Source organism: Embleya sp. NPDC055664, from assembly GCF_053618075.1.
Genome location: NZ_JBSHGZ010000007.1, coordinates 110,888 through 339,013, shown reverse-complemented (window position 1 = coordinate 339,013; position 228,126 = coordinate 110,888). Strand labels below are relative to the sequence as shown.

Genomic DNA, 228,126 nt, shown 5'->3' with positions numbered 1-228,126 from the left:
GGCTGCGCATCCTGCGGGGCGGCCGGGAGGAACCGGTTGCCCGCCCGAGCCTGACCCAGCTCTACCACGCCCAACGGCTGGGCATGGTCCGACTCTCCATCCTGCTCGTGGACGACCTGGGCACCGCCGAGGACGTGGTCCAGGACGCCTTCACCGCGTTGTACCGCCGCTTCGGCGAGGATCTGGACGACGTCGACAACGCGATGGCCTACCTGCGCACGTCGGTGGTCAACCTCTCCCGCTCCGTGCTGCGCCGGCGCCGCACGGCCCGTGCCTACGTTCCCCCACACGAGCCGGCCGCCGCCTCGCCCGAGGACGCCGTGGTGCTGTCCGAGGAACATCTGCGGGTGCTCGGCGCGGTGCAGCGCCTGGCCCCGCGACAGCGCGAGGTGCTCGTGCTGCGCTACTGGTCGGACATGACGGAGGCGCAGATCGCCGAAACGCTCGGACTCTCCCGTGGAGCGGTGAAGTCCACGGCGAGTCGTGCCATCGACGCCCTCGAAAAACTCATGAAGGACGAACAGTCGTGACCGAACACAATGCGCGCGACGAATCGGTGGAGGACCTGCTGCGCGCGGCGATGGCGGCCCGGGCGGACACCGTCACCGTGTGCCGGCTGCGACCGCCGTCACCGCCGCACCCCGACGGGGCCGCACCCTCCCGGTGGAAGACCATCGGGCTGCCGCTGGCCGCGGTGCTCCTGACCGCGGCGGCCGTCGGCGCGGTGTCCCTGGTGGAGGCGCCCACCACGAACCGGAGCACGCCGCTCCAGTCCCGGGTGTCCACGCCACTGCCCACCGTGTTCGTGACCCCCTCCCCCGGCATGACGTCGGCGCCGCCGACGGACATCGCCGCGACAGACGTCCCGGAGGCGAACCGGACGCCGGCGTCGAGCACGGCGGGGTCGGAGGACACCCGATCCGACAACCGCCCGACGACCCGGCCGCCGTCGTCGAAGCCGGCGAGCACCGCTCCCGGTTCGTCCGCCAAGCCCAGGTCCGACGACGTCTCGGCGGTGAAGTTCCGGACCCAGCCGTCGTGGCGGGTGGTGCGGGAGGACGCCCGGCACGAGTGTGTGCTCGCCGACCCCGCGTACACCGGCGACTGCCTGGGTCACGGCGCCTGGGTCAACGTCGAGCCCGTCCCGGACACCTCGGGGAGCTGGCCCTCGACGGGGACCGTCGACAAGGACGACGGCGGACCGCCGCGGCCGTCGTGCATGCGCGACGGCGTCCCCGTCACGCCTCCGGCGCACCGGGAATCGACCGTGCGGCTGACCGCCAAGTCGACCGTGACGGTCGCCGGGTACCCCGCGAAGTACCGCTCCTGGACCGTGACATGCGCCGACGTGGGGCCGTACGACATCCGGCTGTGGTGGCTGGTCGACCAGGGCGTGTACATCCACACCATCGGGCTCCCGGCCGGCTCCGACATCGCCGACCGGGTGGTCGCGTCCCTCGATCTCTCCGGCTACAAACCGCCGACGAGCTGACCCCCCGGCCGGCGGGGGCCGGGGGCGGGTCAGCGATCCTCGGCGACCTTCTGCGCCGCCTTGCGGGCGGCAACCAGGATCGGGTCCCAGACGGGGGAGAACGGGGGCGCGTAGCCCAGGTCGAGGGAGGTGATCTCCTCGACCGTCATCCGGTGGGTGAGCGCGACGGCCGCGGTGTCGATGCGCTTGGCGGCGCCGTCGCGGCCGACGATCTGTACGCCCAGGAGCCGGCCGGTGATGCGCTCGGCGATCATCTTGACCCGCATCGACCGCGCGCCCGGGTAGTAGCCGGCCCGGCCGGTGGACTCGATGGTCGCGGTGACGAACTCGAAGCCGGCCGCCGCCGCGTCCTTCTCGCGCAGGCCGGTGCGGCCGATCTCCAGGTCGCACACCTTGCTGACGGCGGTGCCGACCACGCCGGGGAAGGTGGCGTAGTCGCCGCCGATGTTGGTGCCGATCACCCGGCCGTGTTTGTTCGCGTGGGTGCCGAGCGCGATGTGCCGGCGGCGGCCGGAGACGAGGTCGAGCACTTCGACGCAGTCGCCGCCGGCCCAGATGCCCTCGGCCCCGCCGTCGACGCCGACCCGCATCCGCAGGTCGGTGGTCAGCCCGCCGCTCGCGCCGAGCGGCAGGCCGGCCGCGCGGGCGAGTTCGGTGGCGGGGCGCACGCCCAGGCCCAGGACCACGATGTCGGCGGGAAAACGGCCGTCGGCGGTCAGTACGGCGCTCGCCCGACCGTCGGTCACCTCGATCCCCACCACCTCGGTCTCGGTCACCACGTCGATGTCCATGCCCTCCATGGCCTCGTGCACCAGGGCGCCCATGTCGGGGTCCAGGGTGGACATCGGCTGCGCGGAGCGGTCCACGACGGTGACCGCCAGGCCCTTGCGGACCATCGCCTCGGCCATCTCGATGCCGATGTAGCCGCCGCCGATCACCACCGCCCGCCGGTGCTCGGGGGCCAACCACTCGATCAGCTCGCGGGCGTCCTCCAGGGTCTGCACCCCGTGCACGCCGGGTGCGTCGATCCCGGGCAGCGGCGGCCGGATCGGCACCGCGCCGGTGGCCAGGACCAGCTGGTCGAAGCCGATCCGATCGGGCCTGCCGGTGGTCAGGTCGCGGATCTCCACCGTGCGGCGATCCAGGTCCAGACCCTCCGCCTCGACACCCAGGCGCAGGTCGATCCCGCGCTTGCGGTGCTCGTCGGGCGTACGGGCGATCAATGCGTCGGGGCCGTCCACGTCCCCGGAGACCAGATACGGGATGCCGCACGCGGAGTACGAGGTGAACCGGCCCCGCTCGATCACCACGATCTCCAGGTCGTCCTCGCCGCGCCGCCGCCGGGCCTGCGAGGCCGCACTCATCCCGGCGGCGTCACCGCCGATCACCACCAGCCGCTCGTTGCCCACGTGCTACCCCTGACTCTGTGTACGTACGTGTGTCCGCGCAGATGCGGACGCCGCCGAAAACGGCCCTCGATCGCCGCCGGACGTCCCGACCCGGTAATGATGCGTGCCCCGGAGCGGGGACGGGTGACCACCCGGGCCGCACGCGCACTACCCTCACAAGGTGGAATTCCAAGCTGTCAACGTCCTCGACGCGACGTCCCTCATCTCGACGTTCGGACTCATCGGCATCCTCGCGATCATCTTCGCCGAGACGGGTCTGCTGGTCGGGTTCTTCTTCCCCGGCGACTCGATGCTGTTCCTGGCCGGCGTCGCCGCGTCCTCGTCGGCGGAGGAGATCGTCGGCACATCCATCTCGCTGCCCTGGCTGCTCCTCGGGGCACCGGTGTGCGCGATCGCCGGTGCCCAGTTCGGCCACTTCCTGGGCGCCCGCTACGGCACGAAGATGTTCAGCAAACCGGACTCGAAGCTGTTCAAGGCCGAGTACGTGACCAAGGCCGAGCAGTACTTCGAGAAGTTCGGCCCGGCCAAGGCGGTGCTGCTCGCCCGGTTCATCCCGATCGTCCGCACCTTCCTGAACCCGGTTGCCGGAGTGCTGGAGATGCCGGCCCGGACGTTCTTCCTCTGGAACGTCATCGGCGGCCTGGTGTGGACCGACGGCATCATCCTGCTCGGCTACAAGCTCGGTGACACGATCGGCAGCAGCATCGACAAATATCTTTTGCCGGGCGTTTTCGTCATCGTGCTCATCTCGGTGCTGCCGATCATCATCGAGGTCGTGCGCAGCAAGCGGGAGGCGAAGCGCGAAGCGGCTTCCTCGGGTAACTGAACACATACGCTCCGAAGCGGCGGCGCGCATTGGCGCGCCGCCGCTTTTTGTCGTCCCGGAGGGTGTTCCGGGTACGACACCGGCAATTGACCGGAATGAAATACGCGGGCGTACAACCTTTCCGCTTCGCCGTGCGTCGGGCCGCCGGGCGGTCGGTGCAATGCAAAACACCCCGCCCCCGGACGGGGACCGGGAGCGGGGTGGACTCGGAGGCTGCCGAAGGCGAAGGTGGCCGCCGGGTCGGACGGGGAACCGACCCGGCGGCCCGAGGGGAAAGGGCAGAGGTGTTCAACGCCCCGATCGGCGCAGGACGACTCGGCCGCGACAGCGCGGCGAGCGCGTGCAGGGCGGCATACACGACGAATTCATACTTCCCCCCCGGGAAGTCCGGTCGGCGGATGCGCCGACGTCGGAACTGGTTCGACAATATCCGAGACGGCGAAAAAAGCAATGGCCGTCCCATGAATGCGCAAGGCATCACACGGGACGGCCGACGGCGGAATGCGCGGGCGGGGGGCCGCTAATTCAGTTCGAGGTCTTCCAGGTGGTAGGCGACCCGATACTCGAGGCCGGCCTTTTCCACGGTGGGCGCGGCACCGCGCTCGACGATCACCGCGACCGCGACGACCTCGGCGCCGGCCTCGCGCAGCGCCTCGACGGCGGTCAGCACCGAGCCGCCCGTGGTGGAGGTGTCCTCGACCGCGAGCACCCGGCGGCCCCGTACGTCCGGGCCCTCGATCCGGCGCTGCAGGCCGTGCGCCTTGCCGGCCTTGCGCACCACGAACGCGTCCAGCCTGCGGCCCTGCGCGGCGGCGGCGTGCAGCATCGCCCCGGCCACCGGGTCGGCGCCCAGGGTCAGCCCGCCGACCGCGTCGAAGTCCAGGTCGGCGGTGAGGTCGAGCATGACCTTGCCGACCAGCGGCGCGGCCTCACCGTCCAGGGTGATCCGGCGCAGGTCGACGTAGTAGTCCGCCTCCCGACCGGAGGACAGGACGACCCGGCCGTGCACGACGGCCTTGGTCTTGATCTGTTCGAGCAGCGCATCACGGTCGGAGGTCATGGCACGGGAGCCTATCGCCGCGACCCACCCGGCCCGTTCAGGCTCGGCCGACGCGCTCGCGGCGGGCCCGGACCCGGACCAGGCGCCAGAGCACGACCGCACCCAGTGCCGGGACCAGCACCCGGATCGCCCGGCGCGCGGCGCGTCCGCTGCCGTGTCCGACCTCGGACCACAGGTCCGCCTCGGAGCCGGCCTCGGCCGGACGCGGCGGCACGGGCCGGGTGCGCGGCGGCGTCGAGAACGGCTCGGCGAGCGGGCGGACCGGCTCGAACGGCGTGTCGGCCGCCGTCTCGGGCGCGAGTTCGTCGGCCAGCGCGGCGGCGAACAGGTCGGCCGCGCGGGCGAACGCGGTCTGCCGCGCGGCCTCGACCGGGCCGAACTCGCCCGGCTCGGCGGCGAAGACGATCCGGGTCTCGCCGGTGTGCTCCGCGTCGTCGTCCTCGGCCGCGGCGAGGTCGTACAGCCGCACCGTGAACTCGGCGTCCAGGCGGGCGGCCGGCGGCCCCTCGCCCCCGGCCGCGCCCGGCTCCTCGACCCCGACCACGGTCGCGATCAGCGCCAGCGGCTCGGCCGCGGCGGCAAGCCGGAGCAGGCCGCGGAAGGCGACGGTGTCGGCGTCGACCCGCACCCGCCAGCGGCCGGTCAGCACGACACCCTCGGTACCGCCGCGGACCGGCTCCTCGGGCGTCAGGCCCGGGATGCACCGCCCCAGGCGTTCGGCGTCGTGGAAGGTCTCCCAGACAGATCGGACCGGGATCGGCACGACGACTTCGTACTGCATCCGTTCTCCCCCGTTCGTGGCGGCGGGCCGCCGTCCGGCGACGCGCCCGCGCACCGACCCGGACGGTCGGTGTGTACCGCCCACCCCATCACACCCGCCGGTGCCGCCCGGTCGGCGCGTCGGGGTCGATCACCCTCGGCATCGCGTCCGGGTCCGGGGCCGGCCGCGCCGGCTCCTCGGGCAACCACAACCGGCGGGCCCTCGGGTAGGCCACGGGCGCCACGATCACCGCGAACAACACGACCGCGCCGGCCAGCGCGACCGCGGCCCCCAGCGGCCCCGAGCCGAGCGTGTGCGCACACCAGCGGGCCAGGAGCCAGGAGCCGCCCGCCGCGCCCGCGGAGACCAGCGCCAGGCCCAGGTGGGTGCGCGCCACCCGGACCGTGTCCAGGCCGCGCAGCCGCCGGCGCAACACCCGGGCCAGCCACACCAGGCCGATCACCTGCGCGACGCTGTATCCGGCGGCCATCCCGGTGACCGCCCACTCGGCGGGCAGCGTCCAGTAGGCGACCAGCGAGAACAGCGCGCCGGCCGCGGTCATCGCCGCGTTGGCCCAGAACGGCGTGCGGGCGTCCTGTACCGCGTACAGGCCGCGCTGGATCAGGTATTGCCCCGAGTAGGCGATCAGCCCGGGCGCGAACGCGGTCAACATCAGGCCCATCGCGCGGGTGTCCGCCTCGGTGGTGATGCCGTGCTGGAAGACCACCGCGGTCACCTGCGGGCCGAGGGCGAGGAACAGGAACGACACCGGCACGATCACCAGGGCGTTCAGGCGCAGGCCCCGGGAGACCAACGCGCGGACCGTGGCGGGGTGTCCGTCGGCCGCCGCACGGCTGATTCGGGGCATCAGCATGGTCGCGATCGACACGGTGACCACGCCGTGCGGCACGATCCAGAGCAACTGCGCGTTGGCGTAGGCGGTGTAGCCCACGCCGTGGCCGAGCCCGGACTTCACCGCCTTGTCGGACACCTCGACCGCGAGCCGGGTCACCAGCCAGTAGCCCAGTTGCGAGACGCCGACCATGGCGACCGCCCAGCCGGCCATCCGCAGCGGCGCGCCCAGGCCGTGGCCGCGCCAGTCGAAGCGGGGCCGAAAGCGCACCCCCGCCGCGCGCAGGTACGGCACCAGGGTCAGCGCCTGTACGACGATGCCGAGCGTGGTGCCCAGGCCGAGGAGGCGGACCTGCGCCGGGGTGATGCCCTGCGCATCCCGCACATCGTGCGCGACCAGCAGGAAGGACCCGAAGACCGCGATCACCACGACGTTGTTCAGGATCGGCGTCCAGGCCATCGGCCCGAACCGCCCGCGCGCGTTGAGCACTTCGCCGACCAGCGCGAACATGCCGTAGAAGAGGATCTGCGGCAGGCACATCCGGGCCAGTGCGACGGTCAGCGTGCGCTGGGCACCGTCGTAGTCCGCGTAGGCGGACACGATCGCGGGCGCCGCGAGCACACCGGCGAGGGTGAGCACGAGCAGCAGGCAGCCCACCGCGGTCAGCAGCCGGTCGGTGTAGCCGGCCCCGCCGTCGGCGTCGCGCCGGGCCGCGCGCACCAGTTGCGGTACCAGGACCGAGTTGAGCGCGCCGCCGACGAGCAGGATGTAGAGGATGTTGGGCACCGTGTTCGCCACGTTGTAGCCGTCGGCGAACAGGCCGGTACCCAGCGCCGCGACCACGGTGGCGCTGCGGGCGAACCCGGTCAGCCGGGAGACCGCGGAGCCGAGCGCCAGGTTCGCGCCGCCGCGCAGCATCGATCGGCCGCCGGCTCTTTCGGGTTTGCCCCCTTCGCCCCGACCCGGCGCCCGCTCGACCGGGCGCGCGGGCCCGTGCGCCGGTGTCTCGGACCCGGGTCGGCGATCCTCCGCACGAGCGTGCCGGCCCCCCGGTCGACCCGAGACGACATGGCTCACAAACGTCTCCAATTCGGCCGCGTTCGGGGTTTCGGACATGCTCCCCCGTTGTCTGAGTGCCTGGGAGGCCACTTCCGTTGCATCCGAATTTCTCGGTGACGAAACCGTTCGCCCACGGGCTCTAAGGGTTTGCGGGGCTACCCCACCCGCATCACTCCGTCCCCTAGGAGACGTCCCGTGGTCACGCTGCTTCCGGCGCCGCCCGCCCGACCGTCCGTTCCCGCCGCGCCCGCCGGCTCCGTCGCGCCCGCCGGGCCGGCCGACCGGGCGTTGCGGGTCGCCCCGCTGACCGCGGACGCGCACCTCGCGCATCTCGACGGACGCGGCGACGCGGGGTTCCTGCAGTACCCGTCGTGGGCCGTGGTCAAGGAGGCGTGGCGCAGCGAGGGCATCGGCTGGTTCGACGCGAACGGCGCCGTGGTCGGCACGGCCCTGGTGCTGTACCGCAAGATGCCCAAGGTGCCGTACTGGTTCGCGTACCTCCCCGAGGGCCCGGTGATCGACTGGGCCGACCCGAACCCGCAGCGCTGGCTGGCGCCGCTGATCGAACACATGCGCGCCAGGCACGTGTTCACCGTGCGGATGGGGCCGCCGCTGGCCTATCGGCGCTGGCAGGCGCAGACCGTCAAGGACGCGGTCCGGCACGGGCTCAAGCACCTGGATCGGGTCACCCCGGACGAGATCGACCCGCTGGGCGCGACGGTCGCGCTGCGGCTGGGCGACCTGGGGTGGCGGGCCTCGGGCGACGGCGCGGACGCGCAGCCCCGGTACACCTTCGAGCTGCCGTTCGAGGGACGGGCCCTGGACCAGGTCAAGGCGGGCTTCAACCAGGAGTGGAAGCGCGCGATCACCAAGGCGGGCAAGGCGGGCGTGGACATCGCCGTGGGCGGCTACGAGGACCTGCCCGCGTTCTTCGACCTGCTCCAGGTGACCGAGCGCCGCAACGGGTTCCGGCTGGGCCGCGAACTCCCGTACTACCAGCGGCAGTACCGGGCGCTGAACACGGAGGCGGCGGGCCGGATGAAGCTGTACCTGGCCCGGTTCGAGGACCGGCTCCTGGCCGCGCACACGCTGATCACCGCGGGCGAGCGGGTCTGGTACCAGACCGGCGCCTCCACCGACCACGGCCGAGGGGTGCGGCCCAGCCACGCGCTCCAGTGGCGGATGATCCAGGACGTGCACGAGCGCGGCATACCGGTCTACGACATGCGCGGGGTCAGTCCGGTGATCGACCCGGACGACCGACTGTTCGGGGTGCTGCGCTGGAAGCTGGGCACGAACGGGCGCGTGGTGGAGAACCTGGGCGAGTGGGAGTACCCGGTGCAGCCCGCGCTGCACAAGGCGTTCCGCGCCTACATGTCGATCCGCTGAGCGGGTGGGCCACGCGCGGGCCGGGCTACTCGCGGGCGTAGTCGGCGATGCGCGGGTCGTTCAGGGTGGACGGCGGCACCTCCACCCGTGCCTCGTGCGGCGGGAACGAACTCGCGAGGGCGGGACGGTCGGCGGCCAGGAACGGTACGACCGCCGGGTCCGGCGCGTCGTCGGCCGGCCGCAACGCGGCCCCGGGCACGAGCGCGGGCGCGGGCGCGGCGAGCAGGAAGCCGCGATCGGCCGGGCCCGGCACGGTGATCCGATAGGGCAGCGTGCGCAGCCCCGCGGCGCGCAGGCCCGCGTCGACGCACCAGAACGCTCGGCGGTGCGCATCGGGCGCGGGCGCGCGCACCACGATCCGGCCCGCCGGGCGCAGCACGGTGCGGGTCAGGCCGTAGAACTCCTGGGTGTACAGGCGCGCGGCGGCGCCGATGGTGGGCCCGGGCAGGTCGGCGACCACCACGTCGAAGCGCTCGGCGCTCGCCCGTACCCACGCGAAGGCGTCCGCGCCGACCACGCGCACCCGGGGGTCGGCGAACGCGTCGCCGGCGAGGGCGCGCAGGGCGGGATCGGTGCGGGCGGGCGCGGTCTCGCCGAGGTGTGCGACCACGACCACCACGTCGCGCACCGCCGCGTAGCGCAGCACCTCGCGCAGGGCCAGCCCGTCTCCCCCGCCGAGCACGAGCACCCGTTCGTGCCGGCCGGCCATCGCCGGGTGCACCAGCGCCTGGGCGGTCTCGCTCGCCCCCGTGGCCGCCACCCGGCGCTCGCCGGCCACGTACATCTCGGGGCCGGCGGCGGTGTGGGTGACCACCACGTCCTCGTGGGCGGACACCACGTCACCGTCGTAGAGGGCGTCGCGCGCGGCCCGTTCGAAGGCGGGCGTGTACAGCCAGGTGCCGGCGAGCAGTGCGAGTACGGCGCCCACCGCGGCGTACATGCCCATCCGTAGGCGCGCCGGCAGGTCGGCCCGGAACAGCCACAACACCACGAGCGCGCCGGCGATCGCGTTGACCATGCCCGCGAGCACCACGGTGCGCAGTTGGCCCAGGCGCGGCAGCAGCAGGAACGGGAAGAGCAGGCCGCCGACCAGCGCGCCCACGTAGTCGGCCGCGAACAGGTCGGCCACCGCGCTGCCCGCCTCCTGCGGCCGGATCCGCTGGACGAGCGTCATCAACAGCGGGATCTCGGCGCCGATCAGCAGCCCGAGCACGGCCGCGACGGCGATCATCGGCCAGCGGTAGACGTCGTACCAGGCGAACCCGGCGAACAGCACGGTCGCGCACATCCCGCCGCACGCGGCGAGCAGGATCTCGGCGGCCAGGAACGCCGGTGCCGCGCGGCGCACGAACGGCTTGGCGACGAGCGCGCCGACACCCATTGCGAAGACCATCACCGACAACACGATCGAGGTCTCCACCACCGGATCGCCGCCCAGCGTGCCGCCGAGCGCGGCCAGCGCGAGTTCGTAGACCAGGCCGCAGGCCGCGCAGACGAGGACGGCGAGCAGGACCACGAATCGCGCGGGCCCGGGGGCGATCGTGGTGGAGGGGGGCCGGGCGGCCGACGCGCGCACGATCGTGGCGGCACGCGGCGCTGGGGAGTTCACCCCGAGCACGCTAGGCGCGCAGCGCGCGGGGGTCGCCGAACGCGCCGACGGTTCACCCGATCCGACTACGCGGTGCGGGTGCGCGCGCCGGGCCCGCGCGTGCGGCCTCACATGGCGCGGCTCCGGGTGCTCACGATCCGGCATTCCTGCGGGTACGTGTGCCACGTGGACCAGACCGCGCCCGCCCCGCAGCGCTCCACCACCATGGCGGTGACCGCGTACGGCAGGCCCGGATACTCGCCGATCAGGCCGTAGCGGTGCCCGGTGGCCAGCGCGACGATCTCGCGCACCCGGGCCGCGAACGCGCTGTCGCCGAGTTGCTGGGTCAGTGCGGTGAACTCGTACTCCCACCGACCGAGCCGGGTCGCGGCCCGGGCGGGCAGCGGGGTGGCCGCGCCCGGCACGCACGCGACCGTCTCGGACACCGGCTCGCCCCCGCCCGGCTCGGGGCCGATCAGCACCTGGTGCGAGGCGCCGAGCAGGCGCAGGTCCAGCTTCAGTCCTCCGAGGTCGACGTCGCGCGTGGCCAACGCGGGAAGCGGCGGCAGACCCAGGCACCAGCCGAGGGCGTCCGCACGGGTGTCGGTGTACGTGGTGGTGAGTGTGGCGTGCATGTCTCGCGCTCATCTGTCCGGGCAACGGGAACACCCTCGGGAGGCTCCCGGGGCGACAATCGGCTGCAAACCAGGGGACATGACTCACCGTAGGCGCCCGAAGGCACACCGTCGTCACCCACGAAGGTGAAAGGCAATCACACGAACGGGTGAAGGGCACCCTGTGAGCACCGGGGTGTCGCAGGCGAGGATGGGCCCGAAGAGCCGACCCTCGCGAAGGAGCCGTACGGATGAACCGACCCCTGTTGGCCAGACACCTGGACGGCCTCGGCACGACGATCTTCGCCGAGATGTCCGCCCTCGCGCGCACCACCGGCGCGATCAACCTCGGCCAGGGTTTCCCCGACACCGACGGCCCGGCGGAGGTGATCGAGGCGGCCGTCGCGGCGATGCGTGACGGGGCGAACCAATACCCGCCGGGCGACGGCATCGCGGATCTACGGCTGGCCGTGGCGGAGCACCGGCAGCGCTTCTACGACCAGACGTTCGACCCGGACGGCGAGGTGCTGATCACCACCGGCGCCACCGAGGCGATCGCCGCCGCGCTGCTCGCGCTGCTCGAACCGGGCGACGAGGTGATCGCGCTCGAACCGTTCTACGACTCGTACGCGGCCTGCATCGCGATGGCCGGCGCCCGCCGGGTGGGCGTCACCCTGCGCCCCCCGCACTTTCGTCCGGACCTCGACGAGCTGCGCGCGGCGGTCACCGACCGCACCCGGGTGATCATGCTCAACACCCCGCACAACCCGACCGGCACGGTGCTCACCCGGGCCGAGCTGGAGGCGATCGCCGCCGTCGCGATCGAGCACGACCTGATCGTGGTCACCGACGAGGTGTACGAACACCTGGTCTACACCGGCGAGCACATCCCGATCTCGACCCTGCCGGGCATGCGCGAGCGCACCGTCACCATCTCGTCGGCGGGCAAGACGTTCTCGTTCACCGGCTGGAAGGTCGGCTGGGTGTGCGCGCCGAGGGAGCTGATCGCGGCGGTGCGTACGACCAAGCAGTTCCTGACCTACACCTCGGGCGCCCCGTTCCAACCCGCGATCGCACACGCGCTGCGCCTGCCGGACACGTACTTCGACGGGCTGCGCGAGGACCTGCGGCACAAGCGCGACCTGCTCGGCGGCGGACTGCGGGCGGCCGGACTGACCGTCTACGAGCCGCAGGGCACCTACTTCACCACCACCGACATCACCCCGCTCGGCTACGCCGACGGCCTCGACTTCTGCCGCAAGCTGCCCGAACTGCGCGGCGTGGTCGCGATCCCCGAGGTGGTCTTCTTCGACAACACGGAGGTGGGCCGCCCCCTGGTCCGCTTCGCCTTCTGCAAGCGCGTCGAGGTCCTGGAGGAAGCCGCCAAGCGGCTCGCCGGCTGAGTCCCGGCCGGCGGATCGCGGGGGGCGGTTGCGTGTGGGGGTCGGTCTGCGGCCCCCACACGCGCGGGTTCCGCCTATGCCTCGCCGTCGGTCGCCGGCTTGTCCTCGGGGCCGTACTGCTCGGTGATCCAGTTCGCGAACGAGATGCACGTGCTGATCCACGCGCGCGTGGTGAACACGAACAGCTCGCGGTTGATCCCCGGCTCGCAGTCGAGCTGGGCCTCGCCGATCAGCCGCAGCTGTCCCTCGTGCTCGTGCGTGTAGACCTTGGGCCAGAAGAACTGGCGGTGCCACTCGTCCAGCAGTTCCAGCATCCGCGGCCGGTCGGCCGGGTCGAACGCACGGTCCAGGAACATCCGGACCGTGAAGATCTCCTGCTTGTCTCCGCGCAGCATGAAGTAGACGCGGAAGCCATCCCAGGGCGCACAGATGTCGCCCTCGTCGTCGGTGAAATGGTTCACCTGGAGTTCGTCGAGGACCTGGTTGATCAGGTCCGCCGACGGCTTGACGACCGGCGCGGCCGGAACGAAGGTCGACCTCGGAAGCGAGGACGGGTCGATGCTCATGAAGGATCCTCTCCAGACGTATCGACGCCATCCTCTCTCATTCGGCCCAGGGCGGTGGGTCTCCAGGGGGCCCGAGGGTGCGCTCATTCGTACTCCGTGCCGCCCTTGCGCATCAGGTACGACGCGGAGACGATCTTGCCGATCGCGCGCCCCCCGACCACGGCGCTGTACCGCTCGCGTGCCGGGCGCACCACCAGGCCCTCGCGCAGGTGCGCGGCGGTGCCCGAGACGGTCTCCCGGCCCTCGGCCAGGGCCAGCAGTTCGGCCTCGTCGTAGGGCCCGGCGTAGAGGGTCGGCACCATCGGCGGCGCGGTCGTGAGGTCGGCGAGCAGGTCGGCCAACTCTTCGGCGTCGACGTGCCGTACCGCGCCGCTCTCGTCCGCGAGCGCGATGTCGAACACCGCGTAGCCGGGCAGCTCGGACCGCCCCTGCGCGCCGTAGCCCAGGTCCTGCACGCCCTGCCCGAACACCTCGCCGAACACGCCCACCCGGGCCGCGCCGAACCGCGCGGCCACCTCCGCGGCGACCTCGGGCAGCCGGTGCGCGAGCACGCTGCGCCAGTAGAGGTTGTGCTCGTCCCGGACCAGCGCCTGCGACCGGGCACCGAAGCCCTTGGAGGAGACGAAGCTCTCGCCGGTGTGAGTGAGGTAGGTGTAGAGGCAGGCCGTGCCGTGGATCTTCTCGGTGGCCACCACCGGCTCGCCGGCCGTGAACAGGTCCGGGTAGCGCCGGATGTTCTCCATGTCGACCCACGGCAGCAGATCGGGCGCGGCCACGATGTCGCCGCTCATGTGCACGGGGATGGGCGGCACCCATTTGACGATGCCGAGCAGCTCGGCGAAGTCCTTGCCGTCGGCGAGCGCGGCATCGAGGTCGAGGTCGGCCAGCGCGGCCGGCCGACAGACGATGCCCTGCGACAACTCGCCACGCAGCCGGATGGCCCGCACCCGGTTCTCGGCCGAGCCGGCGAGCTTCCCGGTGAGCCCGAGTTCCTCGACGAGGCCGCCGGGCAACACCGCCTGCTCCGGGATGTAGAGCGCCACATCGCCGGTGACGTAGGCCCCCTTGGCGACGACGGCCCGGTACAACCCGACTTGGGCCAGCTCCAACGCATCGGCATTCGGGTGCGGATGCACCACCAACCGCTCGACCGTGACCTTGAGCCCGGACATGGCTGCCCCCTTCCCCGTGACCGCCGAGACGGCGGCCGCTTCCCCGTCGCCTCTACGGTCCCAAGGGGCTGGGGAGGTGGCCAACGATTTACGGGTGGAGTGGGTGGGGTGGGATGGGGTGGGGTGGGGTGGAGTTGGGTTGGGTTGGGTTGGGGAGGGAGCGGAGCGTGAGGTAGGTACTCGGGGCCGGGTCTGCTGGGGGCTTCCCGAGTGGGTCGGGTGCTCCCGGCGAGCGTTGCGCCTTTGGCTGCGGGTGGCCGGTCCGGGGCCGGTCAGAGTCGGTGGTGGGCCGCCGCCAGCGTGCGGGGCTCTGAGGCGGAGGGCTCCCGACGAGACGGGCGCATTGCTCAGTGGGAAAAGCGGCCGGCAGCAGCGGGCAGGGAGGGACTCGGATCGGATCTGCTGAGGGGCCTTTCCGAGTGGGTCGGTTGCTCCCGGCGGGCGTGCGCCTTTGGTTGCGGGTGGCCTGGTGCGGGGCCGGTCAGAGTCGGTGGTGGGCCGCCGCCAGCGTGCGGGGCTCCAAGACCGAAGCTCCCGACGAGACGGGTGTGTTGCTCAGCGGAAAACCGGCCGGCAGCAGCGGGGAGGGTGGGTGGTCGGGTCAGGTCCTCCGGGGAGGCTTCGCGGGTGGGTCGGGCGCTTTCGGCGAGAGTCGCGTCTTGGTCGGCTGCGCGGGGCCGGTCAGAGTCGAGGGTGGGCCGCCGCCGGCGTGCGGGGCTCCGAGGCGCGGGGTTCCCGACGAGATGACGGCGTTGCTCGGCGGGAAAGGCGGCTGGCAGCGGCGGGCAGGGTGACGGGTCGGATTGCGCGCGCTGAGGGGCCTTCCCGGTGGGTTGGGGTGTTTCGGGGGCATTTGGAGAGAGTTGGGGTGCGAAACCGGATCTCGGTGGGTGGTGGGGGGCTTCGGGTCTCGGTGACCTGCGGTTTTGTGGGGTTGGGTTGGAAAGTCGGGTGTCGAGTGCCGGATTCGTGTGCTCCGGCCCCCTCGACTCCCGCATGGAGACCGAAACCGCTCAGTCGGAGCCGATCCCGGGCGTTGCAGCGCCTCTCGGCGGCCGAAAGTGCCCTGTGGGCGTCGAAACCGGATCCCGAGGCGCGCGAGACGGCGGTCGCTTGCGCTGACCTGCGGTTTTCTCTCGCACGGAGGTTGCGGCACCCCACGGGATCCGATTTCGTGAACCTCCGTCACCCACATGCCCACCGCACCCCGAAAACACCCGGCCGCCCGACCCACTCGGGAAGTCTCCCCGGCAGACCCACCCGAGCGCCTCCCCGCCCGCCACTGCCGGCCGGTTTTCCGCCGACCAACGCACCCGCCTCGCCAGGAGCCCCGGTCTCAAAGCCCCGCACGCTGGCGGCGGCCCACCTCGACGACTCTGACCGACCCCGCACCAGCCCTCCGCAACCGAAAGCGCAACGCCCGCCGGGAACACCCAACCCACCCGCGAAGCCTCTCCGGCGAACGCGACCCGAGCCCCCACCCTCCCCGCCGCTGCCGGCCGCCTTTCCCGCCGAGCAACGCCGTCATCTCGTCGGGAACCCCGAGCCTCGGAGCCCCGCACGCCGGCGGCGACCCCGCTCGACGACTCTGACCGGCCCCGCGCAGCCGACCAAGACGCGAGTCTCACCGGAAGGCACCCGACCCACCCGCAAAGCCTCTCCGGAGGACTCGACCCGAGCACCCACCCTGCCCGCCGCTGCGGCCGCTTTTCCTGCCGAGCAACGCGCCGGTCTCGTTGGGAGCCCTGCGTCCCGGAGCCCCGCACGCCGGCGGCGGCCCATCACCGACTCTGACCGGCCCCGCACCAGCCACCCGCAACCAAAGGCGCAACCCCGGCAGAGGCAGCAGGAAGCCCCGCCGACCGACAACGGCCGACGGGGCGTCAGGTCGCGCTAACCGCGCAGCGCCTCTGTAAGTGCCGTCCACGAAGCCGTAGGGACGATGAGGTGACCCAGGCTTCGATCTTTGCTGTCACGAACCGGAACGGCGTCTTGGGATGTAGCGACTTCCACGCACTCCGCGCCTTGCTGGTTGCTGTAGCTGGAAGTTCGCCAACCGGTGGGGTGCACGATACATACCTTTCGCTACGGATCTGATCATCGCTTCGGACTCCCGAGCAGACAGGGCCGATGCCCGAAGTTGCTCGTAGGTTAGGCCAAACGCGTTCACCTCTGACCGCCCCTCCCAGAGTCGCCCATCGAATGCACTTTCGGTATACGCGTATCGGCTGCCGTCCACCGTCTGAACAAGTGTCAGAGAGCCACCCATGGCCGCGTGTTCACCCACGCAGAACGGCAAGACCTGGATCTTGGTACCTGCGTTCGCTTCCTCCAGCAGCCGGGCCATTTGGCCACGCATCACGGACTGACTGCCCGCACTCCGGGCCAGAACTGCTTCGTCGAGGATGACCCGGATACGAGGAGGGCTGTCGCCGCGCAGAATGCGCGCCTGACGGTCCAAACGTCGCGAGACACGATCCCGAAGCTCGTCGTCACTGGTCAGCGCTTGCCCAAGCCGGAGCGTGGCACGAGCGTATGCCTTTGTCTGAAGCAAGCCCGGCACGATCTGCGCGGCGTAGAAACGTAGGCCGATAGCCGCCTGCTCTCGATCCATGTACTCACGCACATAGTCGGGGACCAGCTCCCGCTGGCTCGCCTTCCACAGGTCCGTGAGCAGGTCATCGGCACCCAGCGCGGCATCCAGGCGCCACGCCTGTTCCCACGTCGGCGGACTGCCCGTGCGCCGTTCGATTTGGGTGATGCGCGTGGGGTGCACGTGGATCAAGGCCGCCAGTTGGGCTTGCGTAAGCCCGCGCAACTTACGCAGCTTCGCCACGCGCGCGGCGAACATATTTGCGGACGATTGTGTTGGGTCGATCGCTTCGGCCAAGTCGTTTAATCCCTCAAGATCATTTATTCCTGATTGCTGTGCAAATCAGGTTCTCGCCTGGCCGCATCGTAAGGCGGCGGGTTGATCGTGGGATAGACATTCCGTGTCCACAGAATGTGGCCGGATATCCACCCGCCGCAGCGCGAGAGGGACAGGCATGCCCATGACCGTGACGAGACAACGACCGCCCACAGAAGCCGACTTGCGGCGTCTCTTGGCGACGTCCGACGAGGTGCGCGTTCGGGACACGCGGAGCGGATACGTGGGCACGCTCTACCGCGTGGCCACCGGCTATGTCGTGGCGCTCACGGCCAACGGCAGCGCCTACACCATTTCCATGGCGCGCCTCGAAGTGGTCGACGAGACCGACATCGGACAACCCAACGCGGTCACGCGCGGCGTGCGCGGGCCCGGCGAGATCGTGGCGGCGCAACCGCTGCCGAACGAAGTGCGATTCCCCATGGCCCGGTTCGGACCGGATATCCAGTGGCGCATGCCCTCCGACAGCGTGCGGCCGACCGGCCAACCGGAAGCCACCCCCTGAACTGCCGTGCCGCCGAATCCATTTGGTCGTGGCTACCGGCGGTGCGGCTCCGAACCCTCTCCGCCCTCCCATGGCCGGTCGGCGGAGAGGGCCACAAGCGGTATCCAGTCAGCAGTCAACCGCCAGGGGCCGGCGCTCGCTCGCCAGTGATCCGCCGGCCCCCGGCCTCCCCCACCGAAGCGAGGTCGACATGAAACTACCGATCCCACCGCCGGACGAAACAACCCCGAGCGGCAGCGGCAGCGGCATCGGGGACAAGGTGAAGCACGCCGTGGACGCGCGCCGGCCCGAACAGCCGCCCGGCGTGGTCGTGCGGGTGGACGACGCCGGCCGGGTGACGGTCCAGCCGTTCGATGCGGCGCGAGCCGAGTGGACCGCCGACCCGGCGGATGTCGTGGCCGATGACGGGGTTTGGTTCCCGACAGACGGCGCCAGGCCCGATGATCTGATGCCGTTCCCCATGCCCCCTGGCGTGGTCACTCCCAGGACCCTTGGCGGGTTCCGGGTGCCGCGCCCGCCTGGCCGCTAGTCCAACTACATGAGGCCCCAACTCCCGTGCGCTGTCCGGGAGTTGTGGCCTCCTTCTGTCCTATCCGATGAGCTGAACAACCGTAACGACCAGTTCGCTGTTGGTGATTTGGTAGATCACGAACACGCTGCCGCACGTCACTTCGCGCCGGTCCTTGTCCCATGTCGGGGATGAGCCGCACCCGTACGGGTCCCCGGCAACGCGGGCCATTCCGTTGATCACGTCATGCTGTTGGCTACTCGTGAGCTTTCGGAGGTCCCTCTCGCAAGCGGGACTCCACCTGATCGAGTACTGCGGCACGGGGTACCCCCATGATCGTGTCGGCTTCCGCTTCCTCGTAGATCTCCTGCACCCAATCGTGAGTGCGTTCCCTGGCTTCCGGGATGGGCGTGTGCTTTTCGGCCCAGTGGTACAGCGCCAACGGCAGCTCCCGCGCCGGGGTGTCCTCAATGGCCTTGGTGAACGCGTCGTGCTCGTCTGCCGGCAGTGATGCCCGGATGCTCGCAATGGTCGCCGGAAGGGTGTATACGACGTCGTCCATCGAGGTGACGAACAATCGCCCTCCCTCGTTGTCGGGCCAACCGGCGTCGGTGTCGGTGCGTTCGGTGTGCTCGTCCATAGGCATCCTTCGCTGCGTCATGAATCAGCTACTCACAGTGTGCATTCCCGGGACATCCGGCGGAAGCCGCGGGTCGACGCGGTCGAGGCCGATTCCCCCGTCACCAGGCCGGGTCGTCGACGATTCGACGGCCTCCTGGGACAGGATGGGGCCATGCCGAAATTCATCGAGAAGCCGACCGTCGTCGAGGCGGCCGGGAACATTCCCAAGACCATTCGCGAGTTCGTGGGCCGGGTCAATACCGGCGACGAGGCGCTCAGCATCGCGCACATGACCAGCCCCGGCGGCTGGGAGGAACCGGGTCAGCGCCCCGAGTTCGACGAGTACACGGTGGTCCTGCGCGGCGTGCTCACCGTGGAGCACGAGGGCGGCACCCACGAGGTCGCGGCCGGCCAGGGCATCCACACCGCCGCCGGCGAATGGGTCCGCTACAGCACGCGGGGCGAAGAGGGCGCCGACTACATCGCCGTCTGCCTCCCCGGCTTCACCCCGAACACGGTGCACCGCGACGAGTAGACGCCGCCCGGCGGGTGGCGATGTCCGCGACCCGCCGGGCGCACGGGGTCAGATCTTGGCGGTGATCATGGGCAGCAGCTTCGGCAGGAGTTCACCCTGCCAGCCGCTCCACGGCTGGTCGGTGCCCTCCTTGCTGAGGGAACCCGAGGCATCGAGCTGGAGGTAGTACTGGCCCTTGCGCAGATACAGGCTGTTCACCGCGAAGTAGGCGTCCTCGGCGCCACCCGTGGTACCCAGAGCCTTGAAGTCGGTCTGGACCCGCTGGGCGCCGGTCTTGCTCAGATTCCAGTTGTAGTCGAGCTCCTTGGGAGCATCGATGTTGCGAATCTGGATGGTCAGCTTGATGACGTTGCTGTAGCCCCAGCCACGCTTGGTGTTCACCGTGTACTGACACGTCGTGCTGCGCAGCGCCGGTCCGCGGGAGGCGTAGGAACCGGACGCCTTGGCGGTGCCCTGTTGCTCCTGGGAGGTGACCTCGGGAATGACCTTGGCCAGCTCCTCCGGGGTGATCAGGTCGCACACGTCCGGCCACGTGGACATGTCGTTCGGCACCGGCGCGAACTTCCCCCCGGACTTCGGCGCCGGCGGGGCCGACGGACGCGAGGCCTCCTTCGACGGGGCCGTCGTCGGCGTGTTGTTCACCGCGTTCGGGTCGAAGCTCTCCAGCTTGCGCACGCTCTCCGTGGGCGGGAGCTTTACCGCCTCGTTCTTCTTGCCGTCCGTGCCGTTGATCAGCAGGGCCGCGACCACCGTTGCCGCGGTGCCGCCGGCGACGACGGCCACCCAGCTGAAGATCTGCTTGCGGCGGTTGGGGCGCGGCGGCTGGGGCGGGGGGTATCCGGGCGGGCCGTAGCCGGGCGGCGGGCCGTACTGCCCCGGAGGGGGGCCGTACTGGCCCGGCTGTCCGCCACCGTACCGGCCGGGCGGCGGGTAGCCGGGACCCTGCGGGCCGGGGCCGGGGTACTGGCCGGAGTTCGGGCTGTTGTACTGGCCGGTCATCTCAGTCGTCCGTCATCTTGATGTTGAGGACGCGCACGAGGGCAGGTCCGGCCTTCTTGGTCCAGGCGTCCCTCGTTTCGGGGCCGCCCGCCGAGTCCTTGGTGTCCGCCTTGACGTCGATCACCACGTAGTAGGCCGGCGAGTCCGGCTTCGTGCCCTGCTTGAACAGGTTCAGCTTCGTGGTGTCGTTGCGGAAGGCGCTCTGCACGAACAGCTTGTTGGCCAAATCCTCGAAGCCGGTGAACGGGGCCGCCTCGCTCTTCGCCTTCTCGTACATGTCCTTGACCGGGCCGGCGTCGCCGATCGCCTTGATGGTCATGGTGAGCTTGGCCGGCGTCGCGGGATCCGCGAGATTGGGCAGCTTGATGTTGACCGTGCACTCGTAGTTCTTGGGAATCTTGCCGGTCTTGCGGCCCTGACGCCCGCCCACGATGCTCGAGTCGGGGATCGCGTTCTGGATCTCCTTGTCGGAGAGCATGTCGCACGCGTCCGGCCAGGTGCCGGTGTCCCCGCTGGCCCGGAACTTGGCGCCGTCGCTGAAGGCGACGCCCGGCGGCGGGGTGTAGCCGTCGGGGAACGCGACCCCGTTCTCCGCCACCGGCTTGTCGCCCTTGTCGTTCTTCTTGTTGATCTCGTCGACGATGTACGACCCCGCCACCGTCGCCAGCACACCGCCCACGACCACGCCGATCCAGCCGAGCACGGGCTTGAGCTTGCTGCGGCGCGGCGGCTGGTGGGGCGGCATCGGGCCACCGGGGTACTGCTGCTGGTACATGCCGGGCTGACCGTACGGCTGCTGCTGATGCGGCCCGCCGCCGTACTGGTTCCCCCCGGGGTTCCCGATTCGTACCATCCCCGTGCTCCTCCTGATTACCTGATCCGACGCGCTGTTCCGATGCGCTGTCGCCGCTGCTGCCGTGCCGCGCGGACCGCGGTTACATCCGTTGCATCCGTGTCTACATCCGGGCCACGAGGTAGCCGATGAGCGTCGGCCCGTACTGCTTCACCCCGTCGTCGTCCGCGAGCTTCGCGCCGCCGGGACCGGTCAGCCCGGAGTGGACGTACAACTCCACGTAGTACGGCCCCTTGTAGAAGTAGATGTAGCTGTCGTCACGGAACGCGTCGTCGGTGCCCAGCTTGGTGCCCAGCTCCTCGAACTCGCCGAACGGCTTGCGTGCCCGGTTCTTCTTGGTGTCTCCGTAGTGGCCCTTCGCGATCGCCGGGGTGCTCACCTCGTGCAGTGTGAGCTCGATCTTGGCGTACGACGGATACTTCGGATTGTTCGGGTCCGGCACGGCCAGGTCGAAGTTGCACTGGTTGTCGGCCGCACCCGGGAAGTCGTACTTGACCGACACGGTCGTGTCCGGCTTCCTGGTCTTGACCGTGGCGCCCTTGATCACCTTCCCGATCTGCGCGTCGGACAGCATCTCGCACGCCTTCGGCCAGCTCTTGCCGTCGTTGGTCGCATTGAATCCTGGCCCGGCGTCGGCCGGCGGCGCTGCGGGGAAAACCATCGGGCGTTGTAGGGGCGCCGCGCTCTGGCCTCCGGGGCCGCCGCTCTTGCCGCCGCCGGAGCCTCCCGGCGCGACGGGACCGCCGGACGACTGCGGGCCGGTCTTCGCGGTGTCCTTCGAGTCGTCGTCCTTGTTCAGGAACAGGAAGCCGCCGACCCCGGCCGCGATCAGCACCAGCACGACCGCGATCCACAACACCGGCCGATTGCCCCCGCGTTGCGGCCCCTGCGGTCCGTACGGCTGTCCGGGCGGGCCGTAGCCGCCCTGCGGCTGGGGCGCGTACCCCTGCTGCTGCGGGAAGCCCTGCTGCCCGGGCGGGTATCCCGGGTGTTGCGGATACTGCCCGGGTTGGCCGTAACCGCCGCCGTGTTGCCCGTGTTGTTGCGGCTGCTGCTGCCATCCCCCGCTCACAGCTTCTGCCCGACGATCGCCGCCACGGTCGGCCCGTACTGGCGCGCCAACGTGTTGTTCTTGAGCGGGTTGCCCTGCGAGTCCTCGAGTTGGGCGGAGAGGATGATCCAGACCCGGAAGCCGTTCTTGGAGATCTGCACCGTGCGGTTGTCCCGGAACGCCCCGTCCACACCGATCTTGTCGGCCGGGATGTCGTCGTACTGATCGGGGAACTGCTTGGACGTGCGCTCCTGGCTGGTCTTCTCCTTCGCGAAGGACGCCTTCTCGTCGGCCAACGTCTTGTATCCGTACGAGGTGATGCTGATCGAGGCCGGGTAGTCCGAGGACTGGAGGTTCGGCAGGTCGAACGTGATCTCGCACTCGTTGTCGTTGACGTTGTTGCCGAACATGTTCGAGATGCGACCCATGCGGCTTTTGCGCTCACGGATAGTGGCGTCGGGGATGGCCGTCTTGATCTCTTCGTCCGTCAGCAGGTCGCAGGCCTTGGGCCAGGTCTTCGGATCGACCGTGATGCCGGTGATCTTCGGCCCGGAGATCGGCGGCAGCGCCGTCGGGATCTTCAGCTCGTTGGACATGTCGGCCTTCTTCGGCGCGACCGCCGCGCTGTTGCTCGGCGCGGCCGTCTTGCCGACCACGATCGGCGCCGGCTTGCTCGCCTCGGCCGCCGGGTCCTTCTTCTCGGTCGGGTCGTCGAAGCCGACCATGGCGACGATCACGGACGCGACGACGGCTCCGGTGATGCCGGCGATCCAGGTCCCGATCACCTTGCGGCTGCGCGCCCCCCGCGGCGGACGGCCGTTTGCGTCGAGCTGGATCGGGTTCTGCGCGTACTGCTGGTAGTGGCCGTACTCGCTGTACTGCGGGTACGGGTAACCGCCGGTCTCCTGGAAGCCGCCCGGCTGCCCCTGCTGCTGCGGATAACCTCCCGGCTGCTGCGGATAACCGTCCGGCGGCGGTGGGTAACCCCCCTGCGGCGGTCCGGACTGGCCCGGTTGGCCCGGCGGGCCGGGCGGCATCGGAGGTACGGGCGGATAGCCCTGACCATCGCTCATGGGGGTCCCCCTGGGATCTCGGATTTCGCCCGCCGTCGGCGCGGCAGGCAGCAGGCGCGCGAACATGCTGCCATGTGCACCCGGAGGCCGCAGAGGTCAAGGGTGTCGTTTGTGGCGACATTCACCTGAATAAGTCTCCCGAGGCGCACAACGTTTCGATGACGCCAAGCGTCCGAGCCGTTCGGCCGCGTGACATCGCGTGGACACGATCGATGCGCGGAACCCGCCCCTCACAGCCTCCGAGGCACTAAAGTTGAGCGAGGAATACTCAAGCGATTTGACCCGTTGAACCGGGCAGTTCATGCTTGAGTGACAAGCGCTCAACTCTTCCCGTGGAGGAACCGAATCATGGCACGTGCGGTCGGTATCGACCTCGGTACGACGAACTCCGTCGTCAGCGTTCTGGAAGGCGGCGAGTCGACCGTCATCACCAACGCGGAGGGGTCGCGGACCACACCGTCCGTGGTTGCCTTCGCGAAGAACGGTGAAGTCCTGGTCGGCGAGGTGGCCAAGCGCCAGGCCGTCACCAACGTCGACCGGACCATCCGGTCCGTCAAGCGCCACATGGGGACCACCTGGTCCGTGGCGATCGACGACAAGAAGTACACCGCGCAGGAGATCAGCTCCCGCATCCTGATGAAGCTCAAGCGCGACGCCGAGGCCTACCTGGGCGAGAAGGTCACCGACGCGGTCATCACCGTGCCGGCGTACTTCAACGACGCCGAGCGCCAGGCCACGAAGGAGGCCGGCGAGATCGCCGGTCTGAACGTGCTGCGCATCGTCAACGAGCCCACCGCGGCCGCGTTGGCGTACGGCCTGGACAAGGCCGACGAGCAGACCATCCTCGTCTTCGACCTCGGCGGCGGCACGTTCGACGTGTCGCTCCTGGAGATCGGCGACGGCGTGGTCGAGGTCAAGGCCACCAACGGCGACAACCACCTCGGTGGCGACGACTGGGACCAGCGGGTCATGGACCACCTGGTCAAGCAGTTCCAGAACGCCCACGGCGTGGACCTGTCCAAGGACAAGATGGCCCTCCAGCGCCTGCGCGAGGCGGCGGAGAAGGCCAAGATCGAGCTGTCCTCCTCGATGGAGACCTCGATCAACCTGCCCTACATCACCGCGTCGGCCGAGGGCCCGCTGCACCTGGACGAGAAGCTCACCCGGGCCCAGTTCCAGCAGCTGACCCAGGACCTGCTCGACCGCACCAAGGTGCCGTTCCAGAAGGTCATCGAGGACGCGGGCATCCCGCTCTCGGCGATCGACCACATCGTCCTGGTCGGCGGCTCGACCCGGATGCCGGCCGTCGCCGACGTCGTGCGCGAGCTGACCGGCGGCAAGGAGCCCAACAAGGGCGTCAACCCGGACGAGGTCGTGGCCGTCGGCGCCGCGCTCCAGGCCGGTGTGCTCAAGGGCGAGGTCAAGGACGTCCTGCTGCTCGACGTCACCCCGCTGTCCCTCGGTATCGAGACCAAGGGCGGCATCATGACCAAGCTGATCGAGCGCAACACCACGATCCCGACCAAGCGTTCGGAGATCTTCACCACGGCCGAGGACAACCAGCCGTCGGTGCAGATCCAGGTGTTCCAGGGTGAGCGCGAGATCGCCGCGTACAACAAGAAGCTCGGCATGTTCGAGCTGACCGGCCTGCCGCCGGCCCCGCGCGGGCTGCCGCAGATCGAGGTCACCTTCGACATCGACGCCAACGGCATCGTGCACGTGTCCGCGAAGGACCTGGGCACGGGCAAGGAGCAGTCGATGACCATCACCGGCGGCTCGGGCCTGCCGAAGGACGACATCGACCGCATGATGCGCGAGGCCGAGGCGCACGCGGAGGAGGACCACCAGCGTCGCGAGGCCGCGGAGACCCGCAACCAGGCCGAGCAACTGGTGTACACCACCGAGAAGTTCATCAAGGACAACAGCGACAAGGTCCCGGCCGACGTGAAGACCGAGGTCGAGACGTCGCTGACCGAGCTGAAGGACGCGCTCAAGGGCGAGGACCTGGCCGCCATCCGCGACGCCGCGGAGAAGGTCAGCACCACGAGCCAGAAGCTGGGCACCGCGATGTACGCGAACGCCCAGCCGGGCACCGAGGGCGCGGCCGGCGCGGGTGACGCCTCCGCCAACACCGCCGACGACGACGTCGTGGACGCCGAGATCGTCGACGAGGACCGCAAGGGCGGTGCTGCGTGACCGAAGGGAACGGCTCGAACCACGGCGCCGTCCCGGGCGACGCCCAAGAAACCGAGTCGAAGCCGGAAACCGGGACCGCCGCCACTGCGGCGGCCCCGGCCCCCGGGGCGGCCGAACTCGCCGAGCTGCGCAACCAACTCGGCGAGCGCACGGCCGACCTGCAGCGGCTTCAGGCGGAGTACGCGAACTACCGCAAGCGGGTCGAGCGGGACCGCAACGTGGCGGGCGAGTCGGCCGCCATCAAGGTGCTGAGCGAACTGCTGCCGGTGCTCGACGACATCGGTCGGGCCCGGGACCACGGCGAACTGGCGGGCGGCTTCAAGTCGGTCGCCGAGTCGCTGGAGTCGATCGTGGCCAAGATGGGGCTGCAGAGCTTCGGTTCGAAGGGCGACCCGTTCGACCCGACGGTGCACGAGGCGCTGCTGCACTCGTACGCGACCGATGTCACCGAACCCACGTGTGTGGAGATCCTGCAGCCCGGTTATCAAGTGGGCGAGCGGATCATCCGTCCGGCACGGGTGGCGGTCGCGGAACCCACGGCGGAGGCCGAGGGCGGTCCGGAGGAGTCGGGCGAAGCGGCCGGCAGCTGAACCGTCACCGGGAACGAGACGACGAGAAGCGGAGAGGAGGGACGCCGATGCGCGGGTGGTGTGAATCCGGAAACGGGCGCTCGGAGCACGAGGGCACCCCGACCCGATCGGCGAGGGGCGCATGAGTACGAAGGACTACCTGGAGAAGGACTACTACAAGGTGCTCGGCGTCCCCAAGGACGCCGGCACCGCCGAGATCAAGAAGGCGTATCGCAAGCTCGCCGTCGAGTTCCACCCGGACAAGAACAAGGGTGACACGAAGGCCGAGGAGCGCTTCAAGGAGATCTCGGAGGCCTACGACGTACTGGCCGACGACAAGCGGCGCAAGGAATACGACGAGGCCCGGACCCTGTTCGGCAGCGGCGGCGGCTTTCGCGGCACCGGCGGCGGACAGTCCGGCACCGGCGGCTTCCCGTTCGACCTCGGCGACATCTTCGGCGGCCAGCAGGGCGGCGCGGGCAACACCGGCGGTCTGGGCGACATCTTCGGCGGCCTGTTCGGCGGCGGTCGCCAGACCGGGCGCCAGCAGCCCCGGCGCGGTACCGACGTGGAATCCGAGGTCACCCTCGGCTTCGCCGACGCGGTCGACGGCGCGACCGTGCCGATCCGGCTGACCAGTTCGGAACCGTGTCGGCACTGCAACGGCACGGGCGCGGCCGCGGGCACCACCCCGCGGATGTGCCCGACCTGCGCGGGCTCCGGCAACGTCAGCCGGCCGCAGGGCGGTTTCGGCTTCTCCGAGCCGTGCCGCGACTGCAAGGGCCGCGGGCTGCTCGTGGACGACCCGTGCATCGTGTGCAACGGCAGTGGCCGGGCCAAGAGTTCGCGCACGATGCAGGTCCGAATCCCGGCCGGGGTCCAGGACGGGCAGCGCATCCGGCTCAAGGGCAAGGGCGCGCCCGGCGAGCGCGGCGGCCCGGCCGGCGACCTGTACGTCGTGGTGCACGTCAAGGCCCACGCCGTCTTCGGACGCAAGGGCGACAACCTCACGGTCACCGTGCCGGTCACCTTCCCGGAGGCCGCGCTCGGGGCGGACGTCACCGTACCCACGCTCGGCGGCATCCCGGTCACGCTCAAGCTCCCCGCGGGCACGGGCAACGGCCGCACGCTGCGGGTGCGCGGACGCGGGGCGGCACGCAAGGACGGCACTCGGGGCGACCTCCTGGTCACCATCGAGGTGACGGTCCCTCAGCAGCTGAACGACAAGGCGCGCGAAGCGCTGGAGGCGTTCCGCGAGGCGACCGTCGCGCACGATCCCCGAGCCGATCTGTTGGACGCGGCGAAGGGGGCATGACATGCGACCGGGCGGCTTGGGCGGTGGAGGTATCGGCGGTGGGCACGGCTTCGAGATCGACGAGACCTCTCCGGTCTACGTGATCTCGGTCGCCGCCCAGCTGTCCGGCCTGCACCCGCAGACGTTGCGACAGTACGACCGCCTCGGCCTGGTCTCGCCGGACCGTACGGCGGGCCGGGGGCGGCGCTATTCCGCCCGCGACATCGTGCAGTTGCGCGAGGTGCAGCGGCTCTCCCAGGAGGCCGGCATCAACCTCGCCGGGATCAAGCGGATCCTGGAGCTGGAGAACCAGGTGCTCGCGCTGCGCATGCGCGTGGCCGAGATGGAGCACGCGCTGCACGAGGCGACGGACGCGAGCGCCCGGCGCGAGGCGGCCGTACACGCGTCCTACCGGCGCGATCTGGTCCCGGTCCGGCCGCAGGCCGGCACCGCGCTCGTGGTGTGGAAGCCGCGGCGCGGGCGTTCGGACTGACGGCCGCGACGACGTCGAGGAGGCGGTACGGCCCCGGCCGTGCCCCCTCCTCGCCGTTTTTTGTGCGGTCTCGGCGCTTCTTCGACGCAGCCTCGACGCTTCCTTGATGCGGCTCGCTACGCGTCAGTAGGGTCGCCGCATGAAGCCGAATCGTCGGGACGTCCTGAAGTACTCGGCCGCGAGCGCGGCACTGCTCGGAGTGGCCGCGTGCTCCGACGACGACAAGGACAAGCCCGACGGGAAGTCGAGCGACGCACCCAAGTCGGGCGCGCCCAAGCCGGCCGGCGCGGCCGGCACCACGCTGGAGCGCACCCTCGTGCTCGGCCCGCCCGGACCGGGCGGCTACCGCAAGATCGTTGCCGGACCCGGTGAACCACACCTGCTGCGCAGCGAGTTGATGCCCGGCGGCAGCTCGGGCGATAAGGCGAAGCGACGCTCCCTGGTCGCGTTCACCCAGTTGACCGACATCCACATCCAGGATTCGCAGTCGACCGCGCGCGTGGACTTCCTCGACCGGCACAGCGACAAGGACCAGCCGTTCGCCAAGCTGCTGCCCTTCCAGTCGGCGTACCGCCCGCAGGAGGTGCTGACCGCGCAGATCGCCGAGGCGATGGTGCAGTCGCTCAACCGGATCGGCAAGGGTCCGGCCCTGGGCGCGCCGCTGGCCTTCACGATCTGCACCGGCGACAACACCGACAACATCCAGTTCAACGAGCTGCGCTGGTACATCGACGTGCTCGACGGCGGCAAGAAGGTCACGCCCGACTCGGGCGATCGCAACAGGTACGAGGGCCCGATGGACGCGGTGGCGTACCACGAGCGCTACTGGCACCCCGACGGCACGCCGCCCGGGCAGAAGGACGACGTGCCGCGCGCCCAGTACGGCTATCCCACCGTGCCGGGCCTGCTGGACGCGTGCCGGCGGCCGTTCGAGGCGACCGGCCTGAAGACCCCCTGGTACAGCGCCTACGGCAACCACGACGGCCTGGTCCAGGGCAACCTGCCGGTCAGCGAACTGCTGGGCAAGGTCGCGGTCGGCGACGAGAAGGTGCTCGACATATCCCCCGGGCAGACCGTGGCCGCGCTGGCCCTCGGACTGCAGAGCGGCAAGCCCGACGCGCTGGCCGCGCTGCTGGCCGGCTCCAAGCGCAAGGTCACCGCCGACCCGGATCGTCGCCTCGTCGACCGCGCGGAGACGATCAAGGAGCACTTCAACACCACCGGCCTGCCCAAGGGCCACGGCTTCACCCAGCAGAACCTGGACACCAGGACCGCGTACTACACCTTCGACCAGGGCCCGGTGCGCTGCCTGGTCCTGGACACGGTGAACTCGTACGGCTCGGACTCGGGATGCCTGGACCCGACCCAGTTCGCCTGGCTGGAGGACCAGCTGGTCAAGGGCAGTTCGAGCCATCTCGACGAGCAGGGCAAGGTCGTCCAGGGCACCGGTCAGGACAAGCTGTTCGTGCTGTTCAGCCACCACACCATCGAGACGATGACCAACAAGACCGTGCCGGCCGGGGAGCCCGCGCGGATCCTGGGGCCGCAGGTGCAGGCGCTGCTGCTGCGGTTCCCGAACGTGGTGTTGTGGGTCAACGGGCACACCCACGACAACTACGTGAAGCCCTACCCGCGACCGGCGGGCAGCGCGGTCCCCGGCGGGTTCTGGGAGGTCAACACCGCGTCGCACATCGACTGGCCCTCCCAGTCGCGGATCGTGGAGATCGCCGACAACACGAACGGGACCCTGTCCATCTTCGGCACGATCATCGACTCGGCCGGCCCGGAATCACACGGCAACAAACTCGACTCCCCCCTGGCCCTGGCCGCCCTGGCCCGCGAACTCGCCGGCAACGACTGGCAGGAGCGAGACCGCCCCGACCCGAAGGTCGACGGCCGCCGAGGCCGCCTGGAGGACCGCAACGTGGAACTCCTGGTCCCGGCCCCGGCGTGGCTCAAGTAGCCGGAAGCACAACCCGCCGGACAGGCCGATCCCACCCCGGGGCCATCTCCGGCCCGAGCCGATTCCGGCCCTCTCCAACCCGAGCCGATTCCAGCCCGTCCGGCGTTTGAGGACAAGCAGGCCGCAGGCCGGCCGGCCCGGGCCCGGGCCGATCACAGCCCGTCCGGCGCATGAGGACCGGCAGGCCGGCCGCGTCGACCCACGCCGACGAGCGCCGTGGGCTCACCACACCACCGTCACCACTCGTGCGCAGCGCGACTTCGAGCGTTTGACGAGTTCGCCGTTGGGGCGGTCGCTGCCCGCGACCCAGGCCATCGCCTCGCCGGGGCTGCGCCCGCCCCGGCGTTGGCGCCTGGTCAGCCGCTCGTCGCGAACCCGGTCCGAGGCGTGTACGTACCAGACCTCGGTCATCAGGCAGTAGGCGTCGGCCCAGCCGGGCGCGTCCAGCGCCAGGTAGTTGCCCTCGGTCACCACGATCCGCGTCCCGGGCCGCACCACGTGCCGCGCGGCCACCGGCTCGTGCAACGTCCGGTCGTAATCGGGCACGTACACGTCCCGATCCACCTCCCGCACCACCCGCGCCAGCGTGGTCGCGTAGCCCCACACGTCGAACGTGTCCACCGCGCCCTTACGATGCAGCCGCCCGATCCGCTTGAGCTGCACGTTCGAGAGGTGGAAGCCGTCGAGCGGCACGTAGGCGGCGGTACCGGACCCGACCCGCTGCTCGATCGCGCGCACCAGCCGACCGGCGAGCGTGGACTTCCCGGCTCCCGGCGGACCGGCGAGACCGAGCACGACCCGATCGGCCCCGGGCGCCGCCGGAATGAGCCGTACCGCCTCATCCGCGAGCGCGTCGAGTGTTTCGAGAGCACCGGACACATCTGGCATGTCCGCAGTGTAAGCATCCCGGGCAAGGCATGGTTGAGTGGAATAGACTCAACTTAGTTGTGGTTGCGATAGTCAACGAACCGTTCGGGTGCGGTACACGCGCGGCACGGACGGGATGATGGCCGTGACAGCGCGTGCCCGAAGCGAAGGAGACGCACACCTCACATGGATGCACAGAAGCTCACCACCAAGGCCCAAGAGGCCCTTTCGGTCGCCATCCGCAAGGCTGCCGCGGCGGGACACCCCCAGGTGGAGCCCGCGCATCTGCTGCTCGCCCTGCTCGAACAGCCCGAGGGGATCGCCGTCCCGCTGCTCGGCGCCGCCGGTGTGGATGTGCCGCTGCTGAAGGTCGCGGTCGCCCAGATCGCGGATCGTATGCCGAGTGCGTCCGGCTCGACCGTGGCCGCTCCGCAGCTCGCCCGGGAGACGATGCTCGCGCTGGACGAGGCGGAGAAGCAGGCCGACAAGCTCGGCGACGCGTTCGTTTCCACCGAGCATGTCCTGGTCGGCCTCGCCTCCGGCCGCTCCGGCGCGGTCGCCGAGGCGCTGCGCGAGGCCGGGGCCACCCCGCAGGCACTGCTCGACTCCTTCAAGGCGGTGCGCGGCAGCACGCGGGTCACCTCGCAGGACCCGGAGAGCACCTACCAGGCCCTGGAGAAGTACGGCCGCGACCTGACCGAGGAGGCCCGAAACGGCAAGCTCGACCCGGTCATCGGCCGCGACTCGGAGATCCGCCGGGTGGTCCAGGTGTTGTCACGGCGGACCAAGAACAACCCGGTACTGATCGGTGAACCCGGCGTCGGCAAGACCGCCGTCGTGGAGGGCCTGGCCCGGCGGATCGTGGCCGGCGACGTACCCGAGTCGCTGCGCGACAAGCGGCTGATCGCGCTCGACCTGGGCGCGATGGTCGCGGGCGCGAAGTATCGCGGCGAGTTCGAGGAGCGGCTGAAGGCCGTCCTGAACGAGATCAAGTCCAGCGACGGCCAGGTCGTCACCTTCATCGACGAACTGCACACCGTGGTCGGCGCGGGCGCCACCGGCGACGGCTCGATGGACGCGGGCAACATGCTCAAGCCGATGCTCGCGCGCGGCGAGTTGCGCCTGGTCGGCGCGACCACGCTGGACGAGTACCGCAAGCACATCGAGAAGGACCCGGCCCTCGAGCGCCGGTTCCAGCAGGTGTTCGTGGGCGAGCCCAGCGTCGAGGACACGATCGCGATCCTGCGCGGGCTCAAGAGCCGCTACGAGGCGCACCACAAGGTGCAGATCGCCGACTCCGCGCTGGTGGCCGCGGCCACCCTGTCCGACCGCTACATCACCGCGCGCTTTTTGCCCGACAAGGCGATCGACCTGGTCGACGAGGCAGCGTCGCGGCTGCGGATGGAGATCGACTCCTCCCCCGTCGAGATCGACGAATTGCAGCGCTCGGTGGACCGGCTGCGGATGGAGGAGATGGCGCTCGCCAAGGAGACCGACGCGGCCAGCCGGGACCGGCTGGAGCGGCTGCGCAAGGACCTGGCCGACAAGCAGGAGCAGCTCAGCGGGCTGACCGCGCGCTGGCAGCAGGAGAAGGCCGGGCTGAACCGGGTCGGCGAGCTGAAGGAGCGCCTCGACGCGGCGCGCGGTGAGGCGGAGCGGGCCCAGCGCGACGGGGACTTCGAGACGGCGTCGAAGCTGATGTACGGGCAGATCCCGACCCTGGAGCGCGAGCTGGCCGAGGCCGCGGCGACCGAGGGCGATCGGGGCACCGACGGCACGGCGATGGTCAAGGAGGAGGTCGGCCCGGACGACGTGGCCGACGTGGTCTCGTCCTGGACCGGCATCCCGGCGGGGCGGCTGCTCGAGGGCGAGCGCGGCAAGCTGCTGCGGATGGAGGACGAGCTGGGCCGGCGGCTGATCGGGCAGCAGGCGGCGGTGACGACGGTGTCCGACGCGGTCCGCCGGGCCCGGTCCGGCATCGCCGACCCGGACCGCCCGACCGGCTCGTTCCTGTTCCTGGGCCCGACCGGCGTGGGCAAGACCGAGCTGGCCAAGTCGCTGGCCGACTTCCTCTTCGACGACGAGCGCGCGATGGTGCGCATCGACATGTCGGAGTACGCGGAGAAGCACTCGGTCGCGCGCCTGGTCGGCGCGCCGCCCGGCTACGTGGGCTACGAGGAGGGCGGCCAGCTGACCGAGGCGGTGCGCCGGCGGCCGTACTCGGTGGTGCTGCTCGACGAGGTGGAGAAGGCGCACCCCGAGGTCTTCGACGTACTGCTCCAGGTGCTCGACGACGGGCGGTTGACCGACGGCCAGGGCCGCACGGTGGACTTCCGCAACGTGGTGCTGATCCTGACCTCGAACCTGGGATCGCAGTATCTGGTGGATCCCATGCTCTCGCCGGAGCGGCAGCGCGAGATGGTGATGGAGGTGGTCCGCAATTCGTTCAAGCCGGAGTTCCTGAACCGGCTCGACGACATCGTGCTCTTCGACGCGCTCGGCACGAACGAGTTGGCGCACATCGTCGGCCTCCAGGTGGATCGGCTCGGCGCCCGGCTCAAGGACCGGCGGATCACCCTGACGGTGACCGACGCGGCGCGCGATTGGCTCGCGCTGACCGGCTACGACCCGGCGTACGGCGCCCGGCCGCTGCGCCGACTGATCCAGACCGCGATCGGCGACAAGCTCGCGCGCGCCCTGTTGGCGGGCGAGGTGGGCGACGGCGACACGGTTTTGGTCGATCTCGACGAAGCCGGCGACACGCTGGTCGTGCAACCTCGGAAGCAGGCCGTCAAGACACTGTGATCGGCCGCCTCGGCGGTCGGTGGACGCGGGCGAAACACACGGCGCCGGGACCTCTTGCGGGTCCCGGCGCCGTGGCATGGCAGCATGCATGTGTACAGATCTGACGGTGCGTCACACAACTGGCGAGCCGGATGGATCGGTGCGCCGCGTTCGGATCGGCTCGGGAGCCGGTCCGGAGTGGAGTGTGGGGTCCGACAAGATCGTCCGGCGTGGGATAAAGCGGGCAAAACCTGCGAAGCCGATAGCGTCCGGCGTGACAGATATCATCGACGCAGTGGTTAAGTTACCAGTGGGTAAGATGCCCGCACGGCCGTACGCTGTCGGCCGATACACGCCCCGGAAGGGACGTCCCACCGGAGGAGCCGAACGCCCATGCAGCTCGCAGCGATCGTGATCTCGCTGTTCATCAGCGTGATCGGGTTCGCCCTACTCGGGCGCACCGCCGCATACATCTACTCGTTCGTCAAACTCGGACAGCCCGTCCGCGGCCGGACCAATGCGGCCGGCAAGCGTCTGGGCACGATGCTGACCGAGACCGTCGGGCACACCCGGATGCTCCGTTGGGGCATCGTCGGCGCCGCGCACTGGTTCGTCATGGTCGGCTTCGGCGCGCTCATCCTGACCCTGGTCAACGCGTACGGGCAGCTCTTTACGCCCGAGTTCGCGCTGTGGGGGCTCGGCCACTGGGACCCGTTCGAGGTCTTCACCGAGTTCATGGGCCTGATGACCGTGCTCGGCATCCTGGTGCTGATCGTGATCCGCCAGCTCAGCCACCCGCGACGTGCGGGCCGCAAGAGCCGGTTCGGCGGGTCCAACTTCGGCCAGGCGTACTTCGTCGAGTTCGTGGTCGGTTCGGTCGGCGTGTGCATCATGCTGCTGCGCGGGCTGGAGGGCGCGCTCGCGGGGGTGGACTCGTACGAGCCCGGCTACTGGGTCAGCTACCCGCTGGTCTCCGCGTTCGGCGGCCTCTCCGAGAACTCGCTGGAGAACCTGGTCTACCTGGTCGCCACGATCAAGATCGTCATCTCGATGACGTGGGCGATCACCATCGGCCTCACCCCCACCATGGGTGTCGCCTGGCACCGGTTCCTGGCGTTCTTCAACATCTACTTCAAGCGCAACGCCGACGGCACGGTCGCGCTGGGCGCGCTGCAGCCGATGACCTCCGGCGGCGAGCCGATCGACTTCGAGGACCCCGCCGACGACGCGGTGTTCGGCGTCAGTCAGGTCGAGCACTTCTCCTGGAAGGGCCTGCTCGACTTCTCCACCTGCACCGAATGCGGTCGGTGCCAGTCGCAGTGCCCCGCGTGGAACACCGGCAAGCCGCTGTCCCCGAAGCTGCTGATCATGTCGCTGCGCGAACACGCCTACGCCAAGGCGCCGTACCTGCTCGCGGGCGGCGGCAAGGACGAAGAGGGCAACGAGAAGGCCACGCCCGAGCAGCTGGCCAAGGTCCCGGCGGCGGCGCTGGCCGAGGCCGAGCGGCCGCTGATCGGCACCGCGGAGGAGAACGGGGTCATCGACCCCGACGTGTTGTGGTCGTGCACCACGTGCGGCGCGTGCGTCGAGCAGTGCCCGGTCGACATCGAGCACGTGGACCACATCGTCGACATGCGCCGCTACCAGGTGCTGATCGAGAGCGCGTTCCCGTCGGAGGCGGCGACGATGCTCAAGGGCCTGGAGAACAAGGGCAACCCGTGGGGCGTGGCCACCAAGGCCCGGCTCGACTGGGTCAAGGAGCTGAAGAAGACCACCGGCATCGAGGTCCCGATCGTCGGGCAGGACATCGAGCCCGCCGAGCTGGAGTACCTGTACTGGGTCGGCTGCGCGGGCGCGCTGGCGGACGGTCCGAAGAAGACCACCAAGGCGTTCGCCGAGCTGCTCGACATCGCGGGCGTCAAGTACGGGATCCTCGGCAAGGAGGAATCCTGCACGGGCGACTCGGCGCGCCGGCTCGGCTCCGAGGTGGTCTTCCAGATGCTCGCGGCGCAGAACGTCGAGACGCTGAACGCGGCCCTCGAGGACGCGCCGAAGAAGCGCATCGTCACCACCTGCCCGCACTGCTTCAACACGCTGGCGAACGAATACCCGCAGCTGGACGGGCACTTCGAGGTCATTCACCACACCCAGCTGCTCCAGCACCTGATCGACGAGGGCCGGCTGCTGCCGGTCGGGCCGGTCGACGGCCTGGTGACGTACCACGACCCGTGCTACCTCGGTCGGCACAACAAGGTCTACACGCCCCCGCGCGAGATCATCGCGAGGGTGCCGGGCCTGCGGAACGAGGAGATGCACCGGCACAAGGAGCGCGGCTTCTGCTGCGGCGCCGGCGGTGCGCGCATGTGGATGGAGGAGCGCATCGGCAAGCGCATCAACAACGAACGCATGGACGAGGCGCTCTCGCTCAAGCCGGACATCGTCTCCACCGCGTGCCCGTTCTGCCTGGTGATGTTCACCGACTCGATCAACGCCAAGAAGCAGGCGGGCGAGGCGAAGGAGGAGCTGCAGGTGGTCGACGTGGCGCAGCTGCTGCTCCAGTCGGTCAAGCTGCCGGAGCCGCCGGCCGAGGAGGGGGTCCTGGAGGACGCGGGGGCCAAGTAGCTATTTCGGGGCGCGCTTCGGCGCGCTCGGTGTGCGGCGAGCGCCGTCGGTTCCCTCGGGGCCGGCGGCGTTCGGTTTTGTGCCCGAATTACCACCGTCCCGCGACGACGGAGGGGGGTGTGGTGCCGGTACCGTCAGGGGTGTGACTGGCAATGGACCCTACGACCCGTACCGGCAACAGCCCCCGCCTGCCGGCCAGGGTTACCCACCACCTCAGTACGGCGGGGCTTACGGCGATGGGTACGGGGGGCAGCAGGGGCAGCCTGGGTACGGGCAGCCTGGGCAGCAGGGGCAGCCCGGGTACGGGCAGCCGGGGCAGCAGGGGTATGGGCAGCCGGTTCCGCCGCCTCCGCCGCCGTCGCCGCAGGGTGGGCAGGGCGGGTCGGGGGACTCGGGTTATGGGCCGCTGTCGTTGCCCGACGAGACGAGTCTGTACATCTACGGCGCGCCGCCGGAGGAGTACACGACGGTGACGCCGTCGGTGCCGCCTCCGCAGCCGCAGCAGTACCAGCCGCCGCCGTACGGTGGGCCGCCGAGGTACCTGCACTGGAAAGAGGTGCTGAGCGGCCTCGTGTTGCGGCCGCTGCGGACCATGAACGAGGCGCGCGACCAGGCCGTGTGGTGGCCGGCGCTGATCATGTCCGCGCTCGGCGGTGTGCTCGCGGTGCTGGCCAACGACGCGTCGCGCAAGGAGATCGTGCACTCGACGCTGAGCACGAGCGTGCCGGCGCTGGGCATCGTCGTGGTCATGGTGCCGGCGTTCTGCGCGCTGCTCGGCCTGGTCTCACACGCCCTGGCCACCCAGTTCGGCGGCAACGGCTCGCCGACGCCGTTCATCACGCTGTCGATGATCGTGGTCTGGATCGCGGACGCGCCGCGCCTGGTGGTCGCGATGTTCGCGCCGGACAAGAACTCGATCGTGACCGGCGTCGGGCTGCTCTCGTTCGTGCTGACGGCGTGGATGTTGACGACGTTGATGATGCGTGTGCACGAGCTGGCGTGGCCGCGTGCGCTCGGGTGTGTGGCGGTCGAGTTGATTGCGCTGTTGTTGGTGTTGAAGCTGCCGTTGACGTCGTGACGTCGTGACGTCGGGGGGGGTCGGGGGCGTCGGGGGCGTCGTCGCTTCGTTGCTTCGCGACCTCGTGAACCGGGTTCGGGGCGGGTGCGGGGGCTGACGCCTGGTCAGGCCGGCGGCGAAGCGTGCCGGCAGTGGACCAAGCGGACCGCAAGCGGCACGGTCGAGCCGCGTTGCGGATCTGTTCGGGGGCCGTTTCGGGCGGTGTACTCGTAGGAGTACCGGGAGTACACCTGCCGGACCACGACACTTCGTCGTGGTCCGGTCGCGAGGAACGGAACGGACATGCTTGTGCGGCAACGCACCCGGGCTGCGCTCCAGGCCGCCGCCCTCTTCTACGTCGTGGATCGGGGTTGGCCCGTGCTGCCCGGTGCCTACGTCGAGGACGGCCGATGTTCATGCGGCGACACCGAATGCCCCGACCCGGGGGCGCACCCCGCCGCCGAACCGGGGTTGACCCGGGCCACCCGGTCGACGGACGACGTGTGGGAGTGGTGGAGCGGCAAGCCGTACACCGTCCTGCTGGCGAGCGGGCTGGAGTTCGACGTGCTGGACGCGCCGGCGCAGGTCGGCTACGCGGCGATCCGCCAGTTGGAGGTGGTCGGATTGCCGCTGGGGCCGGTGTTGCAGCTGCCGGGCGAGCGGTTGTTGTTCCTGGTCGATCCGGGCGCGCGCAACCTGTACTGGTACACGGTGGACCACAACGACACGGCCCGGTTCGACGTCCGGCACCACGCGGTCGGCCACTTCGTACCGGCACCGCCCTCGTCCACGGCGTGCGGGGGGCGGACCCGGTGGGCGGTGCCGCCGGACCCGATCGAGCGGGGGCTGCCGGGGGCGGTGGACGTGCTCGGGGCGTTGATGCGGTTCAGCACGCAGGCGCGGTGACGCGGGCGGAAGTCGTCCCGCACCGCTCGTCGCTCAGGCGTCGAGGATCTGGCCCTGGCGGGTGACCACGGGCGGCTCGACGGACCACGGGAAGTTGATCCAGTCGTCGGTGTGCTTCCACACGTATTCGCACTTCACCAGCGACTGCGGCTTCTCGTACACCACGGCGCAGCGCACCTCGGCCACGTTGCCCTCGCAGAAGTCGCGGACCAGGAGCAGCGTCTTGCCGGTGTCGGCGACGTCGTCCGCGATGAGCACCTTCTTGTTCGAGAAGTCCACCACGTCGGGCACCGGCGCGAGCATGACCGGCATGTCCAGCGTGGTGCCGATCCCCGTGTAGAACTCGACGTTGACCAGGTGCAGGTTCTTGACGTCCAGCGCGTACGCGAGCGCGCCGGCCGCGAACACGCCGCCGCGGGCGATCGACAGGATGATGTCGGGCTCGTACCCGTCCGCCGCGACCTGCATGGCCAGCTCGCGCGTGGCCTGGCCGAAGAGCGGCCAGGTGAGGTTTTCGCGCACGTCACTCATGTCCGGGGATGCCTATCTTCTGTTCGGGGGCGTCGGTCGCGGGGGTGCGGGCCGGAGTCGGGACCGGAGTCGAGGTCGGGATCGGGGTCGGATCGTCCTTGACGGTCGTCCCGGGCCACCCTCGCTCCCTTCCCCTCCTAATCGCGGACGTTCGTGCGGTGGAAGTCCTTGAACGACCGTGAGGGGGTCGGCCCGCGCTGTCCCTGATAGCGCGACCCGTACACGGAGGACCCATACGGGAACTCGGCCGGCGACGACAGCCGGAACATGCACAGTTGGCCGATCTTCATCCCCGGCCACAACTTGATCGGCAGGGTCGCGACGTTGGACAACTCCAGCGTCACATGCCCGGAGAAGCCCGGGTCGATGAACCCGGCGGTCGAGTGCGTCAGCAACCCGAGCCGCCCCAACGAACTCTTCCCCTCCAGCCGCGACGCGACATCGTCCGGCAGGGACACGACCTCGTAGGTCGAACCGAGCGCGAACTCGCCCGGGTGCAGAATGAACGGTTCGCCCTCCGGCGGCTCGATCATCCGCGTGAGGTCGGGCTGCTCGACGGCGGGGTCGATGTGCGGGTACTTGTGGTTCTCGAAGACCCGAAAGAACCGGTCGAGTCGAACGTCCACACTCGACGGCTGAACCATGGCCGGCTCGTAGGGATCGATCCGAACCCGACCGCAGTCGATCTCCGCGCGAATGTCCTTGTCCGATAGAAGCACGGGCAAAGCGTAATCGCAGCCACCCGGATCCACCCAAACGCTCCCGCACCCACCGCCGGAACGATGCTGCGACCACACGCGGCCATCCGGTAGAGTGACGGTGCAGCGCTCCAAGGAGCCCTGTGTTGCGGGCGTAGTTTAATGGTAGAACATGAGCTTCCCAAGCTTAGAACGCGAGTTCGATTCTCGTCGCCCGCTCATTTAATGAAGGCCCAGGTCACGGACATGATCCGAGACCTGGGCCTTCGTCGTTTCCGGGGCTCCTACGCCTCGCGTGCCAGATCCGTGCCAGATTGGCGATGATCTTGGGGCCGAGACTTCTTGATCCGCTTCGCGATCGAGTCCGCGATGGCTTGGTCCCGGCCGGCGCGGGCGTGCTGGTAGATCAGGGCCGCGCGGGAGGTCGACTGGCCCATGCGATCCATCAGCTCCCGGAGCGTGGCGCCGGTCTCGGCGGCGAGGACGTTCCCGGTGTGGCGCAGGTCGTGGAAGTGGAGATCGGTCACGCCGAGGTGCCGGGTCCCGCATCGCCACACCCGGGTGAAGTTGCACCGGCGGAGAGCGGCGCCCTTCGGGCCGACGAAGAGCAAGCCGTCGTCCTCCTTCTCGGCGAACCACTCCACGTGCCGACGGAGATCAAGCAGGATCGGCGCGGGGATGGTGACGGTTCGCTTGCCGGCGGCCGACTTCGGCGGACCGGTGACGCGCTTGCCGTTGCTCATCTCGATGGCGGAGACGTCGATGCGGATGGTGCCGGCGTCGAGGTCTACGTGATCGCGCCGGAGGGCAGCGAGTTCGCCCCAGCGCAGCGAGCCGAAGGCGGCGAGGAGGACGAGGGCCCGGTAGCGAGGGCCGACACCGTCCGCGAGCGTGAAGACCTGTTCGAGGGTGAGGATCGGGCGTTCCGGAGCTTTCTCGTCGCCGCCGCCCTTGATGCGGCAGGGGTTGCGGCGGATCAGGCCGTCGTCCACGGCGGTGTTCATGATCGCGCGCATGAGTCGGTACGACTTGGCGGTGGTCGACAGGCCAAGGCCGCCTTCCAGGCGCATGGCACGCCAGCGGCGCACGTCGGCCTCCTTGATCGCCGGGATGGCTGCGTCGCCGAACGTGGGCTTGAGGTGGAGACGAAGCAGAATGCTGTACAGCTCGCGCGTGCGCGGGCGGAGGTTCGGCCGCTCCTTGATCCAGGCCGTGGCGTAGGTGCCGAAGACCATGTCACCGCGTGGGTCGATCCAGTCGCCGCGGCGCATCTCCGACTCGGTGTCGGTCAGCCACTCTTCGGCGGCCGTCTTGGTGGCGAAGGTCTTGTCAGCCGTCCGCAGTTGGCCGTCCGGCCCGGGGTATCGCGCCTGCCACTTCTTGGACGGAAGTTGGCGGACCGCCCCGAAACGACGGCGCCGTCCCTTGCTGTTGGCCATCAGGCTGCCTTTCCGCATGTCCGGCTGGGCTCGACAAGTCCAGCGCGAATGAAGGCGTCGACCGCGTCCTGTGGAATTCGAACGTGGCGGCCGATCCGAATGAAGGTGATGCGTCGCTCTGCGATGAGGCGACGGACGAAGCGCTCGCCGACGTTGAGCCGGTCGGCGGCTTGGGGGACGGTCAGGAGCCGTCCGGGAGTGCTCTTCTCGCTCACGGGAGCAAGTCCCCTCGCAGGTCTGGACTGGTCAGGTCGCGTCCTGTTGGGCCCGTCTGCGTGGGGACCTCGGCTGGTTGTCTCGACACCGTTGGGCGTTTGGTCGGTGCGAGCCGGCCTGTGGCGGCCGTTGCCGAATATCGGTCGGGTGGTGCGGTGGTCCGGCCGGGTGCGCGGGGAGCGCGCTACGCACCCGACCGGGGTATGTGAGGTCAGGCCGCTTCGTCGTGCGCGGCGAGGTGATCCAGTTCGGCACAGAGGCCGTTGGCGAGGAGCGTGGCCAGGCGGTGGACTGCGTCGGCAGGGACGGGGCCGAGGTTGACCAGGCCGTCACCGTGGACGTTCACTTCCGCCTTGAGTGCTCCGAAACCGATGTTCAGGTCAGCTGTTGTGAGGCGTGTGGCGAGTTCGGTCGTGGCGTTGTTCGCCTTGCTCCAGCCACGAACGTAGGGGATGCCGGCGTGCAGAACCTCGGCATGTGGCGCGCAGGTTCGCGCGTTGTCGGCGGCAGGACGCATGGCGATACCTCCTTGTCAGGTGGGGTTCTTCTCGGCTGCGGCGAGAAGTTCGGCGAGCCGGGTGGCGGCTTCCGGTGTGGTGCGGCCGAGTTCGACGAACCCGTGGCCGAAGGCGTTGACGTCGGCCCGGAGATAGGGGAAGTGCTCGGCGAGGCTGGCGGCGATCAGAACATCCCGCAGAGCGGCGACGGCGGTTCGCGCTTCGTACCAAGCCGTGGTGTCGATGGGCGACCAGGAAGCCGCGTCCGGATCACTCATCGCCCGTGCCCTCGGCTGCGGCAGTCAGGTTGCGCAGCGCGATGAGGAGATGGACGGTGAGCACCGCGACCGCGTCGCGATCGAGGGTGGATTCCTCCGTGGGCTTGCTGAGCCACTGGTAGCGATCTCCGGCTTCGGCATCTCGGCCGGGGACCACCAGATACCCGCCTGTCGAGAGGTAGCGGTACGGCACATCCCCTCGCAGAACCGTCAACGCGCCCGCGAAGAAGGGCTCCCCGACCGGCGCGATGAGGAAGGCGACCTTCCGCGCCTGGTGGTCGATGACGGACGGCGGGGCCAGGGAACCGAGACGCCGATACCAGTCGACCGCTTCGATGCCCAGCCGGTCCGCCACGATGACCGCGTCCACGACGTGGCCGGTCGCCCACAGCCGAGGCGCCCGGGGGTGTCCGGTCCCGGCAGAGGTGCCAAGGGCTGCGAGCAGCCAGCCACCGGCGGATTCACTCGCCTGATGAAGCGTCATGTTCATCTCCCGAAGCCCGCCGGTCGTTCCGCCGGGCATCACCACGATGCGACGGCGGCACCGGTCCGAGGCAGACGGCAAGGGATGACAAGGGGTGACACGGCGTGTCACCTAAGCGCGCGTCAGCAAGATCAACTCACTGCGATTCTTTGACGACGCTTCGTGTGCGCGAGCATGATGGCTTGATCTGGCTCCGCTTCCGGGGAGGCAATTCGTGGTGTCGACCACCACGCCGTATCAAGCCGATCTCCTACGCGCGGCCCGAACTCACCTCGGCTGGAAGAAGCCCCGTCTCGTCTACGCCCTCCGCCAGGCCGCCGCGCAGGAGGGTCGCTCTCTCCCGACCGACACATCACTCCTGCGAAGCATCGCCCGCTGGGAGAACGGCCAGACCTACCCCGCCGACTACGTCGAGCTGCTGGTGAAGGTCTACGGCCAGCCGGCACACCGACTCGGGTTGGGCAACGCCCCGGCCGCTCCGGAGACCCCGGGCACGGTCTACCCCAGCACTCCCACGGACGGCATCGAAGCACTTGCAGCGCTGTGGCGTGCCGATCTCGCGCCTGGTAACGACATGCAAGCGCTGACCCCGGACCCGACCGCCTGGAACGCGGCGCCGCTCGCGTGGCTCGTTTCCGGGCAGCAAGAGCAGTTGCCGAATTCACGAACCCGCACCCAGATCGGGATGTCAGACGTCGAAGCCGTCCGTGCAACGGTCGACGTTTACGCCGACTTGGACAACCGCTTCGGGGGAGGGCACGGCCGCCGAGCATTGATCCAATACCTGGACAGCGATGTCGCCGAATTGCTGACCGCGCGCAGCACAGAGCCCGTGGGCCGCGCCCTGTTCGGCACGGTCGCCGAAGCCACGCTCCTCGCCGGGTGGATGAGCTACGACAGCGGGCACCACGGCTTGGCCCAGCGCTACTTCATCCAGGCCCTCCGCCTGGCCCAGGCCGCCGCAGATCGCCGTCTCGCAGGAAGCGTCCTCTCCGCGATGAGCCATCAGGCCACCTACCTCGGCCGCTTCACCGAGGCAGCCAACTTGGCCCGCGCCGCCCAGCTCGGTACAACAGGCCACGCAACGCCGACCCTGACCGCGCAGTTCCTCGCGATGGAGGCCCGAGCACTCTCCCGCGTCGGCGACCACGCCGGATGCAACACGGCCTTGACCCGGGCAACGACGATCTTCGAACGCACCAACCCGGGTGAAGACCCGGAGTGGATCGGCTACTTCGACCAGGCGGAGCTGTCCGCCGAGCTGGGCCACTGCTTCCGCGACATGCACCAGGCCCAGCAAGCCACCACATACGCGGAACTGTGTCTCGGCGGCACGGACGGCCGCTACGTCCGCAGCGACTTCTTCGCGACCATGGTCCTGGCGGAAGCCCACCTGACGGCCGGAGAACCCGAACTCGCCTGCCGCAGCGCCCTCACAGCACTGAAACTCGGGCGGCAGCTCAAGTCCGCCCGATGTATGACGTATCTGTCGGAATTCCGCACGAAGTTGGCGGGGTTCGCAACCTCAGCTCCCGTTGCCGAATTCCTGGAGGAGGCCGAGGGCCACCGCCTGTGGCAGCAGACCACGAGTTGATCCGGCCTCAGAACGGCTTCCACCCGTGCCGGTCGGCACCGGACCGCAGGTCCGACATGCGCCGCTCGACCTCCGCCGTCACCGCAGCGTCGCCAGCCATGTTCTGCGTCAGCCACACAGTCATCATCAACTCACGCATGTCGGCCAGCACCGGATAGCCGTACCAGTTCATGACGTCGAACCCGTACGCGTGCACGAACGCCTCGTACTCGGCCCGGGTGTGCCACCCGTACCGCTCGTAGTACATCGCAGTCAGCACCATGTCCCACTCACGCGGCCCGAGCGCGAAGCCGTCCAGGTCGATCAGCACCGCCCGCCCGGCATCGTCGAGAAGCGCGTTCCCAACGTTCGCGTCCCCGTGTACGAGCCCAAACGGAAGCACGAACTCCAGAGCGTCATACCGCTTCCGAAGCTCCTCCGCCCGCTGCCGAAGAAACCCACGGTCCTCATCGCCCAACGCCACCGCGGCGTCGATCCGCCCCCAGGTCGCCGCCAACGGCTCCAGATGCGGCAGCCCCAGCGACTCCGGCTCCTCCAACCAGTGCAACCGCCGCAGCAGCTCCGCCAACGCGACCACACCCGCGAACCGCTCCTTCTCGGCAACAAGCTCCCAGAAGGTCACCACCCGCCCATCAACCACGAGCGGCTGCCGTATCCGCGACATGACCCGCACCGCCGGGAACCCCACCTCGGCAAGCCACCGAGCAGCAGCCACGATCCGCTCATGCTCATCGATTCGGTCCGCCGACCGAGCCACCCGCACGACAACCGGATCGCCCAACCGAAAAACAGCGTTCTCCCCAAGCCGCAGCAGAGACGCCCCCTCGGCACTCAGCCCGGCCACAGCACATGCCGAGCCCAACACCTCCCGAGCATGCTCCGCAGTGAACGCCCCACCGGCCCCAGACACCCCGCCATCCGCCATACCGCGAAGCTACCCGCATCCCGTGCCCTGTCGACCCGCCAACAGCACCCAATCGACCATTGCCGAATTTGGCTCTACTGGATCAAGAGCGCCGCGCTTTGCGCACCGCTCGCGTGGGTTGGTGGGGCCGCACCGGGCGTGCGGCGTGGACGCCGGTCCCGGCGCGGCCCCACCAACCCACGCCTCAAGGGCGTGACACCAGCCAACTAGCTCAACTGATGCAAATCAGCTGTCGACATCTGAACTCATTGCATTAGAAGCATTTTGAGACATGGGCCATTCCCGGATTCCCCAACGCAAGTCTTCGACGAGCGCGTCAAATTCCTTATCCGTACTCAGAGAGAACACGCTCTCGGCCTCCAGAAGGCGCCATGTCGCCCACGTAATTGAATCCTGCATACTTCTCAAGAATCCACTTTCATCGATTTCTTTCGCCTCGCCCCCATGGGCAATTTTGCTTCGGGCGTTGTAATTTTCCTGATAATCCTTAGCACGTCCGGCGCGTTTAGTAGGATCAGATTCCAAGAGCGCGTATCTTTCTTTCATGGCGCGCCCAGGAAGCCCGCCCGTTGATCCGATCAGGGAATCTAGAGCAACCCCAGCAGCAAGTGTGGCGTCATCCGTCGCCGCAGCCCAGTAGCTATCAGCAAACCATCTGGCAGCCACTTGGACCCTGCGCCTGATTGCCGTGTCGCCAGATAGGGATCTCTCAATTGCCTCCCGCAGTACTGGATCTTGCAGAATTTCCTTTAGCGGGATCGGGTCTTCACCCAGCCATTCCACGACCGAAAATGGTCCAATAGCACTCAGAACCAGAGGTTTGGAGTAAAGTTCATGGGCATCACCCGAAGTTCTTAGGCTTTCCGCAAGGGCGGCACGATCCAACGAGATTCCCCGAACTCCCGGCCTATTAGTACTACCACGCAACGACCACAATTGCCGCTCCTGTTTGTCAGTAACCAGCAAGATCGAAAGATCGATCAAAAGCTCCAAGGTACGGCTTGCTTGCGCTCTCGCCAATGACGACTGCCCCGGCACCAAGACGGCAAAGCCAACTGCCGGGCTTCTGTAATCTAGCGCACGGATGTAATCTGCTACATTCACATTTCCGCTGGCTGCCCTACCTCCCAATTGCGAAACAGCTACACCAAACTCGTCCCCCAGAAGGCCGATCACCGCTCTCTTACCTACTCGAAGAGGTTCCCCTTCCCAATTAAGATTCGATACTGGAAATACCACCAGCGACGGCTTGGAGTCCATAATCAAACGAACTTTGGCAGCAATATTGGCTTCCGTAGCGTCGATGGTGGAAATGAAAGCAATGAGGGAACCCACTATGCTCCAGAGTTCCTCACGGTCCCAGCGGTCTCGAACTCGTTGCTGCTTGATAAGCAGTTCGTACACTTCCTCAAGTTTTTCGACCCCCTCCCTAGATAGACATACGGGACCGCCGGGGGATGATAGCGCTGCTCCCGCAGACCTGCGGTAGGCCTCTGCCGACCATCCGTAGTCCCAAGGCTGTGCATCGGGCGCCGGTTCTGCCTCGGCCGCAGCCGCTGCAACCAATTGAGTAACTTGCTCAAGAAGTCGATCCATACGATCCATCTTGACAGCAGGCACCTTCCGAGTCTTCCTGTTTGATACGTGGAAACGAAATCACGAGGAGGAGTCCGCTGACTGCTGTACATCGTCTCGTATCACGAGTTCGCAGCTGCGCTGCGAGCCGGCTGGGGGCCGGCGACGCGACCTTTGGCCGCGACCGGGGCGCGCTCGTTGCGTAGGACACCCGTTGGTGCTGGGCTTTCGGGGGTCGGGCCGCGGTTGCCGAGCAGCTGGGTTGTTGGTCGGGTTGCGTGACCCGCGCGCATAAACCACGGCATGCCACCCGGTCCCCGGCATGCCGTGGACCGGGTGCGTGGGTTGGGTTTTGGGGGCAGCCGACTGGTTGTGCAGCATGCGTGTAATGATCTTGGAATTGGGTGGGCCTCGGCGCGGTTCACGTGCTGGTCAGGGCGCGGTTTTGGGAATGGGCTCACACCCGCTCCGGAGCCGGTTGTGCTTCGTCGGTCCCGGCGCTGAGTGGGCGGAGCCCCAGGCACTTGAGCACTTGCCGCTTGGCGAGCGTCGGGACTTGCAATAGAAGCGTAGGCATCGTCGTTCTCTTCGCGTAGCGTGCGACGATGCCGGTCTCTCAGCCCCAGGAAGCATCCGTTCACGCCGCTGCTCTCGTCAGTCCGGATCACCTTTGGTCAGCATCCGAGATCCTGGTGCGCCCCAGCCCGGTTCCGTCCACCTCGGGTGTCTACGGGTGGCATTTCGAGACGTCTCCAGATCCGGCTCTGTCCTCGGGACGGATGCTCTACGTGGGCATCGCCCCGCGGCACATGGCCAATCGGACGAGCGCTCAGAACTTGCGCAAGAGAGTGCGCTACCACTTCCGCGGCAACGCGGCGGGCTCCACGCTGCGGCTCACCTTGGGCTGCCTTCTTGGCTTGGAACTGCGACGAGTTGGCAGCGGGAAACGCTTCACCTTCGGCAAGACCGGAGAGAGCACGCTCAGCACGTGGATGGCTGAGCACGCCCGTGTGTGCTGGCTGGAACACCCGGAGCCGTGGGCTCTGGAATCCAGCCTCATCGACCAGCTCGATCTGCCCCTCAATCTCGACCAGAACCGACACAATAGCTTCCACGCACGACTCTCGGAGCTACGTGCCCAGGCACGTCAGCGAGCGCGCGACCTGCCCATCTGCGAGTAGCGGCGCAAGCCCTGAAGGAGCACGGGACTACCAGCGCTCACGGAGCAATCCGCCAAGCACGCCGACGCGCTCCCACGGGGTTACGGCGTGCGACAGCTTGAACAGACTTGCGTTCAGAGCGGATTGTCGTGCCAGATGCGTGCCAGAACAGGCGGAGACTCCCGGTCGTCACGGGGTATTGGCAGTCAATCGAGCCGTGGGTGCCAGCCGGGACACTGGCTGGTCACAGGGCATTCCCGTATGCCGAGGGAACGGCGCTTCCCAAGCTTAGAACGCGAGTTCGATTCTCGTCGCCCGCTCGTGTAGCGAAGGCCCAGGTCACGGACAGGATCCGTGACCTGGGCCTTCGTCGTTTGCGGATCCGCTACATCGGGCCGCGTCCTTCGGCGGTGGATGTTGTGTGGTTCGCCGGCATCAGGCGTGGGGTGGGGCTTTGGGCCGGGACGGGGTGCAGGCCCGGGGTGCGGGTGGCGTGTCGTCCCGGCGGTGTTGTGTGTTGTGGCGCTGCCGGATGGGTGTGTCGGTTGGGAGGGCGGGTCAGGGCTGCTTGATGGCGGAGATGTCGAACTCCAGGACGACCTTGTCGCCTACGAGGACGCCGCCGCCTTCCAGGGCCGCGTTCCATTTCACGCCGAATTCCTTGCGGGAGATGGTCACGGATCCCTCCAGGCCGACGCGGAGGTTGCCGTAGGGGTCGACCGCGTTGCCCGTGTACTCGAAGTCGATGGTCAGGGGGCGGGTGACGTCCTTGACGGTGAGGTCGCCGGTGACGCGGTACTCGGCGTCGGAGTTCGCCTCGATGGAAGTGGTCCGGAAGGTGATGTCGGGGAAGTTGGGGATGTCGAGAAAGTCGTTGGTGCGCAGGTGCTGGTCGCGCTGTTCGACGCCGGTGTGGATGCTTTCGGCCTTGATGACCAACTGTGCGCTGGACTTGGTCGGGTCGCTGCCGTCCAGGTGGGCGGTGCCCTCGAAATCGCTGAACGAACCGCGGACCTTGGTCACCATGGCATGGCGGGCGACGAAGCCGATCCGGGTGTGGGCGGGGTCGAGGACGTAGTCCCCGGTGAGCTCGGGGAGGGTGGCGGTCATGGTGAGCGGATCTCCCTGGGTCGGTCGGGATCCCGGCGGCGATTCGCCGGGATTGTCTCCTGACCCACGCTAGGCGTGATGGGCGCCTGGGCCGCCCGGACGCGCGGGGAGTGCACCTCGAATGATGACCACGGGCCGCCGCCACCACTGCGGCTCGTGGTCGGCACCGACGCGAACAGCTCGCAGGGGTGGGTCGTTTCCGTTGAAGGTGGGTTGGCGAGTGGGAACGGTTGGAGATTTCTGGATGTCTCTTGGTATTTGCTGTCTACGCGGTGCGGTCGAAGTGCGGTGACCGGCGGACGGAGGTCGATGCCGAAGGGCACGCGGGTGTGGTCCGTGGTCGAGGTCTTTGGGGTTCTGTGGGTGGCAGCCCTGGAGGGGCCTACGACCCGATGCCGCTCGGGTGGCGGGGTGGGTGGAGCTTGGGCTAGTGAAACTCGTGGACCAGTTCTATTCGGCCGACTATGTGTTTGTTGAATTCCTGGAGGTCTTCGGCTGGGACCCAGAGTTCGAGGATGGATTTGCCGCCGGCCTGGCGGACCGGGTAGCGGATTACGTACTCGGTTTCGATCTGGAAGCGGGTTACGTAGCCGGAGCCGGAGGCGGGGACGTTCCAGTCTCGGGCGATTTTGATCGCGTAGTCCTCGTTGAGGACCGGGTAGAAGATCGGCTGGTCGGGCAGCCGGGCCGGCCACGCGGTCCAGCCGGACTCGCGTACGAGCTCCAGCTCGGCCGGTCCGGTCGGCCGCCAGAGGGTCGTCGTGGGGATGGCGTTCATGGGGTTATGGTGCGGCCGCGGGTGGGTGGGGTGGAAACGGATTTCGCAGGTGGGATGGGGCCGGGCGGGGTGGGACTCGGGTGGGGTGGCGGGCGAGTGACTTGCGCCTCGATCGGGTGGGATCTGACGGGGCGTCATAGAAGTTGGCGGCGGGCGCTGCTAGCTTCCGCGGCATGGATCACCGCATAGACCCCGAATTGCTCGCGGTCCTCCCGTATCTGCCGACCGTGGACATCGCCGAGCCGGCGGCGTTTCGGGCGGCGCAGCGGGCTCGGGCCCAGCCTTTGCAGCGTCCGGACGGGCTCCTGGTCGAGGATCGGGTGGTGGCCGGGGGTGTGCCGGTGCGGATCTATACGCCGACGGCTGCGGTGGAGGCGGCCGGGGCGGGTGGGGCGCTCGGGGTGCTGGTGTGGTTCCACGGTGGTGGGTTCGTGTTCGGGGACATGGACAGTACGGATGGCAGCTGTGTGGCGACCGCCCTTGAGGTGGGCTGCGTGGTGGTGAATGTGGAGTATCGGCTTGCGCCCGAGGATCCCTTTCCGGCGGGCTTCGATGATGCGTGGGCGGTGCTTCGGTGGGTGGCGGAGCATGCGGCGTCGATCGGGGCGGATGCGGGGCGGATCGCGGTCGGCGGGGTGAGCGCGGGTGGCGGGTTGGCCGCGGCGTTGGCGCTGCGGGCGCGGGACGAGGGTGGGCCGGCGCTGGTGTACCAGGTGTTGGACACGGCGGTTTTGGATGATCGGTTGGACACTCCCTCGATGCGGGAGTTCGATGCGACGCCGTTGTGGAGTCGTCCGCAGGCGGAGTTGAGTTGGCGGTACTACCTGGCGGGTGCGGAGGCGAGCGCCTACGCGGCGCCGGCGCGGGCCGAGGATGTGGCGGGTTTGGCGCCCGCGTACATCACGGCCAACGAGTTCGATCCGCTGCGCGATGAGGCGATCGAGTATGCGGTGAGGTTGATTCGGGCGGGTGTTCCGGTCGAGTTGCATCACCGGCCGGGTACGTTTCATGGCTCCAACGCGATCCCGTCGGCGGACGTCTCGCGGCGGGCGCTGGAGGACATCCGCCGCGCCCTGCGGGCGGCTTTTCGGGTCGAGTAGGCGCACGGTGGGGCCGGGGCGTGGAGTGCCGGGTCTCCGGCGACGGCGTCGGCACTGGGCCGGGGCCGGCTCGGGGCTGCGGCATCGATCTCGGCCGTGGGATCGCGGGGGCGGGGCAGCCTCGGGAGCCGAGATTCGGGCTGCCTGTCACCCGAGGCCAAGGCACGGGCGCCGGTTCTGCGGCGGGAGGCCGCGTCACCGGCACGGTCGCGCACGAACCGGCCGGGGCTCCCGCCTGGGCCCGTGACGAGTTCCCGGGTCCGGTCTCCGATCCGGTGTCGGACGGTGTCCTCCGGGCTCATCGGGACCCGGAGGCCGGGGCGTAGCTGCCGGCGTCGTCGGAGGTCAGGGCTTGGCTCCGTTTGCCGGAAGCCGAGCCGGGGCCGCCGGCGGCCGCGCGAGCCAGGGCACGGAGGCCGGTCATCCGGGGGCTGGGGCTCCGCGGCCGGACATCGAAGGCTGCGGCATGGTCGCCGATTGCGAAAGCGAGGGGCCACCAGCCGTCGAACGCCAAGCACAGCCGCCGACCGCAGAAGACGAAGGCATGACCGCCAGGTGCCGAAGGCGGAGGCTCGGTCGCCGAAACCAAAGGCATGACCGCCGATCGCCGCAGGTCGGGGCTCGGCCGCCGGTCGCCGGAGCCCAGGGCTCAGCCGCCAACGGTCGACGGTGAAGGCACGGCCACCGGCCGTGGAAGGTCACGGCGCAGACGCCGATCGCCGCGACCAAGGCTCGGCGGCCAACCGGCGAACTTCGATACACGGCCGCTGATCGCCGAAGGCCGGTGTGCCGCCGCCGGTTGTCGGAGGCGGAGGTGTGGCCGCCGGGCCTCGTTGTGGCCGGCTCTCGGGGTGGGCTGGGTTGGTCCCGGGCGCGGGTTGGGGATTGGGGCGGGTGGTTTGGGGGTGGTTGGGGGTTGGGGTGGGTGGTTTGGGGGTGGCTGGGGTTTGGGGAGCGGCGTGTGGGGCGTCCTACGCTGGGGGTGTTCGGGGTTGGGATGTGGAGGGTGTTGTTGTGATCGTTGCGTTTTCGGTTTCGCCGTTGGGTGTTGGTGAGGATGTGGGGGAGGCGGTGGCGGCTGCGGTGCGGGTGGTGCGGGCCAGTGGGTTGCCGAATCGCACCGATGCCATGTTCACCTCGATCGAGGGCGAGTGGGACGAGGTGATGGCCGTGGTCAAGGAGGCCGTCGAGGCGGTCAAGGCGCACTCGAATCGGGTGAGTCTGGTGCTCAAGGCGGACATCCGCGAAGGGGTCGTCGATGGGCTGACGGCCAAGGTCGAGACGATCGAGCGCTACCTGGCCTAGCCGGCCCGATCGACGCGCCGCCGATGAGACATGGCTTTCGGTCCGTCGGGGCGCTGTGGGCTGTCCGGATCCGGGCATCCGGCCGGCTTCCCGGACTCCACGGGGCCGCGCGGGGCGCGATGTAACGTTTTTGCCGGCCGGTCCATTTCCCCTGGTGACGTCGACGAACGGGGGACATCGATGGCCGGCGGAAGCGATGCGGACTTCCGAGAGTTCGCCGCCACGCACAGCCGCAGGTTGTTCCGTACCGCGTGTCTGCTTACCTCTGGTGACTGGCACGGTGCCGAGGACCTGCTTCAGGAGACACTCGGCAAGCTCTATCCGAAGTGGCGCAGGATCGGCCGGATGGAGTGGCCGTTCGCCTACGCGCACACCACGTTGGTTCGCACCTACCTCGAACAACAGCGCCGCAAGAGTTCCACCGAGCGCGCCACCGACAACGTGCCGGAGCGTGCGGCCCGCCCGACGGGCGATCCCGAGTTGCGGCTCACCCTGCTCGACGGCCTGGCCGAGTTGGCTCCGGGGGATCGGGCGGTGCTGGTGCTGCGCTATTGGGAGGACCGCTCGGTGGAGCAGGTCGCCGAGATGTTGCATCTGTCGGCGGGAGCGGTACGGGTTCGCTCCCATCGGGCGCTCGATCGGCTGCGGACGGTGCTGGGCGATCAGTTGCCGGATCTCGCCCTCGATCGCAGTTGAGTCTCGATTGATATCGGTGAGCGCCGATGGCACCGGTGACACCCGCGACGCCGAGGGCGCACTTGAGCGCGCATCGGCGCGGCTCTGCGGCGCCGGCGCCCCGTTCTACCCCCGCATGCTTCCGCATTCCTAGTGAAAGGACCGGTGATCTCACCGTGCCCTCTGCCGGTTTTGAGTACCACGACCCCGACTTCGAGCAGGCGCTGCCGGGGGCGCTGAATGCCGTGGTCGATACCTTCCCGGCGTACGACCCCGAGGTGATCGCGCGCGGCGTCGCACGCGGCAAGCGGATTCGGCGGGTGCGGCGTATCCGGATCGGGGCCGCCGCGTGTGCGATGGCCGTCACCGTGGTGGGCGTCGGGGTCGTCCTCGATCGGGCGCTGGAGACCGATGCGTCCGCGGCCTCACGGCGCACGCTGCCGGACGGCGAGATGCCCTCGGCCGGGCCGGTGACGGGCGATCAGATGATCGCCGTCTTGGAGAGCCTGCTGCCCGCCAAGGGGAAGATCAGCGAGGTCTCCGGCGGCGGGTCGCAACTGAGGCCCCAGGACCCGCCGTTGATCAGTCGGAATCCGTTCGCACAGCTCGTCTACACCGACTCGGGCGGCTCGACCGGGGTCCGGGTGATGCTGGCCCGCCCCGCGCCCGACAGCCCGGAGAGCCGCATCGCGGACTGCGGTGCCGTCGACGGGCGCAGGCCCTACGACGAGTGCACGAGCAGGCGGCAACCCGACGGATCGAAACTGAGCGTGGCCAAGACCGTCAACGGCATCACGGGCGCGCCCGGGCAACGGCACTGGCGGGTGATCCTGGACCGACCCGACGGCGGTCGGGTCTCGCTCGACGCTTTCAGCGGCGGGGCGCGGGACCAGTGGACCGGTGACAACCCGGACGGCGTCGGCGTCGGCCGGGATCCGCGATTGACGCTCGACCAGCTGACCAGGATCGCGACGGACGCACGCTGGGTACGTGGGATCGACGCCCTGCCGACACCGGATCGACGGATGCTCAGCGTCCTGCAAAGCGTTCTTCCCGCCGGTACCGACGTCACCGCCAAGGGTGAATCGGGGCAAGACGCGACGGTCGTACTCCGGGACGGGAAGGGGCTGACGAACCTTTCCGCGAGCGTCCGGATGACCGCCGGGCCCCTGGAGTCCTGTGCGGGAATTGCCGATTGTCGGACCAAGACCCTGCCCGACGGCTCCACGACCTTCGCCGCCCGGCAGCCGGTGGGCAATGCTCCTCCGGAGTTCGTCCAGTGGCGGGCGGCGATACGCCACCCGGACGGGCGCACGGTCCGGCTCAACGCCGGCAACAACGCCCATCCGGGGTTGGTCGTCATCGACCACGACGACTATCCGGGGATCGTGATGGAAGGGGACATCAGGCAACCGAAGGCATCGCGCACCGAACCGGGACTGAGTCTCGATCAGTTGGAGGCGATCGCCGCCGATCCGCGCTGGACGCGCTGAGGTCCGACGGCGCGGCGCGGAGCACCCACGGAGTGGGTGGACGGACGGGCAGGTCGCGAGCCGGACTCCCAGCCGGTCACGTACCTGCTCGCCCATCCCACCAAGCATCGGCCCGACCTCACACGTACCGAACCACCGTCCGTCGCGTGGTCTGTCCGAAGTGCGTGAAACCGGTTGTACGGGAGGCGATTTCGGCGAGTTGGGCGTTTGTGCCGGTGGGACCGTCGATGCGGTTTTTCGTTGTGCGGACACCGCGCCCTCTAGGACCCACTAGGCCGGCCGCCCCGAAGGGGCGGCGGCCGGCCCTAGGTGAAAAACCACCCGGGAGAACGTCACTCGGGTGGGTGATTGACGGCAACTGCCGCAGCACTGTGTGCTGTTCCGTGTCCAAAGCGTGAGTCATCCAAAACGTATTTCGGCCCTCGCTGGTGCAACGAACACCGGTGCGAGGGCCTGACCACTCAACGAGAGGCAGGACCCTCATCGTCATGGCTAATTCCCAGCGTACTGATGTCCCCGCTCCTGTCGAGAACCCCGCCGCCGCCGTGTTGGCCCGATTCGGCGGTCTCTCCGGATGGGCGTTCGAAGCCGCCATCCGCTACGAGGCCGCGCCTCCCGGCACGCCGATCTCCATCGAGAGCATCCGCGAACTCCTCGGCGTGGGCACCCACATCGCCCGCCGCGTGCTCCAGGAACTCACCGACGCCGGTATCGCGGTGGCCAAGCGCTTAAGGGATTCGGCGACCGGGCGCCTGCTCGGTCGTCTCACGGAGTGGTCCGGGCCGCGCGCGGTCCGGGGCGCTCCCGAGGCAGGTTCACCCTCCGCCCCGAAGGCCGCCCCGAAGGCCGGGCCCGACACCGCGCCGAACACCGCGCCGACGGCCGGTCCCGAGCCGGATCCCGCCGTACGCGCCCTCGAACTGCTCCGCTCGCTGGCCGACGTGGACGAACGATTGGCCTTCAAGGACCGGGAGTTGCGTACCCTCGTGCCGTTCGTCCAGGCCCGCTTCACGGCCGGTGCCACCGACGACGAGGTCTTCCGGGAGTTGACCGACGACCTACCGCCACCGAGCCGCGAGCTCAAGACCGGCCTGCTGCACTTCCGCCTCACCCGTACCCCGCCACCATCGACGGCTCCGGTGATCCCGGCCCAGTCGCGCCGCCCGCGCCTGGTCGAGTGCGCCGACTGCGGGCGCCCCGGACCCGACCTCGTCCCCGGCGATCTGTGCCGCCACTGCCGCACCGGCACCACGCCCGTTCCGCTCGACGGCTTCGCCCGCGCGAAACGGCTGATGCAACTCGCCGGCCTGCCGCTGTGACCGTCGCGGGTGGAGCCATCCGAGGGAACGGGGGTTGTCCCGGGTATTCTGGATGGGTAGCGTCCAGCATATGCAGATGAGCGAAGGCGTGGAGTGGGCGCTGCACAGCTGCCTGAACCTGGCGTGGGCCGAATCGGGCACGGCGGTGACGGCGACCAAGCTGGCCGCGTTCTACGGCCTGCCCGCCGCCTACCTCAACAAGCAGCTCCAAGCTCTCGCCCGCGCCGGCATCGTCACCTCGACCTCCGGCCCACGCGGCGGATTCCGGCTGGCCAAGGCCCTGAAGGACATCACCCTGATGGACGTGGTCGTCGCCATCGAGGGCCCCGACGCGGCCTTCCGCTGCCAACAGATCCTGCGCAACGGCCCCGACGCCGACCCGACGGCCGACTACCGCACCGCGTGCGTCATCGCGCAGGCGATGTCCCGCGCCGACCTGGCCTGGCGCCGCGAACTCGCCGCGCAGACGCTCGCCGACATCAGGGCGACGGTGGAGTCCCGCTCCCCCGACACCCCGGAGCTGACCCGGAACCGGCTGGCCGCGAAGTAGCCCCGCGCCGCCGGACGAGATCGCGCACGACGGCGAGGAAGTTGTCCCGCACCCGCGTGCCCCGCGCCGGATCCCAGACCGCGCCGATCCGCCAGGAGACAGCGGCCGAAACGACATCCGAGACCGCGCCCGAAGCAGCACCGCCCTCGATCGCCGTCACCTCGACCGTCGACGACGCGATATCGGCCGCCCCCGCCGGCACCAGCGCCACCCCCACCCCCGCCGCGACCAGCGCCAACACCGTCTGGAGGTCGGACGCCTCCTGAACCGGCTCCGACCGAGCATCGAACTCTCGCTCGAACAACTCGATCTGCCGCACCAGCCCCGGCCCCTTCGCCCGGGTGAGCCGCACCACCGGGCGCCCCCGCAACCACGCGGCGACCCCCACCGGATCCGTCGGCGGCGAATCCGCGTCCCGGGGCGCCGCCACCGCGAGCGTGTCGGTCAGCACCACCAACCGGGCCAGGTCGTCCGGCGCCGGCAGCCGTACGAAGCCCACGTCGAGGTCGCCCCCGCGGACCGCCTCGATCTGACTCGCGGAGGACATGTCCTCCAACGAGATCTCCACCCCCGGAAAGCGCCGGCGGAAGGCCGCCACGGCCTGCGGCGCGAGATCGATCCCGGACAGCCCGAACCCGACCGCCAGGCTGCCCGCCTCCCCACGCCGGAACTGCCCGGCCCGCCGGGTCAACTGGTCGGCCCGGCGCACCAGTTCGCGCGCCTCCGGTAGCAGCGTGGCGCCCAGCCGGGTCGGCTCGGCACCGTGCCGCCCCCGGGTGAACAGGGTGCCGCCGACCTCCGCCTCCAGCGCGCGGATCTGCTTGCTCAGCGCGGGTTGGGTGATCGACAACCCCCGCGCCGCGACCCCGAAGGCACCACAGTCGGCCACCGCGACCAACGCGCGCAGCAGCCGAATGTCCATGTCGGGAGTCTAGGCGGCGATCCATTCCGTTTGGTTATCGAAGTACCCCGAAGTTTCATTGGACCGGAATGCCGAGGTACGGCTGTGATGGAGGTCGGAACGACCATCAGCCACCCCACGGACAGGAGTCGTCGATGTCGACGGAGCAACTGCGCTGCGCGTCGGTACAGTTCGAGCCGCGCCCGGACGACAAGGCGTACAACCTGGCCCGCGTCGAACACTTCACCCGCCGCGCCGCCGCCGACGGGGTACAGCTCGTCGTAGTCCCCGAGATGTCCCTCCTGGGCTACTGGCACCTGCGTCGGCACCCCGCCGAGCGGCTGCGCGAACTCGCCGAGCCGGTCACCGGACCCTCCGTCACCCGCGTGCGCGAGCTGGCCGTCGAGCTGGGCGTGGCCGGCGGCCTGGGCTTCCTGGAGCGGGACGAGGTCGACGGGCGGCTGTTCAACTCGTACGCGGTGTGCCTGCCCGACGGTCGGGTGCACCGCCACCGCAAACTGCACGCGTTCGAGCACGAGGCCGTCTCCAGCGGCGACCGGTACACCGTCTTCGACACCCCGTGGGGCGTGCGGGTCGGCATCCTCGTCTGCTGGGACAACAACCTCGTCGAGAACGTGCGGGCCACCGCCCTGCTCGGCGCCTCGATCCTGGTGGCACCGCACCAGACCGGCGGTACCGACTCGCGCAGTCCGCACGGCATGCGGCCGATCCCGCCGGCCGTGTGGGAGAACCGGCACCGGGACCCGGCCGCCGTCGAGGCCGCGTTTCGCGGCGACAGCGGCCGGGGGTGGTTGCTGCGCTGGCTGCCCTCGCGGGCCCACGACAACGGCCTGGCCCTGATCTTCAGCAACGGGGTGGGGCGCGACGACGACGAGGTCCGCACCGGCAACGCGATGATCCTCGACCCGTACGGCCGCATCCTCGCCGAGACCTGGGCCGCGGCGGACACGATGGTCACCGCGGACGTCGACCTGTCCCTGATCCCGCTGTCCACCGGCCGCCGCTGGCTCAAGGGCCGCCGCCCCGACCTGTACGGCGTCCTCACCCACCACTTCGGCGACGAACGCGACGCCAGGACCGCCCGCTTCTCGCCGGACCCGGCGGCGGTGACCCCGACGGTGCTCCCGGACTGACCCCGGGGCCGGCTCGGCGCTCGGCCTGCCCTCGATCAGCCCTCGGTCAACCCGACGAGTTTGCCCACCGTACGGCCGAGTTCCATGTCGGTGTGCGCGCGGCGGATGTCGCCGAGAGCGTACGTGTGGATCGGCCCGAGGCTGATCCACCCGGCGGCGATCTCGTCGAGGTGGCGCTGCAATACGTCGGCCGGCAGATCGCCGCTCTCGCCGCCGTAGGCGGTCAGCCGAACCCCCTTCGGGAGGTAGCCGATCGGATAGAAGTCGGGCACGATCCACTCGTTGGACAACATCCCGGTGAAGCACACCGTCCCGTGCACCCGAGTGGCGGCGAGGGTGTCCGGCAGGGTCGGTGTCCCGACCAACTCCAATGCCGCGTCGACCCCTTCGGGATACAGCGCGCGTACGGCGGGATGGCACCGTCGTCGACCAGGACGTGGTCCACCCCCTGGGCCCGCAGCACCTCGACGTTCGCGGCGCGGCGCGTGGTCGCGAGCACCGTGGCGCCGATCCCCTTGGCCGGCGCCGCCGCGGCCAGGCCCACGGAGGAGGTCCCGCCGCGAATCAGCAGGCTCTGCCCGGCGCGCAGGTCCAGCCCGGTGGTCGACGAGCCGTATGCCGTCTGCAACGTCTCCGGAACCGCGCCGATCACGTGCCAGGGCAGGTCCGACACGAACCCGATCACCTGGTCCACGGGTACGAGCGTGTACTGCGCATAGCCCCCGTCTTAGGTCCGCCCCATGTTGCCCATCATGGTGGCCACCTGCCGTCCGACCACGAGGCCGCCGTCGGCGTCGGCCGGATCCAGCGCGTCCACGACCCCGACCGCCTCGATCCCCGGCACCCGGGGAAACGTCACGCCTTCGGCCAGTCCGGGCCGGGTGTGCAACTCCGAACGGTTCAGCCCGAACGCCTTCACCGCGATCCGCACCCACCCCGGCCGCACCTCGGGCATGGCCGGGTCCCGCAGCACCAGGTTCTCCACCGACCCGGGTCCGGTCAGCACCACGGCCCGCATCGTCGCGGCCGCTTCCACCTCCATGGCGAAGGATCAGGGCACCCGTCGCAGGCGTAACGGGGCGGGGGGATCCCGGCATTCCGCGAGCGACGGCGCGTCGACCGTTCGCCACTCGGCCGCGGTCCATCGGTAGGCGCCCGTCCGTCGGCAGACACCCACCGCACGCCCTCACGTCGTGGGCGGCGCCACCTGTTCCGCCGCCCACTCCGCCCAGTCGCGCTGCATCTGCGACAGGCGCAGGCCGTACTCCAAGGCGACGCGGCCGTACACCGACAGCGGGCTGTCGTCCCACGGCACGTTCGCCTCCACCTCGCGCAGCCCCGCGTTCCGCTCGGCCGCGACCTCGGCCTGGGCGGCCAGGTATGCCCGGGCCTCCGCCGGGGCGAGGGTGTCGAGGAAGAAGACACGCAGGAGCATGCTGCTGCGCCTGACCCGCTCGGGCTCGACCTCGACCAGCCAGTGGCGCAGTTCGGCCCGGCCGCTCTCGGTGATCGAGTATTCCTTGCGGCCGCGCGGCCCCTCCGCGGTCACGTCGAGCAGGCCCTCGGCGGAGAGTTTGCCCAGCTCGCCGTAGACCTGGCTCTGGGTCGCGGGCCACGCGTTGGCCAGCGACGTTTCGAAGGACTTCAGCAGGTCGTAGCCGCTGGCCGAGCGATTCGCGAGGAGTCCGAGGAGTGCGTGGCGGAGGCTCATGACGCGAACTTTACCACTCAGGATTGACATGTCGAAGTTGGAACGTCAAAGTTTGACCTGTCAGCAGCGGAGTGTCGAACAGAGGAACCCCGAGGAATCCCATGAACTACGTCCGCAACTTCGCTCCGTGGATCGTCTTCGCCGTCATCCCCTCGACGCACTGGCAGTGGGGCGCGCTCGCCGCGCTGGCCGCCACCGTGCTGATCGCCGCCCAGGACCACCGGGCGGGGCGCGGGGTCGACCTGCTCGCCTACAGCACGGCGGTCTTCTTCCTGGTGCTGACCCCGGTCGCGTTCGCCGTGCCGGACTCCGGCTTCCACCGCTATGTCGGGGCGGCCTCGTTCGCCTGGCTGGCCCTCACCGCCTGGGGCTCGATCGCCGTCGGCAACCCCTTCACCCTCGTGATCGCCCGGCGCTCCACCCCGCGTGAGATCTGGGGCCTGCCGATGTTCCACCGGGTCAACGTGGTGATCGCAGGCGTGTGGGCCGCGAGCTTCACCGTCACGGCGGTCGCGCTCTACCTGATCAAGGCGAACGACCTGGCCGGCGGGGTGGCCGTCGCCGCCCAGGCGGCCGGATTCGTGCTCCCGGCGATGTTCACCGCCCGCTACCCCGCGCTCGTCCAGGCCCGGTACGCCGGATGACATCGGCCGCCCCGCGAACGGCGCGGGACAAGCCGCCGACCGCAGGCACGGTGCGGGGGGAGTAACGCGACGGGCCGGGCGACCCGATTCCGGTGCGGGTCGCCCGGATCCGACTCAGCTGAACGTGTCGCTGACCGCGTTGACGCCGGCCGTCACGAAGTGGTCGACCAGCTCGGAGAGCGAGGACGCGACCTGCGTACCCGACAACATCACACCGGCCACGAACGCCAGGATCAGGCCCAGGAGTTTGTAGCCCTTGTGCGTGACCATGTAGAAGAGGATGAAGATGATCAGGATCGGGACCCCGACGGTCACCCCACGACCGACACTGCTCGTCTCGGTCGTCACCGCCTGGAAGTTGGCGATGTGTTCGGGCGCGGCAGCGGCCACGGCGCTCAGCGACATGTGCATGATTCCCCTCCGGTCCTGCGGTCGTCCGCCGGTCCCTGTTTGCCTTGGCGTACCCGTGATATGACGGTTCGTAAGCTACTCACGTCGCACGCACCGTCACCCGCCACCGATGGGGATGGTCGCCCCGGCCATCAGGCCGGCCAACACCCAGGCCCAGCGCATGAGTCGCACCAGGGGCCATTTGGCGCTGATGATCACGATCCAGAAGCCGGCCATCAGCCACAGGCAGAAGGCCGCCATGAAACCCGCCTCATGGGAGCAGTTCACCAGGAGACCGGCGCCGTAGTAGGCGGCCAGGCCGGTGGGAACCAGCATGACCAGGTCGGTACCGCTGAACGGCCGGGAGGGTCCGATCATGCCGCCGGGGCCGCCGTTGAACGGCGGCGGCACTCCGGGCTTGTCCGAAGTCCCGCCCTGTGTGCCGGAATCGGCCGATCCGCCGGCTTCGTCCCCGGCCGCCGAGCCGCGGCGGACGAAGCGGGCCAGGCCGGACGCCGGACCACTCGCGGCGGCGGGTGCCGCGTCGCCGGCGCCGAGCGCCCCGGCCGCGCCCGCCGCGCCCGTTGCGGTCGCTTTGGCGGTGCGGCGCCACGGCGGCTTGCGTGTGGGTGGAGCCGAAGTCGCGGGTGCCGCAGGAGCGTTGTTCCGCCCCGGGTCGCGGGGTTTCATCACATGCCGCACCGTGGGGCGCGGGGAAGGGCCGGCGGGGTCGGTGCCACGCTCGGCCGGATACGCCCGCGTGCTCTCCGAGTACCGGGCCGAGTCGGGGCGTTCGCCGGAACCGTCCCGCCCGGGGCGCGCGCCGGGAGCGCTCTTGCGCTCCGTCGTACGCCGGGACTCGGGCGCGGCCGCCGCGTCCCGCTCGCGCTTCCGACGCTCCCGCAAGTCGCGCCGCCAGGAGGGCTCTTCGTCCTCGTGTCGAGCGCTGCGCGACGCGCGAGCGGATCCGCGCGCGGGTTCGTCCCGGGGCGCGGGGAAAGCCGGTTCCTCGTCCTCGGGATCCGAAAGGTGGCGCCATCGCCGCAGGTCGCCGAGCCGAAGTCCGCGTGCTTCGGGGGGCGGTGGCGGTTCGTAGCCGCTCATCGCCTATCCACCTCCCGACTGACGTGGGCACGGCTTGCAGGACCGGCTGTGCCGGTATGCCGCCAGTATCCACGGCACCGCGATCGCGATGGCGAAGAACTCGCCGTCTCGTGCCCGGCCGCGGATATGCAGAACGACCGCGAACACCGCGGCGGTGCCCAGGATGAGCATGGTCAGCGCGTTGGAGTGCACGATGCGCAGTGCCAGCCAGTTCGCGGACGAGGCCCGGGTCTTGACCGTGCGTTCCTTGAACTTCTTGCGCCAGTCGTCGGCCATCAGGGCCTCCGGGACCCGGCGCCGGCGGTCCACGAAAGAGTCGCGAAAGCGCCGGTGGGCGAGCCGAGCGGGAACGGACCGGTTCCGATCGGTCGATCGGCGAAATACGAGGCGTGGGGCGGCCGTCGGTCACCGTCGCCGATGCCGTGTGCCACCCGGGAGGGCCGGGACATACGCGGACTCCTCTCGTCCGGTGTCACATCGCGCCCGTCGACCGGAGCCTCGGCGACCCGGCGGCGGAGCTCACGGTGGTGAGGTGACGGCTCCACTCCTGTTTCCACAGGCCGCGCCCACGGCGCGGCAAACCGTTACGTTCCATTTGACCTTGTTCAGTGTGGCCAGTGGGCGGGACAGCGTCAAGGGGCGACCGGTCGGCTGCATTGCGTAGCCCACGCGCCCGCCCCTTTGAGGCATTCCCTTGCACTCTAAGGGCTCTGACGATGTGTCAGATCCCTCGCCGATGATCTTCGGCCACTGTTGAGACGTCGTCAGATCCGGTCCGCCGGGATCCGGCCCATGCGACCGGCCTTGAAGTCGTCGAACGCCTGCGCCAGTTCCGCGTGTGTGTTCATCACGAACGGGCCATACCAGGCCACTTCCTCCCCGATCGGCTGCCCGCCGAGAACGATCACCTCGAGGTTGGGCTTGTTCGAATCCTGGCGGGTGTCCGCCTGGAGGTCGATCGTGTCGCCGGCGCCCAGGACCGCGAGCCGGCCGGTTTCGATCGGTCGCCGATCGGTTCCGACGGTCCCGGAACCGGAAAGGACGTACACCAGCGCGTTGTAGTCCTTGCGCCACGGCAGCGAAAGTCGCGCGCCCGGGTTGACCGAGGCGTGCAGCAGGGTGATCGGGGTGTGCGTGATACCCGGACCGTCGAAGCCGCCGACGGAGCCGGCGATCAGCCGGACCAGGGCGCCGCCGTCGTCCGAGGCGAGCAGCTTGACGTCGCCCGCGCGGATGTCCTGGTAGCGCGGGTCGCTCATCTTCTGCACGGACGGCAGGTTGACCCACAGCTGGATGCCGTGGAAGAGCCCGCCACTGGTCACCAGCGCCTCCGGCGGCGCCTCGATGTGCAGCAGACCGGAGCCCGCGGTCATCCACTGGGTGTCGCCGTCGGTGATCACGCCACCGCCACCGGCCGAGTCCTGGTGGACGAACTCGCCGTCGAGGAGATAGGTGACCGTCTCGAAGCCCCGGTGCGGGTGCCACGGGGTGCCCTTGGGCTCGCCCGGCGCGTACTCCACCTCGCCCATCTGATCCATCATGATGAACGGGTCGAGGTAGGTCTGGTTGACGCCCGCGAAGGCGCGCCGCACGGGGAAGCCCTCACCCTCGACGCCGCTCGGGGCGGTGGTGACGGCGAGTACGGGGCGCGGACGGGCGTCGAGTGCGGGCTCCGGCAGACGCGGCAGAGCCAGCGGGTTGGCAACGGTGACGGCGGGCATGGCCTGCTCCTCGGGACGAGTACGGTCCGGCTTTCCCGGTCCTTGCACGCCTCAACAGTAGTTGCTCGCTCAACATTCCCCGCGCGGAGGGTTCGGTTTGGGGGGTGGTTCCGGGCGGGGCGAGGGGGTCGCGCTGTCGTGGCGACGAGCGGGGGCGCATTGGGGTACACGTCCGCTCCGCGGCGGGGATCGGTCGCCGCGCTGCGCCGTGGTGTGCGTCCGCTCCGCGGTCGAGGAGCGCGTCGAGGTCGCCGCGAGCGGGGCGGTGCGCGTCCCCGCTACGCGGCCGAGGAGCGGGTCTGGGTCGCCGCGAGCGGGGCGGTACGCCGGAGTGTGGCGGCCCGCAGGACGTGGCACAGCCACCGCGCCGAGCTACGGTTCACCACCGCTGCGCGGCCGGGCGGGACTAGGCGGTCCGGCTCGGGTTCAGGCCGGGAGGGCTCGGTTCACGCTGGGGAGGGCTCGGCCGCCGGCGAGGCGGGCGAGGGTGGTGTCCACCGAGTCCGGGGACAGGATCTGGTCCAGGGCCATGAACGCGCAGCCCGTCAGGCCCGCGGCCTCGCCCAGCACGCTCGGCACGATGCGCAGTTCGCGCGTGGCCACCGCCGTGGACCGCCGATAGACCACCTCGCGTACGCCGGCCAGCAGCGGATCACCCGCGTCGGCGAGGTCTCCGCCCAGCACGACCACCGCCGGATTCAGCACGTTGACCACGCTCGCCAGCACCTCGCCGAGCATCCGCCCCGACTCGCGCACCAACCGCACCGCCTCGGGCTGACCGGCCGCCGCGAGCGCCACCACGTCGCGCACGCTGGAGACCTCGCGGCCGTCCGGGAAGCGTGCCCCGTGGGCGGCCAGCGTCTCGATCAAGTGCCGCCCGCTGGCCAGGACTTCGAGGCAGTCCACGTTGCCGCACCAGCAGCGCACCCCGGTACCGCCGGCGACCGGGATGTGGCCGATCTCGCCCGCCGCGCCGAGCGCGCCCCGGTAGACCTTGCCGTCGGCGACTATCCCGGCGCCGATGCCCGTGGACGCCTTGACGAAGACCAGGTCGCCCGCGTCGGCCCGGGCCCGATACTCGCCCAGCGCCATCACGTTCACGTCGTTGTCCACGTACACCGGTACCGGCAACCGGCGTTGCAGGGTCGGCGCTATCGCCACCCCGTCCCACCCCGGCAGCGTCGGCGCACCCGCGGCGCGCCCGGTGTCCAGCTCGACCGGCCCGGGCACGGCGACCCCGACCCCGCGTACGCGCGCCGGGTCGAAGCCCTCCTCGGCGAGCATCGTGTCGATCCAGTCCGGCAGTCCGGTGAGCACCGCGTCGGGGCCGCCCTGCGCGGCCATCCGGGTCTCCCGGCTGGCCAACACCCGGCCGGTCAGATCGCAGACCGCGAGTTGGCCTCGGCTGCTGCCGAGCGAGGCGGCCAGTACCAGGCCGCCCTCGGGGTTGAGTTCGAGGCGGATCGGGGGCCGGCCGCCGGTGGACACCCCGTCGGCGCGTTCGGCGAGCAGTCCGGCGTCCACCAGTTCGTCGATCCGGGCCGCCACGGCGGATCGGGACAGCCCGGTGAGCCGGGCGACGTCCGCCCGGGTCTCGGCATCACCTTCACGCACCAGGCGAAGTACCTCGCCTGCACTGCTGTGCGGGATGGGATTCGCGCGTCGGGCCATGTCGTCCAGTGAACCAGGGCGGCTTTCCCTCGGTCAAAGCCCTAAGTTCACTACTTCGACACCCGAGCGTCACTCTTTTGCTTGCCAAGAAGCAAAAGTACCCCTAGTTTGGTACCCGAACCGGCAGAGCCAGCCGAAGACAGCAGGGGCACGAAGATCGTGAGCGAGCAGAGGATCCACCCGACGGTGGCCGCAGTGACGGAGCGCATCGCGCGCCGCAGTGCCGCCACGCGTTCCGCGTACCTGGAGCGGATCCGAGCGGCGGCCTCCGAGAAGCCCGCGCGCGGTCAGCTCGGCTGCGCCAACTTCGCCCACGGCTTCGCCGCGTGCTCGCCGAGCGAGAAGCTGGGCCTGCGCGGCACCGGCCCGCAGGGCCCGGTCAAGCCGAACGTCGCGATCGTCTCCTCCTACAACGACATGCTCTCCGCGCACCAGCCGCTGCGGACCTACCCCGAGCAGCTCAAGGCCGCGGTCGCCGCGGCCGGCGGCGTGGCCCAGTTCGCCGGCGGCGTACCCGCCATGTGCGACGGGATCACCCAGGGCCGCGCGGGCATGGAGCTGTCCCTGTTCAGCCGCGACGTGGTCGCGATGGCCGCCGCGGTGGCGCTCGCGCACGACATGTTCGACGGTGCGCTGATGCTCGGCGTGTGCGACAAGATCGTCCCCGGGCTGGTGATCGGGGCGCTGTCGTTCGGACATCTGCCGACCATCTTCGTGCCCGCCGGTCCGATGTCCTCGGGCCTGCCGAACAAGGAGAAGGCCCGGGTCCGGCAGCGCTTCGCCGAGGGCAAGGTCTCCCGCGAGGAACTGCTCGACGCCGAGGCCGGCGCCTACCACGGCATCGGCACCTGCACCTTCTACGGCACCGCGAACACGAACCAGCTGGTGATGGAGGTGCTCGGGCTGCACCTGCCGGGCGCCAGCTTCGTGCACCCCGACCAGCCGCTGCGCAAGGCGCTGACCGACGAGGCGGGCCGCCGGGTCGCGGCCACCACCTCGCTCGGCGACCCGACCTCGCTGGTCCGCGACTACACGCCGATCGGCGAGGTGCTGGACGAGAAGGCCTGGGTCAACGCGGTCGTCGCGCTGCTCGCCACCGGCGGCTCCACCAACCACACGCTGCACCTGGTCGCGATGGCCGCCGCCGCCGGGATCTCGCTCACCTGGGACGACTTCGCCGAGTTGTCCACGGCGGTGCCGCTGCTGACCCGGATGTACCCGAACGGTCCGGCGGACATCAACCACTTCCACGCCGCGGGCGGCACCGCGTTCCTGATCGGCACGCTGCTCGACGGCGGGCTGCTCAACGAGGACGTGCGCACCGTGGCCGGCGACGGGCTCGCCCGCTACCGCCGCGAGCCGCAGCTCACCGAGGACGGCTCGATCGTGTGGGTGGACGGCCCGACGGAGAGCCTGGACCTGGACGTACTGCGGCCCTACGACAAGCCGTTCGCGCCCGATGGCGGACTGCGGATGTTGCACGGCGACCTCGGTCGCGCGGTGATCAAGGTGTCCGCGGTCGACCCGTCGCACCACGTGGTGAGCGCGCCCGCGCGGGTGTTCGACGGACAGGCCGACTTCCTGGCCGCGTTCGAGCGCGACGAGTTGAACCACGACCTGATCGCGGTGCTGCGCTACCAGGGTCCGCGCGCCAACGGCATGCCGGAGCTGCACAAGCTGATCCCCGCGCTCGGCGTGCTCCAGGACCGGGGCCACCATGTGGCGCTGGTCACCGACGGCCGGCTCTCCGGCGCTTCCGGCAAGATTCCGGCGGCGATCCACTGCACGCCCGAGGCGGCGGTCGGCGGCCCGATAGCGCTGATCCGCAACGGCGACATCGTGACCGTGGACGCGGTCGCGGGGACGCTGACCACCGAGGCCGACCTGAGCGGGCGGCAGCCCGAGGGCGCGGCCCCGAGCGACGCGGAATGGGTCGGCACCGGGCGCGAGTTGTTCACCGCGCTGCGCGCCGGGGTGGGCCCCGCCGACCTGGGCGCGGGTGTGTTCGGCGCGGTCGCGACCGCGGCTTTCGACGGAGCGAGCGCGTGAACCCGACCGTGGCCCCACCGACCCCCGACCGCCCGTGGCTGGTCGCCGACATCGGCGGCACCAACGCCCGCTTCGCCGTGCTCACCGAGCCCGGCGGCCGACCCGAGCACGTGCTCGGGCTGCGCAGCGAGGACCACGTGGACCTGGCCGCGGCGATCGAGGACTACCTGGACCGCTCCGGCGCGGCCCGGCCGAGCGCGATCTGCGCGGCGGTCGCGGGCCCGGTGCACGGCGACCGGTTCCGGCTGACCAACGGCGCGTGGGTGTTGTCCATCGCGGAGACCCGGGTCAAGCTCGGCGTGCCGGACCTGTACCTGATCAACGATTTCGAGGCGCTGGCCCTGTCGCTGCCGCACCTGGCGGGCGAGGACCTGATCGTGGTCGGCGACCGACTCCCCGACCCGACGCTGCCGATGGCCGTACTCGGCCCCGGCACCGGACTCGGCGTGGCCGGCCTGGTGCCGATCCCGGGCGGCGGCTGGGTGCCGCTGCCGGGCGAGGGCGGGCACGTGCTGCTGCGCCCGGCACACGGCCCCGACGCCGCGGCCCTGGAGGTGCTGCGCGACGAGCGCGGCGGCCTGGGCACGGTGACCGCCGAACACGTGCTGTCCGGCCCGGGACTGTGCCGACTGCACCGCTGCACGGCGGCGGTACACGGAGTCGTGGCCGAGGCGCTGAGCCCGGCCGACATCTCGGCCCGCGCGCTCGACGGCTCCGACAAGGTGTGCGTCGCGACGGTCGAGACCTTCTGCCGACTGCTCGGCACGTTCGCCGGTGGGGTGGCCCTGACGATGGGCGCTCGCGGCGGTGTCTTCCTGGCCGGGGGCATCCTGCCCCGGATCACCGAGATGCTGCTGGAGAGCGAGTTCCGGATGGGCTTCGAGACCAACCCGACGATGGCGCCGTACCTGCACCGCATCTCCACCGCGCTCGTGGTGGCCCCGCATCCGGCTCTGCGCGGTGCGTCCGCGTGGCTGGAAGCGCGCAGCACTCGACCCGTGGAGGTGGCGGCGTGAGCACGTCCGCTCTTGACCTGGCACCGGTGATCCCGGTGGTGATCGTGGACGACGTGGAGTCGGCCGTACCCCTGGCGCGCGCGCTGGTGGCGGGCGGGCTGCCGGCCGTCGAGGTCACCCTGCGCACGCCGGCGGCACTCGGCGCGATCGAGCGGATCGCGGCGGAGGTCGAGGGCGCGTTCGTGGGCGCCGGTACGGTCCTGACGCCGGACCAGGCGAAGGCGGCGGCCGACGCCGGCGCACGCTTCCTGGTGACGCCGGGCTGCACCGAGACCCTGTACGGGGCCCTGGTCGACACCGGCCTTGCCTTCCTGCCCGGCACGTCGACCGTGTCCGAGGTGCTGGCGCTGCGTGAACGCGGGGTCCGGGAGATGAAGTTCTTCCCGGCCGAGGCCGCGGGCGGCGCGCCGTTCCTGAAGTCGCTGGCCTCGCCGGTGCCGGACGTGCGCTTTTGCCCGACGGGCGGAATCACCCCGGCCTCGGCCCCGACCTACCTGGCGCTGCCCAACGTGGCCTGCGTCGGCGGGTCCTGGATGCTTCCCGCGGACGCGGTCGCCTCGCGCGACTGGTCCCGGGTGGAACAGCTCGCCCGCGAAGCCTCGGGGCTGCGCGGGTAGCAAAAACGTCCCCTGGCGCGCTCTGCCCTGAGGTGCGCCAGGGGCACGGACCGCGGATGGTGGGTCGTATGAGGGTTCGACCCACGAACGAGCAGGTCGTATGAGGGTTCGACCTGCGGAGACCGCGAATAGGGACCCGCTCTTCGGCGAGGAGAGCGGGTCTCTTCTTTTTTGGGCGCTCTGCACCGGATCACGCGGGTTACGCCGACTGGTGGGTCGGCTCCAGGGCGCGGGCCGGCTTGACCACCTTCAGCAGCGGGCCGGTCAGGGTCACCGCCAGCATCGCCGCGTCGTCCTCCAGCTTGCCGCCCACGTGGGCGATCAGGGCCTGCTCGACCGCGTCCAGCATCCCGGCGGCGTCGTTGTGCGCGTAGGTCGCCAGATGTCGGCCCAGCGGGTAGAACACACCGGACGTGTCCCGGGCCTCCGTCACCCCGTCCGTATGCATCAGCAGCACGTCGCCCGGCCGGAACGGGACCGCCTCCACCACACGCGCCGTGGCCGCCGGCAACAGGCCCATGCCCAGCGGCAGACCCGCCTCGCCGATCACCTCGCCCACCGTGCCGCCGCGCACCAGCAGCGGCGACGGATGGCCGCACGCCAGCACCTGCATCGTGCCCTCGCCGGGACACAGCTCGACCATCACGGCGGTCACGAAGTCCTCGGTACCCAGTTGCCGGTTCAGGCTGCGATCCACCCGGGCACCGACCTCCGCCAGGGTCGGCGCGTCGTAGGCCGCCTCGCGGAACGCGCCGAGCGTACGGGCCGCCATGTCGACCGCCTCGAGCCCCTTGCCGCGCACGTCGCCGAGCAGCACCCGCACCCCGTACGGGGTTTCCAGCACCTCGTACAGATCGCCGCCGATCGATGCCTCCTCGGCCGCCGCCCGATAGCGCACCGCGAAGCCGAACCGGCCGATCGTCCGGGGCACCGGCCGCAGCAGCGCCCGCTGGGCCACCTCCGCCACCGACTGCACACGATGCAGCCGGGCGTCCTGGCGCCGCCGCTCCCAGCCGACCCAGCACCCGAACAGCGTCACGATCAGGATGGCGGCCGAGACGCCGGTGGTGGACTTGTCCCCGCCGCCGCCGTACGCGTGCGGGTTCAGCAGGAGCCGGGTCGCCAGCGCCACCGCCCCGGCCGTCGCGGTCAACCACGGGCGGTAGGCCATCGCCACCACCGCCGGGACCGCGATCAGCACCGCGTGCATGTCCAGGTAGTCCGGGGCGAACGCCCGACTCACCAGGACCGCCACGTAGAGGCCCACTGCCACCGGAACTGCTCGACGAGCGGGAAGCGCCAGGGCAGGCATGTATCGGGACCTTTCGTTGTCGCACAGGAGGGGACGGGCCGACGACCAACGCGATCCATGGTCACCCGTACCGAGGTACGCGGACAGGGGCGAAGGTCCCATTAGGTTCAAAACGTATCGAAACCTCGCCAAACAGGCACTTGACAGTGCCGCCATTCGGGTCGGAGGCCAGGCCCCGACCAGGCCCTATGCTGCGCCCATGCCCCGTGACTCCGGCCCCACCAGGCGCCGCATCGTCGAGGCCGCCGAGATCCTGTTCGCGCGGCACGGTCTCGACGTGCCGTTGCAGGACATCACCCGCGCGGCGGGGCAGCGCAACGCCGGCGCGATCCACTACCACTTCGGCGGACGCGAGGGTTTGTTGCGGGCGATCGTCGAGCAGCACGTGCCGGTCGTGTACGCCCGCCGCCAGGCGCTGCTTGCCGCGGCCCGCGAGCGGCCGGAGCGACTGTCCGGGTTCGCCCGCGCGATCGTGCTGCCGATCACCGAGCTGCTGAACGGCTCACCGGCCGACCGGGCCTACCTCCAGATCTCGGTGGAACTGCTGCGCGACGCGACCTCGCCGGTGACCCCGCTGCTCGGCGGCGAGGACGTGCAGGACGTGGTGGACGCGGTGGCCGCGGCCCGCCCCGATCTGCCCGCGACCGCGCTCCAGGCCCGCGCCTTCCTGGTCACCCAGATGGTCGGCATGTTGTGCGCGGCGCGCGCCGCCCGACACAACAGCCCGCCGCGCCCGGACGGCATCGCGCCGACCGGCCTGCTCGGCCCGGAGGCGTTCGACGACCACCTCACGGCGATCGTCGCCGGCGCCCTCGCCGGCAACTGAGCCGGCCCCGGCCCGGAATGCCTTGACTCCTTGCCCCTCTCGTATTAAACACTGCCTTTAATTAACGAGAGAGGGACGCCATGGCGAACCACGACCTGGTCATCAAGGGCGGCATCGTCGTCGACGGTTCCGGCAACCCGCGCGTTCGCGCGGACGTCGCGATCACCGACGGCGTGATCACCGCGATCGGGCGCGTCCCCGCCGAGGACGCGGATCGGGTGATCGACGCGACCGGACTGATCGTCGCGCCCGGCTTCATCGACCTGCACACGCACTACGACGGCCAGGTCTTCTGGGACCCGTACCTGACCACGTCCGGCCCGCACGGGGTGACCTCCGTGGTCACCGGCAACTGCGGCTTCGGCTTCGCCCCGGTACGTGAGGACATGCGCGATCGCGCGATGTTGTCGATGACCGCCGTCGAGGACATCCCCACCGAGACCCTGCGCGAGGGCATGCCCTGGGACTGGGTCACCTTCCCCGAATACCTGGACAGCGTCGAGCGCACCCCCAAGGCGGTCAACGTGCTGCCCTACGTTCCGGTGAACCCGCTGCTGATCTGGGTGCTCGGCCTGGAGCGGGCGAAGGCGGGCGCGCTGCCCACCGACGCCGAACACGCGGAACTGGCCCGCCTGTTGACCGAGGCGATGGACGCCGGCGCGGGCGGCTGGTCGGCGCAGTGCCTGGGCGAGCCGGGCAACCCGAACGGCCGGCTGATGCAGGGCGACTTCGACGGTACGCCGATGCCCACCGACATCATGTGGCCGCAGACCCGGCTGGCCCTGGCCGAGGCCCTGGCCGGACAGGGCCGCGGCTTCATGCAGGTGTCCGGCACGCAGATCACCGAGGAGGAGTACGAACACCTCGTCGAGGTCGGCGGCCGGCCGCTGATCTGGAACGCGGTGATCGCCAACTCGCGCGGCGGCGGCCTGTACCGGCGCAAGATCGAGTGGCTGCGCAGCTGCCAGGAGCGCGGCATCCCGATCTACGGCCAGGCGATGACCACCGACGTCCCGGTGCCGTTCAGCTTCCTGTACGGCGGCGTGTCCACCCGCCCGCCGGTGGCCACGATCTTCGAGGCCGAGACCGTGGAGGCCAAGATCGCGCTGCTGAACGACCCGACGATCCGCGCCGAACTGCGGGAATTCGACCCGCTGTTCTATCACCTGTACCCGGACATGAAGCTGCACCGCACCTTCACCGAGGAGTACAAGCAGTACGAGGGCCTGTCGTTCAAGGAGATCGGCGCGCGGCTCGACCGGCACCCGGTGGACGTGCTGTGCGACGTCACCATCGCCGACGGGCTGACCACCGAGGTGCACACCGGCCAGTTCAACGCCACGCTGGAGGGCCTGAAGGAACTCGTGGACTACGAATACCTGTTGCCCGGCCTGTCCGACGGCGGCGCGCACCTCAAGACGCTCAGCGCGGGCATGTACGGCACCGAGTACATCGTCGAGTACGTCCGCAAGCACGCCTGGACCTCACTGGAGCAGGCCCACTGGCGGTTGTCCGGCCTGCCCGCCCGGTGTGCGGGCTTCACCGACCGCGGCGTGCTGAGCGTCGGCGCCGCGGCCGACATCATCGTCTACGACTACGACGAACTGGCCTACGGCGAACCGAAGTTCGTCCACGACCTGCCCGGCGGCCAACTGCGCACGGTGATCGACGCGAAGGGCTACCGGCACATCCTGGTCAACGGGCAGGTGACGGTCGAGAACGACGAGCCCACCGGCGTGCACAGCGGCGAACTGCTGCGCCACGGAAGGGCGAACCCCCGCTGACCCGAACGCCCCCGCCGACTCGTACGCATGGATCCGGTCCGCACCCGGGTAGGCATGCGACACCGCGAACACGGACGAGCAAGGGGGCGCGATGTCGAAGAAGACCCGCAAGCGCAAGTCCCGTCGCAAGCACCGGGCCAACCACGGACACCGCCCGGCCTGATCGCACCACCGACCCGGATGCGCCGGCCGTCATCGTCGATGACCGCCGGCGCGTCCGGCCGTTGCGGGGCCGCCGTCAGCCGTACATCCGCCGCATCGCGAAGGCGATCATCTGCTCTATGGCCTTGGCGTCGAACATCACCCGGTGCTCGCCGTCGAGGTCGAGCACGAAGCCGTAGCCGTTGGGGAGCAGGTCGAGCACCTCGGCGCCGGTGACGGTGAAGTGTCTGGACTCCTCGCCGGCGTACTTCTTGAGTTCGGCGAGGGAGCTGAACATCGGGATCACCGGCTCGGGGGTGTTGTGCAGGGCCAAAAAGCCCGGGCGATCCCCCCTCGGGCAGAAGACCTTCGACGCGATGAAGATGGACTGGAAGTCCTCGCCGTTCATGACGCCCGTGGCGAACGCGCGCACGGCGTCGGTGAGCGCCGGCGCCTCCGCCCGGGCCTGGGGTTCCTCGGTTGCGTAGCCGTACACACCACGAGGCTAGCGGGTCCGCGGCCGGGGTTTGAGCCCTCGGCCGAGACGGTCATGAGTACCTGGTGGTAACCCGATGGGAACCTCTCGGGGATTGAAAAAGTTACCCATGGGTACGATCATTATGTTACCGACCAGTACACTGGGTTTCGGATCGCTTCGGTCGCTCGCTCGATTCTTCGGGTCGAGCCGTCGAGTCGTCGAGCAGTTTCAGTCAGCGCAGTACACCGGACGCAACCACGGGCGGAGCCTGTCATGGGTCACTACAAGTCGAATCTCCGCGACCTGGAGTTCAACCTGTTCGAGGTCTTCGGGCGCGAGCAGGTCTATGGCACGGGTCCGTTCGCGGACATGGACGTCGAGACGGCCAGGTCGATCCTGTCCGAGGTCGAGCGCCTCGCCGTGAACGACCTCGCCGATTCCTTCGCGGAGGGCGACCGCAACCCACCCGTGTTCGATCCGGCGACGCACTCGGCCACGCTGCCCGAGGCGTTCAAGAAGTCGTACAAGGCCTACATGGACTCCGAGTGGTGGCGCCTCGCGCTCCCGGAGAGCATGGGCGGCACCAACTGCCCGCGCTCGCTGCGCTGGTCGGTGGCCGAACTGGTGCTCGGCGCCAACCCGGCGCTGTGGATGTACGCGGCGGGCCCCGACTTCGCCCAGGTGCTGCACACGCTCGGCACCGAGGAGCAGCGCAAGGTCGCCGGCTTCATGGTCGACCGCCAGTGGGGCTCCACGATGGTGCTGACCGAGCCCGACGCCGGTTCCGACGTCGGCGCGGGTCGGACCAAGGCGGTGCGGCAGGAGGACGGCACCTGGCACATCCAGGGCGTCAAGCGCTTCATCACCTCCGGTGACCAGGACATGACCGAGAACATCATCCACCTGGTGCTCGCGCGCCCGGAGGGTGCGGGCCCCGGTACCAAGGGCCTGTCGCTGTTCGTGGTGCCGAAGTTCCACTTCGACCCGGAGACCGGCGAGCTCGGCGAGCGCAACGGTGCCTTCGTCACCAACGTCGAGCACAAGATGGGCCTCAAGGTCTCCACGACCTGCGAGCTCACCTTCGGCGAGCACGGCGTCCCGGCCGTCGGCACCCTGGTCGGCGAGGTGCACAGCGGCATCGCGCAGATGTTCAAGATCATCGAGTACGCCCGGATGATGGTCGGCACGAAGGCCATCGCCACGCTGTCCACCGGCTACCTCAACGCGCTCGAGTACGCCAAGGAGCGCTTCCAGGGCGCCGACCTCGCGCAGATGACGAACAAGGCTGCGCCGCGCGTGTCCATCACGCACCACCCGGACGTGCGCCGCTCGCTGCTCACCCAGAAGGCGTACGTCGAGGGCATGCGCGCGCTGGTGATGTACACGTCCTCGTGGCAGGACCGGATCGAGGGCGCCGCGCTGGCCGGCGGCACGGACGAGACCGCGGATCGGGTCAACGACCTGCTGCTGCCGATCGTCAAGGGCTATGGCTCGGAGAAGTCCTACGAGCAGCTCGCCCAGTCGCTGCAGACCTTCGGCGGGTCGGGCTTCCTGCAGGAATACCCGATCGAGCAGTACATCCGCGACGCCAAGATCGACACCCTCTACGAGGGCACCACCGCGATCCAGGGTCAGGACTTCTTCTTCCGGAAGATCGTCCGCGACCAGGGCAAGGCGCTGACCGTGGTGGCCGGCGAGATCCAGGAGTTCATCGCCGCGCACGCCGAGGGCGAGCTGGCCGCCGAGGTCAAGCTGCTCGCGACCGCCGCCGAGGACGTCCAGGGCATGGTCGCCGCGATGATCAACCAGCTGATGGCGTCCGAGCAGGAGATCGACTCGATCTACAAGGTCGGCCAGAACACCACCCGCCTGCTGCTCGCCGCCGGCGACCTGGTGGTCTCGTGGCTGCTGCTGCGCCAGGCCTCGGTGGCGCTGGCCAAGCTGGCCGGCACGCCCGGTCGCGACGAGGCGTTCTACCAGGGCAAGGTCGCCGCCGCGAAGCACTTCGCGCGGGAGATCCTGCCGCTGCTCACCCCGCAGCGGCTGATGGTCGAGCAGATCGACAACGCCCTGATGGACCTCCCGGAGGCGGCCTTCTAGTTCGGGCCGCTCGCACTCCACGAGGCGCCGTCTCCCGCTCCCGGGCGAGAGGCGGCGCCTCGCCGTGTCGGGGCCTCGTCAGCTCCCCCGAGGGGGTTGCCACCGGTCCCGACGATTGCCTCGGGCCTCTACCGTGAGGCCATGACTTCGCTGAGCCACGACCGCCACTGCGCCGAGATCGTCGCGCAGACCGATCTGCTTCGGGCCACGATCGAGGGGGCCGACCCGACCGTGCCCGTGCCGTCCTGTCCCGGGTGGAACGTCGGACAGTTGGTGCGGCATCTGGGCGGCGGGCAGCGCTGGGCGGCGAAGACGGTGCGGAGCCGGGCCGCCGAGCCGGTCGCCGATCAGGATTTCCGCGACCTGGCCGCGTACACCCACGAGGATCCCGCCGTGCTCGGGCCGTGGCTGGCCGAGGGGGCCGCGGCGTTGGCGGAGGCGTTGCGCGAGGCCGGGCCCGACGCGGCGCTGTGGACGCCGGTCACCGGCGGCACCGCCGCGTTCTACGCCCGGCGCTTCACCCACGAGACCGCGCTGCACCGGGCCGACGCGACGCTCGCGCTCGGCGCGGACTACGTCCTGGACCACGAGGTCGCGGCGGACGCGCTCGACGAATGGATGGAACTCGGCGCGCTGCCCATGCACTTCGAGGTCCACCCCCGGATGCGCGAACTGCTCGGCCCGGGCCGCACCGTGCACCTGCACGCCACCGACGTCGCGGACGCGGAGTGGGTGCTCGACCTCACCGGCGACGCGATCACCTGGCGGCGGGCGCACGAGAAGTCCGCGGTGGCGCTGCGCGGGCCGCTGGTCGAGTTGTTGCTGGTCGCCTACAAGCGGCGCACCCCCGCCGAGGCGGACGTCGAGATCCTCGGCGACGCCGACCTGCTCGCGTTCTGGCTCGACCGGGTGAGCTTCGGCTGAACCACGCCCACCGGGTCGCCGCTCCGGGCCGCGCCGGGGGCGGGGCGTAGGCTCGTCGGCGGACAACCGCCACGATCCTCGCGGCCGAGCGGGCCGCGCACCTTGGAGTATGCATGCCCTCGCCGCGCTTCGACCGGAGTCACACCGATGATCTGATCGCGTTCATCGGCGCCAGCCCGTCCCCGTACCACGCGGCCGCGAACGTGGCCGCGCGGCTGGAGGAGGCGGGCTTTCGGCGGCTCGAGGAGACGGCCGCGTGGGACGGCGAGGCGGGCGGGCGCTATGTGCTGCGCGGCGGCGCGATCGTGGCCTGGTACGTGCCCGAGGGCGCGGAGAGCACCCGCGGCTTCCGGATCGTCGGCGCGCACACCGACTCGCCGACGCTGCGGGTCAAGCCGCTGCCCGACACCGGCGCGGCCGGCTGGCAGCAGATCGCCGTCGAGGTGTACGGCGGCCCGCTGCTGAACTCCTGGCTGGACCGCGACCTCGGCCTGTCCGGTCGGATCGTGCTGCGCGACGGCCGCGAGCGCCTGGTCTTCGTCGACCGGCCGCTGCTGCGGGTGCCGCAGTTGGCGATCCACCTGGACCGCGCGGTCAACGAGGCCGGGCTGCAACTGGACAAGCAGCAGCACATGACCCCGATCTGGGGGCTCGGCCCGGTCGACGAGGGCGCGCTGATTCGATTCGTGGCCCAGGAGGCAGGGGTGCCCGCCGGCGACGTCACCGGGTGGGACCTGATGGTCCACGACGTCCAGAAGCCGAGCTACCTCGGCCGCGATCGCGAACTGCTCGCCGCGCCGCGCCTGGACAACCTGCTGTCGGTGCACGCGGGGCTGGCCGCGCTGCTCGCCGCCGCGCACGACGGGGCGGCGCACATCCCGGTGCTCGGCGCGTTCGACCACGAGGAGACCGGCAGCGACTCCACCACCGGCGCGGGCGGCCCGCTCCTGGAGACGGTGCTGACCCGGATCGTCAGCGGGCGCGGCGGCTCGCTCGACGACCGCGCGCGGGCGTTCGCCGACTCGTTCCACCTCTCCAGCGACGTCGGGCACGCGGTACACCCGAACTACGTCGGTCGGCACGAGCCGGGCCATCACCCCGTACCCAACGGCGGCCCGATCCTCAAGGTCAACGCCAATCAGCGCTACGCCACCGACGCGCGCGGTCGGGCCGTGTGGACCGCCGCGTGCGAGCGTGCGGGGGTGCCCGCGCAGGTCTTCGTGGGGATCAACTCCCTTCCCTGCGGCACCACGATCGGCCCGATCACCGCGACCCGCCTCGGCATCGAGACCGTGGACGTCGGCGCGGCGTGCCTGTCGATGCACTCCTCGCGCGAACTCTGCGGTGCCGACGACCCGTTCCTGCTCGCCTCGGCCGCCGCGGCTTTCCTGGAGGGCTGAGCACGAGCGTCCGGGGGAGCGACCGCAATGCGCGGCCGCTCCCCCGGGCCCGGGGCTACGTGTGCGGGAGGCGGAATTTGCGGACCCGGTGGGCCGAGGACTCGACCACGGTCAGGTACAGGTCCTCGTCCAGGTCGGCCACCACCGCCACCGCGGCCGGCTCCTCCAGACCGGTGAGCAGGGTCGACACGAACCCGTCCGAGGGGTCGTAGCGCCGCACCGCGCCGTTGTAGGTGTCCGCGACCACCACCGAGCCGTCCGGCAACGTGTCCACACCCAGCGGGTGTTGGAACAGCGCGTGCTCGGCCGGGCCGTCGCGCAGGCCGAAGTCGAACAGGCCGCGCCCGACCACCGTCTCGATGCCGCCGTCCACGAGCCGGCGCAGCGCCGAGCTCTCCGCATCCACCAGCCACAACGTGTGGCCGTCGGGGGAGACCGCCAGGCCCGAGGGCTGGGCGAGGCAGGCGGTGTCCACCGGGCCGTCCTCCATGCCCTCGTCGGTGGTGCCGGCCAGCACCCCGACCCCCTCGCCCACCGGGTCGAACTCCCAGAGCTGGTGGACCCCGGCCATCGCCACGATGATCCGGCCGCCGAACCACGCCACGTCCCACGGGCTGGAGAGATCGATCGTGCGGGCCGCGCCGTGGTCCTCCGCGCCGCGGCGGCGCTGCCGGCCGGTGCCCGCGACGGTCCGGATCGACCCGGTGGCCAGCGAGACGCCGCGCAGCGCGTGGTTGGCGGTGTCGGCGACCACCACGTCGTAGCGCACGTGTGCGGCCACCTCGGGCGGCAGCAGCGCCATGCCGTGCGGCTCGGCCAGCATCGCGTGCCGGGGCCCGCCGTCGAGCAGTCCGCGCCGCCCGGTCCCGATCCGGCGCAGCACCGTGCGCCCGTCGTCGGAGAGTTCGGCGAGCGAGTGGTGGCCGGTGTCGGCGACCAGGAGCGCCCCCGACGGCAACCGGAGCACCTGGCCCGGGAAGCGCAGGTCGGTGCGCGGGGTCTCGGGCCGGTCGACCTCCTCGGCGGACCGGCGCAGCGTGCCCTTGCCGTCGTGCTCGGCGACCAAGTCGGCAATCAGCGACTCGATCTCGCCCACGTGGCCCTCGCCGGACAGTTGCGCGACCACGTAGCCCTCGGGATCGACGACCACCAGGGTCGGCCACGCGTGCACCGCGTACTGCTTCCAGGTGCTCAGCTCCGGGTCGTCCAGGACCGGGTGGCACACCTCGTGCCGCTGTACCGCGCACACCACCGTGCCGTGTTCCGCCTCGTGTTCGAACTTGGGCGAGTGCACGCCGATCACGGTCAGCACGTCGCGGTGACGCTCCTCCAGGCCGCGCAACTCGGCCAGCACGTGGTGGCAGTTCACGCAGGCGGAGGTCCAAAAGTCCAGCAGCACGATCCGCCCGCGCAACCCGGCCAGCGTCGGGCCCGGTCCGGCGGTGTTGATCCAGCCTCCGGAACCGGACCACTCGGGGGCCCGGACCCTGGTTCGACGCGCGGTGCTGCTCATGATGCGAAGTGAACCATCCGCCTCGGCCGCGAGCCGTCGGCCCGCGCGGGTACGGGCCGCACCCCACCCAACCGGGTGTATCCGTACCGCCGCACGCCGGCGTGCCGAAGACGACTGAACGCCGCCATATCGGGCAGTCTGCCGACAAGGCGAGGCGACCGTGGAGGCACCAGTGTTCGGGGACGAGTACGACGGCGGCACCCAGCTCTACCCGGGGATTCCGCCCGGCCGCTATCTCGTGCGGGAGAAGATGTTCGCGATCGGCGACGACTTCTGGGTCACCACCGAGGACGGCGAGAAGGTCTATCTGGTCGACGGCAAGGCGCTGACCCTGCACGACCGGCTGGAGCTCAAGGATTCCGCCGGCACGGTGTTGGCGACCGTGAAGAAGAAGATCGTCAGCATCCATCATGCGATGAAGGTGCAGGACGCGACCGGCGAAACGGTCGCCACGGTGCGCAAGAAGATGTTCACCCCGCTGCACGAGGCGTTCACGGTGGAACTCGCGGTCGGGACCGAACTCACGGTGCGCGGCGACATGTTCCACCACGAGTACGGGATCTCCGGACCGAACGGGCCGGTCGCCCAGATCACCCGCAAGTGGCTGCGGGTGCGGGACACCTACGGCATCGACATCGCGCCCGGCTGGGATCATGCGCTGATCATCGCGATCGCGGTGTGCGTGGACCGGTTGAGCGACGACGAGGACTGAGCCCGCGCGGAGCCCGCCGATCCGTCGACGGTTCGGCGGGTTCGGCATAGAACCGTCCGCCCCCACACGTCTGTTCGGGTGAAAGGGGGCACGGTTGAGATCCCAACGGGAAGAGGACGAGTTCCGCGTCTTCGTCGAGGCCCGGCGGACGGCTCTGGTGCGCACCGCGTACCTGCTGTGCGGCGATCGCGACGAGGCCGAGGACCTGGCTCAGGCCACGCTGACCAAGGCGTATACCTCCTGGGCCCGCGTGTTCGCGGCGCAGAGCCCCGACGCCTACGTGCGGCGGATCATGGTGAACACCCATCTGTCCCGGGTCCGGGTCCGCCGGGTGACGCACTTCCTCACCGACCGGCTGCCGGATCGGGCCGGGCCCGACTCGACCGGCGCGGTGGCCGAACGCAGCGTGCTGATGGCCGCGTTGGGCCGGTTGCCGGCCGGTCGACGGGCGGCGGTGGTGCTGCGCTACTGGGAGGACCGTCCGGAGTCCGAGGTCGCGCAGATCCTCGGGTGTGCGGTCGGTACGGTGCGAAGCCAGACGTTCAAGGGACTCGCCCAACTTCGCAAGGATCCTCAACTCGCCGATCTGATCCCATATCAGACGGAAACCCCCTCGACTTCGGATACGGAGGTGCGGCCATGGCCGACGACGGCACCGCACTGAGGGAGGCGTTCATGGCAGAGATCGAGGCGGCGCGGTTGACCCCGCCGACGGCCGACGCGGCGATCCGCGGCTCGCGCAGGCGCCGGTGGCGCGGGTTCACGTTCGGTGCGGTGACGGTGACCGCGCTGGTGCTGGGCGGTGGCGGCGCGGTGATCGCGGGGGGTGTGCTGGACGCGGAGGGCAGGTCCAACGACATCGTCTCGGTCGACCAGGGCACCCGGCCGCCCGGCGCCACTCCCGACATCGTGGGCACGGGTGTGGTGGCCGGGAAGACGTGGACGTACCGCGCCTGGGCGGAGGGTCCCGAGCGCACCTGCTTCGAGGAGGTCCGGAAGCAGTTCGACAGCGGGTTCGGGAAGGCGTGCGACGTGCGCCCGGGACGAACCGCGCGGGACAAGGCCAACGACCGCAACCGGTTCGGCGGCGGCGGCTCCTTCGGCCGACTCGACGGCGAGAAGAATCTGTACGTGGCGGCGATCCAGGCCGAGGTCTCCCCCGACGTGGCCTACCTGGAGGTCACCTGGCAGGGACACAAGGACCCCGTGGTGATCCACCCCGTGCGGGTCGACCCCGAGACGCGGGTCTACGTCCTGGTGGTGACCGCGCGCAAGGCGGCCCCCGCGTACAAGCTCAAGGCGTACGACGCGGCGGGCAAAGAGGTGAAGAACATCCACCTGTGAGCCGGTCCCGCGGCACGGCGCCGCGGGGCCGGCCCCGACGAGACACGCGGCTCAGAACACCCGGTTCTGCAGGACCGGGAAGTCCTCGCGGGTCTTGGCGACCAGCGCGGGGTCGATCTCGGCGGTCAGCACGGTCTGTTCGGTCCCCGCCTCGGCGACGATCTCGCCCCACGGGTCGATCACCATGCTGTGCCCGCCCATCGCCTGGCCACCCTGCTCGCCGGTGACGTTGCAGGCGAGCACGAACATCTGGTTTTCGATCGCGCGGGCGCGGGACAACACGCGCCAGTGCTCGACCCGCCGCGCCGGCCACGCGGCGGGCAGCACCAGCACCTCCGCGCCCGCGTCCAGGATGCGCCGGAACAGCTCCGGGAAGCGCAGGTCGTAGCACGTCGCCAGGCCCACCTCGGCCCACGGCATGCGAACCTGCGCGGTCTCGGTGCCGCGCGAGATCAGCGCGGCCTCGCCGCCGGTGAAGCCGAAGCGGTGGATCTTGCGGTAGGTGCCGCGCAGCGCGCCGTCGGGGTCGAAGACCAGCGACGTGTTGTAGAGGTTGTCGTCCGGGCCGCGTTCGATGATGCTGCCGGCATGCAGCCAGACGCCGGCGTCGCGAGCCGCGCGGCCCATGGCCTGGGCCGCCGGACCGCGTACCCCCTCGGCGTCCGTCTCCCAGTCGTCGTAGACCCAACCCGTGTGCAGCCACAGCTCGGGCAGCACCACGAGGTGGTCGCCGCGTCGGGCGCGGACCAGGGCGGTCACCTCGGCCAGGCGCTCGCGGGCGGGCACCGCCGGGTCGACGTCGAGTTGTACGAGCGAAACGCGCACTTTCCCCTCACCTACACCGCTTGCTTCCCGCGAACGGGCTGACCGCAGGATCTTTGGCAGCGTAACGTGCCTGCCAGGATCCCGGACCACGTCAAAGCAACGGTCGCTCCCCTCCATTCGACCGGTGACGCAGCGACGAGAGGTAGTACGTGACCATCGACCTGAAAACGCACGTCGACGCCTGGGAGCACTCGGTGCGCTCCCTCAAAGATCTGGTCTCCACCCTGACCGAGGGCCGGTGGAGCAGCCCGACCGAGTGCCCGGGCTGGTCGGTCCGGGACGTGGTGTCCCACGTGATCGGCATCGAGCTGGAACTGCTCGGCGATCCGCGGCCGATCCACACGCTGCCGCGCGATCTACGGCATGTGCACGACGAGTTCAGCCGCTACACCGAGATACCGGTGGACGTGCGGCGCTGCCACACCTCGCCGGAGATGACCGGCGAATTGGAATACGTGATCCTGCGCCGGCGCCGGATGCTCGACGAGTGCGAGCGGGCGCCGGACGACGAGGTGCGCGGCATCATGGGCCGCAGCGTCCCGTACCGCTTCCTGCTCACCCAGCGGGTGTTCGACGTGTGGGTGCACGAGCAGGACGTGCGGCGCGCGATCGGGGAGCCCGGCAACCTGGACTCGCCCGCCGCGCTGATCACCCGCGACTTCCTGCTCGCCGGGCTGGCCCGGGTGGTGGCCAAGGACGCCAAGGCGCCGGCGGGCGCGTCCGTGGTGTTCGACGTGACCGGGCCGGTGGAGTTCATGCGCACGGTCACGGTGGACGAGAACGGCCGGGGCCGGCTCGACGGCCGGGTCCCACTGGGGCCGCTGGTGTCGATCGGCACCGACTGGGAGACGTTCGTGCGGTTGATGTGCGGTCGGGTCGCGCCGAACCGGGCCGAGGTGCGGATCGAAGGCGACCCCGACCTCGCGCAGCGCATCCTGGGCAGCATGGCCGTCACACCCTGAACCGTCGCCCGCGCGCCGAGGGTGCCCGGAGTGCGGTGGGGCGATCGGGCGCGGCCTCAGCCCGCGTCGGACACACTCTCGCGCTCGGGTATACGCCGGGCCACCACGCACACCGGTTCGGGCCGCCGTTCGCGGCCCGCGGCCTTGCGGGCGTAGCGCAACACCTGTACGACGCCCAGGAGCAGCGGCACGGCCTGCACCGCCATCGCCACGCGGTACGCGTTCAGGCCGTGCTCGCCACCGCCGGGCTCGACCAGGTCCAGGACCAGGCCGATGGCGAACAGGCACAGGGTGGCGGCGGCGAATCCGCCGACGTTGACGATGCCGGACACGGTGCCCAGGCGCTGCGGCGGATTGCCCGCCCGGGCGAACTCCATGCCGACCAGGGACAACGCGCCGCCGGGCCCGATCACCAGGGCCAGCAGGACCAGGAGCCACAGCGGCGAGGGCTCGCTCGGGATCAGTACCGCCGCCCAGGCCGCGACGGCGAGCACGGGCTGTCCCACGCACAACACGAGCCGGCTGCCCGGCCGGCGGGTCACCAGCGGGCCGACCACCAGGCACGCGAGCATGTTGATCACGATCGCGACGGTGAGCAGTGCGCTCGCGGCGCCCTTGGACAGGCCCTGGCCCTCGACCAGGAACGGGAAGCCCCACAGCATCAGGAACACCTGCGGCAGGCAGCCGCACGCCCAGTGCACCCACAGGCCGAGCCGGGTGCCGGGCTCCGCCCACGCGGCGCGGACCTGGGACCACATGCCGGGACCGCCCGCCGGCCGGGTGCGCGCCGGGGCACCGGGGTTGTCGCGCAGTACGAGCAGGAGCACCACCAGGACCAGGACGCCGACCCCGGCCGAGACGGCGAAGGTGCGACTCCAGCCGAACGCGTGCAGCGCCCCGGCGAGCGGGGTGGCGCCGGCCAGGTTGCCGGCCATCCCGAGCAGTGCGGTCAACTGGGTCAGCACCGCCACCCGGTTCGGCGGGAACCACACCGCCACCACGCGCAACACGCTCACGAAGGTCATCGCGTCGCCCATGCCGACCAGGACCCGGGCGAGCACCGCGCCCGGGAAACCGTGCGCGAAGGCGAAGGTGAACTGTCCCGCCGTCATCAGCACCAGACCGCACCCGAGCACCCGCTTGGCGCCGAACCGGTCGGTGAGCGCGCCGACGGGTATCTGCAGGCCCGCGTAGACGAGCAGCTGCAACATCGGGAAGAGGGAGAGCTGCGACGCGGAGACGTGGAAGCGCTCCTGGGCCTCGATCCCGGCGACCCCGAGGCTGCTGCGATGGAACACCGCGACGACGTACACCGAGGCCGCCACCGCCCACATGATCCAGGCGATTCGGCCGCCGAGCCGGGTGGGCACTGGGTCCGCAGTTGGCTTCACAGTACACATACATTATCGGACGCCGTCGGACATACGTCCGGCCGGGCCCCGAACAGGGCCCGGCCGGACGAAGTCCGCAACCCGGGGATCAGCCGCGCACGAACAGCAACTTCGGCCGCTCCAGCATCTGCGCCACGTCGGCCAGCACGCGCGAGCCCAACTCGCCGTCCACCATGCGGTGGTCGAACGACAACGACAGCGTGGTCACCTGCCGGGGCTTGACCTTGCCCTTGTGCACCCACGGCTGCTCCCGGATCGCGCCCACCGCCAGGATCGCGGCCTCGCCCGGGTTGAGGATCGGTGTGCCGCCGTCCACCCCGAACACGCCCACGTTGGTGATGGTGACCGTGCCGCGGGCCAGGTCGGCGGGCGAGGTGCGGCCCTCCCGCGCGGTGGCCACCAGCTCGGTGAGCGCGCCGGCGAGCGCGGTCAGGCTCTTGCCGCCCGCGTCCTTGATGTTCGGCACGATCAGGCCGCGCGGGGTGGCCGCGGCAATTCCCAGGTTGATCCGGTCCCGGACGACGATCTCCTGGTTCGCCTCGTCCCAGGAGGCGTTGATCTCCGGATGCCGGGCGATCGCCACCAGCAGCGCCCGGGCGACCAGGAGCAGCGGGCTCACCTTGGTGCCCGCGAAGTCGGGCAGCTCGCGCAGCTTGCGCACGAGTTTGACGGTGCGGGTCACGTCCACCGTCACCCACTCGGTGACGTGCGGCGCGGAGAACGCGCTGGCCACCATCGCCTGCGCGGTCGCCTTGCGCACTCCCTTGACCGGGATGCGCCGCTCGCCGGCGATCGTCTCGCCCGGTCCGGTCGCCTGGAACGGCTGCGCCGCGGGCGCCGGCGCCGGGCGGGCGGCGGCGTGCACGTCCTCGCGGGTGACGGTGCCGCCGGGGCCGGAGGGCTGTACCGACGCGAGGTCCACGCCCAGGTCCCGGGCCAGCTTGCGAACCGGCGGCTTGGCGAGGGCGAGGGAGCCGCCGGCCGGGGCGGGGCGGGCCGCTCCGTTCGTCGGCGCCGTGGCGTCGGCCCTGCGGGGTCGCCGTTTGCCGCTGCTGGTGCGTACGCCGTAGCCGACGAGCACCGCCGTGCGGGTCTCCTTGCCCTTCTCCTTGCCCGCCTCCTCGGTCGGGGCCGGCGCGGCGCTCGGGGCCGGCGCCTCGGCGACCGGCTCGGCGACCGGCTCCGGGACGAGGTCGGCCGCGAGGGCCTGCTCCCGCTCCGGCTCGGCCGCGGCCACGGCGGTGCCCGCGGGCGCGACCGCGATGATCGGCGCGCCGACCGCGACCGTGTCGCCCTCGGCGGCCAGCAGTTCGGTCACCACCCCGTCGTACGGACACGGCAGTTCGACCAGCGCCTTGGCCGTCTCCACCTCGACCATGATCTGGCCGTCGTGCACCTCGTCGCCGGCCTTGACGTGCCAGACGACGATGTCGGCCTCCTCCAGGCCCTCGCCGACGTCGGGCATCAGGAACTTCTTCACCTCGGACACGGGGTTCCTCACCAGGCCAGGGAGCGGTCGACGGCATCGAGCACACGGTCGAGGTCGGGGAGGTACTCCTCCTCGACCCGGGACGGCGGGTACGGCGTGTGATAGCCGCCGACCCGCAACACCGGTGCCTGAAGGTGGTAGAAGCAGCGCTCGGTGATGGTCGCGGCCACCTCCGCGCCGATGCCCAGGAACGACGGGGCCTCGTGGACGACCACCAGGTGTCCGGTGCGCTTGACCGACTCCTCGATCGCGTCGAAGTCCAGCGGGGACACCGAGCGCAGGTCGATCACCTCCAGCTCGCGCCCCTCCTCGGCGGCCACGGCGGCGGCCTCCAGGCAGGTGGCCACCATCGGGCCGTAGGCGAGCACGGTGCACGCGTCGCCGGAGCGCACCACGCGGGAGTCGTACAGCGGTCCCGGGGTGGCGGCGGTGTCCACCTCGGCCTTGGTCCAGTAGCGCCGCTTGGGCTCCAGGAAGATCACCGGGTCGTCGGAGGCGATCGCCTGCTGGATCATCCAGTAGGCGTCCACCGGGTTCGAGCACGCCACCACGCGCAGGCCCGCGGTGTGCGCGAAGTACGCCTCCGGCGACTCGCTGTGGTGCTCGACCGCGCCGATGCCGCCGCCGAAGGGGATGCGGATCACGATCGGCAGCCGCACGTAGCCCAGCGAGCGGGCGTGCATCTTGGCGAGCTGGGTGACGATCTGGTCGAAGGCGGGGAAGACGAAACCGTCGAACTGGATCTCCACGACCGGCCGGTAGCCCGCGAGGGCGAGGCCGATCGCGGTGCCCACGATGCCGGACTCGGCCAGCGGGGTGTCCACCACCCGGTCCTCGCCGAAGTCCTTCTGCAGGCCGTCGGTGACCCGGAAGACACCGCCGAGCTTGCCGATGTCCTCGCCCATGATCAAAACCTTGGGGTCGCTCTCCAGGGACCTGCGCAGTCCCGTGTTGAGCGCCTGCACCATCGACATCTGACGGGTCGTGCCCGTCGACTGTGCGGGAGCCATCAGTGCCCGTCCTCCCCGGCGTCGACGAAGGACGCGTGATAAGCCTCGAACTCGGCCCGTTCCCGTTCCACGAGCGGGTGCGGCTCGGCGTAGACATTCGCGAACATGGAGGCCGGATCCGGGTCCGGCATGGTGCGCACGCCATTGCGTACGCGCTTGCCCAATTCCTCGCTCTCCGCCTCCAGATCGGCGAAGAACCCGGGGTCGCCGATGCCCTGCTTGTGCAGGAAGGCCTTGAGGCGTTCGATCGGGTCCTTGAGCTTCCACTCCTCGAGTTCCGCGCTCAACCGATAGCGGGTCGGGTCGTCGGAGGTGGTGTGCGCGCCCATGCGATAGGTGAACGCCTCGATCAGCATCGGGCCCTCGCCGCGCCGGGCCCGGTCCAGGGCCGCCCTGGTCACCGCAAGGCACGCGAGCACGTCGTTACCGTCGACCCGAACTCCGGGAAATCCGAATCCGGCGGCACGCCGATACAGCGGCACCTTCATCTGGCGTTCGGTGGGTTCGGAGATCGCCCACTGATTGTTCTGGCAGAAGAACACCACGGGGGCGTTGAACACGGCCGCGAAGGTGAATGCCTCGTTGACGTCGCCCTGGCTGGAGGCGCCGTCGCCGAAATAGGTGACGACCGCGCCATCGGTTCCGTCACGCTGCACACCCATCGCGTATCCGACGCCGTGCAGACTCTGTGCGCCGATGACGATCGTGTAGAGATGGAAATTGTTCTCGCGTGGATCCCAACCGCCGTTGTTGACGCCGCGGAACATCCCGAGCAGATTCAGCGGATCGACACCGCGACACCATGCGACGCCGTGTTCACGGTACGTGGGAAACACATAGTCGGTCGAACGCAGCGCGCGCCCCGAACCGATCTGCGCGGCCTCCTGGCCGAGCAGGGAGGCCCACAGGCCCAACTCGCCCTGCCGCTGGAGGGCGGTGGCCTCGGCGTCGAAGCGGCGCACCAGCACCAGGTCGCGGTACAGCGCCAGGTATTCGTCGTCCGAGAGGTCGACCGCGTAATCCGGATGCTCCACCCGCTCGCCCTCCGGGGTGAGCAACTGGATCAGCTCGGGACCGGCTCCGGAATCGGGCGGAAACAAAGTCCCGTCCGTACTGTCCACTGCCACGTTCTCTCCTCCGTCTGTCCGGTCCGCGGGGTCGCCGTGGACCGGGTCCGGATCGCCGGGCCCGGTTCCGCGCGGGGTGTGCGCGGCTACCTTGATGTGCAGACACGGCGATTGGTGGCTGTACTTCCTAGGATTTCCTAGGAATTCCCGAGTGAATCCGGGAGGCGCCTGCGCACAGGCATGCGGTTCGGAAACCGCACACCGCAACGTTACCCACCAGTCCGGCCGGGACGTAGTGGCGACCGGCCCGAACGTGGCGGCCCCCTTTGTGGTTCTCCGACAAATGGCCGGCGTGTCGGACCCGAACCGCCCATGCGGCGGCATCACAGAGCGACCACCGAGAGCGCGTGGGAACCTGTACAAGTGACTGATCAGGGAAGCATTCGGGTATTTCTCCTCGATGATCACGAAGTGGTACGCCGGGGCGTCCACGAGTTGTTGTCGATCGAGGCGGACATCGACGTGGTCGGCGAGGCGGGCACCGCCGCCGAGGCGCTGGTACGCATCCCGGCGACCCGGCCGCAGGTCGCGGTGCTCGACGTCCGGCTGCCGGACGGCAGCGGGGTCGAGGTGTGCCGCGAGATCCGCTCGCAACTGCCCGACGTGCGTTGTCTGATGCTCACCTCGTTCTCCGACGACGAGGCGCTGTTCGACGCGATCATGGCGGGCGCGTCCGGCTACGTGCTCAAGGACATCCGCGGCTCGGACCTGGTCGGCGCGGTCCGCGACGTGGCCGCGGGCAGGTCCCTGCTCGACCCGGCGGCCACCACCCGCGTGCTGGAACGGCTGCGCGGCGGCGATCGCGGCGACGAACGCCTGGCCGCGCTCAGCGACCAGGAGCGCCGGATCCTGGACCTGATCGGCGAGGGCATGACCAACCGCCAGATCGGCGCCGAGATGCACCTGGCCGAGAAGACGGTCAAGAACTACGTCTCCGGCCTCCTGGCCAAACTCGGCATGGAACGCCGCACCCAGGCCGCCGCGTACGTGGCCCGCCAAAAGGCCGAGAAGCGCAGGTAGTCGGCGGCGCCCCGGGTCGGGCCCGGAACACGGGTGGGGCCGACGGCCGGGCCCCGATCGCGGGGTCCGGCCGTGTGGGCGTACGGGTCAGGTTTCCGAGGACTTGGTGAGCGGTTCGGGGGTGGGGGGCTCGTCGATTTCGACCTCGATGCGGACCGAGTCGGTCGGGAGCGGGTCGGGCTTGGGGGCGGTGCCGTTGGTGCCGTTCGTGTTGGACAGGAGTTGGCGGGCTATGCCGAGGCCGGTGCCGCCCATGGTGAGGGCCTTGGCGAAGAGGTCGCCGAGCCCGTCGCCGCCGTTGAGCAGGACCATGTGGTCGACGTTGCCGAATGCCTCGGCGCCGGCGCGAACGATCTCCGGCCAGTTCTCGGCGAGTTGTTGGGCGACCACGGCCTCCTGGTTCTCCGCCAGCGCCGCCGCGCGGGCCGCGATGGCCGCCGCCTCGGCGAGGCCCTTGGCCTTGGCCGCCTCGGCCTGCGCCTTGCCGGTGGCCAGCGTGGCCTCGGCGGCGGCCAGACCGCGTACCTTGGTCGCCTCCGCGTCGGCGATCGCGGCCAGTTCGGTCTCACGGGCGTTCGCCTCGGCCGCCGAGATCCGCGCGTCGCGCTCGGCCTGGGCCCGGGTGCGGATCTCGTACGCCTTCGCGTCGGCCGGCTTGCGTACGTCCGCCTGGAGCTGTTGCTCGCGCCGCATGGCCTCCAGCTCGGCGACCCGGGTCTCCTGGACCACCACCTCCTGCTTGGCGGCGGCGTCGGCCAGCGGGCCCGCCTGCGCCGCGCGCGCGCCGGCCTCGTCCCGCTCGGCCTGGTAGCCGGCCTGCTGGATCTCGCTGTCCCGGGTGGCCTGGGCCATCCGCGCCTTGGCCTCCTGCTCGGCTTCGGTGGCCTTGCGGGTGGCCAGCGCCTCGGCAATCCGCGCGTCGCGGACCACCGCCGCGGTGTGCGGCGCGGCCATGTTCTTGATGTAGCCCGTCGGGTCCTCGATCTCCTGGATCTGCAGGCTGTCCACGATCAGCCCGAGCTTTTCCATGTCCGACCCCGACGCCGCGCGCACATGCGCGGTGAGCTTCTCCCGGTCCCGGATCATGTCCTCGACGGTCAGCCCGCCGACGATCGAGCGCAGATGGCCGGCCAGCACCTTGCGGACCCGGGACTCCATCTGCTTCTGCTGGTCCAAAAAGCGCCTGGCCGCGTTGGCGATCGAGACGTAGTCGTCGCCGATCTTGAAGATGACCACGCTCTGCACCCGCAGCGGGATGCCCTGCGTGGTCACACATTCGACGCTGAGCTCGGCCTCGTTCAGGTCGAGCGAGAGCTTGCGTACGGCCTGCACGAACGGCAGGACGAGCGTGCCGCGCCCGGTGACGATGCGAAACCCCATGCCCTCGCCGAGTCCCTCGGTGTGATGCCGGGAACCGGAGATGACCAGCGCCTCGTTGGGCTCGGCGACGCGCCACATGAGCTTGAAGACAACGACCAGGACGATGAGCAGACCGAGCACGATGAGCACGGTGTAGAGCACGGAGCATTCCCCCTTCGGCCTGACTCGGAGTGTCCTCGCCGGGCACAAGGCCGCCAAGAGGGAGCTCCCCAGGGGCAGTTGCCACCCGTCGCGAAGCCGGGCCGGGCCGATCCGCGGCTCAGCCGAAGGCCGACGCCACGTACACCGTGCGCGGCGGCAGATACTCCACGATCACCACCAGCTCCCCCACGGCGTGCTCCTCCCCGGGCAGCGCGGAGTACGCGAGGAACGCCTCCACCCCACCGCGTACCTCGATCATGACCTCGCCCACCAGACCGGGGCCGATTCCCCCGGTGACCTTGCCGCGTTTGCCGACCATGTCGCCCATTGTGTGGCCCGGTCGCCCGACTCGGTGCCGCCGGCGCGATCCGACCCGCCCACCCGGGGCGGGTGGGCGGGCGGACCGGTGCCGGCGGGGTCAGCCCAGGAGCGTGGTGCCCTCGTCCGAGGCCTCGCGCAGGCGCGAGCGCATGAACGGCAGAATGCCGCGGTGCAGGATCGCCCGGCGCCATTCCTCGCGCGCCAGGTACACCTCGACCTCCCCGGTCGGCCGCGCCCGGTTGCGCGCGGCCACCGCGAGCATGGCGAGTCCCCCGATCGCCGCCGCCCCGAGCGAGATGCCGATCGCCGCGATCGAGGCGAGTTGCATCGTGTGCTGCATGCCCGGGTCGTCCATCGTGAGCGGCAACAGCACGTAGCCCACGATCAGGAAGACGACCGCCGAGATGCCGGCCACGATCACCGCCATCGCCGTGGCGAGGGCGAACCAGCCGAAGCTCTCGCCCGCCTCGATCATCGAGGCGCCGAAGTCCGGTCGGATGCCCGACTCGAAACGCTGCTCCGTACGTTCGTACCGGTCGTATTCGTCGCGCGCCGTCTCGGCGATCGACAGGGTCGCGTCCAACGTGGCCGTCCGCAGTTGCTCGACGTTCAGGTTGGGTACCGCCGCGAGACCGGAGAGGGTTTCCTCCAGGTGCAGTGCGTCGTCGACGAACTGCTCGTACTGGCGGCGGTGCTCGTCACTTCCAAACCAGTGTTGCATCGGATCCCCCGAATGAGGCCGCGCGGGCGTTTCCCGCGTCCGCCGGGCCCGTCAGGGGACCCGTGCAAGCTGTCGGTGGATCAACGACCCGCAAAAGCACCTGACGGTGTCGAGGCGGATACCTATTGATGATAGGGTGTACCTCCGCCTTTTGGGCAGGGAGTTCCCTACGACGGTCACTCGTCCCCGGGGTCGGCGGCCAGATCGCCCAGGTCGTACACCCGACCCTGCGTCTCCTCCAACGCGCTGGGAAGCACGCCCGGTTCGGGGGCGGTCAGCGGCAACCGCGCGACCAGGCACGGGCCGCCGAGGTAGATGCCGCCGTCCAGGTTGACCACCTGACCGTCCGCGTACACGCGCGGTCCGGCGATCGTCGAGGGGTCCTCGCCCGTCTGGTACGGGATCGGGGTGTGGCCGTGCACGATCCGCCGCCCGCCCAGTTCGCTGAGCAGATCGGCCGCCGCGTACGGGCCGACCTCGCCCATGAACGCGCCGCGCCGGGTCAGGTTGCGGAACAGGTCCCACCACGAGAGCGGGTCCGGCTCGCGCAGTATGTCCGCGACGGCGCCGTCCACCTCCTCGATGGTGTCGCCGTATTCGAGGTAGGCGTTGCTGTCGGAGTGGATCAGCAGGTGCCCGTCGACCACCGCGGCCACCGGCTGCCCGGCCAGCCAATCGGCCTGTTCGTCGGTGAAGCGCTCCAGGTCGGACTGCATGCCGCCGTTGCGCAGCCAGATCTCGCGGAAGGTGGTCGAGCCGCCCGCGACCGGCACCGGGTGATCGCCGAAGCGGAACACGCCCAGGAGCAGGATCTCGTGGTTGCCGAGCAACATCCGGGTGCTGCCGCCGGCCTCGGCCGACTCGCGGGCCAGCGACATGGCCAGTTCGACCACGCCGATGCCGTCGGGGCCGCGATCGGTGAAGTCGCCGAGGAACCACAGGCGCGAGCGTCCGCCGCTCCAGTGCGCGTCCTCGTCGATCAGGTCCCGGGCGCGCAGGGCGGCCTTGAGCTCCTCCAGATGACCGTGGACGTCGCCGACCACGTACAGCGGGGCGTCCTGCTCCGCCGCGGCGCCCGTGGGGGCCGGTGTAGCCGAGACGTTGCTCACCAGAAGGGTCCTTTCTTCAGATCGGCACCACCGTACGGCGGCGGTTCCGACACCCGTTGTGAACCAAGACGCACAACAGCCGGGTTCGGCTGCGGCTCACCCGGTCCGATTCGGATGATTCCTGGACCGTATCTCTCGTGCGGGCACGGTGGAACGGACCACGCTCAATTGTGCGTGGACCCGCGACCGTGTACCCCGGCGCCCCCACCCCCGGGTGTGGCCGGGCACCGGGCGGCGGATCGGGGCGAACACACCGGTCAGCGGCGCGTGGAGGAATCCCGGACGGAGAGCCGGGTGGGCACGGTGCGCTGGGCGGGCAGCAGCGGCCCGGCTCCGGCGTCCTCGATCACCCCGACGAGCAGTTCCACCGCCCAGGCGCCGGCCAGGGCCGGTTGCAGGCTCAGCGAGGTCACCGACGGGTCGGCCCCCTCGCCGCAGCAGGCCAGGAGCAGGTCGTCGGGCACCCGCAGGGCACGCTCGCGGGCCGCGTCCAACAGCTCGGCCGCGCAGCCCTCGTGCAGACCGAACACCGCGTCGGGCCCCCGGTCGAGCAGGCGGGCGGCGGCGGCCCGGCCCGCGCCGGGGGTGCGGGCCTCGTACTCCTCGGTGATCGCCGGCACACCCCGGTCCGCGCACCACGCCCGATAGCCCGCGACCCCCTTGTCGGCGCCGGGTCCGTCGGCGGCGGCGAGCAGGCCGATCCGCTCGGCGCCTGCGTCGGCGAGGTGGTCGAGCACCGAACGCACGGCCGCCACGTGGTCGTTGTCCACCCAGCCGTAGACCGGGGTGGAGCCGGGGTGGCCGCCGCTGACCACGGGCACGCCCCGACGCAGCAGCTCGTGCACGAGCGGATCGTCGTCGGCGGGGTCGACGACGATGGTGCCGTCGAGCGCGACGTTGCCCCAGACGTCGTGCGGGGAGGACGCGGGCAGCACGACGAGCGCGTAGCCCAGGTCGAGCGCGGTCGCGGTGGCCGAGCGCACCAGCTCGGCGAACCAGGCGAACTCGGTGAGTGCGAACGGCTCCGTCGAGCGCATGGTCGTGGTCAGCCCGAGCAACCCCGACCTGCCGGTGCGCAGGGTGCGCGCGGCGGCCGACGGGCGGTAGCCCAGCCGGTCGGCGACCTCGCGCACGTGCACACGGGTCGTGTCGGGCAGTCGGCCCTTGCCGTTGAGCGCGTCGGAGACGGTCGTGATCGACACCCCGGCAGCCGCTGCGACGTCCCGGATGCCCACCCGGATCCGCCGCCCCACACGCGGTACATCTGGCGCTGTCATCGTCACGACACTAGGGCGAATGGGCCGCCCTGGCCGGGTTCATGTCATTGCTTTACGAAGAAACGTATCGCCCCATACCTGCCCCTGAACGTTCGGCGAAGGGCGCCCTCCGTCCGGGAACCCCCTCCGGGGCCGGCGGATCATAGAGTGAGACGACCGGGACGTGCGCCCAGGCACCCCGACCAGTATGCGAGGAGGACGGGCGTGACCGAGCACAACGCCCCAGGCAGCGACGACGGCACCACCCCGCGGTTCCGGGCCGCCCTGGCGGCGGTGCCCGCCTACAAGGCGGGTCGACCGCCCGCACCGGCCGAGGGTCTACCGGCGTACAAGCTCTCGTCCAACGAGAACCCGTACCCGCCGCTGCCCAGCGTGCACAAGGTGGTGGCGGACGCCGTCGGCGAGATAAATCGCTACCCGGACCCGGCGAACGCGGAGCTGGCCGAGACGCTGGCCGAGCGGTTCGGGGTGCCCGCGTCGCACATCGTGGTGGGCAACGGTTCGGTGACCGTGGCCCAGCAGTTGGTCAACGCGACGGCCGGCGAGGGCGACGAGGTCGTCTTCGCGTGGCGCTCGTTCGAGGCGTACCCGATGCTCGTGCTGCTCGCCGGGGCGACGCCGGTGATGGTCCCGCTGCTCGCCGACGAGAGCCACGACCTGGACGCGATGGCCGCCGCGATCACCGACCGGACCCGGCTGGTCTTCGTGTGCAACCCGAACAACCCGACCGGCACGGTGATCCACCGCGCCGAGCTGGAGCGGTTCCTGGACCGGGTACCGCGCCACGTGGTGGTCGTGCTGGACGAGGCGTACCGCGAGTTCATCCGGGACGAGCGGGTGCCGGACGGGGTCGAGCTGTACCGCGAGCGGCCGAACGTGGTGGTGCTGCGCACGTTCTCCAAGGCGTACGGGCTGGCCGGCCTGCGGGTGGGCTTCGCCATCGCGCACGAGGCGGCGGCCGACGAGCTGCGCAAGACCGGGATGCCGTTCGCGGTGAACCGGCTCGCCCAGGTGGCGGCGATCGCCTCGGTCGGCGCCGAGGCCGAACTCCTGGAGCGGGTCGAGGCGTTGGTCCAGGAGCGGACCCGGGTGCTGGAGACGCTGATCGGCCAGGGCTGGACGGTGTTCGACTCGCAGGCCAACTTCGTCTGGCTGCGGCTCGGCGAGCGCACCGGCGAATTCGCCGCGATGTGCGAGGCGGCCGGGGTGTCGGTGCGCCCGTTCGAGGGCGAGGGCTGCCGGATCACGATCGGTGAGAGCGAGGCCAACACGATCTTCCTGGAGCAGGCGGCACGATTCATGGAGAAGTAGCGCCAGAGCGCCGAAATGAGCCCCTTCGGGCACCCCCCTCCAGGGTGCCCGGAGGGGCTCGCTAGTGTTTGTGAACGGATGCACAAGCTCGACTTTGTGAACCCATTCACAAAGTCGTGCCCGTTGAACCCGCGCATCCATCCCGGTTCATCCGGGTTCGTCCGGCGGAGTGTCGGGCGAGGAGCGCGGGGCGGCGTGTGCATCGTGAACCAAACGTGCCTCGCGCGCTCGCGGGCGGGACACGACCGGCGATCAGGAGGAATGAGGGGCCCATGGACCTCGCCGTCGAAACACTCGACGTAGCCCGGTGGCAGTTCGGCATCACGACCGTCTACCACTTCCTCTTCGTGCCACTGACGATGGGTTTGTCCATCCTCGTCGCCTGCCTGCAGACCGCGTGGGTGCGTACCGGCAAGGAGCACTACCTCCGGGCCACCAAGTTCTGGGGCAAGCTCTTCCTGATCAACTTCGCGCTCGGCCTGGTGACCGGCATCGTGCAGGAGTTCCAGTTCGGGATGAACTGGTCCGACTACTCGCGCTTCGTCGGCGACATCTTCGGCGCCCCGCTGGCAATCGAGGCGCTGGTCGCGTTCTTCCTGGAGTCGACCTTCCTGGGGTTGTGGATCTTCGGCTGGGACCGCCTGCCGAAGAAGATCCACCTGGCCACCATCTGGGCCGCCGCGATCGGCACGATCCTGTCGGCCTACTTCATCCTGGCCGCCAACTCGTGGATGCAGCACCCGGTCGGGTACAAGATCAACCCGGAGACCGGCCGCGCCGAGCTGACCGACTTCGTGGCGGTGCTCACCAACAACACCGCGATCGCCGCGTTCCTGCACATCCTCCCGGCCGCGTTCCTGGTCGCCGGCGGCTTCCTGATCGGGATCAGCTGCTGGCACCTGCGCAAGCGCAACGAGGTCGCGGTCTTTCGTCCCTCGCTCCGGCTGGGCCTGTGGGTGTCGGTACTCGCCGGCGTCGGCCTCGCGCTCACCGGTGACATGCAGGGCAAGCTGATGTACGACCAGCAGCCGATGAAGATGGCCTCGGCCGAGGCGCTGTGGGAGACCTCCAAGCCCGCGCCGTTCTCGATCTTTTCCTACGGCGACGTGCAAAAGGGTCACAACAAGGTCGCCATAGAGGTCCCCGGCGCGTTGTCCTTCCTGGCCAAGAACGACTTCGACGCCGAGTTGCCGGGGATCAACGACCTCCAGGAGCAGTCGGTGGTCAAGTACGGCCCCGGCGACTACCGGCCCAACATCTTCGTCACCTACTGGTCGTTCCGACTGATGATCGGCGTGGGCATGGTCACCGCGGGCATCGGCCTGGTCGGGCTGTGGTTGACCCGGCGCAAGCGGGAGTTGCCGAGCAATCCGTGGGTGTACCGGGTCGGCCTGTGGACCATCGCGTTCCCGTTCGCGGCCAACTCGTTCGGCTGGATCTTCACCGAGATGGGTCGCCAGCCGTGGCTGGTGTTCGGGGTGCTCAAGACCGAGGCCGGAGTGTCGCCGAGCGTGTCCACGGGTGAGGTGCTCACCTCACTGATCGTGTTCACCCTGCTCTACGGCGCGCTCGCGGTGGTCGAACTCGGCCTGATCCGGCGCTACGTCAAGGCCGGCCCCGAGCCGATCAAGCCGGCCGCGGACAAGCACCCCGACGATCCGTCGGGCGGGGGCGAGGACGCCGACCGGCCGCTCGCCTTCGCGTACTAGGGGAGAGGGAGAGGGTCATGGGACTCAACGAATTCTGGTTCCTGCTGATCGCCGTGCTCTGGATCGGCTACTTCTTCCTCGAGGGCTTCGACTTCGGCGTCGGCATCCTGACGAAGGTGCTGGCCCGGAACGAGACCGAGCGCCGGGTGCTGATCAACACCATCGGTCCGGTCTGGGACGGCAACGAGGTGTGGCTGATCACCGCGGGCGGGGCGACCTTCGCGGCGTTCCCCGAGTGGTACGCGACCCTGTTCAGCGGCTTCTACCTGCCGCTGCTGCTGATCCTGGTGGCGCTGATCCTGCGTGGGGTGGCGTTCGAATACCGGGCCAAGCGCGACGAGGACCGCTGGAAGCGCGGCTGGGAGCAGGCGATCTTCTGGGGTTCCCTGGTGCCGGCGTTCCTGTGGGGCGTGGCGTTCGCGAACATCACGCGCGGGGTGAAAATCGACGGGAACAAGGAGTACGTCGGCGACCTGTTCGACCTGCTCAACCCGTACGCCCTGCTCGGCGGCGTGGTCACCACGGTGCTGTTCACCTTCCACGGCGCGGTGTTCGTCGCGCTCAAGACCGACGGCGACATCCGGGGACGGGCGCGCGCGCTGGCCGCACGCCTCGGCCTGGGCACCGCGGTGCTCGCGGCGGCGTTCCTGATCTGGACCCAGGCCGCGCACGGCAACGGCCGTACCCTGGTCGCGCTGATCGTCGCGGTCGCGGCCCTGGTCGGCGCGCTGGCGATGAACCGGATCGGGCGCGAGGGCTGGGCGTTCGCGATGTCGGGCCTGACGGTGATCGCGGCGGTGGCGATGTTGTTCCTGTCGCTGTTCCCGAGCGTGATGCCCTCCAGCCTGGACTCGGCGTGGGATCTGACCATCCACAACGCGTCCTCGACGCCCTACACGCTGAAGATCATGACCTGGGTCGCCGCCTTCATGACCCCGATCGTGCTCTGCTACCAGGCGTGGACGTACTGGGTGTTCCGCAAGCGGATCAGCACGAAGAGCATCCCGACCAAGCCGGCGTTCGGGGCGGCGGCGGCCGATCTGGTGGGGAAGTAGGGGTTCGGCGGTGGGGCCGGTGGGCCGCCGGCCCCGACGCGGCGACCCGAAGACGCAACGACGTACCGAAGAGAGCGGATCGTGAAGCCTGTTGACCCGCGCCTGCTGACCCACGCCCGAGCCACCCGGGGCTTTTTGGCCCTGACGGTGGTGCTGGGCACGGCGGGCGCGGGTCTCGTGCTCGTCCAGGCGGCATTGCTCGCCCGGGTGATCGTGGCGGCCTTCGAGGAGGGCGCCGGGGTCGGCGACCTGTGGCCGGAGCTGGGCCTGCTGGCCGGTGTGATCGCGGCCCGCTCGGCGATCTCCTGGCTCACCGAGGTGGTCGCGCACCGCACCTCGGCGGCGGTGAAGTCGCAGTTGCGCTCGCGGCTGCTCGCGCACGTGGTCCGGCTCGGTCCGGCCTGGCTGAACCGGGAGCGGTCGGGTGAGCTGACCACGCTCGCCACCCGGGGTGTGGATGCGCTGGACGGCTACTTCGCGCGTTATCTGCCGCAGTTGGTGCTGTCCGTCACGGTGCCGGTGGCGGTGCTCGCGCGCGTGGTGTTCGGCGACTGGATCTCGGCCGCCACGATCGTGGTCACCCTCCCGCTGATCCCGCTGTTCATGGCGTTGATCGGGATGGCCACGCAGAAGTACATGGACCGGCAGTGGAGCGTGCTGAACCGGCTGGCCGGGCACTTCCTGGACGTGGTCGCCGGGCTGCCGACGCTGAAGGTGTTCGGGCGGGCCAAGGCCCAGGCCGCGTCGATCCGGGCGATCACCGACGACTACCGCCGGGCCACCCTCAAGACCCTGCGGATCGCGTTCCTGTCCTCGTTCGCCCTGGAACTGCTCGCCACCATCTCGGTCGCGCTCGTCGCGGTCGGCGTGGGCCTGCGCCTCGTCGACGGGGACCTGGGTCTGGAGACCGCGCTCGTGGTGCTGATCCTGGCGCCCGAGGCATATCTGCCGCTGCGTCAGGTCGGCGCCGAGTATCACGCGAGCGTCGAGGGAGTCAGCGCCGCGGAACGGGTGTTCGAGGTGCTGGAGACCGCGCCGGACGCTCCGGCCGGGACCGCGCCGGTGCCGGATCCGCGCTCGGCCGACGTGGCGCTGCACGGGGTGACGGTGCGGTACGAGGGACGCGCGGACGCCGCGCCGGCGGACGTGGACCTGACGGTGCGGCCCGGCGAGACGGTGGCGCTGACCGGTCCGAGCGGGTGCGGGAAGTCGACCCTGCTCGCGGTGCTGCTCGGCTTCGTGCGGCCGGCGTCGGGGCGGGTCACGGTGGGCGGGGTAGACCTGGCCGATCTCGATCCGCGGGCGTGGCGGGCGCACATCGCGTGGGTGCCGCAGCGGCCCTACCTGTTCGCGGGCACGATCGGGGCGAATGTACGGCTGGCCCGGCCGGACGCGAGCGACGCCGAGGTGGCCCGGGCGCTGGCCGACGCGGGGGCGGCCGACTTCGTGGCGCGCGCGGGGGGCCTCGACGCGCCGCTGGGCGAGGACGGGGCGGGCCTGTCCGCCGGGCAGCGGCAACGCCTCGCGCTGGCCCGGGCGTTCCTGGCCGACCGGCCGATCCTGCTGCTCGACGAGCCGACCTCGAACCTGGACGGGGACAGCGAGGCGGCCGTCGTCGAGGCGGTCGGCCGCCTGGCGGTGGGGCGCACGGTGATCCTGGTGGCGCACCGGCCCGCGCTGTTGCCGTTGGCGGATCGGGTGGTGGGGGTGGGGGGCTCGTCGGCGGGTGCCGCGGGTGCCTCCGGTTCCTTGGATGCCTCGGTCGCCGAGGGCGCGTCGGCGGGGGACTCGGGCGTCGGGGAGTCGCCGGTCGGGGCGCACGCGGCGGTCGCGGCTCGGGCTCGGGTGGACACGATGCGCGCGGCGGAGGCGGCGGGTGACGTCGCGGCGGTGTCGGCGGAGGTGGCTGCGGAGGTGGCTGCGGAGGCGGTGGGCGCGGCCGGCTCGGTGACTTCGTCGGGGGCCTCGGGCTCGGGCGGTTCGTCCGCCGTACCGTCCGACGCGCCTCCCGTGCCGGCCGGTCCCGGGCGGCGGCTGCTCGCGCTGGCCCGGCCGTTGCGGGGCCGGCTGGCGCTGGCGGTGTTGTGCGGGGCGCTCGCGCTCGGTAGTTCGGTCGGGCTCATGGCCACCTCGGCGTGGTTGATCTCGCGGGCGTCCGAACATCCGCCGGTGCTGACGCTGATGGTCGCGGTGACCGGGGTTCGGGCCTTCGGCGTCTCGCGTGCGGTGTTCCGGTATGCCGAGCGGCTGATCGGGCACGACGCGGCGTTTCGGATCCTGGCCCGGCTGCGGGTTCGGGTGTACGAGCGGCTGGAGCGGTTGGCGCCGACGGGGCTGCCCGCCTTCCGTCGTGGGGATCTGCTGTCCCGGCTGGTCGCCGACGTGGACGCGGTGCAGGACTTCTTCCTGCGGGCGCTGTTGCCCGCATGTGTGGCGGCGGTGGTCGGCGCGGGCGCGGTAGTGACCGTGGCCCTGGTGCTCCCGGAGGCCGGCGCGGTGCTGCTGGTGGGCCTGCTCGCCGCCGGCGTGCTGGTGCCGTGGTCGGCCGCCCGGGTCGCCCGGCGGGCCGAGCGCCGGGTCGCGGCCGTCCGGGGCGAGCTCTCCGCCGCCGTGGTCGACCTGCTGCGCGGCACCCCCGAATTGATCGCCGCCGGCCGCGCCCCCGCCCGACTCGCCGAGGTGGCCGAGGTGGACGCCCGGCTGCGGGCGACCGAGGCGGGCCAGGCCCGGGGCGCCGGCGTCGGCGCGGGCCTGGCCGCGCTGGTGGCCGGCGCGACGGTCTGGGCGTCGGCCCTGGTCGGCGTCGCCGCGGTGCACGCCGACCGGCTGGACGGCGTGCTGCTCGCGCTGGTGGTACTCACCCCGTTGGCCGCGTTCGAGGCCACCGTCGTGCTGCCCGCCGCGGGCCGGCACCTGGAGGCGTCGCGGCGGGCCGCGGCACGGGTGTTCGAGGTGCTGGACACCCCGGAGCCGGTGCGCGAACCGGCCGCGCCCGTCGCGCTGCCCGCCGCGCCGCGGGCGTTGCGGGTGCGTGACCTGTCCGCCCGCTGGACCCCCGACGGGCCGCCGGCCCTGGCCGGGGTCGACCTCGACCTGACGCCCGGCAAGCGGCTCGCGGTGGTCGGGCCCAGCGGGTCGGGCAAGACCACGTTGGCCAATGTGCTGCTGCGCTTCCTGGAGCCGGCGGCGGGCACGGTGACGTTGGGCGGTGTACCGCTCGGCGAGGCGGCCGGGGACGACGTGCGCCGGGTGATCGGGCTGTGCGCCCAGGACGCGCACGTCTTCGACAGCTCGCTGCGGGAGAACCTGCGGCTGGCCCGGCCGGACTGCGACGAGGAGGCGATGCGGGCGGCGCTGGCCCGGGCCCGGCTCCTCGACTGGGTCGACGGCCTGCCCGAGGGGTTGGACACGATGGTCGGCGAACACGGCGCCCGGCTCTCCGGCGGCCAGCGGCAACGGCTCGCGCTCGCCCGCGCGCTGCTCGCCGACTTCGAGATCCTGCTCCTGGACGAGCCGGCCGAACACCTCGACCTGCCCACGGCCGACGCGCTGACCGCCGACCTGCTCGACGCCACCCGGGGCCGGACCACCCTCCTGGTGACCCACCGACTCACCGGTCTGGACGCGGTGGACGAGATCGTGGTCCTGGCCGAGGGGCGCGTCCGCCAGCGCGGCACGTGGGCGGAACTGAGCACCGCACCCGGGGAGTTCCGCACGCTCCTGGAACGCGAGCACGTGGCGGCGCCGGTCGCGGCGGGCGCCTGAGCGGGACATCCCACCCCGACGTCCCGGGCCGGCGCGGGACGGGTCGGCCGCGGATCCGTACGCGTGTCCGTGCGGTTTGATCCCTTTACGACCGATTCACACCCGTACGCTTTACCCATGGCGAACGGCGGCGACAGCCCGGAGGAACCCGAGCAGACCCAGCGCTCCGACCACCGACCCCCCACGTCGACCCCGCTCGCCCTGGACGACATCGTCGCCGAGGTGGTCGAGCGGCTCGGCGCGGCCACGGCCACCGGGGACCGGCTCCAGGGCCTGCTCGAAGCGGTGATCGCGGTCGGCGCCGACCTGGACCTGCACACCACGCTGCGCCGGATCGTCGAGGCCGCGGCCGACCTGGCCGACGCCCGCTACGCCGCGCTCGGCGTGATCGGCGGCGACAACAACCTGTCCGACTTCATCACCGTCGGCATCGACCCTGCCGACCGCGAGCGAATCGGCGAACTCCCGCACGGCCGGGGCATCCTGGGCCTGCTGATCGACCGTCCCGAACCGCTGCTCCTCGACGATCTGACCCGGCATCCGGCCTCCTACGGCTTCCCGCCGAACCATCCGGCGATGCACTCGTTCCTGGGCGTGCCGATCCGGGTGCGCAACGAGGTGTTCGGCAATCTGTACCTGACCGAGAAGCGAGGTCGACCCGACTTCGGCATCGAGGACCAGCAGGTGGTTCGGGCACTCGCGGCGGCGGCCGGCGTCGCGATCGAGAACGCGCGCCTGTTCGAGAGCGCGGCCCGCCGGGAGAAGTGGATCATGGGCTCGGCGGACGTCACCACGGCGCTGCTGACCGCGCAGGACCCGGACGAGGCGCTGGCCGTGGTGGCGGAGCGGGCGCGCAGCCTGGCCGAGGCGGACTTCGCCGCGATGTACCTGCCCCAGCCCGACGGCTCCTACCTGGTCGAGGTCACCTCCGGCCAGGACGTGGCGGGCCTCGGCGGCACGGTGATCGAGAAGGGCACCCCACTCGCGGAGGCGATCAACGCCGGGCGCAGCATCTTCATCGAGGACATGAGCACCGACCCCAACGTGATGGTGGCCAAGTCGCGCTGCTTCGGTCCGGGCCTGTTCGTCCCCCTGATCGCCAGCGATCGCATCCTCGGCGCGCTGGAGTTGGACAAGCGCGTCGGCGCGGTGCCGTTCAACGCGACCGAGCGCTCGATGGCGCAGGCGTTCGGCGGCCAGGCCGCGATCGCGCTGATGCTGGCGGGCGCGCAGCGCGATCGGGAACGGCTGGCGGTGTTCGAGGATCGCGACCGGATCGCCCGGGACCTGCACGACCTGGTCATCCAGCGGCTGTTCGCGACGGGGATGATGCTCCAGGGCGCGGCCCGGCTGGCCAAGGTGCCGGGAGTGATCACCCGGGTCAATCAGGCGGTGGACGAACTCGACGCGACGATTCGCGAGGTGCGCAGCACGATCTTCGCGCTGCAGAATCCGCCGCGCGACGGGGCGACCGGGGTCCGGGGGCGGGTGTTGCGCGAGGCGAGCGCGGCGGCGCCCGCGCTCGGCTTCGATCCGACGGTCACCTTCGTCGGGCCGGTCGACTCGACCGTGCCGGACGAGGTCGCCGAGCAGCTTCTCGCCGCGCTGCGCGAGATCCTGTCCAACGCCTCCCGCCACGCGCACGCGTCGCGCGTCGAGGTGAGCCTGGTGGTGGCCGGCGGCTCCGTCGCCTTGGCGGTCACCGACGACGGGGTCGGCATCGCGCCGGGCGGTCGGCGCAGCGGACTGGCCAATCTGGCGGGCCGGGCCGAGGAGTTGGGCGGGCGGGCGGAGTTCGGCTCGGGGCCGGAGGGGCTCGGGACGACGGTGACCTGGTCGGCGCCGATCTAGCCGACGTGTTTCACGGGAAACCTTGACGGACTACAGGCATGCACTTAAGTTAGAGGCTATAACGAAGGTGATTGACAGTCACTATCCCCGGGAGATGCCATGACCATCAGTGCGATCGAGACCACGTCCCAGGCCCAGGGCCGGCCCCCCGCCGAGACCACGACCGAGATCGTGCTCCCGGGCGTCGTCGACCCCTCGGGTCTGCAGGTGCGCGAGCGCCCGGTGGCCGAGCCGGGCCCCGGGGAGGTGCTGCTCGCGGTCGAGGCGTCGGGCGTGTCCTTCGCCGAGCAGCAGATGCGCCGGGGCAAGTACTACGACCAGCCGCCCTTCCCGTTCGTGCCCGGCTACGACCTCGTCGGCACGGTGTTGCGGGCGGGCCCCCGGGTGAACGCCTCGCTCGTCGGCCGCCGCTTCGCCGCGCTGACCAAGGTCGGCGGCTGGTCGAGCCGGATCGTGCTCCCGGTCGCCGACCTGGTCGAGGTGCCCGAGGAGGTCGACCCGGCCGAGGCGGAGACGGTGGTGGTCAACGGGATCACCGCGTGGCAGATGTTGCACCGCGTGGCGAAGGTGCGCCGGGGACAGACGATCCTGGTACACGGCGCCAACGGCGGTGTGGGCTCGACCCTGGTCCAGCTGGCCACGCACGCGGGCATCCGGGTGATCGGCACCGCGTCCCCGCGCCACCACGACGCGGTACGCGCGCTCGGCGCCGTCCCGCTCGACTACCGCGCGCCCGATCTGCCGTCCCTGGTGCGCGAGTCGGCCCCCGACGGCGTCGACGCGGTGTTCGACCACGTGGGCGGGGACGGTATCGTCGACTCGTTCCGACTGCTCGCCCGGGGCGGCACGCTGGTCTCCTACGGAACGGCGGCCACGAAGGACCGGCCCGGTTCGTCCCGGCTCCCGGTCCTGGGGCTGATCGCCCGCCTGCTGTGGTGGAACCTGCTGCCCAACGGCCGGCGCACCCACTTCTACAACATCTGGGCCGGCAAGCGCCGCCCGGCCGCGTTCCGGGCCCGCCTGCGCGCCGACCTGACCGAGGTCCTGGCCCTGCTCGCCGAGGGCACCATCACCCCCCAGGTGGCCGCCCGCATCCCGCTGACCCGGGCCGCGGAGGCGATGACGCTGGCCGAGTCGGGCACGATCACCGGCAAGGTCGTGCTGATCCCGGACCCGCGCTGACCGCGACGCCCCACCCCGACACTCCTCCGCAAGTGGCAGGTCGGGTTCGGTCCTTCGACCGAAGACCGGGAGATCGGCGGCGCCGATGCTTTCGGCATGACTTCGACGCCCCCACACACCCCGGCGATAGCGGTCCACGAACTGACCAAACGCTACGGCCGCACCACCGTGGTCGACCATCTCTCCTTCACCGTGCGGGCGGGGGTGGTGACCGGGTTCCTCGGCCCGAACGGGGCGGGCAAGACGACCGTGTTGAAGACGGTCGTCGGACTGGCCCGGCCCACCGCCGGGCACGTGTCCTTCCGAGGTGGTCCGGTGCCCCGCGACGCCCGCGCGCTGGGCGTGCACATCGAGCCGTGCGGCGCCCATCCCGGCCGCACCGGCCGGGCCCACCTGCGGGCCTCGGCGCTCCTGGCCGGCCTGCCGGCCGCCCGGGTCGACGAGGTGCTGGAGACCGTCGGACTGGAGCAGGCCGCCGGGCGGCGGGTGGGCACCTACTCGCTGGGCATGCGGCAACGCCTTGGACTGGCCGCCGCGTTGCTCGGCGACCCGGAGGTCCTGGTCCTGGACGAACCGGTGAACGGCCTGGACCCGCAGGCCATCCGCCGACTGCGCACGCTGCTGCGCGAACGCGCCGCGCGCGGCCGTACCACCCTGCTCTCCAGCCACATGCTCGGCGAGGCCGCGCGAACGGTCGACGACGTGGTCGTCATCGACCGGGGTCGGCTGGTCCACACCGGCCCGATCGGCGAGCTCGAACAGGGCGCGCTCTCGGTACGAACCCCCGAACCCGAGCGGCTGACCGCCCTCCTCGAAGGCGCCGGCGCCCGGGTCCGGCCCGCGCCCGGCGGCGGTCTGTGGATCGAGGCGCTCCCGGCCGCCGAGGTCGCCCGCCTGGCCCTGGGCGAACGTATCCCGCTGGAGGAGATCACGGCGCGAACCACCTCCCTGGAGGACGTGTTCCTCGACCTGACCGAAGGACGGCGCGCATGAGCCGCCTGCTCCGGGGCGAACTGCTCAAGACGCTCACCACCCGCTCGCTGCACACCTTCGTCGCCTGCGGCGTCGGGTACGCCGTACTCAACGTGCTGATCGTCGCCGTCGGTTCGGGCCGGCTGGACGAGGTGGGCGAGAAGGAGCAGGCCCTGGCCGGGTTGCCGGTCCTGTTGATGGTGTGGGGCCTGGTCGGCACGGCCGGCGAGTATCGCCACCGCACCGCGGCGCCGGCCGCGTTGGTGGCCGGGCGCGACCGCGGCACGCTCCTGCTCGCCAGGATCGGTGCCTACGCGCTGACCGGTCTGTCGATCGCCGCCCTGTTGGTCGCCGTGTCGGTCGGCCTCGGCCTGCCCCTGCTCGCCGACCACCCGGGAGCCGACCTCACCCCCGGCCAGGTGACCTCGGTCGCGGCGGGCAACCTGGTCGCCTTCGTGCTCTCTGCGATCATGGGGGCCGCCGTCGGCGCGATGGTGCGCAGTCCGGTCGTGGGGGTGGTCGTGGTGTTGCTGGTGAACTTCGCGGTGCTTCCGCTGGTCTCCGGTGTCGCCGAAACCGCGGTGCCCTACACCCCGTTCGGCGCCGCCGAGGTGCTGTCCCGCGCGTCGCGCGGCACGGCGTTGTCGCCGGGTGCCGCCGTGGTGGTGCTGTGCACCTGGGCGATCGTGCTGATGGCCGCGGCCGTCGCCGGCGAGCGTCGGCGTGACCTGGCGTGATCGCGATACCCCGGTCCGTACGAGCGGCGCGCGCATGGCTCCACGCGCGCCGCTTCGCGGTACTGGACGCCGTCGTCGCGGTGGTGGCCCTCGTCGTCGAACTCAACCTGAACTTCGACGACTCGACCCCGGTCCGGCCGCTTCGTGTGGTCCTGATCGTGGGCAGTGGCGCGCTCCTGCTCGCCCGACGGCCCGCACCCCTTTTCGTGCTGCCGGCCGTGTGCGCCGTCGAGGCGCTGCTCGTGGCGACCGGCGCCAACCCCGGCGGGGCGCCGGCACTGGTGGCCCTGTTCACCATCGCCGAACTGCGCGAGCGGCGGGCGTCGGTGGCCGCCCTCGTGCCGACGGCCGTGTTCCTGATGGCGGCCGACATCGTCTCGTTCCCGGTCACCGTCGTCGCGTGGGCCCTGGGCACCTACGCGCAGACCCGGCGCCGCTACACCGCCGCCCTGGAGGAACGCGCGGCCCACCTGGAGCGCGAGCGCGAGCAACTCTCGGTGATCGCGGCCCAGCGCGAACGCGCCGCGATCGCCCGCGAACTGCACGACATCATCGCCCACTCGGTCACCGTGACGCTGGTGGGCGTACGCGGCGCGCGGGACGTGCTGCGCGTGGCGCCCGACGTGGCCGACGACACGCTGGAGCGGGTCGAGCGCAACGCCGAGCAGAGCCTGGTCGAGTTGCGCCGGATGTTGCTGCTCCTGCGCGAGCCGGACCAGGGTGTGCGGATGCACCCGCAACCCTCGCTGGCCCGACTGCCCACGCTGGTCGCCTCGTTCGGCGAGGCCGGGCTGCCCGCACACCTGGAGGTCACCGGCACCTCCCGGCCGCTCGCCGGCGGCGTCGAGTTGTCGGTGTACCGCATCGTCGAGGAGGCACTGACCAACGTGCTCAAGCACGCCCGTCCCACCCGCGTCGCGGTCACCCTCGACTTCGGCGCCACCCATCTGCGGGTCACGATCGTCAACGACGGCGCGCCGGCGGCCGAACCCGCCCCGGGCGGCCACGGCCTGGTCGGCATGCGCGAGCGAATCGGCGTGCTCGGCGGCGAACTGGAGGCCCGGCCCGGCGCGGACGGCGGCTTCCGGGTCGCGGCCCGACTGCCGCTGGGGGATCCCGCGTGAGCGCCGGGAGCATCCGCCTGCTGATCGTCGACGACCAGGAGCTGATCCGCACCGGCCTGCGCCTGTTCCTGCAGACCCGGGACGACTTCGACGTGGTCGGCGAGGCCGAGGACGGCGACGAGGCCGTCGAACTGGCCGCCGCGCTGCGTCCGGACGTGGTCCTGATGGACATCCGGATGCCGCACATGGACGGCGTCGAGGCCACCGCCCGCCTGCACGCCGCCGGGATCTCGCCGCCCCCGCGCGTACTGATCCTGACCACGTTCGACCTGGACGAGTACGTCTTCGGCGCGTTGCGCGCGGGCGCCGCGGGATTCCTGCTCAAGGACGCCTCGCGCGCCCGCCTGGTGGAGGCGATCCACGTGGTCCACGCCGGGGAGGGGCTGCTCTCGCCGTCGATCACCCGGCGCCTCATCGAGAACTTCGCCGGCCGCACCGATCCGCTCCGCCCGCCGTCGGCGCTCCTGACCACGCTCACCCCCCGCGAACGAGAGGCACTGTTCCTGGTCGGCCGCGGCCTGTCCAACAGCGAGATCGCCGCCCGGCTCGTGGTCACCGAGGCGACCGTGAAGAGCCACATGGGCAGCATGTTCGCCAAGCTGGGCCTGCGCGACCGGGCGCAGGCGGTGGTCTTCGCCTACGAGCACGGCGTCGTCGTCGCCGGCGAGGCGGGCCCGCCCGGGCCGGCCTGACGACGGCCCGGATCCCGGGCCGTCGCCGTCCCGCCTCATGCCGGATACGGAGTCGACTCCCGCGCCGACCGGAGCGCGTGCGCCCACCAGGACAACTGGTCGAGCAGGACCTTGGCGTAGCCCGGGGCCTCGGGGTCGGTCGGGCGGTCGTCCCGCCACGTGAGGAAGTAGTTCGGGAAGGCCAGGCCGTCGCGAATGGTCACCGCGTGCAGCTCCGTCAGCACGTTCTCCAGGTGCAGCACCGCGTGCCGGCCACCCGCCGCGCCGCCGTAGCTGACGAAGGCCACGGGCTTGGCCGTCCACTGGGTGAAGTGCCAGTCGATGGCGGCCTTCAACGACGCGGGATAGCTGTGGTTGTACTCCGGCGTGACCAGCACGATCGCGTCGGCACTCGCGAGGGCCGACGTCAACGGCGCCATCCCGGCCGGACGGGGGTACTCGTCGGCGGGGGCCTTGGGCGATGTCGCGGGCAGCGCCAACGGGATGTCGATCTCGGCCAGATCGACGACATCCACCTCGAATCCGCCGTGGGCACTCACCTGTTCGGTGAACCACGAGGTCACGACCGGGCCGAATCGGCCTTCGCGAACACTTCCGACAATGATCAGCAGCTTGGGCTTGTTCTCCATGCCCACCACGATCCGGCCGCGCCGCGGGGGCAACCAGACCGCGCTCAGGCCGGCCCCCGGGGAGCCACGCTGAGCCCTCCACCGGCGGCGATCGGCGGCCTATGCTCGCGGCATGAGTACGCCGTTGGGGGATTTCATCCGCGCCAAACGCGACAGCGTGCAACCGGAATCACTGGGCCTGCCCGACCGCGGCCGACGCAGGTCGCCGGGACTGCGGCGCCTGGATCTCGCCGCGCGGGCCGGCATCAGCGTCGAATACCTGACCCGCATCGAACAGGGCCGGGACCGCAACCCCTCGGTGTCGATCGTGAACGCGCTCGCCGACGCGCTCAGCCTCGACCCCGCGGAACGGGTACACCTGCGCTATCTCGCGAAGATCAGCGGCGGCGAATGCTCCGCCCATCCCCGGCCCACGCCCACGCCGCAGGCCCGGGAGGTGCGCCCGACCATTCGGGAGACCCTTCGCCTGCTCGAACCGGGCATCGCCGCGGTGAGCAACCGACTGGGCTACGTGCTCGCCCACACCGCCGGCTACGCGTCGGTCATGGGCGCGAGCGGATTGCTCGACGCCGACGCCCCGAACCTCACCCGCTACGTGTTCACCGACCCCGCCGCGCGGACCTTCTTCGTCGACTGGGACGTCGTCGCCGACGAGCAGGCCTTCGACCTCTGGCTCGCCCCCTCGGCGGAGGGCTCCCAGTGGATCACCAGCGAACTCGGGCCCCTCGCCGGACCCGAGTTCACCACCCGCCTGAACCGACACGTGGTGCCCGCACGCGGCGTACTCCGCCTCGACCACCCCTCGGGCCACCGACTCGAACTCAACCGGGAGACGCTCGAACTCGCCTGCGACGACCAGCAGCTGGTCGTCTTCCTGCCGGCGGACGAGGCGACGGCGACAAGCCTGGAGCAACTGCGCCGATCGGGCCCCGGCCGACTCCGAGCGATCTCCTAGCGCCTGTCCGGCCAGGGCCCGCGGATACCGGGATCCGCGGGCTCTCGCCGCGACTCAGTCGGCCAGCGGCAGATACACCCGGTTGCCCGAGGCGGCGAACTCCGCCGACTTGGCGCGCATGCCGGCCTCGGCCTCGGCGTCGACCGCCACGACCGCCACGCCGTCGCCGTGTTCCGCGCGGATGTCGTGGGAGATCCGCATGCTGCAGAACTTCGGCCCGCACATCGAGCAGAAGTGGGCGGTCTTCGCCGGCTCGGCCGGCAGCGTCGCGTCGTGATAGGCCCGCGCCGTGTCCGGGTCCATCGCCAGGTCGAACTGGTCCTGCCAGCGGAACTCGAACCGGGCATCGGAGAGCGCGTCGTCCCACGCCTGCGCGCCCGGGTGGCCCTTGGCCAGGTCGGCCGCGTGCGCGGCGATCCGGTACGCGATCACGCCCGCCTTGACGTCGTCGCGGTCCGGCAGGCCCAGGTGCTCCTTCGGCGTCACGTAGCAGAGCATCGCGGTACCCCACATGCCGATCATCGCCGCGCCGATCGCCGAGGTGATGTGGTCGTAGCCGGGCGCCACGTCGGTGGTCAGCGGGCCCAGGGTGTAGAACGGCGCCTCGTCGCAGATGCGCTGCTGGAGGTCGACGTTCTCCTTGATCTTGTGCATCGGCACGTGGCCGGGGCCCTCGATCATCACCTGGACGTCCATCGACCGGGAGATCCGGCCCAGTTCGCCCAGCGTCTCCAACTCGGCGAACTGCGCCGCGTCGTTGGCGTCGGCGATCGAGCCCGGACGCAGGCCGTCGCCGAGCGAGTAGGTCACGTCGTACGCGCGCAGGATCTCGGTCAGCTCGGCGAAGTGCGTGTACAGGAAGTTCTCCCGGTGGTGCGCCAGACACCACGCGGCCATGATCGAGCCGCCGCGCGAGACGATCCCGGTCTTGCGCCGCGCGGTCAGCGGCACATAGCGCAGCAGCACGCCGGCGTGCACCGTCATGTAGTCGACGCCCTGCTCGCACTGCTCGATCACGGTGTCCCGGTACAGCTCCCAGGTCAGTTCCTCGGGCTTGCCGTTCACCTTCTCCAGCGCCTGGTACAGCGGCACCGTGCCGATCGGGACCGGCGAGTTGCGCACGATCCACTCGCGCGTGGTGTGGATGTCCTTGCCGGTGGACAGGTCCATCACGGTGTCCGCGCCCCAGCGGATCGCCCACACCAGCTTGTCCGTCTCCTCCTCGATCGAGGAGGTCACCGCCGAGTTGCCGATGTTCGCGTTCACCTTGACCAGGAAGTTCTTCCCGATCGCCATCGGCTCGATCTCGGGGTGGTTGATGTTCGCGGGCAACACCGCCCGCCCGGCGGCGATCTCGTCCCGCACCACCTCGGGGGTCAGGCCCTCGCGGACGGCCACGAACTCCATCTCCGGGGTGATCAGCCCGCGCCGGGCGTAGCCGAGTTGGGTCACCGCCTCGGATCCGGCGGCCCGCCGGGGACGCACCCCCGCGCCCGGCACCGCGAGCCCGGCCGGGGTGAGGTCGGCGATCCGGCCGTCGTAGCGCTCGGTGTCGCCGCGCTCGTCGATCCACGCCTCGCGCAACGCGGGCAGACCGCGCCGCACGTCCACCTCGAAGGCGGGATCGGTGTACGGGCCGGACGTGTCGTACAGGCGAACCGTCTCGCCGTTGGTCAGGTGCACCGTACGCACCGGGACGCGCAGGTCCTCGCGCGATCCGGCGACATAGCCGCGGTGGTGGGCGGGGGAAATCGGACCGCTGGTGACCGTCTGCGCGGCGGCGGTGCCGGCGGCGGACAGCGAAGTGTCGTGCGAGGTCATGGAAAGGCTCCCTACGCCGGCATTACCCGGTCAGGTTCTGCGGTCGGCGCGGCCTCAGCGCCCTCTCAGCCCGGTGCCCCGAGCTCCCGTGTATCTCCGTGTGGTGCGCCCCCACCCTGGCACACCGTCGACCGCACGACCAGCGCCGGGTTCACTCCAGCGGATCGCGCGGTCCCCGACCGGCCACCGCCGTACGCGCGAGCACGACCATGCCGATCACCACGAACAACCCCACGACACCCTTGACGAGGACCATCAGGAAGGCCGAGAACAGCCAGATCAGCAACCAGCACAGCAGCACCAGCGCCACCACCGGAACGCCGATGCGCGCCCACCGCGGCCATGTCTCCATCGTCCAACCCCCAAGTCACGCGAACCCACGCGAGACGTGCACACCAGGGGAGCACATTCCCCGGGAGGACACGCCCTACCCGGGAAGCCCGGTTCCGCTCCGCGCGACGGCGGCCCGACGTGCGCCGGGCCGCGCTCCGCCGTACCCCGTGCTCAGACCGGCCAGCGCTCGCCTCGCCACGCGGCGTCCCAGAACATCCACTCGTAGCGCGCGGTGGTCGCGAAGTGTTCCAGCATCCGGGCCCGTTCGCCCGCCGACAGGTCCTCGCCGATCCGGTCCACCAGATCCAGGACCGCGCGCACCGTCTCCTGGAACTCCTCGGCGCCGTACGTGGCTATCCACCGCCCGTACAACTCGTCGGGCGAACCCTTGGCGAGCAGCGCGTCACCCACCCGGGCGTAGATCCAGTAGCAGGGCAGTACCGCGGCCACACCCTCGGCGAACGAGCCGTTGTGCACGGTGGCCATCAGGTAGCTGACGTAGGCGCGGGTGCTGGGCAACACCGGCTCGGTCGCCGTCGCGTCGGCCACCGAGCTGCCGAAGTCGACCATGAAGCCCTCGTGCAGCGACCGCTCCGCCGCGATCGCCCCGGCCGCGTCCTGCGCGAACTGTACGGTCGTCGCCTCGTCCGGCGCCTTGGCCGCGCACACCGCGAGCGCCCTGGCGTAGTCGCGCAGGTAGTGCGAGTCCTGCACGACGTAGTGCCGGAACGCCTCGCGCGGCAGCGTGCCGTCGGTGAGTCCGTGGATGAAGGGGTGGTCGAGGATCGCCGCGTAGACGTCCTCGATCGACGCCCAGAGTTCGTCGCGCAGTGCCATCGGATGTACTTCCCGTCGTCGGATCCCGAGATGCGATTGTCGTACACCGCTCGGTCGGTGGGCGGAGCCGCCGCCTGCGGGAGGGGCCGGGACCACCGGTCGCGCGCTCACGCCTCCGGCGGGGAGAAGAACACCAGCACGCGCAGCGGTTCGGTGATCCGGTGGAAGTGGTGCGGCACCTTCGCCGGCACGTACACCACGCTGCCGCGGGCGACCGCGGTCGACTCGTCGCCCACGGTCAGCGTGGCCCGACCGCTGATCACCACGTACGCCTCGTCCTGCCCGTGCGGCTTCTGGGTGTCGGTCTCGCCCGGCTCCAGGGCGTACAGGCCCATCGAGAAGTTACGCTCGCGCAGGAAGCTCAGATACGCGCCCTGTTCGAAGGCGCGTTCCGCGTCCAAGTCGTCGAGGCGGAAGACCTTCATGTGACCAACTCCTTACCGACACGAGCAGACTTATCGTCCAGGCACGAGCGGGAGAGGCCCGCCGAGTGCCAGCATCAAGATATGAAAAGCCTGCTCATCAAACTTGTCGCCAACGCACTGGCCATCTGGTTCGCCGGCTGGTTCGTGTCCGGAATCGATCTCGCCGACGGTGCCTCGGCCGGCACCAGGGCCAAGACGATAATTTTCGTCGCGCTCATCTTCGGGATCGTCAACGCGATTATCAAACCGATCGTGAAGCTGCTCTCCCTGCCGCTGTTCGTACTCACCCTGGGCCTGATCACGTTCGTGATCAACGCGCTGATGTTGTGGCTGACCGAGGCGATATCCAACAGGCTCGATCTCGACTTCCACATCGACGGCTTCGGGGCGGCCCTGCTCGGCGCCCTGGTGATCGGCCTGGTCAGCTGGTTCCTGAGCATGATCCTGGACCGCGACTGACGGCCGTCCGCCACGATGGCTCGGCACGAGGTTTCACGTGAAACAGGCAGCGAGGGAGTCGTGATGGCCGACGAATGGAGTGACGGGACCCGCGCGGTCCGGGTGGGCAGCCCCGGCCACGCCCCGGGCGACCCCTTCCTGCCCGGGCCGGTGTTCGCCGGCACCTACCACCTGCCCGGCGAGCCGGCCGGGCCCTACCAGTACGGGCGCTACGCCAACCCCACCTGGACCGGCCTGGAGACCGCGATCGGCGCGTTGGAGGGCGCCGCCGACACGGTGACGTTCGCGTCCGGGATGGCCGCGGTTTCGGCCGTCCTGCTCGGCCTCACCGGGCCGGGCGACGTGGTCGTGCTGCCCTCCGACGGCTACCCCGCCACCCGCACGGTCGGCGCGCACCTGGCCGCGCGCGGGGTCGAGGTGCGCACCGTGCCGACCGCCGGGGACGAACTGGAACGGGCCCTGCCCGGGGCCCGACTGGTGTGGCTGGAGACCCCGAGCAACCCGGGTCTGGACGTGTGCGACATCCGCCGCGTCGCGGAACTCGCGCACGTCCGGGGCGCGCTGGTGGCGGTGGACAACACGCTGGCCACTCCGCTGGGCCAACTCCCGCTCGCGCTGGGTGCGGACATCTCGGCGGCGAGCGGCACCAAGGCGCTGACCGGGCACAGCGACGTGCTGCTCGGCTACGTCGCCTGCGCGAGCGCCGACCTGGCCGAGCGGGTCCGGTCCTGGCGCTCGCTCACCGGTGCGGTGCCCGGGCCGATGGAGGCATGGTTGGCGCATCGTTCGTTGTCCACCCTCCAGTTGCGGGTGGATCGGCAGGGCGCCAACGCCCTGGCCGTGGCCGAGGCGCTGCTCGCTCGCCCCGAGGTCACCGACGTCCGCCACCCCGCGCTGAAGGGCGATCCGTCCTACGATGTCGCCACCCGTGTGATGCGGCGGTTCGGCTGCGTGGTGGGCTTCACGCTCGCCGACGCGGACACCGCTCGTCGCTTCCTGGGCGCCCTCGAACTGGTCGCCGACGCCACCAGTTTCGGCGGCGTGCACAGCATGGCCGAGCGACGTGCGCGCTGGGCCGGGAACGATGTCGCGGAGGGGTTCGTCAGATTCTCGGCGGGCTGCGAGGACACCGCGGATCTCGTCGCCGACGTGCTGCGCGCCCTGGACGCCGCCTCCCCGGGCTGACCTGCGACTTCGGGCAAGATCACGTGATGTCCCCGGCTCTCGGGAGTGGTCGGGGGACACGAGACGGGGGACCCGTGGACCTGACGCTGTTGCGCACTTTCCTGGCCGTGCACCGCGCGGGCTCCTTCACCCGGGCCTCCGCGTCGCTCGGACTCTCGCAACCGGCGATAACCGCGCAGATCCGCACCCTGGAAAAGCAGGTGGGCAAGCAGCTGTTCGAACGGCTGCCGCGCGGAGTGGCGCCCACCGGCCCCGCCGACGAACTGGCCCGCCGACTCGCCCCGCACCTGGACGCGATCGAGGAGATCGCCGCCCGCGAGCTGCGCGGCACCGACCCGATGCGGCGCACGGTGCACCTGGGCGGCCCCACCGAACTGACCGCGCTGCGCGTGTTGCCGTCGCTGGCCGACCTGGTCCGGCGCGGCCTGCGGTTACGGGTGACCCTGGGTCCCGGCGACACGCTGTTGGCCGGGCTCGCCGCGGCCCGGCACGACCTGGTCATCTCCGACGTGCGCCCGCGTGCCCGGGGGATCGTCGGCACACCGCTCACCGACGAGGAGTACGTCCTGGTCGGCGCGCCGAACTGGGCCTCGCGGCTGCCGCAGAGTCGGATCCGGGCGCAGGGCCCGGCCGCCCTGGACGGGGTGCCGCTGGTCGGCGAGGCCGAGGAGCAGCCGCTGATCCGGCGCTACTGGTCCACCGTGTTCGACGCCAAGCCCACCGCGCCCGCCGCGGTGACGGTCCCCGACCTGCGCGCCGTCCTGGAGTGTGTGCGCGCCGGGCACGGCATCGCGGTGCTGCCGCGCTACCTGTGCGCCGAGGCGCTGGACCGGCGCGCGGTGGTGGCCCTCCTGGAGCCCGAACTGCCGCCGTTGCACACGGTGTTCCTAGCGGTGCGCGAGGGCACGCTGAGCCAACCGCACATCGCGCATCTGCACGGCGAGCTGATCGCGCGCGCCGCGCGCTGGGCATGATCCCTTCGCGTGGGGTGAGACAGGCATAAACCGGCCGCTCCGTCGGAAAGCAAGTCTCAGACGGGGGGCAACGCCTGGCGAGAAAGCAGAGGCACGACGATGCGTTCAGTGGTGAAGCGGACGGCACGCGCGATCCTCCTCGACGAGGAGGACCGGATGGTGCTGATCAAACGCACGAAGCCGGGCAGTTCCCCGTACTGGATCACCCCCGGCGGCGGCGTCGAACCCGAGGACACCACGGTCACCGAGGCGCTGCGGCGCGAGGTGTTCGAGGAGTTGGGCGGCAAGATCGGCCGACCGGTGCCCGCGTTCGTGGACACCGTGCCCGAGCCCGGCGGGGTCAAGGTCCAGCACTTCTTCGCCTGCCGGCTCGAATCGATGGACCCCGCGCTGCGGCACGGGCCCGAGGTGGACGAGCCGAACGGCGAGTACGACATCGTGCGCGTGCCGTTCACCCCGGCCGGACTGGCCTCGGTCGGGCTGGTACCGGCCAGCCTCGCGGCCTATCTGCGGGCCAACGTCGAGGGCATCCACACCCTGCTCGCGGGCGATCTGGGCTGACGTGCACCGGGACGCGGGAAGTCAGCCGCGTCCCGGTCGAACCATCCCCGACTCGTAGGCGATCACCACGAGTTGCGCTCGGTCGCGCGCGCCGAGCTTGACCATCGCCCGGCTGACGTGGGTCTTGGCGGTCAGCGGTGACACGAACAGATGCTCGGCGATCTCGTCGTTGCTCATCCCGGCCGCGACCAGCGACAACACCTCGCGCTCACGGTCGGTCAGCGCCTCCAACCGGTCCGGGGCGGCCACCTTGGGCTCGGGCTGGGACAGGAAGCGGGCCACCAGGGCGCGGGTGGCGCCCGGCGAGAGCAGCGCATCTCCCGACGCGACGGTCTTGATCGCCTTGAGCAGGTCCTCGGGATCGGTGTCCTTGACCAGGAACCCGCTGGCCCCGGCCCGCAGCGCCTCGAACACGTACTCGTCGACCTCGAACGTGGTCAGCACCAGCACCCGCACCCCCGCGAGATCGTCGTCGCGCACGATCCGCCGGGTCGCCTCCAGGCCGTCCATGCCGGGCATCCGAATGTCCATCAGCACCACGTCCGGGGTGGTCTCCCGGGCCAGCGCCAGCGCCTCGGTGCCGTTCGCCGCCTCGCCGACCACCACCAGCTCCGGGTCGCTGCCGACCAGCACCTTGAAGCCCGAGCGCACCAGCAGCTGGTCGTCCGCGATCAGCACGCGCACCGTCATGAGGACTCTCCTTCGCGGCGCGCCGACGGCGCGCCCTTGTGGTGCGGCAGCACCGCGTGTACCGAAAACCCGCCGTTGGGGCCGGGGCCCACCGCGAGCGAGCCGCCCACGGCGACCGCCCGTTCCCGCATGCCGAGCAGGCCGTGGCCGGTGCCGTCGGCGCCGCCCGTGCGCCCCGGCTCGGGGGTGCCGCGACCGTCGTCGAGCACGTCGACCTCGACCGCGTGCTCCCCGTAGACCACCCGCACGATCGCGGTGGCCCCGTCGCCGGCGTGCTTCATCGCGTTGGTCAGCGACTCCTGGACGATCCGGTACAGGGCCAGGCCCACCGGCGCAGACGGGGTCCGGTCCTGGCCGGACTCCTCGAGCAGCACCGGCAACCCCGCGTTGCGGTAGGACGCCACCAGCGACTCCACGTCGTCCACCCCGGGCGTCGGCTCGGTGGGCAGGTCGTTGTCGCCGTCCTGGCGCAGCACGCCCAGCGTGGTGCGCAGTTCGGCCAGCGCGTCGCGGCTGGCCACCTTGATGTGTACCAGCGCCTCCTTGGCCTGCGGCACGTCGCGATCGATGACGTGCGCGGCCACGCCCGCCTGAATGTTGATCATCGCGATGCTGTGTGCGACCACGTCGTGCAGCTCGCGGGCGATGCGCATACGTTCGGCGGTGACCCGGCGCCGGGCCTCGTCCTCGCGCTCCTGCTCGGCGCGGGCGAGGCGGGCCTGTACCTCCGCCCAGTAGGCCCGCTTCGCGCGGACCGCCTCGCCGATCGCGACCGGCAGATACATCCAGATCCCGGACAGGTACTTCTCCGGGGACAGGAATCCGTCGGGGGTCAGGCCTATCCGCATCGCGGTGTGCAGCAGGGCCACGCCCGAGGCGATCAGCACCGAGCGGCGCAGTTGGCCGCGGGCGGCCACGGTGTACAGCGCCACCATGGTCGGCATCAGGATCGGCCCGTCGAGGCCGTCGGCGGCCAGGTAGAAGATCTGGCCCGCCTCGGTGAGCACCAGCACGGTCAGCGGCCAGCGCAGCCGGCCCAGCAGCACCAGGCAGGTGAGCGCGCCGATGGCCAGGTTGAACGCGTCCGGGCTGCCGGTGGTGTCCTGCCGCCTGGTCGAACCGATCGCGCCGCCGATCACACACAGCAGCACCAGCGCGACCAGCAGCACCTCGCCCAGCCACGGCCGACAGCTCAGGCGCCGGGAGAACGACTTGGGCAGCGGCAACAACCAGGGCTCCACCGACTCGACTGCCCGGGTGCCCGTGCCGGCGCCGGTTCCGGCCCCGGACGCGGGAAGACCCCGCACGGCAACTCGCGCGGGGCCTTCCGCAGCCATCTGCTCTCCTCGGTCCTACCGGGTCACCGGTCCCCGGCGAACACCGGCTTCCTGTCCTCCTCGCCCCGGCCGACCCGCCCCGTCGCCCGGTCGCCGTGTCCCGGCCACCACGCGGCGTGCCCGATCAGGGCGGTCACCGAGGGCACCAGGAACATCGACATCACGAACGCCGAGATGCAGATCCCGACCGAGACCGCGAAGCCCATCTGGGTCATCATGTCGATGCCCGCCATCATGAGCGACGCGAACGTCCCTGCCAGGATGACACCCGCGGCGGCGATCGAGGGACCCGCGTGCTCGACGGCCAGCGCCGCGGCCTGCCTCGGCTCGTGTCCCTCCTTGGCCTCCTCGCGCAGGCGGGCGACCATCAAGATGTTGTAGTCGGTGCCGATGGCGACCACGAACATGTAGATCATCACCGGCAGCATGAACATCACGCCGGAGTTGCCGGCCAGCGTCTGGAAGACGAGAACCGTCGCGCCGATCGTCGAGATGAAGCCCAGGACCACCGCCAGCATCAGGTACCACGGGGCCACCACGCTGCGCAGCAGCAAGCCGAGCACCAGCGCGATCAGCAGCCCGGCGACCGGGAAGATCACCGACAGGTCGCGGTTGGTGGCCTCGCGGATGTCGGTGAAGGCCGCGGTCTGGCCGCCCACCATCGCCTTGGTGCCCTCCGGCTGGTGGGCGTGCGCGAAGTCGCGCAGCGGGTCGATGCTGTCCAGCGCCTTGTTCGCGAACGGGCTCTCCTTGAGCACGATGGCGATCTCGGCGGACATCCCGTCGCCGCTGACCTTGACGTGCGAACCCTGGGCGTCCTCGCCGGCCTCGTTCAGGTCGCCGACGCCCTCGACGCCCTTGAACGACAGGGCGAAGCGCTCCGCCGCGCCCTTGTCGATCGGCTTGCCGTCGGTGCTCTCGAGGTAGATCTGCGTCGGGTTGAGCGTGCCCGCCGCGAAGTCGAGCTGCATGTCCTTCATCGACTTGGCCGACTCGGTGTCCCCGGGCAGCTGACCGAGCTGGTCGTAGTCGGCCTTGAAGTTCAGCGCGCCGGCGGCGAAGGCCACCATGACCACGCCGGCGACCAGGGCCACCGCGACCGGCTTGCGCCCGACCAGACCGCCGATCCGGTGGAAGGCGGTGCCCTTGGGCTGGTGCTGCCAGGTCTTGGACGGCCAGAACACCTTCGGGCCGATCAGCGACACCACGGCGGGCACCAGGGTCAGCGCGGCGATCGCCATCACGATCACCGCGATGGCCAGACCCGGGCCCATCGACTTGAACGAGCCGAACGTGGCGAGCAACATCGCGCCGAAGGCGATCACCACGGCGCCGGCGGCCGAGGCGATGGCCTCGCCCACCCGCTCGACGGAGACGATCATCGCCTCCTTCTTGTCGTCGCCCGCGCGCAGTCGTTCGCGGTAGCGGAAGAGCAGGAAGAGGATGTAGTCGGTGCCGATACCGAACAACACCACGATCAGGATCGTGTTCAGCGACTGGTCCACCTGCAGGCCGGTGGCCTTGCCGACGATGGCGATCACGGGCGAGGCGACCATCGACACCAGCGCGACCATGATCACCGGCAGCAGGGCCGCGATCGGACTGCGGTAGATCGCCAGGAGCAGCACGATGATCAGCACGATCGTGACGATGCCGACGATCGCCTCGGCCTTCTTGAAGGCGTCCTCGTTGTCGACGTTGATCGCCACGCTGCCGGTGAAGCCGAGCTTGAGGTCGGTCTTTTCGACCATCGGCTTCGCCTTGTCGCGGAGCTTCTTCAGCGCCTCGTTGACGAACTTGTCCTGCTGTTCGCCCTTGATGTACGCGGTGCCCAGGGCGATCCGGTCCTTGGCGGCGCCCGCCTCGACCTTGGAGACGTGCTCGACGCCGGCCGCGCCCAGCCTGCCGGTGATCTCCTTGACCGTGCTCTTGTCGGCCTCGGTCAGGTTCTTGCCGTCGGCACGCTTGAAGACCAGCAGCGCGGTCTGCTCGGTGGACTGCGGGAAGGCCTTCTCGGCGAGGTCTTGGGCCTGTACGGACTCGTACTTGCCGGGCAGGAAGCTCGACTGGTCCTGGTTGGTCAGGTCGCTCAGCTTCGGCGCGAACATGACGAGGGCGATCGCGGCTATCAGCCAGGCCGCGATCACCTTCCAGGGGTTGTGGACGACGAGCCTGCCGAGTCGTCCGAACATTGATCTCTCCTCGGTCGCGTGGGCGATCCCACGGTGTGACCGGCCCCCGAGGACGCCTTGTGATCCGATTCACAAGGCGTGCCGATCGCCGCACGAACCGAGAGAACGCTGGTGGTGTCAGCTTCGACGGTAGGCAGGCGGCGCCGACCACTTCAAACGAAATCGGGCCCCGGAACCCAAGTTCCGCCCCCGGGACTACAGCCGTGCACCGCCCTCGCAGACGCCTCCACGACCTCCTACTCCAGCGGGAGTAGACACATCTCGTGCCCGGGGATGAACGTCTCCGCACTCGGGTTCGCGCGAAGACCCGGCACGAACACCCGGCACGAGGACCAAGCACGAACCCACCGCACACCAAGCGCGACCGGACACGATCACATCCATGCGGCGGGCCCCGAACAGACCCCGTGCCCCGGGACCCGCCGTAGGGGAAGCGAGCGGTCCGCGGCCTTCCGGGGGAGGGAGCCCGTGGACCGCCGCCGCCTCCCCGGTACACCCGCCGCCCGTCGGAGACCCCGGCCACGCACGCCGCCGCACGCCGGGGCGGAGGGCGTCCCGACGGGCGGCGGCTGTCGGAGGGGCGGGGTGCGCGAGCGCGAGGCTACGCGGCGGCGGGGTACGCGACCGGCATCACGCCGTGCTCCTTCGCGGACACCGGGAAACAGTGCGCCGAACCCCCGACCCGAGGTGGGCCAAGCCTCACCCCGGCCTGCTCACCCCCGGCGCCGGACCGATCACCCCCTCGACCACCCCCACTCACCCCCGATCCGCACCGAGGCTGGAGGGGAGCCCGACCAGAGCCACCACCCGAGGAGTCCGGATGTTCGTCACCCGCCCCACCGCACTCACCGCCGGCACCACGGCCGACACCGCCACGATCATCCGCGAACTGCGCGACCGGGCCGAGATCGTGGACGCACTGCTGCGCTTCGGCCTCGGCTTCGACCTGAAGGACCGGGACCTGTTCCGGAGCGCCTTCACCCCGGACGCCGAGTTCGACTTCCGCCCGGTCGCCGCCGAACTCGGCCTGGAGGTACCCGTGATGGTCGGCATCGAGGCGATCGAGGCGGTGCACTTCAACCCGGACGTCCGGCTCGACACCACCCACACGGTGGACAACACGCGCATCGAGATCACCGGTGACCGGGCCCGCCTGACCGCCCTGGTCGAGGCCCAGCACCTGCCGACCGGCGACCACACGCGACACCTGCTCCTGAAAAACCGATACGCCGTCGACCTGGTCCGCACCGGCGACGCCTGGGCAATGCGTCACCTGTACGTGGAGAACATCTGGCGCACCGGCGACCCGAAGGTCCTGATCGGTGCCTGACCCCGACCGGCCGGGGCGGCCTCAGCCCGCCGCCGGCGACGCGAGCGGGGTGGCCTCCCCGGGAGCGGTCGCCGGCTTCGGGCCGGGCCGCATCAAGATCGTGACGAGCACCGCGGCCACCACGCCGACCAGGCCCGCCACGAGGTAGGTCGCCTGGACACCGGCCACCGCCGCCGAGTGCGCCGCGCCGTCCACCAACATTCGGCGCTCCGGCGGGGCGGCGTGCACGAGGGCGGGCGTCTGCCCGCCGGCGATCGTATGCGCGGCGCCCGCCGGATCGGCCAGGCCGCGCCCGGACAGCTCGGCCCGCGCCCGGGCGGTGAACACGCTGCCCAGGACCGCGATACCGAAGGCGAAGCCCAACTGTCGGGTGGTGTTGACCGCGCCGGCGGCCATCCCGCCCCGTGTCGCCGGCACCGACGACATCGACACCGAACCCAGGATCGGCGTGGCCATCCCCACCCCCACGCCGACCAGCGCGAAGCCCGGCACCAGCGCCGGCCACCCCGCCGAGCCGTGCACAAGCGCGGCGGTCAGCAACCCCCCGGCGCCGACCGCGAGCAGCCCACCGCCGATCACCGGAGCGGGACGCCGACCGTGCAGCACCCGACCGAGCCCCGCGGAGACCGCGAACGCGACGATCGACATCGGCAGCCCGGTCAGCCCCGCGCCGATCGGGCTCATCCCGCGCACGGTCTGGAGCCAGATCGAGGTGTAGGAGAAGCCGGCGAAGGCCGCGAAGGTGAGCAGGAAGCCCGCGAGCAGCACCCCGACGAACGTCCGGTTGCGCAGCAGCGCGAGGTCGAACAGGGGGTGCCGGGAACGCACTTCGATCACCGTGAAACCGGCGAGCGAGACGACCGAGGCGGTGAGCAGCCATCGGACTCCGGCGTCCGACCAGCCGTCCTCGTTCGCCCGGATCAGCGCGTACGTGGCGGCGGCTGCCGCGAGCGTGAAGCCGACCATGCCGGCGAGGTCGAGCCGACCCGCGAACGTCGGCCGTACGGGCGCCAGGACCCGCAGACACAACGCGATGGCCACCGCGCCGACCGGCAGGTTGACGAAGAAGATCCAGCGCCACGACACCCCCTGGGTGAGCAGCCCGCCCAGGATCGGGCCGACCGCCGCCGAGGCGCCCGCGACCGCTCCCCACACGCCGTACGCGCTGCCCCGGTCGCGCCCGGTGTAGGCGCCGTCGAGCAGGGCGAAGGTGGTGGCGAACATCGCCGCCGCGCCCACGCCCTGCACGGCCCGGGCACCGATCAGCACCCCCGTACCGGGCGCGAGCCCGCAGGCGAGGGACGACAGCGCGAAGAGCGCGAGTCCGCCGACGTGGATCCGCCGGTGGCCGAAGCGGTCGGCGATCGAGCCCGCGCCGAACACGAGCGCGGCCAGGGCGAGGGCGTAGGCGTCGACGACCCATTGCAGCCCCCCGAAGGACGCGTCCAGGTCGCCGACCATGTCCGGGAGCGCGACGTTCACGATCGTGACGTCGATGAGCAGCATGAACGTGCCCAGGCACACCGTGATCAGGGGCAGCCACTTGCGCATGTCGATACCTGTTTCCGGCGAAGGCGACGGGGCGGGGGCAGGCCCGGTGCGGCTCCCCGGCACCCAGTCTGGGCAGCGCCCTACCAGAAATCCAACAGATTGGAATTCTGAAAGCTAGAATCCACAGTCATGGAACTGAGGCAGCTCGAATACTTCGTCGCGGTCGCCGAGGAGCGCAACTTCACCCGGGCGGCCGAGCGGGTGCACATCAGCCAGTCGGGGGTCAGCGCGCAGATCCGACAGCTGGAACGCGAGCTGGGCGCCGAGCTGTTCGAGCGCTCGGCGCGCGGCGTCACGCTCAGCGTGGCGGGCAAGGCCGCGCTCGAATACGCCCGCGCCGCACTGGCCGCCGCCGGATCGGTCGGTCAGGCGGTCGGCGAGGTGACCGACCTGATCCGGGGCCGGGTCACCGTCGGCATGGTCATCGGCTGCACCATCACCCCGCTGTTCGACGCCCTCGCCGCCTTCCACCGGGCGCATCCCGGGGTGGAGATCGCGCTCCAGGAGGACAACTCCCAATCCCTCACCCACGACGTCCGCACCGGCGCCACCGACCTGGCCCTGATCGGAGTCGCCGCCACCACGCCCGAGGACCTGGAGGCGATGACGATCATCAACGAACGCCTCGTCGCGATCTTCCCGCCCGACCACCCGCTGGCGGCCCGCTCCCGGATCACCCTGTCCGACCTGACCGCCCACCCGATCACCTGCATGCCGCCGGGCACCGGCCTGCGCACCGTCCTCGACCGAGCCTGCGCGGCCCGCGACCTGCACCCCAAAATCGCGCTGGAGGCGAGCGCCGCGGACGCGATCGCCGACCTCGCCGCCCGCGGCCTGGCGGTCGGCGTCCTCAGCCAATCCATGGCCGCCCACTACGCCGACCGCCTGCTCGCCCGCACGATCACCGACGTACAAACCCCGGCCCTGCTGGCCCTGGTCTGGAAACACACCCACAACCCGGCCGTCCGCGAACTCCTCACCCACACCCGCAGGGCCTTCACCCCAGCCCCGTGACCGACCCGGGTCTCAGCTCTGGGCCATGTCCACGAAGCGCGAGTAGTGACCCTGGAACGCCACGGTGATCGTCGCCGTCGGGCCGTTGCGGTGCTTGGCCACGATCAGGTCCGCCTCCCCGGCCCGAGGCGACTCCTTCTCGTACGCATCCTCGCGATGCAACAGGATGACCATGTCGGCGTCCTGTTCGATCGAACCACTTTCACGAAGGTCGGAGACCATCGGCTTTTTGTCGGTGCGCTGCTCGGGGCCGCGGTTGAGCTGGGACATCGCGACCACCGGGACCTCCAGCTCCTTGGCCAGGAGCTTGAGGTTTCGCGACATCTCGGAGACCTCCTGCTGGCGGTTCTCGGCCCGGCGCGAGCCGCCCGACTGCATCAGCTGGAGGTAGTCGATGATCACCAGGCGCAGGTCGTGCTTCTGCTTGAGCCGGCGGCACTTGGCCCGGATCTCCATCATCGACAGGTTCGGCGAGTCGTCGATGTACATCGGCGCCGCGGTGACCTCGCCCATCTTGCGTGACAGCCGGGTCCAGTCGTCGTCGGTCATGCTCCCCGACCGCATGTGATGCAACGCGACCCGCGCCTCCGCCGACAGCAGACGCATCATGATCTCGTTGCGCCCCATCTCCAGCGAGAAGATCACACTGGAAAGCCCATTCCTGATCGAACATGCCCGCGCAATGTCCAGTCCCAGTGTTGATTTGCCCATGGCGGGGCGGGCGGCGATGACGATCATTTGGCCGGCGTGGAGGCCGTTGGTGAGGGAGTCCAGGTCGGTGAAGCCGGTGGGGATGCCGGACATCTGGCCGCCGCGGGAGCCGATCGCCTCGATCTCGTCGAGGGCGCCCTCCATGATGTCGGCCAGCGGGGCGTAGTCCTCGGTGGTGCGCTGCTCGGTGACCTTGTAGACCTCGGCCTGGGCGTTGTTGACGATGTCGTCGACCTCGCCGTCGGCCGCGTAGCCCATCTGCACGATCCGGGTGCCCGCCTCGACCAGGCGGCGCAGCACCGCCTGTTCGCGCACGATCCGCGCGTAGTACTCGGCGTTGGCCGCGGTCGGCACGGACGAGATCAGGGTGTGCAGGTACGGGGCGCCGCCCACCCGGCCGATCTCGGTGCGCTTGGTCAACTCGGCGGCGACGGTGACCGCGTCGGCCGGTTCGCCCCGGGCGTACAGGTCCAGGATCGCGTTGTAGACGAGTTCGTGGGCGGGCCGGTAGAAGTCGACCGGCTTGAGGTTCTCCACGACGTCGGCGATCGCGTCCTTGGACAACATCATGCCGCCGAGGACCGACTGTTCGGCCGCGATGTCCTGCGGCGGGGTCCGCTCGAATCCTTCGCGGGCCGGTTCGGGCCGGGCCTCTTCGAACTCGGAGACGCTCATGCCCGGGGTCTCCTTTCGACAAGGCGCGCGCGAGATCGCACCGCAATCACCGTGTCCTTCATACGCCACACGGCCGACAGAATCGCCGCACGACGCGGCATGCGGCCCTTCACCGTACGGGTGGACCCCCGACCGGCCAAGGCGGTCATACACAGGGCCTGTGGATAACTGTGGACAACCTGTGGAGAGGGACGGGTCCAGCTGTGTACAAGCTGTGCGCAGTCGGCCGTCAACGCTTCGCAATCATGTCCACAAACCGGCTTTGACCTGCGAGTTCTCTATCCACCGGCTGTGTATGTGAAAAACTGTTGGGCGAATCATGCGGCTATCGCCCCACGTGTGCACCCGCGTACGCCCCGCGCTCGCCGGTAATGACCAGAACGGCATTGTGACCCTTACCTGTGGATGACTACCGTGGACGGGTGCCGTCCACCCCCTCCTCGCCGACGAACCCTCCGGCGACCGATCCACAGTCACTCGATCCACAGCCGCTCGATCCACGACCCGACACCGCGCCCACCCCCGCCCCCCGGCCCCGGACGCACGACCGCGACATCCTGCGCCTGGCCATCCCCGCGTTCTTCGCCCTCGTCGCCGAGCCGCTGTTCGTGCTCGTCGACTCGGCGATCGTCGGCCGCCTGGGCACCCCGCAACTGGCCGGGCTCGGCGTCGCGGGCGCGATGCTGACCACCCTGGTCAACCTGTGCGTGTTCCTCGCCTACGCGACCACCGCCGCCGTCGCCCGGCTGCTCGGCGCCGGCGACCCGCGCGCCGCGATCCGCCAGGGCCTGGACGGCGTCTGGCTCGCCGCGCTGCTCGGCCTCGCGCTGACGGTGGTCGGCCTGGTCACCGCCCCGTGGATCGTCGCCGCCTTCGGCGCCTCCGACAGCGCGACCCCGCACGCGGTGACCTACCTGCGGATCGGCTCGCTCGGCGTGCCGGCGATGCTGATCGTGCTGGCCGCCACCGGCGTGCTGCGCGGCCTCCAGGACACCCGCACCCCGCTCCTGGTGGCGGTCCTCGGCTTCACCGCCAACCTGCTGCTCAACCTCGGCTTCGTGTACGGCCTGCACTGGGGGATCGCCGGATCCGCGTGGGGCACGGTGATCGCCCAGAGCGGCATGGCCGCGGTCTACCTCGTCACCGTCGTGCGCGGCGCCCGTCGGCACGGCGCCTCGCTGCGCCCCGACCTCGCCGGCATCCGTGCGTCGGCCGGCGCCGGCGCACCGCTGTTCGTGCGCACCGTCAGCCTGCGCGCGATCCTGATCGGCGCCACCGTGGCGGCGACCCGGATGGGCGACACCTCGATCGCCACCCACCAGGTCGCCTGGCAGGTGTGGACCTTCCTCGCCTTCGCCCTCGACGCCCTCGCGATCGCCGCCCAGGCGATCGTCGGCCGGGCCCTGGGCGCGGGCGACGCGACCGGCGCCCGCGCCGCCACGCGCCGGATGCTGGTGTGGGGGGTGTGGACGGGGGCGCTGTTCGCGATCGTGGTGGTCGCGGCGCGTCCGCTGTACATCCCGCTGTTCACGGCCGACCCGGCGGTGCGTCACCTGTTGGCCGGCGCGCTGCTCGCGGTCGCCGCGCTCCAGCCGGTGGCCGCCGCGGTGTTCGTCCTGGACGGGGTGCTGATCGGCGCGGGCGACGGGCGCTACCTCGCACTCACCATGCCCCTCGTGCTGGCCGCGTTCTGTGCGGCCCTGGGCACGGTGCTGGCCCTCGGCGGCGGCCTGATCGCGATGTGGTGGTGGGCGATCGGCACCTTCATGCTCGCCCGGGTGATCCTGCTCGGCCATCGGGTCCGCACCGACGCGTGGCTGGTGACCGGCCGCCGCTGAGCGCGCCCGCGCCGATCCCCGAAGGCGAACCCGCCGTCCCGCCGGCGCGACCGACGGGACGGCCTCGCCTCACGCGCCGACGACCTCGTAGCCCGCCTCGACGACCGCCGCGCGCACCGCGTCGGGGTCCACCGGCTGCGCCGACGTCACGGTGACCAGACCCGAGGCCAGTTCGACCACGACATCGGTCACGCCCGCCACCTCGGAGACCTCCTCGGTGACGGAGGACACGCAGTGACCGCAGGTCATCCCACTGACGGTGAAGGTGGCGGTGCTCATGACGGTGGTCCTTTCCTCGACGCGGAGACCATCGTCGGCTCCACGACCACGAAGCTATACCCCCTATGGGTATCAAGCAAGCCGACCCGACCACTCTTTCGAGCGCTTTCACCACCCGCCCCGACCCTTGCCCGAACCCGTCCGTCCCACCCCCTCAGTCCGTCAACCGCGCCGACCGCACCGGCTCGCCCACCGGCCGCCCCACCCGGAACACCGCCAACGGCACCGCCCCCACCAGGCCCGCCACCTCCTCGGCCGTCCGCGCGCAGTCGATCAGCTGGCTGAGCGGATGCGTCGCGTAGCCGTGCCGGGCCAACGTCAACCAACACCGGAACAACCCCCGCCCCGGCTCCAGCAGCTCGGCCGGATCTCCGGGCGCGACCGGCGCGGTCACCACCAGCACACTCCCGTCGTAGCGCAACACCCCCCGCGAGGACGCCGCCAGCGCCCGCGCCAACCCCACCGGCCGCAACACCCGATACACCCCCGGGCGCAACACCGCGTGCAGCGCCCGCGCCTCCACCCCGGACAACGCCAACGCCGGCCCGGTCAACCCGTCCCGCGCCGACTCCCGCCCCGCCCGCAGCCGCAACCACCGGCGCAACTCGCCGACCAGCGCCGGATCCCCGAACATCCACCGATCCGCCTCGTCGAGCAGCGGCGCCAACGCCCGGGTCCCACCCCGCCACAAACCCGCCGACCCGGCGAACGCGCCCACCGCCTCCGCGAACACCGCGTCCGGCAGCACCCCCGGCTCGTACGCCCCCCGCGCACTGCGCCGCCCGGTCAGCTCCGCCGCCGTGAACGGCGTGCGATAACACTCGTCCGCCCGGACGAACCGGGCCACCACCCCCCGCTCCCGCTCCGGCACCCCCGCGTACTCCACCCGCAACGGCACACCCAGCGCCGCCGAGGCGATCGAGAACGCCTCCACGAACGCCCCCAGCCCCAGGAACAGGTCCCGCCGCCCGGGATCACCGACCGGCAACGCCCGCGCCGGATCCCAGGACAACGCGTAGCCCAGGGCGCCGCTCGGCGCCACCGTCCACGGCTGGGTGTTGTGCGCGCTCGGCGCCCGCCCGGCCAGCCGGAGCAGATCCGCGAGTTCGGTGCTCATCGGGCGCTCCCGACCGGCTTCGCGTAGAAGGTGTGCCCGTGCAGCTCCCGCCCGCCGATCCGGCGGTACTGCGCCGCCGACGCCTTGTTGTCGTCCTCGACCCACGTGCTGCGCAACGTGTCGTAGCCGCCCGCCCGCAGCGCCCGATACTGCTCCCGCGCGAGCAGGGTGAGATAGCCGCGCCCTTGGGCCTCGGGCACCGTGCCCTTGATGATCAACACCGCCTCCCGGCGATACCGCCCCCGGGTCGCCAGCAGCCGCAGCTGGTTGCCCAAGTGCAGATCGCCGCGGATTCGGATCAGGAACTCCGAGATGTCCGGCACCGCGAGGGTGAACGCGACCGGCTCGCCGGCCCGCTCCAGCCAGAGCAGCAGCGACTCGTCCAGCAGATACGCCAACCCCTCGGTCTGCGCCCGCAGTTCGTCCATGACGATCGGCGTGTAGTAGCCCAGCTGCGCAAAACTCGCGTTCAACATCGTGTGCAGGATCGGCAGTTGCTCGGCCAACCGTCGCCGCGACCCACGCCGGATCACCAGTTGCTCGGCGTCGATCCGCGCGTCGTCGAACACATACGTCGCCGCCGGATCGTCCACTCGCTCGGCCAACCCCGGACAGATCCACGTCGACGCCGAGAACCGCCGGGCGAATCCGGCCCGTTCGTAGGTCTCCGGATACCGCGCCGGATTCCACGCCGAGTCCACGAAGCCCCGCTCGGTGAACCCCGACGTGATCACCCCGCCGGTCTGGTTCGGCAACAGCGCCACGGGCCCGAACAGGGTCTGCGCCCCCGCCCGCACGGCCCGCTCCTCGATCAGCTCCACCAGCCGGGCGAACACCGCCGGATCCTCGGCGAACTCGGTGAGCCCGAACAGCTGATGGCGCCCGCCCAACTTGGCGTCGAACCGCGCCTCGGTGTGCGTACAGGTGCGCCCCACCACCCGTCCGGCCCGATCGCGCACCAGATACAGCTCGATCCCGGCCCGCGCCCACCGCCGCACCTGATCGCGCGGCACCGGCACATAGCGGTCCCTCGGGTGCAGCCGCATCGGCAACGCGCAGAAGTCGCGCAGCGCGCGCCGGGACCCCACCCGCTCCACGGTGAGCGTCACGGCCTCTTCGCCTTCCGGTGCACCGGCGGGCCGCTCTCCTCGCGGCCGATCGGGGTGAACTCCTCGATGTGCGCCATCTCGCGCCCCTCGGCCCGCCACTCGCCGTTGCTGTACCCGCCGGGCTGCGCGTCGAAGAGCCGGATGAACCCCGCCGTGCCGTTACGATCGCCCCGATCGGTCATCCAGCACATCAGATCGCGGTGCGCGGTCGTACGGGCGAACCGCAGCAGCGCCTCACGGTCGGCGAACACCGCGATGGTGCCCAGCGTGAACGGCCCCTGCAGATAGACCTTGTGCCAGCGGTAGCCGTCCATGCGCTTCATCGTGCGCACCATCCGCAACCATGGCCGGGCCAGCGAGAGCAGCGAACGCAGACCGCTGTAGTGCGTGGCCCCGATGAACATCGCCTCACCGCGCGCCTGCGGCGGCGCCGCCGAGAAATCGGTGGTCCTCATCGCTGCTCCCCTTCCACGAGATAGACGTTCTTGATCCGGGTGGTGCCGCGCAGGAACGGCCCGGTCCGGAAGTCGTGGACCAGCACCCGTACATCGGCCGCGGTCGGATCCTCCGCGAGCGACTGCGCGAAGTCCCGGCTGACCCGGGCCAGATGCCGCACCACGCCCTCCCGGCACACCAGGGCGAGCTTTTCCCGATCCGCCTCGTCCAGCGAAGTCCCGTCGCGCAGTTGCAGGTTGACCACCGGACGGCTCTCCAGGTCGGCGTACTCGTCGACGGTCAGGCAGAACCCCTCCAGGTGCGCCGCCATCGGGTTGTCCCGGTAGAGCCCGTACTCGACGTCCTGCGGATAGATGTTCGCGCCCATGTAGGAGATCGTGCTGTCCTTGCGGCCGAACAGCAGCAGCAGCGGCAGCCGCATGCCCTCCACCCGCGCCGCACGCTCCCAGTCGGCCCACGCCTCGCGGTCCGGCCGGATCATCTCCTCGACCTCCGGGAAGGTCAGCAACCGGCCCTCGTCGCCGATGTTGTAGCGCACCTTCGGACTCATCACCGCGGTCGAGTTGATCGTGCAGATCACCTCGTCCTCGGCGTTGGTCTCCAGGTAGGTCTCCAGCGGGTTGTACTGGAACACCATCGGCACCCGGCCCTCGTCCGGCCCCAGCATCCGGGTGCGCAGCCGCTCGTCGGTCAGCAGCCGCTTGCGCAGCCACACCGTCGCGTCGCTCTCGCCGGCCATCCCTATGGTCAGGTCGGAGGCGCCGTAGCCGGAGCGCACCTTGACGAAGCGCTCCTCCAGGTAGTCGCGCAGCGCCTCGGTCATGCCCTCGCCGCCGACGAAGCCGTACATCCGGTGCCGGGTCCAGTCGAAGCCGTCCGCGTCCAGCCGGTCGCGCAGGTGCTTGAGGAACGGCGGGTACGCGGTGACCAGGTAGGTGAAGCGCGGCCCGAAGTGGCGCAGCGTGTCCACGATCTTGTCGATGTCGGGGCCGGTGTTCTTCACCATCGCCACCCGCGCCATCGCGATTCCGGTGTTGGTGCCGGTCGCCCACGCGCCCATCGAGTAGGCGTTGATCACGAACAACTTGCGCCGGGGGAAGACCATCGACGTGTAGCCGGCCACGTTGCGGTGCACCGACTTGAGTTCGCGGCGCGAGCGCAGCCAGTTGTGCGGCGTCCCCGAGGAGCCCGACGACTCGTCCACCACCGTCCCGGCCACCTCCAGGGCGCCCAGCCAACAGCGGCTGTCCTCGGGATACGCCTTGACGTAGTTCTCCTTGGACGTCTCCGGATACGACGCGAGGTCGAACCAACGGAAGCGCCACCGGTGCCGGCGCAGGAAGTCGCGGTAGGCGGGCACGTCGAGCGCGGCGAACTGGCAGGTCATCCACGCGTGTCGACGGGCGAACCGCTGCATCCACGGCCGATAGTGGGTGGCGGTCCAGCGCCACACCACGGGATGGACCCGGTAGAGCTGATACAGCCCGGTCAGCGCGAAGCTGACCACGCGCAGCAACCACTGTCGGATGAATCTGGCCATGACCGCCCGCCCCTTTGCCTCGCCGGCCCACCCGGCGTGTACGTCCAGACTGGGCCTCGGGGGGCGGGCGCGACATGAGTACCACTACTCATTCGGTACTCGGAAAACGCCGAACGGCCCGATCCCGCAAGGGGATCGGGCCGTTCGGGTGATTCGGGTCAGGCGGGCACGACGTCGAGGTCGAGCGCGGCCGACACCTCCTGGTGGAGGCGAACCGTGATGCGGTGCGACCCGACGGTCTTGATCGGAGTACCGATCTCGACGCGCCGCTTGTCGATGTCCGGACCGCCGGCGGCCTTGATGGCCGCGACGACGTCCGCGACGGTGACCGAGCCGAACAGGCGGCCCGTGTCGCCGGCGCGCGTCTGGAGCGTCACCTTGAGACCCGCGAGCCGACCCTTGACCTCGGTGGCCTGGTCGAGCGTGCGGATCTCGCGAACCTTGCGGGCGCGACGGATGGCCGCCACGTCCTTCTCCCCGCCGCGGCTCCAGCGGATCGCGTAGCCGCGCGGGATGAGGTAGTTGCGGCCGTAGCCGTCCTTGACCTCGATGATGTCGCCGGGCTCACCGAGACCGGTCACCTCGTGGGTGAGGATGAGCTTCATGACAAGATCACCCTTTCTCAGCGAGCAGTGCTGGTGTACGGCAGCAGCGCCATCTCGCGGCTGTTCTTGACGGCCACGGCGACGTCACGCTGGTGCTGCGTGCAGTTACCGGTCACGCGACGAGCGCGGATCTTGCCACGGTCGGAAATGAACTTCCGCAGCAGGTTGGTGTCCTTGTAGTCCACATAGGAGATCTTCTCCTTGCAGAACACGCAGACCTTCTTCTTAGGCTTGCGCGCAGGCGCCTTCGCCATTGTGCTCTCCAGATCGTTTCAGAAGTCTTCAGCTCGGGTCGCGACCCGCCCCTTGTGCCGTCTCCGGCCTAGAAGGGGGGTTCGTCCGAGTAGCCGCCCGGCGGGGGACCCCAGCCCCCCGCGCCGCCGCCGCCCTGCTGCTGGCCGCCCCCTGCGGGAGTGGCCCACGGGTCGTCGGCGGGTGCGCCACCGCCCTGCTGGGGACGACCGCCGTAGCCGCCGCCTCCCTGCTGACCGCCGCCCTGCTGACCGCCGTAGCCGCCACCCTGCTGACCGCCGCCGTAGCCACCCTGGCCGCCGCCTCCGCGGCTCGCCTTGGTGACCTTGGCGGTCGCCCACTTCAGGGTCGGGCCGATCTCGTCGACCTCGAGCTCCACGACGGTGCGCTTCTCACCCTCTTTGGTCTCGTAGGACCGCTGCTTCAGCCGGCCCTGGACGATGACGCCCGTGCCGCGCTGGAGGGATTCCGCCACGTTCTCGGCCAGCTGCTTCCAGGCCGAACAGCGGAGGAACAGCGCTTCGCCGTCCTTCCACTCGTTCGTCTGACGGTCGAACGTGCGCGGCGTGGACGCCACGGTGAAGTTCGCGACGGCGGCACCGCTGGGCGTGAAGCGCAGTTCCGGGTCGGCAGTCAGGTTCCCGACAACAGTGATGATGGTCTCGCCTGCCATGCTGACCCCTTCGCTGATTTCAGCGCAGTGCTGCGTTTCGTCGTGCGGTGCGGTTGGTGGTGCGCGAGCTCGGACTAGCGCTGGTCGGGACGCAGGACCTTGGTCCGCAGCACCGACTCGTTGAGGTTCATCTGACGGTCGAGTTCCTTGACGGTCGCGGGCTCCGCGGCCAGGTCCACGACGGCGTAGATGCCCTCGGACTTCTTCTTGATCTCGTACGAGAGCCGACGACGGCCCCACGTGTCGATCTTCTCGACCTTGCCACCGTCGTTGCGGATGACATTGAGGAACTGCTCGAGCAGCGGCGTGACCGCGCGCTCTTCGAGGTCCGCGTCGAGGATGACCATGAGTTCGTAGCTACGCATGTGAACACCCACCTCCTGTGGACTGAGTCGGCCACGGGATCTCCGTGGCAGGAGGGCTTGCGTAATCGCCGCCACGCCAAGGCGGCCCCCTGGGCGAAACGCTCAGGGGGTGCCGAGAGTGCAGCGGACGGTACAGCGTACCCGGACCGGCAGACAGTCTCGAAATCCGAGCATGACGGCGCTCACGCCAGGGGATGGATATATGGACAAATTGGTCCGTCCCGCAGTCACTCACCGGAGGTGTGCGATGGCACATACGATCCGCCGCACAGCGTCCGCCGCGCCCGCGGCGCCCGCCGGGGCGCACCGGCCCCGGCTGACCCTCAACTCCGACGGCCGTGCCCATCCGCGCGAGAACGCGCTGGTCGCCGCTGTCGTGCTGTTCGCGCTGGTGGCCGGCATCTGCGCGTTCTTCAAGGGCATGCACGTCCTGGGCGCGTGGACCGCGCTGGCCGGTGTGGTGACCGGCCTGATCAGCCAGATGTTCTCGGCGACCACGGAGGAGCGGGTGGTCACCGTGCTCGCGCTCGGCGTCTCGGCCGTCGCACTGTTCATGAACATGTTCCACGGCGGCCTGTACTGACCCGCCGCACCGCCCGCACGAAGCGGCCCGCCGGACCGGGATCCGGCGGGCCGCTCGCGGATTCCGACCCCGTCGCGCGCGGCGGATCCGGGCGCCCGCTTCGCCGGTGAAGGTCCGCATCGCCCCCGTACCGTCCCGCCTGCGACGCCCGACACGATCCATGGCGCCCGCAGGCGCAGTAACCTCTGTCACGGCCGAACCGATATCGAGGAGCTCTTACATGTCTTTGCGCCTGAGGACGCTCACCGCCGAGGAGCACCTGGCCTTCATCAAGGGCAGGCCCTCGGTGAGCTTTCTTCAGTGCCCCTCCTGGGGTGCGGTGAAGAGTGAGTGGCGATCCGAGAGCATCGGTTGGATCGACGAGTCGGGCGCCGTCGTGGGCGCGGCACTCGTGTTGTACCGGCAGTTGCCGAAGATAAAGCGTTACCTCGCCTACATGCCCGAGGGCCCGGTCATCGACTGGTTCGACGGCGACCTGCGGCGATGGCTCGACCCGATGCTCGCGCACCTGAAGAGCCGGGGCTCGTTCTCGGTCAAGATGGGCCCGCCCGTGGTGATCGCCCGCTGGGAGGCGGAGACGATCAAGAAGGCGATCGCGGCCAAGTCGGCGAACCGGCTGCGCGACCTGACCCCCGACTGGACCGACGAGCGCGGCTCCGAGCTGGAGCGGCAACTGCGCGGCCTGGGCTGGCAGCAGGACGCCTCGGGCGGGGCCGGCTTCGGCGACGTGCAGCCGCGCTACGTCTTCCAGGTGCCGCTGGTCCGGCGCAGCCTCGACGACGTGCACGCGGGCTTCAACCAGCTGTGGCGGCGCAACATCAAGAAGGCCACGAAGGCCGGCGTCGACGTGGTCCAGGGCGGCTACGACGACCTGCCGGTGTTCCACGAGGTCTACAAGGTCACCGCCGTGCGCGACCACTTCACCCCGCGCCCGCTGGCCTACTTCCAGGGCATGTGGAAGGCGCTCAACGCCGAGGACCCCGAGCGCATGCGGCTGTACCTGGCCAAGCACGAGGGGGAGGTGCTGGCCTCCACCACGATGGTCACCGTGGGCGACCACGTCTGGTACTCGTACGGCGCGTCCGCCAACCACAAGCGCGAGGTCCGGCCCTCGAACGCGATCCAGTGGCGGATGTTGCGGGACGCGTACGCGCTGGGCGCCTCGGCCTACGACCTGCGAGGCATCAGTGACACCCTGGACGAAAACGACCACCTCTTCGGGCTGATCCAGTTCAAGCTCGGCACCGGCGGCCAGGCCGTCGAATACCTCGGCGAGTGGGACTTCCCGCTCAACAAGATGCTGCACAAGGCACTCGACATGTACATGTCGCGCCGCTGACGCTCGGCCGGCGACACCCCGAGTCGCCGGCCGCCCGTGATCACCGCGACGCGGCCCACGTCGCGTGCTCCGCCTTCGCCCCGCGTCCCCAAGGCACGCCCCACACCCGGAAGGCCCCGAAACGCCCATGTCGCTCACGCTCTACGTCGATGCCGCCCGGTGGCGCAAGCACCAGGACGAGGTCCGCGACACGTTCCCCGGCCTGGTGCCGGTGATGAAGGGCAACGGGTACGGGTTCACCAATCCGAGGCTGGCCGAGGAGGCCACCCGGATGTGCGTGGACACCGTGGCCGTGGGGACCACCTACGAGGCCGCGTTGGTCAAGGACTACTTCGACGGCAAGGTCCTGGTGCTCACGCCGTATCTGCGCGGCGAGGAGGCGGTGCCGCTGCCGGATCGCACCATCCGCACGGTCTCCTCCGTGCAGGCCGCGCGGGACCTGGTGGGCTGCCGGATCGTGGTCGCGTGCATGACGACGATGAAGCGCGACGGGGTCACCGAGGAGGAGTTGGTCAAGCTCCGCACCGGGATGGACGACGTCCGCCTGGAGGGCTTCTCGCTGCACCTGCCGCTGGACCACCCGGACGGCTACGACCCGGTCGCCGAGGTGGTGGGCTGGGTGGAGCGGCTGCGCGCGGCGCGCCTGCCGGTGCGGACGATGTACGTCAGCCACCTGACCGCGGCCGAGTTGGGGGTGCTGCGCGAGCGGTACCCGGACACCGAGTTCCGGCCGCGGATCGGCACCGACCTGTGGCTGGGCGACCACGACGCGCTGGCCAGTCGGGGCACGGTGCTCGACGTGGTGCGGATCGCCCGCGGCGAGCGGTTCGGCTACCGCCAGCGCAAGGCGCCGAGCGACGGGCACCTGGTCGTGGTCAGCGGCGGCACCGCGCAGGGGGTCGGCCTGGAGGCGCCCAAGACGGTGCGCGGGGTGATGCCGAGGGCCAAGGGCGTCGCGCGCGCCGGGCTGGCCACCGTCAACCGCTCGTTGTCCCCGTTCACCTGGGCGGGCAAGCAGCGCTGGTTCGCCGAGCCGCCGCACATGCAGGTCAGCCTGCTGTTCCTGGCCAACGACGTGGCCCCGCCCAAGCCCGGCGACGAGCTGGAGGCGGCGCTGCGGCACACCACGACGCACTTCGACCGGATCGCGATCCGCTGACCCGGCGGGACTCGAAGGACCCGAAGGACCCGACAAAGCCGAACGGCCTCGGGGCGGCGATCCCACCGCCGCCCCGAGGCCGTTCGTCGTCTCGTCGGCTCCCCGTCGCGCCGTCGCTCAGTGGCTCGCCCGCGCCGGGATCGCGCCGGGCACGAACACGTCGGGCGCCCGGTCCAGCACACCCCCCGAGGGGTCGTCGCTGCCGTCCGCGCGCACCGGGTCCCGCTCCGGGCGCAGGATGTCGCGCGCCACCACCAGGCAGATGTACGCGGTGCCGAGCAGGTGCAGCAGGATCACCACGTGGTACGCGTTCTGCGACAGGCCCTTGCCGGAGAACGAGGCGATGTACATCCACACCCCCAGGAAGTACGTCACCTCGCAGGCCTGCCAGATCAGGAAGTCGCGCCAGCGCGGTCGGGCCAACACCACCAGCGGGATCAGCCACAACACGTACTGCGGCGAGTAGACCTTGTTGGTCAGGATGAACGCGGCCACGATCAGGAACGCCACCTGCGCGAAGCGCGGCCGGCGCGGCGCGAACATCACCAGCGCGGCGATCGCGAGGCAGCACAGCACCAGGCTCAGCGTGACGTAGGTGTTCAGGCCCTCCAGGGTCTTGCCGTCGCGCTGCTGGATGATCAGCCAGATCGATCCGTAGTCGGCGGGTCGGTCCTGGCTGAACGTGTAGAACAACTTCCAGCCCTCGCGGATGTGCAACCCGCCGTCGAAGTCGAGCATCACCGGCAGGTTGACCACCAGCCAGGACACCAGCGCCGCGGCGGCCGTCTTGGCGAACGCGACCAGTCGTCCCGAGCGCAGACACAGCAGGAACAGCGGCGCGAGCAGCAGCACGGGATACAGCTTCGCCGCGGTCGCCAGGCCGATCAGCACGCCGGCGACCACCACGTTGCGCCGCGCCCACGACCACATGGCCACCGCGGTCAGCGCGACCGCGACCAGGTCCCAGTTGATCAACCCGTTGAGCGCCAGCGCCGGCGCGCACGCCACCATCGCGGCGTCCCAGGGGCGGCGTCCCGACGTGCCCTTGACCGCGATCACGGTGACCACCGCGCAGGCCATCATGATCAACGCGTTGATCATGACGAACCACAGCTGTTCGTCCCGCAGATCGCCGTCGGTGAGGTCCCCGGCGGCCCGGGCCAGGGTGCCCGCGAAGGCCATCACCCCGCCGGTGATCACCGGATACTCCAGGAACTTCATGTCCTTGTCGCCGGTCTCCTGGAAGTACGGGAGCTTCCCGTCCGCGAGACCACGGTTGACGTACAGGTGCGGCATGTCGCTGTAGCAGGCGTGCGAGTACTGCGTGCTGCCGGCGAACCAACCGCCGTCGTAGCAGGGCTTCTTCTGCACGATCCCGAGCGCGAAGCAGGCCACCGCGAGCAGGACGAGCACCCGCACGGGGCTCCACCAGCGGTTGCCCACGAATCGGATCCGGCGCCCGGCCGGGCCGCCGACGACCTCGCTGCCCGCCCGGACCACCGGGTCGTCGAGGCTCGGCAGGACGGGTTCGGTCGATGTCGGCGTCATGGCGCCCATCCTCTCGCGCTCCACGAGGAGGCTGCCCTCGCCGGCCGGATAACGACAACGCGTGCCCCACCGCCGGTGCGATGGGGCACGCGTAAGGCTAGGCCCTGGCCGGAAGCGTCGCCGAGTTCTCGGCGTCCGGCACGTCGGCCGGGTCGGTCAGCCGCCGCCCCGGCCGCCGATGATGAAGCCGTTGGCCCCACCCCGAGGACCGCCCGGACCGCCGCCGGGGCCGCCGGGGCCGCCGGGTTCGGTGTTCGTCGGTTTGCCGGTGTTCGTCGGTTTGCCGGTGTTCCCGCCCCCTCCGGGATCACCACTGCTGCCGTGCGAGCCGCCTCCGGGCGCGGTCGTCGTCGCCGGCGGCGTGGTCGGCGGTGCGCTGGTCGTCGGCGGCGGGGTGCTGGGCGCCTTGGTGGTCGGCGGCGCGGTCGTGGGCGGGATGGTCACCCGGTCCCGGTCCTCGAACTTCTCGCCCGGCACCGCGAAGTCGGCGTTGGGCATCCCCTGCATCGCGCCCTTCATGTACGCGGTCCACACCAGCGTGGGGATGTCACCACCGTGCACGGAGTCGCGACCGCCCAATCCCTTGAGCGACAGGCGGGCGTGGGTATTCGGGTCCTCCCGGAACAGCGCCACCGAGGTGGCCAGGTTCGGCGTGTATCCCACGAACCACGCGGAGTTGTTGCCGTCGGTGGTACCGGTCTTGCCGGCCACGGGCCGACCCAGCGCCTTGGCCGCGCGGCCGGTGCCGTCGTTGAGCGGCGGGTTGTCCACGACCCGCTGCATGACCTGGTTGACGGTGTCCGCGACATTCTTGTCGAACAGTTGCTTCGGCTCGCGCTTGGGCAGTTCGACCTTCGAGCCGTCGTGGGTGACGTCCTTGACGAAGTACGGATCGGCGTGCAGACCGCGTGCCGCGAACGTGGCGTAGGCCTCGGCCATGTCCAGCGCACTCGGCGGCGCGACACCGAGCGCCATCGTCGGGGTCGGCTCGAACGAACCGAGATCCGGCGGCAGTCCGGCGTCGATGGCGGCCTTCTTCACGTTCTCCGGCCCGACGTCGGCGGCGAGTTGGAGGAAGACGGTGTTCACCGACTTCTCCATGGCCCTGGTGATCGGGATGGGCCCGTAGTTCACGTCCCCCTCGTTCGGGGCCAAGTACTCCTTGTTGGTCTTGTCGTCCTTGAAGACCTGCCCGTTGCGCAACTTGATCGGAATCTTGCTGTCACCGTTGTACGTGCTGTCCGGACCGATGGGTTTCCCGTCGGCTCCGCCGTTACGCAGTGCCGCCGCGAGCACGAACAGCTTGAACGTCGAACCCGCCTGGATGTCGCGCCGGACCGCGTCGTTGTACTCCTGCTGGACGAAGTCCGGACCGCCGTACAGCGCGACCACCGCTCCGTCGCCGGGGACCACCGAGGCCAGGCCGGTGCGGATGTAGCGGTCCGCCTCGTTCTTGTCCGGCTTGAGCTCGGAGGTCAGCTGGTCCTTGACCGCCGCGACCGCCGCGTCCTGCTTGGGCTTTTCGAACGTGGTGACGATCTTGTAGCCGCCCCGGGCCAGATTCGCCTCGGGTATCACGTTGTTGGCCTTGAGGTACTGGTCGGTCACCTTCATCAGGTAACCGGCCTGACCGGCCTTGTTCGCGGCCGGCTTGGGCTTGATCGGCATCGGGAACTGGAGCGTCTCGCGCTCGGCCTTGGTCAGCCAGCCCTCCTTGACCATGCCGTCCAGCGCGTACGCCCAGCGGCCCTTGACCTTGTCCAGCTGGCCCGGGAACTCGATCACGTCGTAGATGCCCGGCGCGTTGAGCAGGGTGGCCAGGTAGGCGCCCTCGGCCACGTTCAGGTCGCCGACGTTCTTGCCGTAGTAGGCCTGCGCGGCGGCCTGGATGCCGTACGCGTTGCGGCCGTAGAAGGCGGTGTTGAGGTAGCCGACGAGGATGTCGTCCTTGCGCATCTGCCGGTCGACCTTCAGCGCGATGAAGATCTCGCTGAACTTGCGCTTGAAGGTGCGCTCCTGGGTCAGGTACGTGTTCTTGACGTACTGCTGGGTGATCGTCGAACCACCCTGCGTGTCACCGCCCTTGACCATGGTGACCCCGGCGCGGAGCAGACCCTTGGGGGAGACGCCGGAGTCGCTGTAGAACGACCGGTTCTCCGCCGCGATCACGGCCTTCTGCACGTGCTTGGGGATCTGGTCCACCGTGACGTTCTGCCGGTTGACCTGCCCGGTGCGCCCGATCTCGGTGACGCCGTCGGCGTAGTAGTAGATGTTCGACTGGTATGTCGTGTTCGCGTTCGGGTCGGGCACCTTGACCATCGCGTACGCCAAGGCCGCGAGCCCCATCAGCGACGCGAAGAAGAACAGGATCATCGCCAGGATCTGCTTGATGGACGGCAACCAGCGACGAATGCCGGTCTTGCCGTACCTGGGGTAGTCGATGAACCGCTTCCTCCGGGGCGGACCGGCCTCGGAACGGGATCGGCCGCCGGCCGCCCCGCCGTTGGCGGCCCGCCGGCCCCCGGCGCGGGCGGCCGCGCGGGCCTCCATGCGCGAGAGCGGGCGTTCCTCGTCGCCCTCCCCGGGCCCGTCGGGCAACGACGAGCCGCCGGGTGGCGTTCCGCCGCCCCCGGACCCTCCCGCGCCCCCCGAATGCGAGCCACCGCGCCCCTCGGGACGCGGCTGCGGTGATCTACGGCGATGTTCACTCATGCGTTCGCTACTCCTCGGCCGTACGACGCGGAGGTCGGACGCACGGGTCGTGGCTCTCCGCTCCCCAGGACGCAAGCGCATGGGAAGCGGTTCCGCAGGAAGCGGGGCTTGAGGTACCACACGGCGGAACAGACTACGCGGATCCGCTTTCGCGACCTCACTGTGACCTGCCTGTGACCCGAGTCACCGGCGGCCGCCTTGCCACCACACGGCAAGGAGACCTATCGTCTCGATGTATCGGTTCGATACATCGGGCCGGTACATCGAGCCGGGGGCGCAGGAGCCCCGGCCGGACGAAGGTCGGCTGTGACCGTATCCCACGGTCGTGTCCGTGCCCATGTCCGGCCCGGTCCGCAGTGGATGGAGGAAGGCGATGAGCAGGCGCGGTGGCGTCCTCGAATTCGCGATCCTCGGCCTGCTGCACGACTCCCCCATGCACGGCTACGAGTTGCGCAAGCGGCTCAACACCGTGCTCGGTTCGTTCCGTGCCATCGCCTACGGCACCCTCTATCCGTGCCTGAAGTCCCTGCTGGAGCGGGGTCTGCTCGCGGAGGAGATTCCGGAGGTGACGGCACTCGCCGGCAGCAAGCGGTCCCGGATCGTCTACCAGCTGACGGCACAGGGCAAGGAGCACTTCCAAGAACTGCTGTCCGAGTCCGGGCCCTCGGCCTGGGAGGACGAGAACTTCGGCGTGCACTTCGCCTTCTTCGGTCGAACCGACCACGAGGTGCGCATGCGTATCCTCGAGGGTCGGCGCAGCCGGCTCGAGGAGCGCCTCGACCGGGTGCGCGGGTCGCTGACCCGGACACGGGAGAAGCTCGACGGCTACACCCTCGAGTTGCAGCGACACGGCTTGGAGTCGGTCGAGCGCGAAGTGCGCTGGCTGAACGAGCTCATCACCGCCGAGCGGCACGCCGGAGCGACTCCGGACGCCCCCGGCCCCGAAACCCCGGTCGACCCGTCGAAGGACGCCGACCGGCTTCGGACCCCCACCCAGGACGTGGCCTCGGACCCGTCCGCATCCAACAACTGAGGTCGCCGGTTCGTGGCGACTTCGTCGAGATCACAGGGAGCAACCGGAATGGGTTCGGTTCGCGTAGCCATCGTCGGCGTGGGCAACTGCGCCGCTTCGCTGGTGCAGGGCGTCGAGTACTACAAGGACGCCGACCCGAACAGCCGCGTCCCCGGCCTGATGCACGTGCAGTTCGGCGAGTATCACGTGCGTGACGTCGAGTTCGTGGCCGCTTTCGATGTGGACGCCAAGAAGGTCGGCTTCGACCTCTCCGACGCCATCGGTGCCAGCGAGAACAACACGATCAAGATCTGCGACGTGCCGCCGTCGGGCGTCACCGTGCAGCGTGGGCACACCCTGGACGGTCTCGGCAAGTACTACCGCGAGACCATCGAGGAGTCGACCGACGCCCCCGTCGACGTGGTCAAGGTCCTCAAGGACCAGGCCGTCGACGTCCTCGTCTGCTACCTCCCGGTGGGCTCCGAGGACGCGGCGAAGTTCTACGCCCAGTGCGCCATCGACGCCAAGGTCGCGTTCGTCAACGCCCTCCCGGTCTTCATCGCCGGCACCAAGGAGTGGGCGGACAAGTTCACCGAGGCGGGCGTGCCGATCGTCGGCGACGACATCAAGTCGCAGGTGGGCGCCACGATCACGCACCGCGTGATGGCGAAGCTCTTCGAGGACCGCGGTGTCCTGCTCGAGCGCACCATGCAGCTGAACGTCGGCGGCAACATGGACTTCAAGAACATGTTGGAGCGCGAGCGCCTGGAGTCGAAGAAGATCTCCAAGACGCAGTCGGTCACCTCGCAGGTGGACCGCGACCTCGGCTCGGACAACGTGCACATCGGCCCGTCCGACTTCGTCGCGTGGCTCGACGACCGCAAGTGGGCGTACGTGCGCCTCGAGGGTCGCGCCTTCGGCGACGTGCCGCTGAACCTGGAGTACAAGCTCGAGGTCTGGGACTCGCCGAACTCGGCCGGTGTCATCATCGACGCCGTGCGCGCCGCGAAGATCGCCAAGGACCGCGGCATCGGTGGCCCGATCCTGTCGGCGTCCTCCTACTTCATGAAGTCGCCGCCGGTGCAGTACTTCGACGACGAGGCCCGCAACGCCGTCGAGTCCTTCATCAAGGGCGACATCGAGCGCTGACCCGCTCCGCTCGGCCCGCGCCCCCGCGGTGCGTTCGAGCGACCCAGGGCCCGGCTCCCCTCCAGGGGCCGGGCCTTCGGCGTACCCGGGCGCGGCGGTGCCCGTTTCGGGTGCGGCGCCCGCCGCCGGCTACGGTGGGCGCCGTGGCCCTCATCCGTGATCTGCGCTCGTTGTTGAAGCTGCGCGACTTCCGTCGGCTCTTCGCCACCCGGCTGACCTCGCAGCTGTCCGACGGCGCCTTCCAGGTCGCGATCGCGGGGCAGGCGTTCTTCTCGCCGGAGAAGCAGACCTCGGCCGCGGCGATCGCGACCGCGTTCGCCGTGCTGCTGCTGCCGTATTCGCTGGTGGGGCCGTTCACCGGGGTGCTGCTCGACCGGTGGCGGCGGCGGCAGGTCCTGGTGCGGTGCAATCTGCTGCGCGCGGTGCTGGTGGCGGTGACGGCCGCGCTGGTGCTGATCGGGGTGCCCGATCCGGTCTTCTACGCGGCGGCCCTGGTGGTGCTGTCGGTGAATCGGTTCGTGCTCGCCGGGTTGTCCGCGTCACTGCCGCGTGTGGTGCCGGCCGAGCGGCTGGTGACGGCGAACTCGGTGTCGCCCACGGCCGGCACCGTGGCGGCGGCGGTCGGCGGCGGGGCCGCGGTGCTCGTACACGCGCTCCTGGCCGAGGGGTCGGGGGCCACCGCGCTGGTGATCGTGGTGTCGGGCCTGCTGTACCTGGGCTCGGCGGCGGTCGCCGCGACGATGCCGAGCGATCTGCTCGGGCCCGATCCCGACCGGGTGTTGCCGGATGTGCGCGAGGCGCTGCGCTCGGTGGCCCGGGGGCTGCGCGAGGGGGCGGTGCACGTGTGGCGGCGTCGGGCGCCGGCGCACGCGTTGGCCGCGATCACCGCGATGCGGTTCTGCTACGGCGTGCTGACCGTGATGACGGTGCTGCTGTGCCGCAACACGTTCAACGATCCGAGCGACACCGACGGCGGGCTCGCGACCTTCGGGATCACGGTGAGCGTGTCCGCGCTCGGCTTCTTCGTGGCGGCCGTGATCACGCCGGGGGTCACCGCGCGGATCGGTGTCCCGGCCTGGATCGGCGCGTGCGCGCTGGCCGGGGCGGTGTGCCAGGCGGCGCTCGGGCTGCCGTTCCTGTTCGCGCCGATGGTGGTGGGCGCCTTCCTGCTCGGGGTGACCTCGCAGGGCGCCAAGATCGGGGTGGACACGATCGTGCAGAGCACCGTCGACGACGCTTACCGGGGTCGGGTGTTCTCCGTCTACGACGTGCTCTTCAACGTCGCGTTCGTCGGCGCCGCCGCGGTCGCCGCGCTCGGGCTGCCCGACGACGGTCGGTCCCCGGCAGTGCTGCTCGGGGTCGCCGGGGTGTACGCGCTGACCGGAGTCCTGTACGGCCTGGCGTCGCGCCGCCACCCTCCGGTGATCATCGAGGGCTCACCGGCGGGCAACGACCGGCCATGATGTCCCTTTCATGACCGGGAAAGGCATTTGATCCGCCGCACATCTCCAAGAAATTACCCGCGGGTAGTGCAATGACGAGGCCGAGGTTCTAATCTGCACATCCAGCGATTTTCGGCACCTCTGGAGATACTCCATGTCCAACGACGCCGGTCCGGGTGAAAACAATCCTTTGCCGTACAGACCGGCATGGACCGAGAACACTCCGCCGCACGGGCACGAGTTCGCCGCCCGCGAGCCGGCCGTCCCGCACGTCCCGGTGGTCCGCCGGCCGCAGGTCGACGGGCGCGCGAGTCGGCGGGCGGCCGAACGCCCGCGACGCGGCCGTGCGGCGCTGATCGCGACCCTGGCGGTGCTGCTGATCGGCGGCGGGACGGCCGCCGGGGGCTGGTGGTACGTGCACAAGAACGACGCCGACGGGATCCGCATCCACGAGGGCGACTGCCTGCGGGACAGGACGAGCATCGACGCGGACCCGGTCCCGTGCGAGGACCCGCAGGCCCGCTTCATCGTGGTCGAACGGGTCCAGGGCACGACGGACACCGACGTCTGCGATTCGCTGCCGGGCGATCCGATCGCGCTGGTCTCGGATCCCGCGCAGGACCGCTTCGTACTGTGTCTCGGGGCACGAAAGTAATCCGTGCCACCTGTGAATAGCGCTTTATGCCCGTTATTCCGCTCACATTCGACCGGTGTAAGGGGAATCCCCGCTGCGCGTGTCCGGCCGGACCCCTAGTGTTCCGGACTGTCTCACCAGTCCCCTGCAACGGAGATCGCCCCCATGTCCAATCCCTTCCCGCCCGGCCCCAACGGCCCGCAGCAGCCGAACCAGGGCTGGAACCAGCAGCCCGGGCAGCAGCCGCCGCCGCAGGGCGGGTGGCAGCAGCAGCCGGGCCAGCCGCAGCAGGGTTGGGGGCAGCAGCCCGGTCAGCCGGGCGGATACCCGCCCGCCGGTCAGCCGGGCTTCTACGGCGGCCCGCCGCCGCCCCCGCCGCGCAAGAGCAAGCTGAAGAAGATCCTGATCCCGATCGCGGTCCTGGTCGTCCTGGCCATCGTCGGCCTGGTCGCGAAGAACTACAACAAGGACGACGCCACCACCGCGAAGGCCGGCGACTGCCTGGGCCACATCGAGGGTGGCATCGGCAAGTCCAAGATGCCGAAGATCGCCAAGTGCGACTCGCCGGACGCCAAGTGGAAGATCCTCAAGAAGGTCGACGGCAGCTCGGACAAGAGCAAGTGCGACGGTCTCCCGGACAACTCGGGTTACTTCGCGATGTTCTACTGGACCGGTTCCAAGAAGGGCGTGGTCTGCATGGCCTTCACCTCGAAGACGACGCTGGCCGACGTCAAGGCGCTGGACCCCATCTCGACGATGAGCGCCACCGAGGAAGACTTCCAGGCGACCAAGAAGCAACTCGAGGAAAAGGGCGCCAAGTTCGAGTAGGCGCCCCGCACTCGTACGACACCGAAGCCCGCCGGTTGTCCCACCGGCGGGCTTCGTGCGTGCTCAGGCTCGGGCGTTCGCCGTCCACCACTCGCGCAGCGCGGCGACGGCCGTCTCGTGGTCCATCGGGCCGTGTTCGAGGCGCAGCTCCAGCATGTGCCGGTAGGCCTTGCCGACCAGTGGGCCCGGCGGCACCTCCAGGAGCTTCATGATCTCGTTGCCGTCCAGGTCCGGCCGGATCGAGTCCAGCTCCTCCTGCTCGGCGAGCTGCGCGATCCGCTCCTCCAGCGAGTCGTAGGCCCGGGCCAGCGTCGCCGCCTTGCGCTTGTTGCGGGTGGTGCAGTCCGAGCGGGTCAGCTTGTGCAGCCGATCGAGCAGCGGACCCGCGTCGCGCACATAGCGGCGCACCGCCGAGTCGGTCCACTCGCCCGTGCCGTAGCCGTGGAAGCGCAGGTGCAGCTCGACCAGGCGGGTGATGTCGTCGGTGACGTCCTTCGGATACTTCAAGGCCTTGAGCCGCTTGCGGGACATGTGCGCGCCGACCATCTCGTGATGGTGGAACGAGACCCGGCCGTCCGCCTCGAAGCGCCGGGTACGCGGCTTGCCGATGTCGTGCAGCAGCGCGGCCAGGCGCAGCACCAGGTCCGGCTCGCCCGGCGGCTCCAGCGCCATCGCCTGTTCGAGCACGATCAGCGTGTGCTCGTACACGTCCTTGTGCCGGTGGTGCTCGTCCACCTCCAGGCGCAACGTCGGCAGCTCGGGCAGCACGTGCTCGGCCAGGCCGGTGGTGACCAGCAGTTCCAGGCCCTTGCGCGGGTGATCGGACACGATCAGCTTGTTCAGCTCGTCGCGGACCCGCTCGGCGGAGACGATCTCGATCCGCTCGGCCATGTCCTGCATCGCCGCGACCACCTCGGGCGCGACCTCGAAGTCGAGCTGCGCGGCGAAGCGCGCGGCCCGCATCATCCGCAGCGGATCGTCGCCGAAGGATGCCTCCGGGGTGCCCGGGGTGCGCAAGACGCGCGCGGCCAGGTCAGCCAGCCCGCCGTGCGGGTCCACGAACGTGATCCCCGGCAGTGCCACCGCCATCGCGTTGACCGTGAAGTCGCGCCGGACCAGGTCGTCCTCGATCGAGTCGCCGTAGGAGACCTCCGGCTTGCGCGAGGTGCGGTCGTACGCCTCGGAGCGGTAGGTGGTGATCTCGATCTGGTAGTCGGGCGAACCGGCGAGCCTCTTGCGGCAGCCGACCGTGCCGAACGCGATGCCCACGTCCCACACCGCGTCCGCCCAGGGGCGCACGATCGCCAGCACCTGTTCGGGGCGCGCGTCGGTGGTGAAGTCGAGGTCGTTGCCCAACCGGCCGAGCAGGGCGTCCCGCACCGAACCGCCGACCAGCGCGAGCGTGTGCCCGGCCGCTTCGAAGCGGCGGGCGAGGTCGTCGGCGACGGGGGCGACGCGCAACAGTTCGGTGACGGCGCGGCGCTGGACGGCGCTCAGCTCGCCGCCGGCCGGCGGGTCGTCCGGGAGGGGTGTGTTCTTGGCGTTCGGCACGGGAGACAAGGTTACGGGTCGAGGCCGCGGCTCTCGCGCGCATTATGCCGGGGCCGCCCTCGCGCGCGGTCGGCGTGCCGGCGTGATCATGGCGTGATGGCGTGGCGCATGTCGCACTAAGCTTGGCGGATGCCTTCCGAGACCACGCCGCCGCGCCGTCGGCTGCAGGTGGTCGAGGAGACCTCGGCGGGTGGTCTGGTGATCGATCGGCTCACGTTGCGCGCGGCGTTGATCGCTCGCCGGGATCGACGCGGCCGGCTGCTGTGGTCGCTGCCCAAGGGGCACATCGAGGACGGCGAGAGCGTGGTGGACGCCGCGCTGCGCGAGGTCGAGGAGGAGACCGGCATCGTGGGTCGGGTGCTGGCTCCGCTCGGCGTGATCGACTATTGGTTCACCGCGCCGGACCGGCGGGTGCACAAGACCGTCCACCACTACCTCATGGAGGCGGCGGGCGGGGATCTGTCGGACGACGACATCGAGGTCGAAGCGGTGGCTTGGGTTCCGCTCGGCGCGCTCTCCGCGCGCCTCGCCTACCCCGACGAACGACGGTTGGCGACACTCGCCCCGGAGCTGTTGGCGGACAGCGCGTGAGCGATCGCCGGATCCGCTCCGAGGCCGGGATACCGCCGCGACGCGGTCGAGTGGCCGGTGTGCTGCTTTTGGCCCTGCTGCTCGCCGTCACGCTGCTCGGCGCGCTGCCACCGACGGTCGTGCGCGCCGCCGACGGCGACGGCGTCCGAATCCTGATCACCAAGATGACCCCGATCGCCAGGCCCGGCGGCACCATCACCGTCGAGGGCCAGGTGCTGAACAGCGGCTCCAAGCCGCTCGACACGGTGGAGCTGGCGGTGCGGATGCGCACCTCGGAACCGCTCTTCCGCAGCGGCATCTCCTCGGCCGAGGAGGGCCAGTCGAACGGCTCCCTGGTGCGTGAGGTCAAGCCGGTGACCGTGCAGGTGCCGGCCTCGGGGCCGGGCCGGCCGTGGTCGTTCAACATTCGCGCCGACGCGCTCAATCTGGGCGAGCCCGGCGCGTACCCGCTCGCGATCGAGGCGCGGGTCGGCGGCCGGGTCGTCGGCTCCACCCGCACCTTCCTGCCGTGGGTCGGCAAGAACGGCCTGAAGAACGTACCGAAACTGCGGGTCGGCATGGTCTGGCCGCTGGTCGACCGACCGCACCGCGACGGCACCACACTCGGCGACGAGGGCCAGACGACGGTGTTCCGCGACGACGACCTGGCCGCGCTGTTCGCCCCGGGCGGGCGGTTGTACGAACTGGCGGCGATCGGCGGCGGGATGAAGGTCGACTGGGCGATCGACCCCGAACTGCTGGACTCCGCAGCCGAGATGGCCGGCGGCTATCGGGTCGCGCCGCCCGGCAGCCTGGAGCCGGGCAAGCCGAAGAAGACCAAGGACGGCAAGCCACCGGCCGAGGAGGACACGGCCAAGGCGACGCCGAACCAGATCTCGAACACGCTGGCGGGCGGCGGCGGTCAAACCGCCGCCGGATGGCTGGACCGGCTCAAGGGCGCCATCGGTCCCCAGCCCGTGATCGGCCTCCCGTACGGCGACACCGACATCGCCGCCGTGGCGCACGCGCTCGACGCCGACAAGACGGACCTGCGCCCGCTGTTGACCGAGGCCCAAATCGCATCCGCCGACGTCTTCCAGCGCATCCTGGGCAGGCCCGCACGCGCCGACGTCGCCTGGCCCGCCTCCGGCGCGCTGGACCCCTCGATCGTCTCCCTGGCCGGCAACAGCGGCGCCGGCACGGTGATCACCGCCGGCGCGAGCCTGCCGCCGACCAAGGACCTCAACGTCACACCGCTGGCCACCGCGTCCCTGCCGGGCGCCGACAAGGGCACCGCGCTGGTCACCGACCCGGACATCGACACGCTGCTGGCCGCGGACACCAGGGCGCCGGGCCAGGCGGTGCTGACCACCCAGCAGTTGCTGGCCGAGTTCCTGACCATCGTGTTGCAGGAGCCCACGCTCAAGCCCACCCGCAGCGTGCTGGTCGCCCCGCCGCGGCTGATGGACACCGCGCTGGCGGGCGTGCTGCGCGACGTGATGGCCGCGTCGGCCGAGTGGACGCAACCCACCGGCCTGGCCGAGTTGGCCGCCGAGCCCGGTCCGCTGCCCGCCCGCAAGTCGGCCGCCTACCCCAAGGGCGTGCGCGCCTCCGAACCGAGCGCGCAATACCTGGCGGAGACCGACAACCTGGCCGGGTCGATGCAGACCTTCGCCTCGATCCTGACCCGGCCCGAGCGGGTGACCGGCCCGTTCGACCCCGCGCTGCTGCGCATGTTGTCCACCTCGTGGCGCGGCGACACGCAGGGGGCGGATCGTTACCGGTTGGGCGTGACCCGGGGACTGCGCGAGCTGGAATCGCTCGTCTACATCATCCGCAGAACCGGGGTGACGCTGTCCGGCGACGAGGGCAACATCCCGGTGACCGTGGTGAACAACCTCCAGCAGCCGATCAACGTGCGGGTGGCGGTCACCTCGCACCAGCCCAACCGGCTCAAGCTGGGCGACCCGGCCACCGTGACGGTGCCCGACGGCCGCCGGCTCGAGGTGCCGATCTCGGCGAAATCGGCCGCGAATGGCAAGGTCATGGTCGACGTGGCGCTGCTCACCCCGGACGGGCGGGCGGTGAATCCGGCGCAGTCGTTCTTCGTGAACACCACCACGATCGACGCGCTGACCCGCTGGATCATCGGCGGCCTCGCGTTCCTGCTCGCGGTGTTCTCGCTCCGCGCGTTCCTACGCAAGCGCCGGGAGGCCGCCCTTGCCGGGGACACGCACGGCGAGGATGGTGAGGACGACGTCGATCCGCCGGCGGAATCCGATCCCCCGGACGACGCCGACGGGGACCGGATCCGGCCGATATCGGGGTGGTCGCCACCCCGTCCGACGCACCCGCACGCCGGCGGGAACAGACCGCCCGATCCGGCCGACCCGCACGGACACACACCGTTGGGATCCACGACCGACCGCCCCGAATGAGAAAGTGGGCACCGGACACTCAACCTGACCGAGAAGACGAGGGCCCGCCCGCATGAGCGACCGGAGCGACGAACGTCAGCCGTACACCGGCGGCTCCGCCGAGCCGGACGACGGCGCGCACGACGATCCCTACCGGGGTCGGCCGCCCGCCGACCCCTACCTGCAGCAGTACGTCGATCCGTACGGGCAGCCGGCCGATCCCTACGCCGCGCAACCGCCGGATCCGTACGCGCACCCCGGGGAGCAGGGCTATCCCGACCCCAACGCGCACCCGGGCTACGGCGAGCCCGAGTACCCGCAGCAGGGCTATCAGAGCCAGGGCGGCTACGGCGCGGGCCCCGAACCGGCCTACGGGGATCCCTACGGCGCCCAGTCGGGCGGCGGCTACGACCCCTACGGGCAGCAACAACAACAGCAGCAGCCCGCCCAGGACGGCGGGGCGTGGTTCCGCGACGAGTTGAGCGACCCGCCCGGCAACGACCCGTACGTGGGCGTGGACGAGATCTTCACCCCCGAGGCGGCGCCGTACGACCCTTCTCGGCAGTACGACCCCGCGCAGCACTACGACCCCTCCGGCGCGCCGCAGCAGTACGGCGACCACGGCGGCTACGGCTCCGGCGACCCGTACGGGCAGCAGCCACAGGCGCCGCAGGCGCAGAACTACGCGCAACAACCGCAGCAGCAGCACCAACCGCAGGCGTACCAGCAGCAGTCGTACGTCCCGCAGCAGCCGAGCCCGCAGCAGGGCCAGGGCGGCTGGGGCGACTACGACCGCCCCGGCGGCTGGCTGATGGACCAGACGCTGACCGGCATCAACCTCGGCCTCGCCGGCGACATCGCGGGCATGCCCTCGTACACCGAGGCGTACCAGCGCTACGAGACCCAGCACCGGGCCGAGGCGGCCGCCGCGTCGATGTCGGCGAGCGCCGTCCTCGACGCCCCGCCGGTCCCGGTGAACCCGTCCACCTCGCCCGTCTATCGGATGCCCGGCTCGGGCGCCGAGGAGCGCATGGCCGGCATCCCGGTCGGCGGCGGCGGCCGGAAGGGCAGCAAGCTCGGCGGGATAATGCGGTCCTCCGCCGTGATGGCCGCGGGCACGATCGTGTCCCGGATGACCGGCTTCGTCCGCAACCTGGTCGCCGCGGCGGCGCTGGGCACCGCGATCCTGGCGAACACCTACAACGTCGCCAACACGATGCCGACGCTGTTGTACATCCTGGTCGGCGGCGGCGCGCTGAACGCGGTGTTCGTACCGCAGCTGGTGCGGGCCATGCGCCAGGACGACGACGGCGGCGAGGCGTACGCGAACCGCCTGCTCACGCTGGTGATGACGGTGCTGGCGGGGTTGGTGATGCTGGCCTGGTTCGGCGCGCCGCTGCTGATCCGGGCGTTCGCGAACTCGCTGGCCAAACATCATCAGGACTACGAGCTCGCGATCACCTTCGCGCGCTACTGCCTGCCGATCATCTTCTTCATGGGCCTGCACGTGCTGTTCGGGCAGATCCTCAACGCGCGCGAGCGCTACGGCCCGATGATGTGGACCCCGGTCCTGAACAACATCGTCATCATCGCGACGTTCGGCCTGTACATCTGGGTGGCCGGCACCCAGAAGAACACCGGGCAGAACTCGGACACCATCACCCCGGACGAGATCCGGCTGCTGGGTCTGGGCACGCTGCTCGGCATGGTCGTGCAGTCGATGGCGATGATCCCGTATCTCAAGTCGGCCCGGTTCCGCTTCCGGCCGCGCTTCGACTGGCGCGGCTCGGGGATGGGCAAGGCGCTCGGGCTGGCCAAGTGGACGTTCCTGTTCGTGCTGGCCAACCAGGCCGGCTATCTGGTGGTGACCCAGCTCGCCACCGCGATCGACGTCGACGCGCGGGACCAGAACATCCAGTTCGGCGTCGGCTTCACCGCCTACAGCAGCGCGCTGCTGATCTGGCAGCTGCCCCAGGCGGTGATCACCGTGTCGGTGATGACCGCGATGTTGCCCCGGATGAGTCGCGCCGCCGCCGACGGCGACGAGGCCAGCGTGCGCGGCGACATCTCCTCCGGCCTGCGCCTGTCGGCGGTGGCGATGATCCCCTGCGCGGTGATCTTCGTGGCCCTCGGCCGCGACATCGGCGGCTTCATCTTCGCGCCCACCGGCGAACAGAGCGCGCACTGGATCGGCTACATGCTGATGGCACTCGGCCTGGGCCTGATCCCGTACTCGGCGCAGTACGTGCTGCTGCGCGGCTTCTACGTGTACGAGGACACCCGGACACCGTTCCTGAACACCGTGTGGATCGCGGGCGCCCAGGCGGCCTTCGCGGGCCTGGCCTATGTCGCGCTGCCCACCAAGTGGGCCGGTGTCGGCATCGCGGGCGGCTACAGCCTGGCCTACCTCGTCGGCGTGCTGCTGGCCGCGCAACGGCTGAAGAAGCGGCTCGGCGACCTGGACGGCCGCCGGGTGACCCGGACCTACACCCGGCTGCTGATCGCCGCCGGGATCGGCGGCGCCGCGGCGTTCTTCGTGGCCCGGGTGTGTACCGGCCACTTCGGCTCGGCCATGGGCGGCTCGGCGATCGCGGTCGGCGCCGGGATCGTGACCATGTTCGTGGTGTTCTTCATCGCGGCGAACCGCATGCGCGTCGAGGAGATGAGCGCGATGACCGGGATGATCAAGGGCCGACTCGGGCGCTGACCGGGTCACGCGCGCGGCCGTACCGCCCCCGCCCGCCGGATTCCCACCGGGAATTCGGCGGGCGGAACGGTGTGGGATGCACCACCATGGGGCGAGTGAGGGTGTGGCTCTCGGCGAAACGGGGGTAATGCTCCCGATACGCCGGTCTCGGTTTCCTTTCGGATCTTGCGAGGAGGCAACCCGAAGAGGGGTCCGGGAGTCTCAAGGTATGTAGAGGTCGTCCCTGACCAACGGCCCGAGAAGCCTCACCTCTACGATGAGTGTGCCGACGAGGAGGATGAGGCCGAGGTGACGGACCGAACCGCAGGATCCGTCGACCTAGCGACGGGTGAGGCAAACCCCGTACCGACAAAGGCTTCTGACACATCGTTGGACAAACGTGTCGGTTCGGACGAGAAGACCTCCGGAACCACCACCACGGTTTTGCCCATCGGTTCCGAGCCCGAACCCGACGCCGGCTCCGAATCCGGGTCGCCTGCCGGTCCCGACTCCGACGAAGCGGCGGCTGAGACCGCCGAGCCGACCGCGACCGCGACCGCGACCGCGAAGAACACCGAAGCGGCGGTCGAGGCAGCGGCCGAACCGGTCGTGCGGAAGCCGACGGACGACGGCGATGCCGACGGTGACCACGGCGACAGCGACGCAAACTCCGGCGGCGCGCCGGCCGCGCCCGCGCCCGCCCCGGAGCCCCCCGCCCCCCGGGTCAACCGAGGCACCCGACTCGCCGAGCGCTACCGACTCGAACACCGCCTGTCCCAGAACGGCCGCAGCGAGACCTGGCGCGCGGTGGACGAGAAGTTGCGGCGCGCGGTGGGCGTACACATCGTCCCCGCCGGCGGTGAACACGGTCGGGCGGTGATCGCCGCCGCCCGCGCCGCCGCGCTGATGGGCGACCCCCGCTTCGTCCAGGTCCTCGACTGCGCCGAACAGGACGGCCTGATCTATGTGGTGAAGGAGTGGCTGCCCGACGCGGACAACCTCACCAAGGTCTTCGAAAGCGCCCCGCTGCCGCCGCACGAGGTCTACGAACTCACCCGCGCGCTCGCCCAGGCGATGTCCGTCGCACACCGCGCCGGCCTGTCGCACCTGCGGCTCACGCCGGAGAACGTACTGCGCATGCACACCGGCCAGTACAAGATCGTCGGCCTGGCGGTCGAGGCCGCGCTGTACGGACACGACACCACCGACGCGGCCCGCGACGACACGCACGCGGTCGGCCGGCTGATGTACGCCGCGCTGACCCGACGCTGGGTCGAGGGCACCGAATACGGCCTGCAGGCCGCGCCGTTCACCGGCGGCAGGCTGTGCGCGCCCGGCCAGATCCGGGCCGGCGTGGACGACACGCTCGCCGCCCTGGCGATGCGCGCGCTCGGCCACGAGGTCAAGCACGAACCGGCGTTCGAGACACCGGGAGAGCTGTCCGCGGCGATCACCGCCATCCCGGAGATGCACCCGCCGGAGCAGAACACCATCGTCGGCGGCCCGGAGCCGGACGAGTACCCGATCTACACCCCGACGCCGAACCGGACGGTCTACGCCTCGGCGGGCTACTCCGGCGGCGGCCGCGGCCCGGTCGGCCCGGCCCGACCGCCGGTCACCCCGCCACCGCCGCTGGGCGGCCGGTTCGGCGCCGCGGTCAAGGGCGCGGTCGCGGTCCTGGTGGTGCTCGCCATCGTGCTGGTGACGTGGCAGGTGGCCAGCCACGTGGGCGACGGCGAGAAGAAGAAACCGCCCTTGGAGAAGCAGAGCGGCAGCCAGTCGAGCACGCCGACCCAGGCACCGGTGGCTCCGGCACCCACGCGGGTGACCACCCCCACGCGCGGCACGGAGATCTCGATCGGCGGCGCGCCCGCCGATCAGGAGGACGTGGTGAAGACCTACGACAAAAACCGCGACACGTACTGGCAGACCAACATGATGAAGGACGGACCGACGGTCGACTACAACGGCCGCAAGGGGTACGGCATCATCTACGACCTCGGCGAACCGATGGACGTCCGCGGCCTCGACCTTGCGCTGGGCACGGGCGGAGCCACCACCACCATCACGCTCAAGGCCGCGCCGGGAGCCGCGTCGATGCCGTCGAGCCAGGACGCCTTCACCACCACCGTGGGCAGCAAGTCGACCGATGCGGCCGAGGTGAGCATCCGTTCCGACCAGGCGATCAAGACCCAGTACGTACTGGTCCTGATGACCGCGATGCCCAAGGTTCTCCAGGACGTCAACGGCTACCACATCTACACGCCGGGGCATCAGAACGCCTGGCGCGAGATCACCTTCACGGTCAACAGCTGACCTTGTCCGAACGATCGAGCCGGACCTGCCTCCGGCGCCGCCGCATCGCATGCCAGGATGACCCCGGGCCCAGGGGAGGTAGGCGGTGAGTACCGAGCGCAGCGGATCGGCGTACGCGGACGTCACCGACGCCGATCTGCTCACCCGGCACACCCACGGCGACCCCGACGCGTTCGGCGAACTCGTGCGCCGGCACCGCGATCGGCTGTGGGCGGTGGCCCTGCGCACCCTGGGGGACCGCGAGGAAGCCGCTGACGCCCTCCAGGACGCCCTGGTTTCCGCCTACCGTGCGGCGGGACGGTTCGAGGGCCGCGCGGCCGTCACGACATGGCTGCACCGGATCGTGGTCAACGCCTGCCTGGACCGGGCCCGCCGCCGCGCCGCCCGCCCGGCGGTACCGCTGCCCGAGGATCTGGACCAGCGGCTGCCCGCGCCCACGCAGGAGGATCCGGCGGTCCGGGGCGAGACCCGCGAGGCGCTGCTCGCCGCGCTGGCCACCCTCCCCGCCGAGCAGCGCGCCGCGCTCGTCCTGGTGGACATGGAGGGTTATCCCGTCGACGAGGCGGCCAGGATCCTCGACGTCGCGTCCGGCACCATCAAGAGTCGTTGCGCCCGCGGTCGGGCCAAGCTCCTGCCCCTGGTGCGGCACCTGCGCGAGAGCGGGCCACCGGGCCCGGCCGGGTCCCCGGGGAACCCCGCGGCGGGACAATCCGTCCCATCGACGGACGACCGCCCACGAGCCGGCGGTCCGACCCCCGATACGGGCGGCACGAGCATGGAGGGAGGTGGCACACGATGAGCGAGCACATCGACGTCGAAGTGCTGTCCGACCTCGTCGAGGGACTGCTCACCACGGCCGAGGCGGCCGCGCTCGACGCGCATCTCGCCGAGTGCGCCGAGTGCCGCGACACCCGCGACGCGCTCGCGGAGGTGCGCGAACTGCTCGGCGGACAACCGGCCGAGCCGATGCCCGCCGACGTGATCGCCCGGATCGACGACGCGCTGGCCCTGGCCGCGCTGCCGCCCCCGCGCCCCGCCGAGCCGCCGAAGCCGCTGCCGGTGTCGGTGTCGGTCGTGACACCGCCGCGCGCGCCGAGCACCCCGCCGACCGAGCACGGCGCGCCGCCCGCCGAGCACGTCGTCGTCCCGCTGGACCGGGCTCGCCGTCGGCGGCGCGGGCCACTGCTCCTGATCGCCGCCGCCGCGGCCGCGGTGGCCTTGGGCGTCACGATCGTGGTCGGCACCGGCGACGACGGCGACTCGGACCACCGGTCGAGCGCCGTCACGAGCAACACCGACGCGTCCGCGCCCAAGGCCGCCGCCCCGCCCGGCACGTCGGGCGAGCGCCCCGGGGCGAACGCGGAGGAGCACACGCCGCAGACCCCGCTGACGGCGTCCACCGCCGCGCCGACGGTGTACACCGCCGCCGGACTGGCCGACCAGGTCTCGCTGCTGCTGCACCGCGCCGACCGCGCGCCGCGCGGGCTGCCCGCGTGCGTGGCCGCCGCGGTGGGTCCCGACGCACCGCGGGCATTGGCCGCCGACCCCGGCAGCTTTACCGGCAAACCCGCGTGGGTGGTGGTCCTGCCCGGCCCGAACACCGACCGGGTCCGGGTGTACATCGTGGACGCGTCGTGCGTCCCGCGCTCCACCGCCGACACCTCGGCGAGCCCGCCGGCCGCCGTACCCCCCTCGACCGCCTTCGCCGGCGCGCTCCTGTTGAGCACCGAGGTACCGAGAAGGTGATCCCCGGCACGCCGCACCCGCGGCGTTGTGACCCGGGAATGGTGCGCGCCTAGGATCCGTTGTCGAACGAGACACCGCATCTCTCGGGGCGCGGGTTTCGCAGACCCGCACAGCCGACGCCGACCACCGGCACGAGGCTCGACAAGGAACCAGGGAAGGCTCAGCGTGAGCGACGTCCGCAACGTGATCATCATCGGATCCGGTCCGACCGGGTACACGGCCGCCGTCTACGCAGCGCGCGCGGACCTGAAGCCGTTGGTCTTCGAAGGCGCCGTCACCGCGGGCGGGGCGCTGATGAACACCACCGAGGTCGAGAACTTCCCCGGCTGGCCGGACGGCATCATGGGTCCGGACCTGATGGACAACATGCGCAAGCAGGCCGAGCGTTTCGGCGCCGAGCTGGTGCCGGACGACATCGTCGCCGTCGACCTCGCGGGCGACGTCAAGACGGTCACCGACAGCGCGGGCACCGTACACAAGGCGCGCGCGGTGATCCTGGCGACCGGGTCCGCCTACCGCAAGCTCTCCCTCCCCAACGAGGACGCGCTGTCCGGCCGCGGTGTGTCCTGGTGCGCCACCTGCGACGGCTTCTTCTTCCGTGACCAGGACATCGCGGTGGTCGGCGGCGGCGACTCGGCGATCGAGGAGGCCACGTTCCTGTCCCGCTTCGCCCGCTCGGTGACGGTGATCCACCGCCGCGACGAACTGCGCGCGAGCAAGGCGATGCAGCATCGGGCGTTCGCGAACGAGAAGATCTCGTTCGCCTGGAACAGCGAGGTCGCCGAGATCCGGGGCGACGGCAAGCTCAGCGGCGTGCAGCTGCGCGACACCGTCACCGGCGAGCTGCGCGACCTGGCGGTCACCGGCCTGTTCATCGCGGTCGGCCACGACCCGCGCACCGAGCTGGTGCGCGGCCAGATCGACCTCGACGACGAGGGCTACATCAAGGTCGACGCGCCGACCACGCGGACCAACCTCACCGGCGTCTTCGCGGCGGGCGACGTCGTGGACCACACCTACCGCCAGGCGATCACCGCGGCCGGCACCGGCTGCGCGGCCGCCCTGGACGCCGAGCACTACCTCGCCTCGCTCGCCGACGGCGCGAGCGCCTGACCGCGCCCACACCCCGTCGTCCGTCCTTCATCCGTCCCACCCCCAGCACACCGAGGAGCAACCCATGGCAGGGGCCACCACCACAGTCACCGACAAGACCTTCGACACAGACGTCCTGATGAGCGACAAGCCCGTGCTCGTCGACTTCTGGGCCGAGTGGTGCGGCCCCTGCCGCCAGATCGCCCCGGCGCTCGAGCAGATCGCGGCGGAGAACAGCGACAAGCTCTCCGTGGCGAAGCTGAACATCGACGAGAACCCGGAGATCACCACCCGCTACGGCGTGCTGTCGATCCCGACCCTGCACGTGTTCCAGGGCGGCGAGATCGTCAAGACGATCGTCGGCGCCAAGCCGAAGGCGGCGCTTATGCGGGAGCTCGACGGGCTCATCTGAGTCGATCGCATCGGCCGTGCGCGAAGGGCGCTTCCCGGAACCGGGGAGCGCCCTTCGCGCGTGTCAGGGCGTACCGGCCGGCGGCGACGACCGGGCCACGCGCACGCACCGCCGGACGCGCGCCCGACCCGCCCCGGCGCGCGGTGTGGAATCGAGGCCCCCCGGACCCCCGCTCCGGTACGGGAAGGACCGGATGCGCGCGTACGATCGAGTGTTGCGTCAAAACTCGGGAGGACTTCTTTCCATGACCATGCAGCGGCGGTACCGACGCGGTGACACCGGCCCCGCAGTGGCCGAGATCAGGTCCAAACTGGTGCTGCTCGGCCTCCTGCCCGCCGGTGCCCCCAGGCCGACCGACACCGGCGGTCCGGACGGCCTCGGCGGCTACGCGGACGCAGTGTTCGACGACTCCGTGGACCTCGCCGTCCGGCACTTCCAGCAGCAGCGCGCGATGACCGTGGACGGCGTCGTCGGCCCGGAGACCTACCGTCACCTCGACGAGGCACGGTGGCGCCTCGGCGACCGCATGTTGTCCTACTCGGCCGGCCACCCCACCGTCGGGGACGATGTGGCCACCCTCCAGCAGCGGTTGCTCGACATGGGCTTCGACTGCGGCCGGGTGGACGGCATTCTGGGCCCGGCCACCGAGCGCGCCCTGCGCGAATTCCAACGCAACTACGGACTCGGCGCGGACGGTACGTGCGGACCGGCCACGTTCCGAGCCCTCGACCGGCTCGCGCGCACGGTCGTCGGCGGCCAACCGCACGCGATGCGCGAGTCCGAACTGCTGCACCGCTCCGGCCCGTCGCTGGCCGGCAAGACCGTGGTGATCGACCCGGGCCACGGCGGCGCGGACGCCGGCGTGGTCGCACACGGGCTGACCGAGGCCGAGGTGATGTGGGACCTGGCCCGGCGCCTGGAGGGCCGCCTGTCCGCTCTGGGCGTGCGCGCCTACCTCACCCGCGGGCCGGCCGAGGACGGCATCGGCGAGGAGGAGCGGGCGGCCTTCGCCAACGCCACCGACGCCGACCTCGTGATATCCCTGCACGCGGATCGCAACGACAGCCCGCGTGCCGCCGGGGTCGCGTGCTACTACTACGGCAGCGGCAGCGACCGGTACGGGCGACGCTCGCCCACCGGGGAGCACTTCGCGAGCCTGGTCCAGCGCGAACTCGTGGCGCGTACCGGCATGGTGGACGGCCGCACCCACGGCAAGGCGTGGACACTGCTGCGACGCACCCGGATGCCCGCCGTGCGCATCGAGATGGGCTACCTCACCAACGTGGACGACGCGGCCCGGCTCGCCTCCTCGGAATTCCGCGACCACGCCGCCGAATCGGTCGTCGTGGCCCTCCAGCGGCTCTACCTGCCGCCGGACGAGGACGTGCCCACGGGGATGTTGCGGCTGCCCGTCTTCACCTGACCGTCCGCGCCGAAGCGGGCGGCGGACGATCACCACACACCGGATCGATCCCTTTCCCGACCTGCTTCCGCGCCCCCACCGATCGCGGCTACCCGCCCGGCCGTGCCCGGGCGGTCCGATCCGTCGGGCCGTCCCGATCCACCGGCCACCGTGAGCCCTGCGGCAGCGCATGGACCGGGATCGCGGGACCCGCGGGCGTCCACGGCGACGGACCGGGCACCCGAGACCGCGGCGAGCCACCGAGCAGGCCGCCGACGAACCCGCCGACGGCGCCCACGCCCAGACCCGCCAGGATCCAGCGCTTCGACCTCATCGTCCCTCCAGGGGTGCGGACAGGTTTCACGTGAAACATCGGCACGCCGCGATCTCCGGCGGCGGCGCGTTTCACGTGAAACACAAGCAAGGAAGGGGCCCGCGGTCAACGACCGCGGGCCCCTTCCCACTCTCCTTTGCCGAGCCGCTACGGGCCCATGGCGATGCCGCTACGGGACGAGCACCGAAGTCTCCGCGTCGTCCGTGTCGTTCGCGGCGGCCGACGTCGCCTCGGCTCCCGCCTCCTGCGCCGACGCCGTGACACCGGCCGCCGCCGCGCCGCGAGCCCGCCCGGCCTGGCTCGGCACCTCCCGCTCGGCGAGCTGCTTGGCGAACTGGTCACCCTCGCCGGGCGCCATCGAGGCGAGAATGCGCTCCAGGTCCTCGACCGAGGCGAACTCGACGACGATCTTGCCCTTCTTCGGACCGAGCACCACCTTCACCTCGGTCTCGAACCGGTCCTTGAGCCGATCCGCGAGATGGTTCAGCGCGGGCGCCACGATCGCGCCCGGACGCGGCTTCTGCGGCTTCGGTTTCGCCGCCGGTTCCTGGTTGTTGATCGTGCGCGCGATCTCCTCGACCGTACGCACCGTCATGCCCTCGGCGATGATCCGCTTCGACAGCTTGATCAGCTCGTCGGGCCGATCCAGCAGGGCCAGCAACGCACGCGCGTGCCCGGCGAGCAACGTGCCCGCCGCCACCTTGGTGCGCACCTCCATCGGCAGCCGCAGCAGCCGCATCGTGTTGCTCAGATGCGAACGCGAACGACCGATACGATCCGCCAGCTCCTCCTGCTTGCACCGGAACTCCTCCAGCAACTGCTGGTAGGCCAGTGCCTCTTCGAGCGGGTTCAGCTCGGCACGGTGCAGGTTCTCCAAGAGCGCGTCGAGCAGCATCTTGTCGTCGTTGGTCACCCGCACGATCGCCGGGATGCGGGTCAGCCCGGCGATCCGGGAGGCCCGCAACCGGCGCTCGCCCATCACCAGTTCGTAGCTGCCCTCGTTGGTCGAGCGCACCACGACCGGCTGGAGGACACCCACCTCCCGGATCGACTGCACCAGTTCGGCCAGCGCGTCCTCGTCGAACACCTCACGCGGCTGCCGCGGGTTCGGCTCGATCAGATCGACGAGCAGTTCGGCGTACAGCGCGGCCGGCGGAGCCGGTTCGGTCTTCGGCGCATCCTGCAACGGCACCGAGGTCGGCGACAGGGCCGACTCGTCCGTCGCTATCTCCGCCATCTTCCGCAAGGTCGCCGCGGCGGAGGAGGACGGCTTCAACGGCCGGGCCGGGATGAGCGATTCGAGCCCCTTGCCCAATCCCCTGCGTTGTCCGCTCATACTTCCTCCTTCGCCTTCGCCACACCGCGCAGCGCCATCTCCCGAGCCGCTTCAAGATACGACAACGCTCCGGTGGACCCCGGGTCGTAGGTCATCACGGTCTGCCCGTAGCTGGGCGCCTCGGAGATGCGGACCGAACGCGGGATCGCGGTGGGCAACACCTCGTCCGGGAAGTGGTCGCGCACCTCCTGGGCCACCTGCGAGGCCAACCGGGTCCGGGCGTCGTACATCGTCAGCAGGATCGTCGAGACGCCGAGGTTCGGGTTCAGGTGTGCGCGGACCAGTTCCACGTTGCGCAACAACTGGCCCAGCCCCTCCAGCGCGTAGTACTCGCACTGGATCGGGATGACCACCTCGGCGCCCGCCACGAGCGCGTTCACCGTCAGCAGCCCGAGCGAGGGCGGGCAGTCGATCAGGATGTAGTCCAGCGGCTGCTCGTAGGCGGCGATCGCACGTTGCAGCCGGCTCTCCCGAGCGACCAACGAGACGAGTTCGATCTCGGCCCCGGCGAGGTCGATCGTGGCCGGGGCACAGAACAGTCCCTCGACGTCGCGCACGGGCTGCACGACCTCGGCCAGATCGCGACCCTCGACCAGCACCTCGTAGATCGACGGCGTGCCGGCGTGATGGTCCACCCCGAGCGCGGTGGAGGCGTTGCCCTGGGGGTCGAGGTCTATCACCAGCACGCGCGCGCCGTGCATCGCCAGCGCGGCCGCGAGGTTCACGGTCGACGTGGTCTTGCCGACGCCGCCCTTCTGGTTCGCGACCACCATGACGCGGGTGCGCTCGGGGCGGGGCAACCCCTCCGAGGCGCGCCCCATCGTCTCCACGGCCTGTCTGGCCGCGCGGGCGATCGGGGTGTCTTCGATACCGGGCGCCTCTGTTTCACGTGAAACGTCGACGGCGGCACCCACACGGGGCGCCGGCATCGAGGCTGTCGGATACTCGGACGGCAACGGTCCACTCTCCTCTCCTGCCGCGGCGACATGGGAACTCGGGCCGACGGAATGACCACGCACTGCGGCGGCACCCTCAGAGGGTGTCACGTTCCGGCGCGCCTCAGGTGAGTAGAAGCGTTTCCACGGAAGGCGTTTCACGTGAAACACGATCCCGGGTGCGGTCGGGGGACGGCGTTCACGACACACCCCGAGCGGGCAGGAACGGCGTTTCAGCCGTCCGGCCCAACCCGTGGGCGAGTTCGCCTACTTGGCGGGGCGCCGCCGGGCCGGCTTGGCGGTTCGGCGCGCCTTGGCCGCCTTCGACTCCTTGGGCGCGACGGTGCCGATCCGTACCCGCACGACGGTGGTCAGCGGATCCACGATCCCGGCACCCGCATGCGCGACCGCCCACGACACCGCGCCGAGTTTGCGCAGATCCGCCTCCGACTCCAGCAGTTCGTCGGCGGCCGAGTCGCCCTTGAGCGCCAACATCTCGCCGCCGGAGGCGAGCAGGGGCAGCCCCCATCCGGCGAGCTTGGCCAGCGGCGCCACCGCGCGCGCGGTGACCACGTCGGCCCAGGTACGCCCGCGCACCTCCTCGGCACGGCCGCGCAGCACCCGTACGTTGTCCAGGCCCAGTTCGTCGACCACCTCGTCGAGGAACGTGGTGCGCCGCAGCAGCGGCTCGACGAGGGTGATCCGCAGGTCCGGACGGACCAGGGCGAGCGGAATGCCGGGCAGGCCCCCGCCCGAGCCGACGTCGTGCACGATCGCGTTCTCCGCGATCAATTCGGCGACCACCCCGCAGTTGAGCAGGTGCCGCTCCCAGAGCCGGCCGACCTCACGCGGACCGACCATGCCGCGGCGCACGCCGGGGCCGGCCAGCATGTCGGCATAGCGGATCGCGCGGTCGAGGTTGGCCCCGAAGAGCCGCCCTGCCGCTTCCGGAGCCTCGGGCGCGCGTTCGTCCGCCGGCGGGTCGGGGGTCGTGTCGTCCTGACGTTTCACGTGGAACATCATCCCAAGAACGGCGCCGGCCCCACCTGTGGTGCAGGTGGGGCCGGCGCGACGGTTGGCGGAAACGGATCCGGGGATCCGATCAGGCGGGCAGGACGACGACGCAGCGATTGGGCTCCTCGCCCTCCGACTCGCTGCGCAGTCCGGCCTCCGCGACGGTGTCGTGCACGACCTTGCGCTCGAACGGGGTCATCGGCTCGAGCTTGAGCGAGGTACCCGCGGCCTTGACCCGTTCCACCGCTTCACCGGCGATCCGCGCCAGGTTCGCCCGCTTGGCGGCACGGAACCCGTCCACGTCCAGCATCAGCCGGCTGCGCTCGCCGGTCTCCCGGTGCACCGCGAGTCGGGTCAGCTCCTGAAGGGCCTCCAGGACCTCACCGTCACGACCGACGAGGCGCTTGAGGTCGGCGCCGGAGGATTCGCTCTCCTCGCCCGCGATCACCGAGACCGACGCGCGCCCGCCCTCGACGTCCATGTCGATGTCGCCGTCGAGGTCGGCGATGTCGAGCAGGGCCTCCAGGTAGTCCGCGGCGATCTCACCCTCCTGTTCCAGACGGCTGATCTCCTCCGCGGTGAGCGTGATCCGACGCGACGCGGCGGGTGAGTCGACGGCGGGGGTCGTGCCTTCCGTCACAGGGGAACTCCTTTGTGGACGAGTGAGCGAGTCGTGGGGGTGGGCGGCGGCCGGCCCGTCGAGGGCGGTCACTTCTTCCTCGGGTGCTTCCGGCCCTGGGTCGGCCGGCGCTGACCGGCGTTGCGCGCACCGGAGTGCGGCGTCCGCGCGGTCGAGCCCTTGACCGCGCCGTTCGACCTGGCGGGTGTACCCGAGCCGTTGCGCGTCGCGGTGTCGGTGTCGGCGGTCTCCTCGGCGTCGGCACCGGCCGCCTCCGCCTCGTCCCGGGCCCGAGCCTTGCGCTGCGACTTGGTCAGTCGGGTGGGCTGCTGGCGCCGGGCGGCCTGGGCCTTGATCTCCGCCTGCTGGGCGTCGTACTCGGCCTGGTCCATCAGCTTGCCGTCGGGCAGCAGCACCTTGCCCTGCTTGCGCGCCTTCTCCGCCAGCTTCTCCTGCCGCACCTTGAACGCCGGGCTGCCGGGGGTGGGGTTGCGGTTGATCACGAACAGCTGCTGACCCATCGTCCACACGTTCGTGGTGAGCCAGTAGACGAGCACACCGACGGGGAAGTTGATGCCGAAGACCGCGAACATGATCGGGAACGCGTACATCATCAGCTTCTGCTGCTTCGCGAACGGGTTGCCCACGAGCGAAGCGGGGTCGGTGTTCTTCGTCATCAGCTGACGCTGGGTGAAGAACTGCGACCCGGACATCAGGATGATCATCACGACCGTGACGATGCGCACCGTGGTGAGGTCGGCCCCGAGGCTGGCGATCTTGGCCGCCGAGTCGGTGAACTTGGCGGCGATCGGCGCGCCGAAGATGTGCGCCTGCTGGGCACTGTTCACCAGGTCGCGGTCGATGACGCCGACCGTCTTGTTCTGCGACACCCGCTGGAGCACGTGGAACAGGGCGAAGAAGAACGGCGACTGCACCAGGATCGGAAGGCAGCTCGAGAGCGGGTTGGTGCCCGTCTCCTTGTAGAGCTTCATCATTTCCTGGGACTGCCGCTCGCGGTCGTCCTTGTACCGCTTCTGGACTTCCTTGATGCGCGGCTGCAGCGCCTGGAGTCCACGGGTCGCCTTGATCTGCTTCACGAAGAGCGGGATCAGGCAGATCCGGATGACGACCACGAGGCAGACGATGGACAGCCCCCACGACCAGCCGCTGTTCTCGCCGAAGATCGGGCTGAACAACGAGTGGAATTGGACGATGATCCACGAGACGGCGGTATATAGGGGGTTAAGAATCCCCACGGTCAAGCTCCTCGGGCGGTGGTGTTCGCACCGGGCGCGGGCTCGGTACGGCCGGTGCTGGACGTCTGCTGCCGCTCCTGCGGCTCCGACTCCGAGCGCGACTTCCGCTCGGGAAGTCGCCACGGTCGGCGTGTGCGCGGCGGCACAGGATCGACACCGCCAGAGTTCCAGGGGTTGCAGCGCAGGATGCGCCACACGGTGAGGTAGGTGCCCTTGACGGCACCGTGCACGGACATCGCCTCATACCCATAATGCGAGCACGACGGGTAGAAGCGACACACCGGCCCCAGCATCGGGCTGATCGTCCACTGATAGACCCGAATGAACCCCATGAACAGGTACTTCACGCCGTCGCTCCCGGCTTGGCCGCGGGCCCATCCGCTCGAACCGCGACGGGGCGCCCGGCCCGGCCCAGGAGCCGGTCGAACGCTGCGTCCAGATCCCGTGCCAGGTCGGAATGGTCCGCCTGGGCTGCGGGTGGCAATGCCCGTACCACGACCAGGCTACCTGCCGGGAGCAGGGCCATCCGATCGCGTATGAGGTGGCGTAGCCGACGCTTGACGACGTTACGGACAACAGCGGGGCCGACGGCCTTGCTCACGACGAAACCCGCACGCGGTGGTGGAGCGTGCTCCACTTCCGCGTGCGGGTCCTCTGCCACAGATTGGCGCAGGGTGTCCGGCTCGGACGGCTGCGCGGTCGCCGGGGTGTACGTGGGCGCGCCGAGCCCGCTCGTCTCCTGGCGATGCAGGTGGACGACCAGGCTCGGACGGCCGGCTCGACGCCCGCGGCGAACCGCGATCGCGAAGTCCTCGCGCCGCCTCAGCCGGTTATCGGCAGGCAGCACGGAGAGATCCGCGAACTCAGGCGGAAAGCTCCGCGCGGCCCTTGCGGCGACGGGCAGCAAGGATGGCGCGACCGGCACGGGTGCGCATGCGCAGCCGGAACCCGTGGGTCTTCGCCCGGCGACGGTTGTTCGGCTGGAAGGTGCGCTTGCTCACTCGGGGGCTCCAGGATTTGAATCGTGGGCCGGCAGAAAAGACCGCCGGCCACCACCGTACGTCCGCATCGACATGATCTCGGACATGCGGCAGCGGTCGTCAGACAACTAGACCGGCCCACGGTACGTACCAACAGGGGACGGGGTCAAATGGGGGATCCGGGGCACGTCGCCCACCTGCGGAAACGCCCCGTCGGGCAGGCTGTGCACAGGCTGTGGACAACGGCTTGAGCGGGTGGATGGCCGCCACTACCGTGAACTGGTGGAGTCGGACCGGAGCGCTCGCTCCCGGGGTCCGGGACACTGGGAGCCCTCCCGAGACCTGCGTCGATGCAATGAAAGAGCGTGCACTGTGGCTGACATCACCAGCGACCTCGCCGCAGTCTGGGCACGGTTCCTGGAACGACTGGCCACCGACGACTCGGTCACGGCCAAGGACAAGGGATGGCTCCAGCGCACCCAGCCGCTGACCCTCTTCTCCGACACCGCACTGCTCGCGGTGCCCAACGAGTTCGCCAAGGAAGTGCTGGAGACCCGGCTCCGCCAGGTGGTGACGGACGCGCTGAGCCACGGTTTCGGGCGGCCGATCCGCTTCGCGGTCAGCGTCGAGCCGGGCGCGGGCGAGCCGGAGCAGGTGCCCGAGCGGCACGAGCGCTCGCCCCGGCACGACGACTACAACCCCGGCCCGTACGGGCGTCCCGCCTACGGCGACCGCTACGGCCGCGACGGCTACCCCCAGGAGCCCTACCCGCAGGAGCCGTACGGCCAGCAGCCGTATCGCCAGGACCGCGACCCGTACGCCGAGCCGCAGTACCAGCAGGACTACCCGCACGAGCGCTACGCGCCCGGACCGTATCGGGACCAGCGTGATCCCCGCGAGCCGCGTGATCCCCGGGAGGCGCGCGAGGGCCGGGACGGTCGGGATCCGCGAGATCGCGACCACCGGGACGCCCGCGATCCGCGCGATTCCCGTGATCAATACGGATATGGCGGCGGGCCGGGCGGCTCGTCCGACCATCCGGGAATCCCGCCGTCCGACGGAACGCTCTTCGCCGATCGCGAAGACCTGTTCGGGGCACCCGGCTTTTCCACACCCTCCGTCCACAGCTTTGTGGATAATTCGACACATCAATCCGGCGACAGAGAGCCGGTTTCGGGCGCCCCGCAGCCGCCGCAGCAGTCGCCGCCCCACCAGCCGCCCTCGGTCCCGCCGGCCGACGTGCCCGGGAATCGGCCGCTGCGGCTGGCCCGGCCGGGCACCGGTCGCGAGCACGGGGTGGTCGAGCACGAGCCCGCCGCGCGGCTGAACCCCAAGTACCTGTTCGAGACCTTCGTCATCGGCTCCAGCAACCGCTTCGCGCACGCGGCGGCGGTGGCCGTGGCCGAGGCGCCCGCGAAGGCGTACAACCCGCTGTTCATCTACGGCGAGTCGGGGCTGGGCAAGACCCACCTGCTGCACGCGATCGGGCACTACGCGAAAAGCCTGTATCCGGGCACCCGGGTGCGCTACGTGAGCTCGGAGGAATTCACCAACGAGTTCATCAACTCGATCCGCGACGGCAAGGCCGACGGCTTCCGCCGACGTTATCGAGATGTCGACGTTTTGCTGGTGGACGACATCCAATTCCTGGAGACCAAGGAGCAGACCCAGGAGGAGTTCTTCCACACCTTCAATACGCTCCACAACGCGAACAAGCAGATCGTCATCTCGTCGGACCGGCCGCCCAAACAGCTGGTGACCCTGGAGGATCGACTGCGCAATCGTTTCGAGTGGGGGCTGTTGACCGACGTCCAGCCGCCCGAATTGGAGACTCGGATCGCGATCCTGCGCAAGAAGGCGATCCAGGAGGGGTTGAACGCGCCGCCGGACGTGCTGGAGTACATCGCCAGCAAGATCTCCCGGAACATCCGCGAGCTGGAGGGCGCACTGATCCGGGTGACCGCGTTCGCGAGCCTGAACCGGCAGCCGGTGGACCTGCAGCTGACCGAGATCGTGCTCAAGGACCTGATTCCGGACAGCGCGGGGCCCGAGATCACGGCGACCACGATCATGGCGCACACTGCGGCCTACTTCGGGTTGTCCGTCGAGGACCTGTGCGGCACCTCGCGCAGCCGGGTGCTGGTGACCGCACGCCAGATCGCCATGTATCTGTGCCGCGAGCTGACCGATCTGTCGTTGCCGAAGATCGGCGCCCAGTTCGGCGGGCGCGACCACACCACCGTGATGCACGCCGACCGCAAGATCCGCTCGCTGATGGCCGAGCGGCGGTCGATCTACAACCAGGTGACCGAGTTGACGAACCGGATCAAGAGCTGATTCGAGCCCCGATCACCCGCTCGGGCCGGCCGGCGTTCCCTTTTCGGGGCGCCGGCCTTCGTGTGTGCGATGTGACCTTCATCTCATCGGCTCCGATGAGGGCGAGTTATCCACCGATCGGCACCGAGTCGGGCATCCACACCATGGGGACGACCTGTTTACCGTCGAGTTCCCCACAATGGCTGCGAGAACCTGGGGAAAACCCCGGCGAGCCGGCAGGTCAGGTTCCTGTGGTGATGTGGAGCGAAGTCCTCCACAGACTGTGGATAACTTTCCCGTGTCACACCGTCCATCGTCGCGTTGTCCGGTTGTCCACGTCCCGTCCACCGGAATTCGCGGCTTGTCCCCAGGTTGTCCACGGATCTGTCCACAGTCGGGCTGGTTTCACCCTTTACGGTGAATCCCGTGCCGAACGGCGTCCGCAGGGGGTGGGGACAAGTGGCCCCCAACCTGGGGATTGATTGGGGACAACCGGGGGTACGGCTGGGGACGACCTGTGGAGCCAATTCGGGCATCCACAGACACAGGGGGTTTATCCACGGGTCCACCCACACCCCGAAGTGGATAAAAAAGCGGCTCTGACCTGCGCATATACCGGTTATCCACGGTATCCACACCCCCTACTACTACGACCACGCGTAGTTCAAGATCGATCCACGGAAAACGGTCGGGGCGGGCCGAATCTGTGGACTGCGGGTTTGCCGGGGGCTGCGCGGGCTGTCGGCGCGGTGCGTCAGACTGTGTCCCGGTGGTAGGCCCCGACGGCCCGACACCGACGCCGAAACGAACGGCGACCAAACGACAGACGGCCGGCAACGGCAGGAGGCGGTGAACCGGTGAAGTTCCGGGTCGAGCGTGACGTTCTCGCTGATGCGGTGGCGTGGACCGCGCGGAGTCTCCCGGCGCGGCCGGCGGTTCCCGTCCTCGCCGGATTGCTCTTGGAGGCGGCGGACCAGCGCCTGACGCTGTCCAGCTTCGACTACGAGGTCTCCGCCCGGGGTGGCGTCGAGGCCGAGGTGGACGAGCCGGGCCGGGTGCTGGTGTCCGGGCGACTGCTCGCCGACATCTCCAAGAGCCTGCCGAACCGCCCCGTCGAGGTGTCCACAGACGGTGCCAAGGTGACCGTGGTCTGCGGCAGCGCCCGCTTCACGTTGCCCACACTCCCTGTGGAGGACTATCCGGCGCTGCCGGAGATGCCCACCGCCGCGGGCGCCGTCGAGGGCGACGTCTTCGCCGCCGCCGTGGCCCAGGTGGCCATCGCCGCCGGCCGCGACGACACGCTGCCGATGCTGACCGGCGTCCGGGTCGAGATCGAGGGCGACCTGGTCACCCTGGCCGCCACCGACCGATACCGGCTCGCGGTCCGCCAGTTCCACTGGAAGCCCGAGGCCGACGGCCTCTCCTCGGCGGTGGCTCTGGTGCCCGCCAAGACGCTCAACGACACCGCCAAGTCGCTGACCCAGGGCGACAGCGTGCAGATCGCGCTGTCCGGGGACAAGATCGGCGAGGGCATGATCGGCTTCGAGGGTTCGGGCCGGCGCACCACCACCCGCCTGCTCGAAGGCGAATTCCCCAAGTACCGCGCGCTGTTCCCGGAGCAGTCGGAGACGGTCGCCACCGTCGAGACCGCGCCGTTCGTGGACGCGGTCAAGCGCGTGTCCCTGGTCGCCGAGCGCAACACCCCGGTGCGGCTGTCCTTCTCCGACGGCCGACTCGTGCTCGAAGCCGGCTCCGGCGACGAGGCGCAGGCGTCCGAGGCGATCGAGGCGGGCCTGGAGGGCGAGGAGATCTCGATCGCCTTCAACCCGACGTTCCTGCTCGAGGGGCTCAGCGCGATCAACTCCCCGGTCGCCCAGATCTCCTTCACCACGTCCACGAAGCCCGCCGTGATGACCGGCAAGCCCGACGTGGAGGCCGAGGCCACCGACGAGTACCGCTACCTGATCATGCCGGTGCGGCTCTCCGGCTGATCCGGGCGGCGTCGAACCGGGCCGGGGCGCAACCGGGTTCGGCCGACGCGCCGGTGCATACCCCGCGAGCGCACGGGCAACCGCTACCCGCGTACCGTCGACGCGGTGAAAGCCCCCGCCCCTACGAGGGCGCCGGGGGTGCGGAAGCGGCCTCGGCGGTGCCCCACCCGGCATCGCAGCAGCGAACGAAGGATTTCAGGATGCAGCTCGGACTCGTCGGCCTCGGCAAGATGGGTGGCAACATGCGCGAGCGGTTGCGCCGCGCGGGCCACACGGTGGTGGGCTACGACCGCAACCCCGACGTGGCGGACGTCCACAGCCTCAAGGAACTTGTGGACACGATCGCCGAGCCGCGCGTGGTGTGGGTGATGGTGCCGGCGGGGGCGCCGACCCAGGCCACCATCGACGAGCTGGGCGAACTGCTGTCCCCGGGCGATGTGGTCGTCGACGGCGGCAACTCGCGCTGGACGGACGACATCAAGCATGCCGAGGCGCTGGCCAAGAAGGACATCGGCTTCGTCGACTGCGGCGTCTCCGGCGGCGTGTGGGGCCGGGACAACGGCTACGCGCTGATGTGCGGCGGGGACGCGGCCGACATCGCCAAGGTGCAGCCGATCTTCGACGCGCTCAAGCCCGAGGGTCCGGCCGGCTTCGTGCATGCGGGCAAGGTCGGTGCCGGGCACTTCGCCAAGATGGTGCACAACGGCATCGAATACGCGCTGATGCAGGCCTACGCCGAGGGCTGGGAACTGCTCGAGGCCGCCGACGTGGTCACCGATGTGCGCGAGGTCTTCCGCAGCTGGCAGGAGGGCACGGTCATCCGTTCCTGGCTGCTCGACCTGGCCGTGCGCGCGATGGACGACGACGAGCACCTGGAGGGCCTGCGCGGCTACGCGGAGGACTCCGGCGAGGGCCGCTGGACGGTCGAGGCGGCGATCGACCACGCCGTACCGCTGCCCGCGATCACCGCGTCGCTGTTCGCCCGGTTCGCCTCGCGTCAGGACGACTCGCCGCAGATGAAGATGGTCGCCGCGCTGCGCAACCAGTTCGGTGGGCACGCGGTCACCGCCGCGTCGACGCACAAGGGCGCCGACGCCCCCGGCGCCGACGTCACGCCGCCGAAGGAGGCCGACGCGGGCTGACCGGCAGCCCGCCCGCCCATGCATGTAGCGCACCTGTCACTCGTCGACTACCGGTCGTACGCCCGGGTCGAGGTTCCCCTCGAACCGGGCGTGACCGCGTTCGTGGGGCCCAACGGCCAGGGCAAGACCAACCTGGTCGAGGCGATCGGCTACCTGGCCACGCTCGGCAGCCACCGGGTCGCCTCCGACGCGCCCTTGGTCCGGCTCGGCGCCGAGCGGGCCTATGTCCGCGCGAGCATCGTCCGCGAGGACGGCCGCAGCGCGCTGGCCGAGTTGGAGATCAACCCCGGCAAGGCCAACCGGGCCCGGATCAACCGCGCGGCCGCCACCCGGCCGCGCGATCTGCTCGGGTTGCTGCGGACCGTGCTGTTCGCGCCGGAGGACCTGGCCCTGGTCAAGGGCGACCCGGGGGAACGCCGCCGGTTCCTGGACGAGTTGTTGACCGCGCGCACTCCTCGGCTGCTCGGGGTGCGGCAGGACTACGACCGGGTGCTCAAGCAGCGCAACACGCTGCTGCGGACCGCGGCGCTGGCCCGTCGGGCGGGCGGCGGCCGCAGCGGGGCGTTGAGCACGCTCGACGTGTGGGACGAACATCTGGCCGCGACCGGCGCCGAGTTGACCGCGGCCCGGCTCGACCTGGTCGCCGCGCTGCAGCCCCTGGTGGACAAGGCGTACGACGCGTTGTCCACAGGCGGTGGACCGATCGTGCTCGACTACCGCAGTTCGATGTCGGAGGACCCGTTGCCCTCGGACCGGGCCGGGATCCACGCGGTGCTCACCGCCGCGATCGCCGCCGGTCGGGCGGCGGAGGTCGAGCGCGGACAGACCCTGGTCGGCCCGCATCGGGACGATCTCGTGTTGCGGCTGGGCCCGTTGCCCGCGAAGGGCTACGCCAGCCACGGCGAGTCCTGGTCGTACGCGCTGGCGCTGCGGCTGGGCTCCTACGAGCTGCTGCGCGCGGACGGGGGCGAGCCGGTGCTCGTGCTCGACGACGTGTTCGCCGAGCTGGACGTCACCCGGCGGGCGCGGCTGGCCGAGATGGTCGCGCACGGCGAGCAGGTGCTGGTCACGGCCGCGGTGGCCGAGGACGTGCCGCCCGCGCTCGTGGGCGCGCGCTACGACGTCGCCGCCGGCGAGGTGCAAAAGGTCGAGGGGACGGGGGTCGAGGGTGAGTGACGAGGGCCACATTCCGCCCGCCGCGGGGGGCGCCGGCGCGGCCGAGCCGACGCGCGGCATCGACCTGGCCCGCGCCGCGCTGACCCAGGCTCGTGCCCAGGCGCGCACCCGGCACGACCACCGGCAGGACCAGGACCGGGCCCGGCGTGGCTTGAAACGCAGCGGTTCCGGACCCGACGACCGCGACCCCCAGCCGCTGCGGCAGATCATGGGGCGCCTGGTCAGCGAGCGCGGCTGGCAGACCCCGGCGGCGGTGCACGGCGTACTCCAGCGCTGGCCGGAAATCGTCGGCCCGGCGCTGGCGGCCAACTGCCGTCCGGAACGTTTCGAGGACGGCGAACTCGTGGTGCGCGCCGAATCCGACAACTACGCCACCCAATTGCGCTGGCTCGCGCCGAAACTGCTCGCCCGGCTCAACCAGGAGCTGGGCGACGGCACCGTCACCTACATCCGCGTCCTCGGTCCGGCCCAGGAGCGCCGCCGGGGCGCGTGGCGCGCCCAGCCATAGACGGTTTCCGGCCACGGGCCACATGGTCCGCGCCGATCCGAGCGGGTGCGCCGGCCGCCGGCGCCCCCGCCGGCGGGGGCGATGTGTCCGGTGTCATACCGGTCTGACACGCTGTCACCATCCGAGTCGCCCGCGCCGCGTGGACAGGCATGAGAGCGATTCGGGACCCCGGGGCAAGTGGGGGGACATGCGACAGGGCACATCAGGGCGCCACACGCGGACACAGGGCCCTTGGGAACCCATCTTTGTGTCGCCCCGACCGGTAGACTGAACCAGCAATACCGCTCATGCGGATCCTGTTTCGACTTCCGCGGCTCCGTGCCCGGGGGCGCGTCGGGCCGGCTGCCTGCCTTCGACGCACCCTGCCGTTCCTGCTCCCGGGCAGGGAGCCGTGCTGTGCCAGAAAGGGCGCTTCGTGGCCGATTCCGGCAACCCCAAGGAGAATGACGTGGCCGGCTCGCCGGAAACCTCTGCCGCGAGCAACGGGCAGTCCTACGGCGCGAGCGACATCCAGGTCCTGGAGGGCCTCGACGCGGTCCGCAAGCGCCCGGGCATGTACATCGGTTCCACCGGTGAGCGCGGTCTGCACCACCTCGTCTACGAGGTCGTGGACAACTCGGTCGACGAGGCGCTGGCGGGGCACGCGACGCACATCGAGGCGACGATCCTCGCCGACGGCGGCGTGCGCGTGGTGGACAACGGCCGCGGTATCCCGGTCGACATGCACCCGGTGGAGAAGAAGCCCGCGGTCGAGGTCGTCCTGACCATCCTGCACGCCGGCGGCAAGTTCGGCGGCGGCGGCTACTCGGTCTCCGGCGGTCTGCACGGCGTCGGCGTCTCCGTGGTCAACGCGCTGTCCTCGCGTCTCGCGGTGGACATCCGCCGCGACGGTTACCGCTGGACGCAGGACTACAAGCTGGGCACCCCCACCGCGCCGCTGGAGCGGCACGAGGCGGCCACCGAGACCGGCACCACGGTCACCTTCTGGGCCGACCCGGACATCTTCGAGACCACGGTCTACTCGTTCGAGACGCTCTCCCGGCGCTTCCAGGAGATGGCCTTCCTCAACAAGGGCCTGACCATCTCGCTCCGGGACGAGCGCCCGGACCACGTGGACGAGAAGGGCGAGCAGCTCGCGGTCACGTACCACTACGAGGGCGGCATCGCCGACTTCGTGCGCTACCTCAACTCGCGCAAGGGCGAGCTGGTCCACCCCTCGGTGATCGACATCGAGGCCGAGGACAAGTCGCGCACCATCTCGGTGGAAGTCGCGATGCAGTGGAACTCGCAGTACACCGAGGGTGTGCACAGCTTCGCGAACACGATCCACACGCATGGCGGCGGCACCCACGAAGAGGGCTTCCGGTCCGCGCTGACCGCGCTGATCAACCGCTACGCGCGGGAGAAGAAGCTGCTCAAGGAGAAGGACGAGAACCTCGCCGGCGAGGACATCCGCGAGGGTCTGACCGCGATCATCTCGGTCAAGCTCGGTGACCCGCAGTTCGAGGGCCAGACCAAGGACAAGCTGGGCAACACCGAGGCGAAGACGTTCGTGCAGCGGGTGGTGCACGAACACCTCACCGACTGGCTCGACCGCAACCCGAGCGAGGCCGCGGACATCATCCGCAAGGGCATCCAGGCGGCCACCGCACGGATGGCGGCGCGCAAGGCGCGCGACCTGACCCGGCGCAAGGGTCTGCTGGAGACCGCCTCGCTGCCGGGCAAGCTCAGCGACTGCCAGAGCAACGACCCGTCCAAGTGCGAGATCTTCATCGTCGAGGGCGACTCGGCCGGCGGCTCGGCCAAGTCCGGCCGCGACCCGATGTACCAGGCGATCCTGCCGATCCGCGGCAAGATCCTGAACGTCGAGAAGGCCCGGATCGACAAGATCCTGCAGAACACCGAGGTCCAGGCGCTCATCTCGGCCTTCGGCACCGGTGTGCACGAGGACTTCGACATCGAGAAGCTGCGCTATCACAAGATCATCCTGATGGCGGACGCCGACGTCGACGGTCAGCACATCAACACCCTGCTGCTGACCTTCCTGTTCCGCTTCATGCGCCCGCTGGTCGAGGCCGGCCACGTGTATCTCTCCCGGCCGCCGCTGTACAAGATCAAGTGGAGCCGGGACGACTTCGAGTACGCCTACTCCGACCGCGAGCGCGACGCGCTGCTCGAACTCGGCCGACAGGCGGGCAAGCGGGCCAAGGACGACTCGATCCAGCGCTTCAAGGGCCTCGGCGAGATGAACGCCGAGGAGCTTCGGGTGACCACGATGGACATCGACCACCGCGTCCTGGGTCAGGTCACCCTCGACGACGCGGCCCAGGCCGACGAACTGTTCTCGGTGCTCATGGGTGAGGACGTCGAGGCCCGTCGCTCGTTCATCCAGCGCAACGCCAAGGACGTCAGGTTCCTGGACATCTGACCGGCCGGGGCATCCGCCTGCCGGCGGATATCCACATCCGAGTCGGCCCCACGTCACAGCTCGAAAGGACATTGACCAGCAATGGCCGATGAGAACACCCCGGCGCCCGAAGGCGACCAGGAGGACGCGGTCAACAGCACCGGCGGCCTGCGGATCGAGCCGGTCGGGCTCGAGACCGAGATGCAGCGCAGCTACCTCGACTACGCGATGAGCGTGATCGTCTCGCGTGCCCTGCCCGACGTGCGCGACGGCCTCAAGCCGGTGCACCGGCGCGTGCTCTACGCGATGTACGACGGCGGCTACCGGCCCGAGAAGGGCTTCTACAAGTGCGCCCGCGTCGTCGGTGACGTCATGGGTACGTACCACCCGCACGGCGACACCTCCATCTACGACGCGCTGGTGCGCCTGGCCCAGCCGTGGTCGATGCGCATGCCGCTGGTGGACAGCAACGGCAACTTCGGCTCGCCGGGCAACGACCCGGCCGCGGCCATGCGGTACACCGAGTGCAAGCTCAAGTGGCTGTCCATGGAGATGCTCCGGGACATCGACGAGGAGACCGTCGATCTCCAGGACAACTACGACGGCCGCAACCAGGAGCCGACGGTCCTGCCGGCCCGGTTCCCGAACCTGCTGGTCAACGGGTCCGCCGGCATCGCGGTCGGCATGGCGACCAACATCCCGCCGCACAACCTGCGCGAGGTCGCATCGGGCGCGCAGTGGTTCCTGCAGAACCCGGACGTGTCCGCGGAGGAGCTGCAGGACGCCCTGATCGAGCGGATCAAGGGCCCGGACTTCCCCAGCGGCGCACTGGTCGTCGGCCGGCGCGGCATCGAGGACGCGTACCGCACCGGGCGCGGCTCGATCACCATGCGTGCCGTGGTCGAGGTCGAGGAGATCCAGAACCGGCAGTGCCTGGTGGTCACCGAACTGCCCTACCAGGTCAACCCGGACAACCTCGCGCAGAAGATCGCCGACCTGGTCAAGGACGGCAAGATCGGCGGCATCGCCGACGTGCGCGACGAGACCTCCTCGCGTACCGGGCAGCGCCTGGTGATCGTGCTCAAGCGCGACGCGGTGGCCAAGGTCGTGCTGAACAACCTGTACAAGCACACCCAGCTGCAGGACACCTTCGGCGCGAACATGCTCGCGCTGGTGGACGGCGTGCCGCGTACGCTCTCGATCGACCTGTTCATCCGCAACTGGGTGGACCACCAGATCGAGGTGATCATCCGGCGGACCCGCTTCCGGCTGCGCAAGGCGGAGGAGCGCGCACACATCCTGCGCGGTCTGCTCAAGGCCCTCGACGCGATCGAGGAGGTCATCGCGCTGATCCGGGCCTCGAACACGGTGGACGAGGCGCGTACCGGCCTGATCGGGCTCCTGGAGATCGACGAGATCCAGGCCAACGCGATCCTGGAGATGCAGCTTCGCCGGCTGGCCGCCCTGGAGCACCAGAAGATCACCGCCGAGCACGACGAGCTGATGGCGAAGATCACCGACTACCAGGCGATCCTGGCCTCGCCGGAGCGGCAGCGGCAGATCATCAGCGAGGAACTGGCCGCGATCGTCGAGAAGTTCGGCGACGACCGGCGCAGCCAGCTGGTGCCCTTCGACGGCGACATGTCCATCGAGGACCTGATCGCCGAAGAGGACATCGTCATCACCATCACCCGGGGCGGCTACGTCAAGCGCACCCGGACCGACCTGTACCGCTCGCAAAAGCGCGGCGGCAAGGGTGTGCGCGGGGCGCATCTGAAGCAGGACGACATCGTCGACCACTTCTTCGTGACCACCACGCACCACTGGATCCTGTTCTTCACGAACAAGGGCCGGGTGTATCGGGCGAAGGCGTACGAGCTGCCGGACACCGGTCGTGAGGCGCGTGGGCAACACGTGGCCAACCTGCTGGCGTTCCAGCCCGACGAGAAGATCGCCCAGGTGCTCGACCTGCGCGACTACGAGGTCGCGCCGTATCTGGTGCTCGCGACCAAGGCCGGTCTGGTGAAGAAGACCGCGCTCAAGGAGTACGACACCAACCGCTCGGCGGGCGTGATCGCGATCAACCTGCGCTCGGACGAGGCCGGTGACGACGACGAGGTGATCGGCGCCGAGCTGGTCTCCGCGGACGACGACCTGCTGCTGGTCAGCAAGAAGGCGCAGTCGATCCGGTTCACCGCCACGGACGAGTCGTTGCGGCCGATGGGTCGCGCGACGTCCGGGGTGAAGGGCATGAGCTTTCGCGAAGGCGACGAACTGTTGTCGATGAACGTGGTGCGCGAGGGTACTTTCGTGTTCACCGCCACCGATGGGGGCTTCGCGAAGCGAACCAGTGTGGACGAGTATCGCGTCCAGGGTCGTGGGGGCCTCGGCATCAAGGCCGCCAAGATCGTCGAGGATCGCGGTTCACTCGTCGGGGCACTCGTGGTGGACGACACGGATGAAATCCTGGCCATCACCCTCGGCGGCGGAGTGATCCGTACCCGCGCCGCGGGTGTCCGGCACACCGGACGTGACACGATGGGTGTGCAGCTGATCAACCTGGGTAAGGGCGACGCCGTTGTCGGCATCGCACGTAACGCCGAACCTGAGCCCGAGGCCGAGATCGACCCTGAGGTCGATGGGGCCGAAGCCGGTGCGGCCGATGGCACGCACGAGCCGACCTCCACCATCGCAGGGGAGGTCGCGCCCGGCGGGCAGGAAGGGTGACGCGTGAGCACAGACCGGAAGTCGGCCGGCGGGAGAGGCGAGCGCGCCGACCGGGGTCGAACCGGCGGGCGCGCTGACAGCACGGGTCGCGGCGAGGCGGTGCCGCCGGACGCGGTGCCGCCGAGGCCGGCCGGTCCACCCCCCGTGCACGGGGCCGGGCCCTCCCGGGACGCGGCGGCGCATCCGCCGCGTCCCGCGGGGCCGACCCCGTTCGCGTCCCCCTTCCCTCCCGCGGCTGCGGCGAGCGAGGGTACGGAGCGGCCGCCGGCCGCGGTCAACGGCAGGCCGGCGGCGGCCCGTCCGACGGCGGGGGGCACGATCACCACGCCGCGCCCGATCCGGGGCACCCCGGCCGGCGGGGCCCCGTCGGCCGCCCACCAGCCGGGGCAGCCCATGGCGCAGCAGGGGGGCCGGCCCGGTCCGGGCCCGGAACCGCGGCCGAGCGCGCGCACGCGGCGGGCCCGACTGCGGGCGGCGCGGGTGGATCCGTGGTCGGTGATGAAGGTCGGTTTCCTGCTGTCCCTGGCACTGGGCGTGGTGCTGATGGTGGCGGTGACCGTGTTGTGGCTGGTGCTGGACGGCCTCGGCGTATTCGCCTCGGTCGGCGACACGGTGAAGGAGGCGACCCAGTCGGAGAACAACTCCGGCTTCGACCTCCAACACGTCCTGTCCCTGAAGAACACGCTCTTCTTCAGCGGCATCGTGGCCATCGTCGACGTCATCCTGGTGACCGCACTGGCCACTCTCGGAGCCTTCCTCTACAACCTCACCGCATCCTTCACCGGAGGCATCGAGGTCACCCTGGCGGAGGAGGACTAAGGATTTTGGTGGCGGGCAAGCGGTGCGGTACGCTCTCTGAGCACGCACGCGGGCCTATAGCTCAGACGGTTAGAGCGCTTCCCTGATAAGGAAGAGGCCACAGGTTCAAGTCCTGTTAGGCCCACTCTCGCAAGTGCAGATCAAGGGCCCTTCCCCATGTTTTGGGGGAGGGCCCTTGATCCGTCCCGGGGGCGAAACGGGGGTGAGCGGATCAGACCGCCCGCCCCTCCGGACGACTTGGCGTAACGACGATGCGGCGCCTTGGGTGCCGGCCCGCACAAGCGCGGCGCGTTCGGACTTCCTCCACGTGTTCAAGGACCGTTTGCCCCGCGCTCGGCCGGGGCGTGCTGTGCCTGTGGCGGGTGGTGTGCCGGGCGCTACATCGAAGCGAAGCGCGCACGCTCCACGTGGCCCCGTTCGGCCGGGTCGAATCGGCGTGGGTCGGTGTGTTCGCGAGGGTGCGTGGCCTGAATGCCCGACCTTGTGTCGGCCAACCTTTTCACGGCTTCTTGTGACGTCCGAAACACGTTCCGATACTGGCACCTGGCCACCGCGAACCACTCACCGACCGCACATCCGTGGCGGTCCCGGGAGGAGACGCCATGCCGCCTTTCGATCAGCCCGTCGACGGAATACTCGCGCCCCGCTCGGGGGCCGAGGGGACCCACGCCGCGAAACTCGACATCAGCGGAGACATCTATACCGAGTTCAGCGGCTTCCAGGTCACGATTCACCTGAGCCGGGAGGCCGTCGAGTGGATCAGCACCATGGAGAAGCTCTTCGACGCGTATCTGGAAGTGTCCATGGAGGCGCTGGAGGAGGTCGCGCCGTTCTTCGACGTGATCAGTGCCTACATCCAGGCCGAGGTGACGGCGATCGAGGCCGTCTCGGAGACGGTGCCGGACGGTCGGGTCAAACTGGTGGGGGTCATTCCCTTTTCCGTCCTGGTGCCCGAGCCGGACGAGGGCTTCGTCCCGCCGGGAGGATGGCACCCCCCGCCCGTCGTGAACGGTCTGCGGTGGTGGACCGTGAACTCCATCAACCTCTACAACGGTCGGTGGTGTTTCACCGCCACCAACTCGAACCCGAACAAGTCCTCGGTGTCGTCGATCTACTTCACCACGGACTACGACGGGAACTCCATGCACATCGACCCCCGGGATTTCCGGGACACCTACGGATGGACCGGCCTCAGAGGCCACGCGGAGTTCAACAGTGGGCTGGACACGTGCGTCTACGTCAAGCGCACCGGGATGTGGTGGCTGTTCAACGGCGAGTACTGCGCGAGGACGAACGGCTACGGAGACACCGTCACCTGGTCGCCGCAGAAAATGACGGATGCCTGGAGGGGGTTCGCCCGGATCGCCAACGGAGAATTCGGCCGGGACGAGCAGGACCAATGGGCCGGCGGCGTCTCCTGCGTCACGGCCGTCGACGACTACTACCTGTTCACCGCGGGGACCCGGGTCGCCATGCTCGACGCGGGCAGCGGGGACTTCAAAGCCGACTGGCCCCGCCCCGTGGACATGACCGACGTATGGCCGGCTCTCGAGAATCTCCCCGCGGCCGGCATCAAGGACGGCAGCGGACCGAAAGCCGTGTGCTGGTACCAACACGGCAATACGAGGACATGGCTCCTGGTCTTCCACAGCAAGATCTTCGTCAACAGCTCCGCCTTCTACAGCCCGGTCGGCTTCATCTACGACTACCTGGCATGTCGATCCGACGTGGCGAACGAGCACTTCAGCTGGAACGCCATGTTCAACTACCTGAACGGCCCGTGGCCCTACCCCCGCTGCGATTGACCGGCGGTACAGGGGTGAAATAGGGGCGCGGGTCAGTCCGACGCTTCTTCTTTGATGTAGTCGGCGTACTGGTCCGCGGTGAGCAGGCCGTCGGTCCGGGCCGATCCCTCCGTGCGGAGTCGGATGGTCCAGCCGTCGCCGTAGGGGTCGTCGTTGACCTGTTCCGGACTTTCGCTCAGGGTTTCGTTCACCTCGACGACCTCGCCGGTCACGGGTACGTAGACCTCGCTCACGGCCTTCACCGACTCCACGTTGCCGAACGGCTCGCCGGCCTCGAAGCGGTCGCCCACGCCGGGTAGCTCGACGTAGACGACGTCGCCGAGTTGCTTTTGCGCGTGATCCGTCAGACCGACCCGCACCAGGTCGCCCTCGACCTGGGCCCACTCGTGGTCCTTGCTGTAGAGACGATCGCTCGGGATGTTCGCCATGCCGGCCTCCGGGGCTTTTTTCATCGCTTTGTGGGTGGCGATGGCAAGCCTGCTACACCCCCGCCCCGGGCGGAACCGGACACACTCGTACGAGTGACAACGAGCACCGGAGGCAGGCGAGGCTTCAGACCGCGGAGTTCGAAGGCCCTGCCGCCGGCATGCCGGCAGGGTCGGCGGACTGTCGGGTCTGCCGGCCGAGGTAGGCGGACCAGGCTTCGGGCCCGCGGCGCATCTGCACCTCGGGATCGTCGTCCCGAAGTCGGACCAGGTGGCGCCGCGCGGCCGCGAGCGCTCCGCCGGGGCCGGGTACGAGTTCCCGAAGGGCGACGATCGACGGGCCCACGCGGCGCGCGTCGTCCCCGTTGGGGATGCGCAGCCACGCGGCATGGGCGCAGTCGGTGGGGCCGACGACGGTCGCATGGTCGTGGGGCAGGCCCCGCATGCGTCGCCGGGCGACGTCCCGGTACAGCTCGCAGGCATGCAGGTAGCGGCCGGCCATCGCCGACGCCCAGGCGTGGACTTCCCGAGCGGCCCATGAATCGGGGTGATCGAACCCCAGGGTTGTGGCCAAGCGGTGGTCCAGCTCTCGAGCCGCGAGGACGGCGACCGTGTGGTCACCCGCTTCACTCGCCGTGCGAATCCGCGTGAGATCCCCCGTGTACGCCGCCGGGTCGGACGGTTGCAGGAGTATCCGCTCGGGTGTCTCGGCAGTCGTGACCTCGGAGGGGGCGAGCGCGGCCGGCGGCGCCCCGGGGTGGACGTTCCCCAGCTGCAACCCGGGTACATCGGGTACGAGTTCCACGGTGTCGACGGCCAGGCCGGCCCGCTCGACCACCGCACGGTGGATGTCGGACGGATGCACCTCGGCAGGCACCCGAGGTATGCCCTGCGGTAGCACGGCGGACAGCGCGCGGGTGAAGGGACTGGTGCCGTCCGCCGATTTGGCCGGCGGGTTGATCACGCCCCACACCGGGAGGCTGCTCGTCAGTGACGCGGGGGCGGTGTCGTGAAGGCGGGCCCAGCTCTGTGCGTCGGTGGCGAAGTCCACGATGACCAGTGTTCGGTTGCGAGGCCGCGAACGAAGCGCGTTCACCAGCCACTCCCACGGCAGCCCGTCGTAGCGCACGCTGCGCGGCGTGGAGTCCCGCAGCCCGAGATGCGCGGCGCCGGTGCGATCGAACATCAGCAGACCCGAGACGTACACGACCACGGGCCCGGGCACGCGCGCCGCCGCCTTGATGCGGCTCAACACCGCGTGAGGGTTGACCGCATCGTCGATCTGGACCACGTCGACACCCGAGGCCCGAGGAGCGAAGCACGTCGGAGGTATCTCGGTCATCGCGCCCAGGTTGGCGCCGGTGCCGCGCAGGTGTCGACGGGACGCACGACCCCGTGCGCTCTCGATCAACAAGAGGTGGCCCCGTACAGCAAGGGTCATCTTCACCCTCCGTTGCTGAGATCAAGAGGAGAGCGAAGCTATCAAGTGCCGTCGCCCTTGGGTAGCGATGTCGAGCCGACAGGCCGTGTCCGTCGGGTCCGGTGCCCGTTCGCGGGCCGTGAAATCCCCGAGACCCGCATTTGCCCCGCGCTCAGCGGCGTAGGGCCGCCGGCTTCGTGTCGCCCCGTTTCGGGTCCGTCGTGGTGAGTTCGCCCCAGTAGATCATGCGGTTCTTGGAGGTGAACTCCGGATCGCACGTGGTCAGGGTGATCAGGCTGCGGCCGGCGGGCCCGCCCAGGTCCGGGGGGCGGGAGGTGAGGACCGAGCCGTTGGAGGGCTTGGTGATGAACGGGCCCTTGACGATCGTGTACGTGAACCACTGGGTCTTGGTCTCGACCACGACCTTGTCGCCGGCCCGCAGGTTGTTCAGGTGGCGGAACGGCTCGCCGTGTCCGTTGCGGTGGCCGGCGAGGCCGAAGTTGCCGGCGCCGCCGGGGCCGACGTAGGGCGGGTACGTGTAGTGGCCGACACCCTTCGAGAGCGAGGCCAGGCTGGACCCCTCGATGATCGGCTGGTACCAGTCCGAGCCGAGTCTGGGGATCCACAGGATGGCCAGCGTCTCGCCGCGGATGGTGTGCGAACCCACCACCTTCTGGCCGTCCTTGCCGCCGTCCACGCTCACGTCGGTGGGGCCGTTCAGGACGTCGGTGGGCGGCTGCGCGGCGGGCGGTTGGGTGTTCTCGGTGCCCTGTCTGGCCCAGTCCCTGCGCAGTTGGTCCACCTCGCTGCGGGCCTCGGCCCGGGCCTCGAAGTTGGTCCAGTAGAGCTGGTGTACACACAGCAGCAGGCCGACCAGGCCCAGGGTCAGGAGGAGTTCCGCCCCGACGCGAATGGTTTTGCGTACAGCGCCCATGGGTCGACAGCTTGGCACAGACAAGAAGTTCGGTCAGGACCCGGAGACCGGAATGTGATGCGCCGTCACTTCGCCCCGGCCAGCAGCGCGTCCGGTTTGCCCTGGGAACGCGGCCGCTCCTCCTCCAGATGGCCCCAGACGATCAGGCGATACGTCGAGGCGCCGTCCGGCGTGCACGTGGTCAGCGTGATGTAGCGGCCGGGCTTGGTGTACGGCCCCTTGTCGGGGATCGGATCGATCACCTGGATGTGCGACGGCGAGGTCTGCGGCAGGTCCGCGTCGACGGTGTACGTGAAGTACGTGGTCGCGGTCTCCACGACCACCTTGTCGCCGGGCTTGAGCTTGTTGATGTAGCGGAACGGCTCGCCGTGCCCGTTGCGGTGCGCGGCCACCGCGAAGTTGCCCTGGGCATCCCACGGCATCGCGGTCTTCGGGTCGTTGTAGTGGCCCACCAGGCCGTTGTTGAGCACTTTGCCCCGGTCGGTGCCCTCCGCTATCGCCTGCTTCTCCATCCCGATCCGGGGGATGTACAACAGCGCGAACCCCTTGTTCGGGGCGACGTACTGGCCGGGATTGCGCGGGTCGACCACCTGGCCGGGCGTGTCGTTCCAGCTCTGCTGTATGTCGTGCGCCTCGTTCCGGGCCTTCTCCGCCGCCACGATGTTCGTCCACCAGGTCAGATACACCACGTACAGGACCAGGAGTACGCCCACCGTCATCGCGAGTTCGCCCACGAGGCGGGCGCCGGCGGTCAGTATCCGCGCGCCCGTCGACGGCTTGGCCGCCCGCCGCCGCGCGGCCCGTCCGGCGCCCTCGGCCGGCTCCGGGCGCGCGGGCGGACGGGAGCCGCCCCGGCCGGCCTTCTTGCGCTGCGCCTTGCGCCGCTCCGCCCGCCCGCCGGGTACGACCGCGCCGCCGTCCGCCGCGGCCGGCGTCGGCGTCGACCGCGGAACGGCCTCCGGAGCGGGCGCGTACACCGGGTCGAGCACCGGATCGGCGCCCACCACCCCCGCGTCGGCCCGAAACCACGCATCCATCGCGTCGGACGCGTCCACGGCGTTCGCCGCGCCCACCATGTCCGGCGCACCCGCCGCGGCCCGCACCCCCGGCAGCGCCCGAGGCGCCTCCACCATCGCCGCCGGCGGCATGTAGACCGCAGTCTGCTCGACCGACTCGGCCCGCTGTCGCTGCGCGGCCCGCCGACGGGCCGCGCGCCCGCCCGGAACCGGATCCGAAACGGCCGGAAGAGCCGCTGTGGGCGGTGCCGTGAAGCCGGGGTCGACCAGGTCCCGCGCATAGTCCTCGGGCGCATACGGGGCCGGCTCTCCCGCTCCGTGCCGCCCGCCGCCACCCGCTCCGTGCCGTCCGCCCCCGCCCGAGGCGTGCGAACCGCCCGGCCCAGCCGAGCCGCCCGCACCCGGCCCGTACGGAACACCTTCCGCCCCATACGCCCCGGCCTCGCCCGCCCCGTACCCGCCGTCGGGTATCGACCCCTCGGTCAGGCCGGGAGCGGCGTGCGCCCGACGACGGGTGCCAGACCCGCCGACCGGTCCGGCGCCGTCGGGTCCCCGCAACTCACCAGCCAGTTCGCCAGCATCCGGTGGCCGTACTCCGTCAGCACCGACTCCGGGTGGAACTGCACGCCTTCGACCGGTCGGTCGCGGTGCCGCAGGCCCATGATCACGCCGGTCCCGGTCCATGCGGTCACCTCCAGTTCGGCCGGAATCGTGTCCGGATCCACCGCGAGCGAGTGATAGCGCGTCGCGGTGAACGGCGACGGCAGGCCGGCGAAGACGCCCGCCCCCTCATGCACCACAGGGCTGGTCTTGCCGTGGAGAAGCTCGGGCGCCCGGCCAACGGTAGCGCCGTGCGCCGCCGCGATGGACTGCATCCCCAGGCACACCCCGAAGACCGGCACCCGGCCGCCCTCGCGGCGCACCATCTCCATGCAGATCCCGGCGGCCTCGGGTGTCCCGGGGCCCGGGGACAGCAGTACGCCGTCGAATTCCTCGGCCTCCTCGACCGTCACCGCGTCGTTGCGCCGCACCTCGCAGGTCGCGCCGAGTTGGTAGAGGTACTGCACGAGGTTGAAGACGAAGCTGTCGTAGTTGTCCACGACGAGAATGCGCGCGCTCATCCCGGCAGTCCTCCCGGCAGTGAAGAAGGTGACCCGGATGACCCCGCCGAGGTCGCACCCGCCGGAAGCGGTACGCCGCCGGGCCCGGTGGTGTTCGTCACGTTGTCCTGATCGACCGTCACATCGCTGAACGGCAGCAGGGGTTCGGCCCACGGGAAGACCCACGTGAACAGCGCGTACACGATGGCCAGCACCAGGACCAGGGAGAGCAGGAGCTTCACCCACACGTTCCCCGGCAGGGTGCGCCAGATCCAGCCGTACATCAGGCCCAGGCCCTCTCTCGCTCGCCGCCCGCGCGGCCCGACTCGCTCATCCGCGCCCCGCTCATCCCTGCAACGCCGCCGGTCGACCGGAGGACAGCGGGGTCCGCGACTCCAGGTGGCCCCAGACGATCAACCGGTGCGTGCTGCCGAACTCGGGTTCGCAGGTGGTCAGGGTGATGTATTTCCCGGGCGCCGTATAGGCCTTCGCCGGCACCGGGTCGAGCACGTGCACATCCTCGGGAACGGTCTTCAGGACCGCCTTGTCCCCGGGAAGGCTGACCGGCTTGTCGATCGAGTAGACGAACCACTCGGTGATGCCCTCGATCACGACCTTGTCGCCCACCTGCAGCTTGGGCACGTTCAGGAACGGGTCGCCGTACGTCTTGCGGTGCCCGGCAATGGCGAAGTTGCCGTCCTGACCCGCCTGCGCGCTGCCCTTGTACCAACCCAGGCCCTTTTGCAGCTCCTTGGGCGTGACCCCGGGCCGGATCGTCTTGTACCAGCCGTCACCGAAACGGGGGATGTACATGGTCCCGAACGGCTCACCGTCCTCGTACGGGGCCTGTGCCGCGGGTACCTGCGCGACCGGCACGTCCTTGGGCACGCTCGCCCCGATCCGCTTGCGCGCCTCGTCGAGCTTGTGCATCTCGTCGGCCCGCGCACGATCGGCCAGCACGCCGGTCCAGTAGAGCTGATAGACGACGAACAAAAGGATGACGACGCCCAGTGTGATGAAGACCTCCCCGAGGCCTCGCATCGTGGTCCGCAACACTGTCGTCAGACTCCCCTCGATTCACCGCTGCCGATCACGTCCCGGAGACTTTCGCATACTCCAGGCCCAGCGGGCCCGTATACCCCGGCGCATCGATGCGCTTGCGGTCCTCGACCTTCCACCCGAGGCCGAACGCCTCGACGTAGTCGGTGTAGTTGGACACGCTCTTGCTCTGATCCAGGGCGCGCCGCAGGGCGCCGATGTCGCCGACCGCCGAGATCACGTACGGGGGCGAGTACACCCGGCCGTGCAGGATCAGCGTGTTGCCGACGCAGCGCACCGCGGACGTGGCCACGATCCGCTGGTCCATGATCTGAATCGCCCGCGCGCCGCCGTTCCACAGCGCGTTCACCACGCCCTGGATGTCCTGCTGGTGCACCACGAGGTCGTCGGCGGTGGGTTCGCGCACGCCGGGTACGCGGGACTTGGCGTCGGGCGGGGCGTCGGTCAGGGTGACCGTCAGGCCCTCGCCGGAGACCGGGGTGACCCCGGCCGGGTCCGCGACGGCGTCGATGCGACCGCGCGCCTGGGGGTCGTTGGCCTGCTCCTGGACCAGCCCGTCCACGTCCCGCTGCAGCTTGGACAGGTCCTGCTGGGCGCTCTCGTTGCGCCGACCCTGGTCCCGGATCACGTCGGAGAGTTTGAGCATCTGCGCGTCGCTGCGCAGATTGGTGCCGTGGGAGGTGTCGGCGCTGATCCAGAAGAGCAGACCGGCCAGGGCGAACACCACAAGTGCGGACAATCGGGGTACGATCGCACGCCAGGACATCCCGGACGGCCGCATGGCGAAGATACGCACGTCGCCGTACCCTCCTTCCGGACCTGACAGCGACTACGCTAACCGACACATCACCGGATCGTGTCGCGTGTGCTGCGCACCCACTCGTCCGGCTACATCGACAGGAGAGACTCTCGTGCCGAAGTCCCGGATCCGTAAGAAGGACGACTTCACCCCGCCGCCCGTCAAGAAGACGACCATAAAGCTGGACTCGCGCCGCTGGGTGGCGCCGTTCATGCTGGCCCTCTTCGCGATCGGCCTGCTGTGGATCGTGGTCTTCTACGTGACCGACATGCGCTTCCCGATCGAGTCCCTGAAGAACTGGAACATCGTTGTCGGCTTCGGCTTCATCGCCGCCGGCTTCGGCGTGTCCACTCAGTGGAAGTAGCGCATACGCGCAGCTCAGCGAGTTTTCCCGGGGAGACTCCACAGAGTTATCCACAGTGGGGATAACTGGGCGGATCCTGTGGATAACCCGTTACGGTCCAACGACCGGCCGGGATGTGGGTAACGGCTCGCATCCCGGATTCATCACTTTGGGTCATTGGTAGGACTCACGGGGTGACTGTGCTCGGGTGTCGGGCCCGGGTCGTGTGCCTGTTGCCCGTTGTCTCGTGCCCTCGCGCCGTCGTGACCCCGCGCCCTCGTGCCTCAGACGATCTGCGCGGTCCGGATCAGCACGATCGCCACGACGACCGCCAGCACCGCGAGCAGGCTGCCCACCTGGACCAGGGTCCGCTGCCGCGCCGGCGCGTAGACCACACCGATCGCGGCGAGCGTGCCCGCGACCAGTCCCCCGAGATGTGCGCGCCAGTCGATCGTGCTCATGTTGAGGAACGTGATCATCAGGTTCAGCGCCAGCAGGATGATCAGCGGTTTCAGGTCGTAGTTCATCCGCCGGCCGAGCACGATCATCGCGCCGAACAGTCCGAACAACGCGCCCGAGGCGCCCAGCGAGCCCTGGTTCGGTTCGGCGATCAGATACGACAGCGCGCTGCCGCCCAAGCCCGCGACCAGGTAGAGAGCGACGAACCGGGTCCGGCCCAGCGCCGCCTCGAGCGGCGGCCCCAGCATCCACAGGCCGAGCATGTTCAACCCGATGTGCCAGAACTGCTGGTGCAGGAACGTCGCGGTGAGCAACCGGTACCACTGGCCCTCGGCGACACCCTGCCACTCGCCGCCCATGAAGAAGCGGCCGACGAGTATCCAGCGGTCCACGAACGTATTGCCGACCACCTGGACCAGCACGAAGACGGCGAGGTTGAGCCCGATCAGGGACTTGGTCACGATCGCGGGCGCGGTCGTGGGCGCGACCCGGCCGCCCGCCACGGTGCGCGCCTCGCGTACCTGGCGACTGCCCTGCCGGACACAGTCCGGGCACTGGAAGCCGACGGACGCGCTCACCATGCAATCGCCGCAGACGGGCCGCTCGCAGCGCGTACAGCGAATGTTCGACTCCCGATCGGGATGCCGATAACACACGGACGGACCGGCCGGTCCGGTCGCACTCGGCTGCTGCTCGTCGGGGCTCATGCTCACCTTCAGGCACGCGCCGCGGGCCGGGACCCGAAGAGCCCCGGCCCGTGCGCTCGGGGTTCAGGACGAGACGGTCTCGACCTCGACCGTGTTGATCACGACGTCGGATGCCGGACGGTCGCGCATGTCGGTCTGGGTACCGGCGATCGCGTCGACGACCTTGCGGCTCTCCGCGTCGGCGACCTCACCGAAGATGGTGTGCTTGTTGTTCAGGTGCGGCGTGGCACCCACGGTGATGAAGAACTGCGAACCGTTGGTGCCCGGTCCGGCGTTGGCCATCGCCAGCAGGTACGGCTTGGAGAACGCCAGGTCCGGGTGGAACTCGTCGGCGAAGCGGTAGCCCGGGCCGCCGGTTCCGGTGCCCAGTGGGTCACCGCCCTGGATCATGAAGCCGGAGATGACGCGGTGGAACACGGTGCCGTCGTAGAGGCGGGCGGTGGTCTTCTGCCCCTTGGCCGGGTGGACCCACTCGCGCTGCCCCTGCGACAGCTCCACGAAGTTCGCGACCGTCTTCGGTGCGTGGTTCGGGAACAACCGGATGCGGATGTCCCCGTGGTTGGTCTTGATGGTGGCGAAAAGTTCCTCGGCCACTGATGTGCCTTCCCTACGGTTACACGGACGGTCTTCTTGAATCCTCGGAATCCTCGCATGCCGCGGGCGGCTCCTGCCACGAGACCACCGCGGACACCATTCCACCGTACGGACCGCACGCCGATACGCGGCGCATGAACCCGGGATCGTCGGGAACAGATAGCGGATGAACCCGGCGAGGAGGAGGATGTCGTGACCCGCATGGATCCGGTCCGCGAGGCGACCGGCAGGACCAGGGAGCGGCTTGCCCCACACGCCGCGCACGCCAAGGAGGCGGCGATCCACTACGCGGGCGCGGCACGTGAGCGAGCGGTCGAGACCACCCGCGAGAAGGTCGTACCTGCACTGGTGAACGCCAAGGAGACGGCCGCACCGCACGTCGAGCACGCCGTGGAGACGGCCCGCCACCGGGTCCGCCACGACGTGGTTCCGCGCGTATACCAGGCGGTCGACCAGGCCCGGGGCGCCGCCGAACCCGTCCGTGACGAGGCCCTCCTGCGGGCCGGCGCCGCGCTGTCCGTCCTCAAGGGCGAGATCAGCGCCGAGGACGTCGCCCGGGTCGGCCGCACCAAGCGGCGCCGGGCCCGCCGCCGCAGGTTCCTGATGATCACGGTCGTCGCGGGTGGCGGCTTCGCGGCCTTCCTGTGGTGGCGCCGCCGCAACGCCCGGCCCGAGTGGCTGACCGACGAGCCCGACGAGGCCCCGCAGGGCTCCGCCACCACCCCGCAGACCCCCGCGTCCCTCGACGACGAGGTAAAGCTGACCGAGGACGAGTTCCGCTCAACCGCCCCGAAGCGGGACGCCGACTGACCCGCCCGAACACACGACGAAGGGCCCGGCATCGCGCCGGGCCCTTCGTCGTATCGCCAGTCGTGGATCCTGTACGGATCCTGTGGAGCCTAGGGGAGTCGAACCCCTGACATCTGCCTTGCAAAGGCAGCGCTCTACCAGCTGAGCTAAGGCCCCTCGGTACCGAACCAGATTAGCGGCAACCGGGCTGCGATTTCACGACACCTCATCCGGGCAAGTGTGACGTTTCACGTGAAACGTCACACTTGCCCGGATGGGTTCAAGCCTCTGCGGGGTCTCCCGCACGATCTGTTCAGCGGGTGCCGGTGCCCGCCGGAACCGCGTCCGTCGCCTCGGTCCACAGATCCTGCTCGGCCCGATCCGCCTGAATCTGCCGGTAGACCAACAGGCCGGCTACAGCAGCCAAAGCCACCAGGATCAGCTTCTTCATCAGCGTGGCCTCTCCGTCCTGCGAGTGACGTTCGTGCACCTGTCCGCGTGCCGTGGGCGCTGCGGTCGGGTCGGGCTCGACAATAACAGGTGGACCGAGGCACCGACCAATGCCGAAAGTCGTGGTCCGAGCGCTGGTCGTCGGCCCCGGCGACGCCGGTCCGCGCAGGTCGCCGCCCGTTTCGCGGCCCCGAACCACCCCCGCGTACCGGGGAGTCGGGCACGACCGGCCCCGGGCTCAGGCGCCCGACCGCACATGCATGTCGATCCCGCTCGTCCCGGGCTCCTCGACGCCCGGCAGCAGCCGCATCTCACGGTCGTAGTCGCCGCCGCCGAGCGCGCGGAAGGCCACCGGCTCGTCGGTGAAGAGCCCGTCGAGCCGTCGGGCGTACTCCTCCTTCGCCGCCTCGAACCGCTCCGGCGACACGTCGTTCGAGCCGTACACCACGAACGGCTCGAGCGGGGCCAGGCCGGTGAACCAGAACAACCCGTGCTGGAGCGGGAAGAGCAGTTCCGCCGGCCGCCCGTGAATGCCCCGGTCGGAGAACGCGGTCTCCCGGGCGCCGGCCGTCACCGACAACAGTGCCCGCCGCCCGGCCAACGCGCCCTCGCTGTACGGGGGCGGGACCTTTGGACCGTAGGCGAATCCGGCGGTGAACACCCGGTCGATCCAGCCCTTCAGAATCGCCGGCGCGGAGAACCACCACATCGGAAACTGCAGGACGACCGCGTCCGCCCAGAGCACCTTCTCCTGCTCGGCGGTGATATCCGGGGCCAGCCGCTCGGCCAGCGTGGCCCGCTGCGACTCGGCCATCACCCGAAGGCGATGGTCCGCGACGTGCTCCGGGAAGTCGTCGCCGTCCACCGCCGCCTTCCACTTCATCGCGTACAGGTCGGACACCCGCACCTGGTGTCCCGCCGCCCGCAGCCGTTCGACCGCGAACTCGGTGAGCGCGCCGTTGAGCGAGCGCGGCTCGGGATGGGCGACGACGACGAGGACCTTGCGGGGCGACGGCGTGGGCCGGCCGGACTGCGGCGTGGTGGGGTTCATGGAGCCAACGCTCCTCCGGGCGCGAACGGGTAGCCAGGACCCGGTTCAACCGGCGGAACCCCGTTCCTGGTATTGCGAGAACCACACAGGCCCGATCCGCCCGGCGCCCACGCATACTTGACCGCATGAACGGGGTGGAGCAGGGCGAGCGTACGACCGCCACCGAGCGGCGCACCGGGACGGCGGGCGCGCCCGCCGTGCACACCGACGACGAGGTCGAGGGCGTCGGCGATGCCCGGCGCGCGCTGGGCGGCTTCCTGCGGGCCCGCCGAGGCCGCGTCGCACCGGAGCACGTCGGACTCGTCGGCGGCCGGCGACGCCGGGTCCGCGGCCTGCGCCGCGAGGAGTTGGCCCAGCTCGCCGGGATCAGCGTCGACTACTACGTACGCCTCGAACAGGGTCGGGCCACCCAGCCCTCCCCCGAGGTGCTGGACGCACTCGCCCGGGCGCTCGGCCTCGACGCCGCCGAGCACCGGCACCTGATCACGCTGGCCGGTACGCGCCGCGCCCCCGCGCCGACGGCCCGGGTCAGCCCGCTGATCCAGCAGATCCTGGACTCGCTGACCCGGCTCCCGGCCTTCGCCACGAACCACCGCCTGGACACGGTGGCCTGGAACGACCTGGGCGCCGAACTCGTCGGCGGCCTGGCCGATCCGAGCCGCCGCGACCGCAACAACGCCAGGTTCCTCTTCCTCGACCCCGCCTCCCGCCTCGTGTTCCCCGAGTGGGAGGAGCGGGCCGAGGACGCGGTGGGCCAGCTGCGGGTCTCGGCCGGGCGCTATCCCGACGATGCGGAACTGGCCACGCTGATCACCGAACTCTCCACCCACAGCGCCGATTTCCGGCGGATCTGGGCCACCGGCAAGGTGCTGGTCTGCGGCGCCGGCCACAAGAGCGTGCACCACCCGGCGGTCGGCTCGATGCACCTGGACTACGAAACCCTCCGAGTTCCCACCCCGACCGGCGACACCGCCCTGGAAATCCACGTCTTCCGCGCCCGCCCGAAGACCCCGTCCGCAACCGCCCTGTCCCACCTGGCCACACTCGCCACCCGGGCAACCACCCCCGACCTCGCCCCCGCCGATGCACGGCACCGGACGCCGCGGAGCCCGACTGGAGATTGAAGACACGCCCCAGGCCCTGCTCGCCCCCCGCGCGTCGGCCGGAAACGGCCGAGGCCCCGGGAGCTTTGGCTCTCGGGGCCTCGGTTGGGTGGTGCCTGCGGGTCAGTTCGGCCAGTTGCCGTGGCCGCCTCTCAGGTCGCCGCCCAACACCGAGTTGCCGCCGCCGCCCTGGTTGTTGCCCGACGGGGGCGGGCTGCTGGAGCCCGTGTTGCCGCCCGGGGTGCCCGTGGCCGGAGGGGCCGTGGTGGCCGGGGTCGGGCCCTTGGAGACGGTGAGGTTGATGGTGCCGCCCTCGTTGATCTTCGAGCCCGCGGTCTCGCTCTGCTTGAACACCTGGCCGGCCGGCTTCTCCGTCGTGTACTGGTCGGAGGACTTGGTGACCTTGAACCCGAGGTTCTCCAGCTTGGCCTTGGCGTCGTCGTAGCTGAGGCCGACCACCTGCGGCACCTGCACCTGGGTCTTGCCGGTGAAGATGTTCAGGGTGACCTTGTCGCCCTCGTTCAGCTCGGCGCCCGCGTCGGGGCTGGTCGAGCAGACGGTGTCCCGGGTGCAGCTGGTCAGCGTCTGGCTGCGCACGGGGTCGGCCAGCAGACCGGCGTCCTTGAGCTTCTTGGTCGCCTCCTCCTCGGTGGCGCCCTTGAGGCCCGGCGGGACGGTGGTCTTCTTCGGGCCGCCGAAGGCCCAGACCTGGATGGTGTCGCCCTTCTTGGCGCTCCCTCCGGCCGGCGGGGTCTGCTTGCAGATGGTCCCCTTGGTCCCGGTGGCGTCCTTGGGGCACTGCGACGGGTCGTTGTTCATGTTGATCTTGAACCCGGCGTTGTCCACCGCCTTGGTGGCTTCCTCCAGGGTCTTGCCGGTCAGGGTGGGCACCCCCGCCGACTTGTCCTCGCCGTCGCCCATCAGGGTCTTGCCGATGAAGAAGGCCGCGACCAGGACCGCGATGCAGGCCAGTGCCAGCAGGATCCAGGCGCCGCCCCGGGACTTCCTCGGCTCGTCCCGGCGGCGGTCGTTGTCGTCGAGCTCGTACTGCCCCGTGGCCGGCCCCTGGCCGTGAGCCGGGATGACCTGGGTCGCCCCGCCCGCCGTCGGCGGCAGGTACTGCGTCGCCGGGTCGGCCCCCATCGGCGCGGCCATCACGCTCGGCGCGCCCACCGGCAGGCCGTGCAGCGCCCGCTCGATGTCCGCGCGCATCTCGTCGGCGCTCTGGTACCGGTTGTCCGGGTTCTTCGCCAGCGACTTGAGCACGATCGAGTCGATGGTCGACGAGACCTCGGGGTCGAACGTGCTCGGCGGCAGCGGGTCCTCGCGGACGTGCTGATAGGCCACCGCGACCGGGGAGTCGCCGATGAACGGCGGGCGTTCGGTCAGCAGCTCGTAGAGCAGGCAGCCGGTGGAGTAGAGGTCGGTCCGGGCGTCCACGGTCTCGCCGCGGGCCTGCTCCGGCGACAGGTACTGCGCGGTGCCGATCACGGCCGCGGTCTGCGTCATGGTCATGCCGTTGTCGGCCATGGACCGCGCGATGCCGAAGTCCATCACCTTGACCGTGCCCTGCCGCGTCAGCATGACGTTGGCGGGCTTGATGTCGCGGTGGATGATGCCGTTGCGGTGGCTGTACTCCAGCGCCTGGAGCACGCCGGCGGTCATCTCCAGAGCCCGTTCCGGCAGCAGCCGGCGGCCCGAGTGCAGCAGCTCGCGCAGCGTCGAGCCGTCCACGTACTCCATCACGATGTACGGGATCGAGATCCCGTCGATGTAGTCCTCGCCGGTGTCGTAGACCGCGACGATCGCCGGGTGGTTCAACGAGGCGGCCGACTGCGCCTCGCGGCGGAACCGGGCCTGGAACGTTGGGTCACGGGCGAGATCGGCGCGCAGTGTCTTGACCGCCACACTGCGTCCCAGACGAATGTCACGGCCCATGTACACCTCGGCCATGCCACCACGGCCGAGGACCGCGCCGATCTCGTACCGGTCGCCGAGGCGACGCGGCTCTTCCATAACTTCCAGCCCTTCCCTTACCGGTCCACGGCCTTCGGTCTTCGGCCGGCCGGTACCGCGGCGATTGCCCCAACGGTCCGGCGCGTTCTCCGACACGGTACCGGTGCGGCGGCCCGGCGGGCCGTCACACCCGAGCCACGAGGGCACGTCGATATCTGATTGCAGTAGTGCTCGGAGTGACTAGCGGGGTGATCGTGTGCCATGGCTCACTTCTTGACCACGGCTTCCATGATTGCCTTGGCGACGGGTGCGGCGAGGCTGCTGCCGCTGATCTCGTTGCGTTCGGCGTCGCTGTCCTCCACCACGACCGCCACGGCGACCTTCTTGCCGTCGGCACCCTTGGCGTAGGAGACGAACCAGGCGTAGGGGTTCCCGCTGTTGTTCTCGCCGCGCTCCGCCGTGCCGGTCTTGCCACCGACGGTGACCCCGGGGATCTGGGCCTTCTTGCCGGTGCCGTTGTCGACCACGCCCTTCATCATGTCCTGGAGCATCTGCGCGACTTCGGGAGTGGTGGCCTCGCCGGCTACCTGCGGCTGGGTCTTCTCGAGTACCGAGAGGTTCTGCGCCCGCAACTCGTCGACGAGGTAAGGCTTCATCACCTTGCCGTTGTTCGCGATGCCGGCGACGACCATGGCCATCTGCATGGGGGTCGCGGCCACGCTGTCCTGGCCGATCGACGAGCGCATCAGGGCGCCCGTCTCCAGCCCGGCGGGGAACACGCTGGCGGTGACCCGGCTCGGGATGTCGAGCGGGTTCTGGTTGGTGCCCTTGCCGAAGTTGTTGAACCCGAACGCGTCGGCTTGAGCCTTCACCTTCTCCTGGGTCAACTGCTGACCGACGCTGGCGAACACGGTGTTGCAGGACAGTTCCAAGGCCCGCTGCAGCGTCGCGCCCGCGCACTCGCTGTGTGAGTCCGGCAGGAACTGGTTCGAGTTCGGGTAGAAGAGCTTGCCGTCCCTGAGCGGCACGCTCGGCACGCTCTCGGGCTTGAACTGGCCCGAGGACAGCGCTGCCGCAGCGGTGACGAGCTTGAAGGTCGAGCCGGGGGCGTAGGTGTACCGCATGGCCCGGTTGTCCATCGGCTTCTTCGGGTCGAAGACGTCGTTCTTCTTGTTCTTGTCGTACGTCATCTGGTCGTATGCCTTGGCCACCGCGTTGCGGTCGTTCTGGGCCAGCACGTTCGGGTCGTAGGACGGCGTGCTGACCATCGCCAGCACCTTGCCGGTGTCCGGGTCGATCGCGACCGCAGCGCCGGTCTTGTCCTTGAGGCCGTTGTACGCGGCCTCCTGCGCCTTGGCGTTGATCGTCAGCGCGACATTGCCGCCCCGGGTGCCCTTGTTGGTCACCGTGTCGAGCACCTTGCGCACGAACAGCCGGCTGTCCTTGCCGCTGAGGATGTCGTCGTCGATGCTCTCCAGCAGGTTCTTGCCGACGAACGGCGAGATGTAGCCGGTGACCGGCGCGTACATCGCACCGAACTCGTACTTGCGCAGGAACTCGTACTGCTTGTCGTCGGTCTTGACCGAGCTGGTGATCGGCTTGCCCTCGACGAGGAAGTCGCCGCGCGGGTGCGAGTACTTCTCGTAGATCGCCCGCTTGTTGTGGCTGTTGTTCGCGTAGTCGTCGGCCTTGACGACCTGGACCCAGTTGGCCCGCAGCATCAGTGCCGCGACCAGGATCAGGCAGAAGACGGAGACCCGCCTCAACGGCTTGTTCACGGTGTTTCCCTCCCCTGGACGTGCGTTGCGGCGGTCACGGGTTCGGCCCGCCGGAGCCGCCCTGACCCGGTGGGCCGAACGGGGCTCCGCCGCCGGGGTTCGGCGGGGGCACGAATGGTCTCGGTGGCGTCCCGGCCCCGCCCGGAGGCGGGGTACCGGGGGCGCCGGGCACCCCGCCCGCCACGGTCAGCGCCTCGGGATCGGGAGCGGACGAACCGTCGGCGGGCGTCGCGTTCGGCGGCGGCGGGGTGGTGCCGCCGGCCGGCGTGCCGTCGCGGCCCGAGGCGTGCGAGCCACGCCGGGGGGCCACTCCCGCGCCCGGGTCGAAGGTCCCGGCGGGCGGCGCGGGGCGGCGGGCGGTGTCGCTGATCCGGATCAGGATCGCCACCAGTGCCCAGTTGGTGATCACGGACGAGCCGCCCTGGGCCAGGAACGGCATCGTCATACCGGTGAGCGGGATCAGGCCGGTGACGCCGCCCGCGACCACGAAGACCTGGAGCGCGATGGTGACCGACAGGCCGGCCGCGAGCAGCTTGCCGAACGGGTCGCGCGCGGCCAGCGAGGTACGCAGACCACGCTCGATCAGCAGCGCGTACACCATGAAGATGGCCATCATCCCGGCCAGGCCCAACTCCTCGCCGACCGTGGTCAGGATGAAGTCGCTGCGCGCGGCGAAGCCGATCTCGGTCGGGTGGCCCTGGTTGAGGCCGGTGCCGAGCAGGCCGCCGGTGCCGTAGCCGAACAGGGCTTGGGCCAGCTGCTCGGACTGCACCGATCCGCTGCCGTTGTAGGCGGCCAGCGGATCCAGCCAGGCCGCCACGCGGTCGTGCACGTGCGGTTCGAGCGTGCCGACCACGACCGCGCCGCCGACGGCCATGAACAGACCGAACAGCAGCCAACTCGTGCGCTCGGTGGCCACGTAGAGCATGACCACGAACAGGCCGAAGAACAGCAGCGAGGTGCCGAGGTCGCGCTCGAACACCAGGATCAGGATGCTCAGCAGCCAGACCACCACGATCGGGCCCATGTCCCGACCGCGCGGGAAGTACAGCCCCATCACCTTGCGGCTGGCCAGCGCGAGCGCGTCGCGCTTGGCCATCAGGTAGCCCGCGAAGAAGACCGTCAGCACGATCTTGGTGAACTCGCCGGGCTGGAAGTTGAACGGGCCGAGCCGGATCCAGATCTTCGCGCCGTACATGTCGCCCGGGAACGGGATCGGCGACACGAGCAGGACCAGCGCGAGCGCCATGAACGTGTACGTGTAGCGCTGGAGCAGCCGGTGGTCCTTCAAAAGCACCACGATGCCCACGAACAGCCCGATGCCGATCGCCGAGTACATCAGCTGCGAACCGGCCGCCGCGGTGCCGTGCCTGCCGCCCAGACCGATGCCCTTGACGATGTCCAGGTCGAGCCGATTGATGAACATCAGGCCCATGCCGTTGAGGAACGTGGCCAACGGCAGCAGCAGCGGGTCGGCGTACGGCGCGAACTTGCGGACCAGCAGGTGCGCGATTCCCGCGAAGATGCCGAGGCCGAAGCCGTACTTGATCAGGCTGCCCATGGGCAGTGACCCGTCCCCCGCCAGTCCCACGTTGGCGTAGGCCAGCATCGGCACCAGGACCGCGAATCCGAGCATCATCAACTCGGTGTTGCGGCGATTCGGTGCGGCTTGGGGGGTGATCGTCGTGTTGCTCACGGCGCTCCCCTCAGTTCGTTCCGGCGGTTCCGGCCGGTCGCGGATAACACTGCTTGGCCAGCTCGGCCTCTTCGGCGCTCAGCCCCGCCCCGGGTGCCTCCGGTGTCGCCGCCGGTGGTGTCGTGCTCGTACTCGGTGGTGCCGAACTCGCCGGTGCACTCGGGCTCGTGGTCGTGCTGCCCTTGCTTCGACCGCCCGACTCGGTGGGCGGCGCGGTCGAACTCCGGTTGCTGCGCGAGGCCGTCGTCGAGGTGTGCTTGGCGACCGGCAGGTTGGTCTGCAGCGCCACCGGGAGACCTTGTACCTGCTGCGGGAACGCGTCCACGCTGCCCGCCGGCTGGGCGCCGGGGTTGCCGGGAGTCTCGGTCTTCTTCATGTCCTGCGCCGAGTACGACCTGCGGCACACGTCGGCCTGGCGCTTGAGCCGGTCGATGGTGTGCCGCGCGTCGCTCAGGCTCGTCGCGTCGAGCGTGCTGTTGACCGCGTCCCGATTGGGCTGACCGATCAGGGACAGCTTCACCTCGTCGTAACTCTGGTACGTGCTCGCGAGGTTGATGCCCAGGATCTTCGAGTCGATCCCCCGGTAGATCGCTACGTGGTCTCCTTTGTCGGCCACGAAGTATTGCGTCTGGGTCCAGTAGTAGGCGCCGCCGAGCGCCGCCACCAGCACCGCGACGCCGCCCCAGATGGGCAGCGTCTTGCGCAGGGTGGACTTGGGCTTGGGCTTGCGCCGGCTGCCCGGCTCGGAGACCAGGGCCTCGGTCTCGTACTCGCCGGCGGTCAGCTCCCGGGCCCGGGAGGCCGGGGTGGTCGGCAGCGTCGTGGTGTCGTCCACCACGGCCGCGACCGCCCCCACCACGATCGGGCTGTCGGAGGGCTGGTCGGAGGGGTCGACCACGTCCGCGACGATGCAGGTGATGTTGTCCGGGCCGCCGCCGCGCAGCGCGAGCTGGATCAGCTCCTGGACCGCGTCGTTCGGATTGCCGTAGGTGAGGAGGGTGGTCTCCATCGTCTCCCGGCTGACCACCCCCGACAGGCCGTCGCTGCAGATCAGGTAGCGATCGCCGGGCCGGGCCTCGCGCACCGACAGGTCCGGCTCGACGTGGCCGCGCCCGTCCAGCGCGCGCATCAGCAGCGAGCGCTGCGGATGGTGGTCGGCCTCCTCCTCGGTGATCCGACCCTCGTCGACCAGGCGCTGCACCCAGGTGTGGTCCTGGGTGATCTGCTCCAGGGCGCCGTCGCGCAGGAGGTAGGCACGGGAGTCGCCGATGTGGGCGAGGCCGAGTCGGCTCCCGGTCCACAGCAGCGCCGTCAACGTGGTCCCCATGCCCTCGAGCTGGGGATCGTCGTCGACCATCACACGCAGTCGGTCGTTGGCGCGATCGACCGCCGAACGCAGCGCGTCGAGCAGGTCGGCCCCGGGCACGTCCTCGTCGAGTTCGACGATGGTGGACAGGACTTCGGAGCTGGCGACTTCGCCCGCTGCCTGCCCGCCCATGCCGTCGGCGACCGCGAGCAGGCGAGGACCGGCATACCCGGAGTCCTCGTTGCCTTCTCGGATCATGCCCTTGTGGGATCCGGCGGCGAAGCGGAGAGAGAGGCTCATTCAGGCTACCTGCGCAGCTCGATAACGGTCTTGCCGATGCGGATCGGCGCACCGAGCGGCACGGGGGTCGGACCGGTCAGACGCGTACGGTCCAGGTAGGTACCGTTCGTCGACCCGAGGTCTTCGACCACCCAGCTGCCGTCGGGCGCAGGGTAGATGCGGGCGTGCCGACTCGACGCGTAGTCGTCGTCGAGCACGATGGTCGAGTCGTGCGCCCGGCCGATGGTGATCTGCTGATCCGTCAGATTTATCGTCGTGCCGGTCAGCGAGCCTTCGGTGATCACCAGTTTGCTCGGGCTGTTGTTGCGTTGGCCGCGGCGGGGCCGGGCCTGCTGCCGCTGCGGAGGCGGGGCCGGCTGCGCCTGCGGAGGCGGAGTGGCACCTCCTCCGGCTGCGGCCGGCGCGGCGGTTCTGCGCCGCGTGGGTCGTTGGGTCACGCGTGTGCCGAAGAGGTCGCTACGGATCACCTGTACGGCGACGATCACGAACAACCACAGCACAGCGAGGAAACCCAACCGCATAACGGTGAGGGTCAGCTCAGACATGCGCCCGTTGTCACCCCTCGGCTTGGCGGAACACGACAGTGGTGCTGCCGAGCACGATGCGCGATCCGTCCCGCAGGCCGGCACGTTGGCAGTGCTGGCCGTCGACGACGATCCCGTTGGTCGAACCGAGGTCCGTGATCGACGCCGGGGCGCCTACGCGGATCTCGGCGTGGTGCCGCGAAACGCTCGGATCGTCGACGCGAACTTCCACATCGGTGCTGCGGCCCAACTTCACGACCGGGGCGGTGAGCTCGTGACGCACCCCGTTGACCTCCAGCCAGGTACGCAGCCGTGGTGCCGGCGGCGGAGTCTGACCGTAGCCGGCCTGCTCCCCCGGCTGTGGCCGGGGCGGCGTTCCCGGGGTCCCGGGCGGGCCGAAGGGGGGCGGTGCGGGCACCCCGGGCGGGGGTGGCCCGCCGGGTCGACCGTATCCATAACCCTGCGGCGGCTGCTCGGGTTGCGGCCCCCCGCCCGGGAAGGGCGATGCCTGCGGGGGCTGCTGCTGGTCCAGGTGGGACTGGCTGCCCGCGAGTGCCTGACTGCGCACCCGGTACAGACCCGTGTCCAGATCGTCGGCATGTTCGAAATGGACCTCGACGGGGCCGATGAACGAGTAGCGCTGCTGTTGCGCGTAATCGCGCACCACGGTCGCCAGCTCACCGCCGAGTTGCTGCACGTACGGGCTCAGGCGCTCATAGTCGTGTTGTCCGAGCTCGACGACGAAGTCGTTCGGGACCATGGTGCGGTCTCGGTTCCAGATCGTCGCGTTGTTGTCGCACTCGCGCTTGAGGGCGCTGGCGATCTCGACGGGCTGGACATCGGACTTGAACGCCTTGGCGAAGGCGCCGTTGACCAGGCCCTCGAGCCGTTGCTCGAACTTCTTCAGGGGACCCACGGGCACCTCCTTCCGTACGCGATCGGCCGGTCCGGTCCTACAGTCTGCTCACTGATCGTATCCACGCGTGGGAAACGGGCGCGGTTCCCTACCGTGGCCACTGTAAGGAGTGTTGGCTTTCACAGGGATTCCTACACCCTGTCGACCCCTCGGTGGCTCGCTTGCAGTAGTTGTGCCGCGACCGTGTGCGTGGCCCGGGTCGAAGCCCGTTCACCGTACGGTGCAGGGCAAGCATGCCGGAGAGGCGGGGGTCGTGGGGATCCCGGTACGGAAAGATGAACCGTTGGTTGCTCTGGGTGGCCATACGGGTGCTCATGGTGTGAGCCGTGGGGTCTGCGGGTAAGGATTCGTAATGGGCCTCGGGCCCGTGCTAATCTTTGATTGCTCGCGCGGGTGGCGGAATAGGCAGACGCGCTGGATTCAGGTTCCAGTGCCCGAAAGGGCGTGGGGGTTCAACTCCCCCCTCGCGCACCGAGCAAAGGCCCCAGGTCATCGACCTGGGGCCTTTTCGTATGTCCGGCCATGTGTCGTGCATGGCCGGTCGTGGGCTGCGTCCGGGGAGGATCGGTACATGTCGGGGACTTCGGTGGGGCGGGAATTCATCGTTCCGGGTTTTCGGGACAGGTCGGATGTCGCGTCCAAGGCGCTGGGCAAGGGCCTGCGCGAGCGGGTGTCGCGGTCCGCGCACGCGGCGTTCGAGCCGGCGGCGGATCGGCCGGACGTGGTGGAGAGCGTCGAGCGCTCCAACGTCGGGCGGCTCGAACACCTGGTGCCGTTGCGGATCGGGCGGATGGCGGCCTCGCCGTTCGCGTTCCTGCGCGGGGCGGCCGGGTTGATGGCGGCGGATCTGGCGGCGGAGCCGGTGACGGGGCTGACCGCCCAGATATGCGGTGACGCGCACGCGGCGAACTTCGGGGTGTTCGGGACGGCCGAGGGTCGGCTCGTGATGGACCTCAACGACTTCGACGAGACCGTGCAGGGACCGTGGGAGTGGGACCTCAAGCGGCTGGTGGCCTCGCTCGTGGTGGCGGGTCGGGTCGGCGGGCTCGACGAGGACGCGTGTCACGTGGCCGCCTACGACGCCGCCGCGTCGTATCGCAAGACGATGGCGCTGCTCGCCGGAATGCCGGTGCTCCAGGCCTGGAACGCGATCGCCGACGACTCGCTGGTGGCGCACGCGGACGCGGACGAGTTGTCCGGACTGCTGGCGCAGGTCACCGCGAAAGCGCGGCGCAACACCAGCGCGCGGTTCGCGGCCAAGTCGACCGCGCGGCGCTCCGACGGCACCTGGCACTTCGTGCCCGATCCGCCGGTGCTCACCGCGGTGGACGACGATCTCGCCCGCGCGGTGGCGGGCGGTCTGGAGAGCTACGTGGACACCCTCTCCACCGAGCGGCGGCCGCTGTTGGCCCGGTTCGCGGTGGAGGACGTGGCGTTTCGGGTGGTCGGTACCGGCAGCGTCGGTACCCGGGCCTATGTGGTGCTGCTCCTGGGCAACGGCGACGAGCCGCTGGTGTTGCAGGTGAAGGAGGCCCGTCCGTCGGCGCTGGCGCCGTATCTGCCGCCCACCCGGGTCGAGCACGAGGGGCGTCGGGTGGTGGTCGGGCAGAAGTGGATGCAGGCCGGCACCGACGCGCTGCTCGGCTGGACCTCGATAGACGGGCGCGACTTCATGGTGCGGCGGTTCCGCAATATGAAGGGCAGCATCGACGCGACGCTGCTGGCCGCGCACGAGATAGACGACTACGCGCGGATGACCGGCGCGCTGCTGGCCCGGGCGCACAGCCACTCGGTGGACCCGCAGGTGTTGGCCGGTTATTGCGGGAAGAACGACCGGCTGGAGGACGCGTTCGCGCGGTTCGCGGTGCGGTACGCGGACCGTACGGAGGCCGACCACGAACAACTGCTGGCCGCAGTGCGGTCGGGCCGGCTGCCGGCCGAGACCGGGGTCTGACTCGGCGGGGGTTCAGCCCCTGGGTGCGCGGGACGAGCCTGGCCGATTCCCTCGTTGCGATGGGGCGAGCGCCTGCTCAACCGGGGTGAAGCCCCGGGGCCCGGGACGACCCTGGCCGATTCCCTCGTTGCGATGGGGCGAGCGCCTGCTCAACCGGGGTGAAGCCCCGGGGCCCGGGACGACCCTGGCCGATTCCCTCGTGCGCGTTGCCGCGCACGAGGGCTTCGTGTCGTGGACCGGCCGGCGGGGTGTTCCGGCGCGGTCGCCGCTCCGGGGCGGGGCGGCGGGGGGACGAGGTGTGCGGGCGGCGGGGGCATGGGGTGTACCGGCCGCCGCGCGTGCGGGGTGCCCGGGGGGAGGGCGGACCCCGGCCGTGCCTTCCTTCGAGGAGAGCGCGCCGGAAGGACGGCACGTTCGTGGGCATGCCGGATGAAGGGTGGACCCTTCATCCGGCCGTGCGCACTATGACTGCTTCATCGACGCGATGGACGCTCGCGTGAATTCGATGAGGTGCTTGCGCCGGTTCGCCCGGGCCTCCTCGGACTCCGAGTCGGCCCCGAGCAGTACCCGCGACATCTGCGGCATCGTCTGTTGCCAGGCGGCGACGCCGATGAGCGAGTAGAGCAGCTGGGCGACGTCGGGCGAGGGCTTCACGCCGAGGTGATCGGCGAACTCCTGAAGTTTCGCGGCGTAGCTCGTGACTCGCCGCTCCTCGTCCGGGACCGGGTCGTGCCCGTAGTACAACGCCTCCCACACCAGCAGCCGGAGCAATTCCGGGCGGGCGCAGTAGAAGTCGTACACCTGGGCGATGTACTCGGCCGGGTCGTCGTTGGGCATCGTGACGACCGTGTTGAGCTCTTGGAGCGACTCCGTCAGCACGTGCTGGAAGAGCTGCTCCTTGTTCCCGAAGTACGCGTAGATGCGCTCCTTGTTCACCCCGGCGCGCAGGGCGATGCGGTCGACGCGGGCGCCGGCGATGCCGTGCTCGGCGAACTCCGCGCGGGCGGCGTCGAGAAGTTTGGCTCGGGTGCGTGCGGTGTCGGGCGGCATGGCTGGATCTTATCCCCTCTAGCCAACTGCTTTGTTGGATCGACTGGCCAGGGACGGCCTGACCATGCTGCCCTACCACATAGGCTGCTGGGGGGTGTTGCGAGTGATTTGATCTTCAAAGTCCGGCAGAGGTGCCCGCCGGCCGGTGTCGCGCGGGAACAGAACAGCACACAAGGGACGTGATGGACGAGGTCAGCGCGCCGACCCCCTGGTCGGACCCCGAAATCGCCGAGTTGGAGCGACAGGTCGCCGCCGAGGAGACCGCGTTGCTCGACGACGAAGTGGATGTGACGACCCTTCAGGTCGAGCTGGACAACCTGGCGATCGTGCACCACCGCCGGCTCGGTCCGCTCTACGAGCGGCTGGACGAGCTGGACGCCTTGATCGCGGAGGCGATCGCGGCGCACACCGGCGATCCCGCGGACATCCGGCGTGCGGTCGAATTGCGTGGTGTGGTCACGGACATGCCGGACTTGGACTCGCTTTTGGGTGCTCTCGACGGGGCGCCCGGCGCGGAGGGCGGTTCGGCCGAGGAATCGATGCCGGTGCCGGAGGTGCACCGGGTCAGCCCCGGCGCCGAGGCGCGCAAGCTGTTTCGCGAGCTGGCCCGCCGGGCGCACCCGGACCTGGTCCAGGACCCGGAGGAGAAGCAGCGCCGGGGTGCCTTCATCGCCCGGGTGAACGCCGCGTACGCGCGCGGCGACGTGACCGAGCTGCTGGCGTTGGGTACGGAATGGGCCACGTCCCCGGAGGGCGCGAGCGGTCCGGGCACCGAGGGCCGGGGGCAGTGGTTGCGCAGCCGGCTGGCCTGGCTCACCCATCGCCGCACCGAGCTGGCCGGGCTGCGCGAGGAGCTGATGGCGGGTGCGATGGGGCAGCTGCTCCAGCTCGCCCCCGACGATCCGGACGGCCTGCTCGAACATCTGGCCGACCAGCTCCTGCACGACATCGCGGAGAAGGAGAAGGTGCTCGGCACGCTGGTGCCGTGATCGGCCGCCGCGGCCGGTGCCCGGGCCGCCCCCGCCCGCGCGTGTGTCGGGGAGGTGACGAGCGGGCGGTTCGCCGGTTCGGGGCACCTGTGCGCGGCGCCGATGACCGACAATGTGCGATGAGCGCGGCCGGATGGGTTCCGGACGCCTGACCTCCCGGAGATCCGATGCACCTGTCGCCCCCGCCGGCCGTGGCCGCCGCCGCGGTTCCCGACGACGCCTTCGTACTGGACGTACGGGAGGCGCACGAGTGGGACGCCGGTCACGTGGCCGGCGCCCGACACATCCCGATGAACACGCTGCTCGACCGGATCGACGAGGTGCCGCACGACACCCGGGTGTACGTGATGTGCCGGGTCGGCGGCCGGTCCGCGCAGGTCACCCACTATCTGGGCCAACAGGGCTGGGACGCGGTCAACGTGGACGGCGGGATGCTCGCCTGGGAGGCCGCGGGGCGGCCGATGGTGAGCGAGACCGAGGCGGCTCCGGCGGTGGTCTGAGGCCGGCCGTGCCGCCGCTCCGCTCGGGATCGTCGGCTCAGGACCGCCGTTCCGCGATGAACACTGCGGTCGCCTCGGCGGTCACCTGCCCGTCGGCGCGGATCTCACCGGTCGCGAAGCTCTTGCGTCCTTCGCGGCCGGTCCAGCGCCCGGTCAGTTCCAGCGGTACGTCGTAGGGCGTCGCCCGGCGGTAGCGGATGTCGAGGCCGGCGGTCAGCCCCGGCGCGCCGGCCGCGGACGCGGCCACCCCGAGCAGCTGGTCCAGGATCACCGCCACGATGCCGCCGTGCGCGCGGGCGGGCGGGCCGCCGTGTGCCGCGGTCAGCGTGCATCGGGCGTGGATCTCCACCGACGCGGGCTCCGCCGTCGGGTCGGGCCTGGGGGTGACCTCGGCGAACACCAGCCGGGGCGCCTGCGGGTTGAGCCGTCCCGAGCCCATCTGGGTCAGATGTTCCAGCCTGCCGTCCGGATACCGGATCAGCGAGACCGCCTGCGGGCGGCGGGCCGCGCCGAGCAGCGCGGTCAGCTCGGCGATCCGCCCGGCCGCGTCCGCGCGTACCGCCGCGTCCACGTCGGTCCACACCACCGCCTCGACCAGATCCCGCACCCGGTCCGCGAGGTCGAGCGCCTCCGGGGTCACGCTCTCCGGTCCGGGCAGGGTGCCGGCCATCAGTTCGGCGAGGGCGGTGGCCGAGGCCGGCGGCAGCGGCCTGGTGTTCGAGTTCATGCCCGTCCCTTCGTGACACTTTGCTGGAACCTGCCGAGAATGCCCATCCTTCGTGACGCGGTTCTTGATCTTGCCAAGAATGCGGGCCAAGAATGTGACGGTGCATCAGATCTAACGGTCTATCAGACCCGGCGCGGCCGGATCGCGGTGAGGGAGTGCGGCATGGTGACGATCGCGGAGCTCGTACATCGCCAATGGGGCGACGAGCGGACCGGACTGCACTTCGAGGACCTGACCTGGACGCACGACCGGATCGCCCGCGACGCCGCCGCCCGGGCCGCGCTGCTCGCCGACCTGCTGCCGCGCGGGGTCGAGCCGCACGTGGGGGTCCTGCTCGACAACGTGCCCGAATTCCCGCTCTGGTTGTCCGCCGCGGCGGTGGCGGGCGCCACCCTCGTGGGGGTGAACTCGACCCGCCGCGGCGCGGAGTTGGCCCGCGACATCACCCACGCCGAATGCGCCGTCCTGGTCACCGAGCGGGCGCACCTGCCGCTGCTCGACGGATTGGACCTGGGCATCCCGGCGCACCGCGTCCTGGTGGTCGACGACCCCGGCTACGCCGACCTGCTGCGGCCGTACGCGGACGCCGCGCTGCCCACCCTGACCGTCGACCCCTCGGATCGGCTGCTGATCGTGTTCACCTCCGGCTCCACCGGCGCGCCCAAGGGGGTCATCTGCTCGCAGGGCCGGTTGGCCGGCGCGGGCACCGCGCTGACCGCGCAGTTCGGCTTCGGCCCGGACGACGTCAACTACGTGTGCATGCCGATGTTCCACGGCAACGCGCTGATGGCGAACTGGGCGCCGGCGCTGCGCGCGGGCGGCGCGGTCGCGCTGCGCCGCCGGTTCTCCGCGTCGGCGTTCCTGCCCGACATCCGCCGCTACGGCGCGTCCTACTTCACCTACGTCGGGCGCGCGATCTCGTATCTGCTGGCCACCCCGGAGCGACCCGACGACCGGGACAACCCGCTGCGCGCCGGGTTCGGCACCGAAGCGGGCGCGGTGGACATGGCGCGCTTCGAGGCGCGCTTCGGATGCGCGCTGACCGAGGGATACGGCTCCTCGGAGGGCGGGATGAGCGTCAACCGGCGGCCCGGGACGCCCCCGGGCGCGGTCGGTCCGTGCCCGGAGCACGCCGCGGTGCTCGATCCGGCGACCGGCGAGGAGTGCGCGCGGGCCGAGTTCGACGCGGCGGGTCGGCTGCTCAACGGCGACGCCGCGATCGGCGAGCTGGTCAACACCGGGCGCAGCGGGTTCGAGGGCTACTGGCGCAACGAGCAGGCGTCGGCGGCGCGGTTGCGGGACGGCCGCTACTGGACGGGCGACCACTTCTACCGGGACGCGGCCGGGTACCTGTACTTCGCCGCGCGGGCGGACGACAAGCTCCGGGTGGACGGGGAGAACCTGGCGGTGGCCACGATCGAGGGCATCCTCGCCCGCCACGCGCCGTTCGAGGTGGTGGTCGTGTACGGGGTGCCGGACCCGGTGACCGGGGACCTGGTGATGGCGGCCGTGCAGGTGCGCGAGGGAGCCGCCTTCGATCCCGGAGAGTTCGCCGCGTTCATCGCCGAACAGCCCGACCTGGGCACCAAGATGGCGCCGACGTTCGTGCGGGTGGTGGACACGGTGCCGACCACCGCGACCAACAAGGTGCACAAGGTCGGATTGCGCCGCGAGGGATTTCGCACGGCGGACGAGGTGTGGTGGCGTCCCGAGCGCGAGGGGGCGTATCGCCCGCTCGACGACGCCGGGCGGCAGGAGCTGATCGGGCGCTACCGCGCGCACGAGCGGGAGCACGTGCTGGACCTGTGAGCCGCGCTCGCGGAAGCGGTCGGGAAGGGGTGGTCGGCGGTGGTTTCGGTACGCCCCGCCGACCGGACCCGGTAGCGTGCCGGGCGCACGGGTCCGGATCGGACCCATCGACCACGGGAGAGGCATGCAGTCGCCTGACGACGCGGTGCCCGGGCAACCGGTGGATCGGTCGAAGCCGCCAGTCGAGTCCGGGGCGGCGGCGGTGGGCACCGCGACCGGCGGACCGACGACCGATTCGGGTCCGGCACCCGGCACACCATCGCCCGCTGTCCGCATTCCGGAACAGGCGGGGGAGCGTTCCCCCGTCGACGTGCCGACGGACACGGCGGTGCCCGCCGACGAGCGCCGGTCGACCGCGGTGCGCTCGGTCACGGCGGCGTTCGCCGTCCTCGCGATCCTGGTGACCCTCGTCCACGTCTTCTTCGTGTTCCTGCACGTGGCGCCGAGCAACGCGCTGAGCAAGGAGTACCAGAAGGAGACCGGCACCTGGATCTACCCCTACTTCGAGCAGAACTGGGCGCTGTTCGCGCCCAATCCGATGTCGGAGAACTTCCGCGTGCAGGCACAGTCGCGGGTGCGCGGTCCGGACGGCCGGGTCGTCGAGTCGGACTGGTCCGACCTGACCCTGGACGACCTGAACCACATCCGGGGCAACCCGTATCCGAGCAAGGCCGACCAGAACATGATCCGGCGCGCCTGGTCCAGCTACGCGGACAGCCACGACGCCAAGGACGAGTCGGCGATCGGCAGCCGCGGCCCGCTGACCCAGCGCTACCTGCGCCGGATCGTGGTGCACCGCTTCCAGGACGCCGGCCTGAACCGCTCGCTCGAGTCCATCCGGATCCGGGTCGCGACCAAGTCGATCGGTCAGCCGGACGCGAGTCCCAAGCCGACGACCTCGTACCGCACGCTCGGCTGGTGGGAGACGAAGCCCGATGACTTCCGGTGAGTCGCAGCCGCGCAGCGCGGCGAGCCCGTGGCGCCGCAGGGAGGACGCCGTCGGCCGCGCGCTGGTCGCGGCCCTGGACGCGGTCGGTACGCGTACCTTCGCGGTGCACCAGGCGGCGCTGCTGCGGATCGGCTACGGCCTGGTGTTCCTGGTCAGCCTGCTGCGCGAATATCTGAACCGGCGGGAGATCTGGGGCGATCAGTCGGCCTGGTCGCCGGACATGGCCCGGGAGTTGCTGAACGGCATCCAGGGCGTGAGCCTGCTGCTCGAAAGCGACTCGCGCTGGTGGTTCGAGGGCGTCTACCTGGCCGCCGTCGTGGTCAGCGCGCTGTTCGTGCTCGGCTGGCACACCCGGGCGACGAGCATCCTGTTCGCCGTCATGGTGGTGTCGTTCAACAGCCGCTCCATCCTGATGACCGACGGCGGCGACACCGTGTTGTTGCTGATGTCGATCTACCTCGCCTTCACCGCCTGCGGTCGGGTGTGGTCGCTGGACGCCCGTCGGGCCCGGCGCACCGGGGTGCGCCCAGGCACCGGTCCCGGGCACGAGGTCGGGGTGCTCGTCGGGCTGATCGCCATGGTCGTGCTCGGCACCACCTGCCGGGGCGACTCGTGGGCCCTGCACCCCAAGTTCTCCTTCGCGTTCGTGTGCCAATGGATCTGGCTCCCCGGGATCCTCGTGGTCTTCGGCGCGCTGTGGCGCCTGCCGCGCGAGGTGGAGCAGGTCCGGGCCGGCGTGGTCACCGCGGTGCACAACTGTGCGCTGTTCGTGATCGCCGCCGAGGTGTGCTTCATCTACGGCGCGGCCGGCCTCTACAAGGTGCAGGGCTCGTACTGGCAGGACGGCACGGCGATGCACTACGTGCTGAACCTGGAGTACTTCGCGCCCTGGCCCGGGATCAGCCACACGCTCGCCGCGAACACCGAGATGGGCGTCGTGCTGGCCTACCTCACGGTGTTCATCCAGGTCGGCTTCGTCTTCATGCTGTTCGCGAAGCGGGTCAAGTACGTCGCGATCGTGATCCTGCTCGGCATGCACTTCGGCATCGCCGTCCTGCTCGGCCTGCCCGCGTTCTCCGCGTCGATGTCGGTGGGCGACGCGCTGTTCCTGCCCACCGCGTTCCTGATCTGGACCCGCTCGCGGGTGATCGGGCGGCTCACTGCCCGGCTGCGGCGCGGGCCCGCCGCGCCGGCGAAGGCGCCGGCCGATCCCCGGCCGCCGGCCGTGCCGCCCGCGTCCGACGGGCCGGCGGGGTTGTCGCCGACCGCGAGTCGGGCCTGAGCCAGGCACCCGCACCCCCGCCCCGACCCGCGCCACGCCGGTCGGGGCGGGGGTCGGTCGCGTTCTAGGCTGCCGTCATGGACTCCCACGACGTCGATGCCCGGGTGCGCCGGCTGGCCGCGGTGCCCGGGACGGTGCTGCTCGACGGCTTCCACGCGGTCAAGCACGCACTGCGGTTCGGCGCGGCGATCTCCCTGGTGGTGACCACCGACCGGGCCGCGGTCCGCACGCTCGCCGACGAACTCGCGGCCGACGTGGGCGAACACCTGGACGAGACGGCGATCGAGGTGCCGGAAGCCCTGCTGCGCGAACTGGTCCCGCGCGCCGGCCCCACCGGCGTGCTCGCGTTCGCCCGGCGTCCCGAACCCGCGACCCCGGGCGAGCGCGCCGCGCCCGTCGTGCTCCTGGAGAACCCGCGCAACCTGGGCAACGTCGGGGCGGTGATCCGGCTGGCCGCCGGGTTCGGCGCCGCCGCCGTGCTGACCACCGGCGACCTGGACCCGTGGCATCCGCACGTGATCCGGGGCAGCGCGGGGCTGCACTTCGCCACCGAGGTCGCCCGGGTCGGCCTCGACGAGCTGCCCGACGGGCCGCTGTTCGTGCTCGACCCCGAGGGCGACGACCTGCGGGCCACCGACATCCCCGACGACGCGGTCCTCGCCTTCGGCACCGAACGACACGGCGTCTCCGCGGCGTTGCGCGGGCGGGCGGATCGACGGGTGGCCATCCCGATGCGGCCCAAGGTCTCCAGCTACAACCTGGCCACCAGCGTCGGGATGGCCCTCTTCCGCTGGTCCTGCACCTCCGCGAACGCGCCGGCATGAGCGGCCACGACGCCATCGTGCTCGCCGGCGGCGCGGCCCGGCGGCTGGCGGGCGCGGACAAGCCGGGCCTGCTTGTGGCCGGTGTCCCGCTGCTCGACCGGGTGCTCGCCGCGGCGGCCGGCGCCGAACGCACCATCGTGGTGGGCCCGCGCCGGCCGACCCACCGCGAGGTGGTGTGGGTGCGCGAGGACCCGCCCGGCGGCGGCCCGGTGGCCGCGCTCGCCGCCGCGCTGCCGGTCGTGCGGGCCGACGCGGTGGTCCTGCTCGCGGCCGATCTGCCGTTCCTGTCCGCCGCGTTGCTCGACCGCCTGCTGGCCGCGCTCGGCCCCGACCGGGGGCCGGACGCGCCGGCCGGCGTGGTCGCGGTCGACGCCGACGGGCGCGACCAGTACCTGCTCGCCGCCTACCGCACCGCCGCGCTCCGCACCGCGCTGGCCGATCTGGGCGAGCCCGCCGGGGCGGCGCTGCGCCGGGTGGTCGGCCCGCTGGCGACGCGCCGGATCCAGGCCGGTCCCGACGCCGCCTTCGACTGCGACACCTGGGCGGATGTGCGCGACGCGCGAGCACGGTCGGGGAGGATGGACACAGCCCCGAAGAGGAGAGAGATGACTGGCCTGGACGAGTGGACCGAAGCGGTCAAGCAGGAACTGGGCATCGAGTTGGACGTGGACATCGCGGCGCTGCTCGACATGACCCGGGTGGCGGCGCACAACGTGCAGCGACCCGCCGCGCCGCTCACCTCCTTCCTGGTCGGTTACGCCGCGGCCATGCGCGGCGGCGGCGCCGACGCGGTGGCCGAGGCGTTGCGGCAGGCACGCGAACTCGCCGAGCGTCGGGGCCCCGACGCCGAACCGGACGCCTGATGGTCCCTCGGGAGAGCCGGACCGTGCCGCGCCCCGAACCGCATGCGCCGGTGCCGTCGGCGCTCGGCTGGCCGGAGGCGCGGGCCACCGCGCGCGCGGCCGGACGACCGCTGCCCGCGGTCTCGCGCACCCTGCATCACGCGCGCGATCACGTGCTGGCCCGGCCCATCGTCGCGCTCACCGACCTGCCCTCCTTCGACACCTCCGCGATGGACGGCTGGGCGGTCGCGGGTCCCGGGCCGTGGCGGGTGCGCGGCCGGTTGCTTGCGGGCGACTCGGGCGGGGAGATCGGGGTGATGCGCGACGGGGACGCGGTGGAGATCGCCACCGGCGCGCGGGTGCCGCACGGGGCCACCGCCGTGCTGCGCAGCGAGCAGAGCCGGGTCGAGGGCCGCACGCTCTTCGCCGACGCGCACATCCAGCAGGGCACCGACATCCGCGCGTGCGGGCAGGAGTGTCGACGCGGCGACGAACTGCTGCCGGCGGGCACCACGGTCACCCCCGGGGTGACCGGCCTGGCCGCCGCGTCCGGCTACGACGAATTGGTCGTGGTGGACCGGCCGCGGGTGGAACTGCTGGTGCTCGGCGATGAGTTGCTGGACTCCGGGCTGCCTCGGGAGGGCCGGATCCGGGACGCGCTGGGCCCGCTGATCACGCCGTGGTTGCGCACCCTGGGCGCCGATCTGCTGCGGGTGCGCCGGGTCGGGGACAACCCGGACACGCTGCGCGCCCACGTGAGCGGGTCGCGCGCCGACGTGGTGATCACCACCGGCGGTACCGCCGACGGGCCGCGCGACCACGTGCACGGGCTGCTCGCCGAGTTGGCCGCGGACGTCCTCGTGGACGGCGTCGCGGTTCGCCCCGGGCATCCGATGTTGCTTGCCCACCTGCCGGGTGAACGCCCCGGCGCCGGGCGGTATCTGGTCGGCCTGCCGGGCAATCCGCTGGCCGCGGTCGCCGGCATGCTCACCCTCGCGGTGCCGCTGCTGCGCCGGTTGTCCGGGCGGCCCGAACCGCGCCCGCGCCGGATCCGGGCCGGCGCCGACATCGCCGGTCACCCGCACGACACCCGCCTGGTGCCGATGCGCGGGGATCGGCCGCTGGCCTTCGCCGGACCGGCGATGTTGCGCGGGCTCGCGGTCGCCGACCGGATCGCGGTGGTACCGCCGGGCGGGGTGCGCGCGGGCGATCCGGTCGAGGTGCTGGCGGCGCCCCGGTGAGGACGGTGCGTGTTCCCGACGACCGCCCGGCCGATCGGCGCGGGCCGCGCGGCGCGCTGACCCGGCCGCTGCCGACGCTGCGCAAACGACCCGAGGGGCCGGCGGGCCTGGCCGGTCAGGCCGGCGCGAGCGTACACATTCCCAAGGACCGACCCGGGCCGCTGGCACAGGTGTTGCGCCGATTCGGGATGGCGCTGCTGGTGCTGGCGTTGACGATCCTGATCGTCTACGCCGACAGCGACGGCTATCGCGACGCGGTGGACGAGCACGTCTCGTTCCTCGACGCGGTGTACTACGCGACGGTCACCCTCTCCACCACCGGCTACGGCGACATCACCCCCGCGAGCGACGGCGCCCGCCTGGTGAACGTGGTGCTGATCACCCCGCTGCGGGTGGTCTTCCTGATCATCCTGGTCGGCACCACCCTCGAGGTGCTCACCGAGCGCACCCGGGAGCAGTTGCGGCTCAACCGTTGGAGGTCCACGTTGCGCGACCACACCGTCCTGGTCGGCTACGGCACGACGGGATACAGCGCGGTGCACACCTTGATGGCGCAGGGCGTCTCGCGCGAGAACATCGTCGTGGTCGACTCCGACCCCGAGGCGGTCGCCGAGGCGAGCGACGACGACCGGCTCGTGGTGGTCTCCGGCGACGCGACCCGGGCGGAGGTGCTGCGCCGGGCCGAGGTCGAGCGGGCGCGGAACATCATCGTGTCGGTCAACCGGGACGACACCGCGGCCCTGGTCACGCTGACCGCACGGCAGTTGAACCGGCGCGCGTGGATCGTGGTCGCCGTGCGAGAGGACGAGAACGCGCCGCTGATCCGGCAGAGCGGTGCCGATTCGGTGGTCACCACCGCCAGCGCCGCGGGCCGGCTGCTCGGGGTCTCCATGCTCAGCCCGAACGTGGGCGAGGTGATGGAGGACCTGATGCACTACGGCGAGGGCATGGACCTGGTCGAACGGCCGCTCGAGAAGCACGAGAAGGGCAGGTCGCCGGGCGAGTGCGGCGATCTGGTGGTGGCGGTGGTGCGCGGACACCGCACGCTGCGGCACGACGATCCGGAGGCGGCGGTGCTCGGCGCGGGTGACCGACTCGTGGTGATCAAGACCCATAAGCCCCGTCCCAAGCCGGGTGACTCATAGGCTGGAGACATGTACGCCATCACGATTGCCGAGCCGGGCGGACCCGAGGTACTGACCTGGGGCGAGGTCCCGGACGAGAAACCCGAACCCGGCGAGGTTCTGGTGGAGGTGGCCGCCACGGCGGTCAATCGGGCCGACCTGATGCAGCGACAGGGGTTCTACCGCCCGCCGCCGGGCGCCTCCGAATACCCCGGTCTGGAGGCGTCGGGCCGGATCGTCGAGGTCGGCGCGGGCGTGTCCGGCTGGGCCGTGGGCGACGAGGTGTGCGCGCTGCTCGCGGGCGGCGGCTACGCCGAGCGGGTGCGGGTGCCCACCGGCCAACTGCTCCCGGTGCCCGAGGGGGTGGACCTGATCTCGGCGGCGGCGCTGCCCGAGGTGGTCTGTACGGTCTGGTCGAACGTGTTCATGGTGGCCCACCTGCGCAAGGGCGAGAACTTCCTGGTGCACGGCGGATCGAGCGGCATCGGCACGATGGCGATCCAACTGGCGAAGGTGGCCGGCGCCCGCATCCTGACCACCGCCGGATCGGCCGCCAAGCTGGAGCGCTGCCGCGAGTTGGGCGCCGACGTGACCATCGACTACCGCGGCGAGGACTTCGTGGCCCGGGTCGCGGAGGCCACCGGCGGCGTCGGGGTCGACGTGATCCTGGACAACATGGGCGCGAAGTACCTCGACCGCAACGTGGACGCGCTCGCGGTGAACGGGCGACTCGTGGTGATCGGGCTCCAGGGCGGCACCCGGGGCGAGTTGGACCTCAACAAGCTGCTGATGAAGCGGGCAGCGGTGGCCGCGACCTCGCTGCGGGCCCGGCCGATCGCGGAGAAGTCGGCGATCGTGGCGGCGGTGCGCGAGCACGTGTGGCCGCTGGTGGCGGCCGGCCGGGTCGTGCCGATCGTGGACCGGGTGATGCCGGTGGCCGAGGCGGCCGACGCGCACCGTGTGCTGGAGGAGAGCGGACACATCGGCAAGGTCGTGTTGCGGGTGCGCTGACGGGAGCCTGCCGGGGTGGGCCGATCTGCCGCCGGACGAATGAAAATCGGATGACCGGATCGGTGCGGCGTATGTCGCTGGATGGGTCTTTTGTCGATTTTCCTTAATCTGACGACATGCCTACCCCCGGCGGCTTCGCGCGTCGACTGGCTGCCGGGTGTGTGTTCGCGGCGGTCCACGTCCTCCCCGGCTTCGGCGTGCTCGCGAGCGCGGCGCCCGTACCCCCGCCGGCCCCGGTCGACGGATCGGCGTCGTCGGCGGAACGGGCCGTCGACGACGCGGGATCGACCGCGGGCCCGCGCGGTCGGGCGCCCGCCGCACCCGGGTTGCGGCCCGATCCGCCGGTGCCGCCGCAGGAGCCGGTGGTGCCCACCACGCCGGCCAAACCCGCGCCGATCACCGACGCGCCCACCCAACAGGAGTGGGACCGGCTGCTCGACCGGCTGGCCCGACACGGCGCCCGACCGGTGACCGACGAGTCGGGGCAGGCGGTCCTCGACGTCGAGCGGGAGCTCCTGCTCACCGGGGGGACCGAGGGTCTGGACGCGCTCCGATCCTGGGGGGCGGAGATCACCGGGGACGATCGACCCGGGGTGTACGCCGTGCGCTCCGGCGGGCGAGTCGTCGCGCGGTATCTGGTGGAGACCGAGCCGAACACCTCGACCGACGCCTCCGCCCCTGCCACCCCTCCGGCCTTCGGTGCGCCGCCCACCCTGCCCAGAACCGGCCCATCCGTTGTGAATTTGACTCTGATCGCCCTCGGAGGAGCCGGTATCGTCTGCGCCGGTGGACTGCTCGTCCGGTGTTCCCCTGCGCCGCGACGACGCTGAGCGGCGGGACGCGCGTCGGTCCCGCCGGGCAGACTGGGTGTCTGGCGCATCGCGGATGAAGGGTGCAGGCTCGTCGAGGATGCGGATCGGGATACGGGGTTACCTTCCGGCAACGTCCGTCCGATGGTGGGGGGAGGAGGCGTGATGTGGTCGATCCGCGGGTTCCACCGGCGGATTCCGCTGGGACCGACGATCATCGCGTTGGCCCTCATCACGCTGCTCGTGCTCACCAACGTCTGGGGCGCCGGCCCCGGGATCCGGGCCCGGCACGACGGGGCCGCGCCCAGTCCGGCCGACATCCCGCCGCAACTGCCCGCCCAGGACCAGAGCATCGAGGCCACCCCGACGCCGACCGATGGCACCACGCCCGCACCCGCCGGGCAGCCGAGCGCCGGTGGTCAGCGGGTCCCGGCGCCCACGGTGACGGTGACCGAGACGCCGGCCCCGCCGGCCGCGCAGGACAGCGGCTCCGGCAACCGGCCCGGGACCGGCGCCACATCGCCCCCGGTCGGCGAGCCCACCACCGGCGGATCGGGCGCCACCCCCACCACCGGCGGCGGTGATCCGGGCAGCCCGCCCCCGCTGGGTCAGCGTTTTCGGGTGACCGGCCTGCGGATCGTCGCGGACCGGGCGAACGGCTCCTACGTGTGGTGCAACGGGCTCGAACAGATACAGCTGATCGGGACCGTGCTCGTGGACGGGGTCGGCCCGGGCGACGTGGTCTATCAGTGGGTCTACGACAAGGTGCGGGTGTTCCCGCCGGACATCATGCGCTTCACCGGCTCGGGGCCGCGCCAGCAGAGCCTGTCCGTGCCCTGGCCGATCCCGCCGCAACTGCTCGGGGAGGTCAGCGGCGTGGTGCAACTGCTGATCCTGCAGCCGGTGGCCAACGCGCAGACCCAGCGCTACACGTTCGACTTCCGCTGCCGGGGCCCGTTCTCCGGCAACTGACCCCGCGCCGGCGCCCGGTGATCGGGCGGCCGGCTGGATCGCGACGGCCTGGTTGCGCCCGACGGCGAGGACGCCGAAGGGCACGTCTTCTACCGGATCACCGAACCGGGCCGCGCCGAGTTGCGCGCCTGGTTCGACGCACCGGTCTCGCGCACCAACCCGCCCCGGGACGAACTCGCGATCAAGCTCGCGATGGCCGTCACCGTGCCCGGGGTCGACATCGCCACGGTGGTCCAGGGCCAACGCGCCCACACGCTGCGCGCGCTCCAGGACTACACCCGGCTCAAGACGCGCGCGGCCGAGGACGACTTGGCGTGGCAACTCGTCCTGGAATCGCTGATCTTCCACGCGGAGGCCGAGGTGCGCTGGCTCGACCACTGCGAGACCCGCCTGGCCCGCCGGGCCGCGGAGCGCGCGCCGGTCCCGGCGGTCGAGCAGTCCGTACCGCCGCGCAAGCGCGGAGCGCGCCGATGAACGGCGCCGAGCGCACGGACCCGGGGGCCGGCGCCATACCGGTCCTCGAACTCCGGTCGGTGGGCCGGATTCACGGCCGGGGCGAGGTCCGGGTGGAGGCCCTGGCCGAGGTGAACCTGAGCGTCGTACCGGGCGAGATGCCGGCCGTGATGGGACCCAGCGGGTCGGGCAAGTCGACCCTGCTGATGCTCGCCGGCACCACTCGGCGCGCTCAATCGGCGCCGGATGGCCGCGCTGCGCCGGCGCCGCATCGGCTACGTCTTCCAGGACCTCAACCTGGTCCCGGCGCTGACCGCGGCGGAGAACGTCGCGCTGCCGCTCGAACTCGACGGCGCCTCGATCCGCCGGGCCCGGCAGGCCGCGCAGGCGGCACTGACCGAGGCGGGTGCGGCGGTGGTGCCGGTCACCCACGAGGCCCGGCACGCGGCCTGGGCGGACCGGATCGTGTTCCTGCGCGACGGTCGCCTGGTGGACGACACCGGTGCCGCGGCCTCCGCCGAGGTGGTGGTCCCGTGGGCGCGGCTCGCGCTCGTGCTCGTCGTGCTGCCGCTGCTCGCGGGCCTGCTCGCGGCGCTTGTGACACGATCGCGTGCGGTGCTGCGCGGGAGGACGGCATAACCCTCCGGCGCTCCTAGGATGAGATGCATGGATACGCCGAACAGCGAAGCGAATGGTGAGAACCCGCAGGTGGTGATCGTCGGGCCGGATGGCATGGCGCTCGGCGGCGGCCTCGGTGAAGAGGGCGGTGAACTCGCGGTGACCGACATGGTGGAACAGCCCGCGAAGGTCATGCGCATCGGAAGCATGATCAAGCAGCTCCTCGAGGAGGTGCGTGCGGCTCCCCTCGACGAGGCGAGCCGGGTGCGCCTGAAGGAGATCCACGCCAGCTCGATCAAGGAACTGGAGAAGGGGCTCGCCCCGGAACTGGTCGAGGAGCTGGAGCGCCTGTCGCTTCCGTTCACCCACGACTCGGTGCCCAGCGAGTCCGAGCTGCGGATCGCGCAGGCACAATTGGTGGGATGGCTCGAAGGGCTGTTCCACGGCATCCAGACCGCGCTGTTCGCCCAGCAGATGGCGGCGCGCGCACAGCTGGAGACGATGCGTCGGGCGCTGCCGCCCGGCGTGGGACCCGGGGGACAGGGCGAGCCGCCGCACACCCAGTCGGGTCCGTATCTCTAGCCTTCGGCATCGTCCGTAGCCCTCGGGATCGTTCGGACGACGAGTCCGGACGCCCGTCGTCGCGGGGCGCATCGGGGCGGCGCCTGCCCGGCGCCGCCCCGGTGCGCTCGCGTCGGGTCTCTGACAGGCTGTCGGCGGTACGACGGGAGCGCTGTTCGGTAGGTCGACTCGCGGGGCCGTCGTGCCCGAGTCGTGAAGCGTGGAGGGCGGCCTGACGGTGACCGTTTCGGGGGACCCGGCTCGGGCGAGCGGGCGCGTCTTCGGTGGCGGGCGGTATCGCACCGGACGGCGGATCGGCGGCGGCGGGATGGCCGTGGTGCACGAGGCGCACGACCTGATGCTCGACCGGCTCGTCGCGGTCAAACGGCTGCGCAGCGACCTGGCCGAGGACACCGTCGCGCGTTCGCGCTTCGCCCGCGAGGCCGAGCACGCGGCCGCGCTGGATCATCCCACCATCGTCCGTGTGTTCGACACCGGCGCCGACCCCGGCGAGGACGGGGTCCTGGTGCCGTGGATCGTGATGGAGCTGGTGCGCGGGATCACCCTGCGCGACCTGCTGGAGGCGCACGGCCCGGTGCCCTGGCCGCGCGCGCTCGCGATCACCGCCAAGGTGCTCGACGCGCTGGAGTACAGCCACGATCGCGGCCTGGTGCATCGCGACATCAAGCCGGTCAACGTGATGATCACCCCGGACGGCGCGGTCAAGGTGATGGACTTCGGCATCGCCCGCGCCCTGTTCGTCACCGACGGCGCGCTGACCGACCCCGGTCGGATCATGGGCACCCCGCAATACTTCTCGCCCGAGCAGGCGTTCGGGCATCCCGCCTCCACCCGCAGCGACCTGTACTCGGTGGGCTGTCTGCTGCACGAGTTGCTGGTCGGCGTGCCGCCGTTCGACGGCGGTACCGCGGTGCACATCGCGTACCGGCACATGCGCGAGGACCCGACCCCGCCGTCGGCGTACCGCCCGGACCTGCCGGGAGCGGTCGACGACCTGGTGCTGCACGCGCTGCGCAAGGATCCGCACCTGCGCTTCGACACCGCCGGGCGGATGCGCGAGTCGGTGCGGCGGATCCTGCCGGAGAACGTCTGGGACTCGGTCCTGTACGGCGCGGGCGGCCCGCCGCCGGCCGGGCCGGGGCCGGCACCGACACCCGTACCGATGGGGCACCGGCCGGGCCGCCCGCCGATCGGTGGTCCGCCGTGGGCGCGGGTGTTGTCCGGATTCGGGCCGCGCGCCCGTTCGGCGGGCGCGCACAGCGCGCCGGGCGGGCACGGTCGCCGGGCCGGCGCCGGTGCCGCGTTCGCGGCGACGGTGCTCGGCGTACTGGCCGTGCTCGCGTCCATCCTGATGTTGCGCTGAACCCGGAGCCGCGCCGAGCGGGTCGTCCGGCCCGGACGCCGGGTCGGTCCGGCCCGCGGAAGCCCTCGGCCGGGAATCCGGAATCCCGTTACCATGGCCTCTCCGCACCGGAGTACCGCCGATCCCGGTATCGTTTCGGGACTTGACGCGAGGATGCACCACATTTCATCAGCACATGGGCGCGGGCCCCAGCCCCGGCGCCACGTGAGGGGACTGTCGAGGATGATCGCCGAGTCCCCGGTCACAACCCCGACGCCCGAGACGGCGTGCCTTTGTGGCCGGCCGATCGTTGGAACCGTCGTGCTCCCCCGCTCCCGTGGTGTTTTCCGCTCCCCCCTGCTCGCGGCGGACCGTATCGCCACAGTTCGGCGGCCCCGAGCGGGTCGCCCCGACGCGCAGGGCGAGGAGCGATGACCGCGCCGCAGGGACCGGACGACCGCGAGGCGTCCGGCACACAGGTCAAGACGGTCGGATCCGGCCGCTACGAACTCGGTCGCCAACTCGGTCGAGGCGGCATGGCCGAGGTGCTGATGGCCCACGACGTGCGGCTCGGCCGTACGGTCGCGGTCAAGACGCTGCGCCCGGACCTGGCCCAGGACCCGGTCGCCCGCTCGCGGTTCGGCCGCGAGGCGCAAAACGCCGCGTCGCTGAACCACCCCGCGATCGTGTCCGTCTACGACACCGGCGAGGACCGGGTCGGCGACGAGCTGGTGCCGTTCATCGTGATGGAGTGCGTCGAGGGTCGCACCGTCCGGGAACTGCTCGGCGAAGGCAACCCGATACCGCTGGAACAGGCGCTGCGGGTCACCGAGGGGATCCTGGAGGCGCTGGAGTACAGCCACCGCCACGGCATCATCCACCGCGACATCAAGCCCGCGAACGTGATCATCACCAACTCGGGCGCGGTCAAGGTGATGGACTTCGGGATCGCCCGCGCGATGCACAGCGCGGCGACCACGATGACCCAGACCGGCATGGTGATGGGCACGCCGCAATACCTGTCGCCGGAACAGGCCCTGGGCCGGACCGTCGACGCGCGCAGCGACCTGTACTCCAGCGGTTGCCTGCTCTACGAACTGCTGGCGCTGCGTCCGCCGTTCAACGGGGACACCCCGCTGTCCGTGGTCTACCAGCATGTGCAGGACGATCCGCGCCCGCCGTCGATGATGGATCCGCGCGTGCCGCCGCACCTGGACGCGATCGCGTTGAAGGCGCTGGCCAAGAACCCCGACGATCGTTACCAGACGGCCGACGAGATGCGGATGGACATCCGCCGTGCGCTGGCCGGTCAGCAGGTGTCGGTGGCGGTTCCGCCGCGGGTGCCGACCCAGCAGGGTCAGCGGCCCGAGTTCGGCTCGTGGAGCCAGGTGGCCCCCGGGGCGACGGCGGTGTCGCCGCAGACCGGATCGGCCGAGGCCACCGCGGCGATGCCGCCGTTGGCGGGCCGGGCGGCGGGCGGCGGGCAACAACCGGGCGCCAACGACGGCGGCACCGGGCAACTGCCGATCGTGGCGCCCGCGTCGGAGCGGCCCAAGCGCAAGCTGCCGATCTATCTGGTGGCCGCGCTCGCGGTGGTCCTGATCGCGATCGGCGCGGTGTTCCTGGTCAAGGGTTTGCCGGGCGGCGGCGACAGTCCGTCGAAGACGGACGAGAAGAAGGGCAGCCAGACCACCGGCGGCGAAGGCGCACAACCGGCGGCGTCGGTCGGCGCCACCCCGGACACCAACAACAAGTCGACCCCGACCGCGCCGCCGAGCAGCCCGCAGCAGACCTGGCGGTCCACCTCGACGCCGACGAGCACGTGGCGGGATACGGGCGGGGCCTCGTCGGGGCAGACCCACGCGCCGAGTTCGCCGCCGCCCACCAAGCCGTCGGAGACGAACAGCCAGCCGGCCTCCCCGCCTCCCACGAAGCCTGGCGACACCACCAAGGGCGGTTCGGGCGGCGGGTCGCCGCCGGCGACCGGCAGTTCCAACTGACATCCGAGAACCCGGAACCCCGCGCGGGTCACCATCGGTGACGCGCGCGGGTTCTCGTTTTCCGAGAGGGACGCCGCTCGCCCGCTCAGCCCAGGAAGGCTTCCAGCACCTCGTCGTAGGACATCGTCCACCACACGATCAGCGCGGCGGAGGCGGGAAACAACGGGGCACAGCGCGGGTCGTGTTCGAGGTAGTGCCGGGTGAGCATCCAGAAGTCGTTCAGCCGCTCCCACCACAACCGGTGCACGGCGGCGGCGAGTTGGGTCGGCCCCGGATCCAGCATCGCCCGGTATCCGCCGACGAAGCCGCGCACCCGGTCGAGGTCGAGCGTGCCCGAGATGCGGTCGGTGAAGAAGATCAGCGCGGCCCGGACCAGTTCCTCGGTGTGGGGCAGCGCGGCGAGCCGGTCCCAGTCGATGATCGCCACCGGGTCGTTGCCCTGATAGAGCACGTTGAGCGGGTGGAAGTCGCCGTGTACGTAGCCCGTATGCGGTGCGTCGTGGTCACGAGGTCGCCGGTGTGCGTGCCGCAGCAGCAGCGCGCGCCGCTCGATCAGGCGCAGTTCGGCGAGCCGGTCGAAGGAGTCGCTGTCGGGTCGGGCCCGGATCCCGGTGAGCAGGCGCTCGATGGTGGCCAGGGATTCGTGCGGGTCGGCGGTGGGGACGAGGAGCGGCTGCTGGATGGGCGGCAGCAGGCGCGGCAGCGTGACATGTACGCCGCCGAGCAGCGCGCCCACCCGCGCACACCCCCGGGCGTCGAGTTCGGTGCCGCGCCGATGGATGCCGTCCACCCAGGGATACAGGGCGAACCAGCGGCCGCGCGAGGACAGTACGGTGCGCCCGCGCCGGTCGGTCACCGGTGCGATCGCGGGTATGCCGCAGGCGGCGAGCCGCTGCGTGGTCCGGTGCTGGAACCGGATCGTGTCGGGTCGTTGGTCCAGATAGTGCTTGAGAAACCAGCGTCCCCTGGTGGTGACGACCTCGTAGCCTCGGTTGAGCAGGCCTTCGGCGATGGGCCGGAACGAGAGAGCCTGGCCGACCCGATAGCGGTCGATCGTCACAGCCAGTGGGGACCCTGGCCGGGAGGGGGAGTACACGGCGTCAATCTATGTCACGGAAAGCAATCGAGTAACTACTCTGTGCAACCTTCACGCGTAAGCGTGTCTTCGGCGTCACGCGTTCGTGGAGCCGGTTGGTCCGTACACCGAAACCGGCCGCCATGCCGCCCTCTCAGCCGAACAACTTTTCCAATACCTCGGCCACGCCGTCGTCCTGATTGCTCCCGGTATGCCGGGTCACCGCCGCCAGTACGTCGGGATGTGCGTTGGCGACCGCGTACGCCTGTCCGGCCCAGGCGAGCAGCGGCAGGTCGTTGGGCATGTCGCCGAACGCCACCACGTCCTCGGTCCGGATACCGCGCTGCGCGCAGAACCAGGCCAGCGTACTGGCCTTGCTGATGCCGAGGGCACTGATCTCGACGAGAGCGATCGAGGAAGAGTGGGTGAACTCCGCGTACGCTCCCGCCCGGTCGCGGGCCAGCGCGAGGAACACGTCCGGGTCGAGGCTGTGGTGTCGGGCGAGCAGCTTGAGCACCGGGCCGGTCAGCAACTCCTCGACCGGGCCCACCGCGTGCACGATCGACACGTCGCGTTCGAGTGCGGGATAGCTCGGCTCGTGCATGAAGCCGGTCTCGGTCTCCACCGCGAAGCTGACGTCGGGCACCGCCTCGCGCAACAGCCGGCTGACCTTGCGCGCGGCGGTGACGTCCATCGTGTGGGTGCCCACCACCCGCTCGCTGCGCAGGTCGTAGACCACCGCGCCGTTGCCGCAGATGGCCAGTCCGCGGTGGCCGGTGACGTCCGCGACGCGCTTCATCCAGCGGGGCGGGCGGCCGGTGACGAAGACCACCTCCGCGCCCGAGGACTCGACCAGCTCCAGGGCGGCGAGCGTGCGCGCGGAGATGGACCCGTCGTCACGCACGATGGTGCCGTCGAGGTCGGTGGCCACTAGGCGTGGGCGATTCGTGATGGTCACGGGTACATCCTCGCTCGAAAACGATTCTCCACTCGCGGCGGTCCCCACCCCACCCGAGGCGGGACCGCCTCTGACGGAGCCGCAGAATTCGGGTCGGGTGACCCGGAGCGAAGCGGAGGGACAGCCGACCCCTCGCGAGCCGGAGCGAAGCGCCCGATCAATCGAGTTGCCGCAGCCCCTCCTGCGCGATGCGCTCGAACAGTGCCTGGTCGGCGGCGAAGACCGAATCGGGAACCGGCCAGTGGATCGCCAGCTCGGTGATGCCCAGTTCCCGGTAGCGCCCCGCGTAGTCGACGAACGCGTCCATCGAGTCGAGGGGGCGCTCCAGGGTCGAGCCCTGGAGGAGGACCCGCTCCAGCTCCTCCGGCTTGCGACCCTCGCTCGCGCAGATGTCGGACAGCCGGGCCAGTTGCTCGGCGATCACCTTCGGGCAGACCTCGGCCGGCACCCCCTTGGGGTCGCGGGTGTCCCCGTAGGTGATCCACCCCTGGCCGTGCCGGGCGGCCAGGCGCATGCCGCGCGGTCCGGTGGCCGCGAGGTAGATGGGTACCCGCGGCCGCTGCCGGCCGCCCGGGATCATCCGCACGTCCTCGGCGGTGTAGTAGGTGCCCCGGGAGGTCACGGCCGGCTCGGACAGCAGCCGGTCGAGCAGGGGGACGAACTCGGCGAGCCGATCCGCGCGCTCCCTCGGGGTCCACGGCTGCCCGCCCAGGGCGGTGGCGTCGAAGCCGTTGCCACCCGCGCCGACCCCCGCGATCAACCGGCCGCCGGAGATGTCGTCGATGGCCGCGAGGTCCTTGGCGAGGGTGACCGGGTGGCGGAAGTTGGGCGAGGTGACCATCGTGCCCAGGCGCAGCCGCTCGGTGACCGCCGCGGCGGCGGTGAGGGTGGGGAGCGCGCCGAACCAGGTGTGCTCCCGGAAGCTGCGCCAGGACAGGTGGTCGTAGGTGTACGCGGCGTGGAAGCCCAGGTCTTCGGCCTGCCGCCAGATCTTTCGGCCTTCGGTCCAACGGTGGATCGGGAGGATCACAGTGCTCAAACGCATCCGTCGACCATACGTGCCCGGTCGGGGCGACCCCACGGCCCGGCCCGCCGCTACCGTACGAACGCCCCCGCCCGGGTGGCCGTCTCGGCCGCCGCCGCCGCGCGGTCCGCGCTCGCCTCGTCGAGCGGGTCGCCACTGGCCAGGAGTCGGTAGTACAGCGGCGCCGACACCGCCCTGATCACCTCGTGTGGATCCGTGCCCACCGGCGCCTCGCCGCGTTCGATCGCGGCCGTCACGCAGGGCGCCCATTCGTCCACTCGCGTGGCGTAGAAGGCGTGCAGCGCCGCCGCGGCCCGGGCGTCGCAGGTTGCCGCCGCGATCACCGCCTTGAACAGCGCGCCCTGGCGCTCGTCCACCAGCGTGCGGCGGACCAGGTGTGCGTTGGACCGCAGGTCGCCCAGCAGTGAGCCGGTCTCGGTGCGCGACACCGAGCTGTCCGCCATCTCCACCAGCAGGTCCGCGACCAGCCCGGTGGCGCTGCCCCAGCGTCGGTACACGGTGGTCTTGCCGACCTCGGCGCGCTGTGCCACCTCGGCCAGGTCCAGCCCGGCGAAGCCCCGCTCGGCGAGGAGGTCCCCGGCCGCGCGCAGGACCGCCTCGCGTACCCGGGCGGTGCGTCCACCGGGGCGGACGGTGCCTTCCGATGTCATAACGGGACTCCTGTTCCATTAAGTCGATCCATCGTGCTACCTTCTGGGCATCTTAACGGGAAAACAGACCCGTTAATACCTTGCCTTGGATTCGCTCGGGAGGCGCACATGTCCACGCTCGATCACCGCACCAGGCCCGTCGAGGCCCCACCCGTCACCCCGGTGGGGGCCCCCCACCCGGCCCGCGCGGCCGCCCCCCCGCGGAGCCGGGCGCCGAAACGGGGGGTGTGCCCGGGGGGGGGGGCCCCCGTGAATTTTGCGGGGGTGGTATAGGTACAGTAAAGGGCGCGGCC

At 70.5% G+C, this 228,126-nt stretch carries 205 protein-coding genes, 4 tRNA genes and 4 pseudogenes (1 of these 213 running past the window's edge); 109 read left to right on the top strand and 104 right to left on the bottom strand.

The features are described from left to right. Positions 1–530: the 3' portion of a SigE family RNA polymerase sigma factor gene (locus tag ACWGR4_RS15870; RefSeq protein WP_452133531.1), read on the top strand. It extends 97 nt beyond the left edge of the window; only the last 530 of its 627 coding nucleotides appear in the window; the start codon falls outside the window, past its left edge; the stop codon is at positions 528–530. Next, positions 527–1,492 carry a hypothetical protein gene (locus ACWGR4_RS15865; RefSeq protein WP_452133532.1) on the top strand — a complete coding sequence of 322 codons (966 nt, stop codon included), beginning with the start codon at positions 527–529 and terminating at the stop codon, positions 1,490–1,492. Before ACWGR4_RS15870 ends, ACWGR4_RS15865 begins: the two co-directional genes overlap by 4 nt. Before the next feature lie 29 nt (positions 1,493–1,521). Here the strand turns inward: ACWGR4_RS15865 and ACWGR4_RS15860 are convergent, their stop codons facing one another. Further along, a complete protein-coding gene (locus tag ACWGR4_RS15860) occupies positions 1,522–2,901 on the bottom strand; it encodes an FAD-dependent oxidoreductase (protein WP_452133533.1) in 1,380 nt (459 codons plus the stop codon). Positions 2,902–3,061: 160 nt separating this feature from the next. On the opposite strand from ACWGR4_RS15860, the gene ACWGR4_RS15855 reads away from it, so the two are divergent. After that, complete coding sequence (locus tag ACWGR4_RS15855; RefSeq protein ID WP_078976160.1) at positions 3,062–3,727, top strand: DedA family protein; 666 nt, start codon at positions 3,062–3,064, stop codon at positions 3,725–3,727. 520 nt (positions 3,728–4,247) lie between these two features. Here ACWGR4_RS15855 and pyrE read toward each other — a convergent pair. From pyrE to murJ (ACWGR4_RS15840), 3 genes are all read right to left on the bottom strand, one after another. Continuing rightward, the gene (pyrE, locus tag ACWGR4_RS15850) at positions 4,248–4,787 is read right to left on the bottom strand and encodes an orotate phosphoribosyltransferase (RefSeq protein ID WP_126636590.1); all 540 of its coding nucleotides are present in this window, start codon (positions 4,785–4,787) and stop codon (positions 4,248–4,250) included. A gap of 37 nt (positions 4,788–4,824) precedes the next feature. Further along, positions 4,825–5,568 carry a hypothetical protein gene (locus tag ACWGR4_RS15845; RefSeq protein WP_452131099.1) on the bottom strand — a complete coding sequence of 248 codons (744 nt, stop codon included), beginning with the start codon at positions 5,566–5,568 and terminating at the stop codon, positions 4,825–4,827. Positions 5,569–5,656: 88 nt separating this feature from the next. Next, positions 5,657–7,318 (bottom strand): murein biosynthesis integral membrane protein MurJ, encoded by a 1,662-nt coding sequence (gene murJ, locus ACWGR4_RS15840; RefSeq protein WP_380003438.1) that lies wholly within the window; start codon positions 7,316–7,318, stop codon positions 5,657–5,659. Between the two features lie 336 nt (positions 7,319–7,654). Between murJ (ACWGR4_RS15840) and ACWGR4_RS15835 the strand changes: the two genes are divergently transcribed. Further along, a complete protein-coding gene (locus ACWGR4_RS15835; RefSeq protein WP_380003437.1) occupies positions 7,655–8,848 on the top strand; it encodes a lipid II:glycine glycyltransferase FemX in 1,194 nt (397 codons plus the stop codon). Positions 8,849–8,873: 25 nt separating this feature from the next. On the opposite strand, the gene ACWGR4_RS15830 is transcribed toward ACWGR4_RS15835, so the two are convergent. Both ACWGR4_RS15830 and ACWGR4_RS15825 read right to left on the bottom strand, forming a co-directional pair. After that, positions 8,874–10,457 (bottom strand): polyamine aminopropyltransferase, encoded by a 1,584-nt coding sequence (locus ACWGR4_RS15830; RefSeq protein ID WP_452131098.1) that lies wholly within the window; start codon positions 10,455–10,457, stop codon positions 8,874–8,876. Between the two features lie 107 nt (positions 10,458–10,564). Beyond that, a complete protein-coding gene (locus ACWGR4_RS15825) occupies positions 10,565–11,071 on the bottom strand; it encodes a DUF2617 family protein (protein WP_452131097.1) in 507 nt (168 codons plus the stop codon). Between the two features lie 230 nt (positions 11,072–11,301). Here ACWGR4_RS15825 and ACWGR4_RS15820 point away from each other — a divergent pair, with 230 nt between their 5' ends. After that, positions 11,302–12,453 carry a pyridoxal phosphate-dependent aminotransferase gene (locus tag ACWGR4_RS15820; RefSeq protein ID WP_452131096.1) on the top strand — a complete coding sequence of 384 codons (1,152 nt, stop codon included), beginning with the start codon at positions 11,302–11,304 and terminating at the stop codon, positions 12,451–12,453. 74 nt (positions 12,454–12,527) lie between these two features. Here ACWGR4_RS15820 and ACWGR4_RS15815 read toward each other — a convergent pair whose 3' ends face one another. The 4 genes from ACWGR4_RS15815 to ACWGR4_RS15800 form a co-directional block, all read right to left on the bottom strand. Continuing rightward, positions 12,528–13,019, bottom strand: a complete 492-nt coding sequence (locus ACWGR4_RS15815; protein ID WP_380003431.1) for a type III secretion system chaperone family protein — start codon at positions 13,017–13,019, stop codon at positions 12,528–12,530. 83 nt (positions 13,020–13,102) lie between these two features. Beyond that, entirely contained in the window at positions 13,103–14,191 is a 1,089-nt protein-coding gene (locus ACWGR4_RS15810; protein ID WP_452131095.1) for an RNA ligase (ATP), read from the bottom strand. A gap of 1,893 nt (positions 14,192–16,084) precedes the next feature. Next, positions 16,085–16,204 (bottom strand): DUF397 domain-containing protein, encoded by a 120-nt coding sequence (locus ACWGR4_RS15805; RefSeq protein ID WP_380003429.1) that lies wholly within the window; start codon positions 16,202–16,204, stop codon positions 16,085–16,087. Further along, positions 16,164–17,081, bottom strand: coding sequence for a helix-turn-helix domain-containing protein (locus ACWGR4_RS15800; RefSeq protein WP_452131094.1), 918 nt, complete (start codon positions 17,079–17,081; stop codon positions 16,164–16,166). The genes ACWGR4_RS15805 and ACWGR4_RS15800 overlap by 41 nt, the downstream gene beginning before the upstream one ends. Positions 17,082–17,343: 262 nt before the next feature. Between ACWGR4_RS15800 and ACWGR4_RS15795 the strand changes: the two genes are divergently transcribed. Together ACWGR4_RS15795 and ACWGR4_RS15790 are read left to right on the top strand one after the other, a co-directional pair. Beyond that, the gene (locus tag ACWGR4_RS15795) at positions 17,344–17,625 is read left to right on the top strand and encodes a hypothetical protein (protein ID WP_452131093.1); all 282 of its coding nucleotides are present in this window, start codon (positions 17,344–17,346) and stop codon (positions 17,623–17,625) included. Positions 17,626–17,815: 190 nt separating this feature from the next. Then, entirely contained in the window at positions 17,816–18,154 is a 339-nt protein-coding gene (locus tag ACWGR4_RS15790) for a hypothetical protein (RefSeq protein WP_452131092.1), read from the top strand. Positions 18,155–18,389: 235 nt separating this feature from the next. Here ACWGR4_RS15790 and ACWGR4_RS15785 read toward each other — a convergent pair whose 3' ends face one another. Beyond that, the gene (locus ACWGR4_RS15785; protein ID WP_439676026.1) at positions 18,390–18,773 is read right to left on the bottom strand and encodes a hypothetical protein; all 384 of its coding nucleotides are present in this window, start codon (positions 18,771–18,773) and stop codon (positions 18,390–18,392) included. A 153-nt stretch (positions 18,774–18,926) separates the two neighbouring features. Here ACWGR4_RS15785 and ACWGR4_RS15780 point away from each other — a divergent pair, with 153 nt between their 5' ends. Further along, positions 18,927–19,289 carry a cupin domain-containing protein gene (locus ACWGR4_RS15780; protein ID WP_439676025.1) on the top strand — a complete coding sequence of 121 codons (363 nt, stop codon included), beginning with the start codon at positions 18,927–18,929 and terminating at the stop codon, positions 19,287–19,289. Positions 19,290–19,337: 48 nt separating this feature from the next. Here the strand turns inward: ACWGR4_RS15780 and ACWGR4_RS15775 are convergent, their stop codons facing one another. From ACWGR4_RS15775 to ACWGR4_RS15760, 4 genes are all read right to left on the bottom strand, one after another. Then, positions 19,338–20,288, bottom strand: coding sequence for a hypothetical protein (locus tag ACWGR4_RS15775; RefSeq protein WP_452131091.1), 951 nt, complete (start codon positions 20,286–20,288; stop codon positions 19,338–19,340). A 1-nt stretch (position 20,289) separates the two neighbouring features. Further along, on the bottom strand, positions 20,290–21,141 hold the full coding sequence (locus ACWGR4_RS15770) for a hypothetical protein (protein ID WP_452131090.1): 852 nt from the start codon (positions 21,139–21,141) through the stop codon (positions 20,290–20,292). A 103-nt stretch (positions 21,142–21,244) separates the two neighbouring features. Continuing rightward, positions 21,245–22,213 carry a hypothetical protein gene (locus ACWGR4_RS15765; RefSeq protein ID WP_452131089.1) on the bottom strand — a complete coding sequence of 323 codons (969 nt, stop codon included), beginning with the start codon at positions 22,211–22,213 and terminating at the stop codon, positions 21,245–21,247. Then, positions 22,210–23,265, bottom strand: coding sequence for a hypothetical protein (locus tag ACWGR4_RS15760; RefSeq protein ID WP_452131088.1), 1,056 nt, complete (start codon positions 23,263–23,265; stop codon positions 22,210–22,212). Before ACWGR4_RS15760 ends, ACWGR4_RS15765 begins: the two co-directional genes overlap by 4 nt. Before the next feature lie 348 nt (positions 23,266–23,613). Between ACWGR4_RS15760 and dnaK the strand changes: the two genes are divergently transcribed. From dnaK to ACWGR4_RS15735, 5 genes are all read left to right on the top strand, one after another. Beyond that, positions 23,614–25,461: a molecular chaperone DnaK gene (dnaK, locus tag ACWGR4_RS15755; RefSeq protein ID WP_126636603.1), complete on the top strand. Its 1,848-nt coding sequence runs from the start codon at positions 23,614–23,616 to the stop codon at positions 25,459–25,461. Further along, positions 25,458–26,051 (top strand): nucleotide exchange factor GrpE, encoded by a 594-nt coding sequence (grpE, locus tag ACWGR4_RS15750; RefSeq protein WP_380003416.1) that lies wholly within the window; start codon positions 25,458–25,460, stop codon positions 26,049–26,051. The genes dnaK and grpE overlap by 4 nt, the downstream gene beginning before the upstream one ends. Positions 26,052–26,172: 121 nt before the next feature. Continuing rightward, the gene (gene dnaJ / locus ACWGR4_RS15745; RefSeq protein ID WP_380003415.1) at positions 26,173–27,345 is read left to right on the top strand and encodes a molecular chaperone DnaJ; all 1,173 of its coding nucleotides are present in this window, start codon (positions 26,173–26,175) and stop codon (positions 27,343–27,345) included. 1 nt (position 27,346) lies between these two features. Beyond that, entirely contained in the window at positions 27,347–27,817 is a 471-nt protein-coding gene (locus tag ACWGR4_RS15740; RefSeq protein WP_380003414.1) for a heat shock protein transcriptional repressor HspR, read from the top strand. 139 nt (positions 27,818–27,956) lie between these two features. Next, positions 27,957–29,780: a TIGR03767 family metallophosphoesterase gene (locus tag ACWGR4_RS15735; RefSeq protein ID WP_452131087.1), complete on the top strand. Its 1,824-nt coding sequence runs from the start codon at positions 27,957–27,959 to the stop codon at positions 29,778–29,780. A 222-nt stretch (positions 29,781–30,002) separates the two neighbouring features. On the opposite strand, the gene ACWGR4_RS15730 is transcribed toward ACWGR4_RS15735, so the two are convergent. After that, on the bottom strand, positions 30,003–30,668 hold the full coding sequence (locus ACWGR4_RS15730) for a nucleoside/nucleotide kinase family protein (protein WP_380003412.1): 666 nt from the start codon (positions 30,666–30,668) through the stop codon (positions 30,003–30,005). Between the two features lie 165 nt (positions 30,669–30,833). Between ACWGR4_RS15730 and clpB the strand changes: the two genes are divergently transcribed. From clpB to ACWGR4_RS15710, 4 genes are all read left to right on the top strand, one after another. Next, positions 30,834–33,452: an ATP-dependent chaperone ClpB gene (gene clpB / locus ACWGR4_RS15725; RefSeq protein WP_452131086.1), complete on the top strand. Its 2,619-nt coding sequence runs from the start codon at positions 30,834–30,836 to the stop codon at positions 33,450–33,452. Positions 33,453–33,824: 372 nt separating this feature from the next. Further along, entirely contained in the window at positions 33,825–36,053 is a 2,229-nt protein-coding gene (locus ACWGR4_RS15720; protein WP_380003410.1) for a (Fe-S)-binding protein, read from the top strand. Positions 36,054–36,465: 412 nt separating this feature from the next. Beyond that, positions 36,466–37,131 carry a Yip1 family protein gene (locus ACWGR4_RS15715; protein WP_452131085.1) on the top strand — a complete coding sequence of 222 codons (666 nt, stop codon included), beginning with the start codon at positions 36,466–36,468 and terminating at the stop codon, positions 37,129–37,131. A gap of 282 nt (positions 37,132–37,413) precedes the next feature. Next, a complete protein-coding gene (locus ACWGR4_RS15710) occupies positions 37,414–38,016 on the top strand; it encodes a bifunctional DNA primase/polymerase (RefSeq protein WP_126636613.1) in 603 nt (200 codons plus the stop codon). A gap of 33 nt (positions 38,017–38,049) precedes the next feature. Here the strand turns inward: ACWGR4_RS15710 and ACWGR4_RS15705 are convergent, their stop codons facing one another. Next, entirely contained in the window at positions 38,050–38,547 is a 498-nt protein-coding gene (locus ACWGR4_RS15705; RefSeq protein WP_078976193.1) for a phosphoribosyltransferase, read from the bottom strand. A gap of 137 nt (positions 38,548–38,684) precedes the next feature. After that, entirely contained in the window at positions 38,685–39,266 is a 582-nt protein-coding gene (gene dcd / locus ACWGR4_RS15700; protein ID WP_020557430.1) for a dCTP deaminase, read from the bottom strand. A 127-nt stretch (positions 39,267–39,393) separates the two neighbouring features. Here dcd and ACWGR4_RS15695 point away from each other — a divergent pair. Then, positions 39,394–39,464, top strand: a tRNA-Gly gene (locus ACWGR4_RS15695). A gap of 65 nt (positions 39,465–39,529) precedes the next feature. Here ACWGR4_RS15695 and ACWGR4_RS15690 read toward each other — a convergent pair. The 5 genes from ACWGR4_RS15690 to ACWGR4_RS15670 form a co-directional block, all read right to left on the bottom strand. Then, positions 39,530–40,684, bottom strand: a complete 1,155-nt coding sequence (locus tag ACWGR4_RS15690) for a tyrosine-type recombinase/integrase (RefSeq protein WP_452131084.1) — start codon at positions 40,682–40,684, stop codon at positions 39,530–39,532. Next, on the bottom strand, positions 40,684–40,899 hold the full coding sequence (locus tag ACWGR4_RS15685; protein ID WP_395799007.1) for a helix-turn-helix domain-containing protein: 216 nt from the start codon (positions 40,897–40,899) through the stop codon (positions 40,684–40,686). Before ACWGR4_RS15685 ends, ACWGR4_RS15690 begins: the two co-directional genes overlap by 1 nt. Positions 40,900–41,111: 212 nt before the next feature. Then, entirely contained in the window at positions 41,112–41,417 is a 306-nt protein-coding gene (locus tag ACWGR4_RS15680; RefSeq protein WP_452131083.1) for a hypothetical protein, read from the bottom strand. Positions 41,418–41,432: 15 nt separating this feature from the next. Then, positions 41,433–41,675, bottom strand: a complete 243-nt coding sequence (locus tag ACWGR4_RS15675; protein WP_452131082.1) for a hypothetical protein — start codon at positions 41,673–41,675, stop codon at positions 41,433–41,435. Then, entirely contained in the window at positions 41,668–42,198 is a 531-nt protein-coding gene (locus ACWGR4_RS15670; protein ID WP_452131081.1) for a hypothetical protein, read from the bottom strand. Before ACWGR4_RS15670 ends, ACWGR4_RS15675 begins: the two co-directional genes overlap by 8 nt. A 175-nt stretch (positions 42,199–42,373) precedes the next feature. Between ACWGR4_RS15670 and ACWGR4_RS15665 the strand changes: the two genes are divergently transcribed. Then, positions 42,374–43,753: a hypothetical protein gene (locus ACWGR4_RS15665; RefSeq protein WP_452131080.1), complete on the top strand. Its 1,380-nt coding sequence runs from the start codon at positions 42,374–42,376 to the stop codon at positions 43,751–43,753. 7 nt (positions 43,754–43,760) lie between these two features. Here the strand turns inward: ACWGR4_RS15665 and ACWGR4_RS15660 are convergent, their stop codons facing one another. Then, on the bottom strand, positions 43,761–44,618 hold the full coding sequence (locus tag ACWGR4_RS15660) for a phosphotransferase (protein ID WP_452131079.1): 858 nt from the start codon (positions 44,616–44,618) through the stop codon (positions 43,761–43,763). 285 nt (positions 44,619–44,903) lie between these two features. Next, positions 44,904–46,298, bottom strand: a complete 1,395-nt coding sequence (locus ACWGR4_RS15655) for a hypothetical protein (RefSeq protein WP_452131078.1) — start codon at positions 46,296–46,298, stop codon at positions 44,904–44,906. Positions 46,299–47,041: 743 nt separating this feature from the next. Here ACWGR4_RS15655 and ACWGR4_RS15650 point away from each other — a divergent pair. Then, complete coding sequence (locus ACWGR4_RS15650) at positions 47,042–47,434, top strand: GIY-YIG nuclease family protein (RefSeq protein WP_452131077.1); 393 nt, start codon at positions 47,042–47,044, stop codon at positions 47,432–47,434. A 537-nt stretch (positions 47,435–47,971) separates the two neighbouring features. Here ACWGR4_RS15650 and ACWGR4_RS15645 read toward each other — a convergent pair. Both ACWGR4_RS15645 and ACWGR4_RS15640 read right to left on the bottom strand, forming a co-directional pair. Continuing rightward, entirely contained in the window at positions 47,972–48,523 is a 552-nt protein-coding gene (locus ACWGR4_RS15645; protein ID WP_452131593.1) for a YceI family protein, read from the bottom strand. A gap of 427 nt (positions 48,524–48,950) precedes the next feature. Then, positions 48,951–49,301, bottom strand: coding sequence for a hypothetical protein (locus ACWGR4_RS15640; RefSeq protein WP_452131592.1), 351 nt, complete (start codon positions 49,299–49,301; stop codon positions 48,951–48,953). Positions 49,302–49,474: 173 nt separating this feature from the next. Between ACWGR4_RS15640 and ACWGR4_RS15635 the strand changes: the two genes are divergently transcribed. From ACWGR4_RS15635 to ACWGR4_RS15610, 6 genes are all read left to right on the top strand, one after another. After that, entirely contained in the window at positions 49,475–50,401 is a 927-nt protein-coding gene (locus ACWGR4_RS15635) for an alpha/beta hydrolase (protein WP_452131591.1), read from the top strand. Positions 50,402–51,415: 1,014 nt separating this feature from the next. Next, positions 51,416–51,706 carry an MTH1187 family thiamine-binding protein gene (locus ACWGR4_RS15630; protein ID WP_078976209.1) on the top strand — a complete coding sequence of 97 codons (291 nt, stop codon included), beginning with the start codon at positions 51,416–51,418 and terminating at the stop codon, positions 51,704–51,706. Between the two features lie 180 nt (positions 51,707–51,886). Beyond that, positions 51,887–52,402: a SigE family RNA polymerase sigma factor gene (locus ACWGR4_RS15625; protein ID WP_452131590.1), complete on the top strand. Its 516-nt coding sequence runs from the start codon at positions 51,887–51,889 to the stop codon at positions 52,400–52,402. Positions 52,403–52,557: 155 nt separating this feature from the next. Further along, positions 52,558–53,874: a hypothetical protein gene (locus ACWGR4_RS15620; RefSeq protein WP_452131589.1), complete on the top strand. Its 1,317-nt coding sequence runs from the start codon at positions 52,558–52,560 to the stop codon at positions 53,872–53,874. 488 nt (positions 53,875–54,362) lie between these two features. Then, positions 54,363–55,193 (top strand): hypothetical protein, encoded by an 831-nt coding sequence (locus ACWGR4_RS15615; protein ID WP_452131588.1) that lies wholly within the window; start codon positions 54,363–54,365, stop codon positions 55,191–55,193. A gap of 76 nt (positions 55,194–55,269) precedes the next feature. After that, positions 55,270–55,743, top strand: coding sequence for an RrF2 family transcriptional regulator (locus ACWGR4_RS15610; protein WP_452131587.1), 474 nt, complete (start codon positions 55,270–55,272; stop codon positions 55,741–55,743). On the opposite strand, the gene ACWGR4_RS15605 is transcribed toward ACWGR4_RS15610, so the two are convergent. After that, a complete protein-coding gene (locus tag ACWGR4_RS15605) occupies positions 55,673–56,665 on the bottom strand; it encodes a LysR family transcriptional regulator (protein WP_452131586.1) in 993 nt (330 codons plus the stop codon). The genes ACWGR4_RS15610 and ACWGR4_RS15605 overlap by 71 nt on opposite strands. 134 nt (positions 56,666–56,799) lie before the next feature. Here ACWGR4_RS15605 and ACWGR4_RS15600 point away from each other — a divergent pair, with 134 nt between their 5' ends. Next, entirely contained in the window at positions 56,800–57,798 is a 999-nt protein-coding gene (locus ACWGR4_RS15600) for a nitrilase family protein (protein WP_452131585.1), read from the top strand. Positions 57,799–57,833: 35 nt separating this feature from the next. On the opposite strand, the gene ACWGR4_RS15595 is transcribed toward ACWGR4_RS15600, so the two are convergent. Then, complete coding sequence (locus ACWGR4_RS15595) at positions 57,834–58,169, bottom strand: zinc-binding dehydrogenase (RefSeq protein WP_452131584.1); 336 nt, start codon at positions 58,167–58,169, stop codon at positions 57,834–57,836. Positions 58,170–58,211: 42 nt separating this feature from the next. Here ACWGR4_RS15595 and ACWGR4_RS15590 point away from each other — a divergent pair, with 42 nt between their 5' ends. Next, complete coding sequence (locus ACWGR4_RS15590; RefSeq protein WP_452131583.1) at positions 58,212–58,517, top strand: hypothetical protein; 306 nt, start codon at positions 58,212–58,214, stop codon at positions 58,515–58,517. A gap of 8 nt (positions 58,518–58,525) precedes the next feature. Here ACWGR4_RS15590 and ACWGR4_RS15585 read toward each other — a convergent pair whose 3' ends face one another. Both ACWGR4_RS15585 and ACWGR4_RS15580 read right to left on the bottom strand, forming a co-directional pair. Continuing rightward, on the bottom strand, positions 58,526–58,840 hold the full coding sequence (locus ACWGR4_RS15585; RefSeq protein WP_452131582.1) for an alcohol dehydrogenase catalytic domain-containing protein: 315 nt from the start codon (positions 58,838–58,840) through the stop codon (positions 58,526–58,528). Between the two features lie 144 nt (positions 58,841–58,984). Next, on the bottom strand, positions 58,985–59,509 hold the full coding sequence (locus tag ACWGR4_RS15580; protein ID WP_380003390.1) for a PadR family transcriptional regulator: 525 nt from the start codon (positions 59,507–59,509) through the stop codon (positions 58,985–58,987). Positions 59,510–59,610: 101 nt separating this feature from the next. Here ACWGR4_RS15580 and ACWGR4_RS15575 point away from each other — a divergent pair, with 101 nt between their 5' ends. Beyond that, positions 59,611–60,153: a hypothetical protein gene (locus ACWGR4_RS15575; RefSeq protein WP_452131581.1), complete on the top strand. Its 543-nt coding sequence runs from the start codon at positions 59,611–59,613 to the stop codon at positions 60,151–60,153. A 114-nt stretch (positions 60,154–60,267) separates the two neighbouring features. Here ACWGR4_RS15575 and ACWGR4_RS15570 read toward each other — a convergent pair whose 3' ends face one another. The 5 genes from ACWGR4_RS15570 to ACWGR4_RS15550 all read right to left on the bottom strand — a co-directional run bounded on the left by ACWGR4_RS15570 (position 60,268) and on the right by ACWGR4_RS15550 (position 64,982). Beyond that, complete coding sequence (locus tag ACWGR4_RS15570) at positions 60,268–60,564, bottom strand: hypothetical protein (RefSeq protein ID WP_380003388.1); 297 nt, start codon at positions 60,562–60,564, stop codon at positions 60,268–60,270. A gap of 96 nt (positions 60,565–60,660) precedes the next feature. Further along, positions 60,661–61,647, bottom strand: coding sequence for a hypothetical protein (locus ACWGR4_RS15565; protein ID WP_452131580.1), 987 nt, complete (start codon positions 61,645–61,647; stop codon positions 60,661–60,663). Between the two features lie 3 nt (positions 61,648–61,650). Then, positions 61,651–61,923, bottom strand: a complete 273-nt coding sequence (locus ACWGR4_RS15560) for a hypothetical protein (RefSeq protein WP_380003386.1) — start codon at positions 61,921–61,923, stop codon at positions 61,651–61,653. Positions 61,924–62,411: 488 nt separating this feature from the next. Further along, a complete protein-coding gene (locus ACWGR4_RS15555) occupies positions 62,412–63,368 on the bottom strand; it encodes a pirin family protein (RefSeq protein WP_439675949.1) in 957 nt (318 codons plus the stop codon). Positions 63,369–63,794: 426 nt separating this feature from the next. Then, entirely contained in the window at positions 63,795–64,982 is a 1,188-nt protein-coding gene (locus tag ACWGR4_RS15550; protein ID WP_380003384.1) for an ROK family protein, read from the bottom strand. A 216-nt stretch (positions 64,983–65,198) separates the two neighbouring features. On the opposite strand from ACWGR4_RS15550, the gene edd reads away from it, so the two are divergent. Genes edd through eda form a run of 3 tightly spaced genes read left to right on the top strand, consistent with a single transcriptional unit; the run spans position 65,199 to position 68,721 of the window. Then, positions 65,199–67,088 (top strand): phosphogluconate dehydratase, encoded by a 1,890-nt coding sequence (edd, locus tag ACWGR4_RS15545; RefSeq protein ID WP_452131579.1) that lies wholly within the window; start codon positions 65,199–65,201, stop codon positions 67,086–67,088. Further along, the gene (gene glk, locus ACWGR4_RS15540; protein ID WP_380003383.1) at positions 67,085–68,104 is read left to right on the top strand and encodes a glucokinase; all 1,020 of its coding nucleotides are present in this window, start codon (positions 67,085–67,087) and stop codon (positions 68,102–68,104) included. The genes edd and glk overlap by 4 nt, the downstream gene beginning before the upstream one ends. Next, a complete protein-coding gene (gene eda / locus ACWGR4_RS15535) occupies positions 68,101–68,721 on the top strand; it encodes a bifunctional 4-hydroxy-2-oxoglutarate aldolase/2-dehydro-3-deoxy-phosphogluconate aldolase (RefSeq protein WP_380003382.1) in 621 nt (206 codons plus the stop codon). Before glk ends, eda begins: the two co-directional genes overlap by 4 nt. Positions 68,722–68,920: 199 nt before the next feature. Here the strand turns inward: eda and ACWGR4_RS15530 are convergent, their stop codons facing one another. Then, positions 68,921–69,994: a PP2C family protein-serine/threonine phosphatase gene (locus tag ACWGR4_RS15530; protein WP_452131578.1), complete on the bottom strand. Its 1,074-nt coding sequence runs from the start codon at positions 69,992–69,994 to the stop codon at positions 68,921–68,923. A gap of 238 nt (positions 69,995–70,232) precedes the next feature. On the opposite strand from ACWGR4_RS15530, the gene ACWGR4_RS15525 reads away from it, so the two are divergent. Continuing rightward, positions 70,233–70,859: a TetR/AcrR family transcriptional regulator gene (locus ACWGR4_RS15525; RefSeq protein WP_452131577.1), complete on the top strand. Its 627-nt coding sequence runs from the start codon at positions 70,233–70,235 to the stop codon at positions 70,857–70,859. Positions 70,860–70,939: 80 nt separating this feature from the next. Continuing rightward, on the top strand, positions 70,940–72,643 hold the full coding sequence (locus ACWGR4_RS15520) for an N-acyl-D-amino-acid deacylase family protein (RefSeq protein ID WP_452131576.1): 1,704 nt from the start codon (positions 70,940–70,942) through the stop codon (positions 72,641–72,643). Between the two features lie 238 nt (positions 72,644–72,881). On the opposite strand, the gene ACWGR4_RS15515 is transcribed toward ACWGR4_RS15520, so the two are convergent. Next, entirely contained in the window at positions 72,882–73,280 is a 399-nt protein-coding gene (locus ACWGR4_RS15515) for an SseB family protein (protein ID WP_078976240.1), read from the bottom strand. Between the two features lie 255 nt (positions 73,281–73,535). Between ACWGR4_RS15515 and ACWGR4_RS15510 the strand changes: the two genes are divergently transcribed. From ACWGR4_RS15510 to ACWGR4_RS15500, 3 genes are all read left to right on the top strand, one after another. Then, positions 73,536–75,362, top strand: coding sequence for an acyl-CoA dehydrogenase (locus ACWGR4_RS15510; protein ID WP_452131575.1), 1,827 nt, complete (start codon positions 73,536–73,538; stop codon positions 75,360–75,362). Between the two features lie 141 nt (positions 75,363–75,503). Beyond that, the gene (locus ACWGR4_RS15505) at positions 75,504–76,286 is read left to right on the top strand and encodes a maleylpyruvate isomerase family mycothiol-dependent enzyme (RefSeq protein ID WP_380003368.1); all 783 of its coding nucleotides are present in this window, start codon (positions 75,504–75,506) and stop codon (positions 76,284–76,286) included. A gap of 113 nt (positions 76,287–76,399) precedes the next feature. After that, positions 76,400–77,686, top strand: coding sequence for a M18 family aminopeptidase (locus tag ACWGR4_RS15500; protein ID WP_452131574.1), 1,287 nt, complete (start codon positions 76,400–76,402; stop codon positions 77,684–77,686). 64 nt (positions 77,687–77,750) lie between these two features. Here the strand turns inward: ACWGR4_RS15500 and ACWGR4_RS15495 are convergent. Beyond that, positions 77,751–79,199 (bottom strand): annotated as a pseudogene (locus tag ACWGR4_RS15495) (thioredoxin-like domain-containing protein); the annotation flags it as partial. Positions 79,200–79,359: 160 nt separating this feature from the next. Between ACWGR4_RS15495 and ACWGR4_RS15490 the strand changes: the two are divergent. From ACWGR4_RS15490 to ACWGR4_RS15480, 3 genes are all read left to right on the top strand, one after another. Further along, entirely contained in the window at positions 79,360–79,911 is a 552-nt protein-coding gene (locus ACWGR4_RS15490) for an LURP-one-related/scramblase family protein (protein ID WP_452131573.1), read from the top strand. A gap of 94 nt (positions 79,912–80,005) precedes the next feature. After that, the gene (locus tag ACWGR4_RS15485; protein ID WP_380003365.1) at positions 80,006–80,575 is read left to right on the top strand and encodes a SigE family RNA polymerase sigma factor; all 570 of its coding nucleotides are present in this window, start codon (positions 80,006–80,008) and stop codon (positions 80,573–80,575) included. Then, on the top strand, positions 80,551–81,255 hold the full coding sequence (locus ACWGR4_RS15480; RefSeq protein WP_452131572.1) for a hypothetical protein: 705 nt from the start codon (positions 80,551–80,553) through the stop codon (positions 81,253–81,255). The genes ACWGR4_RS15485 and ACWGR4_RS15480 overlap by 25 nt, the downstream gene beginning before the upstream one ends. Before the next feature lie 51 nt (positions 81,256–81,306). Here the strand turns inward: ACWGR4_RS15480 and ACWGR4_RS15475 are convergent, their stop codons facing one another. Then, positions 81,307–82,080 carry a carbon-nitrogen family hydrolase gene (locus tag ACWGR4_RS15475; protein WP_380003363.1) on the bottom strand — a complete coding sequence of 258 codons (774 nt, stop codon included), beginning with the start codon at positions 82,078–82,080 and terminating at the stop codon, positions 81,307–81,309. Positions 82,081–82,229: 149 nt separating this feature from the next. On the opposite strand from ACWGR4_RS15475, the gene ACWGR4_RS15470 reads away from it, so the two are divergent. Then, entirely contained in the window at positions 82,230–83,042 is an 813-nt protein-coding gene (locus tag ACWGR4_RS15470; protein WP_380003362.1) for a maleylpyruvate isomerase family mycothiol-dependent enzyme, read from the top strand. Positions 83,043–83,098: 56 nt separating this feature from the next. On the opposite strand, the gene ACWGR4_RS15465 is transcribed toward ACWGR4_RS15470, so the two are convergent. The 4 genes from ACWGR4_RS15465 to pdhA form a co-directional block, all read right to left on the bottom strand. Next, positions 83,099–84,376 (bottom strand): MFS transporter, encoded by a 1,278-nt coding sequence (locus ACWGR4_RS15465; RefSeq protein ID WP_452131594.1) that lies wholly within the window; start codon positions 84,374–84,376, stop codon positions 83,099–83,101. Between the two features lie 145 nt (positions 84,377–84,521). Next, positions 84,522–85,898: a dihydrolipoamide acetyltransferase family protein gene (locus tag ACWGR4_RS15460; protein WP_452130805.1), complete on the bottom strand. Its 1,377-nt coding sequence runs from the start codon at positions 85,896–85,898 to the stop codon at positions 84,522–84,524. Between the two features lie 32 nt (positions 85,899–85,930). Then, positions 85,931–86,932: an alpha-ketoacid dehydrogenase subunit beta gene (locus ACWGR4_RS15455; RefSeq protein WP_452130803.1), complete on the bottom strand. Its 1,002-nt coding sequence runs from the start codon at positions 86,930–86,932 to the stop codon at positions 85,931–85,933. After that, positions 86,932–88,059 (bottom strand): pyruvate dehydrogenase (acetyl-transferring) E1 component subunit alpha, encoded by a 1,128-nt coding sequence (pdhA, locus tag ACWGR4_RS15450; RefSeq protein ID WP_452130802.1) that lies wholly within the window; start codon positions 88,057–88,059, stop codon positions 86,932–86,934. Before pdhA ends, ACWGR4_RS15455 begins: the two co-directional genes overlap by 1 nt. A gap of 363 nt (positions 88,060–88,422) precedes the next feature. Between pdhA and ACWGR4_RS15445 the strand changes: the two genes are divergently transcribed. After that, positions 88,423–89,079 (top strand): response regulator, encoded by a 657-nt coding sequence (locus tag ACWGR4_RS15445; RefSeq protein WP_452130801.1) that lies wholly within the window; start codon positions 88,423–88,425, stop codon positions 89,077–89,079. Positions 89,080–89,166: 87 nt separating this feature from the next. On the opposite strand, the gene ACWGR4_RS15440 is transcribed toward ACWGR4_RS15445, so the two are convergent. The 5 genes from ACWGR4_RS15440 to ACWGR4_RS15420 all read right to left on the bottom strand — a co-directional run bounded on the left by ACWGR4_RS15440 (position 89,167) and on the right by ACWGR4_RS15420 (position 94,028). Continuing rightward, complete coding sequence (locus tag ACWGR4_RS15440; protein WP_380003534.1) at positions 89,167–90,537, bottom strand: flotillin family protein; 1,371 nt, start codon at positions 90,535–90,537, stop codon at positions 89,167–89,169. A gap of 181 nt (positions 90,538–90,718) precedes the next feature. Then, positions 90,719–90,928, bottom strand: a complete 210-nt coding sequence (locus tag ACWGR4_RS15435; RefSeq protein WP_126640305.1) for a hypothetical protein — start codon at positions 90,926–90,928, stop codon at positions 90,719–90,721. A 90-nt stretch (positions 90,929–91,018) separates the two neighbouring features. Then, a complete protein-coding gene (locus ACWGR4_RS15430) occupies positions 91,019–91,642 on the bottom strand; it encodes a hypothetical protein (protein WP_452130800.1) in 624 nt (207 codons plus the stop codon). Positions 91,643–91,818: 176 nt separating this feature from the next. Then, positions 91,819–92,751, bottom strand: coding sequence for a metallophosphoesterase family protein (locus ACWGR4_RS15425; protein ID WP_380003359.1), 933 nt, complete (start codon positions 92,749–92,751; stop codon positions 91,819–91,821). Between the two features lie 257 nt (positions 92,752–93,008). After that, entirely contained in the window at positions 93,009–94,028 is a 1,020-nt protein-coding gene (locus tag ACWGR4_RS15420) for a LacI family DNA-binding transcriptional regulator (protein ID WP_380003358.1), read from the bottom strand. Between the two features lie 204 nt (positions 94,029–94,232). On the opposite strand from ACWGR4_RS15420, the gene hisC reads away from it, so the two are divergent. The 10 genes from hisC to ACWGR4_RS15370 all read left to right on the top strand — a co-directional run bounded on the left by hisC (position 94,233) and on the right by ACWGR4_RS15370 (position 108,426). Then, positions 94,233–95,339, top strand: a complete 1,107-nt coding sequence (hisC, locus tag ACWGR4_RS15415; RefSeq protein WP_452130799.1) for a histidinol-phosphate transaminase — start codon at positions 94,233–94,235, stop codon at positions 95,337–95,339. Positions 95,340–95,611: 272 nt separating this feature from the next. Then, positions 95,612–97,048: a cytochrome ubiquinol oxidase subunit I gene (locus tag ACWGR4_RS15410; RefSeq protein WP_380003356.1), complete on the top strand. Its 1,437-nt coding sequence runs from the start codon at positions 95,612–95,614 to the stop codon at positions 97,046–97,048. A 17-nt stretch (positions 97,049–97,065) separates the two neighbouring features. Then, the gene (cydB, locus tag ACWGR4_RS15405; protein WP_452130798.1) at positions 97,066–98,103 is read left to right on the top strand and encodes a cytochrome d ubiquinol oxidase subunit II; all 1,038 of its coding nucleotides are present in this window, start codon (positions 97,066–97,068) and stop codon (positions 98,101–98,103) included. 81 nt (positions 98,104–98,184) lie between these two features. Beyond that, entirely contained in the window at positions 98,185–101,868 is a 3,684-nt protein-coding gene (gene cydD, locus ACWGR4_RS15400) for a thiol reductant ABC exporter subunit CydD (protein ID WP_452130797.1), read from the top strand. Positions 101,869–101,985: 117 nt separating this feature from the next. Beyond that, on the top strand, positions 101,986–103,719 hold the full coding sequence (locus tag ACWGR4_RS15395; RefSeq protein ID WP_380003353.1) for a sensor histidine kinase: 1,734 nt from the start codon (positions 101,986–101,988) through the stop codon (positions 103,717–103,719). A 99-nt stretch (positions 103,720–103,818) separates the two neighbouring features. After that, the gene (locus ACWGR4_RS15390) at positions 103,819–104,901 is read left to right on the top strand and encodes a medium chain dehydrogenase/reductase family protein (RefSeq protein ID WP_452130796.1); all 1,083 of its coding nucleotides are present in this window, start codon (positions 103,819–103,821) and stop codon (positions 104,899–104,901) included. Between the two features lie 96 nt (positions 104,902–104,997). Next, positions 104,998–105,894 carry an ABC transporter ATP-binding protein gene (locus ACWGR4_RS15385; protein WP_452130795.1) on the top strand — a complete coding sequence of 299 codons (897 nt, stop codon included), beginning with the start codon at positions 104,998–105,000 and terminating at the stop codon, positions 105,892–105,894. Further along, positions 105,891–106,610: an ABC transporter permease gene (locus ACWGR4_RS15380; RefSeq protein WP_452130794.1), complete on the top strand. Its 720-nt coding sequence runs from the start codon at positions 105,891–105,893 to the stop codon at positions 106,608–106,610. The genes ACWGR4_RS15385 and ACWGR4_RS15380 overlap by 4 nt, the downstream gene beginning before the upstream one ends. Continuing rightward, entirely contained in the window at positions 106,607–107,734 is a 1,128-nt protein-coding gene (locus ACWGR4_RS15375) for a sensor histidine kinase (RefSeq protein WP_452130793.1), read from the top strand. The genes ACWGR4_RS15380 and ACWGR4_RS15375 overlap by 4 nt, the downstream gene beginning before the upstream one ends. After that, positions 107,731–108,426: a response regulator gene (locus ACWGR4_RS15370; RefSeq protein ID WP_452130792.1), complete on the top strand. Its 696-nt coding sequence runs from the start codon at positions 107,731–107,733 to the stop codon at positions 108,424–108,426. Before ACWGR4_RS15375 ends, ACWGR4_RS15370 begins: the two co-directional genes overlap by 4 nt. A gap of 35 nt (positions 108,427–108,461) precedes the next feature. Here the strand turns inward: ACWGR4_RS15370 and ACWGR4_RS15365 are convergent, their stop codons facing one another. After that, positions 108,462–109,055 carry an NADPH-dependent FMN reductase gene (locus tag ACWGR4_RS15365; protein WP_380003351.1) on the bottom strand — a complete coding sequence of 198 codons (594 nt, stop codon included), beginning with the start codon at positions 109,053–109,055 and terminating at the stop codon, positions 108,462–108,464. A 112-nt stretch (positions 109,056–109,167) separates the two neighbouring features. Here ACWGR4_RS15365 and ACWGR4_RS15360 point away from each other — a divergent pair, with 112 nt between their 5' ends. After that, a complete protein-coding gene (locus tag ACWGR4_RS15360; protein ID WP_380003350.1) occupies positions 109,168–110,010 on the top strand; it encodes a helix-turn-helix domain-containing protein in 843 nt (280 codons plus the stop codon). Positions 110,011–110,064: 54 nt separating this feature from the next. Here ACWGR4_RS15360 and thiC read toward each other — a convergent pair whose 3' ends face one another. From thiC to ACWGR4_RS15340, 4 genes are all read right to left on the bottom strand, one after another. Beyond that, positions 110,065–111,831, bottom strand: a complete 1,767-nt coding sequence (thiC, locus tag ACWGR4_RS15355) for a phosphomethylpyrimidine synthase ThiC (RefSeq protein ID WP_452130791.1) — start codon at positions 111,829–111,831, stop codon at positions 110,065–110,067. 151 nt (positions 111,832–111,982) lie between these two features. Next, positions 111,983–112,183, bottom strand: coding sequence for a hypothetical protein (locus tag ACWGR4_RS15350; protein ID WP_380003348.1), 201 nt, complete (start codon positions 112,181–112,183; stop codon positions 111,983–111,985). A gap of 152 nt (positions 112,184–112,335) precedes the next feature. Further along, the gene (gene tenA, locus ACWGR4_RS15345; protein ID WP_078976268.1) at positions 112,336–113,001 is read right to left on the bottom strand and encodes a thiaminase II; all 666 of its coding nucleotides are present in this window, start codon (positions 112,999–113,001) and stop codon (positions 112,336–112,338) included. A gap of 107 nt (positions 113,002–113,108) precedes the next feature. Further along, positions 113,109–113,426 (bottom strand): cupin domain-containing protein, encoded by a 318-nt coding sequence (locus tag ACWGR4_RS15340; protein ID WP_078976269.1) that lies wholly within the window; start codon positions 113,424–113,426, stop codon positions 113,109–113,111. Between the two features lie 81 nt (positions 113,427–113,507). On the opposite strand from ACWGR4_RS15340, the gene ACWGR4_RS15335 reads away from it, so the two are divergent. The 4 genes from ACWGR4_RS15335 to ACWGR4_RS15320 all read left to right on the top strand — a co-directional run bounded on the left by ACWGR4_RS15335 (position 113,508) and on the right by ACWGR4_RS15320 (position 116,605). After that, positions 113,508–113,885, top strand: coding sequence for a phage holin family protein (locus ACWGR4_RS15335; protein WP_452130790.1), 378 nt, complete (start codon positions 113,508–113,510; stop codon positions 113,883–113,885). A 63-nt stretch (positions 113,886–113,948) separates the two neighbouring features. After that, positions 113,949–115,070 carry a cystathionine gamma-lyase gene (locus ACWGR4_RS15330; protein ID WP_380003347.1) on the top strand — a complete coding sequence of 374 codons (1,122 nt, stop codon included), beginning with the start codon at positions 113,949–113,951 and terminating at the stop codon, positions 115,068–115,070. Positions 115,071–115,144: 74 nt separating this feature from the next. After that, on the top strand, positions 115,145–116,044 hold the full coding sequence (locus tag ACWGR4_RS15325; protein ID WP_380003346.1) for a LysR family transcriptional regulator: 900 nt from the start codon (positions 115,145–115,147) through the stop codon (positions 116,042–116,044). Between the two features lie 99 nt (positions 116,045–116,143). Continuing rightward, positions 116,144–116,605 (top strand): NUDIX domain-containing protein, encoded by a 462-nt coding sequence (locus tag ACWGR4_RS15320; protein ID WP_380003345.1) that lies wholly within the window; start codon positions 116,144–116,146, stop codon positions 116,603–116,605. A 21-nt stretch (positions 116,606–116,626) separates the two neighbouring features. Here ACWGR4_RS15320 and ACWGR4_RS15315 read toward each other — a convergent pair whose 3' ends face one another. The 3 genes from ACWGR4_RS15315 to ACWGR4_RS15305 are packed head-to-tail and all read right to left on the bottom strand — an operon-like array spanning position 116,627 to position 120,824. Further along, positions 116,627–117,295 carry a response regulator gene (locus tag ACWGR4_RS15315; protein ID WP_078976274.1) on the bottom strand — a complete coding sequence of 223 codons (669 nt, stop codon included), beginning with the start codon at positions 117,293–117,295 and terminating at the stop codon, positions 116,627–116,629. Further along, positions 117,292–118,632, bottom strand: a complete 1,341-nt coding sequence (locus ACWGR4_RS15310) for a sensor histidine kinase (RefSeq protein ID WP_452130789.1) — start codon at positions 118,630–118,632, stop codon at positions 117,292–117,294. The genes ACWGR4_RS15315 and ACWGR4_RS15310 overlap by 4 nt, the downstream gene beginning before the upstream one ends. A 23-nt stretch (positions 118,633–118,655) precedes the next feature. Further along, a complete protein-coding gene (locus ACWGR4_RS15305; protein ID WP_380003343.1) occupies positions 118,656–120,824 on the bottom strand; it encodes an MMPL family transporter in 2,169 nt (722 codons plus the stop codon). Between the two features lie 820 nt (positions 120,825–121,644). Between ACWGR4_RS15305 and ACWGR4_RS15300 the strand changes: the two genes are divergently transcribed. Beyond that, positions 121,645–122,154 (top strand): nuclear transport factor 2 family protein, encoded by a 510-nt coding sequence (locus ACWGR4_RS15300; RefSeq protein WP_452130788.1) that lies wholly within the window; start codon positions 121,645–121,647, stop codon positions 122,152–122,154. Between the two features lie 21 nt (positions 122,155–122,175). Here the strand turns inward: ACWGR4_RS15300 and ACWGR4_RS15295 are convergent, their stop codons facing one another. After that, the gene (locus tag ACWGR4_RS15295) at positions 122,176–123,705 is read right to left on the bottom strand and encodes an MFS transporter (protein WP_452130787.1); all 1,530 of its coding nucleotides are present in this window, start codon (positions 123,703–123,705) and stop codon (positions 122,176–122,178) included. A gap of 129 nt (positions 123,706–123,834) precedes the next feature. On the opposite strand from ACWGR4_RS15295, the gene ACWGR4_RS15290 reads away from it, so the two are divergent. Next, positions 123,835–124,719, top strand: a complete 885-nt coding sequence (locus tag ACWGR4_RS15290; protein ID WP_452130786.1) for a LysR family transcriptional regulator — start codon at positions 123,835–123,837, stop codon at positions 124,717–124,719. 12 nt (positions 124,720–124,731) lie between these two features. On the opposite strand, the gene dnaB is transcribed toward ACWGR4_RS15290, so the two are convergent. Continuing rightward, positions 124,732–126,105, bottom strand: a complete 1,374-nt coding sequence (gene dnaB / locus ACWGR4_RS15285; RefSeq protein ID WP_126640284.1) for a replicative DNA helicase — start codon at positions 126,103–126,105, stop codon at positions 124,732–124,734. A 554-nt stretch (positions 126,106–126,659) separates the two neighbouring features. Between dnaB and ACWGR4_RS15280 the strand changes: the two genes are divergently transcribed. Then, positions 126,660–127,943 (top strand): MATE family efflux transporter, encoded by a 1,284-nt coding sequence (locus ACWGR4_RS15280; protein WP_452130804.1) that lies wholly within the window; start codon positions 126,660–126,662, stop codon positions 127,941–127,943. A gap of 69 nt (positions 127,944–128,012) precedes the next feature. Here the strand turns inward: ACWGR4_RS15280 and ACWGR4_RS15275 are convergent, their stop codons facing one another. The 9 genes from ACWGR4_RS15275 to rpsF all read right to left on the bottom strand — a co-directional run bounded on the left by ACWGR4_RS15275 (position 128,013) and on the right by rpsF (position 134,339). Beyond that, positions 128,013–128,222, bottom strand: a complete 210-nt coding sequence (locus tag ACWGR4_RS15275) for a heavy-metal-associated domain-containing protein (RefSeq protein ID WP_380003338.1) — start codon at positions 128,220–128,222, stop codon at positions 128,013–128,015. Positions 128,223–128,376: 154 nt separating this feature from the next. Beyond that, positions 128,377–129,339, bottom strand: a complete 963-nt coding sequence (locus ACWGR4_RS15270; protein ID WP_452130785.1) for a hypothetical protein — start codon at positions 129,337–129,339, stop codon at positions 128,377–128,379. Continuing rightward, positions 129,336–130,448 (bottom strand): hypothetical protein, encoded by a 1,113-nt coding sequence (locus ACWGR4_RS15265; RefSeq protein WP_452130784.1) that lies wholly within the window; start codon positions 130,446–130,448, stop codon positions 129,336–129,338. Before ACWGR4_RS15265 ends, ACWGR4_RS15270 begins: the two co-directional genes overlap by 4 nt. Then, entirely contained in the window at positions 130,445–130,903 is a 459-nt protein-coding gene (locus ACWGR4_RS15260) for a DUF4188 domain-containing protein (protein ID WP_452130783.1), read from the bottom strand. Before ACWGR4_RS15260 ends, ACWGR4_RS15265 begins: the two co-directional genes overlap by 4 nt. Continuing rightward, on the bottom strand, positions 130,900–132,444 hold the full coding sequence (locus ACWGR4_RS15255; protein WP_395795812.1) for a phenylacetate--CoA ligase family protein: 1,545 nt from the start codon (positions 132,442–132,444) through the stop codon (positions 130,900–130,902). Before ACWGR4_RS15255 ends, ACWGR4_RS15260 begins: the two co-directional genes overlap by 4 nt. A gap of 158 nt (positions 132,445–132,602) precedes the next feature. Next, the gene (rplI, locus tag ACWGR4_RS15250; protein ID WP_078976286.1) at positions 132,603–133,049 is read right to left on the bottom strand and encodes a 50S ribosomal protein L9; all 447 of its coding nucleotides are present in this window, start codon (positions 133,047–133,049) and stop codon (positions 132,603–132,605) included. Between the two features lie 17 nt (positions 133,050–133,066). Then, positions 133,067–133,303 (bottom strand): 30S ribosomal protein S18, encoded by a 237-nt coding sequence (rpsR, locus tag ACWGR4_RS15245; RefSeq protein WP_020557174.1) that lies wholly within the window; start codon positions 133,301–133,303, stop codon positions 133,067–133,069. Between the two features lie 68 nt (positions 133,304–133,371). After that, positions 133,372–133,974, bottom strand: a complete 603-nt coding sequence (locus tag ACWGR4_RS15240; RefSeq protein WP_078976287.1) for a single-stranded DNA-binding protein — start codon at positions 133,972–133,974, stop codon at positions 133,372–133,374. Between the two features lie 74 nt (positions 133,975–134,048). Beyond that, complete coding sequence (gene rpsF / locus ACWGR4_RS15235; RefSeq protein WP_020557172.1) at positions 134,049–134,339, bottom strand: 30S ribosomal protein S6; 291 nt, start codon at positions 134,337–134,339, stop codon at positions 134,049–134,051. 247 nt (positions 134,340–134,586) lie between these two features. Between rpsF and ACWGR4_RS15230 the strand changes: the two genes are divergently transcribed. From ACWGR4_RS15230 to ACWGR4_RS15220, 3 genes are all read left to right on the top strand, one after another. After that, positions 134,587–134,922, top strand: coding sequence for a hypothetical protein (locus ACWGR4_RS15230; RefSeq protein WP_380003332.1), 336 nt, complete (start codon positions 134,587–134,589; stop codon positions 134,920–134,922). 220 nt (positions 134,923–135,142) lie between these two features. Beyond that, positions 135,143–136,261 carry a lipid II:glycine glycyltransferase FemX gene (locus ACWGR4_RS15225; RefSeq protein ID WP_078976289.1) on the top strand — a complete coding sequence of 373 codons (1,119 nt, stop codon included), beginning with the start codon at positions 135,143–135,145 and terminating at the stop codon, positions 136,259–136,261. A gap of 127 nt (positions 136,262–136,388) precedes the next feature. After that, entirely contained in the window at positions 136,389–137,420 is a 1,032-nt protein-coding gene (locus ACWGR4_RS15220) for an alanine racemase (RefSeq protein ID WP_380003331.1), read from the top strand. Positions 137,421–137,537: 117 nt separating this feature from the next. Here the strand turns inward: ACWGR4_RS15220 and ACWGR4_RS15215 are convergent, their stop codons facing one another. Both ACWGR4_RS15215 and ACWGR4_RS15210 read right to left on the bottom strand, forming a co-directional pair. Then, positions 137,538–138,977 (bottom strand): glycosyltransferase family 87 protein, encoded by a 1,440-nt coding sequence (locus tag ACWGR4_RS15215; protein ID WP_452133003.1) that lies wholly within the window; start codon positions 138,975–138,977, stop codon positions 137,538–137,540. A gap of 147 nt (positions 138,978–139,124) precedes the next feature. After that, positions 139,125–141,680: a transglycosylase domain-containing protein gene (locus ACWGR4_RS15210; protein ID WP_452133004.1), complete on the bottom strand. Its 2,556-nt coding sequence runs from the start codon at positions 141,678–141,680 to the stop codon at positions 139,125–139,127. A 373-nt stretch (positions 141,681–142,053) separates the two neighbouring features. Here ACWGR4_RS15210 and ACWGR4_RS15205 point away from each other — a divergent pair, with 373 nt between their 5' ends. From ACWGR4_RS15205 to ACWGR4_RS15185, 5 genes are all read left to right on the top strand, one after another. Further along, positions 142,054–142,713: a PadR family transcriptional regulator gene (locus ACWGR4_RS15205; protein WP_380003328.1), complete on the top strand. Its 660-nt coding sequence runs from the start codon at positions 142,054–142,056 to the stop codon at positions 142,711–142,713. A 48-nt stretch (positions 142,714–142,761) separates the two neighbouring features. Continuing rightward, complete coding sequence (locus tag ACWGR4_RS15200; RefSeq protein ID WP_380003326.1) at positions 142,762–143,841, top strand: inositol-3-phosphate synthase; 1,080 nt, start codon at positions 142,762–142,764, stop codon at positions 143,839–143,841. A gap of 143 nt (positions 143,842–143,984) precedes the next feature. Continuing rightward, on the top strand, positions 143,985–145,304 hold the full coding sequence (locus ACWGR4_RS15195; protein ID WP_452133005.1) for an MFS transporter: 1,320 nt from the start codon (positions 143,985–143,987) through the stop codon (positions 145,302–145,304). Positions 145,305–145,437: 133 nt separating this feature from the next. Next, complete coding sequence (locus ACWGR4_RS15190) at positions 145,438–145,938, top strand: LppU/SCO3897 family protein (RefSeq protein WP_452133006.1); 501 nt, start codon at positions 145,438–145,440, stop codon at positions 145,936–145,938. A gap of 144 nt (positions 145,939–146,082) precedes the next feature. Next, positions 146,083–146,745: an LppU/SCO3897 family protein gene (locus ACWGR4_RS15185; RefSeq protein ID WP_380003323.1), complete on the top strand. Its 663-nt coding sequence runs from the start codon at positions 146,083–146,085 to the stop codon at positions 146,743–146,745. Between the two features lie 63 nt (positions 146,746–146,808). Here the strand turns inward: ACWGR4_RS15185 and ACWGR4_RS15180 are convergent, their stop codons facing one another. Then, a complete protein-coding gene (locus ACWGR4_RS15180) occupies positions 146,809–148,296 on the bottom strand; it encodes a CCA tRNA nucleotidyltransferase (RefSeq protein ID WP_452133007.1) in 1,488 nt (495 codons plus the stop codon). Between the two features lie 129 nt (positions 148,297–148,425). On the opposite strand from ACWGR4_RS15180, the gene ACWGR4_RS15175 reads away from it, so the two are divergent. The 9 genes from ACWGR4_RS15175 (at position 148,426) to ACWGR4_RS15135 (ending at position 160,958) form a co-directional block, all read left to right on the top strand. After that, on the top strand, positions 148,426–148,887 hold the full coding sequence (locus ACWGR4_RS15175; protein WP_078976297.1) for an NUDIX hydrolase: 462 nt from the start codon (positions 148,426–148,428) through the stop codon (positions 148,885–148,887). Beyond that, positions 148,884–151,304, top strand: a complete 2,421-nt coding sequence (locus tag ACWGR4_RS15170) for a DUF6049 family protein (RefSeq protein ID WP_452133008.1) — start codon at positions 148,884–148,886, stop codon at positions 151,302–151,304. The genes ACWGR4_RS15175 and ACWGR4_RS15170 overlap by 4 nt, the downstream gene beginning before the upstream one ends. Positions 151,305–151,356: 52 nt before the next feature. Continuing rightward, a complete protein-coding gene (gene murJ / locus ACWGR4_RS15165) occupies positions 151,357–153,990 on the top strand; it encodes a murein biosynthesis integral membrane protein MurJ (RefSeq protein WP_452133009.1) in 2,634 nt (877 codons plus the stop codon). Between the two features lie 369 nt (positions 153,991–154,359). Further along, positions 154,360–156,285, top strand: a complete 1,926-nt coding sequence (locus ACWGR4_RS15160) for a protein kinase family protein (protein ID WP_452133010.1) — start codon at positions 154,360–154,362, stop codon at positions 156,283–156,285. 85 nt (positions 156,286–156,370) lie between these two features. Then, positions 156,371–157,084 carry an RNA polymerase sigma factor SigM gene (gene sigM / locus ACWGR4_RS15155; RefSeq protein WP_452133011.1) on the top strand — a complete coding sequence of 238 codons (714 nt, stop codon included), beginning with the start codon at positions 156,371–156,373 and terminating at the stop codon, positions 157,082–157,084. Continuing rightward, entirely contained in the window at positions 157,081–158,031 is a 951-nt protein-coding gene (locus ACWGR4_RS15150; RefSeq protein ID WP_452133012.1) for an anti-sigma factor family protein, read from the top strand. The genes sigM and ACWGR4_RS15150 overlap by 4 nt, the downstream gene beginning before the upstream one ends. 165 nt (positions 158,032–158,196) lie before the next feature. Further along, positions 158,197–159,144 carry a thioredoxin-disulfide reductase gene (gene trxB / locus ACWGR4_RS15145; RefSeq protein ID WP_380003316.1) on the top strand — a complete coding sequence of 316 codons (948 nt, stop codon included), beginning with the start codon at positions 158,197–158,199 and terminating at the stop codon, positions 159,142–159,144. A 64-nt stretch (positions 159,145–159,208) separates the two neighbouring features. Then, positions 159,209–159,535, top strand: a complete 327-nt coding sequence (gene trxA / locus ACWGR4_RS15140; protein WP_452133013.1) for a thioredoxin — start codon at positions 159,209–159,211, stop codon at positions 159,533–159,535. Positions 159,536–159,779: 244 nt separating this feature from the next. Next, on the top strand, positions 159,780–160,958 hold the full coding sequence (locus tag ACWGR4_RS15135) for an N-acetylmuramoyl-L-alanine amidase (protein ID WP_380003314.1): 1,179 nt from the start codon (positions 159,780–159,782) through the stop codon (positions 160,956–160,958). A 482-nt stretch (positions 160,959–161,440) separates the two neighbouring features. On the opposite strand, the gene ACWGR4_RS15130 is transcribed toward ACWGR4_RS15135, so the two are convergent. The 8 genes from ACWGR4_RS15130 to rpmH form a co-directional block, all read right to left on the bottom strand. Further along, on the bottom strand, positions 161,441–162,607 hold the full coding sequence (locus ACWGR4_RS15130) for a ParB/RepB/Spo0J family partition protein (protein ID WP_380003313.1): 1,167 nt from the start codon (positions 162,605–162,607) through the stop codon (positions 161,441–161,443). Then, positions 162,604–163,536 carry a ParA family protein gene (locus tag ACWGR4_RS15125; protein WP_246126980.1) on the bottom strand — a complete coding sequence of 311 codons (933 nt, stop codon included), beginning with the start codon at positions 163,534–163,536 and terminating at the stop codon, positions 162,604–162,606. Before ACWGR4_RS15125 ends, ACWGR4_RS15130 begins: the two co-directional genes overlap by 4 nt. Positions 163,537–163,809: 273 nt before the next feature. Beyond that, positions 163,810–164,562, bottom strand: coding sequence for a 16S rRNA (guanine(527)-N(7))-methyltransferase RsmG (gene rsmG, locus ACWGR4_RS15120; protein WP_380003531.1), 753 nt, complete (start codon positions 164,560–164,562; stop codon positions 163,810–163,812). 82 nt (positions 164,563–164,644) lie between these two features. Continuing rightward, a complete protein-coding gene (locus ACWGR4_RS15115; protein ID WP_371863052.1) occupies positions 164,645–165,196 on the bottom strand; it encodes a Jag family protein in 552 nt (183 codons plus the stop codon). 68 nt (positions 165,197–165,264) lie between these two features. After that, entirely contained in the window at positions 165,265–166,431 is a 1,167-nt protein-coding gene (yidC, locus tag ACWGR4_RS15110) for a membrane protein insertase YidC (protein ID WP_452132422.1), read from the bottom strand. Positions 166,432–166,433: 2 nt separating this feature from the next. Then, the gene (yidD, locus tag ACWGR4_RS15105; RefSeq protein WP_380003311.1) at positions 166,434–166,778 is read right to left on the bottom strand and encodes a membrane protein insertion efficiency factor YidD; all 345 of its coding nucleotides are present in this window, start codon (positions 166,776–166,778) and stop codon (positions 166,434–166,436) included. Beyond that, positions 166,775–167,278: a ribonuclease P protein component gene (gene rnpA / locus ACWGR4_RS15100; protein WP_452132421.1), complete on the bottom strand. Its 504-nt coding sequence runs from the start codon at positions 167,276–167,278 to the stop codon at positions 166,775–166,777. Before rnpA ends, yidD begins: the two co-directional genes overlap by 4 nt. A 16-nt stretch (positions 167,279–167,294) precedes the next feature. Further along, the gene (gene rpmH, locus ACWGR4_RS15095) at positions 167,295–167,432 is read right to left on the bottom strand and encodes a 50S ribosomal protein L34 (RefSeq protein ID WP_010849920.1); all 138 of its coding nucleotides are present in this window, start codon (positions 167,430–167,432) and stop codon (positions 167,295–167,297) included. A gap of 351 nt (positions 167,433–167,783) precedes the next feature. On the opposite strand from rpmH, the gene dnaA reads away from it, so the two are divergent. The 10 genes from dnaA to ACWGR4_RS15045 all read left to right on the top strand — a co-directional run bounded on the left by dnaA (position 167,784) and on the right by ACWGR4_RS15045 (position 182,302). Then, entirely contained in the window at positions 167,784–169,748 is a 1,965-nt protein-coding gene (gene dnaA, locus ACWGR4_RS15090) for a chromosomal replication initiator protein DnaA (protein WP_452132420.1), read from the top strand. A gap of 836 nt (positions 169,749–170,584) precedes the next feature. Further along, positions 170,585–171,718: a DNA polymerase III subunit beta gene (gene dnaN / locus ACWGR4_RS15085; RefSeq protein ID WP_078976313.1), complete on the top strand. Its 1,134-nt coding sequence runs from the start codon at positions 170,585–170,587 to the stop codon at positions 171,716–171,718. 200 nt (positions 171,719–171,918) lie between these two features. Continuing rightward, positions 171,919–172,860, top strand: a complete 942-nt coding sequence (gene gnd / locus ACWGR4_RS15080) for a phosphogluconate dehydrogenase (NAD(+)-dependent, decarboxylating) (protein ID WP_452132419.1) — start codon at positions 171,919–171,921, stop codon at positions 172,858–172,860. A gap of 18 nt (positions 172,861–172,878) precedes the next feature. Then, on the top strand, positions 172,879–174,036 hold the full coding sequence (gene recF / locus ACWGR4_RS15075) for a DNA replication/repair protein RecF (RefSeq protein ID WP_380003308.1): 1,158 nt from the start codon (positions 172,879–172,881) through the stop codon (positions 174,034–174,036). After that, positions 174,029–174,544 (top strand): DUF721 domain-containing protein, encoded by a 516-nt coding sequence (locus tag ACWGR4_RS15070; protein ID WP_452132418.1) that lies wholly within the window; start codon positions 174,029–174,031, stop codon positions 174,542–174,544. Before recF ends, ACWGR4_RS15070 begins: the two co-directional genes overlap by 8 nt. Before the next feature lie 391 nt (positions 174,545–174,935). Next, positions 174,936–176,972, top strand: coding sequence for a DNA topoisomerase (ATP-hydrolyzing) subunit B (gene gyrB, locus ACWGR4_RS15065; RefSeq protein ID WP_380003306.1), 2,037 nt, complete (start codon positions 174,936–174,938; stop codon positions 176,970–176,972). Between the two features lie 81 nt (positions 176,973–177,053). Beyond that, a complete protein-coding gene (gene gyrA / locus ACWGR4_RS15060) occupies positions 177,054–179,678 on the top strand; it encodes a DNA gyrase subunit A (protein WP_126640253.1) in 2,625 nt (874 codons plus the stop codon). Between the two features lie 393 nt (positions 179,679–180,071). Further along, positions 180,072–180,497 (top strand): DUF3566 domain-containing protein, encoded by a 426-nt coding sequence (locus ACWGR4_RS15055; protein WP_452132417.1) that lies wholly within the window; start codon positions 180,072–180,074, stop codon positions 180,495–180,497. A gap of 50 nt (positions 180,498–180,547) precedes the next feature. Further along, positions 180,548–180,621 (top strand) — tRNA-Ile (locus ACWGR4_RS15050). 478 nt (positions 180,622–181,099) lie between these two features. Further along, complete coding sequence (locus tag ACWGR4_RS15045) at positions 181,100–182,302, top strand: hypothetical protein (RefSeq protein WP_380003304.1); 1,203 nt, start codon at positions 181,100–181,102, stop codon at positions 182,300–182,302. A gap of 32 nt (positions 182,303–182,334) precedes the next feature. Here ACWGR4_RS15045 and gcvH read toward each other — a convergent pair whose 3' ends face one another. The 8 genes from gcvH to ACWGR4_RS15005 form a co-directional block, all read right to left on the bottom strand. After that, the gene (gene gcvH / locus ACWGR4_RS15040; protein ID WP_452132416.1) at positions 182,335–182,754 is read right to left on the bottom strand and encodes a glycine cleavage system protein GcvH; all 420 of its coding nucleotides are present in this window, start codon (positions 182,752–182,754) and stop codon (positions 182,335–182,337) included. A 100-nt stretch (positions 182,755–182,854) separates the two neighbouring features. After that, a complete protein-coding gene (locus ACWGR4_RS15035; RefSeq protein ID WP_452132415.1) occupies positions 182,855–184,168 on the bottom strand; it encodes a hypothetical protein in 1,314 nt (437 codons plus the stop codon). Between the two features lie 151 nt (positions 184,169–184,319). Beyond that, positions 184,320–185,081, bottom strand: coding sequence for a class E sortase (locus tag ACWGR4_RS15030; RefSeq protein WP_452132414.1), 762 nt, complete (start codon positions 185,079–185,081; stop codon positions 184,320–184,322). Between the two features lie 65 nt (positions 185,082–185,146). After that, entirely contained in the window at positions 185,147–186,229 is a 1,083-nt protein-coding gene (locus ACWGR4_RS15025) for a class E sortase (protein WP_380003299.1), read from the bottom strand. Between the two features lie 350 nt (positions 186,230–186,579). Beyond that, positions 186,580–187,218, bottom strand: coding sequence for an aminodeoxychorismate/anthranilate synthase component II (locus ACWGR4_RS15020; protein ID WP_380003297.1), 639 nt, complete (start codon positions 187,216–187,218; stop codon positions 186,580–186,582). Then, on the bottom strand, positions 187,215–187,481 hold the full coding sequence (locus tag ACWGR4_RS15015; RefSeq protein WP_380003541.1) for a hypothetical protein: 267 nt from the start codon (positions 187,479–187,481) through the stop codon (positions 187,215–187,217). The genes ACWGR4_RS15020 and ACWGR4_RS15015 overlap by 4 nt, the downstream gene beginning before the upstream one ends. A 61-nt stretch (positions 187,482–187,542) precedes the next feature. Beyond that, positions 187,543–188,238 carry a class E sortase gene (locus ACWGR4_RS15010; protein ID WP_380003296.1) on the bottom strand — a complete coding sequence of 232 codons (696 nt, stop codon included), beginning with the start codon at positions 188,236–188,238 and terminating at the stop codon, positions 187,543–187,545. A gap of 49 nt (positions 188,239–188,287) precedes the next feature. Next, the gene (locus ACWGR4_RS15005; RefSeq protein WP_126640326.1) at positions 188,288–189,037 is read right to left on the bottom strand and encodes a DUF881 domain-containing protein; all 750 of its coding nucleotides are present in this window, start codon (positions 189,035–189,037) and stop codon (positions 188,288–188,290) included. 130 nt (positions 189,038–189,167) lie between these two features. On the opposite strand from ACWGR4_RS15005, the gene crgA reads away from it, so the two are divergent. Then, positions 189,168–189,419 carry a cell division protein CrgA gene (gene crgA, locus ACWGR4_RS15000; protein ID WP_078976324.1) on the top strand — a complete coding sequence of 84 codons (252 nt, stop codon included), beginning with the start codon at positions 189,168–189,170 and terminating at the stop codon, positions 189,417–189,419. 263 nt (positions 189,420–189,682) lie between these two features. On the opposite strand, the gene ACWGR4_RS14995 is transcribed toward crgA, so the two are convergent. Both ACWGR4_RS14995 and ACWGR4_RS14990 read right to left on the bottom strand, forming a co-directional pair. Further along, on the bottom strand, positions 189,683–190,564 hold the full coding sequence (locus tag ACWGR4_RS14995; RefSeq protein ID WP_452132413.1) for a rhomboid family intramembrane serine protease: 882 nt from the start codon (positions 190,562–190,564) through the stop codon (positions 189,683–189,685). A 63-nt stretch (positions 190,565–190,627) separates the two neighbouring features. Then, on the bottom strand, positions 190,628–191,158 hold the full coding sequence (locus tag ACWGR4_RS14990) for a peptidylprolyl isomerase (protein ID WP_380003294.1): 531 nt from the start codon (positions 191,156–191,158) through the stop codon (positions 190,628–190,630). 201 nt (positions 191,159–191,359) lie between these two features. On the opposite strand from ACWGR4_RS14990, the gene ACWGR4_RS14985 reads away from it, so the two are divergent. Continuing rightward, a complete protein-coding gene (locus ACWGR4_RS14985; RefSeq protein ID WP_452132423.1) occupies positions 191,360–191,968 on the top strand; it encodes a DUF5324 family protein in 609 nt (202 codons plus the stop codon). An 83-nt stretch (positions 191,969–192,051) separates the two neighbouring features. On the opposite strand, the gene ACWGR4_RS14980 is transcribed toward ACWGR4_RS14985, so the two are convergent. The 3 genes from ACWGR4_RS14980 to ACWGR4_RS14970 all read right to left on the bottom strand — a co-directional run bounded on the left by ACWGR4_RS14980 (position 192,052) and on the right by ACWGR4_RS14970 (position 193,448). Then, a tRNA-Ala gene (locus ACWGR4_RS14980) sits at positions 192,052–192,124 on the bottom strand. A gap of 136 nt (positions 192,125–192,260) precedes the next feature. Beyond that, the gene (locus ACWGR4_RS14975) at positions 192,261–192,398 is read right to left on the bottom strand and encodes a DLW-39 family protein (RefSeq protein ID WP_170222265.1); all 138 of its coding nucleotides are present in this window, start codon (positions 192,396–192,398) and stop codon (positions 192,261–192,263) included. Between the two features lie 237 nt (positions 192,399–192,635). Continuing rightward, the gene (locus ACWGR4_RS14970; RefSeq protein WP_452130110.1) at positions 192,636–193,448 is read right to left on the bottom strand and encodes an NAD(P)H-dependent oxidoreductase; all 813 of its coding nucleotides are present in this window, start codon (positions 193,446–193,448) and stop codon (positions 192,636–192,638) included. 125 nt (positions 193,449–193,573) lie between these two features. Between ACWGR4_RS14970 and ACWGR4_RS14965 the strand changes: the two genes are divergently transcribed. Continuing rightward, entirely contained in the window at positions 193,574–194,572 is a 999-nt protein-coding gene (locus ACWGR4_RS14965) for a helix-turn-helix domain-containing protein (RefSeq protein ID WP_452130109.1), read from the top strand. Between the two features lie 102 nt (positions 194,573–194,674). On the opposite strand, the gene pknB is transcribed toward ACWGR4_RS14965, so the two are convergent. The 6 genes and pseudogenes from pknB to ACWGR4_RS14935 all read right to left on the bottom strand — a co-directional run bounded on the left by pknB (position 194,675) and on the right by ACWGR4_RS14935 (position 203,027). Further along, positions 194,675–196,567: a Stk1 family PASTA domain-containing Ser/Thr kinase gene (gene pknB / locus ACWGR4_RS14960; protein WP_452130108.1), complete on the bottom strand. Its 1,893-nt coding sequence runs from the start codon at positions 196,565–196,567 to the stop codon at positions 194,675–194,677. Between the two features lie 206 nt (positions 196,568–196,773). After that, a complete protein-coding gene (locus ACWGR4_RS14955; protein WP_452130107.1) occupies positions 196,774–198,285 on the bottom strand; it encodes a peptidoglycan D,D-transpeptidase FtsI family protein in 1,512 nt (503 codons plus the stop codon). Between the two features lie 322 nt (positions 198,286–198,607). After that, positions 198,608–200,026 (bottom strand): annotated as a pseudogene (locus ACWGR4_RS14950) (FtsW/RodA/SpoVE family cell cycle protein); the annotation flags it as partial. Further along, positions 199,992–201,587 carry a PP2C family protein-serine/threonine phosphatase gene (locus ACWGR4_RS14945; protein WP_380003288.1) on the bottom strand — a complete coding sequence of 532 codons (1,596 nt, stop codon included), beginning with the start codon at positions 201,585–201,587 and terminating at the stop codon, positions 199,992–199,994. The pseudogene ACWGR4_RS14950 and the gene ACWGR4_RS14945, both read right to left, overlap by 35 nt. Before the next feature lie 5 nt (positions 201,588–201,592). Further along, positions 201,593–202,132, bottom strand: coding sequence for an FHA domain-containing protein FhaB/FipA (locus ACWGR4_RS14940; protein WP_078976335.1), 540 nt, complete (start codon positions 202,130–202,132; stop codon positions 201,593–201,595). Positions 202,133–202,142: 10 nt separating this feature from the next. Continuing rightward, positions 202,143–203,027, bottom strand: coding sequence for an FhaA domain-containing protein (locus ACWGR4_RS14935; protein ID WP_126640227.1), 885 nt, complete (start codon positions 203,025–203,027; stop codon positions 202,143–202,145). Positions 203,028–203,414: 387 nt separating this feature from the next. Here ACWGR4_RS14935 and ACWGR4_RS14930 point away from each other — a divergent pair. Then, positions 203,415–203,498 (top strand) — tRNA-Leu (locus ACWGR4_RS14930). A 100-nt stretch (positions 203,499–203,598) separates the two neighbouring features. Then, positions 203,599–204,981: a DUF2252 domain-containing protein gene (locus ACWGR4_RS14925; RefSeq protein WP_380003284.1), complete on the top strand. Its 1,383-nt coding sequence runs from the start codon at positions 203,599–203,601 to the stop codon at positions 204,979–204,981. Between the two features lie 462 nt (positions 204,982–205,443). On the opposite strand, the gene ACWGR4_RS14920 is transcribed toward ACWGR4_RS14925, so the two are convergent. Continuing rightward, positions 205,444–206,031, bottom strand: coding sequence for a TetR/AcrR family transcriptional regulator (locus ACWGR4_RS14920; RefSeq protein WP_078976338.1), 588 nt, complete (start codon positions 206,029–206,031; stop codon positions 205,444–205,446). 182 nt (positions 206,032–206,213) lie between these two features. Here ACWGR4_RS14920 and ACWGR4_RS14915 point away from each other — a divergent pair, with 182 nt between their 5' ends. Both ACWGR4_RS14915 and ACWGR4_RS14910 read left to right on the top strand, forming a co-directional pair. Beyond that, positions 206,214–207,020: a hypothetical protein gene (locus ACWGR4_RS14915; RefSeq protein ID WP_078979368.1), complete on the top strand. Its 807-nt coding sequence runs from the start codon at positions 206,214–206,216 to the stop codon at positions 207,018–207,020. A 167-nt stretch (positions 207,021–207,187) separates the two neighbouring features. Continuing rightward, entirely contained in the window at positions 207,188–207,520 is a 333-nt protein-coding gene (locus ACWGR4_RS14910) for a rhodanese-like domain-containing protein (protein ID WP_395795772.1), read from the top strand. Positions 207,521–207,557: 37 nt separating this feature from the next. Here ACWGR4_RS14910 and ACWGR4_RS14905 read toward each other — a convergent pair whose 3' ends face one another. Then, positions 207,558–208,247 (bottom strand): PaaI family thioesterase, encoded by a 690-nt coding sequence (locus tag ACWGR4_RS14905; RefSeq protein WP_452130106.1) that lies wholly within the window; start codon positions 208,245–208,247, stop codon positions 207,558–207,560. A gap of 162 nt (positions 208,248–208,409) precedes the next feature. Between ACWGR4_RS14905 and ACWGR4_RS14900 the strand changes: the two genes are divergently transcribed. The 15 genes and pseudogenes from ACWGR4_RS14900 to ACWGR4_RS14830 all read left to right on the top strand — a co-directional run bounded on the left by ACWGR4_RS14900 (position 208,410) and on the right by ACWGR4_RS14830 (position 224,105). Further along, positions 208,410–210,056, top strand: a complete 1,647-nt coding sequence (locus ACWGR4_RS14900; RefSeq protein WP_452130105.1) for an AMP-binding protein — start codon at positions 208,410–208,412, stop codon at positions 210,054–210,056. Between the two features lie 310 nt (positions 210,057–210,366). Then, complete coding sequence (locus ACWGR4_RS14895) at positions 210,367–211,005, top strand: DUF5819 family protein (protein WP_452130104.1); 639 nt, start codon at positions 210,367–210,369, stop codon at positions 211,003–211,005. Further along, positions 210,992–212,287: an HTTM domain-containing protein gene (locus tag ACWGR4_RS14890; protein ID WP_380003279.1), complete on the top strand. Its 1,296-nt coding sequence runs from the start codon at positions 210,992–210,994 to the stop codon at positions 212,285–212,287. Before ACWGR4_RS14895 ends, ACWGR4_RS14890 begins: the two co-directional genes overlap by 14 nt. Before the next feature lie 77 nt (positions 212,288–212,364). Continuing rightward, positions 212,365–213,111 (top strand): TrmH family RNA methyltransferase, encoded by a 747-nt coding sequence (locus ACWGR4_RS14885; RefSeq protein WP_380003278.1) that lies wholly within the window; start codon positions 212,365–212,367, stop codon positions 213,109–213,111. Next, positions 213,108–213,974: an NTP transferase domain-containing protein gene (locus ACWGR4_RS14880; RefSeq protein ID WP_452130103.1), complete on the top strand. Its 867-nt coding sequence runs from the start codon at positions 213,108–213,110 to the stop codon at positions 213,972–213,974. Before ACWGR4_RS14885 ends, ACWGR4_RS14880 begins: the two co-directional genes overlap by 4 nt. A 23-nt stretch (positions 213,975–213,997) precedes the next feature. Continuing rightward, the gene (locus ACWGR4_RS14875) at positions 213,998–215,194 is read left to right on the top strand and encodes a molybdopterin molybdotransferase MoeA (RefSeq protein ID WP_380003276.1); all 1,197 of its coding nucleotides are present in this window, start codon (positions 213,998–214,000) and stop codon (positions 215,192–215,194) included. Next, a complete protein-coding gene (locus ACWGR4_RS14870; RefSeq protein WP_452130102.1) occupies positions 215,191–216,339 on the top strand; it encodes a potassium channel family protein in 1,149 nt (382 codons plus the stop codon). The genes ACWGR4_RS14875 and ACWGR4_RS14870 overlap by 4 nt, the downstream gene beginning before the upstream one ends. Positions 216,340–216,348: 9 nt before the next feature. Then, on the top strand, positions 216,349–217,329 hold the full coding sequence (locus tag ACWGR4_RS14865) for an NAD(P)H-quinone oxidoreductase (protein WP_452130101.1): 981 nt from the start codon (positions 216,349–216,351) through the stop codon (positions 217,327–217,329). A 116-nt stretch (positions 217,330–217,445) separates the two neighbouring features. After that, the gene (locus ACWGR4_RS14860) at positions 217,446–218,159 is read left to right on the top strand and encodes a hypothetical protein (protein ID WP_380003273.1); all 714 of its coding nucleotides are present in this window, start codon (positions 217,446–217,448) and stop codon (positions 218,157–218,159) included. Positions 218,160–218,303: 144 nt separating this feature from the next. Beyond that, positions 218,304–219,110: a hypothetical protein gene (locus ACWGR4_RS14855; protein ID WP_452130100.1), complete on the top strand. Its 807-nt coding sequence runs from the start codon at positions 218,304–218,306 to the stop codon at positions 219,108–219,110. Between the two features lie 30 nt (positions 219,111–219,140). After that, a pseudogene (locus ACWGR4_RS14850) lies at positions 219,141–219,584 on the top strand (PadR family transcriptional regulator); the annotation flags it as partial. Beyond that, positions 219,581–220,202 (top strand): annotated as a pseudogene (locus ACWGR4_RS14845) (ATP-binding cassette domain-containing protein). The pseudogenes ACWGR4_RS14850 and ACWGR4_RS14845, both read left to right, overlap by 4 nt. A gap of 27 nt (positions 220,203–220,229) precedes the next feature. Continuing rightward, a complete protein-coding gene (locus tag ACWGR4_RS14840; RefSeq protein ID WP_078976350.1) occupies positions 220,230–220,763 on the top strand; it encodes a bacterial proteasome activator family protein in 534 nt (177 codons plus the stop codon). Between the two features lie 217 nt (positions 220,764–220,980). After that, the gene (locus tag ACWGR4_RS14835; RefSeq protein WP_380003267.1) at positions 220,981–222,126 is read left to right on the top strand and encodes a protein kinase domain-containing protein; all 1,146 of its coding nucleotides are present in this window, start codon (positions 220,981–220,983) and stop codon (positions 222,124–222,126) included. A 410-nt stretch (positions 222,127–222,536) separates the two neighbouring features. Further along, positions 222,537–224,105, top strand: a complete 1,569-nt coding sequence (locus ACWGR4_RS14830; RefSeq protein WP_452130099.1) for a protein kinase domain-containing protein — start codon at positions 222,537–222,539, stop codon at positions 224,103–224,105. An 85-nt stretch (positions 224,106–224,190) separates the two neighbouring features. On the opposite strand, the gene ACWGR4_RS14825 is transcribed toward ACWGR4_RS14830, so the two are convergent. The 4 genes from ACWGR4_RS14825 to ACWGR4_RS14810 all read right to left on the bottom strand — a co-directional run bounded on the left by ACWGR4_RS14825 (position 224,191) and on the right by ACWGR4_RS14810 (position 227,833). Beyond that, positions 224,191–225,165, bottom strand: coding sequence for a phosphotransferase (locus ACWGR4_RS14825; protein ID WP_380003265.1), 975 nt, complete (start codon positions 225,163–225,165; stop codon positions 224,191–224,193). 169 nt (positions 225,166–225,334) lie between these two features. Then, positions 225,335–226,138, bottom strand: a complete 804-nt coding sequence (locus ACWGR4_RS14820; RefSeq protein ID WP_380003263.1) for an HAD family hydrolase — start codon at positions 226,136–226,138, stop codon at positions 225,335–225,337. Between the two features lie 157 nt (positions 226,139–226,295). Beyond that, positions 226,296–227,183 carry an LLM class flavin-dependent oxidoreductase gene (locus tag ACWGR4_RS14815; protein WP_452130098.1) on the bottom strand — a complete coding sequence of 296 codons (888 nt, stop codon included), beginning with the start codon at positions 227,181–227,183 and terminating at the stop codon, positions 226,296–226,298. 50 nt (positions 227,184–227,233) lie between these two features. Further along, positions 227,234–227,833: a TetR/AcrR family transcriptional regulator gene (locus ACWGR4_RS14810; RefSeq protein ID WP_380003261.1), complete on the bottom strand. Its 600-nt coding sequence runs from the start codon at positions 227,831–227,833 to the stop codon at positions 227,234–227,236. Between the last annotated feature and the right edge of the window lie 293 nt (positions 227,834–228,126).

What these genes read in the sequence shown, in the direction of transcription:
- pyrE (WP_126636590.1), bottom strand. Translation starts at nt 4,787, where the DNA reads ATGACCTCCGACCGTGATGCGCTGCTCGAACAGATCAAGACCAAGGCC.
- ACWGR4_RS15845 (WP_452131099.1), bottom strand. Translation starts at nt 5,568, where the DNA reads ATGCAGTACGAAGTCGTCGTGCCGATCCCGGTCCGATCTGTCTGGGAG.
- murJ (WP_380003438.1), bottom strand. Translation starts at nt 7,318, where the DNA reads ATGCTGCGCGGCGGCGCGAACCTGGCGCTCGGCTCCGCGGTCTCCCGG.
- ACWGR4_RS15825 (WP_452131097.1), bottom strand. Translation starts at nt 11,071, where the DNA reads ATGCACGCCACACTCACCACCACGTACACCGACACCCGTGCGGACGCC.
- ACWGR4_RS15820 (WP_452131096.1), top strand. Translation starts at nt 11,302, where the DNA reads ATGAACCGACCCCTGTTGGCCAGACACCTGGACGGCCTCGGCACGACG.
- ACWGR4_RS15815 (WP_380003431.1), bottom strand. Translation starts at nt 13,019, where the DNA reads ATGAGCATCGACCCGTCCTCGCTTCCGAGGTCGACCTTCGTTCCGGCC.
- ACWGR4_RS15810 (WP_452131095.1), bottom strand. Translation starts at nt 14,191, where the DNA reads ATGTCCGGGCTCAAGGTCACGGTCGAGCGGTTGGTGGTGCATCCGCAC.
- ACWGR4_RS15790 (WP_452131092.1), top strand. Translation starts at nt 17,816, where the DNA reads ATGAAACTACCGATCCCACCGCCGGACGAAACAACCCCGAGCGGCAGC.
- ACWGR4_RS15785 (WP_439676026.1), bottom strand. Translation starts at nt 18,773, where the DNA reads ATGGACGAGCACACCGAACGCACCGACACCGACGCCGGTTGGCCCGAC.
- ACWGR4_RS15780 (WP_439676025.1), top strand. Translation starts at nt 18,927, where the DNA reads ATGCCGAAATTCATCGAGAAGCCGACCGTCGTCGAGGCGGCCGGGAAC.
- ACWGR4_RS15775 (WP_452131091.1), bottom strand. Translation starts at nt 20,288, where the DNA reads ATGACCGGCCAGTACAACAGCCCGAACTCCGGCCAGTACCCCGGCCCC.
- ACWGR4_RS15770 (WP_452131090.1), bottom strand. Translation starts at nt 21,141, where the DNA reads ATGGTACGAATCGGGAACCCCGGGGGGAACCAGTACGGCGGCGGGCCG.
- ACWGR4_RS15760 (WP_452131088.1), bottom strand. Translation starts at nt 23,265, where the DNA reads ATGAGCGATGGTCAGGGCTATCCGCCCGTACCTCCGATGCCGCCCGGC.
- dnaK (WP_126636603.1), top strand. Translation starts at nt 23,614, where the DNA reads ATGGCACGTGCGGTCGGTATCGACCTCGGTACGACGAACTCCGTCGTC.
- dnaJ (WP_380003415.1), top strand. Translation starts at nt 26,173, where the DNA reads ATGAGTACGAAGGACTACCTGGAGAAGGACTACTACAAGGTGCTCGGC.
- ACWGR4_RS15740 (WP_380003414.1), top strand. Translation starts at nt 27,347, where the DNA reads ATGCGACCGGGCGGCTTGGGCGGTGGAGGTATCGGCGGTGGGCACGGC.
- ACWGR4_RS15735 (WP_452131087.1), top strand. Translation starts at nt 27,957, where the DNA reads ATGAAGCCGAATCGTCGGGACGTCCTGAAGTACTCGGCCGCGAGCGCG.
- ACWGR4_RS15730 (WP_380003412.1), bottom strand. Translation starts at nt 30,668, where the DNA reads ATGCCAGATGTGTCCGGTGCTCTCGAAACACTCGACGCGCTCGCGGAT.
- clpB (WP_452131086.1), top strand. Translation starts at nt 30,834, where the DNA reads ATGGATGCACAGAAGCTCACCACCAAGGCCCAAGAGGCCCTTTCGGTC.
- ACWGR4_RS15720 (WP_380003410.1), top strand. Translation starts at nt 33,825, where the DNA reads ATGCAGCTCGCAGCGATCGTGATCTCGCTGTTCATCAGCGTGATCGGG.
- ACWGR4_RS15710 (WP_126636613.1), top strand. Translation starts at nt 37,414, where the DNA reads ATGCTTGTGCGGCAACGCACCCGGGCTGCGCTCCAGGCCGCCGCCCTC.
- ACWGR4_RS15705 (WP_078976193.1), bottom strand. Translation starts at nt 38,547, where the DNA reads ATGAGTGACGTGCGCGAAAACCTCACCTGGCCGCTCTTCGGCCAGGCC.
- ACWGR4_RS15690 (WP_452131084.1), bottom strand. Translation starts at nt 40,684, where the DNA reads ATGGCCAACAGCAAGGGACGGCGCCGTCGTTTCGGGGCGGTCCGCCAA.
- ACWGR4_RS15680 (WP_452131083.1), bottom strand. Translation starts at nt 41,417, where the DNA reads ATGCGTCCTGCCGCCGACAACGCGCGAACCTGCGCGCCACATGCCGAG.
- ACWGR4_RS15675 (WP_452131082.1), bottom strand. Translation starts at nt 41,675, where the DNA reads ATGAGTGATCCGGACGCGGCTTCCTGGTCGCCCATCGACACCACGGCT.
- ACWGR4_RS15670 (WP_452131081.1), bottom strand. Translation starts at nt 42,198, where the DNA reads ATGCCCGGCGGAACGACCGGCGGGCTTCGGGAGATGAACATGACGCTT.
- ACWGR4_RS15645 (WP_452131593.1), bottom strand. Translation starts at nt 48,523, where the DNA reads ATGACCGCCACCCTCCCCGAGCTCACCGGGGACTACGTCCTCGACCCC.
- ACWGR4_RS15640 (WP_452131592.1), bottom strand. Translation starts at nt 49,301, where the DNA reads ATGAACGCCATCCCCACGACGACCCTCTGGCGGCCGACCGGACCGGCC.
- ACWGR4_RS15635 (WP_452131591.1), top strand. Translation starts at nt 49,475, where the DNA reads ATGGATCACCGCATAGACCCCGAATTGCTCGCGGTCCTCCCGTATCTG.
- ACWGR4_RS15625 (WP_452131590.1), top strand. Translation starts at nt 51,887, where the DNA reads ATGGCCGGCGGAAGCGATGCGGACTTCCGAGAGTTCGCCGCCACGCAC.
- ACWGR4_RS15615 (WP_452131588.1), top strand. Translation starts at nt 54,363, where the DNA reads ATGGCTAATTCCCAGCGTACTGATGTCCCCGCTCCTGTCGAGAACCCC.
- ACWGR4_RS15610 (WP_452131587.1), top strand. Translation starts at nt 55,270, where the DNA reads ATGAGCGAAGGCGTGGAGTGGGCGCTGCACAGCTGCCTGAACCTGGCG.
- ACWGR4_RS15605 (WP_452131586.1), bottom strand. Translation starts at nt 56,665, where the DNA reads ATGGACATTCGGCTGCTGCGCGCGTTGGTCGCGGTGGCCGACTGTGGT.
- ACWGR4_RS15600 (WP_452131585.1), top strand. Translation starts at nt 56,800, where the DNA reads ATGTCGACGGAGCAACTGCGCTGCGCGTCGGTACAGTTCGAGCCGCGC.
- ACWGR4_RS15590 (WP_452131583.1), top strand. Translation starts at nt 58,212, where the DNA reads ATGGCACCGTCGTCGACCAGGACGTGGTCCACCCCCTGGGCCCGCAGC.
- ACWGR4_RS15585 (WP_452131582.1), bottom strand. Translation starts at nt 58,840, where the DNA reads ATGGAGGTGGAAGCGGCCGCGACGATGCGGGCCGTGGTGCTGACCGGA.
- ACWGR4_RS15580 (WP_380003390.1), bottom strand. Translation starts at nt 59,509, where the DNA reads ATGAGCCTCCGCCACGCACTCCTCGGACTCCTCGCGAATCGCTCGGCC.
- ACWGR4_RS15575 (WP_452131581.1), top strand. Translation starts at nt 59,611, where the DNA reads ATGAACTACGTCCGCAACTTCGCTCCGTGGATCGTCTTCGCCGTCATC.
- ACWGR4_RS15570 (WP_380003388.1), bottom strand. Translation starts at nt 60,564, where the DNA reads ATGCACATGTCGCTGAGCGCCGTGGCCGCTGCCGCGCCCGAACACATC.
- ACWGR4_RS15565 (WP_452131580.1), bottom strand. Translation starts at nt 61,647, where the DNA reads ATGAGCGGCTACGAACCGCCACCGCCCCCCGAAGCACGCGGACTTCGG.
- ACWGR4_RS15560 (WP_380003386.1), bottom strand. Translation starts at nt 61,923, where the DNA reads ATGGCCGACGACTGGCGCAAGAAGTTCAAGGAACGCACGGTCAAGACC.
- ACWGR4_RS15555 (WP_439675949.1), bottom strand. Translation starts at nt 63,368, where the DNA reads ATGCCCGCCGTCACCGTTGCCAACCCGCTGGCTCTGCCGCGTCTGCCG.
- ACWGR4_RS15525 (WP_452131577.1), top strand. Translation starts at nt 70,233, where the DNA reads ATGCCCCGTGACTCCGGCCCCACCAGGCGCCGCATCGTCGAGGCCGCC.
- ACWGR4_RS15520 (WP_452131576.1), top strand. Translation starts at nt 70,940, where the DNA reads ATGGCGAACCACGACCTGGTCATCAAGGGCGGCATCGTCGTCGACGGT.
- ACWGR4_RS15510 (WP_452131575.1), top strand. Translation starts at nt 73,536, where the DNA reads ATGGGTCACTACAAGTCGAATCTCCGCGACCTGGAGTTCAACCTGTTC.
- ACWGR4_RS15505 (WP_380003368.1), top strand. Translation starts at nt 75,504, where the DNA reads ATGACTTCGCTGAGCCACGACCGCCACTGCGCCGAGATCGTCGCGCAG.
- ACWGR4_RS15500 (WP_452131574.1), top strand. Translation starts at nt 76,400, where the DNA reads ATGCCCTCGCCGCGCTTCGACCGGAGTCACACCGATGATCTGATCGCG.
- ACWGR4_RS15480 (WP_452131572.1), top strand. Translation starts at nt 80,551, where the DNA reads ATGGCCGACGACGGCACCGCACTGAGGGAGGCGTTCATGGCAGAGATC.
- ACWGR4_RS15465 (WP_452131594.1), bottom strand. Translation starts at nt 84,376, where the DNA reads ATGTGGGCGGTGGCGGCCTCGGTGTACGTCGTCGCGGTGTTCCATCGC.
- ACWGR4_RS15460 (WP_452130805.1), bottom strand. Translation starts at nt 85,898, where the DNA reads ATGCCCGACGTCGGCGAGGGCCTGGAGGAGGCCGACATCGTCGTCTGG.
- ACWGR4_RS15455 (WP_452130803.1), bottom strand. Translation starts at nt 86,932, where the DNA reads ATGGCTCCCGCACAGTCGACGGGCACGACCCGTCAGATGTCGATGGTG.
- ACWGR4_RS15440 (WP_380003534.1), bottom strand. Translation starts at nt 90,537, where the DNA reads ATGTGGCGCGTCGCCGAGCCCAACGAGGCGCTGGTCATCTCCGGTTCC.
- ACWGR4_RS15435 (WP_126640305.1), bottom strand. Translation starts at nt 90,928, where the DNA reads ATGGGCGACATGGTCGGCAAACGCGGCAAGGTCACCGGGGGAATCGGC.
- ACWGR4_RS15430 (WP_452130800.1), bottom strand. Translation starts at nt 91,642, where the DNA reads ATGCAACACTGGTTTGGAAGTGACGAGCACCGCCGCCAGTACGAGCAG.
- ACWGR4_RS15420 (WP_380003358.1), bottom strand. Translation starts at nt 94,028, where the DNA reads ATGACAGCGCCAGATGTACCGCGTGTGGGGCGGCGGATCCGGGTGGGC.
- ACWGR4_RS15410 (WP_380003356.1), top strand. Translation starts at nt 95,612, where the DNA reads ATGGACCTCGCCGTCGAAACACTCGACGTAGCCCGGTGGCAGTTCGGC.
- cydB (WP_452130798.1), top strand. Translation starts at nt 97,066, where the DNA reads ATGGGACTCAACGAATTCTGGTTCCTGCTGATCGCCGTGCTCTGGATC.
- ACWGR4_RS15395 (WP_380003353.1), top strand. Translation starts at nt 101,986, where the DNA reads ATGGCGAACGGCGGCGACAGCCCGGAGGAACCCGAGCAGACCCAGCGC.
- ACWGR4_RS15390 (WP_452130796.1), top strand. Translation starts at nt 103,819, where the DNA reads ATGACCATCAGTGCGATCGAGACCACGTCCCAGGCCCAGGGCCGGCCC.
- ACWGR4_RS15385 (WP_452130795.1), top strand. Translation starts at nt 104,998, where the DNA reads ATGACTTCGACGCCCCCACACACCCCGGCGATAGCGGTCCACGAACTG.
- ACWGR4_RS15380 (WP_452130794.1), top strand. Translation starts at nt 105,891, where the DNA reads ATGAGCCGCCTGCTCCGGGGCGAACTGCTCAAGACGCTCACCACCCGC.
- ACWGR4_RS15365 (WP_380003351.1), bottom strand. Translation starts at nt 109,055, where the DNA reads ATGGAGAACAAGCCCAAGCTGCTGATCATTGTCGGAAGTGTTCGCGAA.
- ACWGR4_RS15360 (WP_380003350.1), top strand. Translation starts at nt 109,168, where the DNA reads ATGAGTACGCCGTTGGGGGATTTCATCCGCGCCAAACGCGACAGCGTG.
- thiC (WP_452130791.1), bottom strand. Translation starts at nt 111,831, where the DNA reads ATGACCTCGCACGACACTTCGCTGTCCGCCGCCGGCACCGCCGCCGCG.
- ACWGR4_RS15350 (WP_380003348.1), bottom strand. Translation starts at nt 112,183, where the DNA reads ATGGAGACATGGCCGCGGTGGGCGCGCATCGGCGTTCCGGTGGTGGCG.
- tenA (WP_078976268.1), bottom strand. Translation starts at nt 113,001, where the DNA reads ATGGCACTGCGCGACGAACTCTGGGCGTCGATCGAGGACGTCTACGCG.
- ACWGR4_RS15340 (WP_078976269.1), bottom strand. Translation starts at nt 113,426, where the DNA reads ATGAAGGTCTTCCGCCTCGACGACTTGGACGCGGAACGCGCCTTCGAA.
- ACWGR4_RS15335 (WP_452130790.1), top strand. Translation starts at nt 113,508, where the DNA reads ATGAAAAGCCTGCTCATCAAACTTGTCGCCAACGCACTGGCCATCTGG.
- ACWGR4_RS15330 (WP_380003347.1), top strand. Translation starts at nt 113,949, where the DNA reads ATGGCCGACGAATGGAGTGACGGGACCCGCGCGGTCCGGGTGGGCAGC.
- ACWGR4_RS15320 (WP_380003345.1), top strand. Translation starts at nt 116,144, where the DNA reads ATGCGTTCAGTGGTGAAGCGGACGGCACGCGCGATCCTCCTCGACGAG.
- ACWGR4_RS15315 (WP_078976274.1), bottom strand. Translation starts at nt 117,295, where the DNA reads ATGACGGTGCGCGTGCTGATCGCGGACGACCAGCTGCTGGTGCGCTCG.
- ACWGR4_RS15310 (WP_452130789.1), bottom strand. Translation starts at nt 118,632, where the DNA reads ATGGCTGCGGAAGGCCCCGCGCGAGTTGCCGTGCGGGGTCTTCCCGCG.
- ACWGR4_RS15305 (WP_380003343.1), bottom strand. Translation starts at nt 120,824, where the DNA reads ATGTTCGGACGACTCGGCAGGCTCGTCGTCCACAACCCCTGGAAGGTG.
- ACWGR4_RS15300 (WP_452130788.1), top strand. Translation starts at nt 121,645, where the DNA reads ATGTTCGTCACCCGCCCCACCGCACTCACCGCCGGCACCACGGCCGAC.
- ACWGR4_RS15295 (WP_452130787.1), bottom strand. Translation starts at nt 123,705, where the DNA reads ATGCGCAAGTGGCTGCCCCTGATCACGGTGTGCCTGGGCACGTTCATG.
- ACWGR4_RS15290 (WP_452130786.1), top strand. Translation starts at nt 123,835, where the DNA reads ATGGAACTGAGGCAGCTCGAATACTTCGTCGCGGTCGCCGAGGAGCGC.
- dnaB (WP_126640284.1), bottom strand. Translation starts at nt 126,105, where the DNA reads ATGAGCGTCTCCGAGTTCGAAGAGGCCCGGCCCGAACCGGCCCGCGAA.
- ACWGR4_RS15275 (WP_380003338.1), bottom strand. Translation starts at nt 128,222, where the DNA reads ATGAGCACCGCCACCTTCACCGTCAGTGGGATGACCTGCGGTCACTGC.
- ACWGR4_RS15270 (WP_452130785.1), bottom strand. Translation starts at nt 129,339, where the DNA reads ATGAGCACCGAACTCGCGGATCTGCTCCGGCTGGCCGGGCGGGCGCCG.
- ACWGR4_RS15260 (WP_452130783.1), bottom strand. Translation starts at nt 130,903, where the DNA reads ATGAGGACCACCGATTTCTCGGCGGCGCCGCCGCAGGCGCGCGGTGAG.
- ACWGR4_RS15255 (WP_395795812.1), bottom strand. Translation starts at nt 132,444, where the DNA reads ATGGCCAGATTCATCCGACAGTGGTTGCTGCGCGTGGTCAGCTTCGCG.
- rplI (WP_078976286.1), bottom strand. Translation starts at nt 133,049, where the DNA reads ATGAAGCTCATCCTCACCCACGAGGTGACCGGTCTCGGTGAGCCCGGC.
- rpsR (WP_020557174.1), bottom strand. Translation starts at nt 133,303, where the DNA reads ATGGCGAAGGCGCCTGCGCGCAAGCCTAAGAAGAAGGTCTGCGTGTTC.
- ACWGR4_RS15240 (WP_078976287.1), bottom strand. Translation starts at nt 133,974, where the DNA reads ATGGCAGGCGAGACCATCATCACTGTTGTCGGGAACCTGACTGCCGAC.
- rpsF (WP_020557172.1), bottom strand. Translation starts at nt 134,339, where the DNA reads ATGCGTAGCTACGAACTCATGGTCATCCTCGACGCGGACCTCGAAGAG.
- ACWGR4_RS15230 (WP_380003332.1), top strand. Translation starts at nt 134,587, where the DNA reads ATGGCACATACGATCCGCCGCACAGCGTCCGCCGCGCCCGCGGCGCCC.
- ACWGR4_RS15225 (WP_078976289.1), top strand. Translation starts at nt 135,143, where the DNA reads ATGTCTTTGCGCCTGAGGACGCTCACCGCCGAGGAGCACCTGGCCTTC.
- ACWGR4_RS15220 (WP_380003331.1), top strand. Translation starts at nt 136,389, where the DNA reads ATGTCGCTCACGCTCTACGTCGATGCCGCCCGGTGGCGCAAGCACCAG.
- ACWGR4_RS15215 (WP_452133003.1), bottom strand. Translation starts at nt 138,977, where the DNA reads ATGGGCGCCATGACGCCGACATCGACCGAACCCGTCCTGCCGAGCCTC.
- ACWGR4_RS15210 (WP_452133004.1), bottom strand. Translation starts at nt 141,680, where the DNA reads ATGAGTGAACATCGCCGTAGATCACCGCAGCCGCGTCCCGAGGGGCGC.
- ACWGR4_RS15205 (WP_380003328.1), top strand. Translation starts at nt 142,054, where the DNA reads ATGAGCAGGCGCGGTGGCGTCCTCGAATTCGCGATCCTCGGCCTGCTG.
- ACWGR4_RS15200 (WP_380003326.1), top strand. Translation starts at nt 142,762, where the DNA reads ATGGGTTCGGTTCGCGTAGCCATCGTCGGCGTGGGCAACTGCGCCGCT.
- ACWGR4_RS15190 (WP_452133006.1), top strand. Translation starts at nt 145,438, where the DNA reads ATGTCCAACGACGCCGGTCCGGGTGAAAACAATCCTTTGCCGTACAGA.
- ACWGR4_RS15185 (WP_380003323.1), top strand. Translation starts at nt 146,083, where the DNA reads ATGTCCAATCCCTTCCCGCCCGGCCCCAACGGCCCGCAGCAGCCGAAC.
- ACWGR4_RS15175 (WP_078976297.1), top strand. Translation starts at nt 148,426, where the DNA reads ATGCCTTCCGAGACCACGCCGCCGCGCCGTCGGCTGCAGGTGGTCGAG.
- murJ (WP_452133009.1), top strand. Translation starts at nt 151,357, where the DNA reads ATGAGCGACCGGAGCGACGAACGTCAGCCGTACACCGGCGGCTCCGCC.
- ACWGR4_RS15150 (WP_452133012.1), top strand. Translation starts at nt 157,081, where the DNA reads ATGAGCGAGCACATCGACGTCGAAGTGCTGTCCGACCTCGTCGAGGGA.
- trxA (WP_452133013.1), top strand. Translation starts at nt 159,209, where the DNA reads ATGGCAGGGGCCACCACCACAGTCACCGACAAGACCTTCGACACAGAC.
- ACWGR4_RS15135 (WP_380003314.1), top strand. Translation starts at nt 159,780, where the DNA reads ATGACCATGCAGCGGCGGTACCGACGCGGTGACACCGGCCCCGCAGTG.
- ACWGR4_RS15130 (WP_380003313.1), bottom strand. Translation starts at nt 162,607, where the DNA reads ATGAGCGGACAACGCAGGGGATTGGGCAAGGGGCTCGAATCGCTCATC.
- ACWGR4_RS15125 (WP_246126980.1), bottom strand. Translation starts at nt 163,536, where the DNA reads ATGCCGGCGCCCCGTGTGGGTGCCGCCGTCGACGTTTCACGTGAAACA.
- rsmG (WP_380003531.1), bottom strand. Translation starts at nt 164,562, where the DNA reads ATGTTCCACGTGAAACGTCAGGACGACACGACCCCCGACCCGCCGGCG.
- gnd (WP_452132419.1), top strand. Translation starts at nt 171,919, where the DNA reads ATGCAGCTCGGACTCGTCGGCCTCGGCAAGATGGGTGGCAACATGCGC.
- recF (WP_380003308.1), top strand. Translation starts at nt 172,879, where the DNA reads ATGCATGTAGCGCACCTGTCACTCGTCGACTACCGGTCGTACGCCCGG.
- gyrA (WP_126640253.1), top strand. Translation starts at nt 177,054, where the DNA reads ATGGCCGATGAGAACACCCCGGCGCCCGAAGGCGACCAGGAGGACGCG.
- ACWGR4_RS15055 (WP_452132417.1), top strand. Translation starts at nt 180,072, where the DNA reads ATGGCGCAGCAGGGGGGCCGGCCCGGTCCGGGCCCGGAACCGCGGCCG.
- ACWGR4_RS15045 (WP_380003304.1), top strand. Translation starts at nt 181,100, where the DNA reads ATGCCGCCTTTCGATCAGCCCGTCGACGGAATACTCGCGCCCCGCTCG.
- gcvH (WP_452132416.1), bottom strand. Translation starts at nt 182,754, where the DNA reads ATGAAAAAAGCCCCGGAGGCCGGCATGGCGAACATCCCGAGCGATCGT.
- ACWGR4_RS15035 (WP_452132415.1), bottom strand. Translation starts at nt 184,168, where the DNA reads ATGACCCTTGCTGTACGGGGCCACCTCTTGTTGATCGAGAGCGCACGG.
- ACWGR4_RS15030 (WP_452132414.1), bottom strand. Translation starts at nt 185,081, where the DNA reads ATGGGCGCTGTACGCAAAACCATTCGCGTCGGGGCGGAACTCCTCCTG.
- ACWGR4_RS15025 (WP_380003299.1), bottom strand. Translation starts at nt 186,229, where the DNA reads ATGCCGCCGGCGGCGATGGTGGAGGCGCCTCGGGCGCTGCCGGGGGTG.
- ACWGR4_RS15020 (WP_380003297.1), bottom strand. Translation starts at nt 187,218, where the DNA reads ATGAGCGCGCGCATTCTCGTCGTGGACAACTACGACAGCTTCGTCTTC.
- ACWGR4_RS15015 (WP_380003541.1), bottom strand. Translation starts at nt 187,481, where the DNA reads ATGTACGGCTGGATCTGGCGCACCCTGCCGGGGAACGTGTGGGTGAAG.
- ACWGR4_RS15010 (WP_380003296.1), bottom strand. Translation starts at nt 188,238, where the DNA reads ATGCGAGGCCTCGGGGAGGTCTTCATCACACTGGGCGTCGTCATCCTT.
- ACWGR4_RS15005 (WP_126640326.1), bottom strand. Translation starts at nt 189,037, where the DNA reads ATGCGGCCGTCCGGGATGTCCTGGCGTGCGATCGTACCCCGATTGTCC.
- ACWGR4_RS14995 (WP_452132413.1), bottom strand. Translation starts at nt 190,564, where the DNA reads ATGAGCCCCGACGAGCAGCAGCCGAGTGCGACCGGACCGGCCGGTCCG.
- ACWGR4_RS14985 (WP_452132423.1), top strand. Translation starts at nt 191,360, where the DNA reads ATGGATCCGGTCCGCGAGGCGACCGGCAGGACCAGGGAGCGGCTTGCC.
- ACWGR4_RS14975 (WP_170222265.1), bottom strand. Translation starts at nt 192,398, where the DNA reads ATGAAGAAGCTGATCCTGGTGGCTTTGGCTGCTGTAGCCGGCCTGTTG.
- ACWGR4_RS14970 (WP_452130110.1), bottom strand. Translation starts at nt 193,448, where the DNA reads ATGAACCCCACCACGCCGCAGTCCGGCCGGCCCACGCCGTCGCCCCGC.
- ACWGR4_RS14965 (WP_452130109.1), top strand. Translation starts at nt 193,574, where the DNA reads ATGAACGGGGTGGAGCAGGGCGAGCGTACGACCGCCACCGAGCGGCGC.
- pknB (WP_452130108.1), bottom strand. Translation starts at nt 196,567, where the DNA reads ATGGAAGAGCCGCGTCGCCTCGGCGACCGGTACGAGATCGGCGCGGTC.
- ACWGR4_RS14945 (WP_380003288.1), bottom strand. Translation starts at nt 201,587, where the DNA reads ATGAGCCTCTCTCTCCGCTTCGCCGCCGGATCCCACAAGGGCATGATC.
- ACWGR4_RS14940 (WP_078976335.1), bottom strand. Translation starts at nt 202,132, where the DNA reads ATGTCTGAGCTGACCCTCACCGTTATGCGGTTGGGTTTCCTCGCTGTG.
- ACWGR4_RS14925 (WP_380003284.1), top strand. Translation starts at nt 203,599, where the DNA reads ATGTCGGGGACTTCGGTGGGGCGGGAATTCATCGTTCCGGGTTTTCGG.
- ACWGR4_RS14920 (WP_078976338.1), bottom strand. Translation starts at nt 206,031, where the DNA reads ATGCCGCCCGACACCGCACGCACCCGAGCCAAACTTCTCGACGCCGCC.
- ACWGR4_RS14915 (WP_078979368.1), top strand. Translation starts at nt 206,214, where the DNA reads ATGGACGAGGTCAGCGCGCCGACCCCCTGGTCGGACCCCGAAATCGCC.
- ACWGR4_RS14910 (WP_395795772.1), top strand. Translation starts at nt 207,188, where the DNA reads ATGCACCTGTCGCCCCCGCCGGCCGTGGCCGCCGCCGCGGTTCCCGAC.
- ACWGR4_RS14905 (WP_452130106.1), bottom strand. Translation starts at nt 208,247, where the DNA reads ATGAACTCGAACACCAGGCCGCTGCCGCCGGCCTCGGCCACCGCCCTC.
- ACWGR4_RS14900 (WP_452130105.1), top strand. Translation starts at nt 208,410, where the DNA reads ATGGTGACGATCGCGGAGCTCGTACATCGCCAATGGGGCGACGAGCGG.
- ACWGR4_RS14890 (WP_380003279.1), top strand. Translation starts at nt 210,992, where the DNA reads ATGACTTCCGGTGAGTCGCAGCCGCGCAGCGCGGCGAGCCCGTGGCGC.
- ACWGR4_RS14885 (WP_380003278.1), top strand. Translation starts at nt 212,365, where the DNA reads ATGGACTCCCACGACGTCGATGCCCGGGTGCGCCGGCTGGCCGCGGTG.
- ACWGR4_RS14880 (WP_452130103.1), top strand. Translation starts at nt 213,108, where the DNA reads ATGAGCGGCCACGACGCCATCGTGCTCGCCGGCGGCGCGGCCCGGCGG.
- ACWGR4_RS14865 (WP_452130101.1), top strand. Translation starts at nt 216,349, where the DNA reads ATGTACGCCATCACGATTGCCGAGCCGGGCGGACCCGAGGTACTGACC.
- ACWGR4_RS14860 (WP_380003273.1), top strand. Translation starts at nt 217,446, where the DNA reads ATGCCTACCCCCGGCGGCTTCGCGCGTCGACTGGCTGCCGGGTGTGTG.
- ACWGR4_RS14855 (WP_452130100.1), top strand. Translation starts at nt 218,304, where the DNA reads ATGTGGTCGATCCGCGGGTTCCACCGGCGGATTCCGCTGGGACCGACG.
- ACWGR4_RS14840 (WP_078976350.1), top strand. Translation starts at nt 220,230, where the DNA reads ATGGATACGCCGAACAGCGAAGCGAATGGTGAGAACCCGCAGGTGGTG.
- ACWGR4_RS14830 (WP_452130099.1), top strand. Translation starts at nt 222,537, where the DNA reads ATGACCGCGCCGCAGGGACCGGACGACCGCGAGGCGTCCGGCACACAG.
- ACWGR4_RS14815 (WP_452130098.1), bottom strand. Translation starts at nt 227,183, where the DNA reads ATGCGTTTGAGCACTGTGATCCTCCCGATCCACCGTTGGACCGAAGGC.
- ACWGR4_RS14810 (WP_380003261.1), bottom strand. Translation starts at nt 227,833, where the DNA reads ATGACATCGGAAGGCACCGTCCGCCCCGGTGGACGCACCGCCCGGGTA.